The organism is Nonomuraea muscovyensis, assembly GCF_014207745.1.
GTDB lineage: Bacteria > Actinomycetota > Actinomycetes > Streptosporangiales > Streptosporangiaceae > Nonomuraea > Nonomuraea muscovyensis.
Genome location: NZ_JACHJB010000001.1, coordinates 1 through 227,071 on the forward strand (window position 1 = coordinate 1; position 227,071 = coordinate 227,071).

Annotated in this window: 210 protein-coding genes, 3 pseudogenes and 1 riboswitch (1 of these 214 cut by a window edge); of the genes and pseudogenes, 125 read left to right on the forward strand and 88 right to left on the reverse strand. The window is 72.4% G+C overall.

From position 1 onward, the window contains the following. Together FHU36_RS00005 and FHU36_RS00010 are read right to left on the reverse strand one after the other, a co-directional pair. Positions 1-701, reverse strand: a pseudogene (locus FHU36_RS00005) (ABC transporter permease subunit); the annotation flags it as partial. A 4-nt stretch (positions 702-705) separates the two neighbouring features. Beyond that, positions 706-1,983 carry a sugar ABC transporter substrate-binding protein gene (locus tag FHU36_RS00010; protein ID WP_185081754.1) on the reverse strand — a complete coding sequence of 426 codons (1,278 nt, stop codon included), beginning with the start codon at positions 1,981-1,983 and terminating at the stop codon, positions 706-708. Between the two features lie 303 nt (positions 1,984-2,286). Here FHU36_RS00010 and FHU36_RS00015 point away from each other — a divergent pair, with 303 nt between their 5' ends. From FHU36_RS00015 to FHU36_RS00025, 3 genes are all read left to right on the forward strand, one after another. After that, complete coding sequence (locus tag FHU36_RS00015; protein WP_185081755.1) at positions 2,287-3,789, forward strand: glycoside hydrolase family 13 protein; 1,503 nt, start codon at positions 2,287-2,289, stop codon at positions 3,787-3,789. A gap of 107 nt (positions 3,790-3,896) precedes the next feature. Beyond that, positions 3,897-5,234, forward strand: a complete 1,338-nt coding sequence (locus FHU36_RS00020) for a sensor histidine kinase (RefSeq protein WP_185081756.1) — start codon at positions 3,897-3,899, stop codon at positions 5,232-5,234. Between the two features lie 55 nt (positions 5,235-5,289). Further along, positions 5,290-6,111 carry an SAM-dependent methyltransferase gene (locus FHU36_RS00025; RefSeq protein WP_185081757.1) on the forward strand — a complete coding sequence of 274 codons (822 nt, stop codon included), beginning with the start codon at positions 5,290-5,292 and terminating at the stop codon, positions 6,109-6,111. A gap of 101 nt (positions 6,112-6,212) precedes the next feature. Here FHU36_RS00025 and FHU36_RS00030 read toward each other — a convergent pair whose 3' ends face one another. Then, positions 6,213-7,559 (reverse strand): cation:dicarboxylate symporter family transporter, encoded by a 1,347-nt coding sequence (locus FHU36_RS00030; RefSeq protein ID WP_185081758.1) that lies wholly within the window; start codon positions 7,557-7,559, stop codon positions 6,213-6,215. 103 nt (positions 7,560-7,662) lie between these two features. Between FHU36_RS00030 and FHU36_RS00035 the strand changes: the two genes are divergently transcribed. The 5 genes from FHU36_RS00035 to FHU36_RS00055 all read left to right on the forward strand — a co-directional run bounded on the left by FHU36_RS00035 (position 7,663) and on the right by FHU36_RS00055 (position 14,230). Next, on the forward strand, positions 7,663-9,165 hold the full coding sequence (locus tag FHU36_RS00035; RefSeq protein ID WP_185081759.1) for a sensor histidine kinase: 1,503 nt from the start codon (positions 7,663-7,665) through the stop codon (positions 9,163-9,165). Then, on the forward strand, positions 9,162-9,836 hold the full coding sequence (locus FHU36_RS00040) for a response regulator (protein ID WP_185081760.1): 675 nt from the start codon (positions 9,162-9,164) through the stop codon (positions 9,834-9,836). Before FHU36_RS00035 ends, FHU36_RS00040 begins: the two co-directional genes overlap by 4 nt. Before the next feature lie 64 nt (positions 9,837-9,900). After that, complete coding sequence (locus FHU36_RS00045) at positions 9,901-11,940, forward strand: N-acetylneuraminate synthase family protein (protein ID WP_185081761.1); 2,040 nt, start codon at positions 9,901-9,903, stop codon at positions 11,938-11,940. A gap of 14 nt (positions 11,941-11,954) precedes the next feature. Continuing rightward, positions 11,955-12,947 carry a glycosyltransferase family 2 protein gene (locus tag FHU36_RS00050; protein ID WP_185081762.1) on the forward strand — a complete coding sequence of 331 codons (993 nt, stop codon included), beginning with the start codon at positions 11,955-11,957 and terminating at the stop codon, positions 12,945-12,947. Then, on the forward strand, positions 12,944-14,230 hold the full coding sequence (locus tag FHU36_RS00055; protein WP_312891365.1) for a polysialyltransferase family glycosyltransferase: 1,287 nt from the start codon (positions 12,944-12,946) through the stop codon (positions 14,228-14,230). Before FHU36_RS00050 ends, FHU36_RS00055 begins: the two co-directional genes overlap by 4 nt. Before the next feature lie 58 nt (positions 14,231-14,288). Here FHU36_RS00055 and FHU36_RS00060 read toward each other — a convergent pair whose 3' ends face one another. Together FHU36_RS00060 and FHU36_RS00065 are read right to left on the reverse strand one after the other, a co-directional pair. After that, complete coding sequence (locus tag FHU36_RS00060) at positions 14,289-15,476, reverse strand: DUF6716 putative glycosyltransferase (protein ID WP_185081763.1); 1,188 nt, start codon at positions 15,474-15,476, stop codon at positions 14,289-14,291. Beyond that, a complete protein-coding gene (locus tag FHU36_RS00065; protein ID WP_185081764.1) occupies positions 15,473-16,414 on the reverse strand; it encodes a hypothetical protein in 942 nt (313 codons plus the stop codon). Before FHU36_RS00065 ends, FHU36_RS00060 begins: the two co-directional genes overlap by 4 nt. Before the next feature lie 198 nt (positions 16,415-16,612). Here FHU36_RS00065 and FHU36_RS46150 point away from each other — a divergent pair, with 198 nt between their 5' ends. The 10 genes from FHU36_RS46150 to FHU36_RS00115 all read left to right on the forward strand — a co-directional run bounded on the left by FHU36_RS46150 (position 16,613) and on the right by FHU36_RS00115 (position 27,768). Then, entirely contained in the window at positions 16,613-17,566 is a 954-nt protein-coding gene (locus FHU36_RS46150; RefSeq protein WP_221495711.1) for a Gfo/Idh/MocA family protein, read from the forward strand. A 120-nt stretch (positions 17,567-17,686) separates the two neighbouring features. Continuing rightward, a riboswitch (cyclic di-AMP (ydaO/yuaA leader) is annotated at positions 17,687-17,823 on the forward strand. 13 nt (positions 17,824-17,836) lie between these two features. After that, positions 17,837-18,505: a CHAP domain-containing protein gene (locus FHU36_RS00075; RefSeq protein ID WP_185081765.1), complete on the forward strand. Its 669-nt coding sequence runs from the start codon at positions 17,837-17,839 to the stop codon at positions 18,503-18,505. A gap of 335 nt (positions 18,506-18,840) precedes the next feature. Next, a complete protein-coding gene (locus FHU36_RS00080; RefSeq protein ID WP_185081766.1) occupies positions 18,841-20,169 on the forward strand; it encodes an ABC transporter substrate-binding protein in 1,329 nt (442 codons plus the stop codon). 79 nt (positions 20,170-20,248) lie between these two features. Beyond that, entirely contained in the window at positions 20,249-21,199 is a 951-nt protein-coding gene (locus tag FHU36_RS00085; RefSeq protein WP_185081767.1) for a carbohydrate ABC transporter permease, read from the forward strand. Then, the gene (locus FHU36_RS00090; RefSeq protein WP_185081768.1) at positions 21,196-22,032 is read left to right on the forward strand and encodes a carbohydrate ABC transporter permease; all 837 of its coding nucleotides are present in this window, start codon (positions 21,196-21,198) and stop codon (positions 22,030-22,032) included. Before FHU36_RS00085 ends, FHU36_RS00090 begins: the two co-directional genes overlap by 4 nt. Next, the gene (locus FHU36_RS00095) at positions 22,029-23,438 is read left to right on the forward strand and encodes a GH1 family beta-glucosidase (protein ID WP_185081769.1); all 1,410 of its coding nucleotides are present in this window, start codon (positions 22,029-22,031) and stop codon (positions 23,436-23,438) included. The genes FHU36_RS00090 and FHU36_RS00095 overlap by 4 nt, the downstream gene beginning before the upstream one ends. Beyond that, positions 23,419-24,417: a LacI family DNA-binding transcriptional regulator gene (locus tag FHU36_RS00100; protein ID WP_185081770.1), complete on the forward strand. Its 999-nt coding sequence runs from the start codon at positions 23,419-23,421 to the stop codon at positions 24,415-24,417. Before FHU36_RS00095 ends, FHU36_RS00100 begins: the two co-directional genes overlap by 20 nt. A gap of 79 nt (positions 24,418-24,496) precedes the next feature. Beyond that, on the forward strand, positions 24,497-25,369 hold the full coding sequence (locus tag FHU36_RS00105) for an aldose 1-epimerase family protein (RefSeq protein WP_185081771.1): 873 nt from the start codon (positions 24,497-24,499) through the stop codon (positions 25,367-25,369). Next, on the forward strand, positions 25,359-26,363 hold the full coding sequence (locus FHU36_RS00110; protein ID WP_185081772.1) for a phosphotransferase family protein: 1,005 nt from the start codon (positions 25,359-25,361) through the stop codon (positions 26,361-26,363). Before FHU36_RS00105 ends, FHU36_RS00110 begins: the two co-directional genes overlap by 11 nt. A 67-nt stretch (positions 26,364-26,430) precedes the next feature. Continuing rightward, positions 26,431-27,768: a class II 3-deoxy-7-phosphoheptulonate synthase gene (locus FHU36_RS00115; RefSeq protein WP_185081773.1), complete on the forward strand. Its 1,338-nt coding sequence runs from the start codon at positions 26,431-26,433 to the stop codon at positions 27,766-27,768. 216 nt (positions 27,769-27,984) lie between these two features. On the opposite strand, the gene trxA is transcribed toward FHU36_RS00115, so the two are convergent. Then, positions 27,985-28,359: a thioredoxin gene (trxA, locus tag FHU36_RS00120; RefSeq protein WP_185081774.1), complete on the reverse strand. Its 375-nt coding sequence runs from the start codon at positions 28,357-28,359 to the stop codon at positions 27,985-27,987. Positions 28,360-28,633: 274 nt separating this feature from the next. Continuing rightward, entirely contained in the window at positions 28,634-30,997 is a 2,364-nt protein-coding gene (locus tag FHU36_RS00125) for an arylsulfatase (RefSeq protein ID WP_185081775.1), read from the reverse strand. Between the two features lie 375 nt (positions 30,998-31,372). On the opposite strand from FHU36_RS00125, the gene FHU36_RS00130 reads away from it, so the two are divergent. The 5 genes from FHU36_RS00130 to FHU36_RS46710 all read left to right on the forward strand — a co-directional run bounded on the left by FHU36_RS00130 (position 31,373) and on the right by FHU36_RS46710 (position 36,631). Further along, entirely contained in the window at positions 31,373-32,872 is a 1,500-nt protein-coding gene (locus FHU36_RS00130; RefSeq protein WP_185081776.1) for an arylsulfatase, read from the forward strand. After that, positions 32,869-33,876 (forward strand): formylglycine-generating enzyme family protein, encoded by a 1,008-nt coding sequence (locus FHU36_RS00135; protein WP_312891366.1) that lies wholly within the window; start codon positions 32,869-32,871, stop codon positions 33,874-33,876. The genes FHU36_RS00130 and FHU36_RS00135 overlap by 4 nt, the downstream gene beginning before the upstream one ends. Continuing rightward, entirely contained in the window at positions 33,873-34,790 is a 918-nt protein-coding gene (locus FHU36_RS00140) for an HAD family hydrolase (protein ID WP_221495714.1), read from the forward strand. The genes FHU36_RS00135 and FHU36_RS00140 overlap by 4 nt, the downstream gene beginning before the upstream one ends. Before the next feature lie 234 nt (positions 34,791-35,024). Then, positions 35,025-36,407, forward strand: a complete 1,383-nt coding sequence (locus FHU36_RS00145) for a SulP family inorganic anion transporter (RefSeq protein WP_281394179.1) — start codon at positions 35,025-35,027, stop codon at positions 36,405-36,407. Further along, entirely contained in the window at positions 36,350-36,631 is a 282-nt protein-coding gene (locus tag FHU36_RS46710) for a sodium-independent anion transporter (protein WP_376774133.1), read from the forward strand. The genes FHU36_RS00145 and FHU36_RS46710 overlap by 58 nt, the downstream gene beginning before the upstream one ends. A 157-nt stretch (positions 36,632-36,788) precedes the next feature. Here FHU36_RS46710 and FHU36_RS46715 read toward each other — a convergent pair. The 3 genes and pseudogenes from FHU36_RS46715 to FHU36_RS00160 all read right to left on the reverse strand — a co-directional run. Further along, a pseudogene (locus FHU36_RS46715) lies at positions 36,789-37,097 on the reverse strand (DUF6114 domain-containing protein); the annotation flags it as partial. Between the two features lie 67 nt (positions 37,098-37,164). Next, positions 37,165-37,761 carry a DUF6230 family protein gene (locus FHU36_RS00155; protein WP_185081779.1) on the reverse strand — a complete coding sequence of 199 codons (597 nt, stop codon included), beginning with the start codon at positions 37,759-37,761 and terminating at the stop codon, positions 37,165-37,167. Between the two features lie 295 nt (positions 37,762-38,056). Next, positions 38,057-39,775, reverse strand: a complete 1,719-nt coding sequence (locus tag FHU36_RS00160) for an ExeM/NucH family extracellular endonuclease (RefSeq protein ID WP_185081780.1) — start codon at positions 39,773-39,775, stop codon at positions 38,057-38,059. A gap of 106 nt (positions 39,776-39,881) precedes the next feature. Between FHU36_RS00160 and FHU36_RS00165 the strand changes: the two genes are divergently transcribed. Further along, a complete protein-coding gene (locus tag FHU36_RS00165; protein ID WP_185081781.1) occupies positions 39,882-40,961 on the forward strand; it encodes a pentapeptide repeat-containing protein in 1,080 nt (359 codons plus the stop codon). 3 nt (positions 40,962-40,964) lie between these two features. Here FHU36_RS00165 and FHU36_RS00170 read toward each other — a convergent pair whose 3' ends face one another. From FHU36_RS00170 to FHU36_RS00180, 3 genes are read right to left on the reverse strand one after another with little or no spacing between them, the layout of a single operon-like run. Continuing rightward, a complete protein-coding gene (locus tag FHU36_RS00170; RefSeq protein ID WP_185081782.1) occupies positions 40,965-41,453 on the reverse strand; it encodes an SRPBCC family protein in 489 nt (162 codons plus the stop codon). Next, positions 41,446-41,856, reverse strand: coding sequence for an ArsR/SmtB family transcription factor (locus FHU36_RS00175; protein WP_185081783.1), 411 nt, complete (start codon positions 41,854-41,856; stop codon positions 41,446-41,448). The genes FHU36_RS00170 and FHU36_RS00175 overlap by 8 nt, the downstream gene beginning before the upstream one ends. Then, positions 41,853-42,206: a VOC family protein gene (locus tag FHU36_RS00180; RefSeq protein WP_185081784.1), complete on the reverse strand. Its 354-nt coding sequence runs from the start codon at positions 42,204-42,206 to the stop codon at positions 41,853-41,855. Before FHU36_RS00180 ends, FHU36_RS00175 begins: the two co-directional genes overlap by 4 nt. Positions 42,207-42,307: 101 nt before the next feature. Here FHU36_RS00180 and FHU36_RS00185 point away from each other — a divergent pair, with 101 nt between their 5' ends. Beyond that, on the forward strand, positions 42,308-42,967 hold the full coding sequence (locus FHU36_RS00185) for a permease prefix domain 1-containing protein (RefSeq protein ID WP_185081785.1): 660 nt from the start codon (positions 42,308-42,310) through the stop codon (positions 42,965-42,967). 57 nt (positions 42,968-43,024) lie between these two features. On the opposite strand, the gene FHU36_RS00190 is transcribed toward FHU36_RS00185, so the two are convergent. After that, positions 43,025-43,384 carry a helix-turn-helix transcriptional regulator gene (locus FHU36_RS00190; RefSeq protein WP_185081786.1) on the reverse strand — a complete coding sequence of 120 codons (360 nt, stop codon included), beginning with the start codon at positions 43,382-43,384 and terminating at the stop codon, positions 43,025-43,027. An 82-nt stretch (positions 43,385-43,466) separates the two neighbouring features. Here FHU36_RS00190 and FHU36_RS00195 point away from each other — a divergent pair, with 82 nt between their 5' ends. The 8 genes from FHU36_RS00195 (at position 43,467) to FHU36_RS00230 (ending at position 51,909) form a co-directional block, all read left to right on the forward strand. After that, entirely contained in the window at positions 43,467-44,627 is a 1,161-nt protein-coding gene (locus FHU36_RS00195; RefSeq protein WP_185081787.1) for a cytochrome ubiquinol oxidase subunit I, read from the forward strand. Between the two features lie 20 nt (positions 44,628-44,647). After that, positions 44,648-45,412, forward strand: coding sequence for a cytochrome d ubiquinol oxidase subunit II (locus FHU36_RS00200; protein WP_185081788.1), 765 nt, complete (start codon positions 44,648-44,650; stop codon positions 45,410-45,412). A gap of 6 nt (positions 45,413-45,418) precedes the next feature. Continuing rightward, entirely contained in the window at positions 45,419-47,416 is a 1,998-nt protein-coding gene (gene cydD, locus FHU36_RS00205) for a thiol reductant ABC exporter subunit CydD (RefSeq protein WP_312891367.1), read from the forward strand. An 8-nt stretch (positions 47,417-47,424) separates the two neighbouring features. Then, positions 47,425-49,272 carry an amino acid ABC transporter ATP-binding/permease protein gene (locus FHU36_RS00210; protein WP_185084517.1) on the forward strand — a complete coding sequence of 616 codons (1,848 nt, stop codon included), beginning with the start codon at positions 47,425-47,427 and terminating at the stop codon, positions 49,270-49,272. A gap of 82 nt (positions 49,273-49,354) precedes the next feature. Beyond that, positions 49,355-49,978, forward strand: a complete 624-nt coding sequence (locus tag FHU36_RS00215; RefSeq protein ID WP_185081789.1) for a transporter — start codon at positions 49,355-49,357, stop codon at positions 49,976-49,978. Then, the gene (locus FHU36_RS00220) at positions 49,975-50,298 is read left to right on the forward strand and encodes a transcriptional regulator (RefSeq protein ID WP_312891369.1); all 324 of its coding nucleotides are present in this window, start codon (positions 49,975-49,977) and stop codon (positions 50,296-50,298) included. Before FHU36_RS00215 ends, FHU36_RS00220 begins: the two co-directional genes overlap by 4 nt. Continuing rightward, entirely contained in the window at positions 50,295-51,176 is an 882-nt protein-coding gene (locus FHU36_RS00225; protein WP_185081790.1) for an ABC transporter ATP-binding protein, read from the forward strand. Before FHU36_RS00220 ends, FHU36_RS00225 begins: the two co-directional genes overlap by 4 nt. Further along, the gene (locus FHU36_RS00230; RefSeq protein ID WP_185081791.1) at positions 51,169-51,909 is read left to right on the forward strand and encodes an ABC transporter permease; all 741 of its coding nucleotides are present in this window, start codon (positions 51,169-51,171) and stop codon (positions 51,907-51,909) included. The genes FHU36_RS00225 and FHU36_RS00230 overlap by 8 nt, the downstream gene beginning before the upstream one ends. A gap of 86 nt (positions 51,910-51,995) precedes the next feature. Here the strand turns inward: FHU36_RS00230 and FHU36_RS00235 are convergent, their stop codons facing one another. From FHU36_RS00235 to FHU36_RS43950, 8 genes are all read right to left on the reverse strand, one after another. Beyond that, positions 51,996-53,249 (reverse strand): S1C family serine protease, encoded by a 1,254-nt coding sequence (locus FHU36_RS00235; protein ID WP_185081792.1) that lies wholly within the window; start codon positions 53,247-53,249, stop codon positions 51,996-51,998. A gap of 167 nt (positions 53,250-53,416) precedes the next feature. Next, the gene (locus FHU36_RS00240) at positions 53,417-53,554 is read right to left on the reverse strand and encodes a hypothetical protein (RefSeq protein WP_185081793.1); all 138 of its coding nucleotides are present in this window, start codon (positions 53,552-53,554) and stop codon (positions 53,417-53,419) included. A gap of 73 nt (positions 53,555-53,627) precedes the next feature. Beyond that, entirely contained in the window at positions 53,628-55,163 is a 1,536-nt protein-coding gene (locus FHU36_RS00245) for an AMP-binding protein (RefSeq protein WP_185081794.1), read from the reverse strand. A gap of 138 nt (positions 55,164-55,301) precedes the next feature. Next, on the reverse strand, positions 55,302-55,871 hold the full coding sequence (locus FHU36_RS00250; RefSeq protein WP_185081795.1) for a hypothetical protein: 570 nt from the start codon (positions 55,869-55,871) through the stop codon (positions 55,302-55,304). A 137-nt stretch (positions 55,872-56,008) separates the two neighbouring features. Beyond that, entirely contained in the window at positions 56,009-56,833 is an 825-nt protein-coding gene (locus FHU36_RS00255) for a MetQ/NlpA family ABC transporter substrate-binding protein (protein ID WP_185081796.1), read from the reverse strand. 10 nt (positions 56,834-56,843) lie between these two features. Then, the gene (locus FHU36_RS00260; protein WP_185081797.1) at positions 56,844-57,500 is read right to left on the reverse strand and encodes a methionine ABC transporter permease; all 657 of its coding nucleotides are present in this window, start codon (positions 57,498-57,500) and stop codon (positions 56,844-56,846) included. Positions 57,501-57,531: 31 nt separating this feature from the next. Then, positions 57,532-58,482: a methionine ABC transporter ATP-binding protein gene (locus FHU36_RS00265; RefSeq protein ID WP_185081798.1), complete on the reverse strand. Its 951-nt coding sequence runs from the start codon at positions 58,480-58,482 to the stop codon at positions 57,532-57,534. Between the two features lie 376 nt (positions 58,483-58,858). Beyond that, on the reverse strand, positions 58,859-59,497 hold the full coding sequence (locus tag FHU36_RS43950) for a WYL domain-containing protein (RefSeq protein WP_312891370.1): 639 nt from the start codon (positions 59,495-59,497) through the stop codon (positions 58,859-58,861). Between the two features lie 36 nt (positions 59,498-59,533). Between FHU36_RS43950 and FHU36_RS43955 the strand changes: the two genes are divergently transcribed. Next, the gene (locus FHU36_RS43955) at positions 59,534-59,962 is read left to right on the forward strand and encodes a hypothetical protein (protein ID WP_312891371.1); all 429 of its coding nucleotides are present in this window, start codon (positions 59,534-59,536) and stop codon (positions 59,960-59,962) included. A 172-nt stretch (positions 59,963-60,134) separates the two neighbouring features. Here FHU36_RS43955 and FHU36_RS00280 read toward each other — a convergent pair whose 3' ends face one another. Next, positions 60,135-61,019, reverse strand: a complete 885-nt coding sequence (locus FHU36_RS00280; RefSeq protein WP_185081799.1) for a LysR family transcriptional regulator — start codon at positions 61,017-61,019, stop codon at positions 60,135-60,137. A gap of 196 nt (positions 61,020-61,215) precedes the next feature. Here FHU36_RS00280 and FHU36_RS00285 point away from each other — a divergent pair, with 196 nt between their 5' ends. The 4 genes from FHU36_RS00285 to FHU36_RS00300 are packed head-to-tail and all read left to right on the forward strand — an operon-like array spanning position 61,216 to position 65,344. Then, a complete protein-coding gene (locus FHU36_RS00285; RefSeq protein ID WP_312891372.1) occupies positions 61,216-62,694 on the forward strand; it encodes an amidohydrolase in 1,479 nt (492 codons plus the stop codon). A gap of 15 nt (positions 62,695-62,709) precedes the next feature. Next, positions 62,710-63,672 (forward strand): ABC transporter substrate-binding protein, encoded by a 963-nt coding sequence (locus FHU36_RS00290; RefSeq protein ID WP_185081801.1) that lies wholly within the window; start codon positions 62,710-62,712, stop codon positions 63,670-63,672. Between the two features lie 5 nt (positions 63,673-63,677). Next, positions 63,678-64,586 carry an amino acid ABC transporter permease gene (locus FHU36_RS00295; protein ID WP_185081802.1) on the forward strand — a complete coding sequence of 303 codons (909 nt, stop codon included), beginning with the start codon at positions 63,678-63,680 and terminating at the stop codon, positions 64,584-64,586. After that, positions 64,583-65,344, forward strand: a complete 762-nt coding sequence (locus FHU36_RS00300) for an amino acid ABC transporter ATP-binding protein (RefSeq protein ID WP_185081803.1) — start codon at positions 64,583-64,585, stop codon at positions 65,342-65,344. The genes FHU36_RS00295 and FHU36_RS00300 overlap by 4 nt, the downstream gene beginning before the upstream one ends. A 208-nt stretch (positions 65,345-65,552) precedes the next feature. Here FHU36_RS00300 and lon read toward each other — a convergent pair whose 3' ends face one another. Further along, positions 65,553-67,925, reverse strand: coding sequence for an endopeptidase La (lon, locus tag FHU36_RS00305; RefSeq protein ID WP_185081804.1), 2,373 nt, complete (start codon positions 67,923-67,925; stop codon positions 65,553-65,555). Positions 67,926-68,170: 245 nt separating this feature from the next. Here lon and FHU36_RS00310 point away from each other — a divergent pair, with 245 nt between their 5' ends. The 13 genes from FHU36_RS00310 (at position 68,171) to FHU36_RS00370 (ending at position 80,559) form a co-directional block, all read left to right on the forward strand. Then, positions 68,171-69,469 (forward strand): ABC transporter substrate-binding protein, encoded by a 1,299-nt coding sequence (locus FHU36_RS00310; protein ID WP_185081805.1) that lies wholly within the window; start codon positions 68,171-68,173, stop codon positions 69,467-69,469. Between the two features lie 82 nt (positions 69,470-69,551). After that, positions 69,552-70,868, forward strand: a complete 1,317-nt coding sequence (locus FHU36_RS00315; RefSeq protein ID WP_185081806.1) for a branched-chain amino acid ABC transporter permease — start codon at positions 69,552-69,554, stop codon at positions 70,866-70,868. Between the two features lie 14 nt (positions 70,869-70,882). Next, positions 70,883-71,851, forward strand: a complete 969-nt coding sequence (locus tag FHU36_RS00320) for a branched-chain amino acid ABC transporter permease (protein WP_185081807.1) — start codon at positions 70,883-70,885, stop codon at positions 71,849-71,851. Then, positions 71,844-72,701 carry an ABC transporter ATP-binding protein gene (locus tag FHU36_RS00325; RefSeq protein ID WP_185081808.1) on the forward strand — a complete coding sequence of 286 codons (858 nt, stop codon included), beginning with the start codon at positions 71,844-71,846 and terminating at the stop codon, positions 72,699-72,701. The genes FHU36_RS00320 and FHU36_RS00325 overlap by 8 nt, the downstream gene beginning before the upstream one ends. Then, positions 72,698-73,432 (forward strand): ABC transporter ATP-binding protein, encoded by a 735-nt coding sequence (locus tag FHU36_RS00330; RefSeq protein ID WP_185081809.1) that lies wholly within the window; start codon positions 72,698-72,700, stop codon positions 73,430-73,432. The genes FHU36_RS00325 and FHU36_RS00330 overlap by 4 nt, the downstream gene beginning before the upstream one ends. A gap of 76 nt (positions 73,433-73,508) precedes the next feature. After that, on the forward strand, positions 73,509-74,987 hold the full coding sequence (locus FHU36_RS00335) for a 2-hydroxymuconic semialdehyde dehydrogenase (RefSeq protein ID WP_185081810.1): 1,479 nt from the start codon (positions 73,509-73,511) through the stop codon (positions 74,985-74,987). Beyond that, entirely contained in the window at positions 74,984-75,775 is a 792-nt protein-coding gene (locus FHU36_RS00340; protein WP_185081811.1) for a 2-keto-4-pentenoate hydratase, read from the forward strand. Before FHU36_RS00335 ends, FHU36_RS00340 begins: the two co-directional genes overlap by 4 nt. Further along, positions 75,775-76,731, forward strand: a complete 957-nt coding sequence (locus tag FHU36_RS00345; protein ID WP_185081812.1) for an acetaldehyde dehydrogenase (acetylating) — start codon at positions 75,775-75,777, stop codon at positions 76,729-76,731. The genes FHU36_RS00340 and FHU36_RS00345 overlap by 1 nt, the downstream gene beginning before the upstream one ends. Next, a complete protein-coding gene (gene dmpG / locus FHU36_RS00350) occupies positions 76,728-77,747 on the forward strand; it encodes a 4-hydroxy-2-oxovalerate aldolase (RefSeq protein ID WP_185081813.1) in 1,020 nt (339 codons plus the stop codon). The genes FHU36_RS00345 and dmpG overlap by 4 nt, the downstream gene beginning before the upstream one ends. Beyond that, positions 77,744-78,571, forward strand: a complete 828-nt coding sequence (locus FHU36_RS00355; RefSeq protein ID WP_185081814.1) for a 2-keto-4-pentenoate hydratase — start codon at positions 77,744-77,746, stop codon at positions 78,569-78,571. Before dmpG ends, FHU36_RS00355 begins: the two co-directional genes overlap by 4 nt. Next, a complete protein-coding gene (locus tag FHU36_RS00360; RefSeq protein ID WP_185081815.1) occupies positions 78,568-79,035 on the forward strand; it encodes a RidA family protein in 468 nt (155 codons plus the stop codon). Before FHU36_RS00355 ends, FHU36_RS00360 begins: the two co-directional genes overlap by 4 nt. Then, positions 79,032-79,559, forward strand: a complete 528-nt coding sequence (locus FHU36_RS00365) for a 3-hydroxyanthranilate 3,4-dioxygenase (RefSeq protein WP_185081816.1) — start codon at positions 79,032-79,034, stop codon at positions 79,557-79,559. Before FHU36_RS00360 ends, FHU36_RS00365 begins: the two co-directional genes overlap by 4 nt. 10 nt (positions 79,560-79,569) lie before the next feature. Next, entirely contained in the window at positions 79,570-80,559 is a 990-nt protein-coding gene (locus FHU36_RS00370; RefSeq protein ID WP_185081817.1) for an amidohydrolase family protein, read from the forward strand. 22 nt (positions 80,560-80,581) lie between these two features. Here FHU36_RS00370 and FHU36_RS00375 read toward each other — a convergent pair whose 3' ends face one another. Next, on the reverse strand, positions 80,582-81,592 hold the full coding sequence (locus FHU36_RS00375; protein WP_185081818.1) for a LysR substrate-binding domain-containing protein: 1,011 nt from the start codon (positions 81,590-81,592) through the stop codon (positions 80,582-80,584). A gap of 86 nt (positions 81,593-81,678) precedes the next feature. Between FHU36_RS00375 and FHU36_RS00380 the strand changes: the two genes are divergently transcribed. From FHU36_RS00380 to FHU36_RS00390, 3 genes are all read left to right on the forward strand, one after another. Beyond that, a complete protein-coding gene (locus FHU36_RS00380) occupies positions 81,679-82,455 on the forward strand; it encodes an SDR family NAD(P)-dependent oxidoreductase (RefSeq protein WP_185081819.1) in 777 nt (258 codons plus the stop codon). A gap of 111 nt (positions 82,456-82,566) precedes the next feature. Continuing rightward, positions 82,567-83,850 (forward strand): sensor histidine kinase, encoded by a 1,284-nt coding sequence (locus FHU36_RS46155; protein ID WP_312891373.1) that lies wholly within the window; start codon positions 82,567-82,569, stop codon positions 83,848-83,850. Between the two features lie 61 nt (positions 83,851-83,911). After that, positions 83,912-84,568, forward strand: a complete 657-nt coding sequence (locus tag FHU36_RS00390) for a response regulator (RefSeq protein WP_185081820.1) — start codon at positions 83,912-83,914, stop codon at positions 84,566-84,568. 49 nt (positions 84,569-84,617) lie between these two features. Here FHU36_RS00390 and FHU36_RS00395 read toward each other — a convergent pair whose 3' ends face one another. After that, positions 84,618-84,833 carry a hypothetical protein gene (locus FHU36_RS00395; protein WP_185081821.1) on the reverse strand — a complete coding sequence of 72 codons (216 nt, stop codon included), beginning with the start codon at positions 84,831-84,833 and terminating at the stop codon, positions 84,618-84,620. Positions 84,834-85,277: 444 nt separating this feature from the next. Between FHU36_RS00395 and FHU36_RS00400 the strand changes: the two genes are divergently transcribed. From FHU36_RS00400 to FHU36_RS00410, 3 genes are all read left to right on the forward strand, one after another. After that, complete coding sequence (locus tag FHU36_RS00400) at positions 85,278-85,919, forward strand: biliverdin-producing heme oxygenase (RefSeq protein WP_185081822.1); 642 nt, start codon at positions 85,278-85,280, stop codon at positions 85,917-85,919. Between the two features lie 46 nt (positions 85,920-85,965). Beyond that, complete coding sequence (locus FHU36_RS00405; RefSeq protein WP_185081823.1) at positions 85,966-86,565, forward strand: TetR/AcrR family transcriptional regulator; 600 nt, start codon at positions 85,966-85,968, stop codon at positions 86,563-86,565. Positions 86,566-86,645: 80 nt separating this feature from the next. Continuing rightward, positions 86,646-88,043 carry an MFS transporter gene (locus FHU36_RS00410; RefSeq protein WP_185081824.1) on the forward strand — a complete coding sequence of 466 codons (1,398 nt, stop codon included), beginning with the start codon at positions 86,646-86,648 and terminating at the stop codon, positions 88,041-88,043. On the opposite strand, the gene FHU36_RS00415 is transcribed toward FHU36_RS00410, so the two are convergent. Further along, positions 88,044-89,288 carry a cytochrome P450 gene (locus tag FHU36_RS00415; RefSeq protein ID WP_376774103.1) on the reverse strand — a complete coding sequence of 415 codons (1,245 nt, stop codon included), beginning with the start codon at positions 89,286-89,288 and terminating at the stop codon, positions 88,044-88,046. 176 nt (positions 89,289-89,464) lie between these two features. On the opposite strand from FHU36_RS00415, the gene FHU36_RS00420 reads away from it, so the two are divergent. Next, positions 89,465-90,877: an FG-GAP and VCBS repeat-containing protein gene (locus FHU36_RS00420; RefSeq protein WP_185081825.1), complete on the forward strand. Its 1,413-nt coding sequence runs from the start codon at positions 89,465-89,467 to the stop codon at positions 90,875-90,877. Here the strand turns inward: FHU36_RS00420 and FHU36_RS00425 are convergent. From FHU36_RS00425 to FHU36_RS00450, 6 genes are read right to left on the reverse strand one after another with little or no spacing between them, the layout of a single operon-like run. After that, complete coding sequence (locus FHU36_RS00425) at positions 90,862-92,397, reverse strand: sensor histidine kinase (RefSeq protein WP_312891374.1); 1,536 nt, start codon at positions 92,395-92,397, stop codon at positions 90,862-90,864. The genes FHU36_RS00420 and FHU36_RS00425 overlap by 16 nt on opposite strands. 8 nt (positions 92,398-92,405) lie before the next feature. Continuing rightward, positions 92,406-93,098, reverse strand: a complete 693-nt coding sequence (locus tag FHU36_RS00430) for a response regulator transcription factor (RefSeq protein ID WP_185081827.1) — start codon at positions 93,096-93,098, stop codon at positions 92,406-92,408. Continuing rightward, the gene (locus tag FHU36_RS00435) at positions 93,095-93,631 is read right to left on the reverse strand and encodes a hypothetical protein (RefSeq protein WP_185081828.1); all 537 of its coding nucleotides are present in this window, start codon (positions 93,629-93,631) and stop codon (positions 93,095-93,097) included. Before FHU36_RS00435 ends, FHU36_RS00430 begins: the two co-directional genes overlap by 4 nt. A gap of 22 nt (positions 93,632-93,653) precedes the next feature. Next, a complete protein-coding gene (locus tag FHU36_RS00440; protein WP_185081829.1) occupies positions 93,654-94,895 on the reverse strand; it encodes an ABC transporter permease in 1,242 nt (413 codons plus the stop codon). Then, on the reverse strand, positions 94,892-95,677 hold the full coding sequence (locus FHU36_RS00445) for an ABC transporter ATP-binding protein (protein ID WP_185081830.1): 786 nt from the start codon (positions 95,675-95,677) through the stop codon (positions 94,892-94,894). Before FHU36_RS00445 ends, FHU36_RS00440 begins: the two co-directional genes overlap by 4 nt. Then, complete coding sequence (locus FHU36_RS00450; RefSeq protein ID WP_312891375.1) at positions 95,674-96,795, reverse strand: efflux RND transporter periplasmic adaptor subunit; 1,122 nt, start codon at positions 96,793-96,795, stop codon at positions 95,674-95,676. Before FHU36_RS00450 ends, FHU36_RS00445 begins: the two co-directional genes overlap by 4 nt. A gap of 148 nt (positions 96,796-96,943) precedes the next feature. Here FHU36_RS00450 and FHU36_RS00455 point away from each other — a divergent pair, with 148 nt between their 5' ends. Next, positions 96,944-98,641 carry an efflux RND transporter periplasmic adaptor subunit gene (locus FHU36_RS00455; RefSeq protein WP_185081832.1) on the forward strand — a complete coding sequence of 566 codons (1,698 nt, stop codon included), beginning with the start codon at positions 96,944-96,946 and terminating at the stop codon, positions 98,639-98,641. A gap of 30 nt (positions 98,642-98,671) precedes the next feature. On the opposite strand, the gene FHU36_RS00460 is transcribed toward FHU36_RS00455, so the two are convergent. The 3 genes from FHU36_RS00460 to FHU36_RS00470 all read right to left on the reverse strand — a co-directional run bounded on the left by FHU36_RS00460 (position 98,672) and on the right by FHU36_RS00470 (position 101,767). Further along, positions 98,672-100,204, reverse strand: coding sequence for an alkaline phosphatase D family protein (locus FHU36_RS00460; RefSeq protein WP_185081833.1), 1,533 nt, complete (start codon positions 100,202-100,204; stop codon positions 98,672-98,674). A gap of 163 nt (positions 100,205-100,367) precedes the next feature. Further along, entirely contained in the window at positions 100,368-100,949 is a 582-nt protein-coding gene (locus FHU36_RS00465) for an HAD family hydrolase (RefSeq protein ID WP_185081834.1), read from the reverse strand. Beyond that, complete coding sequence (locus tag FHU36_RS00470; RefSeq protein WP_185081835.1) at positions 100,946-101,767, reverse strand: hypothetical protein; 822 nt, start codon at positions 101,765-101,767, stop codon at positions 100,946-100,948. The genes FHU36_RS00465 and FHU36_RS00470 overlap by 4 nt, the downstream gene beginning before the upstream one ends. A 108-nt stretch (positions 101,768-101,875) precedes the next feature. Here FHU36_RS00470 and FHU36_RS00475 point away from each other — a divergent pair, with 108 nt between their 5' ends. Together FHU36_RS00475 and FHU36_RS00480 are read left to right on the forward strand one after the other, a co-directional pair. Continuing rightward, on the forward strand, positions 101,876-102,418 hold the full coding sequence (locus tag FHU36_RS00475; protein WP_185081836.1) for a TetR/AcrR family transcriptional regulator: 543 nt from the start codon (positions 101,876-101,878) through the stop codon (positions 102,416-102,418). After that, the gene (locus FHU36_RS00480; protein WP_185081837.1) at positions 102,415-102,819 is read left to right on the forward strand and encodes a DUF6463 family protein; all 405 of its coding nucleotides are present in this window, start codon (positions 102,415-102,417) and stop codon (positions 102,817-102,819) included. Before FHU36_RS00475 ends, FHU36_RS00480 begins: the two co-directional genes overlap by 4 nt. Positions 102,820-102,931: 112 nt before the next feature. On the opposite strand, the gene arfB is transcribed toward FHU36_RS00480, so the two are convergent. From arfB to FHU36_RS00500, 4 genes are all read right to left on the reverse strand, one after another. Then, positions 102,932-103,339 (reverse strand): alternative ribosome rescue aminoacyl-tRNA hydrolase ArfB, encoded by a 408-nt coding sequence (arfB, locus tag FHU36_RS00485; protein WP_185084521.1) that lies wholly within the window; start codon positions 103,337-103,339, stop codon positions 102,932-102,934. Between the two features lie 159 nt (positions 103,340-103,498). After that, positions 103,499-104,056: an NADPH-dependent FMN reductase gene (locus tag FHU36_RS00490; RefSeq protein WP_185081838.1), complete on the reverse strand. Its 558-nt coding sequence runs from the start codon at positions 104,054-104,056 to the stop codon at positions 103,499-103,501. Between the two features lie 433 nt (positions 104,057-104,489). Further along, a complete protein-coding gene (locus FHU36_RS00495; RefSeq protein ID WP_185081839.1) occupies positions 104,490-106,445 on the reverse strand; it encodes an ABC1 kinase family protein in 1,956 nt (651 codons plus the stop codon). A gap of 82 nt (positions 106,446-106,527) precedes the next feature. After that, positions 106,528-107,457, reverse strand: a complete 930-nt coding sequence (locus FHU36_RS00500) for an acyl-ACP desaturase (protein ID WP_185081840.1) — start codon at positions 107,455-107,457, stop codon at positions 106,528-106,530. A gap of 77 nt (positions 107,458-107,534) precedes the next feature. Here FHU36_RS00500 and FHU36_RS00505 point away from each other — a divergent pair, with 77 nt between their 5' ends. Beyond that, positions 107,535-107,981 (forward strand): NUDIX domain-containing protein, encoded by a 447-nt coding sequence (locus FHU36_RS00505; protein WP_185081841.1) that lies wholly within the window; start codon positions 107,535-107,537, stop codon positions 107,979-107,981. Between the two features lie 12 nt (positions 107,982-107,993). Here the strand turns inward: FHU36_RS00505 and FHU36_RS00510 are convergent, their stop codons facing one another. Both FHU36_RS00510 and FHU36_RS00515 read right to left on the reverse strand, forming a co-directional pair. Continuing rightward, on the reverse strand, positions 107,994-108,620 hold the full coding sequence (locus tag FHU36_RS00510; protein ID WP_185081842.1) for a hypothetical protein: 627 nt from the start codon (positions 108,618-108,620) through the stop codon (positions 107,994-107,996). Positions 108,621-108,661: 41 nt separating this feature from the next. Beyond that, positions 108,662-109,402 carry an HAD-IIA family hydrolase gene (locus FHU36_RS00515; protein WP_246502082.1) on the reverse strand — a complete coding sequence of 247 codons (741 nt, stop codon included), beginning with the start codon at positions 109,400-109,402 and terminating at the stop codon, positions 108,662-108,664. 100 nt (positions 109,403-109,502) lie between these two features. On the opposite strand from FHU36_RS00515, the gene FHU36_RS00520 reads away from it, so the two are divergent. The 3 genes from FHU36_RS00520 (at position 109,503) to FHU36_RS00530 (ending at position 113,061) form a co-directional block, all read left to right on the forward strand. Further along, complete coding sequence (locus FHU36_RS00520; protein WP_185081844.1) at positions 109,503-110,738, forward strand: M20 metallopeptidase family protein; 1,236 nt, start codon at positions 109,503-109,505, stop codon at positions 110,736-110,738. Positions 110,739-110,773: 35 nt separating this feature from the next. After that, the gene (locus FHU36_RS00525) at positions 110,774-111,526 is read left to right on the forward strand and encodes an aminotransferase class IV (RefSeq protein ID WP_185081845.1); all 753 of its coding nucleotides are present in this window, start codon (positions 110,774-110,776) and stop codon (positions 111,524-111,526) included. Positions 111,527-111,642: 116 nt separating this feature from the next. Then, entirely contained in the window at positions 111,643-113,061 is a 1,419-nt protein-coding gene (locus tag FHU36_RS00530; RefSeq protein ID WP_185081846.1) for an IS4 family transposase, read from the forward strand. A gap of 156 nt (positions 113,062-113,217) precedes the next feature. Here FHU36_RS00530 and FHU36_RS00535 read toward each other — a convergent pair whose 3' ends face one another. Then, the gene (locus FHU36_RS00535) at positions 113,218-113,862 is read right to left on the reverse strand and encodes an SRPBCC family protein (protein ID WP_185081847.1); all 645 of its coding nucleotides are present in this window, start codon (positions 113,860-113,862) and stop codon (positions 113,218-113,220) included. Between the two features lie 208 nt (positions 113,863-114,070). Here FHU36_RS00535 and FHU36_RS00540 point away from each other — a divergent pair, with 208 nt between their 5' ends. The 10 genes from FHU36_RS00540 (at position 114,071) to FHU36_RS00585 (ending at position 124,495) form a co-directional block, all read left to right on the forward strand. Next, positions 114,071-114,838 carry a GntR family transcriptional regulator gene (locus FHU36_RS00540; RefSeq protein WP_185081848.1) on the forward strand — a complete coding sequence of 256 codons (768 nt, stop codon included), beginning with the start codon at positions 114,071-114,073 and terminating at the stop codon, positions 114,836-114,838. 69 nt (positions 114,839-114,907) lie between these two features. Further along, positions 114,908-116,194, forward strand: coding sequence for an extracellular solute-binding protein (locus FHU36_RS00545; protein WP_185081849.1), 1,287 nt, complete (start codon positions 114,908-114,910; stop codon positions 116,192-116,194). Then, positions 116,191-117,108, forward strand: a complete 918-nt coding sequence (locus FHU36_RS00550; protein ID WP_185081850.1) for a carbohydrate ABC transporter permease — start codon at positions 116,191-116,193, stop codon at positions 117,106-117,108. Before FHU36_RS00545 ends, FHU36_RS00550 begins: the two co-directional genes overlap by 4 nt. Next, positions 117,105-117,905 carry a carbohydrate ABC transporter permease gene (locus FHU36_RS00555; protein ID WP_185081851.1) on the forward strand — a complete coding sequence of 267 codons (801 nt, stop codon included), beginning with the start codon at positions 117,105-117,107 and terminating at the stop codon, positions 117,903-117,905. The genes FHU36_RS00550 and FHU36_RS00555 overlap by 4 nt, the downstream gene beginning before the upstream one ends. Then, the gene (locus FHU36_RS00560) at positions 117,902-119,902 is read left to right on the forward strand and encodes a GH36-type glycosyl hydrolase domain-containing protein (RefSeq protein ID WP_185081852.1); all 2,001 of its coding nucleotides are present in this window, start codon (positions 117,902-117,904) and stop codon (positions 119,900-119,902) included. Before FHU36_RS00555 ends, FHU36_RS00560 begins: the two co-directional genes overlap by 4 nt. Then, positions 119,899-120,777, forward strand: a complete 879-nt coding sequence (locus FHU36_RS00565) for an ROK family protein (RefSeq protein WP_185081853.1) — start codon at positions 119,899-119,901, stop codon at positions 120,775-120,777. Before FHU36_RS00560 ends, FHU36_RS00565 begins: the two co-directional genes overlap by 4 nt. Beyond that, on the forward strand, positions 120,774-121,559 hold the full coding sequence (locus tag FHU36_RS00570; RefSeq protein WP_185081854.1) for a sugar isomerase domain-containing protein: 786 nt from the start codon (positions 120,774-120,776) through the stop codon (positions 121,557-121,559). Before FHU36_RS00565 ends, FHU36_RS00570 begins: the two co-directional genes overlap by 4 nt. Further along, on the forward strand, positions 121,556-122,248 hold the full coding sequence (locus FHU36_RS00575) for an SDR family oxidoreductase (protein ID WP_185081855.1): 693 nt from the start codon (positions 121,556-121,558) through the stop codon (positions 122,246-122,248). Before FHU36_RS00570 ends, FHU36_RS00575 begins: the two co-directional genes overlap by 4 nt. Continuing rightward, complete coding sequence (locus FHU36_RS00580; protein ID WP_185081856.1) at positions 122,245-123,468, forward strand: FAD-dependent oxidoreductase; 1,224 nt, start codon at positions 122,245-122,247, stop codon at positions 123,466-123,468. Before FHU36_RS00575 ends, FHU36_RS00580 begins: the two co-directional genes overlap by 4 nt. A 28-nt stretch (positions 123,469-123,496) precedes the next feature. Next, entirely contained in the window at positions 123,497-124,495 is a 999-nt protein-coding gene (locus FHU36_RS00585; protein ID WP_185081857.1) for a phosphotriesterase family protein, read from the forward strand. 101 nt (positions 124,496-124,596) lie between these two features. Here the strand turns inward: FHU36_RS00585 and FHU36_RS00590 are convergent, their stop codons facing one another. Beyond that, complete coding sequence (locus FHU36_RS00590) at positions 124,597-125,424, reverse strand: alpha/beta hydrolase family protein (RefSeq protein WP_185081858.1); 828 nt, start codon at positions 125,422-125,424, stop codon at positions 124,597-124,599. Between the two features lie 82 nt (positions 125,425-125,506). On the opposite strand from FHU36_RS00590, the gene FHU36_RS00595 reads away from it, so the two are divergent. Then, complete coding sequence (locus FHU36_RS00595; RefSeq protein ID WP_185081859.1) at positions 125,507-126,850, forward strand: M28 family metallopeptidase; 1,344 nt, start codon at positions 125,507-125,509, stop codon at positions 126,848-126,850. Between the two features lie 199 nt (positions 126,851-127,049). On the opposite strand, the gene FHU36_RS46720 is transcribed toward FHU36_RS00595, so the two are convergent. Beyond that, the gene (locus FHU36_RS46720; protein ID WP_185081860.1) at positions 127,050-127,265 is read right to left on the reverse strand and encodes a hypothetical protein; all 216 of its coding nucleotides are present in this window, start codon (positions 127,263-127,265) and stop codon (positions 127,050-127,052) included. Between the two features lie 487 nt (positions 127,266-127,752). Between FHU36_RS46720 and FHU36_RS00605 the strand changes: the two genes are divergently transcribed. From FHU36_RS00605 to FHU36_RS00630, 6 genes are read left to right on the forward strand one after another with little or no spacing between them, the layout of a single operon-like run. After that, positions 127,753-129,459: an ABC transporter substrate-binding protein gene (locus FHU36_RS00605; RefSeq protein ID WP_312891376.1), complete on the forward strand. Its 1,707-nt coding sequence runs from the start codon at positions 127,753-127,755 to the stop codon at positions 129,457-129,459. 3 nt (positions 129,460-129,462) lie between these two features. After that, a complete protein-coding gene (locus tag FHU36_RS00610; RefSeq protein ID WP_185081862.1) occupies positions 129,463-130,470 on the forward strand; it encodes an ABC transporter permease in 1,008 nt (335 codons plus the stop codon). Beyond that, positions 130,467-131,372, forward strand: coding sequence for an ABC transporter permease (locus FHU36_RS00615; protein WP_185081863.1), 906 nt, complete (start codon positions 130,467-130,469; stop codon positions 131,370-131,372). Before FHU36_RS00610 ends, FHU36_RS00615 begins: the two co-directional genes overlap by 4 nt. 3 nt (positions 131,373-131,375) lie before the next feature. Then, entirely contained in the window at positions 131,376-132,374 is a 999-nt protein-coding gene (locus tag FHU36_RS00620; RefSeq protein ID WP_312891377.1) for an ABC transporter ATP-binding protein, read from the forward strand. Further along, positions 132,371-133,381, forward strand: a complete 1,011-nt coding sequence (locus tag FHU36_RS00625) for an ABC transporter ATP-binding protein (RefSeq protein ID WP_185081864.1) — start codon at positions 132,371-132,373, stop codon at positions 133,379-133,381. The genes FHU36_RS00620 and FHU36_RS00625 overlap by 4 nt, the downstream gene beginning before the upstream one ends. Next, positions 133,378-134,307 (forward strand): GNAT family N-acetyltransferase, encoded by a 930-nt coding sequence (locus FHU36_RS00630; RefSeq protein WP_312891378.1) that lies wholly within the window; start codon positions 133,378-133,380, stop codon positions 134,305-134,307. Before FHU36_RS00625 ends, FHU36_RS00630 begins: the two co-directional genes overlap by 4 nt. Before the next feature lie 2 nt (positions 134,308-134,309). On the opposite strand, the gene FHU36_RS00635 is transcribed toward FHU36_RS00630, so the two are convergent. Continuing rightward, on the reverse strand, positions 134,310-135,422 hold the full coding sequence (locus tag FHU36_RS00635) for an exo-beta-N-acetylmuramidase NamZ family protein (RefSeq protein ID WP_185081865.1): 1,113 nt from the start codon (positions 135,420-135,422) through the stop codon (positions 134,310-134,312). Between the two features lie 58 nt (positions 135,423-135,480). Between FHU36_RS00635 and murQ the strand changes: the two genes are divergently transcribed. Together murQ and FHU36_RS00645 are read left to right on the forward strand one after the other, a co-directional pair. Beyond that, positions 135,481-136,380: an N-acetylmuramic acid 6-phosphate etherase gene (gene murQ / locus FHU36_RS00640; protein ID WP_185081866.1), complete on the forward strand. Its 900-nt coding sequence runs from the start codon at positions 135,481-135,483 to the stop codon at positions 136,378-136,380. An 88-nt stretch (positions 136,381-136,468) separates the two neighbouring features. Continuing rightward, positions 136,469-137,551: a serine hydrolase domain-containing protein gene (locus tag FHU36_RS00645; RefSeq protein WP_185081867.1), complete on the forward strand. Its 1,083-nt coding sequence runs from the start codon at positions 136,469-136,471 to the stop codon at positions 137,549-137,551. A 20-nt stretch (positions 137,552-137,571) separates the two neighbouring features. On the opposite strand, the gene FHU36_RS00650 is transcribed toward FHU36_RS00645, so the two are convergent. The 5 genes from FHU36_RS00650 to FHU36_RS00670 all read right to left on the reverse strand — a co-directional run bounded on the left by FHU36_RS00650 (position 137,572) and on the right by FHU36_RS00670 (position 143,951). Then, positions 137,572-141,264, reverse strand: a complete 3,693-nt coding sequence (locus tag FHU36_RS00650) for a WXG100-like domain-containing protein (protein ID WP_185081868.1) — start codon at positions 141,262-141,264, stop codon at positions 137,572-137,574. A 36-nt stretch (positions 141,265-141,300) separates the two neighbouring features. Then, positions 141,301-141,597, reverse strand: coding sequence for a hypothetical protein (locus FHU36_RS00655; protein ID WP_185081869.1), 297 nt, complete (start codon positions 141,595-141,597; stop codon positions 141,301-141,303). 67 nt (positions 141,598-141,664) lie between these two features. Then, entirely contained in the window at positions 141,665-141,844 is a 180-nt protein-coding gene (locus FHU36_RS00660) for a hypothetical protein (protein ID WP_185081870.1), read from the reverse strand. Between the two features lie 233 nt (positions 141,845-142,077). Further along, a complete protein-coding gene (locus FHU36_RS00665; protein WP_185081871.1) occupies positions 142,078-143,001 on the reverse strand; it encodes a TIGR03619 family F420-dependent LLM class oxidoreductase in 924 nt (307 codons plus the stop codon). 146 nt (positions 143,002-143,147) lie between these two features. Next, positions 143,148-143,951, reverse strand: a complete 804-nt coding sequence (locus tag FHU36_RS00670; protein ID WP_185081872.1) for an outer membrane protein assembly factor BamB family protein — start codon at positions 143,949-143,951, stop codon at positions 143,148-143,150. Positions 143,952-144,133: 182 nt separating this feature from the next. Here FHU36_RS00670 and FHU36_RS00675 point away from each other — a divergent pair, with 182 nt between their 5' ends. The 4 genes from FHU36_RS00675 (at position 144,134) to FHU36_RS00690 (ending at position 146,063) form a co-directional block, all read left to right on the forward strand. Next, positions 144,134-145,006 (forward strand): aminoglycoside phosphotransferase/kinase family protein, encoded by an 873-nt coding sequence (locus tag FHU36_RS00675; RefSeq protein WP_185081873.1) that lies wholly within the window; start codon positions 144,134-144,136, stop codon positions 145,004-145,006. A 40-nt stretch (positions 145,007-145,046) separates the two neighbouring features. Continuing rightward, positions 145,047-145,313, forward strand: a complete 267-nt coding sequence (locus FHU36_RS00680) for a TFIIB-type zinc ribbon-containing protein (RefSeq protein WP_185081874.1) — start codon at positions 145,047-145,049, stop codon at positions 145,311-145,313. 231 nt (positions 145,314-145,544) lie between these two features. Then, positions 145,545-145,724 (forward strand): hypothetical protein, encoded by a 180-nt coding sequence (locus FHU36_RS00685; protein WP_185081875.1) that lies wholly within the window; start codon positions 145,545-145,547, stop codon positions 145,722-145,724. A 3-nt stretch (positions 145,725-145,727) separates the two neighbouring features. Next, positions 145,728-146,063, forward strand: coding sequence for an RpnC/YadD family protein (locus tag FHU36_RS00690; RefSeq protein ID WP_185081876.1), 336 nt, complete (start codon positions 145,728-145,730; stop codon positions 146,061-146,063). A 99-nt stretch (positions 146,064-146,162) separates the two neighbouring features. Here the strand turns inward: FHU36_RS00690 and FHU36_RS00695 are convergent, their stop codons facing one another. The 6 genes from FHU36_RS00695 to FHU36_RS00720 all read right to left on the reverse strand — a co-directional run bounded on the left by FHU36_RS00695 (position 146,163) and on the right by FHU36_RS00720 (position 155,866). Continuing rightward, positions 146,163-147,392: a TIGR02679 family protein gene (locus tag FHU36_RS00695; protein WP_312891379.1), complete on the reverse strand. Its 1,230-nt coding sequence runs from the start codon at positions 147,390-147,392 to the stop codon at positions 146,163-146,165. Further along, on the reverse strand, positions 147,389-151,444 hold the full coding sequence (locus tag FHU36_RS00700) for a TIGR02680 family protein (protein WP_185081877.1): 4,056 nt from the start codon (positions 151,442-151,444) through the stop codon (positions 147,389-147,391). Before FHU36_RS00700 ends, FHU36_RS00695 begins: the two co-directional genes overlap by 4 nt. Continuing rightward, positions 151,441-152,631, reverse strand: a complete 1,191-nt coding sequence (locus FHU36_RS00705) for a TIGR02678 family protein (protein WP_185081878.1) — start codon at positions 152,629-152,631, stop codon at positions 151,441-151,443. Before FHU36_RS00705 ends, FHU36_RS00700 begins: the two co-directional genes overlap by 4 nt. Then, positions 152,624-154,123, reverse strand: coding sequence for a TIGR02677 family protein (locus FHU36_RS00710; RefSeq protein WP_185081879.1), 1,500 nt, complete (start codon positions 154,121-154,123; stop codon positions 152,624-152,626). The genes FHU36_RS00705 and FHU36_RS00710 overlap by 8 nt, the downstream gene beginning before the upstream one ends. Before the next feature lie 197 nt (positions 154,124-154,320). Beyond that, positions 154,321-155,301 carry a hypothetical protein gene (locus tag FHU36_RS00715; protein ID WP_185081880.1) on the reverse strand — a complete coding sequence of 327 codons (981 nt, stop codon included), beginning with the start codon at positions 155,299-155,301 and terminating at the stop codon, positions 154,321-154,323. A gap of 49 nt (positions 155,302-155,350) precedes the next feature. Continuing rightward, positions 155,351-155,866, reverse strand: coding sequence for a CGNR zinc finger domain-containing protein (locus FHU36_RS00720; RefSeq protein WP_185081881.1), 516 nt, complete (start codon positions 155,864-155,866; stop codon positions 155,351-155,353). 26 nt (positions 155,867-155,892) lie between these two features. On the opposite strand from FHU36_RS00720, the gene FHU36_RS00725 reads away from it, so the two are divergent. After that, on the forward strand, positions 155,893-156,066 hold the full coding sequence (locus FHU36_RS00725) for a hypothetical protein (RefSeq protein ID WP_185081882.1): 174 nt from the start codon (positions 155,893-155,895) through the stop codon (positions 156,064-156,066). A 66-nt stretch (positions 156,067-156,132) separates the two neighbouring features. Then, a complete protein-coding gene (locus tag FHU36_RS00730) occupies positions 156,133-157,905 on the forward strand; it encodes an AMP-dependent synthetase/ligase (protein ID WP_185081883.1) in 1,773 nt (590 codons plus the stop codon). A 121-nt stretch (positions 157,906-158,026) separates the two neighbouring features. On the opposite strand, the gene FHU36_RS00735 is transcribed toward FHU36_RS00730, so the two are convergent. The 3 genes from FHU36_RS00735 to meaB all read right to left on the reverse strand — a co-directional run bounded on the left by FHU36_RS00735 (position 158,027) and on the right by meaB (position 160,174). Continuing rightward, on the reverse strand, positions 158,027-158,455 hold the full coding sequence (locus FHU36_RS00735) for an acyl-CoA thioesterase (RefSeq protein ID WP_312891380.1): 429 nt from the start codon (positions 158,453-158,455) through the stop codon (positions 158,027-158,029). Beyond that, positions 158,452-159,099, reverse strand: coding sequence for a TetR/AcrR family transcriptional regulator (locus FHU36_RS00740; RefSeq protein ID WP_185081884.1), 648 nt, complete (start codon positions 159,097-159,099; stop codon positions 158,452-158,454). Before FHU36_RS00740 ends, FHU36_RS00735 begins: the two co-directional genes overlap by 4 nt. Positions 159,100-159,214: 115 nt before the next feature. Further along, positions 159,215-160,174, reverse strand: a complete 960-nt coding sequence (gene meaB, locus FHU36_RS00745) for a methylmalonyl Co-A mutase-associated GTPase MeaB (RefSeq protein WP_185081885.1) — start codon at positions 160,172-160,174, stop codon at positions 159,215-159,217. Positions 160,175-160,297: 123 nt separating this feature from the next. On the opposite strand from meaB, the gene FHU36_RS43970 reads away from it, so the two are divergent. The 3 genes from FHU36_RS43970 to FHU36_RS43980 all read left to right on the forward strand — a co-directional run bounded on the left by FHU36_RS43970 (position 160,298) and on the right by FHU36_RS43980 (position 165,664). Continuing rightward, on the forward strand, positions 160,298-162,157 hold the full coding sequence (locus FHU36_RS43970; RefSeq protein ID WP_246501894.1) for a serine/threonine-protein kinase: 1,860 nt from the start codon (positions 160,298-160,300) through the stop codon (positions 162,155-162,157). Between the two features lie 181 nt (positions 162,158-162,338). Then, on the forward strand, positions 162,339-164,009 hold the full coding sequence (locus FHU36_RS43975; RefSeq protein WP_246501896.1) for a serine/threonine-protein kinase: 1,671 nt from the start codon (positions 162,339-162,341) through the stop codon (positions 164,007-164,009). Next, entirely contained in the window at positions 164,009-165,664 is a 1,656-nt protein-coding gene (locus FHU36_RS43980) for a serine/threonine protein kinase (protein ID WP_246501898.1), read from the forward strand. The genes FHU36_RS43975 and FHU36_RS43980 overlap by 1 nt, the downstream gene beginning before the upstream one ends. On the opposite strand, the gene scpA is transcribed toward FHU36_RS43980, so the two are convergent. From scpA to FHU36_RS00785, 5 genes are all read right to left on the reverse strand, one after another. After that, positions 165,658-167,811: a methylmalonyl-CoA mutase gene (scpA, locus tag FHU36_RS00765; RefSeq protein ID WP_185081886.1), complete on the reverse strand. Its 2,154-nt coding sequence runs from the start codon at positions 167,809-167,811 to the stop codon at positions 165,658-165,660. The genes FHU36_RS43980 and scpA overlap by 7 nt on opposite strands. Continuing rightward, the gene (locus FHU36_RS00770; RefSeq protein ID WP_185081887.1) at positions 167,808-169,577 is read right to left on the reverse strand and encodes a methylmalonyl-CoA mutase family protein; all 1,770 of its coding nucleotides are present in this window, start codon (positions 169,575-169,577) and stop codon (positions 167,808-167,810) included. Before FHU36_RS00770 ends, scpA begins: the two co-directional genes overlap by 4 nt. Positions 169,578-169,634: 57 nt before the next feature. After that, positions 169,635-170,471 (reverse strand): peptidoglycan recognition protein family protein, encoded by an 837-nt coding sequence (locus tag FHU36_RS45370; protein ID WP_185081888.1) that lies wholly within the window; start codon positions 170,469-170,471, stop codon positions 169,635-169,637. A gap of 84 nt (positions 170,472-170,555) precedes the next feature. Beyond that, positions 170,556-171,506 (reverse strand): S-methyl-5-thioribose-1-phosphate isomerase, encoded by a 951-nt coding sequence (gene mtnA, locus FHU36_RS00780; RefSeq protein WP_185081889.1) that lies wholly within the window; start codon positions 171,504-171,506, stop codon positions 170,556-170,558. A gap of 77 nt (positions 171,507-171,583) precedes the next feature. Next, the gene (locus FHU36_RS00785) at positions 171,584-173,449 is read right to left on the reverse strand and encodes a CASTOR/POLLUX-related putative ion channel (protein WP_185084526.1); all 1,866 of its coding nucleotides are present in this window, start codon (positions 173,447-173,449) and stop codon (positions 171,584-171,586) included. A gap of 128 nt (positions 173,450-173,577) precedes the next feature. Between FHU36_RS00785 and FHU36_RS46160 the strand changes: the two genes are divergently transcribed. After that, positions 173,578-174,690, forward strand: coding sequence for a DUF5925 domain-containing protein (locus tag FHU36_RS46160; RefSeq protein ID WP_312891382.1), 1,113 nt, complete (start codon positions 173,578-173,580; stop codon positions 174,688-174,690). A gap of 110 nt (positions 174,691-174,800) precedes the next feature. Here FHU36_RS46160 and FHU36_RS00795 read toward each other — a convergent pair whose 3' ends face one another. Continuing rightward, a complete protein-coding gene (locus tag FHU36_RS00795) occupies positions 174,801-176,192 on the reverse strand; it encodes an SWIM zinc finger family protein (protein ID WP_185081890.1) in 1,392 nt (463 codons plus the stop codon). A 118-nt stretch (positions 176,193-176,310) separates the two neighbouring features. On the opposite strand from FHU36_RS00795, the gene FHU36_RS00800 reads away from it, so the two are divergent. The 3 genes from FHU36_RS00800 to FHU36_RS00810 are packed head-to-tail and all read left to right on the forward strand — an operon-like array spanning position 176,311 to position 180,573. Next, the gene (locus FHU36_RS00800) at positions 176,311-177,432 is read left to right on the forward strand and encodes a C39 family peptidase (protein WP_185081891.1); all 1,122 of its coding nucleotides are present in this window, start codon (positions 176,311-176,313) and stop codon (positions 177,430-177,432) included. Between the two features lie 4 nt (positions 177,433-177,436). Beyond that, entirely contained in the window at positions 177,437-179,314 is a 1,878-nt protein-coding gene (locus FHU36_RS00805; protein ID WP_185081892.1) for a S9 family peptidase, read from the forward strand. Continuing rightward, positions 179,311-180,573 (forward strand): M20/M25/M40 family metallo-hydrolase, encoded by a 1,263-nt coding sequence (locus tag FHU36_RS00810; protein ID WP_185081893.1) that lies wholly within the window; start codon positions 179,311-179,313, stop codon positions 180,571-180,573. The genes FHU36_RS00805 and FHU36_RS00810 overlap by 4 nt, the downstream gene beginning before the upstream one ends. On the opposite strand, the gene FHU36_RS00815 is transcribed toward FHU36_RS00810, so the two are convergent. Next, the gene (locus FHU36_RS00815; protein WP_185081894.1) at positions 180,566-181,570 is read right to left on the reverse strand and encodes a phage baseplate protein; all 1,005 of its coding nucleotides are present in this window, start codon (positions 181,568-181,570) and stop codon (positions 180,566-180,568) included. The genes FHU36_RS00810 and FHU36_RS00815 overlap by 8 nt on opposite strands. A 306-nt stretch (positions 181,571-181,876) precedes the next feature. Here FHU36_RS00815 and FHU36_RS00820 point away from each other — a divergent pair, with 306 nt between their 5' ends. From FHU36_RS00820 to FHU36_RS00835, 4 genes are read left to right on the forward strand one after another with little or no spacing between them, the layout of a single operon-like run. Then, entirely contained in the window at positions 181,877-182,575 is a 699-nt protein-coding gene (locus FHU36_RS00820) for a glycerophosphodiester phosphodiesterase (protein WP_185081895.1), read from the forward strand. An 8-nt stretch (positions 182,576-182,583) separates the two neighbouring features. After that, complete coding sequence (locus tag FHU36_RS43990) at positions 182,584-183,543, forward strand: carbohydrate ABC transporter permease (RefSeq protein ID WP_221495720.1); 960 nt, start codon at positions 182,584-182,586, stop codon at positions 183,541-183,543. Further along, positions 183,540-184,358, forward strand: coding sequence for a carbohydrate ABC transporter permease (locus FHU36_RS00830; protein WP_221495721.1), 819 nt, complete (start codon positions 183,540-183,542; stop codon positions 184,356-184,358). The genes FHU36_RS43990 and FHU36_RS00830 overlap by 4 nt, the downstream gene beginning before the upstream one ends. Before the next feature lie 30 nt (positions 184,359-184,388). Beyond that, a complete protein-coding gene (locus tag FHU36_RS00835) occupies positions 184,389-185,720 on the forward strand; it encodes an ABC transporter substrate-binding protein (protein WP_185081897.1) in 1,332 nt (443 codons plus the stop codon). Positions 185,721-185,772: 52 nt separating this feature from the next. Here the strand turns inward: FHU36_RS00835 and FHU36_RS00840 are convergent, their stop codons facing one another. The 3 genes from FHU36_RS00840 to FHU36_RS00850 are packed head-to-tail and all read right to left on the reverse strand — an operon-like array spanning position 185,773 to position 187,990. Then, positions 185,773-186,744, reverse strand: a complete 972-nt coding sequence (locus tag FHU36_RS00840) for an ABC-2 membrane transporter-related protein (RefSeq protein WP_185081898.1) — start codon at positions 186,742-186,744, stop codon at positions 185,773-185,775. Then, the gene (locus tag FHU36_RS00845) at positions 186,741-187,601 is read right to left on the reverse strand and encodes an ABC transporter ATP-binding protein (protein ID WP_185081899.1); all 861 of its coding nucleotides are present in this window, start codon (positions 187,599-187,601) and stop codon (positions 186,741-186,743) included. Before FHU36_RS00845 ends, FHU36_RS00840 begins: the two co-directional genes overlap by 4 nt. Then, positions 187,598-187,990 carry a GntR family transcriptional regulator gene (locus FHU36_RS00850; protein ID WP_185081900.1) on the reverse strand — a complete coding sequence of 131 codons (393 nt, stop codon included), beginning with the start codon at positions 187,988-187,990 and terminating at the stop codon, positions 187,598-187,600. Before FHU36_RS00850 ends, FHU36_RS00845 begins: the two co-directional genes overlap by 4 nt. 205 nt (positions 187,991-188,195) lie before the next feature. On the opposite strand from FHU36_RS00850, the gene FHU36_RS00855 reads away from it, so the two are divergent. The 3 genes from FHU36_RS00855 (at position 188,196) to FHU36_RS00865 (ending at position 189,817) form a co-directional block, all read left to right on the forward strand. Then, on the forward strand, positions 188,196-189,041 hold the full coding sequence (locus FHU36_RS00855) for a glycerophosphodiester phosphodiesterase (protein WP_185081901.1): 846 nt from the start codon (positions 188,196-188,198) through the stop codon (positions 189,039-189,041). Positions 189,042-189,167: 126 nt separating this feature from the next. Continuing rightward, positions 189,168-189,428: a type II toxin-antitoxin system VapB family antitoxin gene (locus FHU36_RS00860; RefSeq protein WP_185081902.1), complete on the forward strand. Its 261-nt coding sequence runs from the start codon at positions 189,168-189,170 to the stop codon at positions 189,426-189,428. After that, positions 189,425-189,817 carry a type II toxin-antitoxin system VapC family toxin gene (locus FHU36_RS00865; protein WP_185081903.1) on the forward strand — a complete coding sequence of 131 codons (393 nt, stop codon included), beginning with the start codon at positions 189,425-189,427 and terminating at the stop codon, positions 189,815-189,817. Before FHU36_RS00860 ends, FHU36_RS00865 begins: the two co-directional genes overlap by 4 nt. A 69-nt stretch (positions 189,818-189,886) precedes the next feature. Here FHU36_RS00865 and FHU36_RS00870 read toward each other — a convergent pair whose 3' ends face one another. Next, on the reverse strand, positions 189,887-190,474 hold the full coding sequence (locus FHU36_RS00870) for a hypothetical protein (protein WP_185081904.1): 588 nt from the start codon (positions 190,472-190,474) through the stop codon (positions 189,887-189,889). 80 nt (positions 190,475-190,554) lie between these two features. On the opposite strand from FHU36_RS00870, the gene FHU36_RS00875 reads away from it, so the two are divergent. Together FHU36_RS00875 and FHU36_RS00880 are read left to right on the forward strand one after the other, a co-directional pair. Then, positions 190,555-191,526: a helix-turn-helix transcriptional regulator gene (locus tag FHU36_RS00875; protein WP_185081905.1), complete on the forward strand. Its 972-nt coding sequence runs from the start codon at positions 190,555-190,557 to the stop codon at positions 191,524-191,526. Positions 191,527-191,621: 95 nt separating this feature from the next. After that, a complete protein-coding gene (locus FHU36_RS00880) occupies positions 191,622-193,700 on the forward strand; it encodes an alpha-galactosidase (RefSeq protein ID WP_185081906.1) in 2,079 nt (692 codons plus the stop codon). 21 nt (positions 193,701-193,721) lie between these two features. Here FHU36_RS00880 and FHU36_RS00885 read toward each other — a convergent pair whose 3' ends face one another. After that, positions 193,722-194,249, reverse strand: a complete 528-nt coding sequence (locus FHU36_RS00885) for an ATP-binding protein (RefSeq protein ID WP_312891383.1) — start codon at positions 194,247-194,249, stop codon at positions 193,722-193,724. A gap of 158 nt (positions 194,250-194,407) precedes the next feature. Between FHU36_RS00885 and FHU36_RS00890 the strand changes: the two genes are divergently transcribed. Both FHU36_RS00890 and thrS read left to right on the forward strand, forming a co-directional pair. Next, complete coding sequence (locus FHU36_RS00890; RefSeq protein ID WP_185081907.1) at positions 194,408-194,875, forward strand: adenylyltransferase/cytidyltransferase family protein; 468 nt, start codon at positions 194,408-194,410, stop codon at positions 194,873-194,875. Positions 194,876-195,010: 135 nt separating this feature from the next. Beyond that, positions 195,011-196,198 carry a threonine--tRNA ligase gene (thrS, locus tag FHU36_RS00895; protein WP_185081908.1) on the forward strand — a complete coding sequence of 396 codons (1,188 nt, stop codon included), beginning with the start codon at positions 195,011-195,013 and terminating at the stop codon, positions 196,196-196,198. A 12-nt stretch (positions 196,199-196,210) separates the two neighbouring features. Here the strand turns inward: thrS and FHU36_RS00900 are convergent, their stop codons facing one another. Further along, positions 196,211-197,185: a magnesium transporter CorA family protein gene (locus FHU36_RS00900; RefSeq protein WP_312891384.1), complete on the reverse strand. Its 975-nt coding sequence runs from the start codon at positions 197,183-197,185 to the stop codon at positions 196,211-196,213. Continuing rightward, positions 197,186-197,899: a DUF72 domain-containing protein gene (locus FHU36_RS00905; protein WP_185081909.1), complete on the reverse strand. Its 714-nt coding sequence runs from the start codon at positions 197,897-197,899 to the stop codon at positions 197,186-197,188. It abuts the gene before it with no gap. Positions 197,900-197,980: 81 nt separating this feature from the next. On the opposite strand from FHU36_RS00905, the gene FHU36_RS00910 reads away from it, so the two are divergent. Then, positions 197,981-199,306 carry a YibE/F family protein gene (locus tag FHU36_RS00910; RefSeq protein ID WP_185081910.1) on the forward strand — a complete coding sequence of 442 codons (1,326 nt, stop codon included), beginning with the start codon at positions 197,981-197,983 and terminating at the stop codon, positions 199,304-199,306. Here FHU36_RS00910 and FHU36_RS00915 read toward each other — a convergent pair. From FHU36_RS00915 to FHU36_RS00930, 4 genes are all read right to left on the reverse strand, one after another. Continuing rightward, entirely contained in the window at positions 199,252-200,109 is an 858-nt protein-coding gene (locus FHU36_RS00915; RefSeq protein ID WP_185081911.1) for an NAD(+)/NADH kinase, read from the reverse strand. The two genes, FHU36_RS00910 and FHU36_RS00915, sit on opposite strands and share 55 nt — an antisense overlap. Before the next feature lie 159 nt (positions 200,110-200,268). Next, positions 200,269-200,652: a hypothetical protein gene (locus FHU36_RS00920; protein ID WP_185081912.1), complete on the reverse strand. Its 384-nt coding sequence runs from the start codon at positions 200,650-200,652 to the stop codon at positions 200,269-200,271. A gap of 519 nt (positions 200,653-201,171) precedes the next feature. Then, positions 201,172-201,648: a hypothetical protein gene (locus tag FHU36_RS00925; protein WP_185081913.1), complete on the reverse strand. Its 477-nt coding sequence runs from the start codon at positions 201,646-201,648 to the stop codon at positions 201,172-201,174. An 8-nt stretch (positions 201,649-201,656) separates the two neighbouring features. After that, complete coding sequence (locus tag FHU36_RS00930; RefSeq protein ID WP_185081914.1) at positions 201,657-202,901, reverse strand: helix-turn-helix domain-containing protein; 1,245 nt, start codon at positions 202,899-202,901, stop codon at positions 201,657-201,659. Positions 202,902-203,086: 185 nt separating this feature from the next. Between FHU36_RS00930 and FHU36_RS00935 the strand changes: the two genes are divergently transcribed. After that, positions 203,087-203,653, forward strand: a complete 567-nt coding sequence (locus FHU36_RS00935; RefSeq protein WP_185081915.1) for a COG4315 family predicted lipoprotein — start codon at positions 203,087-203,089, stop codon at positions 203,651-203,653. A 64-nt stretch (positions 203,654-203,717) separates the two neighbouring features. On the opposite strand, the gene FHU36_RS00940 is transcribed toward FHU36_RS00935, so the two are convergent. Beyond that, entirely contained in the window at positions 203,718-204,680 is a 963-nt protein-coding gene (locus FHU36_RS00940; RefSeq protein ID WP_446685844.1) for a helix-turn-helix domain-containing protein, read from the reverse strand. 87 nt (positions 204,681-204,767) lie between these two features. On the opposite strand from FHU36_RS00940, the gene FHU36_RS00945 reads away from it, so the two are divergent. Continuing rightward, entirely contained in the window at positions 204,768-205,652 is an 885-nt protein-coding gene (locus tag FHU36_RS00945) for a glycoside hydrolase family protein (protein ID WP_185081917.1), read from the forward strand. 60 nt (positions 205,653-205,712) lie between these two features. Here the strand turns inward: FHU36_RS00945 and FHU36_RS00950 are convergent, their stop codons facing one another. Together FHU36_RS00950 and FHU36_RS00955 are read right to left on the reverse strand one after the other, a co-directional pair. Continuing rightward, on the reverse strand, positions 205,713-206,252 hold the full coding sequence (locus FHU36_RS00950) for a GNAT family N-acetyltransferase (protein WP_185081918.1): 540 nt from the start codon (positions 206,250-206,252) through the stop codon (positions 205,713-205,715). 33 nt (positions 206,253-206,285) lie between these two features. Continuing rightward, on the reverse strand, positions 206,286-207,362 hold the full coding sequence (locus FHU36_RS00955; protein ID WP_376774104.1) for an NADH:flavin oxidoreductase/NADH oxidase: 1,077 nt from the start codon (positions 207,360-207,362) through the stop codon (positions 206,286-206,288). Between the two features lie 99 nt (positions 207,363-207,461). Here FHU36_RS00955 and FHU36_RS00960 point away from each other — a divergent pair, with 99 nt between their 5' ends. The 3 genes from FHU36_RS00960 (at position 207,462) to FHU36_RS00970 (ending at position 209,027) form a co-directional block, all read left to right on the forward strand. Beyond that, positions 207,462-207,779, forward strand: coding sequence for an ArsR/SmtB family transcription factor (locus tag FHU36_RS00960; protein ID WP_185081919.1), 318 nt, complete (start codon positions 207,462-207,464; stop codon positions 207,777-207,779). Positions 207,780-207,787: 8 nt separating this feature from the next. Next, the gene (locus FHU36_RS00965; protein WP_185081920.1) at positions 207,788-208,318 is read left to right on the forward strand and encodes a PadR family transcriptional regulator; all 531 of its coding nucleotides are present in this window, start codon (positions 207,788-207,790) and stop codon (positions 208,316-208,318) included. Positions 208,319-208,571: 253 nt separating this feature from the next. Beyond that, positions 208,572-209,027 (forward strand): nitroreductase family deazaflavin-dependent oxidoreductase, encoded by a 456-nt coding sequence (locus FHU36_RS00970; RefSeq protein ID WP_185081921.1) that lies wholly within the window; start codon positions 208,572-208,574, stop codon positions 209,025-209,027. Positions 209,028-209,048: 21 nt separating this feature from the next. Here FHU36_RS00970 and FHU36_RS00975 read toward each other — a convergent pair whose 3' ends face one another. Next, on the reverse strand, positions 209,049-211,055 hold the full coding sequence (locus tag FHU36_RS00975; RefSeq protein ID WP_281394135.1) for a serine/threonine protein kinase: 2,007 nt from the start codon (positions 211,053-211,055) through the stop codon (positions 209,049-209,051). A gap of 221 nt (positions 211,056-211,276) precedes the next feature. On the opposite strand from FHU36_RS00975, the gene FHU36_RS00980 reads away from it, so the two are divergent. Next, the gene (locus FHU36_RS00980) at positions 211,277-212,068 is read left to right on the forward strand and encodes a GNAT family N-acetyltransferase (RefSeq protein WP_185081923.1); all 792 of its coding nucleotides are present in this window, start codon (positions 211,277-211,279) and stop codon (positions 212,066-212,068) included. 109 nt (positions 212,069-212,177) lie between these two features. Here FHU36_RS00980 and FHU36_RS00985 read toward each other — a convergent pair whose 3' ends face one another. Further along, complete coding sequence (locus FHU36_RS00985) at positions 212,178-212,408, reverse strand: zinc-binding dehydrogenase (protein WP_185081924.1); 231 nt, start codon at positions 212,406-212,408, stop codon at positions 212,178-212,180. Between the two features lie 29 nt (positions 212,409-212,437). On the opposite strand from FHU36_RS00985, the pseudogene FHU36_RS46725 reads away from it, so the two are divergent. Beyond that, positions 212,438-212,671: pseudogene (locus FHU36_RS46725) on the forward strand (cupin domain-containing protein); the annotation flags it as partial. 120 nt (positions 212,672-212,791) lie between these two features. Next, the gene (locus tag FHU36_RS46730) at positions 212,792-213,715 is read left to right on the forward strand and encodes a TIGR03086 family metal-binding protein (RefSeq protein WP_376774134.1); all 924 of its coding nucleotides are present in this window, start codon (positions 212,792-212,794) and stop codon (positions 213,713-213,715) included. A 172-nt stretch (positions 213,716-213,887) separates the two neighbouring features. Here FHU36_RS46730 and FHU36_RS01000 read toward each other — a convergent pair whose 3' ends face one another. Beyond that, positions 213,888-215,246, reverse strand: a complete 1,359-nt coding sequence (locus tag FHU36_RS01000; RefSeq protein WP_185081925.1) for a lanthionine synthetase LanC family protein — start codon at positions 215,244-215,246, stop codon at positions 213,888-213,890. Positions 215,247-215,283: 37 nt separating this feature from the next. Next, positions 215,284-216,261, reverse strand: a complete 978-nt coding sequence (locus tag FHU36_RS01005; protein ID WP_185081926.1) for a hypothetical protein — start codon at positions 216,259-216,261, stop codon at positions 215,284-215,286. Between the two features lie 277 nt (positions 216,262-216,538). Here FHU36_RS01005 and FHU36_RS01010 point away from each other — a divergent pair, with 277 nt between their 5' ends. Both FHU36_RS01010 and FHU36_RS01015 read left to right on the forward strand, forming a co-directional pair. Then, entirely contained in the window at positions 216,539-218,509 is a 1,971-nt protein-coding gene (locus FHU36_RS01010; RefSeq protein WP_185081927.1) for a glycosyl hydrolase family 18 protein, read from the forward strand. A gap of 312 nt (positions 218,510-218,821) precedes the next feature. Then, positions 218,822-219,418 (forward strand): DinB family protein, encoded by a 597-nt coding sequence (locus FHU36_RS01015; protein ID WP_185081928.1) that lies wholly within the window; start codon positions 218,822-218,824, stop codon positions 219,416-219,418. A gap of 17 nt (positions 219,419-219,435) precedes the next feature. On the opposite strand, the gene FHU36_RS01020 is transcribed toward FHU36_RS01015, so the two are convergent. After that, the gene (locus tag FHU36_RS01020) at positions 219,436-220,845 is read right to left on the reverse strand and encodes an MFS transporter (RefSeq protein WP_185081929.1); all 1,410 of its coding nucleotides are present in this window, start codon (positions 220,843-220,845) and stop codon (positions 219,436-219,438) included. A 95-nt stretch (positions 220,846-220,940) separates the two neighbouring features. On the opposite strand from FHU36_RS01020, the gene FHU36_RS01025 reads away from it, so the two are divergent. Further along, positions 220,941-221,819, forward strand: coding sequence for a LysR family transcriptional regulator (locus FHU36_RS01025; protein ID WP_185081930.1), 879 nt, complete (start codon positions 220,941-220,943; stop codon positions 221,817-221,819). A 542-nt stretch (positions 221,820-222,361) separates the two neighbouring features. Beyond that, positions 222,362-223,000, forward strand: coding sequence for a DsbA family oxidoreductase (locus FHU36_RS01030; RefSeq protein ID WP_185081931.1), 639 nt, complete (start codon positions 222,362-222,364; stop codon positions 222,998-223,000). Between the two features lie 92 nt (positions 223,001-223,092). Here the strand turns inward: FHU36_RS01030 and FHU36_RS01035 are convergent, their stop codons facing one another. Then, entirely contained in the window at positions 223,093-223,611 is a 519-nt protein-coding gene (locus FHU36_RS01035; protein ID WP_185081932.1) for an SRPBCC family protein, read from the reverse strand. A gap of 61 nt (positions 223,612-223,672) precedes the next feature. Between FHU36_RS01035 and FHU36_RS01040 the strand changes: the two genes are divergently transcribed. Beyond that, entirely contained in the window at positions 223,673-224,149 is a 477-nt protein-coding gene (locus tag FHU36_RS01040; RefSeq protein ID WP_185081933.1) for a winged helix-turn-helix transcriptional regulator, read from the forward strand. A 149-nt stretch (positions 224,150-224,298) separates the two neighbouring features. On the opposite strand, the gene FHU36_RS01045 is transcribed toward FHU36_RS01040, so the two are convergent. Then, positions 224,299-225,447: an FAD-dependent monooxygenase gene (locus FHU36_RS01045; protein WP_185081934.1), complete on the reverse strand. Its 1,149-nt coding sequence runs from the start codon at positions 225,445-225,447 to the stop codon at positions 224,299-224,301. A gap of 60 nt (positions 225,448-225,507) precedes the next feature. On the opposite strand from FHU36_RS01045, the gene FHU36_RS01050 reads away from it, so the two are divergent. The 3 genes from FHU36_RS01050 to FHU36_RS01060 form a co-directional block, all read left to right on the forward strand. Beyond that, positions 225,508-226,104 carry a TetR/AcrR family transcriptional regulator gene (locus FHU36_RS01050; RefSeq protein ID WP_185081935.1) on the forward strand — a complete coding sequence of 199 codons (597 nt, stop codon included), beginning with the start codon at positions 225,508-225,510 and terminating at the stop codon, positions 226,102-226,104. Between the two features lie 61 nt (positions 226,105-226,165). Next, complete coding sequence (locus FHU36_RS01055) at positions 226,166-227,026, forward strand: SDR family NAD(P)-dependent oxidoreductase (protein WP_185081936.1); 861 nt, start codon at positions 226,166-226,168, stop codon at positions 227,024-227,026. A gap of 10 nt (positions 227,027-227,036) precedes the next feature. Beyond that, on the forward strand, positions 227,037-227,071 hold the start of the coding sequence (locus FHU36_RS01060; protein WP_185081937.1) for a MerR family transcriptional regulator. 514 nt of this gene lie beyond the right edge of the window; only the first 35 of its 549 coding nucleotides appear in the window; it begins with the start codon at positions 227,037-227,039; the stop codon falls past the right edge of the window.

Here is a 227,071-nt window from a genome sequence, read left to right on the forward strand (position 1 = left end):
GCGGCGTCGTAGGCGAGCGCGGCCCGGCCTTCGACGGCGCGGCTCAGCCCGTTCGCCTTGATCAGCCCGCCGCGGGTGGGCACGGACAGCGCCGAGATCTCCTGGGCGCGGGCGGCGGCCTCGGGTGTCTTGAGCACGGTGAACCCGGGCGCCCGCACGACCTTGCCGGTGATGCCGACCTGGGCGCCGGTCACGGGCGCGAGGCCCTGCCCGGTGCCCGCCTGGACCTGCTTGGTCCGGGGGTCGACGAGCAGGAACACCAGGTTCCCGTCGCGGAGGGCGGCGGTCAGGGTGTACTCCGGCGAGCCGGGCGCCTGCCGCACGGAGCCGGTCTCGATCGCGGTGACGGCCGCCTGCTTGTCGCCGCGGTGCCCGTCGCCGAAGTTGGTGAACGCGGTGCTCACCGTGTAGAGGACGGGGAACACCTGGAAGGCGATCAGGAAGACCGTGCCGGGGATCAGATACTTCGCCGGGATGAAGCGGCGGGTCAGGTAGAGGTAGCAGATGAGCGCGCTCACCGCGCACACCAGCGCCAGGGACACCCACGACCCGGCCGCGACCAGCGGCGGCACGGCGTAGAGCAGGATCGCGGCGGCCACGGCCAGCACCGCGATCCTGCTGACCACGAAGGCCGTGGTCATCTCCCGGCGCGGGCGCGGCGCCTGCCCGGCCACCGCGCTCTCACGCACGTCGAGGGCCATGACGTCAGTTCTTGAGCGAGCCGTCGACGGCCTTCTGGGCGGCCTCGGCGGCCTTGGCGGGGTCGCCGCCCTTGACGACCGCGGCCTCGGCGATGCCGAACGGCTCCCAGATCGCCGCCATCTCGGGGATGGCCGGCATCGGGAAGCCGTCCTTGCCGGCGGCCATGAACTTGCCGGCGTCGGGGTCGGCCGCCTGGACCTCGGTCAGCACGGCGGTCAGCGCCGGCGGGCGCGGGTCGGCCTCGTACAGCGCCTTGGCGACGTCCTTGTTGGTCACGTAGTTGGCGACGAACTCCTGGGCGAGGATCTTGTTCTTGCCCTTGGCGGCGACGAAGAACGCCTGGACGCCGACGAACGGGGTGGCGGGCTTGCCGCCCTCGAACGCCGGGACGGGGGTGATGTCGTAGCCGAAGCCGCCCTTCTTGACCTCGCTCATCGCCCACGGGCCGGAGACGAGGAAGGCGCACTTCTTGGCGGCGAAGCTCGGGATGTAGTTCTCGTTGGTGATGGAGGTCTTCAGGGCGCCGTCGCCCTTCTCGCCGAGCGCCTTCAGCTTCTCGAACGCCTTGACCGACTCGGCCGAGCCGACCAGCACCTTCTTGGCGTCGGGGTCGCCGGTGGAGGTGGCGCCGAACAGGGCTCCGCCGCCGGAGGCGAAGAAGGGGTAGGAGTGGAAGGCGTCGCCCTTCTGCCCGACCGGCAGGCAGAGCACCTCCTTGACCTTGCCTGCCTTCTTCAGCTCGGCGCCCTTGGCGATGAGGTCCTCGATCGTGGCGGGTGCGTCGGGGGCGAGGTCGGTGTTGCGGATGAGCGCGATGTTCTCCATCGCGTACGGGGCGCCGTACACCTGGCCGCCGAACGTCACGGCCTTCAGCGCCATCTCGGAGAAGGCGGCCTTCTGCTCCTCGGTGAGGTTGACCGGGTCGATGGCTCCGTTCTGCACGAGGTTGCCGATCCAGTCGTGCGCGCCGATCATGATGTCGGGGCCGCTGCCCTGCTGGGAGGCGGTCAGGAAGGTCGTCTGGTTGTCCTTGCTGATCTCCTTCACCTCGACCGTGACGCCGTTCTCGGTGCCGAACTGGGCGGTGAACGGCTTGAGGGCCTTGACCCGGTTGGGGTCGGCCCAGATCACGAGCTTGCCACCGCCCTGCGCTGCCGATGCGGTGGCACCGGTCGACGCGGTGGGCGCCGCCGAGGGCGCGGCGGGCTGACCGCCGCCACAGGCGGTGGCGGTGATGGCCAGGGTCGCGAGTGCGGCCACGCCCAGAGCTGGCTTACGCATGGGACCTCCTGAGGTCACGGAGGGGGCGGTGGCACGCATCACGCCACCGCCGGAAAAAGATCCTTATCGACCGCGATGCGGCTTATGTTTCGGGGACGTTAGCCGCGTTTTGCAAGAATTGGAAGAACTTGCAGAAAGCGTTACCTGATCCAGACCTCCGATGAGCCATCCTTGACCCCGGAAGGCGCCCGCTGACCGGCCCCTGGGACGTGCGTGAAACTTTCCGCAAGTTCCACTTGACCTCTCGCAAGCAGTCAGGCCATCCTGCACCAGACATCACGGACATTCGGGGGAAGGACGACCATGCTCGGCAACGACGACTGGTGGCGCGACGCCGTCGTGTACCAGGTGTATCCGCGGAGCTTCGCCGACGCCGACGGCGACGGCATGGGCGACTTGCCCGGCGTGCGCGAGCGCCTGGGCTATCTGGCCGCGCTCGGCGTGGACGCCCTCTGGCTCAGCCCGTTCTACACCTCGCCGCAGGCCGACGCCGGCTACGACGTGGCCGACTACCGCGACGTGGACCCCAGGTTCGGCGCCCTGGCCGACTTCGACGCGCTGGTGGCCGACGCGCACGCGCTGGGCATCCGGATCATCGTGGACCTCGTGCCCAACCACTCCTCCGACCGGCACCCCTGGTTCCGCGAGGGGCTGCGCGACCGCTACATCTTCCGCGACGAGCCGAACGACTGGGAGTCGATCTTCGGCGGCCCGGCCTGGACACAGGTCGAGGACGGGCAGTGGTACCTGCACCTGTTCGCGCCCGAGCAGCCCGACCTCAACTGGGACAACCCCGAGGTGCGCGCGGAGTTCCGCGACATCCTGCGCTTCTGGCTGGACCGGGGCGTCGACGGCTTCCGGGTGGACGTGGCGCACGGCATGGTCAAGGCCGCCGGGCTGCCGGACGTGGGGCCCAAGGAGGGCCGCCAGGCCGAGCTGCTCGGCGACGAGCAGGTGCCGTACTTCGACCAGGACGGCGTGCACGACATCTACCGCGAGTGGCGGCCCATCCTCGACTCCTACCCCGGCGGGCGGATGGCGGTGGCCGAGGCGTGGGTGTCGTCGCCCGAGCGGCTGGCCCGCTACGTGGGGCCGGACGAGCTGCACCAGGCGTTCTCGTTCGACTTCATGATGGCCGACTTCCACGCCAAGTCGTTCCGTACGGTCATCGACAAGGCGCTGGCCGAGGCCGAGCTGGTCGGGGCGCCCACCACCTGGGTGCTGTCCAACCACGACAAGCCGCGGCACGTCACCCGGCACGGCGGCCTGGCGCGGGCCAGGGCGGCGACGCTGCTGATGCTGGCGCTGCCCGGATCGGCCTACCTCTACAACGGCGAGGAGCTGGGCCTGCCCGAGGTGCTCGACCTGCCGGACGAGCTGCGCCAGGACCCGGCGTTCCGGCGCAGCGGCGAGAGCCGCGACGGCTGCCGCGTGCCGTTGCCCTGGACGAGCGAGCCCGGGTGCGGCTGGCGCGACCCGTGGCTGCCGATCCCCGACTCCTGGCGGGCGCTGTCGGCCGAGGCCCAGGAGAACGACCCGGACTCCACGCTGAACCTCTACCGGGCCGCGCTGCGCCTGCGCAAGGAGCACCCGGCCCTCGGCGGCGGCGAGCTGACCTGGATCGACTCGCCCAGGGACGTGCTGGCGCTGGAGCGTTCGCCGGGCCTGGCCGTGGTGCTCAACACCGGCGAGCGGCCGGTGGCCCTGGCCGAGCTGGGCGTGGCGGGCGAGGTGCTGCTGTCGAGCGGCCCGCAGCCGGGCGACGGCACGGTCGCCCCCGACAGCACGGTGTGGGTGCGGCTCTGATCGGGACGGCCGCGGTCCAGATCAGAGCGCGGTCCTGATCAGAGCTTGGAACAAACTTTCCCATCACGGGACTTATCCGGGTAATCACGGACAGTAGCCTCGTTGGGATGTTCCGGTTCTGGACGGGCTCCCTCCGCGGCCGTGTCACGCTCATCACCACCCTGATCGCCGCGTTCGTCATGGTGCCGGTGGGTCTCGTCGGCGTCGCCATGGCCAGGTCGTGGATCATGACCACCGTCGCCGCCGACACCCGGGAGAGCGCCGAGCGCATCGCGACCGACGCGCGCGCGGGCGACCTGCCGCTGGGCGCCGCCATCCCGCTGCCCAACCCCTCCGTCGAGCTGATCCAGGTCGCCGGCCCCGGCGGGCAGGTGCTGAGCAGCAGCGACGCCGCCCGGAACCTGCCGCTGATCGGCAACGTGTGGCCCGAGGCGGACGACCCCGTCGTGACGTCAGTCAACTGCCTGCCCACGATGTGCGTCCACTTCACCGCCTGGCGGGTGTCGGCGGCACCCGACTCGCACGTCGTCTTCACGGGCACCAGGACACCGAGGATGTTGCAGTCCTACGTCCTCGAAGGCCTCGCCTTCGCCGAGGTGGCGGTGGTCGTGGCGCTCACGGGCTGGGCAACCTGGATGATCATGGGCAAGGCGCTGCGGCCCGTCTCGGTGATGCGGGCCGAGCTGGACGAGATCACCGCCAGCGACCTGAGCGGCCGGGTCACCCCGCCGGCCGGCGACGAGCTGGCCGGGCTCGCCGGCTCGATCAACGGCACGCTGGAGCGGCTGGAACGCTCGGCCGACCGGCAGCGCCAGTTCGCCGCCGACGCCTCCCACGAGCTGCGCACCCCGATCGCCGGGCTGCGCGCCCAGTTGGAGAGCGCGCAGCTCTACCCGGACGACACCGAGCTCGGCTCCCTGGTGAAGAGCGCGCTGCGGGACACCGACCGGCTGCAGGCGATCATCACCGACCTGCTGCTGCTGGCCAGGATCGGCTCCCAGGCGGACGCGGCCAGGGAGCGGGTGGACCTCGCCCAGCTCGTGCGCGAGGAGCTGTCGGTGCGCAGGGACAGGGTCCCGATCCGGCTGGCGATCGAGGAGCACGCCGAGGTCGACGGCGTGCGGCTGCAACTGGCCAGGGTGCTGACGAACCTGCTCGACAACGCCCAGCGGCACGCCGACCAGTACGTGCGCGTCTCGGTGAACAAGCAGGACGGCATGGCCGTGCTCACCGTGGAGAACGACGGCGCCGAGATCGCCGACGCGGACCGGGAGCGCATCTTCGAGCGCTTCACCCGCCTGGACGCTGCGCGCAGCCGCGACGCGGGCGGCACCGGCCTGGGTCTGGCCATCGCACGGGACGTGGCGCTGGCGCACCGGGGCGAGATCCACGCCGAGGAGTGTCGCGGCGGCGCCCGTTTCGTGCTCCGATTGCCCGCCGTCTAGGCGTTATATGGGGAATCAGTAGCGTTCAGTCCACCGCGTCCGGGATCATGGCAGCATGATGGAGCAAGCGCCGCATGGTGTCGATCCGCACATTCCCAACGCGGCGCGCATGTACGACTACTTCCTGGGCGGCAAGAACAACTTCCAGGCCGACCGCGAACTCGCCGAGCTGGTCCTCAGTGTGATGCCGGACGCCCGCGAGGGCACGCGGCAGAACCGCGGGCTGATCGGCCGGATCGTGCGCCACCTGTGCGACCAGGGCATCACGCAGTTCCTCGACCTGGGTTCCGGCCTGCCGGCGCAGGAGAACGTGCACGAGGTGGCCCACCGCCACGCGCCCGGCGCCAAGGTGGTCTACGTCGACAGCGACTCGGTGGTGGCCGCGCACGGCCGCGCCCTGCTGGCGGCTCCCGGCGTGGCCATGGTGGAGGCCGACGCGCGCCGGCCGGAGGAGGTCCTGAACCATCCGGAGGTGCGGTCGCTGATCGACTTCGACCGCCCGGTGGCCCTGCTGATGATGTTCTTCCTGCATCTGGTCCCCGACGACGACGATCCGCAGGGGTTCGTGGCCCGCTACCGCGAGGCGCTGGCGCCCGGCAGCTACCTGGCCCTCTCGCACGTCGGCAGCGACGTGGACACCGAGCGCATCATGCGGGTCGCCGAGTTCTACAAGCAGGCCAACTCCCCGTTCTGCCCGCGCACCGGCGAGGAGATCGCCGCCTTCTTCGGCGACTTCGACCTCATCCCGCCGGGCCTGGCCACGGGGCTCAGCCCGGACATCGGGTGGCCGTTCATCGACCCGGACGAGGTGCCGTTCATGGACGAGCACCTGGCCCGGATGGGATACGCGGGCGTGGGCCGCAAGCCCGGCGCGTGACACCCCGTCCTGGAGCACCCCGACATGCAGCACCCCGTCCCGGAGCACTCGGCAGGGTGAAGCGCCGGCCCGGGAACCGGGCCGGCGCTCGCTGACCGCCGCTACACCGCCGGGGTCATCGTCCGCTCGGCCGCCGGGGCGGGCGACTCCTGCCGGTCGGTCTCGGCGTCCTCGTCCAGGAGGGTGGCCTCGTCGAACGGCGCGCGCCCGGCGAGCACCTCGACCGCCCGGCCCCGGTCGAACTCGCCCGTCCAGGTGCCGACGAGGACGGTGGCGACGGCGTTGCCGGCGAAGTTCGTCAGTGCCCGCGCCTCGGACATGAAGCGGTCGATGCCGACGATGAGGCCGACGCCGTCCACGAGTTCGGGCCGGTGCGACTGCAGGCCGCCCGCCAGCGTGGCCAGGCCGGCGCCGGTCACGCCCGCCGCGCCCTTGGAGGCGATCATCATGAACACCAGCAGCGACACCTGCTCGCCGAACCCGAGCGGCGCGCCGGTGGCCGAGGCGACGAACAGCGTGGCCAAGGTCAGGTAGATCGCGGTGCCGTCGAGGTTGAAGGAGTAGCCGGTCGGCACGGTGATGCCGACGACCGGCCGGCTGACGCCCAGGTGCTCCATCTTGGCGATGAGCCGGGGCAGCGCCGACTCCGACGAGGACGTCGACAGGATCAGCAGGAACTCCCGGCCCAGGTAGCGCAGCAGCGTCCACAGGTTGATCCGGGCGACGAGCCACAGCAGCGCGCCGAGCACGACGCCGACGAACAGCAGGCAGGTGAGGTAGAAGGCGGCCATGATGACGGCCAGGCTCTTGAGCGCGTCGAGGCCGGTGGCGCCGACGACCGCCGCGATCGCGCCGAACGCGCCCACCGGCGCGGCCCACATGATCATGGCGAGGATGCGGAACACCAGGCGCTGGATGTGCGCGATGCCGTTGAGAATCGGGGTGGCCCTGGGGCCCATCGCCTGCAGCGCGAAGCCGGACAGCAGCGCCACCAGCAGCGTCTGCAGCACCTGGCCCTCGGTGAAGGCCGACACCAGCGTGGTCGGGATGATGCCGAGCAGGAAGTCCACCGTGCTCGTCGACTCGCCCTTGGCCGCCTCCGACGCCGCGGCCTCCCGGGCCGCGTCGGTGAGCTGCAGCCCGTTGCCCGGGTCGATGAGGTTGCCCACCACCAGGCCGATGAGCAGCGCTACAGTCGACATGGCGATGAAGTAGCCGAGAGCGAGCCCGCCCACCTTGCCGACCTTGGCGGCCTGGGTGACGGAGCCGACGCCCAGCACGATCGTGCAGAAGATGATCGGGCTGATCATCATCTTGATCAGGGCGACGAAGCCGGTGCCGATGGGCTTGAGCTCCTGGCCGACGTCGGGCCAGACGAAGCCGACCAGGATGCCGGCCAGCACCGCCACGATGACGGCCAGGTACAGATATCGGGTGCGATCACGCATGGGGGCTCTCCGAGCGTTTGCGGTGGAAGTCCTCACTGCGTGACTATGCGGGGCGTGGTGACCCAGGTCACTATTGCGTAAGTTTCGTTCACGGAGAGGTCGGATGCGTCGTTGGAGCCTGGCGGGCCAGATGCTGGTCCTGCAGCTCGTCGTGGTCGCGGTGACCGTGACGGGCGGCGCCGCGCTGATGTCGGTGCTGGCGCAGCAGGTGGTGGGCACCGAGGCCGCCGCCATGTCCAAGGCCGTGGCGCTCAGCGTCGCGTCCTCTCCCGACGTGCTCGCCGCGCTCGGCGAGCCGTCGCCCACGAGGAGGCTGCAGCCGTACGCCGAGCGGGTGCGCGCGGAGACCGGGGTCGACTTCGTCACCATCATGAAACCCGACGGCACGCGCTACACCCACCCCAACCCGGCGGAGATCGGGCGCGGCTTCCTCGGGCGCATCGACAGGGCGGTGCGCGGCGAGGCGTTCACCGAGACCTACACCGGCACGCTCGGCCCGTCGGTGCGCGCCGTCGTGCCCGTCCACGTCGACGACGGGTCGGTCGGCGCCCTGGTGAGCGCCGGCATCAAGGTCGAGAAGGTGAGCGCCAAGCTGCGCGGGGTGCTCGGCTGGATGGCCGGCATCGTGGCGCTCGCGCTGGGGCTGGGCGCGGCCGGCACGTGGCTGGTGACGGCGCGGCTGCGCAGGCAGACACACGGGCTCGGCCCGGTCGAGCTGGGCCGCATCCACGAGCACCACGACGCGGTGCTGCACGCCGTCCGCGAGGGGCTGCTGCTGGTCGGCAAGGACGGCACGCTGACGCTGTGCAACGACGCCGCCCGCGCGCTGCTGAACCTGCCGGCCGACGCCGAGGGCCGGCACGTGGCCGACCTGGGCCTGCCGGACGTGCTGGCCGGGCGCGAGCAGGAGAGCATCCACCTGGTCGGCGACCGGGTGCTCGCCGTCAACAGCGCCGCCAGCCGGCTCGGCACGGTGGTGACCGTACGCGACCACACCGAGCTGCAGGCGCTGGCCGGGCAGCTCGACGCCGAGCGCGGCTTCGCCGAGTCACTGCGGTCGGCGGCGCACGAGTCGGCCAACCGGCTGCACACGGTCGTCACGCTGGTGGAGCTGGGCCGCACGGAGGAGGCGGTGGCGTTCGGCACGGCGGAGCTGCGGGCGGCGCAGGAGCTCACCGACCGGGTGATGGGCGCGGTGCGCGAGCCGGTGCTCGCGGCGCTGCTGCTCGGCAAGAGCGCCGAGGCCGCCGAACGCGGCACCGAACTGCTGATCAGCGAGGACAGCGAGCTGGACGACCTGGGCCTGGACGTGCGCGACCTGGTGACGATCGTCGGCAACCTGATCGACAACGCCGTCGAGGCGGCGGCCGGCCGGGTGGAGGTCCGGGTCCGCGGCGACGCCTCCGGCCTGCTCGTCACGGTGGCCGACGACGGGCCCGGCCTGACGACGCCTGAGGCGTTCAGGAGAGGGTGGACCACCAAGGGCGACGGGCACGGGCTGGGCCTGGCGCTCGTCGGGCAGGCGGTGCGGCGGCTGGGGGGCACGATCGAGGTGGCCGGGTCGGTGTTCACGGTGCGGCTGCCGGCGCCGGAGCGGGTCTCATGATCTCCGTGCTGGTGGTCGAGGACGAGGACATCACCGCCGAGGCCAACCGCATCTACGTCGAGCGGGTGCCCGGCTTCCGGGTGGCCGGGGTGGTGCGGTCCGGCGGGGAGGCGCTGCGCTTCCTGCGCGGCACGCCGGTCGACCTCATCCTGCTCGACCTCTACCTGCCCGACATGCACGGGCTGGAGGTGTGCCGGGCCGTGCGGGCGGGCGGGCTGCTGTGCGACGTGATCGCGATCACCTCGGCGCGCGACCTGGCCATGGTGCGCTCGGCGGTGTCGCTGGGCGTCACGCAGTACCTGCTCAAGCCGTTCGCGTTCGCTGCCCTGCAGGAGAAGCTGACCCGCTACGCCCGCTTCCGCAAAGAGGCCGGCGAGATCGTCGGGCAGGGCGACGTGGACCGGTTCCTCGGCACCCTGCGCGGCACGACCGAGCTGCCCAAGGGCATGTCGCAGGACACCCTCGACACGGTCGTCGCCGAGCTGCGGGCCCGGCCCGAGGGCGTCTCGGCGCAGGCCGTGGGCGCGGCGGCCGGGGTGTCGAGGGTGACGGCCCGCCGCTACCTGGAGTATCTGGTGGAGCTGGGCGCGGCGGTGCGCTTCCCCCAGTACGGCGGGGTCGGGCGGCCAGAGTTGCTCTACCGGATGCCCACGGAAAGTTCAGGGCGCTGACGCTGGTCGTTCAATCCCGGCCTCTAGCTTCTGGGTGCAACCCGCGAAGCACTGAGGAGTCACGTTGCGCGTCCTGGCCGTAGTTCCCGCCCGCGGAGGTTCGGCGGGCGTCCCCCTGAAGAACCTCGCGAAGGTGGGCGGCGTCCCGCTGGTGGCCCGCGCGGTACGCGCCTGCCTGCGCGCCGACCTCATCGACACGGTGGTCGTCAGCACCGACCACGCCGGCATCGCCGAGGCGGCCCGGGAGGCGGGTGCGCTGGTCGTGGACCGCCCGCAGGAGCTGAGCGGCGCGACCGCCTCCAGCGAGTCGGCGGTGCTGCACGCGCTCGACGCGCTCGGCGCCGACCCGGAGGTCGTGGTGCTGGTCCAGTGCACGAGCGCGTTCATCGACCCGGCCGACCTGTCTGCGGCCGTGCGCAGGGTGCTCGACGGCGAGGCCGACTCGGTGGTGTCGGGGCTGCCGACGCACGAGTTCCTGTGGACCGCCGCGGGCGCCGGGGTCAACCACGACCCGGCGTTCCGGCCGCGCCGGCAGGACCGCGAGCCGCAGTTCCGCGAGAACGGCGCCTTCTACGCCATGCGCGCCTCCGGCCTGCGCGAGCACGGCCACCGCTTCTTCGGCGCCGTCGCCGTGCAGCCGGTGCCGTCGCGGCACGCGATCGAGATCGACGAGCCGGAGGACCTGGAGCTGGTGCGCGCCCTCGCGCCGTTCGTGGACGCGCCCGAGCCGATCGACGTGGACGCGGTCATCACCGACTTCGACGGGGTGCACACCGACGACCGCGCCTACGTCGACTCCGAGGGCCGCGAGATGGTGCTGGTCAGCCGCTCCGACGGGATGGGCGTGGCGCTGCTGCGCAAGGCCGGGGTCAAGGTGCTGGTGATGTCCACCGAGCAGAACCCGGTCGTCGCCGCGCGGGCGCGCAAGCTGGGCGTGCCGGTGCTGCAGGGCCTGGCCGACAAGCGGACCGTGCTGCGCGACTGGCTGCGCATCGAGGGGCTCGACCCGGCGCGGGTGGCGTACGTGGGCAACGACGTGAACGACCTGGGCCCGATGGCCGAGGTGGGCTGGCCGGTGGCCGTGCCCGACGCGCACCCGCGGGTGCGGGCCGCCGCGCGCGCGGTGCTGACCCGGCCGGGGGGCGACGGCGCGGTGCGCGAGCTGTGCGACCGCGTGGTGGCCGCCCGCCCGGCGCCCGCGCCGCAGCCGGAGGTCAAGGCCAAGCCGCGGCTCGGGCCGGTGGCGATCGGCGACGTGCTGGTGGGCGACGGCGAGCCGGTGTACGTGATCGGCGAGATCGGCATCAACCACAACGGCGACCTCGACCTCGCGCGCCGGCTGATCGACGTGGCGGCCGACGCGGGCTGCCAGGCGGTGAAGTTCCAGAAGCGCACCCCGGCCATCTGCGTGCCCGAGGAACAGAAGGGGCAGATCCGGCAGACGCCGTGGGGCGAGATGACGTATCTGGAGTACAAGGAGCGCACCGAGTTCGGCCACGACGAGTACCGGCAGATCGCCAAGTACTGCGAGGAGCGCGGCCTGCACTGGTTCGCCTCCCCGTGGGACGTGCCGTCGGTGGAGTTCCTGGAGGAGATGGACGTCGTGACGCACAAGGTGGCCTCGGCCAGCGTCGCCGACCACGAGCTGCTGCGCGCGCTGGCCGCCACCGGCAAGCCGGTCATCCTGTCCACCGGGATGTCCACGCTGTCGGAGATCGACCAGGCCGTGGAGATCCTCGGCACCGACAAGCTGGTCATGATGCACGCGACGTCCACGTACCCGCTGCCTCCCGAGGAGGCGAACCTGCGCACGATCACGACGCTCAAGGAGCGCTACGGCGTGCCGGTCGGCTACTCCGGCCACGAGCGCGGACTGCAGATCTCGCTGGCCGCGGTGACGCTCGGCGCGGTCTGCGTGGAGCGGCACATCACGCTCGACCGCACCATGTGGGGCTCCGACCACGCCGCCTCGCTGGAGCCGGCCGGGCTGGAGCACCTGGTCCGCGACATCCGGATCATCGAGCAGGCCCTGGGCGACGGCGTCAAGCGCGTCTTCCCCGGCGAGGAGGCCCCCAAGGCCCGCCTGCGTCGCGTGACCGTCTGACCGGGTCCCGCGCTTTGATCACTCTTTCGGTCGTCGTGCCCGTCCGGGACTGCGCGCGCTACATCGGCGACGCGCTGTCCTCGCTGTGCCGCAACAGCCGGGGCGACTTCGAGTTCATCGTGGTGGACGACGGGTCCACGGACGGGACCGGCGACGTCGCCGACGACTTCCGCGGCGACCTGCCCGGCCTGGCCGTGATCCGCAACCCCGTGCCGCTGGGGCTGGCGGACGCGCGCAACACCGGGCTCGAGGCGGCCACCGGCCGGTACGTGACGTTCATGGACGGCGACGACTGGCTCGCCCCCGGCCACCTGGAGCGGCTGGTCGCGGCCATCGACGGGCTCGGCTGCGACTTCGTGCGCACCGACCACGTGCAGGCCGAGGGCCGTAAGCGGGTCGTGCACCGCGCCCCGCTGGCGCGGCGGGACATGGTGCTCGACCCGCGCGAGGCGATCCTGCCGGCCGGGGTGCGGACCATGGTCGACTACCCGTACGCCTGGGCGGGCGTCTACCGCCGCTCGCTGCACGACCTGCTGCGCTTCCCCGGCTCGCTGCACACCGCCGAGGACCGGCCGTGGATCTGGCGGCTGCACCAGGAGGCGGCCACGTTCGCCGTGGTGTCGCTCGCCGGGCTCTTCTACCGGCGGCAGGTGGCCGGGTCGCTGACGCAGGTGGGCGACGAGCGGCAGCTCCACTTCTTCGACGCGTTCGAGCTGGTCTTCAAGGACGTCGAGGAGGAGTTCCGGCCCAAGGCGGTGCGCAACTTCTGCTCGCTGCTCGCCCACCACCTGCGGCTCGCCGACCGGTTCACGCCGCGGCTGCGGGCCCGCTTCGAGGAGCGCGGCGTCGCCATGGTGCGCGGCCTGCCGCCGGACCTCGTCGTCGAGTCGCTGGCGGGGATGTCCGCCGAACGCGAGGCCGTCCTGCGGACGCTCCTGCCCGACCTGCCCCCCAGCCCACACGTGCGGTACCGGTCCCGGCCGGGCCGCGACCGGGAGGACCCGTGACCGGACCCGACCCCGCCGGCGCCCCGCAGCGGCGCGACGGCACCACGGTCTGCTACGCCTCGACCCTGTTCGGCGCGATGTCGCTGGCGGCGGCGATCGACGAGGGCGGCTTCGGCTCCGGCGGCCGGCGCGTCCTGATCGTCTCGACCAACTCCGCGGTCCCCGAGGTGACCGTGCCGCTCGACCGGACACCCGGGTTCGCGGCACTGCGCTCCCGCTTCGACGAGATCCACTCGTGGAACGAGCTGATCGCGCCGCTGCACCCGGCCGACTGGCGGGCACGGGTGATCGAGGTGCCGATGATGGAACGGCTGATCCGCGGCCACCTCGGGCTCGGCCGGGTGGACGAGCTGGTGCTGGAGTCCGTGGCCGTGCCGCCCGCGCGGACGATCGCCGGGCTGGTGCGCGACTGCCCGGTCACCGTCTACTCCGACGGGCTGATGAGCTACGGGCCGACCCGCGACCCGCTGCCCGCCGACATCTTCCGCCGCGTCACCCGGCTGCTCCACCTCGACCTGGTGCCCGGCCTGACGCCGCTGCTGCTCAGCGAGTACGGGGTGCCCGCCGAGGTGCTGCCGGAGGCGGCGTTCCTGAAGGTCGTCCGCGAGGTGGCCGGCACCTCGCCGGGCCTGCCGCACGGGGAGGCGATGATCCTCGGGCAGTACCTGTCGTCGCTCGGCATCGTCACGCCCGAGGAGGAGGCGGAGCTGCACGAGGGGATGCTGCGCGCGCTGGCCGCCCGCGGGCACACGACGATCGTCTTCAAGCCGCACCCGGCCGCCGGGCGTGGCCACACCCGCCTGCTGCGCGCCGCCGCCGGGCGACTGGGCGTGCGACTGGAGGTGGTGGGCGAGAGCGTGCCCGCCGAGGTGTGCTTCGACGCCTCGCGGCTGAGCCTGGTGGCCGGCTGCTTCTCGACCGGACTGGTGACGGCGCGGCGCTACTTCGGGCTGCCGGTGGCCTCGTACGGGACCGAGCTGGTGCTGGAGCGGCTCACCCCGTACGAGAACAGCAACCGGGTGCCGGTCACGATCGTGGACGCGTTGCTGCCCCGGCTGTCGTCGGACGGCGAGCTGCGTGAGCCGCCCGCCGCCGACCTGGCGGCGCTGGTGCGCGGGGTGGGCTACTGCATGCAGGCCGAGGCGTACCCGGAGCTGCGGCCCGAGGGGGCGGCCTCCTTCGACCCGCGCTACTTCAGGCGCAAGCGCCTGGAGACCCTCGGCCTGGCTCCCCGGCCCACCGCCCTCACCCGCCTGCGCCGCAGGCTGCGCGCCGCCCTCTGATCATCGGGTCACCGGCGGCCCGCGCTCGCTGCCCGGCTCCGGGGCCGAGCGGCGCGGGTCAGGGGAAGGCGCGCAGGTAGCGGCGCACGCGGCGTTTCGCGCGATAGCCGGCGCGGAGCATGGGCGGCGGCACCTCCACGCGCAGGCGGGCGCGGCGCCGGGCGGCGGCGTGCTCCGGCCCGTCCAGCAGGGAGCGCGGCGGCGTCGCCGGGCCGGCCACCAGGGCCGCGAGCCGTACGGTCCAGTCGTCGCCGCCCGCGGGGTGGAAGTAGTTGGCCGCGCACCACCCGGCGTCGGCGGTGCGGAACGCGCCGCCGGCCAGGTCGTCGAGCGTGCCGAGCAGGCCGGAGCCCTCGAACACCAGGTTGATCATCTCGGCGTTCACCCCGAAGTCGCTGAGCACCAGCGACGGAACGCCGTGCGCGACGGCCTCCAGGGCGGCCGTCGAGCTGACCGTGACGAACCCCGCGGCCCGCGCGAGTTGCTCGTGCATCGGGCCTGTCTCGAACCCGAGCCGGCCCGGCTCGCCCAGCTCCCGCCAGAGCCGCTGGTAGTGGTGGCGCTCGTTGTGGGTCTGCCGCTCGTCCTCCCAGGCGCGCAGCTTCACCACCACGTCGAGGTCGGGGCGGTCGGCGGCCAGCCGGGCCAGGGCGCCCAGGATCCGCTCGCGTTCCTCGCGCTGCCTCGGCACCTTGGCCTGGGTGGCGAACACGACCCGGTCACCGCCGCCTGCCGTGGCGGGCGACCCGCCGCGCGGGCGCAGGAAGGGCAGCCTCGCCAGGCCGATCGCCCCTCCCCCGCCGAGCCGCGCGGCGATCTCGCCGAACTCGGCCACCTCCCGCCGGCTGTGCAGCACGAACAGGTCGCAGCCGCTGCGGTACAGCCACGCCTTCTCCGTCGCGGGCACCGAGATGCCCGGCAGGCCGGTGACGAACACCGGCCGCGGCCGCAGCCCGTCCAGCACGTCGGCCACCAGCACGTCCACGACGGGCCCGGTGCAGGCCACGAGCACCACGTCGGGCCGCATCCGCTCGGCCGTGCGCCGCAGGGCGCGCGCCGACAGCACCTGCGGCAGGGGCTCGGCGACCGGCGCACCGCTCAGCGCGGCGGCGATCTGGCCCGGCGAGGGGGCGATCGGCGTGCGGATCACCGCGAGCCGCGTCGTGCAGCCCGGCGGCAGGTCGGCGAGCAGGCAGGCCGCCCATTTCAGGTACGAGTCGGAGTCGGCGACAGCCAGCACCCTCACCCGGTGACTCCTGTCAGATGCGAGCGCAGCGCGGGAGCCGCCCTGCTGGTCCACCAGTCGTCCGGCACGTCGACCGGCTCCACCGCGACGCCGCGCGAGCCGAGGAGCACGCGCAGCGAGGTGATCGCGGTCGACGGCAGGCTGAGCACCCGCTGGCCCGGGTCCAGGCCGCGCAGCGTGAGCTCGGCCGGGGCGCCGCCCTCGTGCACGGTGATGCCGGGCCGCTCGCGGATCAGCGCCACGTCCACGGGGTCCTCGCGCCGGTGCGGGTAGTAGGCGAGCGGCTCCTCGCCGGCCAGGTTCGTGAGCCAGCGCAGGTAGCGGTCGCGGTGCACCAGGCCGTTGCGGACCAGCGCGGTGCCCAGCACCACGGTGCGCTCGGCCGGACCGGGCTCGGGCGGCTGGGCCCGCAACCAGGCGAAGTCATGGCGTACCAGGTCGACTCCGGCGCGGCGGACGCCCTCGTCCAGCTCCGCCGAGACCGGCAGCGCGGTGAAGACCGTGACGCGGCTCGCGCGCAGCCGGACGGCGGCGGCCAGCCCGAGCGCCGCGCGGGCGAACCCGGGCCGGGCGCGCGCCCTCAGCAGCGGCCGATACGGGCCCGCCGCGAGCAGTTCCAGCAACCGGATCGTGGCCAGCCCGTCGTCGACGACGACCAGGCGGCGCGGCCCGGCGGTCAGCCAGCGCAGCTGCACCCGGCCGGAGAACGCGTCACCGGCGGCGTCGAGCCTGCGCGGCAGGTGTTCGGCCGGCTCCGCCAGCTCCAGCCCTTCCGGGAGGGCCATGCGGCGCAGCTCCCGGCGCGTCGCCTTGAGCGCGCGCTGCCCGGCACGGGGCACGACGGCCGTCGCGGGGCCGAGGAGGCCGGCGTGGTGGGCCTCGACGGCGCACAGCATCTGGAGGGGAGACTCGACCCAGGCCGACGCCCGCTCGCGCACTCTGCTCCCTTCGCCGGTTCCCGGCTCAAGCCGGTGCGCCACAAGCTAACCCGGCCGCCTTACGCCTCCGGGAACGACGCGTGAACACTTCCTCCCGCCCGGGACGGAACCGGTCGCCCGGACGGGGGCCCGCCAGCCGAGGGGCAAATGGGGATATAGGTGTCTTTGGGGTAATGAGGGTCGATAGGATCCGTTGCCGTGAAAGATCTCGCATGGGGCATCGCGGCGACCGGCGGCATCGCGCGGACCGTGGGAGCGGTCATCGCGGCGGAGCCCGGGATGCGGGTCGCGGCCGTCGGCTCCCGTGACGTGACGCGGGCCAGGGAACTGGCCGGCGCCCTGGGGGCCGAGTCCGCCTACGGCTCCTACGCGGAGCTGTGCGCCGACCCCGCCGTGGACGCCGTCTACGTGGCCACCCCGCACGCCCAGCACCTGGAGGTGGCCGAGGCCGCCATCGCGAACGGCAAGGCCGTGCTGTGCGAGAAGCCGCTGGCCGCGTCGGTGGCCGACACCGAGCGGATGGTGCGCCTGGCCCGCGAGGCCGGGATCTTCCTGATGGAAGCGATGTGGATGCGCTTCAACCCGCTGATCCGGCGGGTGGCGACGGACCCGCGCTTCGGCGAGATCCGATCGGTGCACGCCTCGTTCGGCTTCTCCTCGCCGTACGACCCGGCGCACCGGCTGTGGGCACCGGAGCTGGGCGGCGGGGCACTGCTCGACCTGGGGATCTACCCGTTCGGGCTGGCGCAGTTGCTGCTCGGCCGGCCGGAGCGGCTGGCGATGACCGGTTCGCTGGCGCCGTCCGGGGTGGACGCGGAGGCGGCGGGGGTGCTGGTCTACCCCGGCGGGAGGCGGGCGCTGGTCGAGGTGTCGCTGCGCGGCGCCTTCCCCAACAGCGCGTACGTGGTGGGCACCGGGATGCGCGCCGACATCCAGGCGCCGTTCTGGGCGCCGGAGCGGCTGGTGCTCAGCGGGCCGTCGATGGAGCCCGAGATCCACGAGCTGGACCCGGCCGACAACGGCTACGCCGGAGAGGTGCGCGAGGTGCGCGAGGCCCTGGCCGAGGGCCGGACCGAGAGCGCCGTGATGCCCCTTGACGAAAGCGTTGCCATGGCCCGCCTCCTGGCCGACGCTCGTCAGCAAGTCTCCTGACTTGCGCTTTGCCCTATTGTAAACCGCTTGCCCCATGCATTACCTTATGGGGCATTCACGGCATACGTCCGGTTTCGGCCGGTTCGTAGCCGGCCCATCGCAAAGATCGATCACAGGACCCCCCTGTGACCGCTGAATCCGCCCTGCGCGGAACCGGGGACCCATGTCCTTTGGGGTGAATCGGCACGTCAGTGCCGAAGGGCAGCTTCCACGCCCGAACCCGTCAGCTAACCCGGTAAGCGGCATGGAAGCAAGGAGTATCCCCGCTCGATGGCCATCAACCGTCTTTACCGTGCCCGGAAGACCCCCCTCCTGCGCGCCGGTGCCGGCGTCACCCTCACCCTCACGGCCGCGTTCGGCCTGTCCTCCCCCGCCCTCGCCGACGTCCCCGAGCAGGCGCCGCGGGCCGCGTCGGCAGGGCACAAGCAGCAGGCCAACAAGATCAGCGTGACCGCCTCGCAGCTCCTGCAGCTGGCCCGAGCCCAGGTCGGCACCACGGAGAACGCCTACGGCGGCGGCACGAAGTTCCAGCAGTGGTACGCCGGCTCCCAGCGCGCCATGGAGACCGTCCGCCGCGACGGCGGCAGCCGCAGGGGCTACCTCAACGCCCCCTGGTGCGCGATGTTCGTCTCCTGGGTCGGCGAGAAGCTCGGCGCCCGCCCGCAGGTCGGCTGGGACGCCTGGACCGTGGCGCACGCCAGGTGGTTCGTGGCCAACAAGCGCTGGGGCAGCGCGCCCAAGCCCGGCGCCGTCGTCTTCTTCTCCTGGAGCGGCGGCAAGTCCCTGACCTCGATCAGGCACGTCGGCTTCGTGGTCAAGGACAACGGCAACGGCACCATCTCCACGATCGAGGGCAACACGGGCAACGGCCGGGTCGAGGAGCGCGTCCGGTCCAAGTCGGACGTCGTCGGCTACGGCTACCCCGAGTACGCCGGCTGACCGCGGACCCGACCCCCGCACGGCGAGTGCGCGCCCGGACCCTGGGCGCGCACTCGCCGTTTTCCAGCCTCCGGGCACCGCCCGGAAGACTGTCCGGCATGGGCACGAAACGTGCCGATAAGATGGGAGCGCTCCCAACTACCGCTTCACGGCGTTTCGTACCCTAAACCCGTTTCGCCACACACCAATCGCCTCTCAGGTAACGGTTCCGTTTCGGGACGTTGACGCCCGCACGCCGTGCGGGCACTCTTTGTGGGAGCGCTCCCAAAGACCCTCCCACTCGCCGCGGCAGGCCGCGGTGCACCTCCCACATCCACACCCAAGAGGGGTACGGAATGACGAACCACAAGCGCTTTGTTGTGACCGGCGTCGCGCTCACCGCGCTGGCGGCCGTCGCCGCGTGCAGCGGCGGCGGAGGCGACACGAAGACGGCCACCCAGAGCGGCTCCGCGGCCGAGCCGGTCACCATCAACGTGCACACCTTCGGCGGCGGCGAGAACTTCGGCTACGACGAGGCCGTCAAGAAGTGGAACGCCGAGCACCCGAACATCCAGATCAAGTACCAGAACCTGACCGACCGGTTCGAGGACGTGTACCTGCCGCAGCTTCTCCAGCGCCTCCAGGCGGGGGCGGGCGCCGGGGACGTCGTCGGCATCGACGAGGGCGCGATGGGCCTCATGGCCGCCCGCCCGCAGTTCTTCGCCGACCTGAGCCAGTACGGCCTCGACAGCCGCAAGGCCGACTTCCCCGCCTCCAAGTGGGAGGCCGGCCTCAACACCGACGGCAAGCTGTTCGCCCTGGGCACCGACATGGGCGGCATGACGATGTGCTACCGCAAGGACCTGTTCGAGAAGGCGGGCCTGCCCACCGACCGTGAAGAGGTCGGCAAGCTGTGGCCCGACTGGAACGCCTTCTTCGAGACCGGCAAGAAGTTCGAGGCCGCCAAGACCGGCGCCAAGTTCATGGACGGGCCCAACACGATCTACAACGTGATCCTGTTCCAGGAGGCCCCGAAGAACGGCAACCTGGCGTACTTCGACAAGAGCAACCAGCTCATCGTCGAGAAGAACCCGGCCGTCAAGACCTCCTTCGACTGGGTGCAGAAGTTCAGCCAGGCCGGGCTGACCGCCAAGCTGCAGGCGTGGAGCCCGGCGTGGGACAAGGCCATCAAGGGCGGCGGCTTCGCCACCATGGGCTGCCCGTCCTGGATGCTCGGCGTCATCGAGGGCAAGGCCGGCGAGTCCAACAAGGGCAACTGGGACGTCGCGGCCGTGCCGGGCGGCTCGGGCAACTGGGGCGGCTCCTGGCTCGCGGTGCCCAAGCAGAGCAAGCACCCCAAGGAGGCCGCCGAGGTCCTGAACTACCTCACCGGCAAGGACGGCCACGTTGCCGCCTTCAAGGAGGCCGGCGCCTTCCCCAGCTCGATCCCCGCGCAGCAGGACCCCGAGGTGTCGGGCCTGAAGAACGCCTACTTCAACGACGCGCCGACCGGCCAGATCTTCGCCGCCTCGGTCGCGAACCTGCAGCCGGTGTTCTTCGGCGAGAAGCACGCGCAGGTGAAGACCGCGGTCGAGAAGGTGCTGGAGGGCATGGACCAGGGCGCGGTCAAGTACGACGAGGCCTGGACGAAGTTCGTCGAGGCGGGCGTGAAGGCAGCGGGCTGACCCCCGCACTCCGGACGCGGTGGCGCCCGTCCCCCCTCCTCGGGCGCCACCCTTCCCCCACCCCGCTGGAAAGGTTTCCATGACTCTCCAACTCGCGCCGCCGCGGCAGGGGCCGCCCAGCCAGGCCCCGCCACCCGGGCGGTGGGGTCGCTTCGACCTCAAGGGCGTGCCGTACCTGCTGGTGTCGCCCTACTACGTGCTGTTCGCGATCTTCGGCGTCTTCCCCCTGGCCTACACGCTGTGGCTGTCCCTGCACGACTGGGAGCTCGCGGGCGACAAGACCTTCACCGGCCTGGACAACTACGTCAAGCTCGTCACCGACGCGTCCTTCTGGAACGCGGTGATCAACACGCTCGGCATGTTCGCCCTGGCCACGGTCCCGCAGTTGGTGCTGGCCCTGATGCTGGCCAACGCGCTGAACAAGCGGCTCAAGGGCAGGCTGCTGCTGCGCCTGGGCGTGCTGCTGCCGCTGGTGACCTCGGTGGTGGCCGTGGCGGTGATCTTCAGCCAGCTCTACAGCCGCGACTACGGGTTGTTCAACTGGATCCTGAGCTGGTTCGGCGTCGAGCCGATCGTCTGGCAGAACGAGAAGTGGTCGTCCTGGCTCGCGATCTCCACGATGGTCGACTGGCGCTGGACCGGCTACAACGCGATCATCCTGCTCGCCGCGATGCAGACCATCCCCCGCGACCTGTACGAGGCGGCCGCGCTCGACGGCGCCTCGGCCCGCAGGCAGTTCTGGCAGATCACGGTGCCGATGCTGCGGCCGACGCTGGTGTTCGTCGTCTTCATCTCCACCATCGGCGGGATGACGCTGTTCGCCGAGCCGGTCATGTTCGAGGGCAACCCGATGATGACGGGCGGCACCACCGGCCAGTACCAGACCGTGGCCATGTTCATCGTCAAGGAGGCCTTCCGCGACTTCGACATGGGCTACGCCGCGGCGGCCGCCTGGCTGCTGTTCGTGCTGATCCTGGTCGGCACGATGATCAACTACGGGTTCACCCGGCGCATCAGGGGGGCGCGATGAGGAACAAGCCCTGGGACGCGACACTGCTGACCAAGATCACGCTGGTGTTCGCACTGATCATGTCGGCGTTCCCGATCTACTACATGTTCATCATGGCGACCCGGACCAACGAGGACGCCGTCGAGACGCCCCCGCCGCTGCTGCCCGGCGGCCACCTCGGCGAGAACGTCGAGCGGCTGCTGGCCACCGAGGACGCCAACTTCGTGACCGGCCTGGTCAACTCGGCGATCGTGGCCACCACGGTGACGGTGTCGGTGGTGCTCATCTCGACCCTGGCCGGCTTCGCGTTCGCCAAGCTGCGCTTCCCCGGTTCCAAGCTGCTGCTCGGGCTGATCCTCGTCACGATGATGGTGCCGCTGCAGCAGATGGGCGTGGTGCCGCTGTACGAGCTGATGGTCACGCTCGGCTGGACCGGCCGGCTCCAGTCGGTGATCCTGCCCTTCCTGGTCAACGGGTTCGGCGTGTTCATGATGACGCAGTACACCTCCCAGGCGGTCCCCGACGAGCTCGTCGAGGCGGCCCGGGTCGACGGGGCGACCACCATGGGCATCTACCGGAGGATCGTCGTCCCGGCGCTCCGGCCGGGCATGGCGGTCCTCGCGCTGCTGGTGTTCATGCAGACCTGGAACGAGTTCATGTGGCCGCTGATCGTGCTGACCCCGGACAACCCGGTGGTCCAGACGTCCATCGCGGCGCTCAACTCCGCCCACGGCACCGACTACGTGATGCTGTTCACCGGCACCGCCGCCTCGGTCCTCCCCCTCTTCGTGGTTTTCGTGCTGTTCGGCCGGCAGATCGTCGGCGGCCTGATGGAAGGTGCGGTCAAGGCGTGACGACTCAACAGGAGCAGGCGAGCTCCCACCTCCGCTTCCCCGCGACGTTCGCGTGGGGCGCGGCCACCTCGGCGTACCAGGTCGAGGGGGCGGTGAACGAGGACGGCCGGGGCACGTCGATCTGGGACACCTTCACCCGGACGCCCGGCCGGGTGCTCGGCGGCGATCACGCGGACGTGGCCATCGACCACTACCACCGGTTCAGGGACGACGTCGCCGTCATGGCCGAGCTGGGCCTGACGGCCTACCGCTTCTCCGTCTCCTGGCCGCGTATCCAGCCCGACGGCTCGGGGACGTTCAACCTCAAGGGGCTCGACTTCTACAAGCGGCTCACCGACGAGCTGCGCGCGAACGGCATCGACCCCTGGCTGACGCTCTACCACTGGGACCTGCCGCAGGCGCTGGAGGACGCGGGAGGCTGGCCCAACCGCGACACCGCCTACCGGTTCGCCGACTACGCCCGGTGCGTGCACGACGCGCTGAAGGACCACGTGCACACCTTCAGCACGGTGAACGAGCCGTGGTGCGCGGCCTTCCTCGGCTACGCCTCCGGCGAGCACGCGCCCGGCCGCCGCGAGCCGGCCAACGCCGTCCGGGCCGCCCACCATCTCAACCTCGCGCACGGGCTCGCCGTCCAGGCCATGGACGCCCGCCGCGTGGGCGGCTGCGTCAACCTGTACGCGGTCAGCCCCGAGACCCGGAGCGAGGCCGACCTGGACGCGGCGCGGCGGATCGACGGCCTGCAGAACCGCTTCTTCCTCGACGCGCTGCTGCTCGGCCGCTACCCCGACGACGTGATCGAGGACCTCGGGGTCGGCCTGGACTTCGTCGCCGACGGCGACATGGCCGTCATCAACGCGCCGATCGACGTGCTGCTGGTCAACTACTACAGCCGCTTCACCGTCTCCGGCGCTCCGGGCGGCAAGGCGTCGGCCGCGGCGGCGCCCACCGACACCGGCTCGCCGTGGGTGGGCAGCGAGCACGTGTCGTTCGTCAACGGCGGCCGGCCGGTGACCGCGATGGGCTGGGAGATCGACCAGGACGGCCTGCTGGAGGTGCTGAACCGGGTGGCGCGCGACTACCCGGCGGTCCCGCTGGTGATCTCCGAGAACGGCGCCGCGTTCGACGACGTGCTGGAGCAGGGCCGGGTGCACGACACCGACCGGCGGGCCTACCTCGACGCCCACCTGAGCGCCTGCCGTGCCGCGATCGAGGCCGGCGTGCCGCTGGAGGGGTACTTCGCCTGGTCGCTGATGGACAACTTCGAGTGGGCCTGGGGTTACGGCAAGCGGTTCGGGCTGGTACACGTCGACTTCGAGACGCAGCGGCGGGTGCTCAAGGACAGCGCTCTCTGGTACGCCGAGATCATCCGGCACAATAGGCGACATGAACCGACCGACTCTTGAGGCAGTCGCGGCTCGGGCCGGCGTCGGCCGGGGCACGGTGTCGAGAGTCATCAACGGCTCGCCCAACGTCAGCGACAAGGCGCGCGAGGCGGTGCGGCAGGCCATCCAGGAGCTGGGCTACGTGCCCAACCGGGCGGCCAGGACGCTGGTCACGCGGCGCACCGACACGGTGGCCCTGGTGGTCTCGGAGTCGGAGCTCCGCGTGTTCGACGAGCCCTACTTCGCCGGCACCATCCGCGGCATCGGCTCGGCGCTGTCGGAGACGGGATTGCAGCTCATCCTCGCCATGGCGCAGTCGCCCGAGGAGCACGAACGGCTGGAGCACTACCTGACGGGGCAGCACGTCGACGGCGTGCTGCTGCTGTCGCTGCACGGCGCCGACCCGCTGCCGGGCCGGCTGGAGGAGATGGGCGTGCCGACCGTGCTCGGCGGCAGGCCCGTCGGCCTGTCCCCCTACAGCTACGTCGACATGGACAACCGGGCCGGGGCCCGGCAGGCGGTCAAACACCTGCTGGGCCTCGGCCGCGGCGCGATCGCCACCATCGCCGGCCCCCAGGACATGGGCGTGGGCGTCGACCGTCTGGCGGGCTACCGCGACGCGCTGCTGCCCTCCGGCCTGCCGGAGCTCGTGGCCTACGGCGACTTCTCCGAGGAGAGCGGCGCGGCGGCGATGCGCGAGCTGCTGGACGGCCATCCGGAGCTCGACGCGGTGTTCGCCGCCTCCGACCTCATGGCGGTCGGCGCGATGCGGGTGCTGAAGGCCGCCGGCCGGGCCATCCCGGGCGACGTCGCCGTGGTCGGCTTCGAGGACTCCAAGGCCGCCATGCACACCGACCCGCCGCTGACGACCGTCCACCAGCCGACCGAGGCGATGGGCCGGCAGATGGCGCAACTGCTGGTGGCCCGCATCAACGGCGAGGTCCTGCGCCAGCCGGTGGTCATCCTCGACACCCACCTGGTGCGCCGCCAGTCCGCCTGACCCGCCCGGTCGCCTCCCGGGAGTCCGGCGGGACCGGATTATGCTGGCGTGACGCCGCCGCCCACCGGAAGGACCCGCCGTGCCCGAGCTCGCCGCCGCAGGCTACACCGCGCAGGTCAGCCCGCGTGGCGCGGCGCTGCGGTCGCTGCGGCACGGTGAGCGTGACCTCATCACGACCTGGCCCGAGGGCGGGCCGGTCCCCAACTACGCGGGGACGATCCTCGCCCCCTGGCCCAACCGGATCGGCGACGCCCGCTACGCCTTCGCCGGCCGCGCGTACGAGCTGGAGGTGACCGAGCCCGAACGCGGCCACGCGCTGCACGGCCTGGCCTCCGCCGTCACCTGGCGGGTCGAGCGGGCGGGCGACGACCTCGTGCGGCTGGAGCACACCCTGCTGCCCGCCCCCGGCTACCCGTTCACGCTGGAACTGCGGGTCACCCACCGGCTCGGCGCCGACGGCCTGACCACCACGCTCGCCGCGCGCAACGTCGGCGACACCGCGGCGCCCTACGGCTGCGCGCCGCACCCGTGGTTGCTCGGCGACGAGCTGACCCTGCCGGCGTCGCGGGTGCTGCTCACCGACGACAGGCTGCTGCCCCGCGAGCTGACCGACGTCGGCGGCACGCCGTACGACTTCCGCCGGCCGCAGCCGGTCCCCGTCGAAGGGGCGGCGCTCGACCACGCCTTCACCGGGCTGGAGCGCGGCGAGGCGCGGGTCGGCGACGTCCGCGTCACGTGGGACCCGGCCGTGCTGCCGTGGGTCCAGGTGTGCGCGGGCGCCGGCATCGGCTACGAGGGCGTGGCGGTGGAGCCGATGACGTGCCCGCCCGACGCGTTCAACTCCGGCACCGACCTGGTCGTGCTGGAGCCGGGTGGGGAGCATGAGGCGAGCTGGACGATCGGCCTGGACGATCAGCGCGGTCCGACGGGACAATTGGCGCGTGGACAGTAGGACGAAACGGCGCCTGTCCCCCGGCGAGCTCGACGGGCTGGCGCGGCGGGCCCTCGGCGCGGGCGTGCGCTCCTCGGCGGAGCTGACCGACGGGTTCGCCAACGCCGTGTGGCGGCTGACCCTCGACGACGGGCGCGAGGTGGTGCTGAAGCTGTCGCCGCCGCCCGAGCTGGAGCAGCTCACCTACGAGCGCCACCTGCTGCGGATGGAGGCCCAGGTCTGCGAGCTGGCCGCGGCGGCGGGCGTGCCGGTGGCCGCGCTGCTGGCCGCCGGGTTCGACGACCCGGTGCTGGGGGGCGACTATCTCGTCCTCGGCGCGCTCGACGGGGTGTCGTGGAACACCGTGACGACCACGCTGACCTCCGGCGGCGAGGAGGCGCTCCGCCGCGAGCTGGGCCGCCACCTTGCCCGGTTCAACGCGGTGACCGGGGACGTCTTCGGATATCCGCACGCCGGCATCACCGGGGCCACCTGGCGGGAGGCCTACCTCGCCATGACCGGGGCGCTGCTGGCCGACGTCGAACGCTATCCCACACCCCTGCCGTTGCCACCCGCGGAGATCGCCGCGCGGCTCGCCGCCGCCGCGCCCGCCCTGGACGAGGTGACGACGCCGCACCTGGTGCACTTCGACGTGTGGGCGGGCAACGTCTTCCTCGACCTCACCGGCCCGCCGCGGATCCAGGCCATCATCGACCACGAGCGGGCGTTCTGGGGTGACCCGCTGGCCGACTTCGTCACCCCGACCATCTTCGCCGAGCTGCGCGAGGACGACCCGCTGCTGGCCGGCTACCGCGAGGTCACCCCGCTGGAGCTGACCCCGGCCGCCCGCGTCCGCCTCGATCTCTACCGCGCCTACCTCTACCTGATCCTGCTGGTGGAGAACGGGCCCCGGCAGTATCCGGAGGCGGAGTACGCGCGGCTGCGCGACGCGGCCACCACCGCGCTGACCGAGGTGCTGGGCCGGCTCCCGGCCGGGTCCGTAACCGGATCGTGAAACTTTGTTCTCACAACGTGGACATCGGGGTCGGCCCAGACGAGCCGGTGGAATACCCTCGTATGTCGTGAGCGCACAGAGCAATCTCGATTCCTGGCGAGCCCTCCCCGCGGCGCAGCAGCCTGACTGGCCCGACCGCGGCGAGCTCGAAAAGGTCGTCGCCGAGCTCGGCGGCCTGCCCCCTCTCGTCTTCGCCGGCGAGTGCGACCAGCTCAAGGAGCAGCTGGCCGCCGTGGTCCGCGGCGAGGCGTTCGTGCTGCAAGGCGGCGACTGCGCCGAGACGTTCGCCGGGGCGACCGCCGACAACGTGCGCAACAAGCTCAAGACGCTCCTGCAGATGGCGATCGTGCTCACCTACGCGGGCAAGGTGCCGGTCGTCAAGATCGGCCGGCTCGCGGGGCAGTTCGCCAAGCCGCGGTCCAAGGGCAGCGAGACGCGCGACGGCGTGGAGCTGCCCGCCTACCGGGGCGACATGGTCAACGGCTTCGACTTCACCGCCGAGTCGCGCACGCCCGACCCGTGGCGGCTGCTGAAGGCCTACCACTCCTCGGCCGTGACGCTCAACCTGGCCAGGGCGTTCACCAAGGGCGGCTACGCCGACCTGCGCCAGGTGCACGCCTGGAACCAGGACTTCGTGGCCGAGTCGCCCGCCGGCCGCCGCTACGAGCAGCTCGCCCGCGAGATCGACCAGGCGCTGGCGTTCATGCGGGCCTGTGGCGCCGACCCCGAGGAGTTCCACACCGTCGAGTTCTACTCCTCGCACGAGGCGCTGATCCTCGACTACGACCGGGCGCTGACCCGCATCGACTCGCGGACGGGCCTGCCCTACGACGTGTCGGCGCACATGGTGTGGATCGGCGAGCGCACCCGCCAGCTCGACGGCGCCCACGTCGACTTCTTCGCCCGCATCCGCAACCCGATCGGCGTGAAGCTGGGCCCGACCACCACGCCCCACGACGCCCTGGAGCTGGTCGAGCGGCTCAACCCGGACAACGAGCCGGGCCGGCTCACGTTCATCACCCGGATGGGCGCCCCCCGCATCCGCGAGCTGCTGCCCAGCCTGGTCAAGGAGGTGACCGCGTCGGGCGCCCAGGTGGCCTGGCTGTGCGACCCGATGCACGGCAACACCTTCGAGGCGCCGAGCGGCCACAAGACGCGGCGGCTCGACGACGTGCTCGACGAGGTGGCCGGCTTCTTCGAGGTGCACCGCTCGCTCGGCACCCACCCCGGCGGCATCCACATCGAGTTCACCGGTGACGACGTGACCGAGTGCGTGGGCGGCGGTCAGGAGATCGTCGAGGACGACCTGGCGCTGCGCTACGAGACCGCCTGCGACCCGCGGCTCAACCGCGGCCAGTCGCTCGACCTGGCCTTCCGGGTCGCTGAGCTCTACCGCTCCGTCTGACCGGCCCAGTCTGACCGGCCCAGTCTGACCGGCCCAGTCTGACCGGCCCAGTCTGACCGGCCCACCCCGTGGGCGGCCGCCCGTGCTCAGCTTGAGTGCGGGCGGCTCGGCGGCGTGCCGGGCTCGCCGTACTCGGTGCTCGACGTTCTCCGGGCTCGACGTTCGCCGGGCTCGGGTGGGCCCCGCCGGGCACGGCGGGGCGTGCCTGACCTCCGGTCAGTTCTGCTGGGCGTTCTTCATCTCCTCGCTGAGCTCCGCCCGGATGGCGTCCATGTCGAGGGCGCGAACCTGCCGGATGAGGTCCTCCAGCGCCGGCGCGGGGATGGCGCCCGGCTGGGCGTAGACGACGATGCCGTCACGGATCGCCATCAGCGTCGGGATCGAGGTGATCTCGAAGCCCTGCGCGAGAGCCTGCTGCGCATCAGTGTCGATCTTGCCGAACGTGATGTCGTCGTGCTTCTCGGACGCCTTCTCGAAGATCGGGCCGAACATCTTGCACGGGCCGCACCACTCCGCCCAGAAGTCGAGCAGCACGATGCCCTTGTCGGCGATGTCGTTGAAGTTGGTCTCGGTTACCTCGATGCTCGCCACAAGTGGCTCCTCGTATCGTCGGGTGAGTCTGTCGGTCTCCGGGTCCGCGGACCGTGCCGGAGAGGCGCCGCGCGGACGCATCCCATGCCAACCACGTACCCACCGCCAGCATTCCATGCCACCGGTCCGGCCGCGTCACGGCCGGACCTGGTGGCGGGCGTCAGCGGCCGGGCGGTGACAGGCCGACGATGAGCGGGTCGTGGTCGGAGGAACGGCAGGCGTCCGGTCGATGGAGGCCGGGGGCCGCCAGGCGAGGCCGGCGTCGCCGGTCGGGCTACTGCCGGGTCATGATCCGGTGATGCCGGTGCTCGGCACTCTCCAGATCGCTGTGGTCGTCGTCGCCGATGTCGATGCGCACGTAACGGATCGCTCCGGTGAAGGAGTTGCCGGTGCTTCCGTAGTCGGCGCTCACCGGAGAGGCCGAGTCGGTGCCGACGTCGAGCGTCTCGTCTGCCGAGAATGCGAAGGGGACCGTCGCCTCGATGCGCGCCTCGGCGACCTTGGCTCCGTCCACGGCGAGCAGGCCGCTGCCGCCCTTGCCCATGCCGCCTCCGTCGTAGGCGAACTCGAAGCGGACGGTGTGCGGCCCGGGAGCCAGGACCTCGGGCGCCCGCACGTAGACGTACTGCTTGCCGAAGTAGTTGTAGCAGTAGACGGGCCGGCCCTCGTGCAGGTAGAGCGACCAGCCGCCGAACCGGCCGCCCTGCGCCACGATCACGCCGTCGGCGCCGCCGCCGGGTACCTCGATCTCCGCGGTGACCGTGTGCGACTTGTTCTTGACATTGGGAACGGTGTTCTCCTGCAGGTGCCTCATGCCGGCGTGGAGCGTCATCGACGTACGGCCTGCCAGGACGTCGGGGCGACCGGCGATCTCTGGATTGGCCCGCTCGAAGCCGCGGTCGTCCAGCGGGAACACCTGGTACTTGGCGGCCTCGACGAGGAATTGCTCCTTCAGCCTGGCCAACCTGTCCGGATGCTCCCGTGCCAGGTCGTGGGCCTGACTCCAGTCGGCGGAGGTGTCGTACAGCTCCCAGACGTCCTCGTCGAAGGAGCGCATCCCCTGCGCCCCCGTCTCCCACGGGATGCGGTGGCGGGTCACCGCGGTCCAGCCCTGGTGGTAGATGCCGCGGTTGCCGAACATCTCGAAGTACTGGGTGGTGTGCCGCTCGGGCGCGTCGGCGTCGGCGAAGCTGTAAAGCATGCTGACGCCCTCGACGGGCCGCTGCGCGACACCGTCCACGGAGTAGGGCTCGGGCAGCCCGGTGATCTCCAGGACCGTCGGCAGGACGTCGATCACGTGGTGCCACTGGTGCCGGACCTCGCCCCTACGCGGGATGCCGCCGAGCCACTGCACGATCAGGCCGTTTCGGGTGCCGCCGTAGTGGGAGGCGATCTGCTTGGTCCACTGGAAGGGCGTGTCCATGGCCAGAGCCCAGCCCACCGGGTAGTGCGGGTACGACTCGGGCCCGCCGAGCGCGGCGAGCCCTGCCATGATGTCGTCGACGGTGTCGACCATCCCGTTGAGGGTGAACAGTTCGTTGGTGGTGCCGTCCAGCCCGCCTTCGGCGGAGGCACCGTTGTCGCCGAGCATGTAGAAGATGAGGGTGTCCTCCAGGACGCCCATGTCGGTCAGCGCGTCCACGAGCCTGCCGACCTGGTGGTCGGTGTGGGCGGCGAAGCCCGCGTAGTTCTCCATCAGCGCCGCTCCGACCTGCTTCTGCCGGTCGGTGAGCCGGTCCCAGTGCGGGACCTCCTCGGGCCACGGCGCCAGTTCCGCCTCCGTCGGGACGACGCCCAGCTGTTTCTGCTGGGCGAGCGTCCGCTCCCGCTGCGCGTCCCAGCCGTCGTCGAAGCGCCCCCTGTACGGCTCGCGCCATTCGGGCGCCACGTGGTGCGGCGCGTGCGTCGCGCCGAAGGACAGGTAGGCGAAGAACGGCTTGTCGGGGCTGAGCGCCCGCTGGGCCTGTATCCAGGAGATCGTCTGGTCGACGAGGTCCTCCGACAGGTGGTAGCCCTCCTCGGGCCTGCGTGGAGGCAGCACCGGCGTGGTGCCGTCGAGCAGGGTCGGCTCCCACTGGTTGGTCTCACCGCCGAGGAAGCCGTAGAACTTCTCGAACCCGTCGCCGACCGGCCAGCGGTCGAACGGCCCCGACAGGCTGGTCTCCCAGGGGGGCGTCTGGTGCATCTTGCCGAACGCGGCCGTGCCGTACCCGTTGTACTTGAGGATGTGGGCCATCGTCGCGGCGCTGTTGGGACGGATGCCGTTGTAGCCGGGAGCGGCGGTCGCCATCTCGGTGACCAGGCCCATGCCGACCGAGTGGTGGTTGCGCCCCGTCAGCAGCGCCTGCCTGGTCGGGGAGCACAGCGCCGTGGTGTGGAAGCGGGTGTACTTCAGCCCCTGTGCGGCCAACCGCTCGGCCGTGGGCATCCCGCACGGCCCGCCGAAGGCGGACGACGCGCCGAATCCCATGTCGTCGACCAGCACGATGAGCACGTTCGGGGCGTTCGCCGGAGGGCGCAACGGCTGCTTCCTGTCGAAGGCGGGATCCTGGTCTCTGATGTCCAGCGCGGTGAAGCCCGGCCGGGCGACATCGGGAATGGGAAGGTTCCTGCGCCACTCTTCGGGCGTGCGACTCATCGCGCTCTCCAAAAATCCAACCAGAGCCCCCCCACTCGTCATCCCCAGCGGGGATGGTCCGCACGCGAGCCGTGGACGAACCTTGGCGGTCCTTTGAATCGGGCCGTCCCACCCGCGAGATCTCCATGGGGCGACCTTCCCGGGGCGCCGGCTTTTGTCGAAGAACGGCTTCCGCGGGCTGTACGGCGCCCTCGGAGGGCTCTCCCCCGCCGTTGCCTCAGGGGCGGGCCGGCCACACGGGTCGGCACGCGTTCTTGGTGACGGCCACCTCGAATCTTGACAACTCAATGGCCCGGATGTTTCGGCCGTCGAGCCATGCTGGTCGGACGGAGCCTGTGTAGCGCGGCTGTCGAGCGATGTGGACCTGGGGGATGCATGCCGGAGCGACCGAACATTTTGGTCATCTGGGGAGATGACATCGGGATCTCGAACCTCAGTTGTTACAGCGACGGCCTGATGGGCTACCGCACTCCCAACATCGACCGGATCGCCGAAGAGGGCGTGCGATTCACCGACTACTACGGCGAGCAGAGCTGTACGGCGGGCAGAGCCGCGTTCATCACCGGCCAGAACCCCTACAGGACGGGTCTGACGAAGGTGGGCATGCCCGGCGCCGACGTCGGGTTGCGCGCCGAGGACCCGACGATCGCCACCGCGCTCAAGGCCCTCGGATACGCCACCGGCCAGTTCGGCAAGAACCATCTCGGCGACCGTGACGAGTTCCTGCCGACCGCGCATGGTTTCGATGAGTTCTTCGGCAACCTCTACCACCTCAACGCCGAGGAGGAGCCGGAGCAGGTCGACTACCCGACCGAAGAGGAGTTCCCCGGGTTCAGGGAGCGGTTCGGGCCGCGAGGGGTCATCCGCTCATGGGCCAGGAAGGACGGCACCCAGCGCGTCGAGGACACCGGACCGCTCACCAGGAAACGGATGGAGACCTGCGACGAGGAGTTCCGTGACGCGGCGATCGACTTCATCCGCCGCCAGAACGAGGCCGGCACGCCCTTCTTCGTGTGGTTCAACTCCACCCACATGCATTTCCGCACGCACTGCAAGCCGGAGAGCAGCGGCCGCGCGGGGCGTTGGCAGTCGGAGTACCACGACACCATGCTCGACCACGACGACATCGTCGGGGACCTGCTCGCCGTTCTGGACGAGCTCGGCATCGCCGAGGACACGATCGTCATGTACTCCACCGACAACGGCCCGCACATGAACACCTGGCCCGACGCCGGCATGACCCCGTTCCGCAACGAGAAGAACTCCAACTGGGAGGGCGCGTACCGCGTTCCCGCCGTGGTGCGGTGGCCGGGCAAGATCCCGGCGGGTGCCGTGCTCAACGGCATCGTCAGCCACAACGACTGGTTCGTCACCCTGCTGGCAGCGGCGGGCGTGCCGGACATCGCCGACAGGCTCAAGGCGGGGACGGACCTCGGCGACACGTCGTACCAGGTGCACCTGGACGGTCACAACCAGCTCCCCTACCTCACCGGCGAGGTGGAGGAGAGCCCGCGCGAGTACTTCTTCTACGTCTCCGACGACGGAGATTTCACCGCGCTGCGGTTCTCCAACTGGAAGCTGGTGTTCCTGGAGCAGCGTGCCGTCGGAACGCTGCGGGTTTGGGCCGAGCCGTACACGGAGCTGCGCGTCCCGAAGATCCTCAATCTGCGCACCGACCCCTACGAGCGCGCCGACATCACCTCCAACACCTACTACGACTGGCTGCTCGATCACGCGTGGGCCCTGGTCCCCGCGCAGTCGTTCGTGGCCGCCATGCTCTCGACCTTCGGCGACTTCCCACCGCGACAGGCGCCGGCGAGCTTCGGCGTCGACCAGGTGATGAACAGGCTGCGCACCGGGATATCGAGCACGTGAGCGACACGGGTCGGGTCGCCGATCGCGCGGCGTGGACGATGCACGGCTCCAACGGCTCGATCCGCCTCGACGGCGGGGTCTTCACGATGGGCTCCGACGACCACTATCGCGAGGAGGCGCCGGCCCACAAGGTGCGGGTGGACGGGTTCGCCATCGACCCGGTCGCCGTCACCAACCGTCGTTTCACCGCGTTCGTGGCGGCGACCGGCTACGTCACCGTGGCCGAACGGCCGCTGGACCCGGCAGAGTTCCCCAGTGCGCCGCCTGAGAACCTGGTGCCGGGGTCGATGGTGTTCGTGCCGACGCCCGGCCCGGTCGACCTGCGGCATCTCAGCCTCTGGTGGAGGTGGACGCCGGGCGCGTGCTGGCGCCGCCCCGAGGGGGGAGACTCGGACGTCGGCGATCGCCTTGACCATCCGGTTGTCCACGTCGCCTACGAGGACGCCGTCGCCTACTCGACCTGGATCGGCGCCGCGTTGCCGACCGAGGCGCAGTGGGAGTACGCCGCTCGCGGCGGCCTCGAGGGCGCCGCGTTCACGTGGGGCGACGAGCCCCGGCCCGAGGGCCGAATCATGGCCAACACCTGGGACGGAGACGACTTCCCCTGGCGCTCGACGGGGGAGTCCGGTTGGTCGCGAACCGCGCCGGTCGGGTCCTTTCCGCCGAATCACCATGGGCTGTTCGACATGGCGGGCAACGTCTGGGAATGGACCTCCGACTGGTGGACCGGACGGCACCTGGACGAGGCCGCGTCGCCGTGCTGCGTCCCGCGCAATCCCCGCGGCGGTGACGTCGACTCGAGCTACGACCCGGCGCAGCCGCAGTTCCGCATTCCACGCAAGGTGATCAAGGGTGGGTCGTACCTGTGCGCCGACACCTACTGCCTGCGGTACAGGCCCGCCGCCCGCCGACCACAGATGATCGACACCGGCATGAGCCATATCGGCTTCCGCTGCGTCTGGGACTCGTCCCTGTCCGGGCATATGACGGGTGCCGGGTCGTGATCGCGGGGAACCTGCTGCCGTCATGGCGGCCAGGCGCGAGCAGGGACGCGCTCCTCGACTTCCTCGACGCCGCCCGCTCGGTGCCGCGGGCCGACCGGGTGGCCTACTTCGACAACGACGGCACGTTGTGGTGTGAGCGGCCGGCATACGTCCAGCTCGAGTTCTTCCTGAGCGCTCTGCGTCGGCGAGTGGCGGACGACCCGTCGACCGGCGAGCGGGACGAGTTCACCGCGCTCCTCAGCGGCGATCGGAAACGGGTCGGCGACTTCGGCCTGACGCGCATCGCGCTCGCCCTGGCCGACCTGTTCGAGGGCTTCGCCCCTGAAGCGTTCGCCACCGAGGTCCGCGCCTTCATGGCGACGGCGACCCACGCCACGCTCGGCAGGCCGATGAGCGCGACCCGGTACCAGCCGATGCTGGAGCTGATCGGCGAACTCCGCCGGCGGGACTTCACCGTCGGCATCGTGACAGGAGGTGGGACCGAGTTCGTCCGCGCTGTCAGCGGGGACCTCTACGGCGTGCCACCCGAGCTCGTCGTCGGCACGCTCATCGCCTACGACTTCGGGCGGGACAGCTCCGGGCGTCCTGGGCTCCGCCGTACCGGCAGAGTGCTCGGCGGCGCCAACGAGGGACCTGTCAAGGTCACCAACATCCAGACGCAACTCGGGCGGCGCCCGATCCTGGCCGCCGGCAACTCCGGCGGTGACCGCGAGATGCTCGAATGGGCCGTCGCCACGGACCGGCCGGCTCTGGCGCTGCTCGTCGAGCATGACGACGCCGAGCGTGAGTTCGCCTACGCCGGCGAGGCGGCGACCTTGACCGAATCCGAGCCCGTCACGGCGACCGCCGCGCGCGCCGGTTGGACCGTCGTCAGCATGGCCGGTGACTGGGAGACCGTCTTCCCTCGTCGGTGATCGCGGCATGCGCCCCGCGACCACCCATGAGACGACCCATGAGACACGGACGCGTGCGGCGCCGCGCCGCCGGCTCGGTCCTCACGTGAGTCCAAGTCTTTGCGACGTCAACGGGCGTACCTTGAGATCCCCGCCCGTCGCCGGACACATGATGAGGAGATGGGCACAGGCGTCACTTTCGCGACGAAGGCGATACCGGTTCTCGGCCAACTGCGGCACTACCAGGTACGCTAGCTGCGCGCGGACGTCGTCGCCGCGCTCGTGATATCGGTAACCCTGCTGCCCCAGGCGCTGGCCTACGGCGCTCTGGCCGGGCTGCCACCTGCTGCGGGCCTGTACACGGCGCTGGGCGCCGCGACAGTCTTCGCCCTGCTCACTCGTACGCGATTCGTGTCGGTGGGGCCCTCGTCGACCCTGGCGCTCCTGACCTTCAGCGTGGTGCACGAGCGAGCGGGCTCCGACGTGGCCCGGGCGACGGCGCTCGCGGCGGTTCTGTCGCTTCTGATGGGCATGTGGTGTCTGCTGGGGGCGACGCTGCGGTTGCAGGGCTTCTCCGACTTCCTGTCGGCGCCGGTGATGCTCGGATACCAGTCCGGAGTGGCGGTGGAGGTCATCACCGGGCAGGTCGGGCCGCTGCTGGGGGTCCCGACGCACGGAACCGATCCGCTCCGCAGACTGTGGCAGGTGTGCACCCACCTGGAGCAGATCAAGCCGTTCACCGCGGCGATGGGTCTGGGTGCGGTGGTCGCACTCGTGCTGCTCAAGCGCTGTGCGCCCGGCCTGCCCGGGGGGCTGCTGGTCTGCCTGACCGCGATCGCGGTGTCAGCCGCGCTCGGGCTGGCCCGGTACGGCGTCGCGGTGGTCGGACCGGTGTCCGGGGGCCCGACCACCCTCCCGCGGCTGTCTACGAGTCTTGGCGACGTGTGGGGGCTGCTGATCCCCGCGGCGGGCATGGCCCTTGTCGCCTCGGTCGAGACCGTGAGCGCCGTCCGCCGGACCACGGTCGACTCCGGCGAGCACATCTCTCTGGACAGGGAGTCCGCCGCACTGGGTGCGTCGAGCATCGCCTCGGGCGCGCTGGGCGGCCTCCCTCCGATGGCGAGCACCTCGCGAAGCCTGTCAGCCCGTGGTGCCGGCGCGCACTCCCAGGTCTTCGAGCTCGTGGCCGCGGGCATCGTCGCCTTCGTCCTGTTCACCGGCGGGCCGATCGTGGCGCTCCTTCCGATGGCGGTGCTGTCGGCCATCGTCATCGTGGGCGCGCCCAAACTCATCGACGTCACCGGCTGGGTGCGGCTGTGGCGGAGCTATCGCGTCGAGAGCGTGATCGCGCTCATCAGCATGGCCGGGGTGCTGGCCTTCGGCGTACTGGTGGGCCTGCTCGTCGCGGTGGTGCTGTCGGTCGCCCAGTTGCTCCGCCGCGCCGCCGTCCGCATGACGCCGTCCTCGGCGTCACCGGTGACGACGGTCCCCCCCACGAGCTCGCCGGGCAGCCGTCGCCCCATCCGGACACCCTCATCTACCGCGCCGACGGGCCACTGTTCTTCGCCAACGCCGCGTGGATCCGGCAGAGACTCCTCACCTCGGTCACGGCCGGGTCGCCGCTTCCACGGAGCGTGATCCTGGACTTCGAAGCGGTGTTCTACATGGATGCCACCGCCGCCGATGTTCTGGCCCAGCTCACTCTCGATCTGCGAGCGCTCGGCTGCCGGCTCGCGCTGGCCCGTGTACACGAGCCCGTCCTGGGGCAAATACGAGCCAATCCCTACCACGCCGGCGCCACCCGGCAACTCCCCGTCTATCCGAGCGTCCGCGAAGCCCTCGCCGCCATGCGGGAAACGTGAACCGGACCGACGCCGACCGTCGCGGGCGCGCGCCGTGGCCGACCGCCCGGATCAGCGCGCTCATCCGCGACCGGATCGTCCGCGCCGCGGCGATCACGATCCGGACGTCGAGGGTGTCGACTCGCGTGTCCGGCCGGCTGACTGGGGTCCACGCGATCGCCAGCATGCCACCGAGCAGGCCGAGGGTCATGCCGACCAGGAAACCGCCGAGGTTGGAGTAAACGAAGGACGCCATGGACAGCAGCACCGCCACGAGGCCGAGGAACACCCGCTGGCCCGGCTGCAGCCAGACGAGCAACCCCGCGATCATCATGATCAGGGCGATCAGGTAGGTCGCCCCCACCGTGCCGAACCTGATGGCCACCGACAGCGCGTTGACGGCCAGCGGGATGGAGAGCAGCTCCATCCCCGCCACCAAGATGAACAGCCCGCCCCAGAACGGCCGTGAACGCCGCCACGATTTCATGATCTTCCATCCTTCGCTCGCGTCGTGACCGGCCTACCACCGCGACGAGTCCTGGACCGATCCCGCCCTAGAAGCATTCGTGTTCGCCGGGCATGACCTTGACGCCGAGATCGGGCAGGCTGAAGGTCGCGGCCGTGACCGCCCACGCGCTCAGCCTGACGTTCCGGAGCGTGAGCGCCCTGCCCTGCCCGCCGAAGGTACCGGCCGGTCCCCTGACCCCGGGAACCTCGTCGAGGGTGCTGGCGTCCCTGCCCAGCTCGATGTCCCTTAGAGAGGCCGCGCTCCGGGCCGCCGCCACGTCGATCACCATGTCCTCGACCGTCACCTCGTTCCCGCCCTGGCCGCCGGTGATCCTGACCGTCACGGCCCCCAGAGGCGTCTTCATGAGCACGCTCTGGCACAGGTCGGTCGCCACGGCTCGCCGGACGCCGGTCACCACGACGGGTATGACCTGACCCTGCTTGGTGCGCACCACTCCACCGGCCAACGCGAAGCCCTGACCGCGCAGCTCGCCGGTGAAGAGCTTGAACGTGTCGCCGGAGACCACGAAGGTCGCGCCGATGACGCCTTGAACCGTGGCGCCGATCAGCAGCGACGTCATCGCCGCGACCGGCGCGAAGATCAGAGCGAAGCGCTTCCAGCGCACGCGTCCCTGTTCAGCCATGACTCCGCTCCGCATCCCTGTGCTCCACGACGGGCCGGCGATCCGTCACGGCGACAGCCTCGCCCGTTGTCAAGCATGGTGAGGAACACGACCTTGGTCGACAAACGCGCCGGGCTTTGCGGTACTTCTCACCCGCGGCTGGACAAACTTGCCGAAGACCAGAAGCCCGTTGATCAGCACGCCTCTCGGCGCGCGTCCATGCGGCGCCACCTCCAGAACGAGTTGCCCGACGATGCTCAGCCGACGCCCCGTGGGAGGGACACGAGGGCCCGGGCGAAGGACTCGATGTCCACGGCTAGGACTTCCCTCCCGGAAGGTACAGGCCGATGATCACCGGATCGTGGTCCGACGACCTGAAGGCGTCGGGTTCGTACAGGTCAGGGCGGGTGCCTTGACCTATCGCACTCAAGACCCTCGGCTCGTCGGCGTTGACGTGCCAGATCGTGGCCCCGATGACCCGCCTGAGCAGTTGCCTGCCGGCCAGGGCGTGGTCCAGCTCGCCCGCGAGTCCGCCGAACAGGTAGCTGTAGCGCTGCCGCGCCGGCACGAAGCGCTTGGTGAGGCTGGTCAGGCCGCCCGCCTCCAGGGTGTCGATCGGGTCCTCCTCGCCGTAGGCGTTGAGGTCGCCGAGGACCAGCGGGTTCGGCAGGTCCGCCACGAGCCCCAGCAGCGCCTGTGCCTGCCGCACCCGGGTGGCGTTCCAGCAGCCCTGCCCGTCGCCCTGGTCGGCGTCCGGGCCGTCGCCGGACGGGCAGGAGCCCTTCGACTTGAGGTGGTTGACCACCATGGTGAAGGGCTGGCCGCCCCCGGCCCTGCGGAAGGTCTGGACGAGCGGCGGCCTGCTGAAGACGGGGTCCTGCGAGGCGCGCGGCTCGCCGACGGGGGTCAGCTTGCCCGGCTTGTAGATCAGGCCCACCTGGATGGCGTCCGTGCCGGGGTGGGGGTGGGTCAGCGCGGCGTACGTGCCGGCGCCCATCTCGGCGTTGACCGCGTCGACCAGGGCCTGCAGCGCGGTCCGGCCGTTGTTCTCCACCTCCATGAGGGCGACCGCGTCCGCGTTGAGCCCCTTGAGGGCGGCGACCAGCTTGGCGAGCTGCCGCTGCTGCTCCTCGGCGGTGTTCGCGCCGCGCGAGCCGAGGGTGGTGAACCAGTTGAGCGTGTTGAACGAGGCCACCTTGACGTTGCCGCCGACGGGCAGCGGGCGCGACCGGCGCGGGTTGGCGTCCAGGTACGTGATGGGCTTGGTGGGCTGCAGCCGGTAGGCGTCGAAGCCGTAGCCGAGGACGCCGGTCACCCCGGTGGCCACCGCGCCGGCGCGCACGACGGGGGGCAGCGTGGCGGGGTTCTGCCGGGAGGAGCCGTCGTCGATGAGCAGGCTGCGGCGCCGGTTCAGCCCGGGGTCGACGCCGGGCCGGTCCGTCGGCTGGAACAGCCGGCCATCAGCCGAGACGGTGACCTCGCCGAAGCGGCCGAGGTTGTAGTGGTCGCTGACGGTGAGCGGCTGCCGGAACGTCAGCAGCATGTTCTCGACGTGCTCCAGCCCGTCGCTCGGCAACCGGTACGGCAGGGCCGGCACCGTGCCGGTGCCGCAGACGTCCAGCGCGGTCACCGGGGACAGCTCGGTCCACCCGTTGAACTCGAAGGCCCGGCCGGTCACCAGGACCCGGTCGCCGGGCCTGACGTCCTTGAGCGTGTCGCGGGCGAAGGCGAACAGGCCCTCGGAGGTGGCCGGATCGGCGTCCGGCGCCGGGTCCTGCAGGAAGAAGCCGCTGAGCTGGTCGCTCTTCTGGAAGTCGCCGGTGACGATGCCCTCCACCCGCACGGTCTGCCCGGCGAGGGGCGTCGCGTCGCCGTTGCCCTGCACCTCGGAGATGCGGTGGGTCGGCGGGGTGGCGCACGGGTCGGCCGGCGTCGGCGTGGGGGTCGTGGTGGCGGCCGTGGCGGACAGCGCGGGGGTGGCGGACAGCGCGGCCGCGACGAGCGCGGCGGCGAAGGCCCGGGCTAAAACACGCATGACCGGCACTTTAGAGGGAGATGAGGCCACATATTTCTACATAAATATAGATAGAGCGTGAAATTATCGAACCTTGACAGAGGCCCTCACGGGGTATGACCAGTGCATGGACTGGGTCACCTGCACGCACTCCGCTGCCTGCACGGGAATCGCTCGCCGGCCGTACGGACTCTGCCTGCCCCACCTGCACCCCGACGACCTGACCGCCACCCTGGCCGAGATGACCCCCGGGCGGCTGCTCGACCTGCGTGGCACCGTGCTCGGCGGTGACCTGCTGACCCGCGTGGTCGAGGCCAACGGCCGCCGGCCCGGCCGGACCCGGCTCGACCGGGTGCGCTTCACCGGCGACGTGCGGCTGGCCGAGATGACCTTCGCCGGCGACGTGTCGCTCGACGGCGCCGTGTTCGAGCGGCTGGCGTCGTTCTTCGGCAGCCGCTTCGAGGGGAACGTGTCGCTGGCCGGCGCGAGGTTCGCCCGCGAGCTGTCCTTCCACGGTGTCGAGGTGCGCGGCCACCTGTCGCTGGATCGGGCCGTGATGGCGCGCGACGCCCTGTTCAGCCAGGCCGGCTTCGGGCACGGCATGTCGTGCGAGCGGGCCCGCTTCGACGGGTTCGCCACCTTCGACGGCGCGCGGCTGGGCGACGGGGCCACCTTCCGCGGCGCCAGGTTCGGCCGCACGCTGTCGTTCCGCAAGGTCCGCGGCGGCGTCCTGTTCGAGGCGGCGCACTTCGCCGCGGACGCCTACCTGTCGGTGACCGGCAGGCTGTCGGCCGCCCGTGCCCGCGCCGACGGAACGCTGGACGTGTCCGTCAGCGACGGCGGTGCGGACCTGCGGCGGCTGGAGGTGGTGGGCGCGACCACGCTCCGGCTGGCCGACGCGCGGGCCGATCTGGAGGGCGCGGTGCTGCGCGGTCCGGCCACGGTGACGGGGCGCGGCCGGTCCGCGCTGATCTCGCTGCGCCAGGTGGACGCGCCCAGCCTGGCCCTGCACGGGCTCGACCTGTCGGCGTGCGGGTTCGCCGGGCTCGTGCACCCGGCAGGCGTACGGCTCAAGGAGTGCAGGTTCGGGCTGTCGGCGCGCGGCATGCGGGAGGGCGTGCGGACACCGGTCAGGCGCTGGCTGAGCCGCCGGTCCGCGCCGGCCGACGACCTGTTGCCGGAGCAGGCCGTCAGCCGGGCGGAGTGAGCGCTACCGCACGGCCCGCTCGTCCAGCTCATCCAGCTCGTCCATCTCGTCCATCTCGTCCATCTCGTCCAGGAGCGCGGGGACGGTGCGCTCGTGGGTGGAGCGCCAGCCGCCGCCCATGATCCGGCGGGCCATCCGCTGCATCGCGTCGTCCGGGTCGAAACCCTCGTGGTCGAAGAACAACCGGGTGCCCCTGCCCTCGGGGCGGAGCCGCCAGGTGACGGTCCAGTCGGCCCGCTCGCCGTCGCTCCAGCTGAGCTTCAGCAGCCTCTCGGGCTCCAGTTCCAGCACCTCGCAGTAGACCACGCCGCGGAAGCCCGTGGCCGGTTTGGGCGTGGTGCGGAAGGTGAAGCGGTGGCCGACCTCCGGCTTGAAGTCGGTGGGCATCAGCCACCGGGCGAGCAGGTCGGGCTCGGTGAGCACGCGCCACACCTTGGCGGGCGGGTGGGCGAGGAACTGGTCGAGCCGGATCGCGTGCCTGTCCTCATCCATCGCCGTCCTCCACCCCGTCCCTCATCCCGTCCCTCATCCCGTCCGTCGGCCGGCCCCAAGGCTGGTCCTCCGGTTCGACCTCCGGTTCGTCCTCCAGTTCGTCGAGGAGGGCGCCCAGGCCGGCGAGCCTGTCGCGCCAGAAGCGTTCGTACGGGGTGAGCCAGTCGCGGACCTCCATGAGCGGCGCCGCCTCCAGCCGGTAGTGCCGCTCCCTGCCCTTGCGCGACTCGGCCACCAGGCCGGCGTCCCTGAGCACCTTGAGGTGCTCCGACACGCTGGGCCGGCTCATGTCGAACCGCTCGGCCAGCCGGCCGGCGGGCTGCGCGCCCTCCTGGAGCAGCAGGCGCAGCAGCTCGCGCCGGGCCGGGCTGGCCAGGGCGGCGAAGACGTGGTCGGCGCTCACGCCTGGGTCACCACGAACCCGTTGCCGTCGGGGTCGTTGAAGAGCAGCTGCCTGCCCCACGCCTCGTTCGTGGGCCCCTGGACCTGGGTGCCGTGCTCGCGCAGGCGTTCGGCGAGCGCGTCGAGGTCGGGCGAGGCGGCCACGAGGCCGCCGACCGGCGCCATGTCCGGGAACCAGGAGGCGAGCAGGAGCGCGGTCTCGGCGCCCTTGGGGGCCACGCTGAGCCAGCGGCCCATCGGGGACGGGTTGTCGGAGCGGACCTCCAGCCCGAGCACGCCGGCGTGGAAGTCGAGCGCGCGCTGCTGGTCGGCGACGGGCAGGGTCACGGTGCTGATCGAGGAGATGTGCATGCCGCCCACTATATGTAGGAAAATTCCTACGTATCAAGCGGCCCCACGAATGGGGGATGCCCCCGAGTGACCCCGGGGGGCGGAATCCGTACACTTGGGGCATGCTGATCGACGACTACGTGGCCGATCTCAGCAGGGCCCTGGCGGGCCCGTCCGGCCCGAAGCGTGATCTCGTCGTCGAAGCGCGCGACAGCCTGACCGACACCGCCGACGCCCTGGAGGCGCAGGGGCTAGACCGCGCCGCGGCCGAGCGGGTGGCGGTCGAGGAGTTCGGCGAGGTCGCGCAGATCGCGCCGGGCTACCAGGAGGAGCTCACCGTGGTGGCGGGCCGGCGGCTCGCGGCGGTGCTGTTCCTCACGCTGCCGCTGAGCGTGCTCATCTGGTCGACGATCTGGCACATCTTCCCGGGCGACCACCCCGCGTGGAGCGCCCGGCCGGCCTGGTACACCACCGCAACCGCGCTGCTCGACGCGATCCAGGTGGTGGCCGGCCTCTACGGCGCTCTCGCGCTGCTCGCGCTCGGCCGGGGCGCCCGCTGGATGCGCCGGCCGGTGCCGATCACCCGGTCGCTGGGCCTCGTGGTGATGGTGACGCTGCCGCTGTGCGGCCTGCTCAGCCTGCTCGTGTCGGCCGTCTCCGACCTGCCCGCCGGGTTCGACCGGCTGGCGCCGGTCATGCTGGCCGAGGTCGCCACCTCCGCCTTCTGGGGCCTGCAGTTCTACGGCGCCGTGCGCTGCCTCCGCCTCACCCGCCGCGCCTGACCGGCCCCCGGCGGCGACCCGCCCGCAGCCGTCGCACCCTCGCGGCGGCGTGGTCCCTCAGGGGCGCAGCGCGCCCGTCTCGGCGCGCGCGTCGCCGGGGCGGGGCCGCAGCACGCTGCCGATCACGGTGGTGAACTCCCGCCACGCCGACCGCTCCCCCTCCAGTTGCCTGCGGCCGGAGTCGGTCAGCCGGTAGGTGCGGCGTTTGCGCCCGCCGACCGTGGCCCACTCACTGGCCAGGTGTCCGGTGCGCTCCAGCCGGCGCAGCGCGGGATAGACCGTGCCCGTCGGCACGCTCAGCGCCCCGCCGCTGCGTTCCTGCAACGCCTCGATGATGGCGTAGCCGTGCAGCGGCTCGGCTTCGAGAACGGACAGCAGCAGGGCGTCCATGTGGCCGCGCAGCGCGTCGGGGTTCATGTGCACGATCCTAGGCAACCATGCTTCATGTAGACAGCCTACATGTAGGCTGTCTACTACAACATGGATCGAGGAGGACGCGATGGACGTGCTCGACCTGGCACGGTTGCAGTTCGCGGTGACGGGGAGCCTGCACTTCCTGTTCGTGGTGGTGACGTTAGGACTGGCGCCGCTGGCGGCGATCATGCACACGCGCTGGGTGCGCTCGGGGGACCCCGGGCACGAGCGGATGACCCGCTTCTGGGGCGAGATCTACGTCATCAACTACGCGCTGGGCATCGTCACCGGACTGGTCATGGAGTTCCAGTTCGGGCTGTCGTGGGCCGGGTTGACCCACTACGCGGGTGACGTGTTCGGCGCCCCGCTGGCCATGGAGACGCTGGTGGCGTTCTTCCTGGAGTCCACGTTCCTCGGACTGTGGATCTTCGGGTGGGGGCGGCTGCCGAAGTGGCTCCACCTGGCGTGCATCTGGCTGGTGACCCTCACGGCGTACGCCAGCGCCTTCTTCATCATGGTGGCCAACTCGTTCCTGCAGAACCCGGCCGGCGCGGCGCTCAGGGGCGACCGGATGGAGCTGGTCGACGTCGGGGCGCTGTTCACGAACAAGGCGCTGGTCTTCTCGTTCCCGCACGTGATCGGGGCCGGCCTGTTCGCCGGGGCGATGGTGGTCGTCGGGGCGAGCGCCTACCGGCTGCGCCGCCGCGACGGCGAGGAGGCGTTCTTCACCGCGTCGCTGCGCACCGGCGTGGGCGCGGCGTTCGTCGGGCTGTGGATGGCGGTGGCGTTCGGCTACCCGCAGTTCGGCGGGGTGGCGGAGGAGAAGTTCGACTCCGACGCGGGCGTGGCGAACTCCGCGCTCGCGATCATGATGGAGGGCGGGAACCTGCTGTCGCTCCTGGTGCTCGCCATGCTGGTGACGAGGAGTCGCCTGCCGCGCTGGCGCTGGTCGCACCCGGTGCTCGTCGCGATGACCCCGGTGCCGTTCGCGCTGGCCATCTGCGGCTGGCTGGCCCGCGAGGTGGGCCGGCAGCCGTGGATGATCTGGGACCGGCTGACCGTGGCCGACGCCATGTCCCCCGGGCTGACCTCGGGCATGGTCAACGCCTCCTTCGTCGGCTTCGTCGCGGTCCTCGGGATGCTCGCGGTCGCCGACTACGCGCTCATCGCCCGGGTGGTCAGGCGCGGCCCACGTGACCTGCACCTCGGCGCCACCGACGAGCGCGCCCCCGCACTGAGCCACTAGCCGAGCCACTGGGAGCTGACATGGAACTGATCTGGTACGCCGTCTTCGCGCTGCTGCTGACCGGCTACTTCGCCCTGGAGGGGTTCGACCTGGGGGTCGGGCTGCTGCTGCCGCTGGTCGGCCGGAACCAGCGGGGCAGGGACCGGATGGTGGCGGCCATGGCGCCGTTCGTGCTGGCCAACGAGGTGTGGCTGGTGGCCGTGGCCGGAACCCTGTTCGGGGTGTACCCGATGCTGGAGGGCGAGGTGCTGTTCGGCCTGTACCCGCTGGTCGTGGCCATGCTGCTGGCCTGGATCGTGCGGGACGCGGGGCTGTGGTTCCGGCGTCGCGCCGACGGCGCCGCCTGGCGCTCCTTCTGGGACGCGATGATCACGCTGGGCTCGCTCGGGCTGGCGTTCGGCTGGGGCATGGCGCTGTACGCGGCCGCGACGGGCTTCGGCTCCTCGCTGCTGCACCCCGTGGGGCTGCTGCTGGGCGTGGTGGTCACGCTGCTGCTCGCCTGGCACGGGTGGACGTTCCTCGCCTGGCGGGCGCCGGAGACGGCCGGGATCACCCGCTCCGGGCGGGCCCTGGCGCTGTCGGGGGTGGCCGCGGCGCTGCCGGCCGCCGCGGTGGTCGGTGGTGCCCTGCCGTACCTGCTGGAGCACAGCGCGCCGTCCTCTACGCTGAGTGTGCTCAGTGTCATGGTCCTGCCGTTCGCGCCGGTGATGGTGATCGCGCAAGTATGGGTGTGGCGCACTTTCCGTCCCGGGAAGGGCCCCGTCCGGACTCTCTCGTTCTTCTGAGGTCACGTGCACAAAGATCTCCTGCGGCTCATGCGGGCCGAGCAGTCGGTACGACGTCACCTGTCCGTCACGATGACGGCGGCCGTGCTGGCGGGGCTGCTCGTGCTCGTGCAGGCGGAGCTGCTGGCCGGGGTGCTGTCCGGCAGGTTCGCCGGCGTCGCGCTGGCCGGCGTGGCCGGGGTCGTGGGCCTGCGGGCGCTGCTGGCCTGGACCCAGGGCGTCTTCGCCGGCCGCACCGCCACCGGCGTGAAGTCGGCGCTGCGCCACCGGCTGCTGGTCCGGCTGCAGGAGCTCGGCCCGGCCAGGCTGACCGGCCACCGCTCTGGCGAGCTGGTCACGCTCACCGGCCGCGGCCTCGACGGCCTCGACGACTACCTCACCGGCTACCTGCCGGCCGTCGCCGTCGCCGCGGTGGTGCCGGTGGCGGTGCTCGTCCGGCTCTTCGCCGCCGACCTGGCGAGCGCGGTCATCGTGCTGGTGACGCTGCCGCTGATCCCCGTCTTCGGCGCGCTGGTCGGCCTGACGACCAAGGCCGTCACCGAGCGCCAGTACCACGCCCTGTCGCGACTCGGCGGGCACTTCCTCGACGTGGTGCGCGGCCTGCCCACGCTGCGTGCCTTCGGCCGTGCCCGCTACCAGGCGGGCGTCATCCGGCAGGTGGCCGACGCGCACCGGTCGGCGACCATGCGGACGCTGCGGGTGGCGTTCCTGTCGTCGCTGGTGCTGGAGCTGTGCGCGTCACTGTCGCTGGCCCTGGTGGCGGTGCCGATCGGGCTGCGCCTGCTCGGCGGGTCGCTGGACCTGACGACGGCGCTGCTGGTGCTGCTGCTGGCGCCGGAGGCGTACCTGCCGCTGCGCGCGATGGGCACCAAGTTCCACGCCTCGATGGAGGGCGTGGCCGCCGCCGACGCCGCCTTCGCCGTGCTCGACCGCTCCGCAGACCCGTCCGCCGAGCCCACCGCCGCGGCGGTCGCGGGGGCGGGCGCCGGCCGTTCCACCGGCTCCGCTCCCGGCTCCTCCACCGGTTCCTCTCCCGATGACGCCGCCCGGCCGGAGGCAGTGGGCGGGTCCGGGCCGCCGGCCATCCGCCTGGAGAACGTCACGGTGCGCTACCCCGACCGTGACGACGCGGCCCTGACCGGCGTTTCCCTCACCATCGCCCCGGGCGAGCACGTCGCCCTGGTGGGCGAGAGCGGAGGCGGCAAGAGCACGCTCCTGCACCTCGTCCTCGGCTTCGTCAGGCCCTCCGAGGGCCGGGTCCTGGTGGACGGCGTCGACCTGAGCGACCTCGACCTGGACGCCTGGCGCGAGAGGCTGGCGTTCGTCCCGCAGCGCCCCCACCTGTTCACCACGACGGTGGCCGGCAACATCCGCCTCGGCTCGCCCGACGCCACGCCGGAGGAGATACGGCGGGCCGCGACGGCCGCGTACGCCGACGAGTTCGTCCAGCGGCTCCCCGGTGGCTACGACACGCCCGTCGGCGAGCGGGGCGCCAACCTGTCGGCCGGCCAGCGCCAGCGCATCGCCCTGGCGCGCGCCTTCTGCCGCCCGCAGGCCACGGTGCTGCTCCTCGACGAGCCCACGGCCCGCCTGGACGGCCGCAGCGAGGCGGCGGTGGTCGCCGCGACGGCCCGCCTCGGCCGCGGGCGCACGGCCGTCATCGTCGCCCACCGGCCCGCCATGATCGAACTCGCCGACCGCGTCATCCGCGTCCACGAGGGCCGCGTCGTCTCCGACACGACACGGCCCGGCAGCGAGGCGGCCCCGCCCCCTAGCGACACGCCGGACGAGACAGACCTGAGGCACCAGGACGCGGAGGCCGAGGGCGCCACAGGCGTCGTGCCCGGTGACGTGCCGGGTCGCGTGGGTGAGGCCCCGCACGGGGGCGGGCGGGCGGAGGAGGCGTTCGAGGCGTCGCGGGGCGAGGGAGTGCCCGAGGCGGTCGCGGAGGCCGGAGACGGAAGGGCGCGGGTGGAGTCCCGGCGCCTGGGGAGGGACACGTGAACCGGCACATGGCGACCCGGCTCGGCTGGGCCGTGCTGGCGGGGGCGGCGGCCGACCTGGCCGGGCTCGGGCTGATCGCCGCCGCCGCGTGGCTGATCACCCGGGCGGCCGAGCAGCCGCCGCTGGCCGCCCTGAGCGTGGCGATCGTGGCGACGCGGGCGTTCGCCACGGGCAAGGGCGTCTTCCGCTACGCCGAACGCCTCACCGGCCACGACGTGGCCCTGCGCGCCCAGGCGAGCACCCGCGAGCGCCTGTACGAGGCGCTCATCGCGCCGCGCCCGCCCCGGCACGGCGGCGCCGACCTGCTGAGCCGGATGGTGGACGACACCGAGGCCGTCCAGGACCTGCTGGTCCGCTGCCTGCTGCCCGCCGCGGCGGCGGCCATCACCGCCGTCGCGGCCGTGGGCGTCGGGCTGTTCGTGCTGCCGGCCGCCGCGCTCGTCCTGGTGGCCGGGCTGGTGGTGGCGGGCGTGTTGCTTCCCGCGGTCACCGCGGCGGGGGCGCGCCGCTGGGCGGCCAGGATCGCCCCGGCGCGGGCCGCGCTGGCGGGCACGGTGGCGGACCTGGTGCACGGCTCGGCCGACCTGGCCGCCTACGGCGCCGGCGAGCGGGCGCTGGACCAGGCGCGGGCCGCCGACGAGGCGCTGGCCGCGCTCGAACGCCGCCAGTCTCGCGTCCACGCCCTCGCGCTGGCCGCAGGCACGCTCACGCAGGGGCTGACGGTGGCGGGCATCGTGCTGATCGCCCAGGCGGCGGGCGCCGGTACGGTGGCCACGGCCGTGCTGGCACTCACGGCACTGGTGTCGTTCGAGCCGGTCCTGCCCCTGGCGGCGGCGGGCGAGCGGCTCGCGGGCGTCACGGCGGCGCTGCGCCGCCTCAAGGAGGTCCGCGGCGCCCCGGCCGCCGTCACGGAGCCGACCTCCCCCGCGCCGCTCCCGCGACCGCCGTACACGGTCGAGGTCGTCGACCTCGTCGTGCGCCACGCGCCCGCGGGCGACCCGGCACCTCCTGCCGGGACGACCACAACCGGGCAGGCGGACCGGGAGGCGGGCGGGGAGACGGCCCCACCGGCTGGGCGGGAGGCGGACCAGGAGGCGGCCGCGCAGGCGGGCCAGGAGGCGGCCGCGCAGGCAGGCCGGGGGAGCGCGGCCGGGCCGAGGGTCGGTGGCGTGGCGCGGGCGGCGGTCGACGGGGTGTCGCTGACGCTGACGCCCGGCCGGCGGGTGGCGCTCGTGGGGCCGAGCGGAGCCGGCAAGAGCACCCTGCTGGCCGCGCTGATGCGCCTGGTCGAGCCCGAGTCGGGAAGCGTGCGGGTCAACGGTGTCGACATCCGCGACCTCGCCTCCGACGACGTGCGGACCCTGATGACCGGCCTCACCCAGGACCCGTACATCTTCCAGACCACCCTGCGCGACAACCTGCGCCTCGCGGGCCCCGACGCCGGCGAGGACCGGCTGCGGGAGGCCGTGCGGGAGGCGCGGCTGGAGCGGTGGGCCGACCGCACCGGCTGGGACGCCCAGCTCGGCGAGGACGGCAGGACCGTCTCCGGTGGGCAGCTGCAGCGGCTGGCGCTGGCGCGGGCCCTGCTGTACGACCCGCCGGTGCTGCTGCTGGACGAGCCCGCCGAGGCGCTGGACGAGGAGACGGCCGACCGGCTCATGGCCGACCTGCTCGACGTGACCCACGGCCGCACCACGCTGCTCGTCACCCACCGGCTGCGGGGCCTGGAGGGTGTGGACGAGATCATCGTGCTGGAGGAGGGCCGTGTGATCCAGCGCGGCCCGCACGACCGGCTGGTCGCCGAGCCCGGCTACTACCGCGACCTGTGGGAGTCCGAGGTCCTGACCCGCCGGTGAGAGCCGCCCGGAACCGCTTTCTTGTGTTCGCACGGCCAACAGGTTTATGATTCAAACCAGTTTGGTTATGAGAGAGGTTGTCATGGTAGATGACAGCGAGCGGACGCCGAGTCCCGAGGAGATGCTGCGGCTCATCGAGCGGCAGCGCGCCGACACCGTCAGGCACCTCAAGGGCGATCCGCGCCTCATCTACGGGCCGTGGGGTGTCGCCTGGCTGCTCGGGTTCGGCACGCTGTTCCTGCACTACGGCCTCGACGGCGAGCCCTACCTGCCGATCTCCCAGATGCAGGCGGTGGGCGTGCAGCTGTGCCTGCAGGTGCTGGCCGGGGCCGTCGCCGCGTACGGGATCACGAAGATGAGCGGCCGGGTGCGCGGTGACAGCTCCGCGCGCGGGATGATGTACGGCTACGCGTGGTTCGCCGGGATGATGCTCATGGTCGTCATCGCGATGCGGATGTCGCCGCAACTTCCCCCGGACGAGAGCGGCCTCCTCTGGGCGGCGGTGTCCATGCTGGTGGTGGGCGTCCTCTACATGGCCGGCGGGGCGATCTGGCTCGACTGGACGATGTTCTTCGTCGGCGTCTGCGTCCTGGCCGTCGACGCAATCGGCGTCCTGCTCGGCGCGGGCTGGCACGCCCTGCTGGCGGCCGTGTTCCTGGGCGGCGGGTTCCTCGCCGTGAGCGTCTGGCCGAGGCGGCGGCGGTGACGGCCGACGGCCCGCTGCCCGAGCTCGATCCCGTCATCCACGCCCAGGCGAGGCTGCGCGTCGTGGCCGCGCTCAACACGCTCGCCGACGGCGACGAGATGGCCTTCCCGGCACTGAAGGAGCTGCTCGGCATGACCGCGGGCAACCTGTCCGTCCACCTCACCAAGCTCGAGGACGCCGGATACGTCCGGATCACCAAGACCCACCGGGGCCGCACCCCGGTCACCTACGTAGCCCTGACCAAGCGCGGGCGGCTCGCCTTCGACGACTACACCAAGGCGATCCGCTCGCTGCTCGACACCGCTGGAGGTTCGTCATGACCGTCCTCGCCCGCACGGCAGAGGTCACCCGCCGCTACGGCGACGTCTTAGCCCTCGACCGGGTGTCCCTCGACATCCGGGCGGGCGAGCTGGTGGGCCTGCTCGGACCGAACGGCGCCGGCAAGTCCACGCTGATCAACCTGTTCACCGGCCTGCGCCGGCCGACCTCCGGCACGGTGGAGCTGCTCGGCGGCTCCCCGCAGGACCCGGTGATGCGCCGCGACATCGGCGTCACCCCGCAGGAGACGGGCCTGCCGGAGGCGCTGCGGGTGGGCGAGGTGGTCGACTTCGTCTCCGCGCACTTCCCGAACCGCTCCGACCGGGCCGAGTTGCTCGACCGGTTCGGGCTGCGGGATCTGGTCAGGCGCCAGATCGGCGGCCTGTCCGGCGGGCAGAAGCGGCGGCTGGCCGTGGCGCTGGCGTTCGCGGGCAGGCCGAAGATGGTCTTCCTCGACGAGCCCACGACCGGCCTCGACGTCGAGGGGCGGCGGGCGCTGTGGGACGGCATCAGGGCCTTCCACGACGACGGCGGCACCATCCTGCTGACCAGCCACTACCTGGAGGAGATCGAGGCGCTCGCGCAGCGCGTCGTGGTCGTGGGCCACGGCCGCGTGCTGGCCGACGACACCGTGCCGGCCATCCGCGACATGGTCGGCGTGCGGCGGGTCACGCTGTCCGCCGACACGCTGCCGGAGCTGCCCGGCGTGCTCGGCTCCGAGCGTGCGGACGGCCGCGTCCACCTGCTCACCGCCGACCCGGACCGGCTGGTGGTCGAACTGGTGCGCAGCGGCGCCCCGTTCTCCGGGCTGGAGATCAGGCCCACCACCCTCGAGGAGGCCTTCCTCACCATCACCGCCAGGGAGAACGCCCATGTCTAGTCTCGTCCTCGCCCACACCCGCTACCAGATGCTGGAGCAGATCCGGGTGCCGATCGGCCTGGTCTCCAGCGCGTTCTTCCCGGCGGCGTCGATGCTGGCCTTCGTCGTGCCGTTCGCGGCCGACGACCCGGTCGCCGCGACGACGGCCACGGGGTCGATGATGATGATCGGCGCCATGTCGGCGGCGCTGATGGGGTTGAGCATCTCGGTCGCGCAGGACCGCGAGCAGCCGTGGAACCCCTACCTGCGCACGCTGCCCGCCGGACCGCTGCCCCGCTTCGCCGGGCGCATCCTGACGACCATGGCGATCATGCTGGTCGCGGTGATCCCGGTGCTGGTCATCGCGGGCCTGTTCACCGAAGCGGCCATCACCGTGCCGCGGCTGCTGCTCGGCATGGCGGCGCTGCTGGCCGGGTCGGTGCCGTTCATGCTGCTGGGCCTGTTCCTCGGCTTCGTGCTGTCGTCGAAGGCGGCCATCGGGGTGTCGCAGCTGCTGTTCTTCCCGGTGGCGATCCTGGGCGGGCTGTTCCTGCCACCGCAGATCATGCCGGCCTTCGTGCAGGCCGTCTCGCCGTTCGTGCCGAGCCGCGGCGCCGTCGAGCTGGTCTGGGCCGCCACCACGGGCTCGTCGCCCGATCCGGTGGCCGTGGTGATGCTGGCCGGGTGGACCGTGGTCGCGGCGGTGGCCGCCGTCTGGGCCTACCGGCGGGACGAGGGACGCCGCTTCTCCTAGCCGCACCGGTGCGCACCGAACGGTGGGGGTGTGCCGCCGAGTCCGCAGCGATCTCGACGGCACACCCGTCCGTGAGGGGGTCTGTGTTATTTCTTCTCGGCGAGGGTCACGGTGGTGCTCTGCGGCTTGCCGTCCCTCACATATGTGATCTGAACCTGTTGGCCCACTTTGAAACCTCTGACCTGCCCAACCACTGTATCTCCCCCATCTACCGCCTTGTCGCCAATCTTGGTGATGAGGTCGCCTTCTTTGAGCCCGGCCTTGTCCGCGGGGCTGCCGGCGGTCACCTGACGGACGAGGGCGCCGGGCACGTCGCCGGTGGCGTCGGTGACGCTCACCCCGAGGAACGCGTGGGTGACCTTGCCGCCGTTCATGAGCTGGTCGGCCACCTGCTTGGCGGTGTTGATGGGGATGGCGAAGCCCACCCCGATGTTGCCGGTGCCGCCGCCGGTGGCGATGGCGGTGTTGATGCCGACCACCTGGCCGGCCGCGTCCACCAGGGCACCGCCGGAGTTGCCGGGGTTGATCGCCGCGTCGGTCTGGATGGCGCCGCCGATCGTGGTGGTCTCGCCCGTCTGGCCGCGCTGCCCCCAGCCGGGCGGCATCTGCTGCTGCTCGCCGCCGACGGTGAGCGTACGGTCCAGGGCGCTGATGATGCCCGCGGTGACCGACCCCTGCAGGCCGAGAGGGCTGCCCAGGGCCAGCACCGGGTCGCCGACCCGCAGCGAGTCGCTGTTGCCGAGGGCGGCGGCGGTGAGCCCGGAGACTCCCTCCGCGCGGATGACCGCGAGGTCGGTGGCCGGGTCGGTACCCACCACGGTGGCCTTGGCGGTCTTGCCGTCACTGAACTTGACCGTGAACTGGCCGCCGCCACCCTGGAGCCCGCCCTGGGTGGCGCCCTGCACCACGTGGTTGTTGGTGAGGATCAGCCCGTCCGCCGACAGCACCACGCCGGAGCCCTCACCGCTGTTGCCCTGGATCATCACGACCGACGGCTCCACCTTCTGCGCGACGTCGGCGATCGTGAACGTGCTCGACGCCTGCCGGAAGGAGGCCGGGGCGGGCGCGGCGGCGACGGGGCCGGCCCCCGGCTGGAAGGCGGTGGCCACGGCGGCTCCCACCACGCCGCCCCCGAGCGCCATCGCGGCGAGCGCGAGGCCCGCGATGGCCTTCTTACCGGGAGAGAAGCCGGGCCGCACCGCCGCGGGAGGCGGCGGCGGGGGCGTGGGCATGCCCGGCTGCGGGGTGTCCCGCCGGGGGAACCCTCCCGCGGTGGGCGGGGTGGCACCGAACTGGCTCCAGCCGCTGGTGTTCTGCTCGCCAGGCTCGTTCGCGTTCATGTCATCTCCTCAAGTCCCGATGACTCAAGGGTGCCAAGTCCCGCGTAAGTGCACGTTAAGGCGGTGATCGGAGGTGCGTGAAACACCTGACGGGCGCCTTATCGCCCCTGCTGGGAGCCGGTCCCCCGCGCGGCGGAACCGGCCGAGATTCTTCCCGTCCTCCCAGGTCAGTCGCCGGCCGGGGAGCCGCCGCCGTCACCAACCGCGGGGTCGCCGCGGTCGCGCCAGATGGTGAGCGCGTAGACGGCGCCTCCGACGCCGAACAGTCCGACGAGGAAGAGGACAGCGAGCAGCCATTCGGGCATGGCGCCCCCCAACGGGCCGGCACAGGTGCACTTCAGTGTCGAGCGGCCCGGCGGCGGCGTCAATGGCCGCGGCTCAGCCGTCCGCGGGCCAGTACTCGTCCCTCAGCAGCCGCTTGTAGAGCTTGCCCGTCGCGTGGCGCGGCAGCTCCGCGCGGAAGTCCACCGAGCGCGGGCACTTGTACGCGGCCAGCCGGGACCGGCAGTAGGCGATCAGTTCGGCCTCCAGCCCCGGCCCCGCCTCGGCCATCGGCATGGGCTGGACCACGGCCTTGACCTGCTCGCCCATCTCCTCGTCGGGGACGCCGAAGACGGCCACGTCGGCGACCTTGGGGTGCACCGACAGGACGTTCTCGGCCTCCTGAGGGTAGATGTTCACCCCGCCAGAGATGATCATGTAGGAGAGCCGGTCGGTGAGGTACAGGAAGCCGTCGGCGTCGAGACGGCCGATGTCGCCGAGGGTGGTCCAGCCCCGCCCCCGGGGGTCCTGGACGGACCGGGTCTTGCCGGGGTCGCCGTGGTACTCGAAGCGGATGCCGCTGTCGAAGTAGACCAGACCCCGCTCCCCCACGGGCAGTTCGTCGCCGGCCTCGTCGCAGATGTGCACGGTGCCGAGCAGGGAACGGCCGACGGTCCCCGGGTGGGCGAGCCAGTCGTGGGAGTCGGTGTAGAGGAAGCCGTTGCCCTCGGTGCCCGCGTAGTACTCGTGGACGATCGGGCCCCACCAGTCGATCATCTGTTCCTTGACCGGGACCGGGCAGGGCGCGGCGGCGTGGATGGCGCACCGCAGCGACGACAGGTCGTACGCCTTCCGGGTCTCCTCGGGCAGCTTGAGCAGCTTGCCGAACATGGCCGGGACGAGCTGGGTGTGCGTCACCCCGTGCCGCTCCACCAGTGCGAGGTAGCGCTCGGGGTCGAAGCGCTCCATCACCACGACCGTCGCGCCGAGCCGCTGGAAGGTCATGCAGTAGCGCAGCGGCGCCGCGTGGTAGAGCGGGGCGGGCGAGAGGTAGACGCTGTCGGCGTCCGGCTTGAACAGGCCCTCGATGAGCCGGTAGAGCATGCCGGGTTCGGTGAGCGGCGCCCTCGGCAGGGAGGGTTTGACCCCTTTGGGCCGGCCGGTGGTGCCGGACGAGTAGAGCATGTCGGCGCCCTGCGACTCGTCGGCGATCGGGGTGACCGGCATCCCGGCCACCGCCTCCTCGTAGGAGGTGAAGCCTTCGGCGACGCCGTCGAGCATGAGCCGCAGCTCGACGCCGGGGGTGGCCTCGGTGATGGAGGTGGCGACGCCGGCCAGGTCGGCGCTGGAGACGAACACCCGGGCGCCGCAGTTGTCGACGATGTAGGCGAGCTCCTCGGTCAGCAGCCGGGAGCTGATCGCCGTGTAGTACAGGCCCGAGCGGTGCGCCGCCCAGGCCACGGCCAGGAAGAGGGGGTGGTTGGGCAGCATGAAGGCGATGTGGTCGCCGCGCCGCAACCCGGCGCCGCGCAGGAGATGGGCCAGGCGGTTGGACTCCTCGTCCAGCCGGCGGTAGGTGATGATCTCGTCGGAGCCCGCCATGATCACAGCGGGCTTGTCGGGGGTGGCTGCCGCGATGACTCCCGGATGCATGACCGAACACTATTCGGCCAGTGCCGCCCGCGCCAGGATCCGCGCCCGCACGGGCGCGGATCCCGCTCGTACGGGCGGTGCCGCGATCTCCCCTCCGAGATCGCGGCCCCGTCGTGCGCCGTCCGTCCGCCGGGAGCATCAGGCGGCCGCGTGGTAGACGTCCTTCCAGCCGGAGTGCTGGCCGGTCGGGCCGCCGAAGTGGCCCCTGCTCACGTCCACGAAGATGTGGGCGGCGTCCTTGCCGGAGAAGGAGAACTCGGCCGGGAACTTCTTGCAGTTGCGGAACTTCCTGAAGTACGTGTCACCGTCGTGCTCGACGACCTTGAAGGTCTCCCACGCGCACTTCTTGCCGCCCCACCACTTGTTGGCGTAGAGCTTGCTGTGCACGGTGAAGACGTCGCGGTGCTTCCACACCCACGCGTGCTTCTTGGTCTTCTTGATGACGATCTTGCAGTGCTTGTCGCCCTTGCCGGGCTTGCAGACCTTCTTCTTGACGACGACGGTCTTCCAGTACCAGTGCTTGTACGGCTTCTTCTCCACGCTCACGTGGCCGGTGGCCTTGGCCCGGTGGTCGCTGGAGAAGTAGGGGCCCCAGTCCGCCTCGTAGGCGGAGCCGGTCGAGGTCGCCGCGTGGGCGGCGACCGGGGCGCCGACGGCCACGGCGGTGGCCGCGGCGGCGCCGATCAGGATGCGCGAGACGATCCGCATGGTCGGGTCCTCCTCGGGAGAGGTGTTGCTGTCCCCGTATTGGTACGCCGACCTCATTGCCGAATACTTACAAATGCCTTGAGATGCGCTATAGCCCTAGATACGGGCATTTTCCTGATCTTTCAGAAATATCACCATCATTCGGCAGCGATGATCGAGCCCGCGTACTTCTGCTTGATGAAGTCCTCGACCTTCTGGTCCTTCAGGAGCTTGCCGAGCGTCACGATGTTCGCGTCCTTCTCATGCCCGGCCGCCACGACGAGGCCGTTGGCGTACGGGTTGCCCTCGGCCTTCTCCAGCACCAGCGCCTGCGAGGCGGGCTTGAGGCCGGCCTCGATGGCGTAGTTGCCGTTGATCACCGCGGCGTCCACGTCGTCGAGGGAGCGCGGGAGCTGCGCGGCCTCCAGCGGCTTGAACGTCAGCTTCTTCGGGTTGCCGGTCACGTCACGCTCGGTGGCCGCGGTGCCGGCTCCGTCCTTCAGCGTGATCACGCCGTTGTCGGCGAGCAGCTTGAGCGCCCGGCCCAGGTTCGTGGCGTCGTTCGGTACGGCCACGGCGGCGCCGTCCGGCAGCGCGGACAGCTCCGTCACCTTCTTGGAGTACAGGCCCAGCGGCTCCAGGTGCACCGGGGTGACGAAGCTGAGCTCGGTCCCCTTGGAGGCGTTGAAGTCGTCCAGGTAGGGCTTGTGCTGGAAGAAGTTGGCGGCCAGCCGGCCCTCGCCGAGCTGTACGTTCGGCTGCACGTAGTCGGTGAACTCCACGATCTCCAGCTTGAGCCCGGCGGCGGGCGCCAGGTTGTCCTTGACGTAGGTGAGGATCTCGGCGTGCGGCACCGGGCTCGCGCCCACCTTCAGCACCGTGTCGGCCGACTCGGCAGGCGCGGAGGTGACCGACTGCGACGCACCGCATGCGGTCAGCAACAGGGACAGCGCGGCAGCGCCTACAATGCTCCGAAATTTCATCTTTTTTCCTTTACTTATGTGACAGACGCCGGGCGACCACGTCGCCGAGGCTCTGGATGAGTTGCACGATCACGATCAGCACCACGACAGTCACGATCATGAGCAGGGTCTCGAACCGCTGGTAGCCGTACCTGACGGCCAGGTCGCCCAGCCCTCCCCCGCCGACGGTGCCCGCCATGGCCGAGTAGCCGATGAGCGCCACGACCGTGACGGTCAGCCCGGCCACCAGCCCGGGGAACGCCTCGGGCAGCAGCACCTTGCCGACGATCGTCGTCCGGCTCGCGCCCATCGCCTGCGCGGCCTGCACCACGTCGGCGCCGACCTCGCGAAGCGCCGTCTCGACCAGGCGCGCGAAGAACGGCACCGCGCCGACGGTGAGCGGCACCACCACCGCGGCCGTCCCGATCGTGGTGCCGACGACCAGCCGGGTGAACGGGATGATCGCGATCATCAGCACGATGAACGGCAGCGACCTGCCCATGTTGACGACGACGCCCAGCACGGCCTTCAGCCCCGGCAGCGGCAGCAGCCCGCCCCGATCGAACACCACGAGCGCCACTCCCAGCGGCAGCCCGAAGAGCACGGTGAACAGGGTGGACCAGCCGACCATCTGCGCGGTCTGACCGGTGGCCTCCCACAGCAGCGGCGCCATCTCGTCCCAGGTCATCGGTTCTCCTCCGTCACGGACCGGTCGCGGCTCACGGGGCCACCTCCACCAGCAGCCCGCGTTCGCGCAGGTAGGCCAGGGCGGGGGCGGCCTCGCCGGTGATGGTGACGCGCAGCCGGCCGACGGAGCCGCCCGCCAACTCCTCGATCGAGCCGCCCAGGATGCTGATCTCCACGTCGAACTTGCGCACCGCCTCCGACACGACCGGCCGCTGCGGGTCGCCGGTGAACGTCAGTGTCACCGAACCCGGCGGCGCCGGCTCGGGCAGCGGGAAGATGTCCCTCGTCAGGCGGGCGCCCGGGGTCCGGATGAGGTCGGCGATGCGGCCCGACTCCTGCACCCGGCCGTCCGCCATGATGGCGACCGAGTCGCAGACGCTCTTGACGACGTTCATCTCATGGGTGATCAGCAGGATCGTCAGCCCCAGCTCGGCGTTGAGCCGCTTGAGCAGGTCGAGGATGGACCGGGTGGTGGCCGGGTCCAGCGCCGAGGTGGCCTCGTCCGACAGCAGCACCGCCGGGTCGCCGGCCAGGGCGCGGGCGATGCCGACGCGCTGCTTCTGGCCGCCCGAGAGCTGGTGCGGGTGGTCGCCGCCCCGGCCGCCGAGCCCGACGAGGTCGAGCAGCTCGGCCACCCGGCGCCGGCGTTCGGCCCGGGGCACGCCCATGACCTCCAGCGGGAAGGCCACGTTGCCGGCGACCGTGCGCGACGAGAGCAGCGCGAAGTGCTGGTGGATCATGCCGATGCGGCGGCGGGCGCGGTTCAGCTCGCGGTCCGGGAGCGCGGTCATCTCCCGGCCGGCGACGCTGACGGTGCCCGCGGTGGGCCGTTCGAGCAGGTTGACGCAGCGCAGCAGCGTGCTCTTGCCGGCGCCGCTCTGGCCGAGCACGCCGTAAATCTCACCCTCGCGCACGTGCAGGTCGACACCGTCGAGCGCGACGGTGTCACCGTACAGTTTGCGCAGGCCGGACACCTGGATCACGAAACTTCCCCACCACTGGAGCGCGGCGCACGCCACGCGGACCGACAACGACCACCGGAACGAGAGCCCGGCGGGTCAGCGGGTGCCCGGGGGGAACGGCAGGTGGCACAGCCTGCGCAGCACGAAACCTGGGGAGATCATGGGTGACCTATCGGGGTGGGAACGGGTGGGTTCTCGTCGGCGGCTTGCTCAGCCGGCCTGACAGCACGCGGCGCGGTGGGCCTGACAACCCATGGCGCACATTCGCCCCATGCGCATACGGCACCGGTCGCCGCCCTGGTGGGCACCCCGGTGACCTTTCGCGCATGCCTCGTTCACAACTCGTGTCAACGACAGGGTGAGCGGCGGCTATTCCCCGCCGCCGACGTGATCCGCGTCACGACTCCGTTCCGCGCGAAGGTCGCGAAGCCTCGTCGTCGTGTGCCCGCCCCACTCCTGCCGCCCCCGCCCGGCTGCGGTACTGATCCGTCGCGCCGGCGAGCCGGGCTGCCAGCGTCCTGACGTGCTCGACAAGCTCCAGGGGTTCGTGCACCTGGAAGTCGAACCCTTTGGTCGTCACGTAGATGGCCAGCTCGTCCAGCGAGTTGGACCCGGCCCGCAGGGTGCAGCTGTGCTCGTCGATCGGCTCCAGCGCTCCGGTGGTGGGGGCGATCCGCTCCGCCGCGGTCTCGGCGCTGACGTGCAGGGTGAACCTGGCCTGGTAGCGGTAGGCCGACGTGGAGATCGCCCGCGAGGTGTAGCCGCTGATATCGGGGTCCGGCGGGGTGCGCGGGGTGAACCGGGGGCCGGTGGGCGTGCGCGGGTCGAGGCGGTCCACGCGGTAGGTGCGCCAGTCCCGGCGCTCGACGTCCCAGCCGATGAGGTACCAGCGCCGGCCCGCGTGCACCAGCCGGTGCGGCTCGGTCGTGCGGATGCTGCTGGTTCCGTCGTGGGTGCGGTAGTCGAAACGCAGGCGCAGCGAGTCGCGGCAGGCGGCGGCGATGGCGGTGAGGGTGAGCGGGCGCGGCTGGAGCACCTGCGGTACCTGAAGACCGAGCAGTCCGGCTACGCGATGATCCAGATCACCCGGCCGCAGACCCTGGCGCACGGGCTGCACGACTCCCCGGTCGGGCAGTTGGCCTGGATCGTGGAGAAGTTCAAGGAGTGGACCGATCCGGCCGCCGAACTGCCCGAGGACGCGGTGGACCGAGACCTGTTGCTCACCAACGTGATGCTGTACTGGCTGACCGGCACTGCCGGGTCCTCGGCCAACAGCTACTACGAGACCGCGCGTGCCGGAGCCTGGGGCGCGAGTGAGCGTTCCACGGTGCCGACCGGGGTCGCGGTCTTCCCCATGGATGTGTCGATCCGGCGCACTGTCGAGCTCGAACACACCGTCGTGCACTGGTCCGAATTCGGTCGCGGCGGCCACTTCGCCGCCATGGAGGCCCCCGACCTGCTCGTCGGCGACGTCCGGGAGTTCTTCGGCAAGCTGCGCTGAAACCGCCGCGGTGAGAGAGCCCCGGCGATATCCGCTCCGGCCAATCTGATCGCTTTGACACCTGTGCCGAGCGGCATATCGCCACAAACCCACCAGTCTCATCAACACCAGCTATATCCGCGTTTATCCGTGCCGAGTACGTTGACCGGTCCGGCAGAGAACGGATCCACGCTCACACAGGACGGTGCAACGAGTCCAGAAAGGCGCTCAGCCGGGCCGTCTCCCGGTCCGAACGGACGAGGGCGAAGATGCTGCGACTGGTGTTCAGCCAGGGGACGTCGGCGATGACGGTGCCGCAATCGCGGGTCGGCAGCGCCAACTCGGGGATGAGCGCCGCGCCCATACCCGCCGCCACCATGGCGAGCGTGGCGTTGAAGTCGTCGGAGTAGCCGACGATGCGCGGGTGCAGAGCCCAGCGTGCGAAAAGTCCGTCGAAGAAGGAGGCGTCGCTGCTGGCGGGGTGGTGCACCACCCACGGCAGGTCCACCAGCTGTTCGGCGCGATAGGGGGCGAGGTCGGGCCACGAGCGGGGCAGGACGACCTTGAACGGGTCCTCGGCGATCCAGCGCTGCTCCACCGACGAAGGCCACGACAGCCCGGCGTCGCCCACCCGGTAGACGATCGCGGCGTCCATCTCGCCACCGGCGCCGAGCTGCGGGATGAGCTGGGACGGCTCTCCCACGGACAACCGGAAGCACGCCCTGTCGTCGGGAGACATCTGCTGCAGAACCGCGGTGATGCGGTGCAGGACGAAGCTGGAGAACGCGCCCAGGCGCAACTGCCGACGGGTGTTGCGATGCGTCTCCCGCACGGCGGCCACCAGCCGGTCGATGTCGCTCAGGACGGTGGAGGCGTGCCTGGCCATCACCTCCGCCGCGTTGGTGGGCAGGACGCTGTGGGCCGACCGGATGAACAGGCGCACTCCGATCTCCCGCTCCAGCGCGGTCATCTGTTGCGACACGGCCGAGGGGGTGTAGCCGAGCCGGTTGGCGGCGGCGGCGAACGATCCACGCCTGATCACCTCACGCAGCGTGCGCAGATGCTCGGGTTTCACCATCAGCGATCCTTATCCTCAGCCGCGCTGAATGTCTTCTTTGTGCTCTTTCGGACTCTAATGCGCCACTCCTACAGTGTGGGGAACTTCTCTCCAAGTCTGAGGTCCCATGACGATCCGTATATTTCGCAATGCCGTCATTCACTCCGGAGACGGCGCGAAACCGCCCGTTCAGGCGCTCGCCGTCAAAGGCGAAACGGTGCTGGCGGCTGGTGACGAGTCCGAGGTCCGGGCGGCGGCGGGACGATCGGCCGAAGTGGTGGACCTCGAAGGCGCGGCGGTCATCCCCGGCCTGTACGACGCCCACATTCACACGGCGAACTACGCGAGGGGCCTGAGCGAGGTGGACCTTCGCGGTGTCCGGTCGCTGGAGGCGGCTCTGGCCCGGATCTCCGAGCACGCCTCCCGGCTGGAGCCCGGCGCCTGGCTGTCCGGCGGCCGCTGGAACAGCAACACCTGGGAGCGCCCGGTCCAGCCCGACCGGTACGCCCTCGACTCCGTCTGCCCCGACCGGCCCGTGGCCCTTCCGAGCGTCGACGGCCACACCACGTGGGCCAACTCCCTGGCACTGCGCATGATGGGCATCGACCGCGGCACTCCCGACCCGGTCGGCGGCCAGATCGTCAAGGACGCGGACGGCGAGCCGACCGGGATCCTGCGCGAATCCGCCGCCTACCCGCTGCGCGACCTCATGACCTCCGGAGATCTGAGCGCCATGCTCCGCGTGGCGCAGGAGGAGCTGCTGGCCCTCGGCCTGACCAGCGTGCACGACATCGACGGTGAGGACTGCCGGGCGGCCTACCTGGAGCTGCGCGCGGCCGGTGAGCTCAAACTCCGCGTGCACAAGGCGATCCCGCGCGACCATCTGGAGGCCGCCATCGCCGAGGGCAGGCGCACCGGACAGGGTGACGACTGGTTCCGCACCGGCCCGGTGAAGCTGTTCAGCGACGGAGCGCTGGGCTCGCACACGTGCCACATGAGCGAGCCGTTCGCCGGCACCCCCGGCAATGCCGGCATAGCCGTGACTCCCTACCCGGAACTGGTGCGGCTCATCGGCGCGGCGAGCGCAGCCGGCATCGCGGTGGCCACGCACGCCATCGGCGACCTGGCCAACCACCTCGTGATCAACGCCTACGAGGCCGCCGGCGGCCGAGCGGTCCTGCGGCACCGGATCGAGCACGCGCAGCATCTCAGACCGGCCGACATCAAGAGGATGGCCGTACTCGGCGTCGTCGCCTCGATGCAGCCCGTCCACTGCACCAGCGACCTCGACCTCGTCTCCTCCCTGCTCGGCGAGCGCGACCTGGCGTCCTACGCCTGGCGCACGATGCTGGACTCGGGCGTCGCGCTGGCCTTCGGCTCCGATGCGCCCGTCGAGCACCCGAACCCCTTCGCCGCACTGCACGCCGCCGTGACCCGGACACGACCGGACGGCAGGCCGCCCGGCGGCTGGCAGCCAGAGCAACGACTCAGCTTCGGCGAGGCGTTGCGGGCACACACCTTCGGCTCGGCCTACGCGGCCGGCGAGGAGAGGCGCAAGGGGGTGCTGGCCGAAGGCATGCTCGCGGACTTCCTGGCCCTCGACACCGACCCCTTCGCCGAACCCTCCGACGCGCTGCTGCGCACGAAAGTCCTGACCACCGTGGTCGGCGGCGAGATCCGCTGGGCACGCAGCTAAGGAGACGACCCGATCATGAACATGCGAAGCACCACCATCGGCGCCCTGCTGCTGGCCACCACCGCCTGCGGCGCCCAGTCGCTCGACGCCGGGACCGCCACGGCAGGCCCCGGCGGTCAGGAGACGCCGGGCGGAACCACGCTGATCCTCGACCAGGCGCCCGCGGAGGACAAGGCCGCCACGATCATCAATGCCATCACCCCGGACCAGAACCTCGCCGCCAAGGTCCCGGCCGAGGTGAAGGCGGACGGCCTCAAGGTCACGACGTCCGTGGGCTACCCGCCCATGGAACTCTTCGCCGGCGACAGGAAGACACCGATCGGTCTGGACCCCGCCCTGGCCCGCGCCATCGCCAGGAAGCTCGGCGTCAGGGTGACGATCAGCGACGAGGACTTCAACGCCCAGATCCCCGGCGTCATCACCGGCCGGTACGACATGATCATGTCATCGATGTCGGACACCCCGGAGCGGCAGGCCAAGGTCACCTTCGTCGACTACGTCCGAGCCGGCGCCGGCATGCTCGTCAAGGCCGGCAACCCGGAAGGCATCAAGGGACCGGGCGACCTGTGCGGCAAGACGGTCTCCGTCGTCGACAACGGGACCTCCCTGGAACTGGCCGACACCTACGACAGCGACTGCGAGAAGGCCGGCAGAACCGGCGTCGACATCCTCAAGTTCCCCGGCGATCAGGAAGCGCTCCTCCAGGTCAAGAACGGACGCGCCCAGGCCAACATCACCGACTACGTCGTGGCGGCGTACAAGGCCGGCGACCCGAAGTCGGGCGTCGAAGCGCTGGCCATCGACGGCACCGAAAGCCCGTGGGGCATCGGCATGAATCCGAAGAACGAGGAGCTCATCGCGTCTGTCAGGAGCGCCCTTGACGCACTCATCAACAGCGGTGAGTACGGCGGCATCCTCAAGTCGTGGTCCCTGGAGAAGCTCGCAGTGCGGTCAGCCGTGGTCAACGGCGGGAAGTAGCCGACGTGCGTACGGAACCCATCGTCAGCCCGGCCGGCAGGCCGGTCCCGGTCGCGCGCCCGCGCCACTGGGGCCGCCTGCTGGCGGGCACCGGCGCGGTCCTCGTCTTCGGCTGGCTGGTCCTGCTCCTCGTCGCCAACCCCAATCTGGACTGGAGCGCCGTCGGCCGCTATCTGTTCGACGGGCAGATCCTGGCGGGGATCCTCGTCACGCTCGAGATCTCGGTGCTGGCCACCGCCATCGGCCTCAGCCTGGGAGTGCTGCTCGCGGTGATGCGGCTGGCGCACAACCCGGTGCTGCGCCGGCTGGCGACGCTCTACATCTGGTTCTTCCGCGGCACGCCCCTGCTGGTCCAGCTCATCTTCTGGTACAACCTGGCGTTCCTCTTCCCGGTGCTGGTGCTGAAAGTACCGTTCACCTCGGTCGGGGTGAAGTGGGACACCAACGAGGTGATGACCGGATTCACCGCGGCCATGCTCGGCCTCGGGCTGAATCTCGCCGCCTACTTCGCCGAGACGGTGCGGGCCGGGATCCAGGCCGTGGACCGCGGCCAGACGGAGGCGGCGTACGCCCTCGGCATGACCCCGGCCAAACGGATGCGCGTCGTCGTGCTGCCCCAAGCGCTGCGGATCATCATCCCGCCCACCGGCAACGAGTTCATCTCCATGCTGAAGACGACGTCCCTGGTGTACGTGGTGGCCGGTCACGACCTGATGACCAATGCCAGCCAGATCTACAAGTCCAACAATCTGATCATGGAACTGCTCATCGTGGCAAGCCTGTGGTACATGCTCATGACAGCGGTCGCCACCTTCCTGCAAGGCAGGCTGGAACGCCGGTTCGGCTCCGACGCGGTACGGCTGGTCCGCAAGAACCTGACCAGCCGCATGTTCCTGCCGAAGGTGACCGCATGAGCGTGATCGTCGCCGCCTCCGACGTCCGGATGAGCTACGGCGACACCCAGGTGCTCAACGGGGTCGACTTCACCGTGAGGCAGGGAGAGGTGAGCTGCGTCATCGGCCCGTCAGGCTCGGGCAAGTCCACCTTCCTCCGTTGCGTCAACGGGCTCGAACCCGTCCTCGGCGGCAGCCTGCAGGTCCTCGGTGAAGAAGTGGGCTACACGATGGGCGCCGGCCGGTACCACCCGTGGACGCCGAAACAGTTCGCCGCCTTCCGCAGGAACATCGGGATGGTGTTCCAACGCTTCAACCTCTTCGCCCACCAGACAGCGTTGGAGAACGTCGCCTGCGCACCGATCCACGTGGCCGGCCGGCCGCCGGCGGCGGCGCGGCAGCTCGCCATGCGCCACCTCGAACAGGTCGGGCTGGCCGCGCACGCGCACAAGCGGCCCCACCAGCTCTCGGGTGGCCAGCAGCAGCGTGTGGCCATCGCCAGGGCGTTGGCGATGGAACCGGCGCTCATGCTGTTCGACGAGCCGACCTCGGCGCTCGATCCCGAGTTGGTGGACGAGGTGCTGGAGGTGATGAAGGCACTGGCGCGCGGCGGAATGACCATGATCGTCGTGACGCACGAGATCGGGTTCGCCCGCGAGGTCGGTGACACGCTGACGTTCTTCGCCGACGGTGTCGTCGTGGAAAGCGGGCGGCCAGAGGCCGTCCTCGCCGAACCACGCCACGAGCGGACCCGGACGTTCCTGGCGAGCGTGCTGTGAATCCGCTCGGTGAGTCATCGCTGTCGCGGCCGGCCCGTCGAGGACGGGCCGGGCCGGCGGGGTCTCGCGCACGGCCGCGTGGATCGCCCTGACAGGCTCGGGGTTGCGGACCTCGCGGATGACGACGGTGCAGTCTGCCGGTCAGGGCCGGACGCCGGAGGCCCCGCCGTATCCCTCGAAGGGGTGCGGCGGGGCCTCCGGACCGAGGTCAGGCGGCGGCCGTGGAGGGGACCTTGGCCGAGGCGAGGGCGATGTCCAGCACCTCGCGCACGTCGCTGACCGCGTGGATCGTCAGCTCGTTGCGCACCTCCTCGGGCACGTCGTCCAGGTCGGGCTCGTTGCGGGCCGGGATGAGCACCGTGGTGATGCCCGCCCGGTGCGCCGCCAGCAGCTTCTGCTTGACGCCGCCGATCGGCAGCACCCGCCCGGTCAGCGAGATCTCGCCGGTCATGGCCACATCACCGCGGACCTGGCGGCCCGAAAGGAGCGAGGCCAGCGCCGTCGTCAGCGTCACACCGGCCGACGGGCCGTCCTTCGGCACCGCGCCCGCCGGGAAGTGGACGTGCACCGAGCGGTCCTTCAGCGCGGTGACCGGCAGCTCCAGCTCCGCGCCGTGCGAGCGGAGGTAGGACAGGGCGATCCTGGCCGACTCCTTCATCACGTCGCCGAGCTGCCCGGTCAGCGTGAGACCCGTCTCGCCGGTCTCGGGGTCGGCCAGCGACGCCTCCACGTACAGGACGTCGCCTCCGGCGCCCGTGACGGCCAGCCCCGTCGCGACGCCCGGCACCGAGGTGCGCTGCCGCGACTCCGGCAGCGACGACTCGGGCACGAACCGCGGCCGGCCGAGGTAGCCGACGAGGCCCTCGGCGTCCACCCGGACGGGCAGCTCGTCCTTCGCGGCGACCTTGCGCAGGATGCGGGCGACCGAGCGCTCCAGCGACCGGACCCCGGCCTCGCGGGTGTATTCGGCGGCGAGCCTGCGCAGCGCGGCGTCCTCGACGGTGACCTCCTCGGTCGTCAGGCCCGCCAGTTCGAGCTGCCGGGGCAGCAGGTGGTCGCGGGCGATGGCGACCTTCTCGTCCTCGGTGTAGCCGTCGAGGGTGACGACCTCCATGCGGTCGAGCAGCGGCCCGGGGATGGCCTCCAGGACGTTGGCCGTGGCCAGGAAGAGCACGTCGCTCAGGTCGAGCTCGACTTCCAGGTAGTGGTCGCGGAAGGTGTGGTTCTGCGCCGGGTCGAGCACCTCGAGCAGCGCCGCGGTCGGGTCGCCGCGGTAGTCGGCGCCGACCTTGTCGACCTCGTCGAGCAGCACGACCGGGTTCATCGAGCCGGCCTCGCGGATGGCGCGGACGATGCGGCCGGGCAGCGCGCCGACGTAGGTGCGCCGGTGGCCGCGGATCTCCGCCTCGTCGCGGACGCCGCCGAGTGCGACGCGGACGAACTTGCGGCCCATCGCGCGCGCCACCGACTCGCCGAGCGAGGTCTTGCCCACGCCGGGAGGACCGGCCAGGGCGAGCACGGCGCCGCTGCGGCGGCCGCCCACCACGCCGAGGCCCTTGTCCTGGCGGCGCTTGCGCACGGCCAGGTGCTCGAGGATGCGGTCCTTGACGTCGCTCAGGCCGGTGTGGTCGGCGTCGAGCACGTCACGCGCACCGGTGATGTCGTAGTTGTCCTCGGTGCGCTCGTTCCACGGGATGTCGAGCACGGTGTCGAGCCAGGTGCGGATCCAGCCGGTCTCGGGCGACTGGTCGGAGGTGCGCTCCAGCTTGTCGACCTCCTTGAGCGCGGCCTCGCGCACCTTGGCGGGCAGGTCGGCGGCCTCGACGCGGGCGCGGTAGTCTTCCTCCTCGCTCTCCGCGGAGTCGCCGTTGAGCTCCTTCAGCTCCTTGCGGACCGCGGCGAGCTGCTGGCGCAGCAGGAACTCACGCTGCTGCTTCTCCATGCCCTCCTGGACGTCCTTGCGGATCGTCTCGGCCACGTCGAGCTCGGCCAGGTGCTCGCGGGACCACTCCACCAGGCGGGCCAGCCGGTCGGCCGGGTCGGCCGCCTCCAGCAGCTCGACCTTCTGGGCCGTGGTCAGCCACGGGGTGTAGCCGGAGCTGTCGGCGAGCACGGAGGGGTCGTCGATCTGGTTGACCTGGTCGACGACCTGCCAGGCGCCGCGCTTCTGCAAGATCGTGGTCGCCAGGGCCTTGTACTCCTTGGCCAGCTCGTGGGCGCGCTCGCTCACCGCGACCTGGTCGACGGTGATGGCCTCCACCCACAGCGCGGCACCGGGGCCGGTCGTGCCGGTGCCCACGCGCACCCGGTCGACGCCGCGCACCACGGCGGCGGGCTCGCCTCCCGGCAGCCTGCCCACCTGCTCGACGACGGCCTGCACGCCGACCGCGCCGTAGCGACCGTCGATCCGGGGAACGAGGAGCACCCGCGGCTTGTTACGCCCGGATGCGCGGCTCGACGACTCGGCCGCGTCGATGGCTGCCCGCACCTCGGAGTCGGACAGGTCCAGCGGCACCACCATGCCCGGCAGCACGACCTCGTCATCGAGCGGCAGGACCGGCAGGATCAAGCTCTCACTCATGCGAACTCCAAAGGGTTGAGTTATACAGACTCAATTCATCAGAGCCTCCGGATGTTCCCTTGCTTGCCGATGTTCGCTCACAGCGAGCGTAATCATGTAAGACGACCAGTGGCATGCCTGTATGGGCATGGCGTGGCTGCGAACACGCATTAGACGGGCATGTGTCGTCAGGCGCATCCTCGACCTACATCAAGCGTCTTGCCGGCTGGGGGGACAGGGCGAACGCAGCCGATCTGGAGCACCACATGAATCGAAGACTGACAGGCCTGGCGGCCGCCGTCGCGGCATCCCTGATCCTCACCGGATGTTCCGACGGGAGCGATCAGCAGCGTGCGGCCGAGCCCGCGAAGAAGACACAGATCTACCTGGTCGACGGCAACACCACCCAGTACGGCGACGAGTTCACGGCCGGCACGTTCGACGGAGTGAAGGGCGTCATCCCGGGCGGCCGGTCGACCGACGAGTTCCGCGAGCGGCTGCTGGCCGCCGACCCCCGCCTGAAGGACTTCGCCTACGCGGTGGAGTCGTACGACTCGGTGATCGTCACCGCACTCGCGGCGGAGGCCGCCGAGAGCGACGGCGCGAAGGCGGTCGCCGCCAGGATGCGGGACGTCTCGAACGCGCCGGGCGAGAAGTGCACCACCTTCGCGGCCTGCTCGAAGCTGCTCAAGGACGGAGCCGAGATCGACTATGACGGGCTGAGCGGCCCGATCGACCTCAACAGGACCGGCAGCCCGTCGGCCGCCTCCGTCGGCGTCTTCCAGTACGGGAAGGACAACACCTACCAGGCCGTCGGCTACGAGACGGGCAAGGCGTCCGCCGACCCCGATCCCCTCCCCGCGCAGGGGATCAGTGGAGCGGGCACCCCCGGCGACGGCCGGCTGGTGCTCGGCTCCCTCCTGCCGCAGACCGGTGATCTCTCCTATCTCGGCCCGCCGATGTCGGCCGGGGTCAAGGTGGCCGTCGCCGAGCTGAACGACCACGGCGGGGTCCTGGGCGAGGACGTCAAGCTGGTCGCCGGGGACTCCGGTGACGGAACCCCCAACATCGCGCCCCAGGAGACCGACAAGCTCCTCGACCAGGACGTGGACGTCATCGTCGGCACGGCCTCGTCGAGCGTCTCCCTCAGCGTCCTCGACAAGATCGTGAACGCGGGAGTCCTCAACATCTCACCCTCGGTGACGTCCCCGGAGTTCGACACCTTCCCCGACAAGGGGCTCTTCTTCCGCCTGATGCAGTCGGACGCGCTGCAGGGCGGTGTGCTCGCCAACACGATGTCGAACGACGGCTACACCGACATCGCGATCCTCGTCCGGCAGGACGCGTGGGGACAGGGCCTCGCGGCGGGCATCAAGGCGTCGTTCGAGGAGTCGGGAGGCAACGTCGTCGCCACCCGCTTCTACGCCCCGGACTCGGGCGGATTCACCGCCGAGGTGAACGCCGTCAAGGCGGCCGATCCGGACGCCATCGCACTCGTCGGGTTCGACGAGACCAAGAAGATCGTGCCCGAGCTGATCAAGGCCGGTCTCTGGATGGGTCGGTAGCACGACCCGCGGTGCCGTGCGCCGGAGGCGACACCCCGGCGCACGGCCCGGAATCCCCATCTCACCAGCACCTGGAGTTCCCGTGCGGTTGCGTCCTGCCCTCTGCCTCGTCCTGCTCGTCGTGGCCCTGTTCGGCGCCGGCTCCACGGCGGTCGCGGCGGCTTCCACCGTCGGCACGGCCGCGCTCACGGCCCGCGGCGACGACCCCGAGACCGTGAAGGTCACCGGCAAGCTGGTCAACCGCGACGACACGGGGTCGACGCCGGTCGGCGGCGGCAAGGTGACGGTGACCGGCGCGTCGGGCGCCGAGTACTCCGCCACCAGCCGGCCGGACGGCGGTTTCTCCGTCGAGGTGCCGTTCGAGGTCGGGCCCCTCTCGATCGAGCTCGACGAGCGATCGCTCCCGGATGGCGTCACCCTGCGCGAGGGCGGGCGCAATCCGATCACCAGGACGGTCTCGGGGACGCTTCCGCTGACGGTCACCTTCGTCCTGGGCAAGGGCGACCGTCAGACGATGAGCTGGGCCGACCAGATCCCCCAGAGCCTGTTCAACGGCCTCTACTTCGGCCTGATCATCTCGCTCGGCGCGCTGGGGCTGTCGCTGATCTTCGCCACCACCCGGCTGACGAACTTCGCGCACGGCGAGATGGTGACGTTCGGCGCACTCGTGACGTACGCGCTCAACGTGACGGGGATCGACATCTGGCTGGCCGGTCTCCTCGCGGCGGGGCTGGCCGGCGTGTTCGGGTTCGCGCAGGACCGGTTCTTCTGGCGGCCGATCCGGCGGCGAGGGACCGGCGTCCTCGCCATGATGATCATCTCGATCGGTGTCCAGTTCATCCTCCGCAACGTCTACCAGTTCTTCACCGGCGGGCGGACCGAGACCTACCGCCAGTACACGACGCCGGAAGGGCACCGGCTCGGCCCGATCACGTACTCCGTCCGCGACGTGGTCTGCGTGGCGATCGCGCTGGTGCTGGTCGTCGGTGTGACGATCGCGCTCCGGCGGACCCGGCTCGGGCGGGCGACCCGGGCGGTGGCCGACAACGCGGCGCTCGCCGCGACGACGGGCATCAACGTCAACCGGGTCATCACGACCGTCTGGTCGGTGGGCGCGCTGCTCGCCGCGACGTGCGGCCTGCTCCTCGGCTTCAGCCAGGCCGTGAAGTTCGACCTCGGCGCCCTCCAGCTCCTGGTGATGTTCGCCGCCATCACGGTGGGCGGGCTCGGATCCGTGTGGGGAGCCGTCCTCGGCAGCCTGCTCGTGGGCACCCTGATCGAGATGTCGACCCTGGTCATCCCATCCGAGCTCAAGATGGCCGCCGCGCTGTTCCTGCTCATCGGCGTGCTCCTCGTCCGGCCGCAGGGACTCCTCGGGCGCGCACAGCGCATCGGTTGATCGAGAGGAACGACATGGACATCCTGACCAGCGCCCTCCGGGCGGGCTTCTCCGTCGACGCGGCGTACTTCTGTCTGGCCGCCATCGGGCTCAACGTGCAGTTCGGGTACGCGGGCCTGATCAACTTCGGGCAGGCGGGGTTCCTCGCCGTCGGCGCGTACGGGTTCGCCGTCGGCTCCGTCGCCCTCGGGCTCCCCTTCTTCGCCGCGATCGGCCTCGGTTTGCTGTGCAGCATCGCGCTGGGCCTGCTCCTCGGGCTGCCCACCCTGCGGCTGCGCGCGGACTACCTCGCCATCGCGACCATCGCCGCCGCGGAGGTCCTGCGGCTGTTCTTCGGCGCGGCGTTCCAGGACGTCTTCCACGGACGTGACGGGATCTCCGGCTTCTCGGCGGGCTTCCAGGCGGCCAATCCCTTCGACCAGCCGTTCCTCGGCTACCGACCGGCCGACCTGTGGGTCATGACGGTGGGCTGGGGGCTGGTCGTGATCGCCAGCGTCGTCGTCTGGTCGATCATGCGCGGGCCGTGGGGCCGGGTGCTCATGGCGATCCGCGAGGACGAGGAGGCGGTCCGCAGCCTGGGCAAGAACGTCTACGCCTTCAAGATGCAGGCGCTGGCGATCGGCGGCCTCATCGGCGCTCTGGGCGGGTTCGTCGTCGCGCTGGGCCAGAACTCCGTGCAGCCGGACAACTTCAGCTTCGACCTGACCTTCATCGTGTGCACCATGCTCGTCCTCGGCGGCGCGGCCCGGATCATGGGCCCGGTCGTGGGCGCGGTCGTCTTCTGGGCGTTCCTGTCCCTGGTCAGCGGGATCCTGGGCGCTCTCACCGCGGGGCAGGACCCCGTCGTCCCGGCCTGGCTCATGACCGGCGACCAGATCGGCACGGTCAGGTTCGTCCTCGTGGGAGTCGCCCTGGTGCTGTTGATGATCTATCGACCTCAAGGAATCTTCGGAGATCGTAAGGAGATGGCGCTCCATGCCTGACCGCATCCCCTCCGCCGCCCGGTCCGGTCCTGATCCGGCCGTGATCCTCCGGGCGGAGAACGTGGCACGACGGTTCGGCGGATTCACCGCCGTCGACGTGGACCACCTGGCCGTCCGCCGAGGTGAGATCACCGCGCTGATCGGGCCGAACGGGGCGGGCAAGTCCACGTTGTTCAACCTGCTGACCGGATTCGACCGTCCCGACGCCGGCCGGTGGGCCTTCGACGGTCATCCGCTGGCGGGTGTGCCCGCGCACAAGGTCGCGCGCATGGGCATGGTCCGCACGTTCCAGCTGACGCGAGTCCTGGCCCGCCTGACCGTGCTGGAGAACATGCGCATCGCCGCACCGGGTCAGCTCGGCGAGCGGCTGTGGGCGGCCCCCTTCAGCCTGGCCTGGCGCAGGGGCGAGAGGGACAACACCGCCCGTGCGCGCGCCCTGCTGTCCCGGTTCCTGCTGGACGGCAAGCGCGACGAACCGGCGGGCGCGCTGTCCGGCGGGCAGCGGAAACTGCTGGAGATGGCCCGCGCGCTCATGGCGGAGCCGCGGATGGTGATGCTCGACGAGCCCATGGCCGGGGTGAACCCGGCGCTCAAGCAGTCTCTGCTCGGGCACATCGTGTCCCTGCGTGACGACGGCGTGAGCGTGCTGTTCGTCGAGCACGACATGGACATGGTGCACGAGATATCGGACCACGTCGTCGTCATGGCCCAGGGCCGGGTGATCGCCGAGGGCACCGCGCGCGAGGTCACGCAGGACGAGCGGGTGGTGAGCGCGTATCTGGGCGAGCGTTTCGGCGACGACCTCGTGGAGACCGGCCCGACGCCGGGCGGCGGGAGCGGCGGCCGATGAGCACCACACACGGGTTGCTGGTCGCCGAAGACCTCGTCGCGGGTTACCTGCCGGGCGTCGACATCCTCAAGAAGGCCGGCCTCCGGTGCGACGAGGGGGAGGTCGTCGGCATCATCGGGCCCAACGGGGCGGGGAAGTCGACCCTGCTCAAGGCGCTGTTCGGGCTGGTGCCGATCCGCAGCGGGGCGGTCCGCCTGCGTGGCGCGGACATCACCGGCGAGCGCGCCGACTCTCTCGTGGCGCGCGGCGTCGGCTTCGTCCCGCAGACCGGCAACGTCTTCACCGGCCTCACGGTCGAGGAGAACCTCCAGATGGGCTGCTACCAGGCGCCCGCGACGTTCGCCGAACGGCTGGACGTCGTCGGCGACCTGTTCCCGTCGCTGCTCGACAGGCGGCACCGCCCGGCCGGCTCGCTGTCCGGCGGGGAACGGCAGATGGTGGCGATGGGCCGCGCGCTCATGATGAACCCCTCGGTGCTCCTGCTCGACGAGCCGTCCGCCGGTCTCTCGCCGCACATGCAGGACGAGGTGTTCGTCCAGACGAGGAGCGTCAACCGCGCGGGGGTGAGCGTCGTGATCGTCGAGCAGAACGCGCGGCGGTGCCTGGAGATCTGCGACCGGGGATATGTGCTGGACCAGGGCGCCAACGCCATGACGGCGACGGGCCGGGAGCTCATGCACGATCCCAAGGTCGTCGAGCTGTACCTCGGAACCCTGGGACGTGACACGTGAGGTATGCCTTCATGGACATGACAGAGCCCGCAAATCCTATTTGCGGAGCATGGCTCCTGGCGGTGAGCATATGAGCATGACCACAGCGTTCGCGGAGGGCATCGTCCGCAACTTCGTCGACGGCCGGTTCGCCGAGCCCGACACCGGGTCGTTGTTCGACAACGTCGATCCCGCCACCGGCCGAGTGGCCGGACGCGTGCACGAGGCCGACGCCGCGCTGGTGGACCGCGCCGTGCGCTCGGCGCGCCGGGCGCTCGCCGGTCCCTGGTCCTCGTGGACGACGAACGCGCGCACGGCGCTGCTCCGCCGCGCGGCCGACCGGATCGAGGAGCGCTTCGAGGAGTTCGTCGCGGCGGAGGTCCGCGACACCGGCAAACCGGTGACGCACGCTCGTGACGTCGACGTGGCCCGCGCCCTCACCAACCTCCGGGCCTTCGCCGACGTCGTGGGATCGGCCGGGCAACCGTCGTTCCTCACCGAACTGGCGGACGGGCGCCGCGCGCTCAACTACGCGGTCCGCAAGCCGCTGGGCGTCGTCGCGGTCGTGGTCCCGTGGAACCTGCCGCTGCTGTTGCTGACCTGGAAGGTCGCGCCCGCGCTCGCCTGCGGCAACGCCGTGGTGGTCAAGCCGAGCGAGGAGACGCCCTCGACGGCGACCCTGCTGGCCGAGGTGCTGCGCGAGGTGGGCCTGCCGGACGGCGTCTACAACGTGGTCCACGGATTCGGCCGGGGCTCCGCGGGCGAGTTCCTCACGACGCACCCCGGCATCGACGGCGTGACGTTCACGGGCTCCACGGCGACCGGCTCGCAGGTGATGCGGACCGTCGCGGGACGTGTCCGGCCCGTGTCCTTCGAGCTCGGCGGCAAGAACGCGGCCGTCGTGTTCGCCGACGCCGATCTGGACACGACGCTGGACGGGCTCAGGCGGTCGATCTTCTCGAACACCGGCCAGGTGTGCCTGTGCACCGAACGCGTCTACGTCCAGCGCCCGATCTTCGACGACGTGGTCGACGGCCTCGTCGCCCGGGCGAAGGCGCTCACCCTGGGCGACCCGCTCAGCGAGACGACGACGACGGGCCCGCTCATCTCCCGGGCCCACCGCGACAAGGTGCTCACCTACTTCGGCCTGGCCCGGGAGGCGGGCGCGACGACCGTCGTCGGCGGCGGCATCCCGTCGATGACACCGGACCTCGACGGTGGCTCGTGGATCGAACCCACCCTCTGGGTCGGCCTGGGCCAGGAGGCCCGTCCCATGCGGGACGAGGTGTTCGGCCCGGTGGCCGGGGTGATCCCGTTCGACTCCGAGGAGGAGGCGATCGCGCTGGCGAACGACACCGACTACGGCCTCGCGTCGTCCGTGTGGACCTCGGATCTCACCCGCGGCCACCGCGTGGCCCAGGCGATGCGGGTCGGCATGTCCTGGGTCAACACCTGGTTCCTGCGGGACCTGCGCTCCCCGTTCGGCGGCATGGGCCTGTCGGGGATCGGCCGCGAGGGCGGCGAGTCCTCGCTCCACTTCTACACCGAACCGACGAATGTGTGCGTGCAACTATGACGACAACCATCACCGCCGCGGCCGAACGGCTGCTCACCGCCGCGAGAGACGGCGTTCCGTGCGCCCCGGTGCGGGACCTGATCGGCGCCGGCGACCTCGACCAGGCGTACGCCGTCCAGGAGGCCGTCGCCGCCGCGCGCGAGCGGGCCGGATCCCGCGTCGCCGGCTACAAGATCGGCCTGACCACGAGGTCGGTGCAGGAGCAGTTCGGCGTCTTCGAGCCCGACTTCGGGCTCGTCTTCGACGACATGCTGCATGCCCACGGCAGCGAACTGGACCGCGGCGCCTACCTGCAGCCCCGGGTCGAGGCCGAGATCGCATTCGTGCTGGAGACCGGCATCGAGACGCCCAGGCCGTCGGTGGCCGACGTGATCCGGGCGACCGGCTTCGTCCTGCCGGCCATCGAGGTCGTGGACTCGCGGATCGCCGGCTGGGACATCACGATCAGCGACACGATCGCCGACAACGCCTCCAGCGGCGCGGTGGTGCTCGGCACGACCCCGCGGTCCCTTGACCGTCTGGAACTCGCGGACGTCAGCATGGTCCTGGAGAAGGACGGCGAGGACGTCTCCTTCGGCTCGGGCGCCGCGTGCATGGGGTCGCCGCTCGTCGCGGCCACCTGGATCGCGCGCGAACTCGTCCGCCGCGGCCGGCCGCCGCAAGCCGGCGACGTCATCATGACCGGTGCGCTCGGGCCGATGGTCGACGTCGCGGGCACCGGGCGGTTCACGGCCCGGTTGTCCGGGCTCGGCCAGGTCGAGGTCACCTTCGTCGAGCGGGAGCTGTGATGGCCGCGGACCGGAAGGCGGGGGCCGTCGTCATCGGCTCCGGCAACATCGGGACGGATCTCATGTTCAAGATCGAGCGGCTCTCGAAGCGGCTCTCGATGGCGGCCATGGTCGGCATCGACCCGGCCTCCGACGGCCTGGCGCGGGCCCGCAGGCGTGGTGTCGCGACCACGGCGGACGGCGTCGACGGGCTCGCCGGGCTGCCCCAGTTCCGCGACGCGGCGGTGATCTTCGATGCGACGTCCGCCGGGGCGCACGAACGGCATGCCGCGTTCGCGCGGCGGCACGGCAAGCTCATGATCGACCTGACGCCCGCGGCCCTGGGGCCCTACGCCGTGCCCACGGTCAATCTGGACGAGATGCACTTCGCCGACAACGTGAACATGGTGACGTGCGGCGGCCAGGCGACCATCCCCGTCGTCGCGGCCGTCGCCGGGGTGGCCCCGGTCGCCTATGCCGAGATCGTCGCCTCGATCGCCTCGCGGTCCGCCGGGCCGGGGACCCGCGCCAACATCGACGAGTTCACCGAGACCACCAGCCGCGCGATCGAGTCCGTCGGCGGGGCCGGGGTCGGCAAGGCGATCATCATCCTCAACCCGGCGGATCCCCCCGTCATCATGAGGGACACGGTCTACTGCCTGGTGGAGGACGCGGCCGGGCGTGACCGGCTCGACCACGACGCGGTCGCGCGAGCGGTCGCGGACATGGTGGCGCGGGTCCAGGACTACGTTCCCGGATACCGGCTCAAGCAGGCCACCCAGTTCGACCGGCTGTCCGGCGTCCACGTCCCCGCGCTCGGCCGCGCGTTCACCGGGACCAGGGTCTCGGTCTTCCTCGAGGTGTCCGGGGCCGGCCACTACCTGCCCGAGTACGCCGGCAACCTCGACATCATGACCTCGGCCGCGCTGCGGACGGCCGAGCGGATTCTGGAACTCCGCGAGGGGGCCAGGCTGTGAAGCTCTACCTGCAGGACGTGACCCTGCGCGACGGGATGCACGCGATGGGGCACGCGTACTCGACCGAACACGTGCGCCGGATCGCGGCGGCCGTCGACGCGGCCGGGGTCGACGCCGTCGAGGTGGCGCACGGTGACGGCCTCGGCGGTTCGAGCGCGAACTACGGCTTCGGCGCGCACTCCGATCTCGAATGGATCGAAGCGGCGGCCGAGGTGCTGCGCCACGCCAGGCTCACCACGCTGCTCATCCCCGGGATCGGCACGATCAAGGACCTGGAGCGGGCGCACCGGCACGGCGTCACCAGCGTCAGGATCGCCACGCACTGCACCGAGGCCGACATCGCGGCCCAGCACATCGACTGGGCGCGGTCCCACGACATGGACGTCTGCGGGTTCCTCATGCTCAGCCACATGCTCGATCCCGCGCCGCTCGCGGCGCAGGCCGCGCTCATGGAGTCGTACGGCGCCACCTGCGTCTACGTCACGGACTCGGGGGGACGCCTGACCGGCCGTGACGTCGCCGCCCGCGTCGACGCCTACCGTGACGTGCTGGACCCGGGGACCGAGATCGGGATCCACGCGCACGAGAACCTCTCGCTGTCGGTGGCCAACAGCGTGACCGCCGTCGAGCACGGAGCGGTGCGCGTCGACGTGGCGCTGGCCGGGCAGGGCGCCGGTGCGGGCAACTGCCCCGCGGAGCCCTTCGTGGCGGTCGCCGACCTGCTGGGCTGGGAGCACGGATGCGATCTCTTCGCCCTCCAGGACGCGGCCGACGACATCGTCCGCCCGCTCCGCCCGCACCCCGTCAGGGTGGACCGCGAGACGCTGACGCTGGGATACGCGGGTGTCTACTCCAGTTTCCTGCTCCATGCCGGGCGCGCGGCCGAGAGGCACGGCCTCGACGCGCGCGCCATCCTGATGGAGGCGGGCCGCCGCCGGCTCGTCGGCGGCCAGGAGGACATGATCGCCGACGTCGCCCTCGACCTGGTCGCCGCGGCTCGGGAGGAGGTCCGATGAGCCTTACGGACGGTGAGATCGTCGAGCTCGCGCGGGAGCTGGACGACGCCCAGACGTCGGCGCGCGCGGTCACCGGCCGCTCGGCGGGCGAGGACTGGGACGTCTTGAGCGCGTACCGGGTGCAGCGGCACCTCGTGGCACGCCGCCGGTCCCGTGGCGAACAGCCGATCGGTCTCAAGCTCGGTTTCACGAGCCGGGCGAAGATGCGCCAGATGGGCGTCCACGACGTCATCGTCGGGCAGCTCACCGACGCGATGGACGTCCCCGACGGCGGTGAGCTGAGCCTCGACGGCCTGATCCAGCCGAGAGTCGAGCCCGAGGTCGCCTTCAGGATCGCCCGGGACGTCGACCTGGACGACCCGCGGGCCTGCGTCGCGACCGCCGTGGACGCCGTGGCCCCGGCACTGGAGATCATCGACTCGCGCTACCGGGACTTCCGGTTCTCCTACGCGGACGTGATCGCCGACAACACCTCCGCGGCGGCGTTCGTGATCGGGCCGTGGGCTCCGGTACGGCCGCTCGACAACCTGGCCGTGCGGATGACCGTCGGACCCCGGACCGTCTCGACCGGGACGACGGGCGCCATCCTCGGTGATCCGATCCGCGGCCTGCGGCTGCTCGCCGGGATCTGCCGCCGCCACGCGATCCCGGTCCGCGCGGGCGACGTCGTCCTCGCCGGCGCGGCGACCGCGGCGGTTCCGCTCACCGGGGGCCCGCTGGACGAGGGTCCGCTGATCGAGGGTTTCGTCACCGCGCAGGTGGCGGACCTGGGCCGGGTGTCCGTGAGGGTGACCCGGGCCCGGAAGGGAGGCGACGCGTCATGACGAACCGGCACGACGGCAGCCGCACGATCGACGGGCTCGCCCGTCCCCGTGGCAGGTTCCCGCACGTGAAGGTGGCGGGAGACCTGGTGTTCGTGTCCGGCACCAGCTCGCGACGGCCCGACAACACCTTCGCCGGAGTCGAGGCCGACGAGCTCGGCACCGCCAGCCTCGACATCCGCGCGCAGACCCGCGCGGTCATCGAGAACATCGAGCGCATCCTCGGCGAGGTCGGCGCGACCCTGCCGGACGTGCTCCAGGTGACCGCCTACCTCACGTCCATGAACGACTTCGGCGGGTACAACGAGGTCTACGCCGAGTTCTTCGACGAGAGCGGGCCGACGCGGACGACGGTCGCGGTCCACCAGCTGCCCCACCCGCACCTGCTGATCGAGATGCAGGTCATCGCACGGAACCCGCACTCGCGCCCGCACCCGCACCCGACCGACGAAGGAGAACGCTCGTGACGAACGCGCCCTTCCCCGCTCCGATCAACTTCGCCTCGTGGATCAGTGAGCACGAGCACCTGCTGAAGCCGCCGGTGAACAACCGGACCATCCAGGTCGGCACGGACTTCATCGTCCAGGTGGTGGGCGGTCCGAACCAGCGGACCGACTTCCACCTCGATCCCTACGAGGAGTGGTTCTACCAGATCAAGGGCGACATGCACGTCGATCTCATGACGCCCGACGGCCCGCGGACCGTCCACATCAGGGAGGGCGAGGTGTGGCTCCTCCCCCGGAACCTGCCGCACTCGCCGCAGCGGCCGCAGGACGGCTCCGTCGGGCTGGTCATCGAGCGGATCCGCGAGGAGGGAACGCTGGAGAAGTTCCAGTGGTACTGCCCCACCTGCGCCAACCTCGTCCACGAGGTGGAGCTCCAGGTGCGGGACATCGTGGCCGACCTGCCTCCCGTGTTCGAGGAGTTCTACCGCAGTGAGGACGGGCGCACCTGTGACGCCTGCGGCACCGTGCACCCGGGCAAGGGCTGAGACCGTGACCATGAGCGGCTCCGTCGACGTGCACACGCACTACGTTCCTCGTGGCTGGCCCGACCTGGGGTCGGTGGACGAGCCCCTGCCCTGGCTGCGCATCGACTCGGAACGCGACGCCATGATCATGATGGGCTCCAAGGAGTTCCGCGCCATCCGCGACAACTGCTGGGACGCCGAGGTGCGCGTCGGCGAGATGGACGCCGACGGGGTGGACGTCCAGGTCCTCTCGCCGACGCCCGCCTTCTTCTCCTACGGCCAGTCCCCCGTCCAGGGCGCCAAGATCTCGGCGATCTTCAACGATCTGGCGCTCGACATCTGCGCGCCCGCCCCCGAGCGGCTCCTGCCGTTCTGCCAGGTGCCGCTCCAGGACCCCGACGCGGCCTGCCGCGAGCTCGAACGGTCGATCGCGAACGGTCATCGCGGGGTCGAGATCGGCAACCACGTGGGCGAGCGGGATCTGGACAGCGCGGGGATCGTGACGTTCCTGCAGCACGCGGCCGCGCTGGACGTTCCGGTGTTCGTCCATCCCTGGGACATGGCGACGTCGACGCGGCTCGACCGGTGGATGGCGCAGTGGCTGACGGGGATGCCCGCCGAGACGCACCTGTCGATCCTCGCCCTGATCCTCGGCGGCGTGTTCGACCGGATCGATCCCGGCCTGCGGATCTGCTTCGCTCATGGGGGCGGCTCGTTCGCCTTCTGGGTCGGGCGCATGGACAACGCGTGGCATCAACGCCACGACGTCATCGGGACGTCGGAGCATCCGCCGTCGCACTACCTCGGCCGCTTCTACACCGACTCGGTGGTCTTCGACCACCGGGCGCTGCGGTTACTGGTGGACACGATCGGCGCCGACCGGGTGCTGCTCGGCAGCGACTACCCCTATCCCCTGGGCGAACGCCCGGCCGGCCGCGTGGTGCGTACGAGTCCCCACCTCGGGGAGGCCGAACGCCGGGCGATCCTCCGCGGGAACGCCGAGACGTTCCTGGGCCTGTGAACCCGGGCCGCCGACGCATCGGTCACAGGGCCGGGGCCGGTCCGGCGGGCGGCAGGCCGGCGGGTGGCAAGGCGGCAGGCGGCAGGTCGGCGGAGGGCAGGTCGGCAGGCGACAGGGAGAGGTCGCGGGCCGTGCGGCGGAGAATGTCGATCAACGCGGTCGTCGCGGGGTTGAGGCGGCGGTCGGCCTGCAGCGTCAGCCCGACGCTGTGCCCGATGCGCTTCAGCGAGATGGGCAGCGTCGAGATCCGCGGATCCTCGCGGGCGATGAGCTCCGGCATCACCGCGATGTTGTGGGTCTCGACGAGAAGCTGCCGCACGGTGAGGAACGAGGTCGTCTCCACCCTGTTCTGCGGGAGCTCGAACCCGTTCTCCAGGAAGTACGTCTCCAGCTCGCGCCGGAGCACCGTCTCGACCCCGGGCAGGATCCACGGATATCCCGCGAGGTCCTCCAGCCGGACATCCGGCCGCCGGGCCAGCGGGTGCTGCGCGCCGACCACGACCCGTACCGACTCCTGGTACAGCGTGCGGCGCACCAGCCTTTCGTCCGACGGCGAGGTGAGCCGGCCGACGATCACGTCGAGCCGCCCCGACTCCAGCTCGGCGAGCAGCATGTCCGTCCCGCCCTCGCGCACCACCACGGTGACCAGCGGGCGTTCGGCCTTGAGCGCGGCGATCGCCCGGGGGATCAGCAGGTTGGACCCGGTCAGGTGGGTCCCCACGACCACGGTCCCGCGTTCCGCCTCGGCGATCTCGGCGATATGGCGTGCGGCCTGGGAAAGCTGTGAGAGCACGGCGCGCGCGTGCGCCGTGAAGGCGACACCGAAGTCGGTGGGGGTGAGGCCGCGTGGACCCCGTTCGTAGAGGGCGACGCCCAGGACCTGTTCGAGGTCCTGCAGGCTGCGCGTGACCACGGGCTGGGTGACGTGCAGCTCTCTGGCGGCGCCGATCACGGTGCCCTGCGTGCTCAGCACGTCGACCAGGACGAGGTGGCGCAGCTTGAGCCGCCCGTCGAGCAGCTTGGGGATGTGCATGCGCACGATGGTAGCCCTGGGCATGCCCTAGCTGACATATCGCCAGGCGAAGACAGTTGTTTTCGGCTATAGCAAGGAGAGGTGCGATGACCGATCTCAGCGGGATGATCGCGGTCGTGACCGGGGGCTCGTCGGGCATCGGGGAAGCCACGGTGCGACGGCTGATCGCCGACGGCGCGCGGGTCGTCTCGGGCGATCTGGCCCGGCCTGCCCACCGGCCGCCGGAGCTCTGCCACGTGGACGTCGACCTGGCCGCCCCCGAGGCGGGCACGACCCTGGTCGGCGCCGCTCTGGATCGATTCGGCCGGCTCGACGTCCTCGTCAACAACGTCGGCATCGCCCCCACCCGCGCCTCGTTCGTGAGCACGACCGACGACGACTGGACCGCGACGTGGACCGTCAACGTCATGAGCGCCGTCCGCGTCTCCCGGGCCGCGCTCCCCGCGCTCCAGGCGTCACAACGCGGCGCGGTGGTGTTCGTCGCGTCGACCACGGGCCGGACGCCCGACCCCTACTTCGTGGACTACGCCGTCACCAAGGCCGGCCTGGTGACCCTGGCCAAAGCGCTGTCGGAAGAGTTCGGCCCGCACGGCGTGCGGGTCAACTCGGTGTCGCCGGGCTCCATCCGCACCCCGTTGTGGGACCAACCCGGCGGGTTCGTGGACGGCCTGTCGGCCCGTCTCGGTCTTCCTCGGGAGGAGGCGGTGCGGGAGTTCGTCCGCTCGGAGCGCAGGATCAGTCTCGGCCGTCCAGGACGGGCCGACGAGGTCGCCTCGGCCATCGCGTTCCTGGTGTCCGGCGACGCCTCCTACATCACCGGGACGGACCTGGTCGTCGACGGCGGCTCGACCAAGTCGGTGTAGTGCCCGGGTCGGTGTAGTGCCCGGGTCGGTGCGGGGCCCGGGTCGGTGCGGGGCTCGGGGCCGGCTCCCCGCGTGACGCGCCGGTGCCGGATCGCGCCGTAAGCTGGCCGCGTGATCTCGGCAGCGGTGCGTCCCTTCGCGCTGGCGCTGTTCCAGGGGAGAGCGGATCGGCCACCGGTGCGTTCGGGGCGGTTCACGGCCCCGAAGGTACCTCGCCGGCTGGCCGTGCTGCTGCCGCTCCAGCGGGTGCATCTGGCACTGGTCGCCGACCTCGTGCTCGCCTACGTACTGTTCACCGGCACGCTGGGCGAGCTCGAATCGTGGAACCAGGAGAGCCGGCTGCCGGTCAACGACGGCCTGCTCCCCCTGCCCGCCCTGGCGGTCGCGCTGCCGGTGGTGCTGCGCGACCGGTGGCCGCTCGCCGCCTGGCGGGCCGGCCTGGTGCTGCTGCCCGCCTATCTCTTCGTGGTGGGGGCGATCAGTCCCGGGGGCAGCATGAGCATGCCCTACACGATGCCGTTCATCCTGATGTACACCCTGGTGCTCTACTCGGTGGCGGTGCGCTGCGAGAGGCCCATCACGTTCGCCGTCTGGGTCGTCAGCGTGCTGGGCATGTGGATCATCGACACCGCCAGCATGCCGATCGGCACGGTCGTCGTCACGGGGACCGTCCTGCTCGGCTACAACGTGCGCGTCAGGCGCAGCGCCACGGCGAGACTGGCCGACGAGGAGCGGCGCACCCAGCTCGCCCTCGGCGCCCAGCTCGTGCTGGAGGAGCGCGCCCGCATCGCGCGAGAGCTGCACGACGTCGTCGCCCACCACATGTCGGTCATCGCGATCCAGGCCGAGGCCGTGCCGATGCAGGCCGCGGGCGACGCCGCGCGCCTGGAAGCCGGGCTGGCGGAGATCCGCACGCTGTCGCTGGAGGCCCTCGCCGAGCTGCGCCAGGTGCTCGGCGTGCTGCGTGACGAGGACGGGCGCACCGACACGGCCCCGCAGCCCGGCCTCGACCGGGTCGACGAACTGGTGGCCAACGCCGGCACCGCAGGGCTCACCGTCCGGGTCGAGCGTTCGGGCCCGCTGGACGGGCTGCCGCCGGCCGTGGGCCTGTCGGCGTACCGGATCGTGCAGGAGTCGCTCAGCAACGTGATGCGCCACGCGCCGGGCGCGGCGGTCACGCTCGCCCTGGCCCGTGACGGTGACCGCTTACGGGTGCGCGTCGCCAACGGGCCGGGCAGCTCTCCCGGCGGCGCGCCCGGTGCGGGGCAGGGACTCGTGGGCATGCGCGAACGGGCGTCCCTGTTGGGCGGCACGCTGCGCGCCGGTCCGGTGGCCGGAGGCGGCTACGAGGTGACGGCCACCCTGCCGGTCGCCGCCCCCGAGGTGCCGTCGTGAGCAGGGGTGCCGCCCGTCGAGACGGAGCCCGTCACGGGCGCGAAGGTGAAGGGGGCTCGGGGTGATCCGGGTGCTGATCGCGGACGATCAGGGCATGGTCCGGACGGGGTTCGGGGTGTTTCTGGGGGCCCAGCCGGACATCGAGGTGGTGGGCGAGGCGGCCGACGGCGACCAGGCGGTGCGCCGGGCCGCCGAGCTGCGGCCCGACGTGGTGCTCATGGACGTGCGCATGCCGGTGATGAACGGCCTGGAGGCGACCAGGCGGCTGCTGGCCGGCGGCGTCGGGCCGAAGGTGCTCATCCTGACGACGTTCGACCTCGACGACTACGTCTACGAGGCGTTACGGGCCGGGGCGAGCGGGTTCCTGCTCAAGGACGCCTCGGCCGCGCAGCTCGCCGAGGCCGTGCGGGTCGTCGCCGCCGGTGACGCGCTGATCGCGCCGGCGGTGACCAAGCGGCTCATCCACGAGTTCGCGCGCCTGGGCGGCCCGCGGGCGCCGACGGCCAGGCGGCTCGCCGAGCTGACCGAGCGCGAGACCGAGGTGCTGTCCCTGGTGGCCCAGGCGCTGTCCAACCAGGAGATCGCCGAGCGGCTCGTCGTGGCCGAGCAGACGGTCAAGACGCATGTGGGGCGGGTGCTGATGAAGCTCGGCCTGCGCGACCGGGCCCAGGCCATCGTGTACGCCTACGAGACCGGCCTGGTACGCCCCGGCGAGTGACACGGGCAGGGCCCGGACCCTGCCGCGCGCGGTGGCCGCGGTCATGGGGTCAACCCCGCGGCGTGGCGGCGGAGGGTGCGGCGCTCACGCGGTCAGCCGCCGGTCCGCCGGCCGGGGTGTCTCCCCGGTCGGCGACGTCGTCCGCGGACGACGGGGTGCGGGCTCCGGTGCGGCGACCGAGCAAGTACGCCGGGTAGCCGTCGGTGACCGCGGGAGTCCCCGCCTCGTCCGGGGTGGCGAACATGGGGAACGGGTGTTGAGTCATGTCGGATGCCTCAGTCGTGCGTGCCGGGGCGTCGTCGAGGGGGCGATGGGGGACGGCTCCTGACCAAGATTCTCCTCACCCGTGCCGACGAATGCGCTTCCGGTCGACATGTGTCGCGGCTCTGTCGGGACAATGCGCCGAAGATGAATCGAAATCCGGTTCACGTTCGGCCAAGTGGGCAGGTAGGACCCGCCGGAGACGAACTGTACATAATCTGGTGAGGGCACCGCTCACGTACTCGTGAATCCCTCTCAAACCATTCCGACCCAGGCGCACCATCGATCACCGGACATTGTCCGGTGATATGCATCCTTTACGGGTATGCGGCTTTTCGCCCCCGGCGACCGCACCGGTTTGACGACACAGTGTCGTCTCCCACTTGACGCGCCCGCCCCAGGTTTGTGACACTGTGTCATGAAACATTCGTACGCGGTGGGGTGAAGTGTGACGTCGTTCTCCGAGATCCTGAAGAGCGCCACCTGGAGCGACCACGAGTCGGCCGAGGGTGAGAGCTACCTGGCGGAGCTGATGGCCGGCCGGCTCACCCCGGCCGAGTACGGCGAGATGGTCGCCCAGCACTACTTCGCCTACGTCGCGCTCGACGGCGTCTCCAGGACGCTGGCCGACCACCCGGTCGCCGGCAGGTTCGTCTTCCCGGAGCTCTACCGCGAACGGGCGCTGGAGCGCGACCTGGCCGCGGTCTACGGCTCGGACTGGCGTGACCGCATCACCCCCTCCAAGGCGACGCGCACCCTGGTGGCCCGCATCCACCAGGTCGCCGACTGGCCGGGCGGCTACATCGCCCACCACTACACCCGCTACATGGGTGACCTGTCGGGCGGGCAGTTCATCCGGATGGAGCTGCAGAAGATCTACGGCTACCACAAGGGCGGCGGCGTCGACTTCTACGTCTTCGACGAGGTGGGCAGCCTGCCGAGGTTCAAGAACGAGTATCGGGCCCGGCTCGACGCGCTGGCCCCGGACGAGCGGGAGCAGCAGCGGATCATCCGCGAGGTGAAGCTGGCGTACCAGCTCAACACCGAGGTGCTGACCGAACTGCTGCACGTGGTGAAGACCGCCGCCTAGCCGTACCCCGGGGTGACGGACCGTCTCCCGGCCTACCATAAGGCGTATGCCGCGCATCTCCGCCGCCACCATCGGCGAGCACCGTGCCCAGACGCGTGATCGCATCCTGGGGGCGGTGTCGCGCCTGTCGCGGGAGCAGGGCATCGACGCCATCTCCATGACCGACGTGGCCGGCGCGGCGGGCATCACCCGCACCGCCCTCTACAACTACTACCCCGACAAGGCCGCGCTGCTGCTGGCCTTCACCGAGCAGGTCACCCGCTACTTCATCGACAGCTACGAGCGGGAGCTCCCCGAGGGGGCCTCCCCCGCCGACCGGCTGCGCGCGTTCGTCCGGCTGCAGCTCGCCGGCCTGGTGGCGCACCCGCACCCCGGCCCGGCCGACCTCGGCGCGGCGCTCGGGCCCGACGCCTACCAGCGGCTGGCCGAGCACGTCGCGCCCATGCAGCGCATCCTGGCGGAGATCCTGGAGACCGGCATCGCGTCCGGCGACTTCCAGGCGCCCGACGTGGCGGCCACCGCGCGGATGATCCTCGCCGTGATCGGCGCGGAGCGGGTGCCCCTGATCAGCGGCACGGTCAGCGTCGAGACGGCCGGCGAGCTGGTGTCGGGGTTCGTGCTCAGGGCGCTCGGCAGCCACGCCTGACCCCCTGTCCCGTCGTTCGGCGGCGGGCAAGATCAGGGGCCGCGATCAGCGACGTCCCGCGCCGATGACAGGATGGGCCCATGAACAACGGGCACGTGACCTTCACCTCCGCCCGCGGGCGATGGATCCTGGCGGCCACCGTGCTCGGCTCGGGCCTGGCCATGCTCGACAGCACCGTGGTCAACGTCGCCCTCCCCTTCCTCGGCGACGAGCTCGACGCGGGCATGGCGGGCCTGCAGTGGACGATCAACTCCTACACCCTCACCCTGGCCGGGCTCATCCTGCTCGGCGGCTCACTCGGCGACCGGTTCGGCCGGCGCCGGATCTTCCTGCTGGGCACGGTCTGGTTCGCGCTGGCCTCGGCGCTGTGCGGCCTGTCGCCGAACATCGAGTTCCTGGTCGCCGCCCGCGCGCTGCAGGGCATCGGCGGCGCGCTGCTCACACCCGGCTCGCTGGCGATCATCCAGGCGTCGTTCGTCCGGGGGGACCGGCCGCGCGCCGTGGGCGTCTGGTCCGGCCTCGGCGGCGTGGCCGCCGCGATCGGGCCGCTGCTGGGCGGCTGGCTGGTGCAGACCGCCGGCTGGCGGTGGGTGTTCCTGATCAACCTGCCGTTCGCGCTGCTCGTCGTGCTCGTCACGCTGCGACACGTGCCGGAGAGCCGCGACGAGCAGGCCGCGGGCCGCTTCGACGTGCTGGGCTCGGTGCTGGCCGCGCTCGCGCTGGCCGGCATCACGTACGGGCTGATCGAGCAGGGCGCGCCGGGACCGCTGGTCGTCGGCGTGCTGCTGGGCGTGGCGTTCGTCGTGGTGGAGCGGCGCCGCTCGCCCGCCGCGCTGGTGCCGGTCGGGATGTTCCGCGACCGGGTGTTCACGGCCGTGAACGTGGTGACGCTCATCATGTACGCGGCGATGGGCGTGGTGTTCTTCCTGCTGGTCATCCAGCTGCAGGTGGTGTCGGGGTTCTCGCCGGTGGCGGCCGGGCTGGCCCTGCTGCCGGTCACGATCCTCATGATGCTGCTGTCGCCCCGGGCCGGCGAGATCGCCAAGCGTCACGGGCCGCGGCTGCCGATGACGGGCGGCATCCTGGTGGCCGGGCTCGGGTTCGTCTGGATGAGCGCGATCGGCCCCGGCTCCTCGTACGCGCTGCAGGTGCTGCCCGCGGTGACCGTCTTCGGCCTCGGCCTGTCGGCGGCGGTGGCGCCGCTCACGGCGACCGTGCTGGCCAGCGCGGAGGAGCGCTACGCGGGCACGGCCAGCGGCGTGAACAACGCGGTGGCGCGTACCGGCAGCCTCCTCTCGGTCGCCGCCGTGCCGCCGCTGGTGGGCCTGGTCGGCGACGCGTTCGAGCGGCCCGCGGTGTTCGACGCGGGGTTTCGGGCGGCGATGCTGATCAGCGCCGCGATGATGGCGGTCTCCGCGCTGATCACGTTCCTCACGATCAGGACGAACGTGCTCGCGCCCGAAGAGGCCCGCGCCTGATCAGAACGCGAACGCCTGGCTGCGCACGCTGTTGTCGAAGTTGGACAGCAACAGCTCCGGCTCACCGACCGACCGGATGCCGGGCAGCCTGGTCAGCAGCTCGCGGAACATCGTGCGCAGCTCCTGCCTGGCCAGGTTGGCGCCCAGGCAGAAGTGCGGTCCGGGCCCGCCGAAGCCGACGTGCGGCTTGGCGTCGCGGGTGATGTCGAACGTGTCGGGGTCGGGGAAGACGCTCTCGTCACGGTTGGCGGAGCCGTAGAACAGCACGACCTTGTCGCCCTTCTTCAGCTCCAGGCCGCGCAGCGAGTAGTCCTCGGTCACCGTGCGCCTGAACTGGATGATGGGCGAGACGTAGCGGACCATCTCCTCGATGGCGCCGTTGATGTGGCCGTCGAAGTCGCTCGTCAGCAGCTCGCGCTGCGCCGGGTTGTCGGTGAGCAGCTTGATGCCGTGGGCCATCGTGTTGCGGGCGGTCTCGTTGCCGGCCACGAGCAGCAGCGCGAAGAACGAGCCCAGCTCCTTGTCGGTCAGCTTCTCGCCGTCGGGGTTGGCGGTGACCAGCAGCGAGATGAGGTCGCCGGCCGGGGCCGCGGCACGCTCGTGGCCGAGCCTGATGACCATGCGCTGCAGCGCCAGCAGGGCCAGCATGTTCTGGCCGGCGAGCTGGACGCTGCGGGCCAGGCTCGGGCGGAGGCCGGTGTAGGCGGTGGAGACGTCGACGTGCTGGTGGACCTTGGCGCGCAGCTCCTGCGGGATGTCGAGCATGTCGCAGATGACGTGGATGGGCAGCCGGGCGGCCACCTGGTCGACGAAGTCGCGCGGGCCGTCCCTGACGACGTCGTCGACGATGCGCGTGCAGGCCGCCTCGATGTCGCTCTGCAGCCCGGTCAGCATGCGGGGGCTGAACGAGCGGGTGACGATGCGGCGCAGCCGGGCGTGGCGGGGGTCGTCCATGTTGACCAGCGACTCGCCGAAGACCTGCTTGACCCAGCCCGGCGGCTCGGGGTTGGTGACGGCGGGCTCGCTGGAGAACACCTTGGCGTTGCGGCTCGCCTCCACCACGTCGGCGTGGCGGACGAGGGCGTGGAAGCCCTTGCCGGAGCGCAGGAGCGGCACCTTCTTCTCGGGGAAGAACACCGGGTGCTCCAGCTGCCGGAGCCGGGCGAACGCCTCGTGTCGTTCTTTGAGCGGCTTGCGCCAGAAGTCCAGGTCGGCGAGATCGATGTCCGCGAGATCGATGTCCACGGGCCTATCCTGGCACGTTCCCGCCTCGGTCCCGCCACGGATCCCCGTCCCCGCCGCCCTTCCCGCCGTCGCCACCCTCCTGGCGGGACGCGGGGCGGCCGATGTGCATCAGGACCTCGGGGTGCGTTCGCGGGCCGTTCAGGCCGGGTTTCACCCGGCCGGACATCACTGGAGGCATGAAAGCACTGCTCGCCGCCTGCCTGGTGCTCCCCCTGGCCTCCGGTACGGCACACGCCGCCGCGCGGGCGTGCGGCGGCTCCCCTGCCGACTTCGACGGCGACGGCCGCCCCGACCTGGTCGTGGCCGCCCCGTACGACGACCGGCGGGCCGGCTCGGTGACCGTGCTGTACGGGGACGGCCGGACGGTCAAGCTCGTCCAGGAGCGGCCGGAGCCGGGAGACGCGTTCGGGTCGGCGCTGGCCGTGGGCGAGTTCGACGGCGACGGGTGCGCCGACCTGGCCGTCGGCGTGTCGGAGGAGTTCGCCGGCGAGCGCGTGCCCGGCGCCGACGGCAACGGCGCGGTCGAGCTGTTCCACGGTTCGCCGGAGGGGCTGCGGCCGAGGGGGCGGCTCACGCCGGCCAGGCCGTCGAGCGACCGGTTCGGCGCCGCGCTGGCGGCGGGCGACCTGGACGGCGACGGCCGGGACGAGCTGGCCGTGGGCGCGCCGACGAGGGGCCGGGGCGGGGCGGTCGTCGTCCACTGGATGAAGGGCCGCGACCGGCTGGAGATCACGCAGCGGACGCGCTGGGTCCGGCAGGCGGCGAACGTCACCGACCAGTGGGGCGCGGCGCTGGCGATGGGCGACTTCGACGGCGACGGCCGGGACGAGCTGGCCGTGGGGGCGCCCGCCGACACCGTGACCCACGACGGCCAGGGCTCGGTCACCGTGCTCGACCCGGCGCGGCGGCGGGCGCTGATGCTCACGCAGAGCAGCCCCGGCGTCAAGGGGTCGGCGGAGAAGTGGGACGCGTTCGGCGCGGCGCTGACCACGGGCGACTTCGACGCCGACGGACGCGACGACCTGGCCGTCGGGGTGCCGGGCGAGGGGCTGAGCGCCCGGCAGCGGGCGATGGACTACGGCGACGGGGCGGTCCATGTGGTGTACGGGGGGCGTGCCGGGTTGCGGGGGGCGCGCACCGAGATGTGGACGCAGCGGCTGCTCAAGGGCGAGCCGCGCTACTACGACCGGTTCGGGGCGGCGCTGGCGGCCGGCGACTTCAACGGCGACGGGGACGACGAGCTGGCGGTCGGCGTGCCGGGTGAGAACGCGGTCCAGGTGCTGGCCGCGGGGCGCGCCGGAGGGCTGACCAGGCGGGGCGACGTGGTGGTCAAGGGACGCGGCTGGGTGCCGGCCGTGCTGCCCGGCGGGCGGGCTCAGGCATTCGGGCCGGCTTCGGGCAAGGCGTCGGCGCGGGCGGCCGGGAAGGCGTCCGGGCCGGTGGACGGGCTGGTGGTGGCGGATCCCGGCAAGGGCACGGTGTCGTACGTGCCGGGGGTGCGCAGGCCCGGCCCGTACGCGGGGCCGCGTCCGGGCGCGGCCCGGCGGTTGGGCACGGGGTCCGGCCTGTACGGCTACGCCCTCGGCTGACCCGCCCCACCGGCGCCGGTACCCGCGTGGCCCGGTTGCTCGTGGCCGGATGGTTCGTGGCCGGGTGGGACGGCGGGGAGGGTGACGCGGAAGATCGCGCCCCCGCCCGGGCGGCCGGTGGCGGTGATGGTGCCGCCGTGCGCCTCCACCAGCGTGGCCGCGATCGCCAGGCCGAGCCCCGACCCGCCGGCGCCCCGCGCCGGATCCGCCCGGTAGAAGCGCTCGAACACCCGCTCCGCCACCCCCGGCGGGAACCCGGGCCCCTCGTCGGCCACCTCAACCTCGACCCGGTCCCCGCGCACGCCGACGGTCACCCGGAACGGCGTGCCGGGCGGGGTGTGGGTGAGCGCGTTGGTCACGAGGTTGCCCAGCACCTGCCCCAGCCGGGGCTCGTCGCCGGTGACGAGCACCGGCCCGTCTCCCCCGCCGCGCCGCACCAGCTCGATCCGCCGGTCGGGGGCGAGCATCTGGGCGTCGATCACGGTGGTGGCCGCGAGGCTGAGGATGTCGACGGTGTCCCGGTCGAGGGCGCGCCGCTGGTCGAGCCGGGCCAGCAGCAGCATGTCCTCGACGAGCAGCCCCATCCGGGTGGCCTGCCCCTCGATGCGTTCCATCAGCGTGGCCGTCTGCAGGGGGTCGCCGTCCTCGTCGAGCCGGTACAGCTCGGCGAACCCCCTGATGGAGGTGAGCGGGGTGCGCAGCTCGTGCGAGGCGTCGGCCATGAACCTGCGCATCAGTTCAGCCGACCGCTGGGCCGCGGCGGCCGACTCGCGGGCCGCCTCGGCCGCGGCCTCGCGCTCGCGCACCGCGAGCTCGATCCGGCCCAGCATGCCGTTCAGGGCGCGGCCGAGTTTGCCGATCTCGGTGGTGCCGGCCCACAGCGGCACCCGCCGCGACAGGTCGCCGCCGGCGATGTCGCGGGCGGTCAGCGCGATCTCGCGGAGGGGGCGCAGGCTGCGCCGTACGAGCCAGTGGCAGGCGACGCCGAGCACGACCAGCGTGCCACCGCCGCCCACGGCCACGATGAGCACGAGCTGCGAGAGCGTGGCGTCCACCTCGCCGAGGTTGACCGCGACGACGCGGGTGTCGCCGGCGCGGGTCGGCACCGCGACGACCCGCCACGCCGGTCCGTCGGCGGGGATCGACTCCACGGTGAAGGGCCGGCCGTGGCGTCGGGCCACCTCGGCGGCGGTGAGCCGCGGCAGGTCGGGCCGGTAGGCGTCGGTGGACTCCGAGAGGGTCCTGATCGGCGTGCCGCCGGCGTCGAGCAGCACCCCGTGGAACAGGCCGAAGAAGCGGTGCCCGGGCCCCGGGTCGGGCGGGGGCGGGGCGACCCTGCCGCGCCAGAGCACGCCTGCCGCGTGGAGCTGCTGGTCGGCCCGTTCGATGAGGTAGCCGCGCAGCAGTTGCACCGCGAACAGGCCGGTCAGCGTGATGGCGAGGGTGACCATGAGGAGGGTGGCCGACACCAGGCGCAGCCAGAGCGGGGTACGCGCGAGCCGCCGGCGCGCTCCGCGCACGAGCCGCGTCATTCCTTGGGCGGGCGCAGGATGTAGCCGACTCCGCGCAGGGTGTGCAGGTATCTCCGGTCCTCCGTGTCGATCTTGCGCCTCAGGTAGGAGACGTACGACTCGACCAGGCCGACGTCGGTGCGCCAGTCGCCGTTCCAGACGTGGTCGAGGATCTGCCGCTTGGACAGCACCCGGCCCGTGTTGACCATGAAGTACTGCAGCAGCCTGAACTCGGTCGGCGACAGCCGCACCGAGACCCCGCCCCGCCACACCTCGCGGGTCTCCATGTGGAGCTCCAGGTCGCCCGCGTGGAGCCGGTCGGGCGGCGGCGGGCCGGACCGTGTCCTGCGCAGCACCGCCCTGATCCTGGCGATGACCTCCTCCAGGCTGAACGGCTTGGTCACGTAGTCGGCGCCGAGCGCCAGCCCGGCGATCCGGTCCTCCGGCGCGTCCTTGGCGGTGACGAACAGCACCGGCACCCGGCGCCCTCGGGACGACAGCCGGCCGGCGACGGTCAGCCCGTCGAGGTCCGGCAGCATCACGTCGAGCATCACCAGGTCGGGCGAGCTCTCCTCGGCCACCCGCAGCGCGCCGAGCCCGTCGGCGGCGGTCAGCACCTCGAACCCGGCCATCCGCAGGCTCGCCGAGAACAGCTCCCTGATGTTGGGCTCGTCGTCGACGACCAGGAGTCTGGCCTCCGGCTCGGTCATCGGCCGCCGCCTCCCTGGGTGATCGAGACGGCCGACACCGAGCCGTCGTCGGACCGTTCGCCGCGCACGACGACGGTGGCGCCCGCCTTGAGGTCGGACACCTTGCCGGGCGCGGCGATCTGGACCGCGGTCGTGCCCGTGGTGGTGACGGTGACGGTGGAGCCGTCCATGGCCTTCAGGTATACCGTGTCGCCCTCGACCTTCTCGACGGTGCCCGTGGTGCCGCCGGCGCCGCCTGGCCGCTGCCCGGTGCCGGGCTGCCACTCCGTCCCCGCCCGCGGCCGGTCCATACCCGGCTGCTGTCCGCCGGGCTGCTGTCCGTACCCCTGGGGCTGGCGCACGCGGCCGGCGGTGGCCGGGGCGCTCTGCCCGGTGCCGAACGTCTGCTGCGCCTGGATGCCGATCAGCACGCCGGCCACCAGCACCACGCCGGCGGCCAGGGCGAGCGTCAGCCTCGACGGACCCGGCCCCGGGCGGGCGTCCGGGTCCCCCTGCGGGTCGTCGTGGTGCGGCGAGGCGTCAGGGCCGGCCATGTCGGTCTCTCCTTCGGATGGGTCACTCGTGGCGCAGGGCCTGGATGGGCCGGAGCCTGGCGGCCCGGTTGGCGGGGTAGCCGCCGAAGAACAGCCCGATGCCGGCCGACACGCCCAGTGCCAGGGCGACCGACGACGGCACGAGCACCGGCTGGATCCCGGCGATGGTGAAGCGGGTTCCGACGAACGCCACCAGCACCCCGATGAGCCCGCCGGCCAGGCTGAGCAGCGTGGCCTCCGTCAGGAACTGGCCGAGGACGGCGCTCCGGGGCGCGCCGATGGCCTTGCGGATGCCGATCTCCCTGGTCCGCTCCGTCACGGTCACGAGCATGATGTTGGTGATGCCGATGCCGCCGACCAGCAGGGAGATGGCGGCGACGGCGGCGAGCAGCACGGTGAAGGTGCCGGTCGCCGCGCTCACGGTCTCCTGCAGGGCGGCCTGGTTGAGCACGCGGTAGTCGGCAGCCGCGCCGGCGGCGATGCCGTGCCGCTGGTCCAGGATGGCCTGGACCTCGGCCTGCGCCCGGCCGGTGGTCTGCGCGCCGGTGGCCTGGACGACGATCGAGCCGAGCGAGCCGAAGCCGGTCAGGCTCTGCTGGACCGCCGGCAGCGGCGCGACGGCGATGTCGTCGGCGTCCTGCATGCCGGTGGAGCCGCTCTCCTTCAGCACGCCGACGACGGTGAACGGCACGCCGGAGACGGTGATCTGCTCGCCGACGGGGTCGCGGTCGCCGAACAGCGCCTCGGCCACGGTCCGCCCGATCACCACGACCTTGCGCGCGGCCAGCACGTCGTCGCCGAAGAAGTACGTGCCCTGCGCGACGGGCCGGTTCATGGCCTCGAAGTAGCCGGGGTGGGTGCCGACGAGCTGGGAGACCTGGTGGGCGGCGGCCCCGTGGGCGGCGGTGGCGGACGGGGCCGTGACGACGGGCGAGACGGACCTGACGGAGGGGGCCAGGTTCCGGTCGGTGAGGGCCTCGGCGTCGGCCAGGGTGAGCTGCCTGGCCTGGGTACGCGGGCCGGTGCTCTGCCCGCCGCCCGGGGCGCGCTGGCCGCCGCCCGCGAAGGACGGGGAGATCGTCAGGGTGTTGGCGCCCAGGCGCTGGATGTTCTGCTGGATGCTGCGGGAGGAGCCCTCTCCGACGGCGACGAGCATGATGACGGCCGCGACGCCGATGAGGATGCCGAGCGTGGTGAGGCCGCTGCGGAGCTTGTTGGCCAGCAGGCCGCGCACCGCGAAGCGGAGGATCTCCAGCCCGTTCACCGCGCCGCCTCCGCGGGCCGGGCCGGGTCGGTGGGCGCAGCCGACTCGGTGGGCACGGCCGGGTCGGTGGAGCGGGGCGGCGGGCCGTCGACCGGGGCCTGGCGGCGGTCCTCGACGATCCGGCCGTCCACCAGCCTGATCACCCGTTTGGCGTGCGCGGCCACGTCGTCCTCATGGGTGATGAGCACGATCGTGCGGCCCGACTCGCTGAGCCGGTCCAGGATACCGAGCACGTCGCGGGTGGAGGCGGTGTCGAGGTTGCCGGTGGGCTCGTCGGCCAGCAGCAGCGCGGGTGCGGTGACGAGGGCCCGGGCGACGGCCACGCGCTGCTGCTGCCCGCCGGAGAGCTGGTTGGGCTCGTGGTGCACCCGGTCGGCCAGGCCGACCTGCTCCAGCGCCGCCAGCGCGCGCGAGCGGCGTTCGGACCGGCCGACGCCGCCGTAGACGAGCGGCAGTTCGACGTTGGCCAGCGCGCTCATCCGCGGGATCAGATTGAACGACTGGAAGACGAACCCGACGCGCCGGTTGCGCAGCACGGCGAGCCGGCGCTCGTCGAGCCGGCCGGCGTCGGCGCCGTCGATCAGGTAGCGGCCCGAGGTCGGCACGTCGAGGCAGCCGAGGATGTTCATGAGCGTCGACTTGCCGGAGCCCGAGGCCCCCATGACGGCGACGTAGTCTCCCCGTTCGACGTCGAGGTCGATGCCGCGCAGGGCGCGGACCCGGGTGTCGCCGTCGCCGTACTCCTTGACCAGGTCGCGCACGCTCAGGACGGGGGCGGTCATCGGCCGCCTCCCGGTGCGCCGCCGAACTGCCTGCCGAGGCCGCCGCCGAGGCCGCCCTGCCGCTGGTCGCCGCCCGTGGTGGTGCCGGTGGGGGTGGGCGGCACGAGCAGGTCGCCTTCGGAGACACCCGAGGTGATCTCGGTGAGCGAGGCGCTCCGGACGCCGATCCGGACCGGGGTTTCGACCTGGCGGCCGTCGATGAGGAGGGTGACCGTGCTCTGGCCGCCGCTGGTGGAGATCGCGGCGGAGGGGACGGTGACGACGTTCTCCGCCCGGCCGACGACGACCTGCACGGTGGCGGTCTGGCCGAGGCGCACCTGCTCCGGGACCTCGGCGAGGGAGATCGTCACCGGGTAGGTGACGACGTTGTCGCTGGTGGCGGCGACCGGCTCGATCTGGGAGACCTTGCCGGCGGCGGTGACGCCGGGCAACGCGTCGAAGGTGACGGTGGCCGCCTGGCCGAGCTTGAGCCTGCCGGCGTCGGCCTCGGTGAAGCCGCCCACGAGCCGGAGCCGGGCGGTGTCGGCCAGCTCCACGAACCCGGACGCGCCGGCCTGCCCGCTCTGCTGCCCACCCGAGGTCTGCGCCTGACCGCCGGAGGAACCGCCGGAGGAACCGCCGACGCTGCCGTTGACCGCCGTGACCGTGCCGCCGAACGGGGCCCGCAGCACGGTGCCGTCGAGCGTGCGCTGCGCCTCGCGGTAGGCGTTGCGTGCCTTGACGTAGGCGGCGTACAGGCGGGCGGTCGAGGTGCCGTCCTCGACGGCGCTCCGGTACGTGGCGCCGGCGGCCGACAGGTTCTCCCGCGCGGCCGCGTCGTCGAGCGTGGCCAGGATCGCGCCCTTGCGCACCTCGTCCCCGGCCTTGACGTGGACCTGCTCGACGGTGCCGGTCGTGCCGAACGACAGCGCCCTGGTCCTGGCGCTCTCCACGGCTCCGGAGGCGGAGACGGACGCCGTCACGGTCCCCCGGGCGGCGGCCACGGTCCGCGGGACCACCTCGCCGGCCGCCCGGTCCGCGCCGAGCCGCGTATTGGCGAACACGGCACCGCCCAGCAGGAGCACCGCCAGGGCCCCGTTGGTGATCAGCGCTCTGCCGCGCCTCGTCGACACCTTCACAGCCGGTGACCCTGGCACACCAGCCTGGCCCGGAGCCGGGAGCTTGCTGAACGTTCGCTGACAGCCGCCGTGCCGGGGCGCGGGTCCCAGCTGACTCTGAGCCCGTTCGCAGGCCGTTCCGGAGACCGGCGGGCCAGGATGGACGGCCATGAGACCGACTTTCCGGCCGAGGGCGCTGACGCTGGGCGGGCTGGCGCTGTCCGTCCTGGTGGCGGGGTCCGGCCTGGCCTTCGTGCTGCGCGACGACGCTCCCTCCCCCGTCCAGGTACGGCTCGCGGCCGCGCGGCGGGGCGCGGTGACGGCGTCGGTGACGGCCGCGGGCAGCACGATCGAGGGGTCGCGGCGGGACCTGGGCTTCGGCGGCGCGGGGACGGTCACCAAGGTGTACGTGCGGGCCGGGGACAGGGTGCGCGCGGGGCAGGTGCTGGCCAGGATCGACGGCCGCGCGGCCCGGGAGGACCACGTCGCGGCGGCGGCGGACCTGGCGGCGGCCGAGGAGTCCCTGGAGTCGGCCTCCGCCGCCCCGGCGTCCTGCCCGCCCGCCACCCCGTCGAGCGGCGCGTCGCCAGGCGGTCAGGCCGCCGGCGCCGGCCAGCCGGCGACCTCGCGCCCGGCGGCCGCGAGCACCGGGCCGGCGCACGGGATCGCGGGCGGGGTGGTGGGCTCGGTGGCGGCGGGACGTCTGGCCGGGCCGGTGGCCGGGTCGCCGGTGTCCTCCCCGCTGGTGGCGCCGTCGGTGGCGCCGTCCGGGTCTCCCTCGGGGTACCCGTCGGCGGGAACCGCGACGCCGACGCCGACCGGGCTGGATCCCGGCCCCACGGCGACCGTCACAGCCACCGTGACCGTCACGGCCACCGCCACCGTGACGGTCACGGCTGGGCCGGGCGGGGCGCCGCCGTACGGGGAGGAGCCGCACGGCGGCGAGCCGTCCCCGACCGGCGGCCCCGCCCGTACGCCCGGCCGGGACACCGCGCACCCCGCCACCACGCCCCAGCCGACCACCGAGGCCACCTCCAAGCCCACCCCCAAGCCCACAGGCCGCCCCACGGGCGCGCCGACCGGGAAGCCGGCGACCACCGGGCGGCCGTCCGGCGGGCCCGGCGCCACGGAGACCGGTGCGAGGGACACGGGCGCGCGGGACACCGGGGGGAGGGACACCGGCGCCTGCCGGAGCGCGAGCGGCGGCGGGCAGGGGGCGACCGAGGAACAGGCCGCGGCGGACGTCGAGCGGGCACGGGCCGCCCTGGAGCGGGCCGCCGACGCGGTGCGCGGCACCCGGATCGTGGCCCCCGCGGCGGGCACCGTGCTGGAGGTGGCGGGCGACGTGGGCGACGCCGCCGGGACGGGCGCCTTCGTCAGCCTCGGCGACCTGACCGAGCCCCAGGTGCGGGCCATGGTCACCGAGTCGGACGTGGGCCGGCTGGCGCTCGGCCAGCGGGCCCGGATCACCCTGGCCACCCGGCCGGGCGAGGAGCGCGCCGGCCGGATCATCGGCGTCGCGCCGACCGCGGCGGTGTCCGGCCGGCTGGTCCGCTACGCCGTCACGCTCGCCTTCGACGAGCCGCCCGCCGGGCTGCTGGTGGGCCAGACGGCCTCGGTGACGGTGACCACGGACACCGCGCCGGACGCGGTCCACGTCCCGGTGCAGGCCGTGCGGAGCCGCGCGGACGGCGCCTCGGTGGTCACCGTGCGCTCCGGTGGGCGCGACACGGCGCGGGTGGTCAGCACCGGGGTGCGCAGCGACCGGTACGTGGAGATCACCTCGGGGCTGGCCGAGAGCGACCAGGTCGTGATGGCGGGCGCGGCCACCGGGGAGTTCCCGGACCCCGCGTGGCCGCGACGCTGAGCGAACCCGCAGCAGTCTCCCAGCGAACGGTCAGGCTCGCGCCTGCTCCGCCGACGGGATGGTGACGCGGTGGGCGGTGCGGGCGGGGGCGCCCCTGCGGGAGATGTAGTCGAGCGTCCGGTACGCCACCGACAGGTCGTCACGGGTCAGCCGGGCCATGATGTAGCCGCGCCGCTGGTCGATGTAGGAGATGTGCGGGTTCTCGGCCAGCGACTCGGCGATCCACGTCCTGTCGCGGTAGCCGTCGCCGTCGCTGGCGATCGAGGAGGCCACCAGCTCGCGGGCGACGACCGGGGAGTCCGGGTCGTCGGTGTCGGCCTTCAGGTCGGCCAGATGGTGCATGTGGGCGTCGCCGGTCAGCACGACCGGGTTGGAGGTGGCCGCGAGCGAGCCGAGCAGCCGGGCGCGCTCGGCGGCGTAGCCGTCCCAGGAGTCGAGGCTCACCTCGCGGCCCGGCCCCCGCCGGTAGTCGCGGTGGGCCACCATGATCTGCTGGCCGAGCAGGTTCCAGCGGGCACCGGAGCCGTGCAGGCCCTCCTCCAGCCAGCGCCACTGGCCGGCGCCGAGCAGCGTGCGATCCTCGTCGAGCCGCTCGTCGCAGCCGGCCCGTACGCCGTCGAGGCAGGCCTGGTCGTCGCGGAACTGGCGGGTGTCGAGCAGGTGGAAGCGGGCGAGCGTGCCCCAGGAGACGCGCCGGTTCACCTGCAGCGCGGTTCCCCTGAGCGAGGCGCGGCGGAGCGGCATGTTCTCGTAGTAGGCGCGGAAGGCGTCGGCGCGACGGCGGTCGAAGGCGGGGGCGCCGGTGCTGGAGACGGGGCCGGCCCAGTTGTTCTCCACCTCGTGGTCGTCGAACGCGACCAGCCACGGCGCGGTGGCGTGCGCGCGCTGCAGGTCGGGGTCGCTCTTGTACTGGGCGTGCCGCAGCCGGTAGTCGGCCAGCGTGGCGCATTTGCCGGGCGTGTGGGAGCGGACCTGGCCCGCGAGCGCGGTGTAGCCGCTCGGGCCGTACTCGTACAGGTAGTCGCCGAGGAAGACGACCAGGTCGGGCTCCTCCTCTGCCAGGCGCCGGTAGGCGGTGTAGAAGCCGTGCTCGTAGTGGGCGCAGGCGGCGACGGCGAAGGCGAGCGGCCGCTCCCCCTCGGGCGTGGTCGTGGTGCGGCCGGCGGGCGAGACCCGGCCCTGGGCCCGGAACCGGTAGTGGTACGGCGTGCCCGGTCGCAGGCCGTCCAGCTCGACGTGCACGCTGTGCGCGGCGCCGGCCCGGGCGGTGAGCGTGCCGGACCGGACGATGGAGGAGAAGCGCTCGTCGGTGGCGACCTGCCAGTCGACGTCCACGTCGCGGGAGGGCATGGCGCCGCGCCCGTCGCCGCCGAGCGGGTCGAGGGCGAGGCGGGTCCAGAGCACGAACCCGTCCGCCGACGGGTCGCCGGAGGCGACGCCGAGCGTGAACGGGTCGCCCTTCAGCGCCCTGGAGGTGCCGGTCGAGGCGCCGGCGGAGGTGACGGAGCCGGTGGTGGTCAGGAGGCCCGCGGTCGCCGCCGCGAGGAAGGATCTGCGGTCCACGCTCCAGGTATGTCCGGCCCGGCTGACCCCGCCATGACGGCGGAGGCACGTCCACGTGAACAGCGTCCGTCAGGGACGGGCGAGCCCGCCGGACAGGTCTACAGGGCAGGTCTACGGGACGGGTCTACAGGGCAGGTCTACAGGGCGGATCTACGGGGCGGGTCTACAGGGCGAGGGCGTGGCGGAGGGCGGCGGCGGTGGTGAACAGGACGCCGGTCATGCCGGCGAGCCGGGCGCCCTCGACGTTCTCGGGCCGGTCGTCGATGAACAGGATGTCGGCGGGGTGGGCGCCGAGTTCGGCCGCGAGGTGGTCGTAGATCTCCCTGTCGGGCTTGACCAGCCCGATGCGCCCGCTGTAGACGCGGTGCGGGATGGCGGCGATCCACGGCAGCCGGTCGAGCCCGTCGGCCGTGGCGACGGGGGCGTTGGACAGCAGCGCCACACCGCCGCCGGCGGCGAGCAGCTCGCGCAGGATCGCGACCGTGCCCTCGTCCGGGTGGGACCAGCTCGCCACGTCGAGCGCGGTCAGCCGGTCGATCTCCGTGGGGTCGGTGGGCCGGCCCAGCACCGCCGACCAGTAGTCGCCGTCGGTGAGCGAGGCGCGGTCGTAGTCGAGGCGGTGCTTCCAGTAGCCGGCCCGGAACGTCTCCAGGTCCGCCCCGGCCGTGCGGGCCATGGCCTCGACCTCGGGCTCGGGCTGGGAGAGGGACAGGACATTGCCGTAGTCGAACACGATCCACGTCATACGAGGAATGGTCGCAGATGCGGCGAGATCGCCGGGCAGCCCAGGTACTTCTCGGCGGTGTGGAAGTCGATCCAGTCGAGGTTGACGAGTTCCTCCTCGTCCACGCCGGTGAAGCTGTCGCACAGGCCGGGCGGGATGGCGGCGATGTCGTCCTTGTCGGCGATGTTCACCCAGCGGGCCACCCCGGGGGGACGCCCGCCGCGGCCGTTGATCGGCGCGGGCAGCAGCCGCTCGAAGACGACGTCACGCATGCCGAGCGGGCTGCCCAGGGTCACCAGCAGCTCCACCTCCAGGCCGGGGTCGGACCAGAGCGCCTCGTAGGCGACGACGCTGCCGAGTGAGTGGGCGATCACGACGCGGGGCCGGTTGCGGCGGATCGCCCCGGCGACGGCGTCGCGGGAGCTCTCCCGCCTGGCCGCGTCGGTCAGGTAGGCCGCCACCTCGGGCGCGAACAGCGCGGCGAACGCCGCCGACCTGCTGTCGAGCCGGGTCAGCAGCCAGCCGGTGAACGTCCTGAGCGCCCCCGTGACGTGCTCGCCCACGCCGAGCTGCCGGGCCCAGCCGGCGAGCACCTGGTGCGCGGGAGCCTCCATCGCGGCGAGCTGCCTCGGCTCGGCGGGCCGTGGCGGGCCGTCGTGCAGGAGGTGCGCGTAGTAGGCCACCTCGGTGAGGTACGGCCGGGGCTCGCCGCCGAGGGCCGCGTGCAGGTAGCGGTCCCACTTGCGGCGCATCGCCTCGGCGGCGCCGGTCGCCGAGTTGCCGGCGTCGAGGTAGTAGTCGTACTTGCCGATCCCGTGCACGCCGACGATGCCCGCCACAGCGCCTCCCCACCAGACCCCGTACATGCCAGGCGAATAGTGGCATAGCCCGCCGATGTTCGCCCCCCATTTTCCAGGCCATACCATACCGCATGGTACGGTCCTGGGATGGCAAGCAAACGTGACTGGCTCGACGCCGGGCTGGCGATCCTCGCCGAGGCGGGCGCGCCGGCCCTGACCGTCGAGGAGCTGTGCGCGCGGCTCGGGCTGACCAAGGGCTCCTTCTACCACCACTTCAGGGGCATGGGCGGCTACAAGGGCGACCTGCTCGCCCACTTCGAGACCCACTACACCACCCGCTACATCGACGCCGCCGAGCAGGCGGGGGGCGACCGGCTCGCCCGTCTGATGGACCTCGTGCTGGAGGACACCGACGCCCACGCCGGTCTCGAACCGGCCGTGCGCGCGTGGGCGTCGCAGGACGCCGAGGTCCGGGCCGTGCAGGCGCGGGTGGACCGGGCCCGCACCGACTACCTGCGCGAGCTGTGGCTGGCCACCGGCGGCGCCGAGCGCGACGCGACGGCGATGGCGCGGCTGCTCTATCTCGTGCTGGTCGGCGCGGAGCAGGTCGTCCCGCCGATCTCGGACGGCGCGCTGCGTGAGGTGTACGAACTGGCGCTGCGGCCGGCGCCGGGACGGGGGCACCGGTGAACGGACTGGCCCGCTGGGTGCCGCGGCTGATCATCGGGACGGCGGTGCTGCACTTCGTCTGGGCGTTCGCCCAGCCCCACGCCTGGGGCGAGATCGCCCGTGACGGCTTCTTCATGGCGCTCGCCGACATGAACGCGCCCGGCTACTGGCCGCGCGAGGGCAGCGTGTGGTTCCTGGCGTGCGGCGTGGCGATGCTCGCCATCGGCACGCTGGCGCGGCACGCGGTGCTGACCACCGGCCGGCTGCCCGCCCAGGTCGGCTGGTATCTGCTGGTCCTGGGGGTGCCGATGTGCGTGCTCTACTACCCGGTCACCGGGAGCTGGGTGCTGCCCGTCATCGGGATCCTCGGGCTGGTGGCCGCCCGGCGCGGCGGGCGGCCACAGGGCGGACCCGCCTCCTGACCCGCCGGCGGCCGAGGGCCTTCGCCGCAGCGGCCGCGGCACCGGGGCGCGACCCAGACGGCCTCCGCTCAGCGGCCGCGCCTCAGGGGCGTGCGACTCAGAGGCGCGCGGCTCAAGGGTCGCGGCGCAGGCGCTTGAGGTCCGCGCGGTGCTTCTTGGCGGCGATGCGGCGCTCCACCGCGCCCCTGCCGGGCTTGGTCGGGCGGCGGCGCTTCGGCGGTGGCGCGATCGCCTCGCGCAGCCGCTGCGCGAGGCGCTGCGTGGCGGCCTCCCTGTTGCGGAGCTGGGAGCGGTGCTCGGAGGCGGCGATCGTGATGACGCGGGCGCCCAGCCGCTCCAGCGCGCGGGCCTTGAGCGACGGCGGCAGCGCCGTGGTGGCCGCCACGTCGAACGTCAGCTCCACCCGGCTGTCGGTGGTGTTGACGCCCTGGCCGCCCGGACCGGACGAACGCGAGAAACGCCAGACCAGCTCGGCGTCGGGGATGACGACCGAGTCGTTGACGACCAGCGGGCCGGACATGGCGCCGGACATGACGTTGAGCTCCTCACGCGTGCGGAATCCGCCTACGGATCTCCCTAGGCATCTGCCCCACCGTACCGACGGCACCCGTACGGCAGGCAACGGCTTTTCTCCCAACGCTCCAGCGGGAGAGACGATTCCGTACGCGGCAGGGACCGCTCAGGCGGAGAGCACCGGCTCCCGCACGGGCTCACGTACCGGCTCCCGCACGGGTGCCGGGCACAGCCGGCCGACCACCTCGCGCACCTGGTCCCGCAGGTAGCGGGCGGTCAGCATGCCCTTGGCGTCGAAGTGCGGGCAGCTCGGGGACAGCACCAATTCCGAGCCCATGACGACCGCTCCCGCGCCGGTGAGCTGCGTGTACAGCTCGGCCTGCGCCCACATGGCCCCGCAGGCCCGGACGCTGGCGCTCATCACCGCGACGTGCTTGCCGGTCAGCACCCCCGCCGCCGACAGCCAGCGCAGCGCGTGGCCCAGTTCGGCGGGCAGCAGGCTGTGCTCGGGCGCCGTCAGCAGCACGCCGTCGGCCTGGTCGACCAGCCGCACCAGCTCGATCGCCGCGCCGGGCATCGGCCCCGCGGCGTACGGCGGCGTCGTGGCCAGGCCGGGCCAGCGCGTGAAGTCGGCCCCCGGCGGCAGTTCGCGGCCCACCGCCTCCAGCAGTCTGTTGATGAAGGACCCGGTGTGCAGGCTGCCGGCTATCCCGACGACTTTCACCGAGCACCTACCGCGTGGACGTCCCGTCCGTGCGGGCGCGAAGGAAGGGTGGAACGGCGGGTCATCGTGACCTCCCTGTTCGTGTCTCGCCGGACGGGGCATCCTCCGGCGGCGGGCCGGGGTGGAACGGGGGGCGTCCGGGCGGGAAGGGAGGCCGGGCGGGCCTGCGAATCGCGAACCGCAACGCGACCTCCTCCTCACGGGGTAGCCGTCGCCGTTGGAAATCCCCTGCCGTCAGATCGGGGAGGATGCCGGCTCGACTCCCGCGAAGGGGTTCTGGCACCCGTGGTGTGAAACCTGCCCGATGTCGTGGATGTCCAAGACCATCCCGCGGTCAAGAGGCGACCGGGATTGCCGCACCAGGAGCCCGTGCGCGAACGCGCCGGCGGCCCCTGCCGGGCCGCCGGCGCTGGAGACGCGCTCGGGGACGCCGCTACGGACGCGGCTCGCGCGGGCGGCGGAAGACGAGGATCAGCACGCGGAGCACGAGGACGGCGCTGACGACCAGCAGGTTGTAGCCGATCATCTGGAACAGCGTGATCGCCCGGCTGACCTGCGGGCCGCCCTCGGTGCCCAGCAGCAGCACGCCCATCAGCCCGGCGGTGGCGCCGAGGACCGTCAGCAGCACCTGGTGGAGCAGGCCGGTCACGAAGCGGCGGTCACGGTCGTCGGCCAGGAGGCGGACGTTCAGGCTGAACCGGCCGTGCTCGGCGGCGCTGGCGATGCGCTCCACGCGCCGCGGCAGGCGGCGCAGCATCGGCAGTAGCGCGGCCAGCTCCTGGCCGACGGCCTCCTTCACCGCGTCGCCGTCGAGCCGCTCGGCGAGGTGGCGGTGGCCGAACGCGCGGGCCTCGCCGATGAGGTCGAAGCCCGGTGCCAGCCGCAGCAGCGTGCCCTCCAGCGTGGCCAGGGCGCGGAAGACGGCCGCGACCTCGGGTGGCACCGACAGCCCGTGCCGGGAGACGATCGTGAACAGGTCGGTGAACATCTGGGCGCTGCCCGTGCCCGGGACCAGGTGCCTGGCCATGAACTGGCCGAGCGCCCGTTCCAGGGCGGGCTCGTCGATGTCCTCGGGCCTCGGCATCACCTCCAGCAGCGCGTCGGTGACGGCGACGGTGTCCTGCCGGTTCATGGCGAGCAGGAAGCGCTGCAGGGCCGAGCGCATCGAGGTGTCGAGGCGGCCCACCGAGCCGAAGTCGAGCAGGCCGAGCGTGCCGTCGTCGAGCAGCATGAGGTTGCCGGGGTGCGGATCGGCGTGGAAGACGCCCTCCATGAGCACCTGCCGGAGCAGGCATTCGAGCAGGGCCCGGGCCAGCGCGGGCCCCTGTTCGGCGTCCGCCGTGGCGAGGGGGCGGCCCGTCAGCCGCTGCATGACGAGGACGCGCTCGGTGCACAGGGCGGAGACGGGGGCGGGGTAGGTGACGCCGCTGCCCTTGGCCGCGGTGACGGCCGCCATGTTGGCCGCCTCGATGCGGAAGTCCAGCTCCTCGCGCAGCGCGGTCGCGAACCCCTCGGCCAGGTCGCGCACGCCGAGTGTGCGGCCCCACCGGGTGCGGGTCTCCAGGGTGAGCGCCAGGCGGCGCACGATGTCGAGGTCGCGGTCCACGACCTGGTCGATGCCGGGCCGGCGGACCTTGACCACGACCTCCTCGCCGGTGTGCAGCCGGGCGGTGTGCACCTGCGCGATGGAGGCGGCGGCCAGCGGGGTGCGGTCGAACGCGGCGAAGACGCTCTCGGCCGGTCCGCCCAGCTCGGCCGTCAGCACCGGCTCGATCTGCTCCCACGGCGCGGGGGCTACCCGGTCCTGCAGCAGGCCCAGCTCGTCCACGAACTCCGGCGGCAGCAGGTCGCGCCGGGTGGACAGGACCTGGCCGAGCTTGACGAAGGTGACGCCGCCGTCGTCGAGCGCCTGGCGCAGCGAGGCGGCCAGCCGCTGCCTGCCCGGCCGGTCCTCCGGACCGGCCATCGGGTCACGTCCGCGCAGGTAGGGGCCGAGGCCGTGGCGGATCGCGATCCGGGTGATCTGGGAGTAGCGCCTGGCGCGGGAGATCCGGCCGCGCAGTGACCGGGCCAGCTCCAGCGGGCCGGGGATCGAGCCGGGCGGGACCAGCGCCTCGGCCAGGACCAGCAGCACCATCGGGATGAGGACCACGCACATGGTCACCAGGAGGATGGCCCAGGCGGCCCCGATCCCGGGATCGTGGTCCGCCTGGAACGACTGCAGGATCGGCGACAGCAGCGGCGCGGCGATCGTGAAGGCCAGCAGCGCGGCCAGGAACGTGCGGATCGCCCCGAACCTGACCCCCAGCAGGCGGCGGGCGGAGCCGGCCAGCAGCAGGATCATGACGAGTGCGGCGACGGACACGATCAGGGCCACGGGAACGTCCATGGCCCTAGATCCTCCCAGACCGAACACCCCACATCAGCCCACCCCCGGACAGACCACCGCCGTGGGTGGGGTCGTCAGCGCGTCAGAGGCGGGCGGCCTCGCGGGCGCGGCGGGCCTCGCGGCGCTCGACGAAGCGGGCGGCCGTGGCCTCGGTCTTGGCCAGGAACGCCGACAGCTCCTCGCGGGCCTGCTCGCCCTCGGCGTCCAGCCCGGTCTTGTCGAACACCGCCCACTGCTTCAGCACCGGCGTGAGCACGTCGTCGAGGTGCAGGCGCAGGTCGTAGATGCCCTCGTGAGCGATGATCATGGCCTTGCGGGTGAAGCCCTCGATGCTGGAGCCGGGCATCTGGAAGGTGGTCACCACGTCGGTCACGGCCCGCATCGTCTGGTTGGGGTCGAGCTCGAAGGCCGCCTTCAGCAGGTTGCGGTAGAAGAGCATGTGGAGGTTCTCGTCGGCGGCGATGCGGGCGAGCAGCCGCTCGCAGCCCTCGTCGCCCGACGCCCTGCCGGTGTTGCGGTGCGCGATGCGGGTGGCCAGCTCCTGGAAGGAGACGTAGGCCAGCTGCTGCAGCATCGTGCCGTACTCGGTGGCGAAGCCCTGCTCCATGTGGACCATGCGGGCGCGCTCCAGCGCGACCGGGTCGACCGCGCGGGTGACGGTCAGGTAGTCGCGGATCGCGGTGCCGTGGCGGTCCTCCTCGGCGGTCCAGCGGTGCACCCAGGTGCCCCACGCGCCGTCACGGCCGAACGTGGTCGCGATCTCGTGGTGGTAGCTGGGCAGGTTGTCCTCGGTGAGCAGGTTGACGATGAGCGAGACGCGCGCGGCCTCGGGCAGCTTGGTATCGCCCTCCTGCCACGCCTCGCCCCCGTAGACGCCGTCGAAGTTGCGGCCTTCGCTCCACGGGACGTACTCGTGCGGGAACCATTCCTTGGCCATCGTGTGATGACGGTCGAGCTCTCCCGCGACCACGGGCTCGAGCTCGTGCAGGAGTTCCGTCTGAGTCATCGCCATAGATACATCGTCTCCTTTGGTTACGGCACCGTAGGTTAGGCTACCGGAAGGTCATCACCGTCCCGTAAGGTGCCACCATGCGCCCCAGCGTCCGCGGTGTCCTGCTCGACCACGACGAGCAGCTGATCGTCTTCCGGCGCACGGTGCCCGGCCGTGACGTCTACTACTCGGTGCCGGGCGGCCACGTCGAGCCGGAGGACGCCACCCTGGAGCACACCCTGCGCCGGGAGCTGATGGAGGAGCTGGGCGCGACGGTGTCGGACGTCACGCCGCTGGCCACGGTGACCCACCCGTGGCAGGGCGAGGTGAAGACACAGCACGTCTACGGCTGCCGCCTGGTCGCCATGGACCCGGCGCTGCGGCACGGCCCGGAGCTGGAGGACCCCTCGCGGGGCCGCTACGACGTGGAGCGGCTGCCGCTGCTGCCGTCGGAGATCACCTCGCGGCACGTCGTGCCGGAGGCGGTCGCCGCCTATCTGTCCGAGCACATCGTCGCGCTGCCCACACTCATCACCACGCCCTGACGCCCGAGCGGGTCACTGGCGGCGGTCCTCGATCTCCCACAGGTGGTCGACGACGTGCCAGACGAGCCTGCGGGCGGCGTAGCGGGGCGGCCACGGCAGGTCCCCGCCCGGGTTCCAGGGGCGCGACAGCACCTCGGCGAGCTCCGCCCGCATCGTGTCCCGGTCCGCACGCGACTGGTACGGCCCGTGCCGCACGCCGAGTTTCCGGGCGTAGGAGCGTTCGGCCTCCAGGACGTGGGCGTACACCTTGGACGTGTCGCGCCCTCCCCCGCGCGGCCCCTTGCGCAGCTCCTCCGGAGAGGCGGCCACCACCTCGTCGAACAGCTCCCACGCGGCGCGCAGCACCCTCACCTGCCGCTCGGCCTCGGCCCGCGCCACCGGCTCGTGGTCGAGGTCGCAGATGGCGTGCGGCGCGCCGAAGTCGGTGGTGCGGTCGCCCGGCACGCGGGCGACGACCTCGGGGTCGCCGGGGTCGAAGGCCAGCCCGGCCCGCTCCGCCACCACGCGGTAGCGCGGGACGTACTCCATGAGCAGGTCGAGCGCGGCCTCCTCGCCCTTGGCGACGCGGCACCAGCCGGGCCATTCCAGCGAGCAGGCGAAGACCTTCTTCGGGCCGATCTCCAGGTAGACACGGGTCATGGACCCAGCCTGCCACCCGTACCTGACGGATCCCGTCAGGTTCAGATGAGCTCGATCAGGTCCGCCACCGAGTCGACCACCAGGGAGGGCCGGTAGGGGAAGCGGTCGATCTGCCGGGGCTGGGTGACGCCGGTGAGGACGAGGATCGTGTAGAGGCCGGCCTCCATGCCGCAGACCACGTCGGTGTCCATGCGGTCGCCGATCATGGCGGTGGTCTCGCTGTGGCCGTCGATGGCGTTGAGCGCGCTGCGCATCATGCGGGGGTTGGGCTTGCCGACGAAGTAGGGGTCCACGCCCGTCGCCTTGGTGATCATGGCGGCGACGGCGCCGCAGGCAGGCAGGGAGCCCTCGGTGGACGGGCCGATCGGGTCGGGGTTGGTGGCGATGAAGCGGGCGCCGTTCTCGATGAGGCGGATGGCCCGGGTGATCTGGGTGAAGCTGTAGGTGCGGGTCTCGCCGAGCACCACGTAGTCGGGGTCGAGGTCGGTGAGCACGTAGCCGACCTCGTGCAGCGCCGTGGTCAGCCCGGCCTCGCCGATCGCGTACGCCGAGCCGCCGGGCCGCTGGTCGTCCAGGAACTCCGCCGTGGCCAGCGCGGAGGTCCAGATGGACTCGGGCGGCACCTCGAGGCCCGCCGCGAGCAGTCGAACGGACAGGTCGCGGGGAGTGTAGATCGAGTTGTTGGTCAGCACCCGGAACGGCTTGCCGGAGTCGCCGAGCCGCTTGATGAAGGTGTCGGCCCCGGGGACCGGGCGCCCCTCGTGGACGAGGACACCATCCATATCGGACAGCCAATAGTCGATCTGCTTACGCTCGGTCACCCGGTCATCGTACCGAGGGCATCTGGTCGACTTCGCGTCCGCCATATGAAGAAATATCAGCATGTCGTTCACCGAAGCCGCTCAGGACATGCGGGACGAGCTCGTCCGGCTCCGCCACACCCTGCACACCACCCCCGAACTCGGCCTCACGCTGCCGCGCACCCAGGAGACGGTGCTGGCGGCCCTCGACGGGCTCCCCCTGGAGATCACGACGGGCACCTCGCTCAGCTCGGTCACCGCCGTGCTGCGCGGAGGGCGGGCCGGAGACCGGGCCGACGACCGGGCCGGTGACCAGGCGGGCGGGGCCGTCCCGGTGGTCCTGCTGCGCGGCGACATGGACGCGCTGCCCGTCGCCGAGCGGACCGGCCTGCCGTACGCCTCCCAGGTCGAGGGCAGGATGCACGCCTGCGGGCACGACCTGCACACCGCGATGCTGGCGGGCGCCGCGCACCTGCTGAGCGCCCGCCGGGACGAGCTGGCCGGGGACGTGGTGTTCATGTTCCAGCCGGGCGAGGAGGGTTTCGAGGGCGCCCGCCACATGATCGGCGAGGGGGTGCTGGACGCGGCCGGCCCCCGGCCGGTGGCCGCGTACGGCATGCACGTCGTCTCCTCGATGCTGCCGCCCGGCCTGTTCGCCTCCCGCCCGGGGCCGATCATGGCGGCGGCCGACGTGTTCCAGGTGCGGGTCAAGGGGCGCGGCGGCCACGGCTCCAGCCCGCACCGCGCGCTCGACCCGATCCAGGCGGGCTGTGAGATGGTCGCGGCGCTGCAGACCATGGTGACCAGGACGTTCGACGTGTTCGACCCGGTGGTGGTCACGGTCGGCCAGTTCCACGGGGGCACGGCCGACAACGTGATCCCCGACGAGGCCTACTTCGAGGCGACGGTCCGCACGTTCAGCGCGGCCAACCGGGCGCTGGTGCAGCGGCGGCTGGTGGAGGTCGTGGCGGCCGTCGCGGCGGCGCACGGGCTCGGCGTCGAGGCGTCGTTCGGGATGGGCTACCCGGTGACGGTGAACGACGTCGGCGAGGCCGGTTTCGCGGAGCGGACGGCCGGCGACCTGTTCGGGCCGGGCCGTTTCCTCGTCTCGCCGCAGCCGGTGATGGGCGCGGAGGACTTCTCCTACGTGCTGGAGGAGGTGCCGGGCGCGTTCGTCTTCCTGGGGGCGTGCCCGGCGGACCGCGACCCGGCGACCGCGCCGTACAACCACTCCCCCGAGGCGGTCTTCGACGACGCGGTGCTGCCGGACGGCGCGGCCCTGTACGCGGCGCTGGCGATGAGCCGGCTGGCGTCCTGATCCCGTCCCGGGCGTCCGTGCGTACGCTGGACGGCGTGACCGATCGCGTAATCATCGACGGGCGCCCGGGAGGCGCTGACGACCTCGGCCTGGCCATGGCGGCCCGCTACGGGCACTTCACCGCGATGCAGGTGCGCGGCGGCCGGGTGCGGGGGCTGGACCTGCACCTGGCCAGGTTGACGGCCGCCACGCGGGAGCTGTTCGGCGCGTCCCTGGACCGGGACCTGGTGGTGGGCTCCATCGGGCGGGTGCTCGGTGACGTCACGGACGCCGGCGTGCGCGTCTACGTGGTCGAGCGGGACGGCGTGCGGGTCATCGCCACCGCCGCGGAGCCCCACCGGTGGCCGGACGAGCCCCGGTCGCTCATGTCCGCCACGTACGCGCGGTTCCTGCCGCACATCAAACACCTGGGCGGCCTCCCACAGGTGTACCTGGGCAGGCGGGCGGAGGCGCGCGGCTTCGACGACGCGCTGCTGGTGGGCACGGACGGGTTGATCAGCGAGGGGACGATCGCCAACCTCGGCTGCTTCGACGGCGAGCGCGTCGTCTGGCCGGACGCGCCGATGCTGCGCGGCGTCTCGATGGGGCTGCTGGATCGCGTCCTGCCCGGCGAGCACCGGCCGCTCCGGGTCGCCGACCTGGCGGGGCACCCGCTGGTGTTCCTGTCCAACTCGTGGGGCGTCGTCCCGGTCGGCCGGGTGGACGACCTGGTGCTCAAGGTGGACGAGGACGCCTGGGCGGCGCTGGCGGCGCGCTTCGACGCCGTGCCGTGGGACCCGATCGCCTAGAAGACAACACCGTTGCGTTTGTTCGGCCGACGGTTCGTCAAGCCGGTGATCACGACGAACGGGACCTCTGGTAGATCACTTGTGTCGAGCAAGATGATCAAGAACCAGGGGTCCCGTTGCAGGAGAAGTCTGCCATCACCCGCACGATCGAGACAGCCGCGGGCGTCCACGCGCCCGGACATCTGGGCGAGCTGACCCAGATCGTCGACTTCACGCTGGTGGATGCGGTGCTGGAGGAGACCGGGGCACGGGAGAAGCGGTTACGGCTGCTGCCCGCCCGGGTGGTGGTCTACTTCACCCTCGCCCTGGCCCTGTTCGGACACTGCTCCTACCGGGCGACCTGGGGCAAGCTCACCGCCGCTCTGGGCCAGCTCGCGCCGGTGTGCCCGGCCGCCTCCTCGCTCGCGCGAGCGCGACGCCGGGTCGGCGCGGCCCCGCTGCGCCGCCTGTTCGAGATCCTCGCCGGGCCGGTAGCCGGCCCTAGCCAGGCAGGCTCGTTCTACCGGGGACTGCGCACGGTGGCGCTGGACGGCACCCACCTGCACGCCCCCGACGACGAACAGGTCACCTGGCGCTACCCGAAGCGATCCGGGGACGTGCTGGAGTTCGGCTACCCGCTGGTGCGCCTGCTGGTCGTGGTCGAGTGTGGGACCCGGGCCGTGCTCGCGGCCTGTTTCGGCCCCGAGAACCAAGGCGAAGTACCCTACGCACAGCGCTTGCTGGGCTGCTTGGACCGCTCGATGCTGCTGTTGGCGGACGCCGGTTTCGACGCGGTGGAGTTCCTGCGCCAGGTAGGCGCGACAGGCGCGCAGTTCCTGGTGCGCTCCTCCGCCCGGCGCCGCCCGGCCATCCAGCGCCGCCTGCCCGACGGCTCCTACCTGGCCCGCCTGTGCGGCGTCTACCGGGCCAGCGAGGGCTACCGGGCGCTGCCCGTCCGCGTTATCGAGGCGTGGATCACTGTCACCCTCGCCGACGGCACCACGCGGCGTGAGCCGTGGCGCCTGGTCACCAGCCTGGTCGATCACGAGCGCTACCCCGCCGGTGAACTGGTCGCCCTCTATCACCGCAGGTGGCAAGTGGAGACCACCTACTTCTCGATCAAGGTGGCCATGCTCGACGGCCGCGTCCTGCGCTCGCGCAGCGTTGCGGGCCTGGACCAGGAGGTTTACGCGCTACTGACGGTTTACCAGGCCCTCATTCGCACCGCCGCCGACGCGGCGGCCTCCCGGCCGGGTCTGGTCATGGAGCGGATCAGCTTCACCATCCTCCTCCAGACGGCCCGAGACCAGGTCACCACCGCCACCGGCATCCTCCCGCCGGAGCCGGTGGCTCTCGTGGGCGCGATCGGCCGAGCCGTCCTGAACGACCTGTTGCCCGCCGAACGCCGCCAGCGTGTCAAGGCCCGCAGCCGCAAGAACCCGACCAGCAAGTACGGACCGAACGCGGGAAAGCACCCCCAGCAAGCACAGACCTACACCCTCGAAGTCCAGATCCAGATCATGGACCATGGACTTGCATCCCGTCGGCGCCGGTAAACGCAACGGTGTTGGCCTAGAAGATCACCGTAGATCTTGTGATGGCGCCTGGTGTCCGGGGGTGCCACGTGGTCGGCCGGTACTCAGCCGGAGCTGCCCGCGCCCCTCGCGTCGCGGGCACCCCCTTTCACGCACGGAGCCCGCGCGGCCGCCGGATCAGATGGTGCCGCTCTCGATGGCCTGCTTGAGGGCCGCCTGCGTCTGCTGGTGGGCTGCGGTGCCGTTGGCCGCGACGAAGTCGATCAGCGTGGCGTCCGCGTCGAAGGTGAGGCTCTCGGTGACCACGGTCTTGCCGGGGGCCAGCACCCTGAACGAGATCTTCTGGTGGGTGACCACGGCGGGCTCGGACCAGGTGTCGGTCTCGTAGGAGAAGCTCGCGGGGTTGAGGCGCTGCTGGGCGTGCACCTTGTTGGTGACGATCGTGCCCTGGTACGGGATCTCCTCGATGGCGGTGAGGTTGACGTACCGTGTGCCGGCCAGGCGCCAGTCCTTGTGGGTGACGACCCGCTTGAGGAACGGGTTGGGGCCGATGTGGTTGTCGAGGTCCGAGTAGGCGGCGAACACCTGCTGGATGGGCCGGTCGATCTCGATGGAGATCTCGCTGACGGCCCTGCTGCGACCCGAGTCCGGGGCGGGCGGCGTGGTGTCGTAGAACGCGTGGGTGTCCCAGGCGGCCTGCCACTCGGCGGCCAGTTCGGCGTCGGTCTGGGCGGTGTCCGCGGTGGCGGGCCCGGAGGCGGCGCTGACGAGGAAGGCCCCGGCGAGCAGAGGGGCCGCGGCGAGGCGAAGGAAGTGCTTCACATACACCTTCAGGTAGAGGCGATGGTACGGATGTCCTTCTACCGCAGACACGTGCCCTTTTTCCGGCATTTCGCCGGAATGATCAAATTGTGAACATCTGTGGGCCGGATCCTCACATGCGAAGGCCGACTCAGGTGCGCCGGCCTGTTGACATGATCCGGCTCGGCCGGAAAAGATACGGTCGTCCGTACAAATAAGGATGGACGACATGACTGACTGGGAACGTCGGCTGGCCCTCGACCCGTCAGCCGCTGTGCCGCTCTACTACCAGCTGCGCGAGCGACTGCGGGCGGTCATCCGCGACTGCGAGCCCGACACCCTGATCCCCGCCGAGAAGGACCTCATGGTCTACGCCGGCGTGAGCAGGGCCACGGCTCGCCGGGCGATCGGCGACCTCGTCCAGGAAGGGCTGCTGGTCGCCCGGCAGGGCAGCGGCACCTACACCGCGCCGATGGCCGTGGCCCCCGAGCTGGGCGCGCGCCCGGCCGGGTTCACCGAGACGATGGCGCGGCTCGGGCGCAAGCCCACGACGCAGGTGCTCAGGGCCCACCGGCAACCGGCGGGCACCGACGCCGGCGTCGCGCTCGGCCTGGACGAGTCCCAGGAGATCGTCTTCATCGAGCGGCTGCGGCTGATCGAGGGTACGCCCTGCATGCTGGAGAGCGCCCACCTGCCTGCCGACCTGGTGCCGGGAATCCTCGACGAGGACCTGACCGGCTCGCTGTACGACCTGCTGCGCATGAAGTACGGCCTGTCCCCCGCGAGCGGCAGGGAGACGATCGGCGCGGTCAACGCCGACTACCGGCTCGCCGAGCTGCTGCGCGTGCCGATCGCCGCGGCCTTGCTGGCCACCGCCCGCAGCACCAGCACCGACAGCGGGGCCGCGCTCGAATACACCATCCGCCACGCGCGCGGCGACTTCGCGGTGTTCTCCGTGGAGCTCAACGACGCCAAGAACGCCCTGATGGGCCAGTAACCCCCCTCGCCGGATCCCGGCGCGGCGCCGCCGCACCGGCGGCGAAGCGCTGCCTTCCGGAGGTTGAGCATGACCATGATGACCCGGCGCCGCCTGCTCGGAGCAGCCGCACTGACCACGGCGGCCGGCCTCCTCGCCGCCTGTGGCTCCGAACCGGAGGCGACGGTGCCGGCCGACGGCGTCCCGCGGGGGAAGCTCTCCGTCTGGCTGCACCAGACCAAGGCCTACGACTCGGTGTTCACCTCCCTGCTGCACAGCTACATCCAGGAGTTCGGCGGCGTCGACATCACCCCGCTCTACGTGCCGGTCGACAAGCTCGACGCCAAGCTCCTGACCGCCTTCGCGGGAGACGCTCCCCCGGACCTGTTCAAGATTGGCGGCTGGACCGTCGCGGGCCACGCCCGCAAGGGACGGCTCGCGCCGATCATCCCCAAAGCCATGGGGGCGACCGACGAGAAGGCGCTGGTCGCGAAGTACGACCAGAGCGCCGTCAACTCGCTGTCCTACCAGGGCAAGCTCTACGGCGTCCCGATCGACTACACGATCTGCTGCCTCTACTACCGCAGGGACAGGTTCGCCGAAGCCGGGCTCGACCCGGACAAGCCGCCCACGACGTGGGAGGAGGTCGCCGAGTACAGCAAGAGGCTCACCTCGGCCGACGGCAAGAAGGTGGGCCTGCAGTGGATACTGGGCAACCCGCAGTGGACGGTGATGCAGCTGCTCGCCCTGGTGAGAGGGAAGGGAGGCGGGATACTCAGCGCCGACGCGGGCACGGCCACGCTCGCCACGGACGCCGGGGTCGAGGCGCTGCGCTACTACGGCGGCCTGGGCAACGCGAAGCTGTCCAACCCGCTGTCGGGGTTCGGGCTGTTCGCCACCGGCGAGGCGGCCATGGTGGTCTCCGGGCTGTTCGCGATGGACCTGTTCCCCGCGCTGAACAAGAAGCTCGTGTTCGGCGAGTCCTTCGACATCGCCCCGCTGCCGCGCTGGGACGGCGGCCGGCCGGTCGCCCCGGCCTACACCTGGGGCTGGGCGGTCGCCGAGCACTCGAAACTGCAGTACACCGCCTGGCACTTCATCGACTACCTGCAGCGCGCGGACGTCGCGGCCAGGCAGCTCATGGACGCGAGCCTGCTCACCCCGGTCAAGGGCTGGGAGAAGCTGCCCAGCACGGACACCAAGACGATGGAGATCATGGCGGCCTCCGCCCCGTACGCCGACTTCGGCCCGCAGACTCCGGTGTGGCAGGAGATGGCCAAGTCGCTGACCGACGCCGCCGACGCGGTGGCCTTCGGCAAGAAGACGCCCGAGCAGGCGGCCGCGGACTTCGACCAGGCGATGAGGAGAGCGCTGTGACCCTGACCGCCCGCCTGGACAGGCCCGCCCCCAGGGTGTCGGGCCGGGGACAGCGGTGGGCCGAGGCGCGCGCCGGGAGCCTGCTGGCGCTCCCCGCGGCGATCTACTTCCTCGTCTTCTGGGTCGTGCCGTTCGCCGGCGCCGTCTACCTCAGCTTCACCAGCTACGACCTGGCCGGCCTGCCCGAGTGGACCGGCCTGGACAACTACCGCAGGATGCTCGACGACCCCGGCTTCTGGAACTCGGCCGAGGTCACCGCGGTGTTCACGGTCGCGTCCGTGGTCCCGTCGATCGTGCTCGGGCTCGCGATCGCCGTCCCGCTGAGCAAGCCCGGCCGGCTGAACGGCGTCCTGCGCGCGCTGGTCCTGATCCCGGCGGCGATGCCGCTCGTGGCCACCTCGATGGTGTGGTCGGCGATCTTCGCGGACCATGGCCTGGCCAACACGCTGATCGGCCTCGTCGGAATCGAGCCGAAGCCGTGGCTGACCGAGGAGGGGCTCGCCCTCTGGGCCCTGGTCATCATGACGACCTGGAAGCACCTCGGACTGTTCGTCATCATCCTCACCGCGGGGCTGCAGGGGCTGCCGAGCGAGGTGTTCGAGGCGGCCGCGCTCGACGGCGCCGGCCCGATCCGGGCCTTCGCCCGCATCACGCTCCCGCTGCTGCGCCGGACGCTGCTGTTCGTGCTGGTCATCGCGGTGGTCGGGGCGATGCAGTCGTTCGTTCCCGCCTTCCTGCTCACCAAGGGCGGGCCGGCGGGCGCCACCGAGGTTCTGCCGCTCTACCTGTGGGCGACCGGCTTCGGGTTCGAGCGCATGGGGTACGCCTCGGCGATCGCCATGGTGCTCCTCGTGGCCATGCTCGCGCTCTCGCTCGTGCAGTTCGGCGTGCTCAAAGGAGGCGATGACGGATGAGGGCGCTGCGCGGCACGTTGCTGTCGCTGGTCGTGCTGGTCATGCTGCTGCCGGTCTACGCGATGTTCGCCCTCTCCTCGGCCTCCGACGCGACCGATCTCGGCGGGCTCACCTTCGACGCCTCCCAGCTCGGCGAGCACCTCTCCCAGCTGTTCGGCCAGGGCGACTTCCCGCTCTACCTGCGCAACAGCATGATCCTCTCCCTCGGTGTCGCCGTCCTGGAGGTGGTCTTCTCCGGGGCGGCCGGCTACGCCCTGGCGCAGCTCACGTTCCCCGGCAGGCGGGTGCTGTTCACGGTCGTCGTGGGCACGCTGTCGCTGTCGCCGATCGTGGTGCTCGTGCCGATGTACCTCGTCGTCAAGCAGCTGGGCTGGATCGACTCGTTCCAGGGCATGATCGTCCCGTTCATGATGAGCGCGTTCGGCGTGTTCCTCGTCCGCCAGTTCGCCCTCTCCGTGCCGCGGGAGCTGCTGCTGTCGGCGCGCGTGGACGGCGCGGGCGAGCTGCACATCTTCCTGCGCGTCGGGGTGCCGCTGCTGCGTCCGGCGCTGCTCACGCTCTTCCTGCTGCAGTTCCTCGCGCAGTGGGACAACCTGCTCTGGCCGCTCGTCGTGGCCAACGATCCCCGTCTGTGGCCGCTGCCCGTGGGCCTGTCGCAGCTGCAGACGGAGTACGACTTCAGCATCGGCCTGGTCAGCACCGCCGCCCTGGTCACGGCCGTGCCGCCGCTGGTGCTGATGTTCGTCCTGCAGCGCTACTACGTGGCCGGGCTGACGCTGGGAGGCGTGAAGAAATGAGCGCATTCGGCGCATGGACCACCGCGCACGGACTGCCCGCCTTCTCCTACACGATGGACCAGGAACGGGATCCGCGCGCCGAGTGGGACCCCATCCTGGAACCGCCCACCCGGCGGCACGCCGTCCACCTGGGAAACCGGCGGATCACGCTGGTGGCCGACAACTACGGCCTGAGCGGCCTGTTCGACGAGCACACGGCCCTGCGGTGGCTCACGCGCGACACGGGCGTCACCCGGGTGGGCGAACTCTCGACGGATATTTCGGGATCCGAGCGGATATTCGGGCCGACGTTCGTGATCGTCCGGGTGGCGGATGACCAGGTGTCGCTGGAACGCACCGTGCTCTGCCCCGAGGGCGAGGCGCCGTGGGTGCTGATCCGGCTGCGCGTGCGCAACCTGCTCGGCGAGCCGGCCCGGCTGACGCTGACCGAGGAGTGGGCGGCGAGACCCGCCCAGGTCAACCTCATCAGCGGCACAGCGCCCAGCACAGGGCCGGACGAGGACGTCGGACTCGAACTCGAACTCATCGGCGGCGCGCGGCCGCGCAGGACCGGATCGGGGCGGCTGGCCGTCCCCCTCCTGCTCGCGGCCCACGGCGAGCGGGTGGTCGAGCTCAGGTACGGCCTGCTCGACGACACGGCGCCGTCGTTCGAGGGCAGCCTGGCCGCCTTGCGCGACCGGCTGCCCCGGGCGTCCGCGCCGCGGGCGCCCGAGGCCGAGCGTGAGATCCCGTGGCACGCGGCGCTGCTGACCGGCGCGGCCTGCGCGGACGGCGTGCTCGGCGGGCACACCCTCGACCAGGGATCGTGCTACTCCTTCAGGCACGGCTTCAACGGCGCCGCCCGCGACCCGCTCCAGCACGCGCTGCCGCTGGTCTACATCGAGCCGGATCTGGCCCTGTCCGTGCTGCGCAACACGTGCGCCTGGGGCAGCCCCGACGGCGATCTGCCCTACGCCCTCGGACCGGACAAGCAGCCGTGGACCGACCTGTTCCGGCCGTCGGACCAGAACCTGTGGGCACTGTGGCTGGCGGCCGAATACCTGTCCGCCACCGGCGAGGAGGCGGCCTTCCGCGAGCCCGTGCCGTACCACCCGCTCCACCGCGCCGCGCCGGTCCCGCTCGGAGAGCACCTGCGCAGGCAGTTCAGGTTCTTCACCGACGTGGTCGGGCGGGGAGAGCACGGCCACGTGCGGATGCTGAACGCCGACTGGAACGACATGGCCATCACCGAGAGCGGAGTCGACCGCGAGCTGATGATCGCGCAGGGCGAGTCCGTCCTGAACTCGGCCATGGCCGCCTGGGTGCTGCCGCGGTACGCGGTGCTGGCCGAGCGGCTCGGCGACCTCGTGACCGCGGCAGAAGCGCGCAAGCTCGGCGAGGAACTGCGCGGGCTGGTGGCCGAGGAGTGGAACGGCCGCTGGTTCCGGCGCGCCTACGGCCCCGGAGCCGTCGTCGGCGACTCCGACATGTGGCTGGAGGTGCAGCCGTGGGCGATCCTGTGCGGCGCCACCCCGCCCGGCCGCGCGGCGGAGCTGTTGCGCAGGATCGAGGCCACGGCCGCCGCCGGCTCGCCGCTGGGCGCCCGGCTGCGCTGGCCCGTCCGGGAACACCACGGCCCCGGCGGCGTCGGCACGATCTGGTACGCGATCAACATGACGCTCATCTGGGCCGCCGCCGACCACGTTCCCGAGCTGGGCTGGCAGTGGTGGCGCCGGATGTCCCTGGCCGCGCACGCGAACGCCTACCCGGACGTCTGGGAGGGCACCCTGTCCGGGCCCGACGCCTACCTGGCGCCCGAGACCGACCGGCCCGGCCGCACCTGGGACCTCGCCGACCTCGGCATCGCCATGCAGGCGTATCCCGTCGCCAACCTGCACAGCCACTCCCAGCCGCTGCTGGCCTACCTGCGGCTGCTCGGCGTCGAGCCCTTCAGCGAGCGCGCGGGGACAGGTGACGGCGCCCGGTTCGCCTCGCGCGCCCTGACGGTGGGCCCATGACGCGCCCCACGGGCCGAGCCGGGACGCGGCTCGGCGTCGACGTCGGCGGGACGGACACCAAATGGGTGCTGCTCGACGGTGACACGGTGGTCGATTCCGGCACCGTGGCCACGCCGCCGGGCCCCGACGAGACGATGAAGCTCGTGGCGGCGCTGGCCGCTCCGCACGTCGAGAGCATCGGGATGGGGCTGCCCGGCCACGTGGACCGGGACACGGGCACCGCGCTGTTCGTGCCCAACCCGCCGGGCGACTGGGACGGCTACCCGGCCGGCCCCCGGCTGAGCGCCCTGACCGGGGTGCCGGTGGCCGTGGTCAACGACGCGCGGGCTTTCGCCCTGGCGGAGCTGCTTCTGGGGGCGGCCCGGGGGCTGTCCGACGTGCTGTTCGCCGTTCTCGGCACCGGGGTGGGCGGTGCGGTGGCGCTGCGCGGCGAGATCCTCGTCGGTCCCCGCGACAACGTCGGCGAGGTCGGGCACGTCACGGTCGATCCGTGGGGGTCGCCGTGCTGCTGCGGCAACAGGGGGTGTGTGGAGACGCTCGCCGGGGGGCCCGGGATCGTGCGGGCCTTCGGCGCGGGCCCGGCCTCGGCGGTCGCCGCGGCCGCCCGAGCCGGTGACGAGCGGGCTGTGAGCGTGCTCGCCAAGGCCGGCTGGGCGCTCGGCATCGCGCTGGGCGACGCCGCGTCGCTGTTCGGAGCGCGCGCGGTGGTCGTGGGCGGCGGCGTCTCCGGTGCCCTCGATCTCATGGGTGCCGCCCTGCGGGAAGAGCTCGGGCGCAGACGCGCGCTCATCGGTGACATCGCGGTGCTGCCCGCCGTCCTCGGCCCGAGGGCAGGGGCGATCGGCGCCGCGCTCTATGGAGGGAGATCTGGATGAAGTGGATACGGCGGGCGATGGAGCTGCTCGGCGAGATCGAGCGAACACAGGAGGAGGCCCTCGCGGCGGCGGCGGACATCGCCTACTCCGCCATCGGCGGCGGAGGCGTGGTGCACACGTTCGGCACCGGCCACTCGCGGATCGGTGTGGAGGAGATGTTCCCCCGCTACGGCTCGTATCCCGGGTTCCATCCCATCGTGGACCTGTCGACGACGTTCTACACGCAGGTCGCCGGGTCGAACGGGATGCGCCAGGCGATGTTCGTCGAGCGGGTCGAGGGGCTGGCCGACGCCATCCTGGCCAACTTCGAGCTCCGGCCGACCGACGCGGCGATCATCTTCAGCGTCAGCGGGCTGAACGCGGTGCCCATCGAGATGGCGATGGGCCTGCGCAAGGCGGGGCTGTCCGTGGTGGCCGTGACCTCGATGCGGGAGACCACGGCCGTCGAGCCCGGCCACCCCAGCGGAACCCGGCTCGCCGACCACGCCCATGTGGTGATCGACCTGTGCACCCCGGTGGGCGACGCGCTGTGCTCCGTGGACGGCCTGGCCGAGCCGGTCGGTCCCGGCAGCACGCTGGCCGCGGTCTCCGTGGTCAACGAGATCAAGGTGCGTACGGCGGAGCGGCTGGTCGCCGGCGGCTGGACACCGCCGGTGATCTCCAGCGCGAAGCTCGTCGGCGGCCCGCGCTCCGAGGAGCTGTTCGAGGCCGCCTACCTGGAGCACGCCCGCCGCGCCGCCGACGTGCTCAGGAAGCCGGCCGACGTGCCCGGGAAGCCATGAGCGCGGTTCTGGTGGCCGGCTCGGAGGGCGGCATCGGCCGCGCCTGCGTCGAGGCGGTCGAGGCGTCCGGTGTGCCGGCCTTCGGCGTGGACCTGGCCGACGGGGTCGACATCACCCGGCCCGGCGGGGCGGAGAAGGCGCTGGCCCACGCGACGGCCGCGCACGGGGCGGTCTCCGGTGTCGTGCACGCCATCGGCATGTCCGGCAGGGCGCTCGGCGACGGCGGCGTGAGCGACTGCACCGACGTGGCGTGGAGCGAGGTGCACAGGGTCAACCATGAGTCGGTCTTCCGGCTGCTGCGCGCGGCGATCCCGGCGATGCCGCGCGGCGGGTCGATCGTGGTGATCGGCTCGGCGCTGGGCACGTCGATCGACGACGACTTCCGCACCGTCGCCTACGCCTCAGCCAAGGGCGCGCTGATCCCGTTGATCAGGACCGCCGCCCGCGAGGCGGCGCCGCACGGGGTGCGGGTCAACCTGGTCTCCGCCGGGCTGGTGGCCACGCCGATGAGCCGCCGCGCCCAGACCTCCGAGACCATCCAGGCGAAGCTGCCCTCGCTGATGCCGCTCGGCGCCCGGCTGTGCCGGCCGGAGGAGGTCGCCCAGGCCGTGCTCTGGCTGCTCTCGCCGTCGTCCGGGCGGACCACGGGCGCGGTCATCCCCGTCGACGGAGGGTGGCACCTGCGATGAACGTGCTGTGGACAGGCGACGTGGTGGTGGCGGGCGGGGGCAGCGCGGGCTGCGCCGCCGCGGTGGCCGCCGCGCGCGCCGGGGCGTCGTGCCTGCTGGTGGAGTCGGCGGGCTTCCTCGGGGGGACGGGGGCCGCGGTCCTCGACACCTTCTACGGGTTCTACTCCCCCGGCCCCGAGGCGCCGCGCGTCGTCGGCGGCATCGGCTGGGAGGTGTGCGAGCGGCTGTTCGAGGCCGGGGCGGCCTTCGAGCGGCCCAACACCTACGGCGCGGGAACCGGGGTCACCTACGAGCCCGAGGAGCTCAAGGTCGTCTGGGACTCGCTCACCTCGGACGCCGATGTGCTCCTGCACGCCCGGGTCTGCGACGTCGTGCCGGACGCCGGTGTCGTCGTGGAGACCGTGGCCGGCCGGTTCCTGGTCAGGGCCCGGGTGGTGGTGGACGCCACCGGCGACGCCGAGGTGGCCTGGCGGGCCGGGGCCACCCTCGAACGCCCGGGCATGCGGCTGCAGCCGATGACGACCACGTTCCGGCTGGGCGGGGTGGACCCGTCCGCCACGAGCACGGCGGAGCTGCACGCGCTGATGGCCGGCGCGGACCTGCCCAGGCGCGAGGGGTCGGTGCACCGGACCGTGCGGGACGGGATCGTGCACACCAACCTCACCCGGGTGAGCGGCCTCGACCCGACCGACCCGTTCGAGCTGTCACAGGCCGAGCGGGAGGGACGGCGGCAGGTCGGCGAGTACGTCCGCTTCCTGCGCGAGAAGGTCCCCGGCTACGGCTCCGCGGTGCTGCTGAGCACGTCGGTGCGGATCGGGGTGCGGGAGTCCCGCCGGCTGGTCGGGCGGTACGTCCTGACCGCTGACGACGTGCTGGCCGGGCGGGACTTTCCCGACACGATCGCCCGCTGTGGTGCGCCGATCGAGGATCACGACTCCGGATCGGGCACCCGGTGGGAGTACGTCCGCGACTTCCGCACCTACGGGATCCCGTACCGGTGCCTGCTTCCCGTGGAGGTGGGCGGGCTGATCGTGGCGGGACGCTGCCTGTCCGCCACGCACGACGCCCACGCCTCCGCCCGGTCCATGGGCCAGTGCATGGCGATGGGTCAGGCGGCGGGGACGGCCGCGGCGCTGGCCGTGAAGGCGGGCGTGGAGCCCGCAGAGGTGGACGCGGGCCTGCTGCGCGAGCGGCTGCGCGAGGAAGGAGCCCTGCTGTGATGGTCGGCGTTCTGCGGAGGGTGCTGCTGTGACGATCCGCACCGTGCTCGGTGACGTCGAGGAGCTCGGCGTCACCTACGCGCACGAGCACCTGTTCATGACCGGCGGCTGGCCGGTGCGCGAGGAGCCGGACTACCGGCTCGACTCCCTCGACGCGGCCGTCGCGGAGGTGTCGGCGGCGCGGCGCCTCGGCCTGTCGGCGGTGGTGGAGATGACGCCGCTGGGCTTCGGCCGCAGCCCGTCGCTGATGAGGGAGCTGGCCGAGCGGACCGGCCTGCACGTCGTCGCGGTGACGGGCTTCCACAAGAGCCGCTACTACGCCGACGATCACTGGCTGCACCACTACACGGCCGACGAGATCACCGAGTTGCTGGTGTCGGAGATCGAGCTCGGCATGGACGAGTACGGCCTGGTCGGGCCCCTGGTGCGGCGCTCGCCCGCCCGGGCGGGTGCCATCAAGATCGCGACGGGGTACCACGCGTTCGGCCGGGGGGTCGGGCGGCTGGTCGGGGCGGTGGCCGCCGCCGCGCTGGCCACCGGCGTGCCGGTCGTGAGCCACTGCGACAAGGGCACGATGGGCCACGAACTGCTCGACGCCCTGGCGGCCGAGGGTGTCCCGGCCGACTGGGTGGTGCTCGGCCACATCGACCACAACCCCGATGCCGGATATCTCATCTCATTGGCGGAGAGAGGGGCTTATCTGGCCTTTGACCGGCCGGGCCGGATCAAGTACGGCACGGACAGTGAGATCGTCGCGCTCGTCGCGGAGCTGGCCGGGCACGGTCTGGGTGACCGGCTGCTGTTCGGCATGGACCTGGCGCGCCGGTCGTACTGGCCGAGCCTGGGCGGGGGGCCGGGGCTGAGGTACCTGTTGGAGAGGTTCGTCCCGCGGCTGGAGGCCGCGGGACTCGGCGAGGTGGCGGCGGCGGCGCTGACCGGCAACCCGGGCGCCGCCTTCGCGCTCCGCGACCTCCTGGCGGCGGGGGCGGACGGCGACGCTCGGACGAATCGTCCGGCCCGCCCGTGAGCAGGAGTGCCAAGCGCTCGTCGTCCCCCACGAACTGGTCGCCGCCGCCGCAGCGCCGGCGGATCGCACTTCGACCAGCGGGTGGTCGCGGCCACGTGCGCCTAGGGCAGGTTCTTCTCGACCTGGTTCTGCCAGCCCGCGTTGGTGTTGATCTCGGGGGTGGCGCCCGCGAACGCGCCGCGCGCGTACGCGTCGTCCTGGAGCTGGTACATGAGCCAGGCCGTCAGGTAGCCGAGGAAGCCGCCGCCCGTGCCCTGGATCGTGTTGTGGCCGGCGCCCTTGAGCAGCGCCTTCGCCGCGGCGCCGGGCACCTCGCCGTAGTATGCCTGGATCGCGGAGTTGGGAGAGATGAGGACGTCCTTGGCCCCGCTGAGGAACAGCACCGGGCAGGTCAGCCGGCTGACGGAGAACGCGTCTCCCGAGCTCACCCAGATCGGCGCGGGCAGGGCGATGGGGACGACGGTGTCGATGAGGCCGGCGGACTTGGTGGCGGTGTTGACCGAGCCGCCGGCGCCCTGGGAGTGGCCGACCGCGCCGACCTTGGTCACGTCGAGCTTGCCGTAGAAGACGCTGGAGGTGTCGGTGTTCCTGCCGATCAGGTACTGCGCCGCGGCGATCATCTCGGACCCGGTGCCCGTCGTGGTGTCGGTCGACGCGACGACGGCGAAGCCCCAGGAGGCGAGCTGGTTGAGCACGCCGGAGTACTGCGTGGGCACGGCGTTGGTGCCGTTGCCCCAGGTGATGATCGGATGCTTGAAGCCGCCCGCGCCGAGGTCGGCCGGGTAGGAGAGGCGGTAGCCCGGCACGTCGGCCGTGGCGACCGCCCAGGGGCCCGCCGCCCTGTAGTGCGCCTCGATCGTGTCCGCCGTCCGGGCCGGACTCGCGATGACTGCCTGCACGAGTAAGACGGCTGCCGCAAGGAGCCTCATGACAGTCTCCAGCGAAAGATTTGTACGGATGACCGGAACTCTGGCTTCACACGCGCCTCTTGTCAATGGTTGGATCACGGGCATGGACCACGTGCCCTCCGCAGCGGAGATGCTCAGCTGGATCGAGACCGTCGTGTCGCGCGGCATCCGCCGCCCCGGCTATCCGGCGGACGTGTGGACGGAAGGGTGGCTGGCCGATCGGCTGGCCGGGTTCGGGCTCGACGTCGCGCTGGAGCCGGTGGAGGTGACCCGCTGGCAGCCGGGCACCGGAGTCCTGCGCCTGGAGGACGGCACCGAACTCCCCGGCCTGCCCCTGCCGTTCACCGCGCCGACCGGCGGCCTGCGCGCCAGGGTCGCCCCGCTCGCCGACGCGCGGCCCGGCGACATCGCGGTGGACGAGTTGGCCTTCGCCGAGGTGCCGCAGTCGTTCGTCAGGGCGCTGGCCACGTCGGCCTACGATCCGGAAGGGGTCTTCGACACGCTGGTCCAGACGATCCCGTTCGGACCCCGGATGATGCAGGTCGTGGAGCCCGCCCTGGACGCGAGCGCCGCCGGGTTCGTGGGCGCGCTGACGGGCGTGCCGTGGGAGACGCGCGACTACTACGTTCCCTACGACGCCGTCGAGCGGCCGATCCCGGGTCTGTGGCTGTCCGGAGGCGACGCCCGGCGGCTCCTGGCCCGGCTCCCCTGCGAGGGCGAGCTGGTCGCCGAGTCGGTCCGCGACACGGTGACCACGCACAACGTGGTCGCGACGCTGCCGGGCGCCTCGCCGCACTGGGTGATCGTCGCCTCCCACCACGACGGCCCGTGGGCGTCGGCCGTCGAGGACGCCTCCGGCATCGCGCTGGTGCTGGCCGTCGCGCGCCACTGGGCGCGGGTGCCCCCCGCGGAACGGCCGCACAACCTGATGTTCCTGTTCACCTCCGGGCACATGGCGCACGCCGCGGGCACCAGGGCCTTCATCGAGCGGCACCGCTCCCTGCTCGCCGACGTGGTGCTCCAGGTGCACCTGGAACATGCCGCGCTGCGTTGCGAAAGCGTGGACGGCAGGCTGCGGCCGACTTCGGATCCCGAGGTCAGGTGGTGGTTCACGACCCAGGCGCCACGGCTGGAGAGCCTGGTCGCCACGACGCTGGAGGCGGAGCGGCTGCGCCGGTCCTTCGTGCTGCCGCCGGACGTGTTCTCGCCGATGCCGCCTACCGACGGCGCGTTCTTCCATCCCGAGGGCGTGCCGCTGGTGCACTTCCTGTCGGCGCCGATGTACCTGTTCGACTCGGCCGACACCCTCGACAAGGTGGACGTGGAGGGCCTGGAGCCGCTGGCCCGCGCGGCCGTCCGCATCGTGGCGGGCACCGCCGGGTGGACGCCGGACACGCTACGGCAGGAAGACGAAGCCGGAGGCGGGAGAAGGACGGCCACGGTCTAGAGGACGCCGGGACGGCCGGGACGTCCAGAAGATCACTGGGCCCAACGTCCTGGTAGGAGACCAGGGCCGGCAGGCCGACCGCGTTGGCGGCCCGTTCGCCCAGTGACGGGGCGGGAAGGTGAGCCAGCAGCCGGATCGGTGTGGTCATGAGCAGCGCGGCCGAGCGCGGCGGCCTCAGCCGCGCCGGGCACCTGGCGGATCACCCGGCGAATGGCGGCGATGATCGGGCGACGGTGTCCTGGGTGGCCACGGCGTCGTCCGGCACGGTGGAATCCGATGCCCGTCGCCGCCTGCCGGCCAGAACCCCGGTGGCCGCGATCACCTGCTTGATCCGGGTGATGACCCGATTCGGGTCAGACGAGCGGGACAGGCGCCGCCGAAAGTAGGCCAGAAGTGACGGGTCGAACGGTGCCATGCAGGCCGAGCCCGCAGGCGGCCTCCCATCGCAGGTCACAACACCACTCGTGGACCGCGTCAGCGTCGAAGACCCCGTACCGCCGGGATCAACTCCCGGCAGGATGCCCACACGGCCGGCCAGATCGGTTCTCCGGCCCCTTCACCCCGCGTGCCGACGAAGTCTGACCCCGCAGCGTCACACACGATTTCAGTGATCTTCCAGGACTCCCAGGGGTGGAGACGAGCGTCATCGCGGGCACCGATGAAGGAAAGTTACATTAGCCTCACAACCACTGGAGATTATTGACGCACCGTTTTCGGTCCACGTATGGTCCGGTCAACCTCACACCGATCCTCAGCAGGTCCGACATCCCCCGGAGCGGAACATGAAGCGACTGGCAGCGGCAGTAACGTTGCTGGGCCTTGCCACCGTCACAGCGTGCAGCGGTGGTTCCACCAATCAGTCCGGCTCGGGCGGTGGTGGCGGGCTCTTCACCACGATCGACGTGAACAGACCGGGCCTGGACGCGGCGGCGCCGCCCAACCCGTACAACCCGAAGGGCAACTCCTTCTCCGCGTACAACGCGATGAAGATCGGCTGGGTGAAGAACCACCTGACGGACCCGAACCAGGCACTGCCCGGCATCGCGGCGAGCTGGGAGATCGCTCCGGACAACTCCGCGATCACGCTGAAGCTCCAGCCGAACGCCAAGTGGTCCGACGGCCAGCCGGTGACCGCCGAGGACGTCAGGATGTCCATCGGCATCGCCTACACACAGGGCAGCACGGCCTTCTCCGTCACCCCGGGCGCGGCGGGGGCGGCGGCCGAGGTCACCGTCGTCGACGACAAGACCTTGAAGATCACCCAGAACATGGAGAACCCGAGTCCCAAGTTCGCCCGCGGCGTGCTCGACACCACCGTGCTGCCTTCGCACGTGTGGAAGGACGTCCTGCCCGCGGACTTCTGGGACAAGCTCAAGACGGCGCGCGGTGAGGGCGCGGACGCCGACAAGGCCCGTGAGGAGATCACCGCCCTGGGCCAGAAGGTGCTGGCCTTCGCCCCCGCCAAGGACGTCTCCGCCGGGCCCTTCGTCCTGGAGCGGGTCAACCCCGGCGAGGCGCTGCTGGTGAAGAACAAGCACTTCTACAACGCCGCCAACGTCGCCCCGGCCCAGGTGAAGTTCCTCAACTTCACCGGCAACGAACAGATCTGGAACTACCTCACCGCCGGGAAGCTGGACCACTCGGGATTCGTCGCGGCCCCCACGGACGTGATGAACCGGATCAAGCAGGCGCCGGGCAACGAGGTCATCAAGGGCTACTCTCCGGTGGCCGTGGGCATGGGCTTCAACCAGTCCAAGAAGCCGTACGACAACGTGCATGTGCGCCGCGGCCTGGCCTACCTCATCAACCGTGACGAGGTCACCAAGGTCGCCTCGCCCGAGGGCGGCACGCCGGCCGCCACCACCAGCGGCATCCACCAGAAGGCCGCTCCGGCCTGGATCGGCGACACGGCCGGCCAGCTTGAGCCGTACAAGCCCGACCCCGCCAAGGCGGAGGAGGAGTTCAAGCAGGCCGGCCTGACGAAGAAGGACGGCAAGTGGACGCTGTCCGACGGCTCGCCGTGGAAGGTCTCCATGACCGCCCCGTCCGGCTTCTCCGACTGGATCTCCGCACAGGAGAACATCAAGAGCCAGCTCATCAAGAACGGCGTGGACGCCGAAGTCGTCACCGTCGCCGACTACCCGCTCTACCTGGAGGAGCTCGCGGCCGGCAAGTACGACGTGGGCTTCTGGCTCATGGCGCTCGGCCCCGCGCCGTACGACATCTACCAGCGGCTCTACGGCGCCTCCAACGGCTGGACGAACGTCGCCGGCAAGGTCACCCACGCGGCGCCGGGCAAGGGCGGCAACTGGATGGGCGGCGCCGAGGAGATCGAGGTCGAGGGCATCGGCAAGGTCAACCCCGGTGAGCTGACCGCCAAGCTCAACACCGCCACCGAGGAGGAGGCCAAGCCGATCATGGCGCAGCTCGCCAAGGCCGCCAACCAGGACCTGCCGGTCATCCAGCTCTGGGACTACGTCAACAACCAGTTCGTCAGCAACAGCCGCTTCACCGGCTGGCCGCACGACGACGAGATCCTCCGGCTCGGCACCGGCGTACTGGCCTCGGGCGTGTGGATCCAGCTCGGCATGGTCAAGCCGAAGCAGTAGTCCATGACGATCATCGCACGGCGACTCGCGGGCCACCTGGCCCGCGGGCTCGTCATGATCCTCGTTGTCGCCACGATCAGCTTCTTCATCGTCAACAACATCCCGGGCGACCCCATGGCAGCCCGCTACGAGAAGCTCATCGAGCAGGGCATGTCGCCGGAGGCCGCGGCCCAGGGCGTCAAGGTCCTGTACGGCTTCCTGCCCACCGGCACCCTGTGGGAGCAGTACACCGACTACATGAGCGGCCTCGTCCGCCTCGACCTCGGCGTCTCCGTCAGCAGGCCCGGCACCCCCGTCCTCGACGTGCTCGGCGAGGCGGCCAAGTGGACCGTTCTACCGGTGCTGGCCGGCACACTGCTCAGCTTCCTCGTCGGGATCATGCTCGGCGTGTACGCCGCGATCAAGCGGACGGGCAAGCTCGGCGACGCCCTGGCCATCTCCGGCTCGCTGCTGCACGGCATCCCGCAGTACGTGCTGGCGATGCTGCTCGTGGTGATCTTCGCGACGCTCATCCCGATCCTGCCCGCCGACGGGCCGGTGGACATCCTGTTCGAGCCCGGGTTCAACGCCGGCTACATCGGCTCGCTCATCGAGCACGCCGTGCTGCCGGTGGCCACGTACGCGCTGTCGGCCTACGGCGGCTGGATCCTGGCGATGAAGTCGAGCGTGGTCACCGTGCTGGGAGACGACTTCATCCTCGCCGCCGAGCTGCGCGGGATGAAGCGCTCGATCATCTTCCGCTACATCGCGCGCAACGCGATCCTGCCCCTCTTCACGATCCTGGCGCTGTCGCTGGGCCTGCTGCTGGGCGGCGCCGTCTTCATCGAGAAGATCTTCAACTATCCCGGGCTCGGGCTGCTGCTCATCAGCAGCATCAACGACCGCGACTACGCGCTGATGGGCGGGGCGTTCCTGCTGATCACCGTGGCCGTCATCGTGGCGAACATCGTGGCCGACCTGTTCTACGCCGTGATCGACCCGCGGGTGCGCAGCGGAGAGGAGGCAGGGTGAGCGCGACGCTCCTTCCCGAGACGACGTCCACGAGCGCGACCATGCGCCGCAACTTCTGGCTCGGCGTGTGGCGGGTGATGCGGCGCAAGCCGAGCCGGATGGTCGGCGTGGTCATCCTCGTCGGGTTCGTCCTCACGGCCGTCTTCGGGCCCCTGCTCTATCCGGAGCATCTGCCGTCCAACGCCGACGCCATCAGCCGGCCGCCGAGCTGGGAGCACTGGTTCGGCACCGACCCGCAGGGCCGCGACGTGCTCGCGCTGGTCATCACCGGCTCACGCTACGTGCTGCTCAGCGCCGGGGTCACCGCGTTCATCACCGTGGTCCTGGGCACGGCGATCGGCCTGTTCTCCGGCTTCAAGCGGGGCCGCTGGGACACCGTGCTCATGCGGATCACCGACATGAAGCTCACCATCCCGAGCCTGCCCCTGCTGCTGGTGCTGGCGACCGTCTGGAAGTTCGGCAACCCCATCCAGATGGGCCTGGTGCTCGGCCTGTTCGGCTGGGGCGGCGTGGCGCGGGCCGTCCGCGCGCAGACGCTGTCGCTGCGCGAGCGCGGCTTCATCGAGGCGGCCCGCGGGCTCGGCCTGTCGACGAGGCACATCATCGGCAAGGAACTGCTGCCCAGCATGGCCCCCTACATCGCGATGAACATGCTCATCGCGGTCACCGGCGCCGTCTACGCGCAGGTGGGCCTGTTCTTCCTCGGCGTCCTGCCGTACGAGTCCGACAACTGGGGCGTGATGCTCAACCTCGCCGTGTTCCAGGCGGGCGCCATGATCACCCCGTACGCGCTGGGCTACCTGCTGGCGCCGCTGCTGGCGATCCTGCTGCTGACGCTCGGCATCGTGCTCGTGGTGGACGCCATGGACGAGATCTTCAATCCCCGGCTGCGTGAGGAGTAGTTCGTGGCCCACCCCGCATCAACGCAGGCGCCGGGCGTGCGCATCGACGGCCTGACGGTCGTCTACAGGACGCCGGCGGGCGAGCTGCCCGCCGTGCGCGACATCAGCCTGACCCTGGAGCCCGGCACGATCACCGGCATCGTCGGCGAGTCCGGCTCCGGCAAGTCCACGCTGGCGCTGTCCCTGCTCAACGCCGTGCAGCCGCCGGGACGGATAGCGGCGGGCAGCGTCGAGATCGACGGGCTCGGCGACGTCGTCGGCCTGTCGGGCGAGCGGCTGCGCAAGGCGCGCGGCGCGCACATCGGTTACGTGTTCCAGGCCGCCCAGAACTCCCTCAACCCGCTCAAGACGGTCGGCAAGCAGCTCCTCGACCTGGGCCGCTCGCACGGCGTGGACGACCTGCGCGGCCTGGTCCGCGAGGCGCGGGACCTGCTCGGCCGGATGGGCCTCGACGGGGCGCGGGTGCTCGACTCGCACCAGCACGAGCTGTCCGGCGGCATGCGCCAGCGGGTCGGCATCATGCTGGCCCTCGTCCTGAACGCCCATCTCGTCGTCCTGGACGAGCCGACCACCGCGCTCGACATGATCACCCAGGCGAACATCCTCAAGATCGTCCGCGAGGTGCACGCCGAGCGCGGGCTGACCACGCTGGTCATCACGCACGACATCGGCGTGGTGGCCGAGGTCGCCGACCGGCTCGCCGTCATGTACGGCGGGCGACTGGTCGAGCAGGGTCCCACCCGCGAGGTGCTCGGCGCGCCGAGCCACCCCTACACGCGGGGCCTGATCCAGGCCATCCCCCGCCTGGTCGGCGACATCGACGAGGCGCGGGCGCTGCCCGGCCGCCCGCCGACGCTGGCCACGGTGCCGAAGCAGGGCTGCGTGTTCCGGGAGCGCTGTCCGCTGCGGATGGACGTCTGCGAGAGCGACGACCCGGCGGCCGTCGCGCACGGCACGAGGATCGTGGCCTGCCACGCGGTGAAGGTGAGGGAGCACGCGTGATCACGGGGAACGGCATCACCAAGACCTTCCGGCAGCGGGGCAGCGTGCTCGCCGGCCGCGAGGTGCACGCCCTGCGCGGCGTCGACTTCGCCATCGCCAAGGGCGGCTCCGCCTCGTTCATCGGCGAGTCGGGCTGCGGCAAGACGACACTCGGCCGGATCATCGCGGGGCTGGAGACGTACGACGCGGGCGAGATCAGCATCGGCGGCACGCCCATGTCCGGGCTCAAGCCCAAGCAGCGCCAGCCACACTTCCGCAAGATCCAGATGATCCACCAGGACCCCTACTCGGCGCTGAACCCGACGCGGACCGTCCACCAGACGCTCCAGGCGCCGCTCGCGCTCCGCGCCAAGCAGACCGGGCGGTCGCGGCAGTGGATGGACGAGCGGGCGGCCGAGGTGCTCAGCCTGGTCGGGCTCGACCCGGACACGGTGCTGTCGCGCTACCCGCACCAGCTCTCGGGCGGCATGCGCCAGCGCGTCGTCATCGCGCGGGCGCTGACCGTGGACCCCGAGATGCTGGTCGCCGACGAGGCCGTCTCGATGATCGACGTGTCGCTGCGGCTCGGCATCCTCGCGCTGCTGAAGGACCTGCGCGAGCGGCTGGGCGTCAGCGTGCTGTTCATCACGCACGACGTGGCCACGGCCCGCTACATCGGCGGCGACAGCGAGCTGTACGTCATCTACCGGGGCCAGGTCGTCGAGCGGGGGCCGGTGGACACGGTGATCGCCGACCCGGTGCACCCGTACACGCAGTCGCTGCTGTCGGCCATCCCGGTGCTGCACGGTCTGGAGCTGCCGGGCGAGCAGCCGGTGGTGCCGCTCGCGTCGCTGGATGAGTCGCAACCCGACACCGGGTGCCTGTTCACGCGCCGCTGCCCGTTCCACACCGACCGGTGCGCGGGCGAGCGGCCGCTGCTGCGGGTCACGGAGGACGTGCCGCAGGAGCACGCCTGCTTCTACCCCGAACGCCGCAGCGTCGTCGCCCGCCCGATGAGCGAGGTGTGACCCGGGTGCCCGGCGTCGGGGGGGCGGACCTGGAGCGGGCCGATCTGGAGCGGGCCGTGGAGGTGGCGGAGGCGGCGCTGACGCTGGACGCCGCCGAGGCGGGCGCGCTGGTGCGGCGGCTGGCCACGCCGCCCGCCGGGCGCCGCTGGACCGCGCTGGTGGACGGGGGCGGCGTCGTCATGGCGTCGATGTCCGGCAAGGACCCCGGTGGCGGGCACATCGACCTGCTCGCCGTGCATCCGCGCGAGCAGGGCCGCGGGCTGGGCCGGCGGCTGGTGCGCGCGGCCGAGGAGTGGCTGCGCGAGCAGGGCGCCACGCAGGCGCGCTTCGCCGGCAACCCGCCCTGCTACGCCTGGCCCGGCATCGACGTCCGCTACACCGCCGCCGCCTGCCTGGCCGAGAGCCTGGGCTACGAGCGCCACCACGTCGCCTGGAACATGACCGCCGACCTCACCTCCGCCGACCTGTCCACGGACGGCGAGATGGCCCGCCTGGCGGCGCAGGGGGTCGCCGTCCGCGCCGCCGGCCCGGCCCCCGGCGAGTCACTCGCGACGCCGACCGCCTCGGCCGGCGCCCGCGCCGATCGGGAGCGGGTGGCGGCGTTCGTGGCGGAGCACTGGAACGAACGGTGGGCCTGGGAGGCCGCCAACGCCTCGGGACTGCACTACGCCGAGCGCGACGGCGAGCCGCTGGCGTTCGCGGCCTGGGGAGCGCGCCCGGCCTGGTTCGGGCCGATGGGCACGGCTCCGGCGGCCCGGGGTCTCGGCCTGGGCCGGGTGCTGCTGCGCCGCTGCCTGGCCGACCTGCGCGCCGCCGGGTACGGCAGCGCGCAGATCGGCTGGGTCGGGCCGCTGCGCTTCTACTCGCGCGCGGTGGGCGCGCGAGCCGAGCGGGTCTTCTGGCTCTACCGGCGCGACCTGGCGTGATGTCAGGTGTAGAGCAGCCGCCCGCCGGGGGGAGCGGGCTCGGGGCACAGGGCGCGCGGGTCCTGGCCCGCCTCCAGGCTGCTCGTCAGCGTGCCGGAGCCCCACAGATGGTCCTCGAAGCCCTCGGGGCCCCACCAGGTGAAGTCCTCGGGGTAGAGCGTGCGGGCCACGTACAGCATGGACACGCCCGTGAGCACGGGCCGGAACGCGGTCCGGTCGTGCACGTGCACCTGGACGCCGCGCACCGCCGTGCCGGCGTGCTTGTGGAAGGTGGGGGTGAACCACGTCTCGCGGAAGCGCACCCCCGGCAGGCCGAGCCCGTTCAGGGCGGGGGCGAACCTCTCGTCCACGTACGGAGCGCCGACCAGTTCGAACGGGCGGGTCGTGCCGCGCCCCTCGGAGAACGTGGTCCCCTCGAACAGGCCGGTGCCCGGGTAGACCAGCGCGGTGTCGGGGGTAGGCAGGTTGACCGACGGCATCACCCAGGGCAGCCCGGTGGCGGCGAAGTCCATCCCGCGCCGCCACCCCCGCATCTCGACGACGCGCAGGTCCAGGTCGAACCCGAACAACAGCGCCAGCTCCCCCGCGGTCCTGCCGTGCCGCACCGGCAGCGGGAACCTGCCCACGAAGCTGGCGAACGCGGGGTCCAGCTCCGGCCCTTCGGTGATCGTCCCGCCGAGCGGGTTGGGCCGGTCGAGGACCACGAACCGCAGGCCGAGCCGGGCGGCCGAGGCCATGAGGTCGTACATGGTCCACACGTAGGTGTAGAAGCGGGTGCCCACGTCGGCGATGTCGAAGACCAGCATGTCGACGCGGGAACGTGCCACGACCTCGTCCAGCTCCGCGCCGGACCGCTTGTGCGTGTCGTGGACCGGCAGCCCCGTCCGGGGGTCGGTGGTGTCCGGTTCGCTCCCGTCTGCCTGCGCGGTGCCGCGCAGGCCGTGCTCGGGCCCGAACAGCGCGGTCAGCGGCGTGCCGGCCGCCAGCAGGGCGTCCGCGGTGGGCGTCAGGTCGGGAAGGACTCCGGTGGGGTTGGTGATCAGGCCGAGGCGGCCGCCGCCCGCGAGCGCGGGGTCGGCGGCGAGCCGTTCGGCACCGGTACGCACGTACGTCATGAACCCATAGTGCTGAAAGATCTTTACAAGAGAGAAGTAAAGGGTGGAAATTAGCGTCATGATCGATCCCCTACCGGAGCTGGCGACCGAGCAGAGCGATCCCCGCTACAGCCAGATCGACCGGCTCCCCACCGACCAGATCGCGCGGTTGATGAACCAGGCCGACGCCGCCGTGCCGGCGGCCGTCGCGGTGGCGATCCCCGAGATCTCCGCCGCCATCGACGCGATCTCCACCCGGATGCGGGCGGGTGGCCGGCTGATGTACGTCGGCGCGGGCACGTCCGGGCGGCTGGCCGTGCTGGACGCCTCGGAGTGCCCGCCCACGTTCGGCACCGACCCGGAGCTCGTCCGGGGCGTCATCGCGGGCGGGCCGGACGCGCTGACCCGTTCGGTGGAGGGCGCCGAGGACGACGCCGAGGGCGGCGCCGCCGAGATGGCGCGCCTGGAGGTGGGCCCGCTCGACTCCGTGGTGGGCGTGTCGGCCAGCGGGCAGGCGCCGTTCGTGGTGGGCGCGCTGGAGGAGGCCGCGGGCCGGGGCGCGCTGACGGTCGGGCTGTCGTGCAACCACGGCGCTCCCCTGTCGGCCGCCGCCGAGCACGCGATCGAGGTGGTCGTGGGTCCCGAGGTCGTGGCGGGCTCCACCCGGCTCAAGGCGGGCACGGCGCAGAAGCTGGTGCTCAACATGATCTCGACGATCTCCATGGTCCGGCTCGGCCGTACGTACGGCAACCGGATGATCGAGATGTCGGCGATGAACAACAAGCTGGCCGACCGGGCGATCCGCATGGTCAGCGACATCACCGGAGCTGACCGGGAGACGGCGGCCCGGGCGGTGGACGCGGCGGACGGGCAGGCCAAGACGGCGGTGGTGATGATCCAGCACGGCCTCGACGCGGAGGGGGCACGGGCGCTGCTGGAGTCGCACGGTGAGCGCCTCAGCGACGCGCTCAGCGGCTGACGTCCCCGGCGCCACGGGGAGGGAAGGGCGGCGAGGACAGCGAGGGGGGAGGCCGGGTCCAGGAGCGGACCCGGCGGAGAGGCGGGGGATGGCGGACCGGTTGGAACGGAGCGGGACGGCGGACCGGCTGGAACGGATCCTGGCGGAGGCGGTGCCGCGCGGGTGCCCGGCGGCGGTCGCGCTGATCGCCGTGGACGGCGAGGTGGCGGCGTCGGCGGCCGCCGGCGAGCTGGTGCGCTACGCCGACGCCGAGGGGACCCTGGCGGACGACCGGCCGGCCGCGCGCCGCGACTCCGTCTTCGACCTGGCCTCGATCAGCAAGCTCTTCACCACGGCCGCCCTGCTCTCGCTGGCCGAGGAGGGCCGCCTGGACCTCGACGAGCCGGTGGCCGCCTGGCTGCCCGGCCGCGACCGGCGCCTGACCCTGCGCCGCCTGCTCACCCACACGGCCGGGCTGCCGCCGACGCGCCGGATCGACCTCGAACTGCCCGGCGCGGACCCGGCCGACCGCCTGGCCGCCATGGTCGGCACGCCGGTCACGGGGCCCGTCGGCGGGCCGTACCTCTACAGCGACGTGGGCATGGTGACGGCGGGCCGGGTGGCCGAGTTGGCGGGCGGGGCGCCGCTCGACGAGCTGGTCCGCGACCGGGTCACCGGTGTGCTGGGCCTGCGCGACACGGGATACCGGCCGGGGGCGGCGGCGCTGCCACGGGTCGCCGCCACCGAGTGGAAGCCGGAGCGCACGGGGCCGGGGTGCGTGCGCGGCGAGGTGCACGACGAGACCGCCTACGCGCTGGGCGGGGTGGCCGGACACGCGGGGGTCTTCGCCACGGCCGGCGACGTGCTGGTGTTCGGCGAGACGCTGCGGCGGGGCGGCGGGGCGATGCTGCGCCCGGAGACCGTGGCCGAGATGGTGCGCGACCAGGGCGCCGAGGGCGCCGCCTTCCGCCACGGGTTGGGGGTGCGCATCGGCGACCCGGCCATCGTGGGGCCGCTGACCGGCGCGTACGGGCATTCGGGGTTCACCGGCACGTCGCTCGTGGTGGACCCGGCACGCCGGCTGACCGTGGTCCTGCTGACGAACGCCGTGCACCCGGTGCGCGGCCGTGACGGCATCCGGGCGCTGCGCCACGCGGTGGCCGCCGAAGCCCTCCGCCTGGCAGCCTCCTAGCGCATGCCCGCCACGCGGCGTCAGGGCGCCTGGAACCACGCCTTCATCGTGTCGAGGACCTGGCCGGCGACCGGGTCGTCCGGCAGGTAGATGCGGATCAGGCCCCGCCCGCCGAGATCGCCGAACTCGCTGGACACCGCGCGCATGTGTCCCTCCTCCGTCACGACGATCGCGGAATCGGCGGCGATGACGACGTGCCCGGTGTGCCGGGCGACCGCCAGCGGGTATCGCCCGGTGCCGATGTGGCAGTTGGCCAGCAGGATCACGTCGTGCGGCGTCATCCCGGGGCTGTGCAGCAGCAGGGCCGCCGTCTCCTTGGCCTCCAGCGTCCGGCCGCCGATCGAGTTGCCGTGTTCGGAGCCGTGCCCGTCGACGTAGAAGGCGCCGTCGATGCGCCGGACGTTGCGCGCCGACGTGACCAGCCGGCGGTCGTGCTCGTGGTCGAGATCGCGCAACCACACACCCGCGTCGGTCTTCTCGACATGGTGCGTGAGACGGTGGCGCAGCTCGGGAGTGAGCGGCGGTTTCATCCGGGGAACCCGGAGCGCGACCGAGTCGGCGCTGCGCCCGTCGGGCACCTGCACCGCGAACAGGTGCCACTCACCGAAGGACTCCTGGACGGCCAGCACCTTCAGCCTCGTCCCCAAGCCGAACAGCACGTGGGCGGGCTTGCCCGACAGGTCGCCCACCTCGGCGTACCGGCCGGCCCGGATGGTCAGCCGCACGCTGTCGGGCCGGTCCGCCAGGTGGGCGGGGTCGTCGACCCCTTCGAGCATCCCGTGGAAGACGACCTCGCTGCCGGGCCGGACGCCGCGGGGCAGCCAGTCGGCGGGCACGCGCGCCGAGACGTGACCCGACGACGCGGGCCGGGCGGCGAGGTCCGCGTCCGCCCTGTCGAGGAACGCCTCGGCGGCGGGGACGAGCGCGGGGTCGGCCGCCCGCCCGACGGCCAGCTCGTTGACCTGGTGCAGGTTGGTCCCCTCGAGAAGGTGCTGCAGGGAAGGCACCTGGCCACGCGGCGGCTGCCAGGGTGTCTCGCGGAAGTCGGGGACCAGCGGCGCGGGGTCGCGCAGCGGACCCAGGTCCAGCGCGGTGTCCGGCCTGCTCCGGCTGATGAGTTCCAGGTGCTCCTCGAGGCGGGAGGTCAGGCCGTACCTCTCGAAATCGGCCCGCGCCGCCTCGTACCTGGCGCGCAGCGCGGAGCTGTCCGCCTCGGTGAGCAGGGCCTCCCCCGGCCTCAGGTGCTCCATCCGCGGGTTCTCACCGAGCATCGCCGAAGGCAGCTCCGGCCGGGTGAGCCAGGCGTGCAGCGCGCGCCTGTCCAGCTCCTGCCGCACCGTCGGGGGCAGGACGGGGTCCTCGTCGGTCCACCGCCACGAGGGTAAGCGGCCCTCGTAGACCACGGTGGGCGCGGCCCGGTAGGTGCCCGGGTAGCCGTCTCTCATGTCATGCAGCGCATGGGCCCGCGCCTCGAACTCATCGGCCTTCTCGACGGTCCTGAACTCGTGACGGATGGCCCGGCTGCCGTCGTTGAAGGTCACCACCTCCTCCTTGGCCGGCAAGAGGTCGCTGTCGCGGATGCCGGTGGCCAGGGCGGTGCGCAGGTGGTCGCTGCCGTACGCCTGGTAGACGGTGCCGTCGGGGGCCTGGTGGACCGCGGGGCCGTGCAGCCCGAGCACGCGCCTGGTGAGCGCGGCCTCCAGCGCCACGGCCGCCGCCCGTCCGGTCAACGCCAGCGCCTGCGACCCGTCGCCGAAGGTGACGACGCGGCCGAGGTCGGAATCGCGCGAGGCCACGATGTGGCCGAGGTTGTCCGCCAAGCGCCGGACGGGGTCCACCGGCGGCCGGCCCGCGCCGGGCGGGGCGGTGTCCACGAGGTCGGCGGTGAGTTCGGCGAGGTGCTCGGCCCGGGCGTCGAGCCCCCGGACGGAGATCTCCGGCAGCAGCTCGGCCGGGTCGGCCTTGAGGACGGAGTCGGTGCGGACCGCGTTCTCCTTGATCTCCCGCAGGGCGGCGGTCATCCGCTGATGCGCGTCCGCCATCCCGGCGACCCGGAAATCGACCCGCATGGACCTCAGGGCCTGCTCGATGCGGATGGCGTCCGCCGGGGCGAGCGGGTTGGGCGCCCACACCTCCTGGCCCGCGCCCGTGTCCCGGAAGAAGAACCTGCTCATCAGCTTCGCCATGGCGGGCTCGGGCATGAGGCGCGCCTCGCCGGACAGCGCGTTGACGAACGCCGGCTCGTCGCGGATCAGGGCGCCCAGCAGGCCGACGAGGATGCTGTCGCGGCTGGGCGCGGTTCGTGACAGGTTCCACGACTCGCCGCTCCAGGTCATCTGGCCGGGATCGCCGTACACCCAGTCGAGGAGCAGCCGCTTGTCGCCGACCGGGTGGATCGCGGGCATCTTCAGGCCGAGCTCGTGGCCGAGCCGCGCCACCAGCACCTTGGCGTCCCGGTCCTGCCGGGTCGGCAGTTCGGTGACCATGGCGGGCGAGCCGTCGGCCAGGGTGACCCGGGCGCTGTCGTGGCCGGCGGGTTCCCACGCGCCCACGATCCCCTTGGCGGCCACCTGGCCGAACTCGTGGGGCGTCCGCGGCGGGGCGGCGGGGCGCGCGTGACCCCAGTTGAGCTTGCTCTCGATCAGGTCGGCCCGCAGGACGGGCGGCTCGTGGGCGGCAGGACGGTCACCGGACGTCCGCGCGACTTCCGCCGGCAGCCATGCCGGCTCCCGAGCGGCGTGCGCGGCCGAGGTGTGGTCGGCCAGCGTCGTGCGGGAGCCGTCGCCGCCGTCCGGCCGCGGCGGAGTCCCATCGCCGTCGCCGCCGTCCGGCCGCGGCCGAGTCCCATCGCCGCTGCTGCTCTCCGGCCGCGGCGGTGGCCCATCGCCGTTGCCACCTTCCGGACCCGGCGGATTTCCGTCGCCTCCTCGCCCGCCGAAGTGGGGGTTCCACGTGGCCCAGTGCGCGTCCGCGGCACCGACGGCTCCCGAGGAGACGCCCTTCAGCAGCCGCACCAGATCGAACGGCTGGTCGTCGAAGGCCTGCATGGTCGCGTCGGTCAACCCGCCGGCGACCCCGGAGGTGCCCATGAAGCCGCGCAGCGTCCGCGGCGGCGCCAACCACGTCGCGCCCGTGAGGAACACGCCGTTGAGCGCTCCGGCGGCCAGCGAGGCGAGGGCCTGGTTCCAGTCGATCCGGTCACGCCGATCCTGCTGGGACTGGACGGTCAGGTCCATCGCGAACATGATGCCGCCGAACAGCCCGATGTTGAACATCAGCCGCTTGGCCAGTGCCCGGACGGCCTCCCGGGTGAGGAGGGCCCGCCATCCCGCGGCCGTCACTCCGAGGCCGGCCGTCGCGGGGTTCGCGAGAACCGGCAGGAGAGCCACCAACTGGACGATCAGCAATGCGATCATCAGCTTGATCATCCACTTGGTGTACTGGACCTGCACGCCGAGGTCGTTCAGCGCGATCGCCATGGCCACCAGTTTGGTGATCACCTCCGCCTGGCGACCGCCGACGGTGTGGGAGGCGTGCTCGGCGAAGGTCCTGAGCGCTTCTCCGTCCCACGTCTCCCGGTCCGGGATCGAGACGCCGATGCCTTCGGCGACGCGGTAGGCCGCGTCCACGAGCGCGTCGGCCAGGTCGAACAACCTGGACTCGTCGGCCTGTGGCCAGTCCATGCCGACCGCCCAGCCGATCCAGGGCCGCATCCAGGCGGGTATGTCTCCGGCGAGCACCACCGCGTGTCAGGCTCCTGAGCCCTCTGCCGCCTCGTACGTCGCCGCGGTCACGTGCAGACCCCCGCCGACCCCCTCAAGCTCGTCGATGTAGGCGTGGAAGGCGGCGATCACGCCGTCGAGCATGACCGGGTACCTCTTCTCCATCTCGGCGCCGTACTGGTCGTCGCCCATCGGGCGACCCGCCCTCGCGAACGCCTCCTGCACGTCACGCAGCACAGCACGGACATGCTCGGCCTCGCCGGCCGATGCGCGTCCGTGCTGCCGTATCCCCTGTGTGCGCGCGGAGTATCCGGGCTCTGTCACGCGTCTTTCCCCTCACGCATCACAGAAGCATCGCATGCCTCAAACCGGCATACGCCACAAAGGCCCCTTAATCCCGCTTTTTCGCCGCCACTCGTCTCAGCTCGTCGAGGATCTCGAACTCCTCGGCCGTCAGATCGGCCGCCACGCTGAGCGTGCCGTCGGAGGTGTGGACAGTGATGGGCTCGGGCCGGTCGCCCTCGTCCGGCAGGAGCTCGAAAAGCGGGGGCCGCCGGTCATCAGCGCTCATGCCTCGAACCTACAAGGCGTCGCGCCCCACCGTGCCGGCGCCCCTCGCACACGGATCGGGCCGGAGGTGTGGCAGACCTGCGAGGAACCTGGTCCCGCCGGGCAGTGTGGTCGTGTTCCCGGGAGCCGGGCATCAGGCCTCGGACTCCCGCACCGGCGGCGTCTGACCCTCGAGCCGGACACCGCCTGGCACAGGGCGTAAACCCGGGACTGACCAAGATCCGCAGTGGTCTTCTAGGCGCCGGGCGCGAGCGCCTCCAGGGCCTCCTCGGCGCGGCCCAACGCCTCCTCCGGGGCCGCCGTGACGATCTCCTCGTCGAAGTTGAGGTCGTGGAAGACGTCCGTCACGCCGCGTGCCGCGAGGTCGGCGACGTCGCGGCGGATGTCGTCGTACGTGCCCGTCAACGGCGGCCGGTCCGCGTCCGTTCCCCCGCCCGGAGCGGGTACGGACACTCCGGGCCTGACGCGGGTGACGCCCCGGCAGACGAACCGCAGCGCCTCCGGGTCGCGGCCGGCCTCGCGCGCCGCCTCCTTGACCGTCTCGATCCGCGCGCCGATGCCGGCCAGGTCCTCCCTGCTGGAGCTCACCCAGCCGTCCGCGATCCGCCCGGCCCGGCGCAACGCGACCTCGGCGGTGCCGCCCAGCAGGATCGGCGGCGCCGGCGACGGCTTGGGGTCCACGTGGGAGGCGGGCACCCGGTAGAACTCCCCGTGGTGCTCGACCACGTCCCGCGTCCACGCCGTGCGCAGCACGTCGACGAACTCCTCGCCCCGGCGCCCGCGCCCCTCGAAGCCGACGCCGGCCGCCTCGAACTCCTCACGCAGCCAGCCCAGCCCGAGACCGGCCGTCAGCCTGCCACCGGAGACGATCTGCAGCGTGGCGAGCTGCTTGGCGAGCAGGATCGGCTGGACGAACGCGTTGACCACCGCCACGCCCAGCCCGATCCGGCTCGTCACCCCGGCCAGGTAGGACAGCGTCACCACGGGATCGTGCACGGCCCGGTAGACCGCCCCCATCGGATGGCCGACGGGATAAAGCACCCGCTGGAACGTCCACAGCTCGTCGTAGCCGAGCTCCTCGGCCCGGGCGGCGATCCGGCGCATGTTCGCGGGCGTGGCCCAGGGCCCCGACTGGGGCACGGCGAAACCGACTCTCATCGACCCTCCGTCAGGCGCGTCACCGGATCACCGTACCCACCGTGCGCACCCGCGCCCGCGGTCGGGTGCGCCGACGGCGGGCCACGTGGTGCCGGAGGGGGCGGCTCACCTGCGGCGAGATGGGCGAGACCGCCTCGGCCCGCGTTCTACTGGCCGCCGGTGCGGGAGGACCAGAGCGGCTTCTCGTCCTCGCTGTAGATGACCGCGTTGCCGTCGTTCTGGATCAGGAGGAAGGCGCCGGGACTCGGCGCGGTCCTGGAGCTCCACAGGGCCTTCTTAGCCGCGCTGTAGACGACGAGGTTGCCGTCGGCCTGCATGACCGCGTACGCCCCCGCGCTCGGGGCCGTCTCGCTGCTCCACAGGGCTTCGGCCCTGCGGTAGAGCACCAGGTTGCCGTCGTCCTGCATGACCAGCGTGAACCTGCGGTCGGCCGAGCGGACGTAGTCACCGGCCCGCAGCGCCCGGTTGGGGCTCAGCTTGGCGATGGTGGACTTGCGCTCCCACAGCGGGGCTCCGTCCTCGCTGTAGATGACCAGGTTGCCGTCGTTCTGCACGGCCAGCATCGCGCCGGGAGCGGGGGCCGTGCGGCTGCTCCACAGCGCCTTCTTGGCCGCGCTGTAGACGACGAGGTTGCCGTCGGCCTGCATCGCCGCGAACGTGCCCCGGCCGCCCGTGGTGCCCGTGTCCCACAGCGCCTTCTTGGCGGCGTTGTACAGGACGAGGTTGCCGTCATGCTGCATAACCAGCGTGTACTCGCCGCCGGCCGACCGGACGGTCGCGCCGCCCTTGAGCAGCTCTCCCGACTCCAGGATGCCGCCCGCCGAGGCCACCGAGGCCGCCGTGGCGTTGGTGGTGGCGGCGGCGGTGGTGGCGGTGGCGGCCCCCGCCGACGCCAGCGCCAGGGCCGCTCCCAGCGTCACCGCGACCGCCGTCTTCCTTGCTGCACGCATGTATCCCCCGGAGGTGATGTCAGAGATGAAGGCCGGCACGCGCCGGCCGAGGCCACAATCTAGGCCGCCGGGACGTGCCCGAGTCGTCGCTTCCGAAGGGCTGTAAATGTTGCGCCCGCAACCGTCGGCCGCCCTTCGGCGGCTCGGCCGTAGGAGGAAGGCGGGCACTCTAGGCTGTACGGGTGGATCTCGAGGCGGCACTCGCGGACATCGCCGGCGCGCACGGCGGCAGGGGCGCCCCGGTGCTCCACCCCACCCGCACCGACGTGGTGGTGCTGCGCCGGGGCGAGGTCGTGGTCAAGGCCCACTCGGCCCGCGAGGACGCCGCGGCGTTACGGGTGCGGTTACGCGCCGTCGCCTCGGCGGCGCTGCACGGCGTGATGCTCGCCCCGTTGCATCCCGACGTGCTGAGCGTGGCGGGACGCCTGGTGACGGTCTGGCCCGCCGGCCGGCCCGTCTCGCCCGACGAGCTCGACGACGCGCCGTGGGAGGAGGGCGCCCGGCTGCTGGCCAGGCTGCACGCCACCCCGCTCACCCCGCTGCCGCCGCTGCCCCCGGCGGGCGGCCCGGCGCGGGTCGCCCGAGCGGTCGGGCGGATGCCCGGTGACGGCCCCGTCGCCGGGCTCGTCCGGCAGGCGTTCGCCGAGCTGCCCGAGCCGGAGCCGGGCCCCGGCCTGCTCACCCACGGCGACTGGCATCTGGGCCAGCTCGTGCACCGCGACGGCTGGCTGCTCATCGACGTCGACGACCTGGGCGCCGGCGACCCGGCGTGGGACCTGGCCAGGCCGGCCGCCTGGTACGCGGCCGGGCTGCTGGACCCGGCCGTGTGGGAGCGGTTCCTCGGCGCCTACCTGGCGGCGGGCGGCCCGGCCCTGCGCGGCGGCGAGGACCCGTGGCGGTGGCTCGATCTTCCGGCCCGCGCGCTGACCGTCCAGCTCGCCGCGGTCGCGGTGCTGAACGCCCACCGGGAGGCGCGGGAACTCGACGAGGTCGAACATTCGTTGGTCGAGTCGTGCAACAGAATCGTCCGAGCGTGGCGGGGTTGCGCGCGGTAGGTTTTCCTCACAGACCCGAGGCCAAGGAGACCGACTAGAGATGCATTGCCCCAAGTGCCACGGCAACATGCGCACCTACGAACGCAACGGCGTTCACATCGAGCAGTGTGACAACTGCCGCGGAATCTTCCTCGACTACGGCGAGCTGGAGACGCTGACCCGGATGGAGTCCAGCTACCACGCCGCTCCGCCGCCCCCCGCCCCCGGCGGCCCGGCCTGGGGCGCCCCGCCGCACGGCGGGCACCACGGCGGCCACTACGGCCACCACCGCCAGCGCAGCTGGGTGGGCATGCTCTTCTCGACCTGACCCGGTCTACGAAGCAAGGCCGCGCACGCAAGACGTGGGCGGCCTCGTCCACGTTCGGGGGCGGACGTCCCTGGCGGTCATATGCGGCCACGCGGCAGGAGGCTCAGTTGGCCGCGTCAGTCGTTCTCGTTCAGCTCGTCCAGGATTCTCTGGACCTTGGTCACGGTGGGATGCACCTGCCCGTAGCGGGCCCGCAGATCGGGGCTGACCGGCTACCGCCTGCAGGCCCAGGTGCTGGGACCGGACGGCATCCCGCCCATCACCGACCCGCAGCAGGCCGCCGAGCATCCGGACCTGGCCGCCATGTCGGTGATGGTGCACGGTCGCGACCGCAAGGTCATCGAGGCGTTCGCCACGGCGCTCGCCGAGACAGGCGGCGAACACGCTCCGAAGTACTATGAATACGCGTAAAGCATGTCCGCGCCCGAGATCCGCCGCCTCCTGGAGGAGATCATGACGTCCACAGACTGGCCGGTCTACAGCCCGTTCGCCCGCGAACACTTCGGCCGCGGCAAGGCAGAAGGCAAAGCGGAAGGCAAGGCGGAAGGTAAGGCGGAAGGCAGGGTCGAAGGTCAGGCGGAAGAAGCCGCCAGGTCGGTGCTGCTCGTGCTGGCCGCCCGTGGCTTCGACATCCCCGACGGCACCCGCGTCCGGATATCCACGTGCACGGATCTCACCCAACTCGAAACCTGGCTCACCCACGCCGCCACCACCGAGACCCTCGAGGACATGTTCAACGAGTCGGGCTGACAGCGCCCGCGACAGTGGCCGATGCAGCTGAGCGGAAGCGGCACAGCGCCGTAAGGATGGACGTTCCGCGAGCGCTCAGCTTGCGGGCCCGCACCCCGGTCACCGCAGGTCGCTGATCAGTTCCGTGAGGAGCCGCTCCTCCATCACGGCCCGTCCGGAGGCCGTCATGCACCGCGTCAGCTCCGGCTCCCACGGGCTCGGCACGGCGGCGCCCTTCAGCGGTTCGGACTCGCCCCGGCCCAACGCCTCCTCGTAGGTGAGCGCGTCCATCCGCCACGGCACGGCACCGTAGCGGGCGATGGCCGCAGCCGTGGTCCGCAGGCCGGTCCAGTCGAAATCGCCCCGCCATCGCACCCGTCCGGCGAAGCTCTCCAGCAGCCGCGCACAGGCCAGTGAGGGGACGCCTTCGGTGCAGATCAGCGGCGCGGTCGTGGTCCCCACCGCCGCACGCAGCACCGCGGGGTTCTCGCACACGTACACCTCGGGCGAGGTGGCCCGCAGCGGCATGGCCACGAGCTGGTGCAAGGTAATGCGGAACGGCGTGGCGTGGTCGGCGGCCGAGGTCAGCCACTCCGCCAGCGGCGAGCCGGTCGCCCGGATCCCGAGCACCAGCACCTGGCTGGCCAGGTCGTCCACGATCACCCCCGCCGACTCCCAGAGCTCGCGCCGTTCGCGTGCCGAGCTGGGCACGGGAGTGCTCTCGCGGGCGGCCAGAGCGCGCATCACCAGCCTGGCCAGCGGCGTCCCGGACAGCGCCTTGGTGTCGCCGGTGGCCTGCTCGGCCAGCACGCTGACAGGCAGGGTGGCGGCGGGCAGCAGGTCGAGCACCGCACGCGCCCGGCGGATGAGCGTCCCGCCCTGGCGTACGGCCTTGGTCAGGGTGCCGTCGGCGCGGAGCGCCGAGACCCACGCGTCGAACCACGGCTCGCCCGCATGCCGGCAACCGGCGAGTACGGCATGCAGTTCGGCCCTGGCATCCTCCTCCCGGGCACGCACGTCAGCGCGGACCGGCACGGCTCCGGTCAGGGCCGGCACCGCTTCCCGCAGGTCGTCGCAGATCCCGGCACGGGCGAGCACGGACTCCAGCACCCGCGGGTCGACGCTCAGCGTGCCGCTCCCACCACGATCGCGGCGGCCGAGCAGGGCGGCGACGGCGCGGCGCTCGGTGTCGGTGGGTTCGCGAAGGATGAGGGGAGCGTAGAGGTCCCGGCCGTGTTCCAGCCGCTCGGCGAAGCGGGCCACGACGCGGGCGAGTCCGGCCGCGCCCAGGGTGCGCCGCAGCCGCGCCGGGTCGCTCACCACAGGCCGGCCCACCGCCGGGTCGCTCACCACAGGCCGTCTTCCTCCGGCTCTCTCACTTCAGGCTGGTGCTTCGCCGGGTCGCTCGCCACGGGCCGGTCCTCCGCCGGCTCGCGAGGAGCACGGGCGGAGGCGTCGCGCTCGACGGTCTCCGCGCGGACCCCGTCCCACTCCCAGGTCGTCACATGGACCGCGTCGATGCCGTCGCGCCGGACGAGCTGGTGGGTGGCGATGCCGGGCACGGTGGCGTAGAACCCCCACTCGCGTTCGCTGGTCATCGCCACGTCCAGGTCGAACGTGGTGAGCAGGCCGAGGCACTTGGCGCGGGCGTCGTCGTCCACTCCCGCGAAGGCCTCGTCCAGCGTCACCAGGCGCGGCGCGTGCGGATGCGCGGAGCGATAGTGCGAGGAGGCGGCGGCGAACAGCGGCAGCGAGACGGTCAGCACCCGCTCGCCGCCCGAGGCCGGCCCGGTGGCCGGTCGCCAGCGGCCGTCCTGGTAACGCTCGATGACGAAGGTGTGCCACGCGCGATAGTCCAGCGCCCTGCGCAGGTGCTCGGCCCACGTGCCGTGCGGGTCCTTGGCACGCTCGGCCTCGATCTGGGCCTGCAGGAAGTCGGCGACCGCGGCCCGGTCGGCGGGCGACCACAGTTCGGCACCCTGCCGCAGCAGCCTCGCGCGGGCCTCCGGAAGCCCTGCGGGGGCGTCCTTGTCCGGCAGCCAGGACATGCGCAGCCGCATCCCGGTCGACGTGGGCCGCTCCTCCAGCTCCTTGTTCATCTCGGCGACCTGCACGTCGGCGTCGGCGATGAGCTGCTGTAGGTGTGCCGCCACGTCGTTGACCAGGTGCTCTTCGACGATCTCGCGCTGGCGCGCGGTCAGGGTCCGCTCCCGGTAGTCGAGTTCGGCCGACAGCAGCGCGGTCAGCTCGCCCGGCGGGCGTTCCTTGCCCTGGAACTGGATCGTCACCGTGAACCAGTCGGACAGTCCGGCGACGGCGTGGTGTCCGTGCCGGGTGAGCGCCTCGGACAGCTCGCTGTAGCGGCGCGTGATCTCGTCCTGGACCCGTCGCCACGCCTCGTCGGAGTCGTCGACCTCGGAGAGCGACTGCTCGACGCGGCGCGCGAGCCGTACTGCCGGGTCGGGCGCCCATGAGCCGGGCTGCTCCATCCGGCAGGCCACCTCCAGCAATCCGGTGTCGGCGAAGCGGCGCAGCGCGTCGATCGCCTGCTCGCGGGTGGCCACGGCCTCCGCCAGATTCGTCTGGAGCTGCTCCTGGCGGCCTTCGGCCTTGGCGCGGGCCGTGACCGCGTTCCTGTGCGCGCCGTCCAGGCGTTTGATCTCGGCGGTCAGCTCGTTGATGCGGGTCTTTGTGACGGCGAGGCGTTCGCGCAGCTCGTCGACCGAGGCGCCGATGGCCTCCCGGAGCGTGTCCAGCCTGGCGCGCTCCTGCGCCGCCCGCCTGGCGGCCTCGCGCTCGCCATCCTCCGAGCGGCGCAGCGCGTCTTCGGCGATGGCCAGTTCCTCGGCCCACGTCCGGACCTCCGCCAGCCGCGCGGCATGCGAGCGTCCGGCCGCCACCAGTTCGGTGAGCGCCTGCCGGTAGGTGGCCAGGTCCTCCCTGACCTGGGCCAGGTCGCCGGGGTCGGCGGGCAGGCCGAGATCGTCCGCGGCGCGATCGCGGTCGGCTCGTGCGGCGGCGAGGTCGTCTTCGGCCCAGCGCACCTGCTCGGCCTGCTCCTCGACGGCGGTGCAGGTGTCGGCGTGCCGTTCCTCGGCTCCGCCGAGGGCGGCGTGCGCCGACCTGACCTGGTCGTCGAGCGGATGATCGGTCAGCTCGGCGGCGAGCGTGTCCTGGCGCGCGGTCAGGGCAGCGACCGCCTGCCGGGCGGCGTCGACCTGCTCTTCGGCCGCGGCGATGAGCGTCGCCAGTTCGGCCAGCCGCCGCAACCTGGCTTCCTCCCGTGTGGCCGCGCCCACGTATTCGGCGTCCGGCTTGGCCCAGGCGCCGTGCAGCGGCCCGAGCCGCCACCGCCCGTCGGAGCAGACGTAGGTGCCCGGCTGCTCCCCCCATCCGATACCGTCCAGTACGGCGCGCGCCGCGTCGTCGCCGGTGACCAGCACCCGGCTGAGCGAGGCGCCGACCGGCTCACCGGGCAGCGCGATCACGTCGTGCGCGTGCGGGTCGAGCAGCCTCCCGTCCGGAGTGACCCAGGCATCCAGCAGGCCGGAAGCTTCGAGCGCCGCCTCCAGTCCCGCGCGGTCGCGGGGGCCGACCTCCTCCCGGAAGTCCACCAGGGCCCACAGCGGCGCGCCAGGCTGTCCTTCCCGCACACCTTCACCGCGCGTGTACGGCACGCGCGGCCGGGCGAGCTCACCTGCGGCCAGCCGGTCGCGTTCCGCGGCCAGCTCGTCCAGTTCGGCGCGGCGTTGCTCCAGGCGCTGGGTGGCGGCGGCGACGGCGTGCGCCAGTTCGCGGGCGGCGCGGTTGCCCGCCTCCCGCAGGGCCGCCTCGGCCGGATGCGGCCCTGCCAAGGTCTGCGCCCAGCCGCTCAGGTCGAGGTCGTCGGGATGGGGCAGGGCGATCTCGCGCAGGCCGAGGCCGTACTGCCGCCAGGCGCTCACGTGCGCGGCGCAGGCCGCGGCCACCTCGGCGCGGGTCCGCTCCAGCCGGTCCGCCGCCCGGTCCCGTTCGCCTTCCCGCTGGACGAGCAGGGTGCGTGCGGCGACGACGTCCCGCTCGCGGGCCGTGGCCGTCTCGGCCAGCTTGGCCACGTGGGCGACGGCCTGTCCGCGGGTGTCCACGGCGGCGCGGGCGCGGGCTTCGGCGGCCGGATCGGTGAGCGCGGCCAGCAACTCTCCGTGGGCCGTGGCCAGGCCGGCGCGTTCGGCCGGCGGCGCGGCCTCCCGGGTACGGGCCAGCAGCGCCTGTTCGGCGAGGCCGGCCTCGGTCACCGCTTCGGCGTGCTTGCCGCGCCGTTTGGCCAGGGTGGCCTGTGCCGTCTCGACCGCCGCCACGGCGGCGGCCGCCGCCTCGTCCGCCTCGTCGGCGTAGCGTTCGGCGGTGTCGAGGTCCTTGATCCGCGTGTCCCCGGCCAGTTCTTCCCGTACGGCCTGCTGCTCGGCCAGCAGTGTGGCCGCCGTCTCCAGGCGTTCGGCGCTCTCGTGCTCCTCGCGGGTGGCCCGCGCGATCGACTCGGCGACGGTGGACAGATCACGGTTGACGTGTTCGTAGGCCGAGTGCGCCAGCCGTACCCCTCGGCTCTGCCTGCGCGCGGCGACCGCCGCGTAGCGCTGGTAGCGGGACAAGAAGCGGTCCACGTGGTCGCGGGTGTCACGCAGCGCGGCCAGTTCGTCGCGCTGCTGCTCCAGGTCGTGGAAGGCGGCGGCGACGTCGGCGATGAGCGCCTGGTCCATGGGAGCGAGCGCCTGCGAGAGGGCGCCGGACAGCTTCTTCTCGTCCGGCTTCTTGGTCAGGTGCGGCTGCCGGAGCTGGATGAGCAGGCTGACCAGCGCCTCGTAGCGCTCGACCCCCAGATGGAACAGGCGCTCGTCCAGCAGCCGCCGGTACGCCGACGCCTGGGTGACGACCTGGCCGCGCGTGCCGATGGCCTCGGTGAGGCGGTCCTTCGTCAGGACGGTCCCGTTCGGCCCGATGAGGAAGAGTTCGTCCCCTACCCGCCGGTCGGTGACGAAGAACCACCGGTCGGCGATGCCTTTGCCCTTGACGGCTTTCAGCCCGCATCCCACGGTGAGGAAGACCTGCTCACCGTCGCCGGCCACCCGTCCGAACTCCAGCCAGGTGTACCCGGTCCGCTCCTCGTAGCGCCCACCGAGCAGCAGGTTCCACTCCATGCGCTTGGCCGGGTCGCCGTCGGGCTCCACCCGGCTCGGCGACAACTCGCCGTCCAGCAGGAACGGCAGCGTCAGCGCCAGCACCTTGGACTTGCCCGTGCCGTTGTTGCCGCGGAACAGGATCCGGCCGTCGCGGAACCGGAACTCCTGGTCGTCGTAGTAGAACAGATCCACGAGCCCGGTACGCAGCGGCTGCCAGCGCGCCGTGATGGCGGTGGGGAGGCTCATGCGCCCTTCTTTCCGGTGATGGTCGGCTCGCCGAAGCCGAAGCGGGCCAGCGCGGGGAGAGGGATCAGCGACTCGCCGCGGACGTGGATCAGGCCCAGGGCGTCCAGGCGGTGGATCGCGCCCACGGTCAGCTCGGCCGCCGAGGCGTTCTTGCGCCACAGTCCGCGATGCCGTACGGCAAGCCGCTCCATCTCCGCCCTGGCCGCGGCGACCTCCACCGGAACGTCCGGGTACATCCGCAGGTGTTGAGCCAGGAAATCGGCGAGCAGGAGGGTCGCGTGACCGTCGGTGCCCTCTTCGGGCATGCCGAGATCGGTGGCTTCCCTGGTCGGGTCGAGCAACGCGATGCCCTCCGCCCGAACCTCGGCGACGAACCCGGTGCCCTCGACGAGCCGCTTGAGCAGCGGGCCTCGCTGGCGTTCCAGGTAGGCGCGTTCGGCCTCGGTCAGCTCCCGGTAGTAGAGCACGGGGTCGTCCAGCAGGCGGCGGGTCAGCGTGTGGCGGATCAGCCGGTTGCGCCCGTCGTCGGTGTCGGGCAGTACGTCCTCGGTGATCGCGACCAGCCGCTCGTGCAGCTCTCCGGCCTGGACAGTGGACGGCCCGCGCCTGGTCACCAGCAGGACGGCCAGCACCTTGCGGTTGACGTCGTAGAGCGCGTCGCCGGAGCCGCTGACGAACGCCGCCTCATCTCCGGCGACCTTGCCGAGCACGCCCTCGTTGATCAGCAGCGCCGCGACGGTGGCCAGGTCGGCGCGCTCCTCGCGGGTGCCGAGCGTGAACACCATCCCGGCCTCGACCAGGCCGGGATCACCGGCGATGGCCAGCATCCGCTCTGCCAGCCAGCCCAGCGTGACCTGCCCGTCGGCACGTTCCAGCACCGCCAGCGCCAGGCATGCCAGGGCGTAACGGCGGCGGCTGAACGGGACGTTCTTCTTCACCTGCGCCGAGCGGGTGCCGTCGCCGTGCCTCGCGGGGATCTTACGGAGCCTGGCCACCGCGGTGTCGGCATGCAAAGTCCAGCCGGTCTCCCGGGCGAACCAGTCGGCCAGCCAGCCCTGGTGGGTACGGACCAGGCGGAAGTCCGGATGCGTCGGGGTGAGCAACGGATGGCGCAGCAGCGCGCGGACGGCCCGGCGCCGGCCTTCCTCCCTGTCGGCGTCGAGAACGTCGCGGAACTCCTCAGCCATGCGCTCCCGCCACCCGGTCGATGATGGTCAGTTCGTGGTCGGGGCCACGCAGCACGCCTTCTTCGGTGCGGATCTCCGCCCAGCCGTCTCGTGGCCGCAATCTGATCTCCAGCGCGCCGTCGGCGGTCCTGGTCGTCACCTCGCCGGGGCCGAGCGCCAGCGCTTCGCCCAGCAGCCGCAGGAACAGGCGGAACTCCACCGGATCCAGCTCGGGGAAGGCGCTGAGCGGCGTGGGGCGGCCGGTGGCCAGGCGCTTTCTGGCCAGCTCGGTCTGCTCACGCTCGGCGGCCACGAACGCGGCCAGTTCCTCCCGCTCCGCGCTACGGTCGACGACCTTGCGGGGAGCACCGCGCTTGGCGTAGTGGCCGGTGGCGCGCAGCCGTACCGAGATCTCCGCCTGCGGCGCGTCCAGCCAGCTCGTGGTGGAGGTGACGGAGTCGTCCTCCTCGGCCTCGACGGTCAGGTGCCGCGCGGAGGTGAGCCCGAACGCCGCCCGCCACAGCCGGTGCGCGTCGGCTTCGGTAGGGGACTGCGCGAACCATCGCGCCAGCGTGCGGAAGTCGGCCGAGCGGTCGCTGCGCCCGGAACGCCGCTCCTGCAGCACGCTGATGGTCGCCAGCAGGTCGGGAATCGCCTGCCGGGTCCGCATCCGCAGCAGCTCGGCCTGGCAGGGATGCGTGCGGTCACCGACGAACCACGACCGCAGCCCCGACCAGCGGTCACGCCACTCGGCCAGCTTCGCCGCGGCGGCCTCACCCGGCCGATCCTCCTCACCCGGCGCGACGTCGGCCGCCTCGCGCTCGGCGGCCAGCCGCAACAGGTCGTCCACATGCGTCAGCCTACGGATCATGTCGGCGATGTCGAACGCCTTGACCACCAGCTCGGAGACGAACCGCTCCAGGTAGGCGATGAGCCGGTCCTTGTAGGCCAGGAACGCCTCTTCCTCGACATCCTGCAGGTCGATCGTGCGCTGCAGGCCGCCCATGAACGCGCTGGCGTTGGCCGCCAGGCTGTCCAGCCGGCTCATGATCTCCAGCAGCAGGTTGTGCACGACGGCCGGATCCTGCTCACCGTCCATACCGGTCAGGGCGTGCAGGCGCACCCTGATGTCCTCCAGCGCGACCGCCTGCAGCTCGCCCCTGCGGCCCAGCTCACGGTCGAACAACTCCAGCGCCCGCTCGGCGGCTTCGCCTTCCCGGCTGAGCTGGTAGAGAAAACGGGCGCGGTAGAAGTCCTCGACCGTGGTGACCCGGCCGGTGTCGGGGTCGGCGCGCAGGTTGTCCCACTCGTCCAGCTTTTTCAGCGCCTCGTCCACCTGCGCCTGCGTGACCGCCTCGCCTCCGTCGGCGTGCAGCTCCTCCGCTATGTCTTCCGGACGCAGATGCACCACGAAGCGGCGCTTGTTGGCCAGGAAGACGGCCATGATGCGGCGGTAGAGGGAAGCGTTGGGGGCGGAGAGGTGCGCGAAAACCTGTGTACGCGAATGAGACATGACTATTGGTCAGTATTCCAGCACCCAGCGACGTACGTTATGGATTTCCCGCGGCTCGCCGAGAAGGGCCCCACGAGATGGCCACCCTTGGCCGCCATCGTCGACTGCCGCGTCACCTGCGCCATCTGCCACCCATGACCGCCGTCGCGGGGGGGCGGCGGTCGCCGCGATCCGTTCGGATCGCGGCCGAGGCGCGGTCAGGACGGGAAGTCCTCCGGGTCCACGCCCGTGGTCTTGGCGTTGCCGCCGCTGATCGCGTGCAGGGTGATCCGCCAGTCGTGCCAGCGGATCCGCGTCGCCGTGTACGTGGTCTTGAACTTCACGGTCTCCTGGAACCGCTCGAAGCCGCAGTCGCGGGTGAAGGCGCGGCTCTTGCCGTCCCAGTCGACGCCGTGCGTGAAGTAGATCTTGTAGCTGCCGTCGCCGACGCCCTGGATCTTGTACTTCGCCTTCTTGCGCACGTACACGCTGAGTGCCTTGGTCTTGCCGCGCACGAGCGTCACCACCGCGTCGCGGCTGTCGCCGTTGTGGATCTGCAGCGAGCTGCGGCCGCCCAGGCCGCCGCGGCGGATGAACGTGCCGTTGCCGAGCCGTCTCGACTGCTTGTTCTTGGCCTTGACCGTGACCACGTCGGCCGGGTAGTCGCCGGCGTCCTGCAGCGCCTCGCCGGCCTTGTCGAGCGCCTTGAGCTGGTCGTCGAGGTCGGTCAGCACGGCCGAGGAGGTGCACAGGTCGCGGCTGCCGACCTTGCCTGCGGCGGCCGAGAGGCCGGTGGCGAACTCGCGCAGGCTCGACACGTAGGCGTCGTGCTGCGGGCGCACCTGCTCGGGCGGGGACAGCGCGGCCAGCGCGGTCGCGGCGCCGTCCAGCTCCTCGCCGGCCTTCTCCAGGCGTGAGTTGAGCGACTTCACCGATCCGGCGCCGACGACGCTCTTGAGCGCGCCGGCCATCGCCTTGTGCCGGGGTTCGAGCTCGCCCTTGTACGCCTCGGGCGCGAGCGCGCTCACGCTGGGCGCGGCGGAGGCCGACGGCCCGTCGGCGGAGGGCGCTCCCGGCCCGCCGGCCATTCCGCCGGCGGTGGGCGAGCCGCCCGACGGCCCGGAGGCCGTCGCGGAGCACGCGCTGAGCGTCAGGGTCGCGAGTACGAGCGCGCAGGAGATCATCCGGGGGGCAGCCATCAGCCACACTATCGCCCGATTGATCCCTAGTCGTCAATTCGGCTGCCGGCTAGGAGCCCCTTGCCCGGTGGGCAGCCACGTTGACCCGGTTGGCGCAGGCCAGGGAGCAGAACCTGCGCCGCCCGTTGCGCGAGGTGTCGACGTAGACCGTGTCGCAGCCGGACCTGTCGCACCGGCCCAGCCGCCTGCCGTCGGAGAACGAGATGGCCATGGCCAGCCCGCCCGCGGTGGTGTCCTTCGCCCGCGAGACGATGTCGCCCTCCGCCGAGGAGAAGTGCAGGTGGGGCGCAAGGCCGTCGTGGTTGCTCACGTACGGCTTGGTCGCGCTGATGTCGAGCAGGCCGTTGACCAGCTTGATCTGCGCGTCCGGGTCGGCCTCGCCGAAGACCGGGTCGAGCAGCCGTGCCCACTCCCCCAGCTCGGCGGCCTGGGCCGCGTCCAGCGCGGTGCGGACCATCTCGTGCTCGACCAGCAGCGGCTCGATCGCCTCGGGGGTGAACTCCCCGGCGTTGACCAGCGCCGCCGAAAGGGCCGCCCCGTTGCCGCCGTAAGCATTGAAATGCATAAGGCCATTACATCAGATTGGAGTTCATGCACACCGGCCCGCTCCACGACCCGCTGTCGCTCACCGTCGTCTCCTGCCACCGCACCTCCGAGGGCGTCGTGTCCTACCTGCGTTGCGGGTGCGGCGCCTGGGAGGTGCGCACCGCCGGCCCGCACGGCGCCGTCACCACGCTGCCTCGTTCCGTTGCCGACACGTGTTGATCAGGACATCGACTCACGGCCCGCGATCGTCCTAGAGTCGGCAGCATCACTCCCAGGAGGACAGGCATGTCGAGCATTCCCTCCCTGCTGCGCGACCGCATCGCGGCCACCCCCGACGCCGAGGCGTACCGGACACCGTCAGACGGCGGCTGGACCTCGGCGTCCTGGCGAGAGGTGGGCGAACGCGTCCGTGAGCTGGCACTCGGCCTGGCCGCCATCGGCGCCGGCCCCGACACTCGGGTGGCCCTCCTCAGCTCCACCAGGCTCGAATGGATCCTCGCCGACCTGGCGGTGCTGTCCACGGGCGCGGCCACCACCACGATCTACCCGTCCAACACCGCCGCCGAGTCGGCGTTCGTCATCACCGACTCGGGCAGCACGATCGTCATCGCCGAGAACGACGACCAGGTGGCGAAGATCAGGTCGGTGCAGAAGGAACTCCCCGACGTGACGAAGGTCGTCGTCATCGACGGCACCCCCAGCGACGACGGCTGGGTGGTGCGCTTCGACGCGCTGCCCGGCCTGGGCGACGGCGAGCGCGACTACGACGCGATGGTCGACGCGATCCCCCAGGACGGCCTGGCGACGCTGATCTACACCTCCGGCACCACCGGCCGGCCCAAGGGCGTGGAGCTGACCCACGACAACTGGCTCTACACCGGCGGCGCCGTCCGCGAGCTGGGGCTGATCTCCCCCGACGACCTGCACTTCCTGTGGCTGCCGCTGTCGCACTCGTTCGGCAAGCTGCTGGAGGTCGTGATGATCGACATCGGCGTGCCGACGGCGATCGACGGCCGCCTCGACAAGATCGCCGAGAACCTCGGCGAGCTGAGGCCGACCCTCATGGCGGCGGCTCCGCGTATCTTCGAGAAGATCCACAACACGGTGACGGCGACCGTGCGCCGCGAGGGCGGGCTCAAGCTGCGCATCTTCACCTGGGCGCGCGCGACCGGCCTGCGCGTGGTCAAGGCCCGGCAGCGCGGCGCGGCGATCCCGGCCACCACCCGCCTGGAGTACGCGCTGGCCGACCGGCTGGTCTTCGCCAAGCTGCGCGAACGCTTCGGCGGGCGCATCCGCTACTTCATCTCGGGCGCCGCGCCGCTGTCCCAGGACATCGCCGAGTTCTTCGACGCGGCGGGCCTGACGATCCTGGAGGGGTACGGCCTGACGGAGTCGTCGGCGGGCAGCTTCCTCAACCGGCCCGAGACGGTGCGGTTCGGCACGGTCGGGCCGCCGCTGCCGGGCACGCAGGTGCGGATCGCCGACGACGGGGAGGTGCTGATCGGCGGGCGCGGCATCATGCGCGGCTACCACGGCCTGCCCGAGGACACGGCCGAGGCGCTGAAGGACGGCTGGCTGCACACCGGCGACATCGGCGAGGTCGACTCCGAGGGCCGGCTGACCATCACCGACCGCAAGAAGGAGCTGATCAAGACCTCCGGCGGCAAGTACGTCGCGCCCACCTATCTGGAGGGCCGGATCAAGGCCGCCTGCCCGTACGCGTCGCACGTGTTCGTGCACGGCGACCGGCGCAACTACTGCACGGCGCTGATCACGCTCGACATGGAGGTGGTCCGGCCGTGGGCGCAGGCCGAGGGCCTGCCGCTCGACGCCGAGGCGCTGCGCGAGCACCCGCGCATGCGTGAGGAGGTCGAGCGGGCCGTCGCACAGGTCAACGCGGAGGAGGCGAGCTACGCGACGGTCAAGAAGTTCGCCATCCTGGCGGAGGACTTCAGCGTAGAGTCCGGCGAGCTCACGCCCAGTCTCAAGATCAAGCGCAAGGCCGTCGAGACGCGGTACGGCGACACGCTGGACGGGTTCTACGACCAGCCCGCGTAGCGCGACACGCCGGGGCGGGCACGCGAGGTGCTCGCCCCGGCCTCCCGGCGGCGCGGGGCCCGCGCCCGCGGGCGGCCGGCCAGGCACGGGCCGCCGATAGTCGGTGGGCCCGGACCGACGGTCAGGCCAGGGACGGGGCACGCAGCAGCGGCTCGGCGGCGGCGCGGGTCTCGGCGGTGAAGGGGGTGGGGCGCAGGGTCGCGGGATCAAGGTTGACGTTGACCCGGTAGCCCTCCGCGTGCGTGGTGGACCGGTCGGCCGACAGGATCTGGAAGCCGTAGACGCCGCTGGTGCGCCCCAGCTTGTCCATCCAGAACTCCACCAGCACCTCCCCCGCCCCGGCGATCGGCGCGCTGTAGGTGATCTTGAATTCGCGGACGGCGAGGAAGACGTCCTTGAAGCGGGACACCGCGGGGTCGAAGTTCCATCCCAGTTCCGCCCAGTACGCCGAGATGGCGCGCTCGACGAGCAGGGCGTAGCGGGAGTTGTGCAGCAGGCCCATCGCGTCGAGGTCGTCGAAGTGGATGTGCACGGGGCGGGTCTGGGTCACGCGGGGTCCTCCGGAAGCAGGGACGGGTCGATGGCGAGGGCCCGCAGCCGCTGCAGCACGGCCCGGCGGGCGCGGGTGTAGGCGAGGTCGTGGCCGAGCAGCCGGGTGTGGATGACGGCGGCCTCGCCGAGGGCGTCGATCTCGTACGCGAGCTGGGCGGCGTCGGTGCCGGGCGGCAGCTCTCCGAGAGCGACGGCCTCGGCCACCTGCCGCTCGATGAAGCCGAGCCAGTCGGACACGGCCTTGGCGATCCGGTCGCGCACCGGGCCGGGGTGGTCGTCGAACTCGACCTGCGCGACGAAGAAGAAGCAGCCGCCGGGCAGCACCGATGCGGCGTAGAACGCCAGGCGCGCCTCGTGCAGCGCCACGAGGCGCCGCACGCCGGGAGGCTCCCTGAGCGCGGGCTTGACGATCCACTCGGTCCACTGACGGCCGGCCCAGTCGACGGCGTCGAGCTGGAGCTGCTCCTTGTCGCGCCAGTGCGCGAAGAACCCGGACTTGCTGACCCCGGCGGCCTCGGCCAGCCTGCCCAGCGTCAGCCCGTCGAGCCCGTGGACCGAGGCGAGCGCCACGGCCCGCTCCAGAATCGCCTCCCGGCTCCGCTCCCCGCGAGCCCGGCGACCGTCCGTCTTGGTGTCGGCCATGCCCGCGACTATACACGACCGACCGGTCGTTCTTTTTTGAGCCCCGAAGCCTTTCCTGGCCCGAAGACCCGCACGGCGGCGCGGGGCGACGCGGCGGCAACGCAGGCCGAGCGGGTCAGGGGCGTTTGAAGGCCGACAGGAGGCGGTCCGCGGCGAGGGCCGGGGTGAGGGTGCCGGCCAGGACCTCCGCCTCCACCTGTCCGGCGATGGCCGCCACCTCCGGGTCGTTGCGCAACTCGGCCAGGAGACGGTCGTGGACGAGCGTCCACGTCCACTGGACCTGCTGGCGGCGCCGCTTGGCGGCGAGGTCGAGCCCTGCCTGGTGTTCCAGGACCTGCTCCCACAGCTCGGGCAGGCCGTCGCCGGTCTGCCCGCTACAGGTGAGCACCGGCGGCGGCACGGTGTCGGAGCGGAGCATCCGCAGCGCCCCGGCGAGCTCGCGCGCGGCCTTGCGGGCCGCGAGCCGGTGCTCGCCGTCCGCCTTGTTCACCGCGATGACGTCCGCCAGCTCCAGCACGCCCTTCTTGATGCCCTGGAGCTGGTCGCCGGTACGGGCGAGCGTGAGCAGCAGGAACGTGTCGACCATGTCGGCCACCGCCGTCTCCGACTGCCCGACTCCGACCGTCTCGACGAGGACGACGTCGAAGCCGGCCGCCTCCACCACCACCATCGCCTCCCTGGTGGCCTTGGTGACACCGCCCAGGGTGCCGGAGGTGGGCGAGGGCCGGATGAACGCCGACGGGTCGGCCGCCAGGCGCGACATGCGTGTCTTGTCGCCGAGGATGCTGCCGCCGGTCCTGGTGGAGGACGGGTCCACGGCGAGCACGGCCACCCGGTGCCCCCGGCCGGTCAGCAGGACGCCCAGCGCGTCGATGAACGTGGACTTGCCCACACCGGGCACCCCCGAGACGCCGACGCGCCGGGCCCTCCCGGCCAGCGGGGTCAGCTCCACGAGCAGGCGCTGGGCGAGCGCGGCGTGGTCGGGCCTGCTGGACTCCACCAGCGTGATCGCGCGGGCGATCCAGGTGCGGGAGCCGTCCGTCACACCCCGGACGTAGTCGTCGAGCGACCGCATGCGAGCCCTCCCTTCCCGCATTCCCTGCCGACGTTGATCATCTTAACTGCCGACATGTCACGAATTTTGACGCTAAGGTGCTGCAGGTCCGCCGTCCCTGTCGTCACAGGAGTCACTCCCCTCATGCCCAACGCCGAACCTCTGCGCGAGGGCGACCCGGCATCGGTGGGACCCTATCGGCTGGCCGGTCGCCTGGGCGTCGGCGGTCAGGGTGTCGTCTACCTCGCCCAGGCGCCCAACGGGGCGCCGGTCGCCGTCAAGGTGCTGCGCGACGGCGTCACCGGCGACGAGCGCTTCGCCGAGGAGATCGCCGCCGCGCGCCGGGTCGAGCCGCTGTACGTCGCCCAGGTCCTCGACGCGGGCGTCACCGGCCGGCCGTACGTGGTGACGGAGTACGTCGACGGGCCGTCGCTGCGGGAGGCCGGACCGCAGGCGGGTGCCGACCTGCAGCGGCTGGCGGTGGCGACCGCGACGGCGCTGGCCGCGATCCACCGGGCCGGCCTCGTCCACCGCGACTTCAAGCCGGCGAACGTGCTGCTCGGCGCCGGCGGGCCGAGGGTGACCGACTTCGGGCTGTCGGCCGTGTTCGACGGCGGCGGGGCGGCCACCGGCGGCCTCGCGGGCACGCCCGCGTACATGGCGCCGGAGCAGTTGGCGGGGCACCCCGGCGGGCCCGCGGCGGACGTGTTCGCGTGGGCGGCGGTGATGGTGGTCGCGGCCACGGGGGTGCCGCCGTTCGGCGACGACTCGCTGGCGGCGGTCGTCGGGCGCATCCTGCACCAGGAGCCCCGGCTCGGTGGGCTGCCGAAGCCGCTGCACCCGGTCGTCGCGGCCTGCCTGGTCAAGGACCCCACCGCCCGCCCGGCCATGCGGGACGTCCTGCCGCGCCTGCTCGCCGACCAGGACCCCGACCCGTACGCGACTCCCCCCGCCGCCGCCCTCCCGGCCGAGGCGCCCCACCGGCCCCAGCCCGCGTCGCGGACGGCCACGTCACCCGGAACGCCGCCCGACGCGTCACCGACCCCCGTATCGCCCGGTGTGCCGTCCGCCGCCCACGGACAACCCACGGCCCCCTTCGAGCCCGGCTCTCCGGAGCCCGGCCTCTGGCACAGCCGGGAAGCCGATCCCCTCCCGCATCGGGCCGCCGCCCTCCCGCGCCGGGATCCGGCGACCGGGTCGCAGACCCACGACTTCGCGCCCCGGCTGGACGGCCGCCCGCAGCCCGGCCCCCAAGGACCGGCGCCCTGGCAGGACCGGGCAGCCGTGGCGACGGCGCCGGGGGCGATGGTGTGGCCGCCGCGGGACGCCGCGACGGCCTCACCGGCCGAGGAGCCGTGGCAGCCCGAGGAGAGCGACCGGCACCCCGCCGAGCCCGCGCCGAAGCGGCGGCGGGGGAAGACCGTGGCCATCGCGGGGGCCTCCGGCGTGTCCGCCCTGGCGCTGGCGGGCGTGATCGTCTGGCTCACCCCGACCTCGCCGCAGCCCAAGTCGCAGTCCCTGCCGAGCGCCTCGGCCGAACCCTCGTCGGCCGCCTCCCGTGACGCCTCACCCACGCAGCGGCCGCGCAGGACGCGCACCCCCACGCCGGCGGGCACCGCCGACCCTTCGCCCGGCGACGCCTCCCCCACCGGCACGGGCACGACCGACCCCACCGCCACGGAGGCGGCCGACCGGCTCAGGGTGGGCTACCTCCGCGCGACCGGCACCCCGAACGGCGACTGCTGGGCGGGCGGCCAGGTGACCCCGCGCGCGCTGGTGGTGCGCACGGGCGGGCCTCTCACGTTCAGGTACGCCTGGATCTACGACGGCACCATGGTCGGCCAGACCTCGGCCACCGTCGCGCGGAACGGCAGGCTGGCCCTGACCGCGCCCCGCAGCCTGGAGAGCGCGGGCGGGACCCACAACGTCACCCTGCGGATCACCTCCCCCGTGGTCCGCCAGCGCACCCTCTCCGTCACCCTCTGCGAGCGCGAGGTCCCCTGACGGCGGCGTGACGGCGGGGTTCGCCCCCTCGCCATCACGGGCGTCCGGGACGCGTCCGTCCCGCGGGCTCGATGGCGAAAACCTTCAAGTCGCCACACATCCCGAAATTTGCCGCTATGGTGCTGGATTCAGCTGATCGTCACCCTGGATCCAGCTCACCGTCACAGGAGCCGCCTTCCTCATGCCCCAGGTCGAACCGCTGCGCGACGGCGATCCGGCGGCGATGGGACCGTATCGCCTGCTGGGGCGGCTGGGCGCGGGCGGCCAGGGGGTCGTCTACCTCGGCCAGTACCGGGACGCCGCGCCCGTGGCGGTCAAGGTGCTGCACGAGAGCGTGGCCGGCGACGACCGGCTCGCCCGGGAGATCGCCGCGGCACGCCGGGTTGAGCCGTTCTGCGTGGCGCAGGTGCTCGACGCGTCCTTCGCCGGCCGGCCGTACGTCGTCACCGAGTACGTGGACGGCCCGTCACTGCAGCAGGCAGGCCGCCACCACGGCGCCGAGTTGCAGCGGCTGGCGGTCGCCACGGCCACGGCGCTGGCCGCGATCCACCAGGCGGGCGTCGTGCACCGCGACTTCAAACCGGCGAACGTGCTGCTCGGCCCCGGCGGGCCGCGGGTGATCGACTTCGGCGTCGCACGGGCGCTGGACGCCGGCGGGTCCGCCACCAGCGGCATCGTCGGCACTCCGGCCTACATGGCGCCCGAACAGCTCGCGGGGACGGGGGTGGGGCCGCCGGCCGACGTGTTCGCCTGGGCGTCGGTGATCGTTTTCGCGGCCACCGGCACGCCGCCGTTCGGCGACGACTCGCTGCCCGCCGTGATCAACCGCATCCTGCACAACGAGCCACAGCTCGGCGACCTGGCACAGCCGCTGCGGGACGTGGTGCTCGCCTGCCTGGCCAAGGACCCCGCGCGCCGCCCCGCGATGCAGGACGTGCTGCTCCGGCTCATCGGCGGCCGGTACGCGCCGCCGTTCCAGGGGCCCCGCCCCGGTCCGGACCGGTTCGGCCCCGGCGACAGCCCGCCGGGCCCCGTCCGACCCGGCGGCACCGGGCCGCCCCCCTTCGGACCCGGCGGTGGGGCCGGACCGTCCGGGCCCGGCGGACGTGATCCGTTCCGGCCGGCCGGCGACGGATCGGGCCCCTTCGGAGCGGGGGACGGCGGGCCCGCCACGCGGCCGTCCCGCCGGCGAGGGCGGGGCGGGCCGGCGGTGATCGCGGCGGCGTCCGCCGCGACGGCGCTCGCGCTGGGCGGCGCGCTCCTCTGGCTGGAGCCCTGGGCCGCGCCGGCACGCCTGCCGGTCACCGGCAACCTGGCCGGCGCCTCACCGGTCACGCCGCCGCCCGCGACACGGACGCCGAGCCGCACGCCCCGGCCGAAGCGGACCGCCAGGCCCCGGCCCACCCCGAGCGCGACCGTGAGCCGCACGCCGACCCGGCGGTCCACGACCGGCCCGCGTGCCACGACCACCTCGGCCCGCCCCACGGTCCGCACCTCCAGCGCCCGCCCGGTCTCCGGGGGCGGCGTCCGGTTGCTGTTCGTCCGCTCGGTCGGCAGCTGGCACGCCGACCCGGGCTGCTACGCCGGCGGCGACGTGCTGATCCAGGCCAAGGTCGAGCGCACCGGCAGCGGCACCCGACCCATCGAGTTCCGCTACACGTGGTACTTCGACGGCAAGGCGGCGGGCAGCGGGACCAGCCTGGTCGTCGACGACACCAACCTGTTCAACGCGCCCCGCTCGCTCCAGCCCGCCGCCGGCGGCGGCACGCGCGTCGCGAGCGTGCGCATCACCTCGCCCGGGACCGCGCAGAAGTCGGTCTCGGTGAAGTTCTGTGAGGAGGAGACCCCCTGATGCCCGGCGGCGATCCGTTACGGGCCGACGACCCCGCGGCGGTGGGGCCGTACCGGCTGGTGGGGCGCCTCGGCGCGGGCGGGCAGGGCGTCGTGTACCTGGCGCAGGCGCCCGGCGGCCGCCCTGTCGCGGTCAAGGTGCTGGGAGAAGGGCTGGCGGGCGACGGCGGGTTCGCCAAGGAGATCGAGGCGGCGCGGCGGGTGGAGCCGTTCTGCATCGCGCAGGTGCTCGACGCGTCGCTGGGCGGGCGCCCGTACATCGTGACCGAGTACGTGGACGGGCCGCCGCTGCAGCAGGCGGGCCGCCACCACGGTGCCGAGTTGCAGCGGCTGGCGGTGGCGACCGCGACGGCGCTGGCGGCGATCCACCGGGCGGGCGTCGTGCACCGCGACTTCAAGCCGGCGAACGTGCTGCTCGGCCGGGACGGCCCCCGCGTGATCGACTTCGGCATCGCCCGCGCCACCGACGCCGCCATCACGGTGACCAGCGCGATCGTCGGCACGCCCGCCTACATGGCGCCCGAGCAGCTCGCCGGGCAGGTCGTGGGGCCGCAGGCGGACGTCTTCGCGTGGGCCGGGGTGATGGTCTTCGCCGCGACGGGCGCGCCGCCGTTCGGCAACGACTCGCTGCCCGCCGTCATCCGGCGCATCCTGCACGACGAACCGCGGCTGGGGGACCTGCCCGAACCCCTGCGGCGGATCGTGTACGCGTGCCTGGCCAAGGATCCGCGCGCCCGGCCGGCGATGCAGGACGTGCTGCTGTGGCTGATCGGCGGCCGGCCCGTCCCGGGGGTGCAGGCGGAGCGACGGCCCCCGGCAGGCCCGGGGGACGCGCCGGAGCGTGGCGGTCCCGTCCGGCGGGCCCGAACGGACGGGACGGGACACGGGAGGAGGCAGGACGCCGGGCGGCGGAGACGGCGCAACCTGCTGGTCGCCGCCTCCGCCGCCGGGATGGCGGTGGCGCTGGCCTCGGCGGTGTTCTGGGTGGCACCCATGATCACCGTCGCGCAGGGCAGCGAGCGGACGCGGGCGGCCCCCACGTCCCCGGCCGATGCCCCCGCGAGCGGCGCCACGGGCGGCAGGGCGAAGGACCGGACCACACCCACGGCGGGCCCGTCACGCGTCGGCCGGACGCCCGGCCCGCCGGCCTCGAAGAGCACGACCGGTGCCACCACGCCGCGACCCGCCACCTCCGGGCCCGCCGACTCGGGGCGCGCCACGTCCAGGCCCGCGACGTCGAGACCCGCCACGTCGAGACCCACCACGTCCACGTCCGCCACGTCCGGACCCACCACGTCCGGACCCGCCACCAGGAAACCGACCTCGGCCGCGACCCGGACGGCCGCCGCCGCGGGCGGGTCCGTCTCGGTGCGGCTCATCATCCACCGGCCGCGCAAGCCCAGCGGCTGCTACCCCCGCGGGAACGAGGTGTACGCCATGGTCAGCGGGACGGCGGGCGCCGAGGCCAAGTACCGCTGGATCGTCAACGGGGTGGACCAGGGCCGCAGCACCACCTACCTGTCCCGGAAGGAGCTGATGATGCAGGGCGCGACGGGCCTCGACAAGCCGGGCCGCAACACCGTCGTCCTCAGGTTCGAGACCCCCCGGCGGGTCGAGCGCAAGGTGACCTTCACCATGTGCGCGGACTACTACTGACGGCCGCGCAACGCCGCCAGCAGGTCCAGGGCGGCGTCGGCGATCACGGTGCCCGGCGGGAAGATCGCGGCGGCGCCCGCCGCGCGCAGCTCCGCGAAGTCGCCGGGCGGGATCACCCCGCCCACCACGATCATGACGTCCTCGGCGTCGAGATCGGCCAGCGCCCGCCGCAGGGCGGGCACCAGCGTCAGGTGACCGGCGGCCAGCGACGAGACGCCGACGATGTGCACGTCGGCCTCCACCGCCTGGCGGGCCACCTCCTCGGGCGTCTGGAACAGCGGCCCGACGTCCACGTCGAACCCGAGGTCGGCGAAGGCGGTGGCGATCACCTTCTGGCCGCGGTCGTGGCCGTCCTGGCCCATCTTGGCCACGAGGATGCGCGGGCGGCGGCCCTCGGCGCGCTCGAAGTCGGCGCACGCCTGCCGCACCCGCTCGATGCCGGCGGAGGAGCCCGCCTCGTCGCGGTACACCCCCGAAATGGTACGGATCTGACCGGCGTGCCGGCCGAACACCCGCTCCAGCGCGTCGGAGATCTCACCCACGGTGGCCTTGGCGCGGGCCGCGTCGACGGCGAGCTTGAGCAGGTTGTGCTCCAGACCGGGCGCCGGGTGGCCGGCGGCCTTGGTGAGCGCGTCGAGCGCCCGGGCGACGGCCGCCGGGTCGCGTTCGGCCCGCAGCCGGCGCAGCTTGTCGAGCTGCTGCGCGCGGACGGCGCTGTTGTCGACCTTGAGCACCTCGATCGGCCTGTCGGCGTCCGGGCGGTACTTGTTGACGCCGATGACCGGCTGCCGGCCGGAGTCGATGCGGGCCTGGGCGCGGGCCGCCGCCTCCTCGATGCGCAGCTTGGGCAGGCCCGCCTCGATGGCCCTGGCCATGCCGCCCGCGGCCTCGACCTCCTCGATGTGCGCCCAGGCGCGTTCGGCGAGGTCGTGGGTGAGGCGCTCGACGTAGTAGGAGCCGCCCCACGGGTCGATCACCCGGGTGGTGCCCGACTCCTGCTGCAGGAGGAGCTGGGTGTTGCGGGCGATGCGGGCGGAGAAGTCGCTGGGCAGCGCCAGGGCCTCGTCGAGGGCGTTGGTGTGCAGCGACTGGGTGTGCCCCTGGGTGGCGGCCATGGCCTCGACGCAGGTGCGGGCCACGTTGTTGAAGACGTCCTGCGCGGTCAGCGACCAGCCCGACGTCTGCGAGTGCGTACGCAGCGACAACGACTTGGGGTTCGTCGCCCCGAACCCGGACACCAGCTTCGCCCACAGCAGCCGGGCGGCGCGCAGCTTGGCGACCTCCATGAAGACGTTCATGCCGATGCACCAGAAGAACGACAGCCGGGGCGCGAACCGGTCGACGTCCATCCCGGCGGCGACGCCCGCCCGCAGGTACTCCACCCCGTCGGCCAGCGTGTAGGCCAGCTCCAGGTCGAGCGTCGCCCCGGCCTCCTGGATGTGGTAGCCGGAGATGCTGATCGAGTTGAACTTCGGCATCTTCTCGCTGGTGTAGGCGAAGATGTCCGAGATGATCCGCATGGATGGCGCCGGTGGGTAGATGTAGGTGTTGCGGACCATGAACTCCTTGAGGATGTCGTTCTGGATGGTCCCCGCGAGCTGCTCCGGCGCCACCCCCTGCTCCTCGGCGGCCACGATGTACAACGCCAGGACGGGCAGCACCGCCCCGTTCATCGTCATCGAGACCGACATCCGGTCCAGCGGGATCCCGTCGAACAGCACCCGCATGTCGTAGATCGAGTCGATCGCCACCCCGGCCATGCCCACGTCGCCCGCCACCCGCGGATGGTCGGAGTCGTAGCCGCGGTGCGTGGCCAGGTCGAACGCCACCGACAGGCCCTTCTGACCGGCCGCGAGGTTGCGCCGGTAGAAGGCGTTGGAGTCCTCGGCCGTGGAGAAGCCCGCGTACTGGCGGATCGTCCACGGCTGGTTGACGTACATGGTCGGGTACGGCCCGCGCAGGAACGGAGCCGCGCCCGGACAGGTGTGCAGGAAGTCGAGCCCGTCGAGGTCGGCGGCCGTGTAGAGGGGCTTGACGGCGATGCCCTCGGGCGTCTCCCACACCTCGCCGTCCTTCGCGGCCTCGCCGCCGCGGGAGGCCGGCGCGCCGGGGCCGGTCAGCGGGACGCCGGAGAAGTCGGGGATCATCGGGCCACTCCCAGGTCGTCGAACGTCGTGCGCAGCACCCCGAGGGCGTCGCAGCCGGTGTGGAGGCAGGCGTCCACGCCCTCGTGGCGCCCCTTCCCGGCGAGCCACACCCGTTTCGCCCCGGCCCGTCTCAGGGCCGCGGCCACGGCCTCGGCGTGCTGCTCGTACATGCGGTCGCTGGAGCACAGGCAGGCGACCGTGGAGCCGCTGACGGCGAACGCGGTGGCGATCTGCTCGGGGTCCTCGCCGGGGCCGGCGGTCTCGGTGGCCAGACCGCCCGCCTGGAAGAGGTTGGCGGCGAACGTGGCACGCGGCGTGTGCACGGCGACCGGGCCGATCGTGGCCAGGAACACCTTGGGCCGGTCGGGCTGGGCGTCGGCGAGATCCCGCAGCGCCTCGAACTCCCGCGCGTACCGGATGCGCGGCAGCCCGCCCGCCGCCTCGCCGTCGGCGGAGGAGACATCGGAGGCGGCATCGGAGGCGGTCGCCGCGGGCCCGGTGGCGGGGCGGGCGAGGGGCTGCTCGGCGAGGTTGGGGAACTCACTCACGCCCGTGATCGGGAAGCGGCGATGGGCGATGTCGGCGTCGCGGCGCCGCCGGGTGCCGGCGACCCGCTCGGCGATCAGCGGCCCGGCCGCCTCGGCGCCGCCCGTGGCCTCGATCTCCTGGAACCACGCCCAGGCCCGCTCGGCCAGGTCCTCCGTGCGCCGCTCGACGTACCAGGAGCCTCCGGCGGGGTCGGCCACCCTGCCGGCGCCCGCCTCCTCCAGCAGCAGTGCCTGCGTGTTGCGGGCGATCCGGCGGGCGAACGCGTCGGGCGGACCGAAGACGGCGTCGAAGGGCTGCACGGTCACCGCGTCGGCGCCGCCCACCCCAGCGGCGAAGCAGGCCACGGTGGTGCGCAGCATGTTCACGTAGGGGTCGCGGGCCGTCATCATGGCGGAGCTCGTCACCGCGTGCTGAAGCTGGGCCGCGTCCGGCACGCCGCACACCTCGGCCACCCTGCCCCACAGCCTTCGCGCGGCGCGCAGCTTGGCGATGGTGGCGAACTGGTCGCCCGTCGCCGCGTAGCGGAACTCCAGCTGCCCGAACGCCTCCGCGACCCCCAGGCCGGCGTCGGTCAGCCTGCGCAGGTGGCCGACCCCCAGCGCGATCGAGCAGCCCAGTTCGTCGGCGTCGCCGCCGCCCGCGTCGTGGTACGGCGTGGCGTCCACGGTGACGGCACGCAACCCGGGGAACTCGGCGGCGCACCGCAGCGCCAGCCGCACGGCCGTCTCCCCGGCGCCCGGCGCGCCCGCTCCGAGGTTGCCCGTGACGGCGGCTCCGCGCCCGGCGGCCAGCACGAGCAGCGCGTCGGCCGCCTCGGTGGTGCGCGGCCCGGCGTCCAGCACGATCGGGGCGAGGTCGAGGTGGACGTCCTTCAGCACCCGGCCCAGCTCGCCCACGGGGATCGCGCCGTCGCCGACGACCAGCCAGAGCGACGTGACGCCGTTCTCCAGGTCGGCCAGCACGGCCTCCGGGTCGGGGACGGCGTGCCGCTGCCGCACGTCCCACCCCGTGGCGGCGCGGGCCGCGCGGTCGAACGGGGGCGTGGCCGGCAGGTCGCCGGCGTCGTAGAGCGGCGCGAGCGTCACCCCGTCGTAGGTGGGTGTGGACAGCGCCTCCTCCGGGGAGTCGGTCTCCACCCCGGACCGGCGCAGGACGTCCAGGGCTAGCGCCCGCCAGTCGTCGCGCGTGGTGGAGGGGAAGCCCGCTGCCAGTCTCATGATTCGGATAGTAGGCGGAACCCTCTCAAGCCGGTAACCCCAGGGTGGGTGCCCCGGTCAGGTTAGGGGTGCCTCCGGTCCCTCTGGCGCGTCGGCCGCCTCGGGCGTCCCGGCTGCCTCGGGCGTCCCGGGTGCCTCCCACGCCAGTCGCCAGGTGACGGGCCCGACGACGCCGTCGTCCTCGACGCCCTGCTGGCGCTGGAACCGGCGGCACACGTCCCGCGAGGCGCCGCCGTAGGCGCCGTCCACCGCGATCTCCCATCCCCGCGCGCGCATCTGCCGCTGCCAGGTGCGCACGTCCTCACCGCGCGTCACGGGCGGATACCGCAGCACCCTGCCGGGGAACGGCGGAGCCTCGGTCCCGTCACCGTCGCCGTCGCCGTCGCCGGGCCGGGGGGCGCCCCGTCTGACCCACGCGTACAGCGGCTCGCCGGGGCAGTCGGTGGAGTAGCCGTCCCGGTGTCCCTTGATCTCCCGGCCGGCGCCGCCCCGCTCCCGCAGGTGCTCGATGGCGTCGAGAACGGCGTGCAGCACGCCGTCGGGCGGCTGCACCAGCCCGGCGTTGCCGACCAGCCCCAGCACGGCGTAGTGCCCCGAGTTCAGCCCGGACCCGTTGGCCGCGGGCAGCCGGTGCAGTCCCCGCCCCTCGAACACCTTCCGATGCGGACACGCCACGAAGGAATAGCCGATGTCCATCCAGCCGTTGCCGTCCATGTGGTGACGCTGGATCGACTGGACCAGGGACACGCAGAGGTCGTGGTCGCCGACGACGCCGGGGTCCACCCTGCCGCCGGTGTAGTGGACCTTGACTCCCCTGGTCGAGTCCAACTGCGTGTAGCCGCCGCGGGGGGCGCGGGCGCCCCAGGCACGGCGTGGCACGATGTCGATGGCCACGTCAAACTCCCGGAGGTTGAAAACGTAGCCACCGAGCGTAATGCGGCCCCTCCGGACAGATAGGCAATTTCAGAATTTAGGCCGCTAAGGTCGGATCACCCGTTTGTCCGTAATGATCGCCGTGATGAGGTCGTGCGGGGTCACGTCGAACGCCGGGTTGACCGCGCCGGTCCCCTCGGGCGCCACCCGGACTCCCCGGACCGTGACGACCTCCTCGGGCCCCCGGTCCTCGATCTCGATGTGCTCCCCGGAGGGTGTGGCGAAGTCGATCGTCGTCTCGGGCGCCACCACGAAGAACGGCACGCCGGCCCGCGCGGCGCCGAGCGCGAGGGCGTACGAGCCGATCTTGTTGGCGGTGTCGCCGTTGGCGGCGATCCGGTCGGCGCCGATGAGCACGGCGTCGATCCCGCCCCCGGCCAGCAGGTACGGGCCGGCGCCGTCGGTGACGAGCCGGTGTCTGGCGCCCATCCGGCCCAGTTCCCAGCAGGTGAGCCGGGCACCCTGGAGCAGTGGTCGCGTCTCCAGGGCGAGCACCTCGGCGAGCCGGCCCCGCTCGTGCAGGGTCTGGACGACGCCGAGCGCGGTGCCGCGCTCGACGGCGGCCAGCGCGCCGGTGTTGCAGATCGTCATGATCCGCAGCCTGCCGGTGGTCTCGGCGGGGGCGAGGAGGTCGGCGCCGCGCTCGCCCATGGCCACGCAGGCGGCGATGTCCTCGTCGCGGATCCGCAAAGCGGTCGCGAGCACCGCCTCGCGACCCTGCGCCAGCCAGGCGGCGGCCTGGTCGACGCCCCAGCCGAGGTTCACGGCCGTGGGCCTGGCGGCCCGCAGCCTGGCGATGGCGTCGTGGTCGCCGCCGGCCAGCACGACGCCGAGGGCGCCGGCGACGCCCAGCGCGGGCGCGCCGCGGACGGCCAGCCGCCTGATGGCGCCGATCAGCTCGTCGACGGTGGTGATCCGGACCGTGACGCACTCGTCGGGCAGCCGCGTCTGGTCGACGAGCTCGATCGCCCCGTCGACCCAGTCGATGGTCCTCACACCACGCACGGTAGCCGACACCGGAAATTCCGCCACCACTCAGGCGAAACACGTACCGGTCGCTGGATACAGAACGGTCAGCGTTCGGCGAGGACGATGACCGAGTCGTTCTCGCCGAGGACGACGGACCGGCTCTTCGGCGGGTTGAGCACGATGCCGTAGTGCGGCGGGGTGTTGCGCCCGGAGGCGTCACGGTAGCCGATCGCGGTCTCGCCCTTGCGCCGGGCCGCCTCGACGATCGTGGAGAAGGTGACCTTCTCCCCCGGGCGCACGTACGAGCAGGCCGGGCGGGGGTAGATCTCGGAGCCGCGGGGGTCGAAGAGCTGGCCGAAGACGTCGGCCAGGTGCCGGTTCTGGGCGAGCTGGGCGAGCAGCAGGCCGATGACCGTGTCGCTGATCACGATGTCGTCGGCCTCGGTGACCTCGGCCAGGACGCGGTTGCTCTCCTCGTGCATCTCGCTGACGATCGAGTAGTGCTCGCCGAGCGTGCGCTGCATGTCGCGCAGTTGCAGCAGCGTCATGAGCGTGCGGGTGTCGGCGTGGTGCGCCGTGTAGCGGTCGTCCGACAGGACGATGACGTGCTGGAAGAGGCCGACGCCCAGCGACTCCAGGGCGTACCTGTCGGTGGTGTCGCAGTCCTTGACGTTCACGGTGAGGTTGCGCAGGCCGGACAGGTCGGCGCCCGCCTTGGGGTGGTCGGTGGCGATCTCCACCACCGCGCCCGGGACGACGTACGCGTCGAGGTAGCGGATGATCTGCTCGGCGCGGCCGTTCCAGTTGAGCAGCAGCGTGCGCTCCGCCTGGAGGGCGGGGCAGTCGTCGGCGACGATCGCGCCGGCATCGACGTCCGGCTCGCGGGTGGCCGGGCGGATGCCCACGGCGTCCTGCGCGATGACGATGACCTGGTCGGCGCCGGTCACGAGGGTGTCCATCGGCGGGTTGAGCACGACGCCGGACGGCTTGCGCAGGCCGATCACGCTGGCGTTCTCGTAGGCGTCCAGCGCCTGCCCGTACGTCCGGCCGGCCAGGTCGGCGCCGGGCCGCATGTAGACCTCGCCGCCGTCGAAGTTCAGCAGGTCCATGCAGACGACGGACATGCCGGACTGGCGGGAGGACTGCACGATGAGCTGGGAGGCGGTGTCGTCGGAGTCGACCAGGTGCACCTCGTCGCCGCCGGCCAGGCGGGCGGCGGCGATGTTGCGGGAGGCGGTGATCGCGGCCACGGCGGGCGGGTGGGCGCCCTCACGCTTGGCGAGCGCCAGCAGGATCTTGATGACGTGGGCGTCGGGGTCGTCGCCGTCGGGCGACAGCACGACCACCGAGCGGGCGGTGGCGAGGTTCATCAGGGCGAGGTCGTGCGGCTCGGTGGGCCGGCCGGTGCGGCAGACGAGGCGGGTCCTGCCGAAGTCGCCGACGTGGTCGCGGATCTCCTCCTCCATGTCGAGCTTGTCACGGTCGGCGAGCACGGCGATGACCGAGCCGGGCTGGCCCGCCTGCGCCTTGACCAGCTCGCTGACGATCGTGAAGACCTGGTCGGACCACCCGAGGACGACCGTGTGGCCCTTCTCGACGATCCGGGAGCGCCCCCGGCGCAGCCGGTCCACCTTCTCCCGTAACCCGTTGGAGAGCAGGCCGACGAGCATGCTGACGATGAACAGGCCGCCGAGCGAGGCGGCGAACATGACCGCCATGTAGGCGATCGACCCCTTGTCGCTGGCGAGCTTGCCGGGGGTCAGGGCGTGCATCAGCGTGATCCACAGCACCTCGCCGGGGCCGGACGCGCCGTCCGGCTCGTCCGGGGCCAGCCACAGGGTGAGGCCGGTGACCACGAAGATGAGCGCCACGGACACGACGGCCAGCCAGCCGACCAGGGAGGCCGTGCCCCTGGACATCGTGTTGTCGAACCAGTAACGCGCCCGTTCGCGGAACGTCGCCCTTGCCACCCCGTACCTCGCTTCTCGGATGATTTTGACCAACGAGACAAGGTACAGCCGGATCTGTCCTGTCATGGGAGTAAACCGCAAAACCGTTCGACATCCCGTGGTCGAAGCCGGATATTAGAGTGGTGTCTGTGATCAGGGAGGTGCCCTTCCCCAGCCCCGACTCCCCCGACCTGCCGATGCGGATCTGGATCGACGATGCCGACTCCGCCATCGACGTGATCGACGCGCTGGCCCTGTCGCCGTTCGCGACGGGGGTGCAGCCGTGGTCGCGCCAGGCCCACCTGGAGCGCGTGCGGCCCGACGCGGCGCTCGCGCCCGCCGACGGCCGCCTGGTGCGCGCCGCGCACGTGGACGACGGCTCGGAGTCCCGGCTGATCTGCGGCGACGGCTGGACGCTGCGGGTGGTGCGGCATCGCAACCGCACGGCGACCGTCAGCGTCAGTGCGGTCACCGAGGAGCTGGCCCGTTCGGTGCTGAAGCAGAGCACCGACGGCGCCGAGGAGCCCAAGCCCGACACCGACCACGTCGACATGGGCTTCTGGTGGCGCGGCTCGCACGGCGGCATCCGCTCCGAGAAGCCGATCACCGCGCAGCCGTGGGCCCAGATCAGCGGCAACTACTCCGCCGGGGTGCGGCGCTCGCTCGACGAGCTGATGACGATCACGCCCGCCGACGTGAGCGGCCGCCTCATCCTGCTGCACGGCCCGCCGGGCACCGGCAAGACCACGCTGCTGCGCTCGCTGGCCAAGCAGTGGCAGGACTGGTGCCAGGTCGACTGCGTGCTCGACCCCGAGCGGCTCTTCGACGAATCCGGCTATCTCATGGAGGTGGCCGTCGGCTACGACAGCGACGGCGACCACGACGACAAGCAGCGCTGGCGGCTGCTCGTGCTGGAGGACTGTGACGAGCTGATCAGCGCGGCGGCCAAGTCGCAGGCCGGTCAGGGGCTGTCGCGGCTGCTCAACCTCACCGACGGCCTGCTGGGGCAGGGCCGTGACGTGCTGGTGGCGATCACCACCAACGAGGACCTGGCCCGCCTGCACCCGGCCGTGGTGCGGCCGGGCCGCTGCCTGGCGCAGCTTGAGGTGGGGCCGCTGACGCGTGAGGAGGCGGTGCGCTGGCTGGGCACCGCCGAGGGGGTCGGCCCCGGCGGCGCCACGCTGGCCGAGCTGTACGCGGCCCGTTCCGGGCGGGCCCTGACCGCCTCGGCGAAGGACGAGTCGACCGGCCTCTACCTCTGACGGCCCGACCGTCCGCCGGGCCCGCACGCCCGGCGGGCCGCACCGGGCCGCGCAGGGCGACCCGGGCCGCCTGGGCCCACCCGGGGCCGGCGGCGGGTTCGGCGTCCGGGTCAGACGGTCGCCTCGGCCGCGATGCCGGTGTCGGCGCGGGCGGCGATGCGGGCGGCGATGCGGGCGGCGAGGACATGCTTGCACGGGCCGCGCGAGCCCCGGTGGTCGAACCACCACGGGCACGTGCACTCCCCCTCGTCGATGCGCACCCGCCGCACCCCGCCGTCCGTGGTGACCTCGGCCGTGGTGGCCGCGCCGGGCGGGCCGTCGAGCCGCACCGCACCCGACTCGGCCAGGGCGCGGGCCGCCGTGAGCCGGGGGTTGAGCGCCGCCACCTGGTCGCGGTCGTAGGGCAGCTCGCGGTGGAAGTGGGCGGCCTCGTGCAGGTCGTAGCCGACCCGGCCGGCGGTGCCGAGCTGGGTGAGCGCGGCCCGCACGCGCGTGGTGGACAGGCCGGAGCGGTCGGCGAGCAGCCCGATCTCGACGGCCGGATCGAAGTTGAGCAGCATGCCGACCACGTCGGCGTCGCCGGCGGCCTCGTCGGTGGCCAGGTCGGCCAGGACCGCGCCCTCGCCGGAGAAGCCCCGCCACGGCTGCGGGGAGACGGCGAGGGTGTAGCGCATGCCGGGCAGCTCCAGCTCCCACGCGCTCGCGGCCGGCTCGGCCGGGCCGGCTCCGGAGCGGGAGCCGGCGGCCGGGCCGTAGACGCGCAGCGCCCTGGCGAACCTGAGCAGCGGCGCCAGCGTCGCGACCCGGCCCGCGCCCGCCAGGCAGACGCCGCCCGGCGCGGGCGTGGCCGAAAGGCGCAGGTCGCGCCCGGCCGGGACGGCCCACACGGTGGCGGACGCCTTGCGCGGCAGCGACCGCAGGAAGCGGACCGCCTGCGGGCCGCGCAGCTCGGCGCGCAGGTCGAAGGCGGAGGCGATGACCTGCACCTCGGCGAAGCCGCGCAGCCACCGCTCGGGCAACGGCACCTTCTTCTCCACGACCGCGCCGTCGAGCGTGGTGACGGCCAGCTCGTCGGGGCCGACGCCGAGGTGGAGCGGATCCCTGCCGCCGACGCGGACCAGCGCCTCGCGCAGCGGCGGGTTGACGTCGACGTTGGTGGTGCCGCGGTCGAGCACGTCGCCGTCGAGCGCCAGCACGTCGAGCCGGGCGTAGACGCCGCCGCAGGCCGAGAACGACTCGAACCTGAGCCGCTCGCCGTCGCAGGTGACCACGGGGTCGCGGGTCCAGCCGGGCCGCGGTTGGTGGTAGCGGGTGAGCGCCACGTCTGCGACCGCGAGCAGCCCGGCCGCGGCCGGCGCGGCCTGGGTGAGCAGCCCGCTGAAGAACCGGGGATGGGCCTGGGGGCCGGACAGGGCCGTACCGCCGGAGGTGGAGAGGCCGAGCCGGCCGTCGGCGAGCGTGGACGGGCCCGCGTAGGAGTATGCCTGCACCGCTTGAGTCATGGCCGGAACCCTAGAGATCACCACCGACAGAGCCGCGCGGCCGCGGCGCGGATCGCCACCGGCGGGATCGCCGTGGTACGTAAACCTTCCGATGTGCGACAGAGGGGACGAAACCACAATGAGCCTGGTGCTCACCGTCGATCTGGCCCGCGTGGCCCTGACCCGCTTCGCGGTCCCCTCCACGGGGACTCCGGGTGCGTGGACCAGTGAGGAGCGGCCGATCGGCTTCCCCGCGACCCAGCTCGTGCCGTCCTGGACGGCCCGCACGCCGCCGGGCTCGTGGGTGGAGGTGGAGCTGCGGGCACGGACCGCGGGAGGCGGGCTCACCAAGTGGTACGTGATGGGCCGCTGGTCCGAGCACGGAACACCGCGCACGTCCGTCGCCGGCCAGGGTGACGAGGACGGCGACGTGGCGGTCGACACGCTCGTGGCGCGCCGGCCGCTGGTGGCGTTCCAGGTGCGCGTCACCCTGCACGGCGCTGATTCCGGCGCTGCTTCCGGCACTGTTTCCGGCCCTGTTTCCGGCCCTGCTTCCGGCGCTGCTTCCGGCGCGGAGGTGGGCTCGCTGTGCGTGATGGCCTCCGCCCTGCCGCACCGCCCGCCCGCGCCGAGCCCGCCGGGCACGGCCGGGGCCGTCGAGCTGGACGTGCCCCGCCACTCGCAGCACGAGCACGCCGGGCACTACCCGCAGTACGACGGCGGCGGCGCCAACTGGTGCGGCCCCGCCTCGGTGGCGATGGTCCTCGGCTTCTGGGGCCGCGGCCCGGACGCCGCCGAGCTGGAGTGGGTGGGCCCCGGCGACCCCTGCCCGGCGGTGGACCACGCCGCGCGGGGCACCTTCGACTCCAGCTACCAGGGCACCGGCAACTGGCCGTTCAACGTGGCCTACGCCGGCACGTACGGGCTGAGCGGGTTCGTGACACGGCTCAGGTCGGCGGCGGAGCTGGAGGCGTTCGTCCGGGCGGGGATACCGGTGATCACGTCGCAGTCGTTCCGGGTGCACGAGCTGCCCGGGGCGGGCTACTCGACGACCGGTTCGATCATGGTGGTGACCGGGTTCACCGCCGAGGGCGACGTCGTGGTCAACGACCCTGCGGCGCCGTGCGACGCGCAGGTGCGCCGGGTGCATCCGCGCGCGGCGTTCGAGAACGTCTGGTTGCGGGGCTCGGGCAGCGGCGGCATCGCGTACGTGCTGCATCCGCCCGAGGTCCCGCTGCCCCCTTCCGATGGCAACTGGTGATGGCATGAGCATTCGACCGATCGACGTTGCCCGCACCGACGGCGGCCCCCAGTGGGTGGAGGCCGTCGGCACGCCCGAGGGCGTGGAGGTGTGGTGGGACGAGCCGCGCCCGCACGAGGGCGGGCGGCGGTGCGTGGTGCGGCGGCTGCCGGACGGCACGCGGGTGGACGCGCTGCCGGCCGGGTGGAACGCCCGCAACCGCGTCGTCGAGTACGGCGGGCGGTCCTGGCGGCCGCTGCCGGGCGGCGGCCTGGTGTTCACCAACTGGGCCGACCAGCGCCTCTACCGCCTGAACGGGGGCGAGCCGGTGCCGGTCACGCCGGCGGGCGAGGCCCGCTACGGCGACCTCTACCTGCCGCCGGGCCGCGACGAGGTCTGGGCGGTCCGGGAGACCGGGGACGTGCGGGAGATCGTGGCCGTCCCGCTGTCCGGTGACGGCCCGGTCCGCGTGGTGGTCGAGGCGCAGCACTTCCTGATGAACCCCCGGCTGTCCCCCGACGGCCGGCACGTGTGCTGGATCGGCTGGGACCACCCGAACATGCCGTGGGACGGCACCGAACTGTGCGTCGCCCCGCTCGACGACGCCGGCGCGGCGGGGGCCTACGAGGTGGTCGCGGGCGGGCCGCGGGAGTCGGTCACGCAGGCCGAGTGGCGCGACGCCGACAGCCTGTACGCGGTGACCGACCCGACCGGCTGGTGGAACGTGCACCTGGTCCGCCGCGACGGCTCCGGCGGGCGCAACCTGACGCCGGTGGAGCTGGAGTTCGGCCACGCCCCGTGGAAGCCGGGGCTGGCGACGTTCGCGGTGGCGGGCGGGCGGCTGGTCGTCGTGTACGGCACCGCCGACCGGCGCCGCCTGGGCGTGCTCGACCCGGAGACCGGCGCGCTGCGCGAGGTCGGCGGTGAAGCGACCCACTGGGCCTCCACGGTGTCGGCGGTGGACGGCCGGGCCGCGGCGGTGGCGGCCACGCCGTACACGCCGCTGGAGGTGCGGCTGGTGGACCTCGACGGCGGCGGGCACGAGGTGGTGTCGGCGCCGAAGCCGCTGCCCGACCGGGCCATGCTGCCCGTGCCGGAGACGGTGACGATCGAGGGGGTGCACGCCCACCTGTACCCGCCGGCCGGTGTGCGGGGGCCCGCCCCGTACGTCGTGTTCGTGCACGGCGGCCCGACCGGCCACCATCCGGTCATGCTGGACCTGGAGATCGCCTATTTCACCAGCAGGGGCCTGGGGGTGGCCGTGGTCAACTACGGCGGCTCCACCGGATACGGCCGGGCCTACCGGGAGCGGCTGCGCCACCGGTGGGGCGTGGTCGACGTGCAGGACTGCGCCCGGGTGGCGCGCGGCCTGGTGGAGCTGGGCCTGGCCGACGCCGCCCGGATCGCCGTCCGCGGCGGCAGCGCGGGCGGCTGGACCACGGTGGCGGCGCTGGTGCACAGCGACGTGTTCGCGGGCGGCGTCGCGCACTACGCGATCACCGATCCGGAGAGCTGGGCGGCCGAGACGCACGACTTCGAGTCGCGTTACCTGGACGGGCTGATCGGCCCGCTGCCGGAGACCCGCGACCGCTACACCGAGCGTTCGCCACTGCTGCACGCGGGGCGGGCGTCGGGGCCGTGTCTCATGCTGCACGGCCTGGAGGACGCGATCGTGGACGTGAGCCAGGCCGAGCGGTTCGTCGCCGAGCTGGACCGGCACGGCAAACGGTGGGCGCTGCTCACCTTCCCCGGCGAGCAGCACGGCTGGCGCCGGGAGGAGACTATCGTGGCGGCGCTGGAGGCGGAGCTGGCCTTCTACGGGCTGGTGTTGGGCTTCGACACGCCCGAGGTGCCGCCGCTCAAGCTGGAGGGCAAGCCGCTCAGGGCGGAGGAGGAAGAGTGAAGGGCGTCGCCGAGATCTGCTCGGACCTGATCAGGTTCGACACCACCAACCCGGGCTCGGGAGAACGGCCGGCCGCCGAGTACACGGCCACGCTGCTGGCCGAGGCGGGCCTGGAGCCGGTCGTGTTCGAGTCGGAGCCGCGCCGTACGACGGTCGTCGCCCGGTTCGAGGGCGACTCGCCCGACGCGCTGCTCATCCACGGCCACCTGGACGTGGTGCCCGCCGACCCGGCGGAGTGGCGGATGCACCCGTTCTCCGGCGAGATCGTCGACGGCTGCGTGTACGGCAGGGGCGCGGTCGACATGAAGGGCTCGTGCGCGATGACGCTGGCCACCGTGCTCGGCATGCGGGCGCGCGGCCTGCGGCCCCGGCGTGACGTGGTGCTGGCGTTCCTGGCGGACGAGGAGTCGACCGGCGACCTCGGTTCGCGGCACGCGGTGACGGAGCACCGGGAGCTGTTCGACGGGGTGACGGAGGCGATCAGCGAGTCGGGCGGGTTCAGCGTCACCTCGGGCGGGCACCGGGTCTATCCGGTGGCCGTGGGCGAGCGGGGCACGGCCTGGATGAGGCTGACCGCCCACGGCGTGGCCGGTCACGGGTCCCGGCCGGCGGTCGACAACCCGGTGGCGACCCTGGTCGCCGCGCTGGCGCGGCTGGCCTCCTACCAGTGGCCGGTACGGCTGACGCCGTCGGTCGCGGCGCTGCTGCGGAGCCTGTCGGAGATCACCGGCCAGGAGATCGACCTCGACCGGCTGGACGCGGAGGCGGAGCGGCTCGGCCCGCTCGGGACCCTGTTCAAGGGCCAGATCCGCAACTCGGCCAACCCCACGATGCTGCAGGCCGGCTACAAGGTGAACGTGGTGCCCTCGACGGCCGAGGCGCACGTGGACGGCCGTTACCTGCCGGGGCTGCAGGAGGAGTTCCTGGCCACGATCGACGAACTGCTCGGCCCCAGGATCACGCGCGAGTTCGTGAACCTGGAGGACGCGCCGGCCGCGCCGTACCCGTCGGTGTTCTTCGACGAGCTGGCGGGCGCGCTGGTTGCGGAGGACCCGCAGGCCCGGCCGGTGCCGTACGTGATGAGCGGCGGCACCGACGCCAAGTCGTTCGCCCGGATCGGCATCCAGGGGTACGGCTTCGCGCCGCTGATGCTGCGGCCGGACCTCGACTACTTCGGGATGTTCCACGGCAAGGACGAGCGGGTGCCGGTGGAGGGCCTGGAGTTCGGCACGCGGGTGCTGACCCGGCTGCTCACCTGACCTGGATGAGCGTGTCCTTGGCGTAGACGTTGGCCAGCCGGGCGCCGGTCACGCCGGAGGCGAAGCCGTAGCAGAGCCGCGCCACGCCGGGGCCGGCGACGTGCACGGCCATGCCCTCCGGTTCTCGGAAGTCGACGTCGGCGCCGTCGGTCACGAGCCGCCGCTCCACGACGTCGCCGGTCCGCCAGTCGACGCAGGTCAGGTGCGTGTTGCCGGGCGCCGCACCGGACGTGCCCTCCAGCAGGTAGAGGTACGAGCCGTAGGAGGCGTACCCCTGGAAGGAGTACGTGAGGGCGGGCTGGGCGACCTCGGCCAGCGGCCGGTAGCTGTGGCGGCGGACGTCGTCCAGCCGGTAGAGCGTGTAGCGGAAGGCCCCGCCGACGCGGTGGCGCATGACGAGCCGCCGGTGGACGGGGTCGGTGCCGCAGGTGGTGCGGTCGGCCCCGGGCACGGGGGTGTGCTTGGCCAGTTCGGGCGAGTCCGGGCCGAGCACGGCGCCGTCGGCGAACCTGAACCGGCACAGGCGGGTGCCCCAGCCGGAGCCGGCCTCGGCGACGGAGTCGGTCTCGGTCCACAGGAAGGTGCCGCGTCCCGTGGGCTCGGCGCCGATCTGCACGCCGTGCCCGAAGCCGCGCAGGTACATGTGTCCGGTCGGGCGGCCCTGCCGGTCGAGGCGGGTGAGGCACAGGTCGCCGTTGGCGGAGCGGGTGGCGCCGCTGACGGGGCCGGGCTCGCCGGGGAGCTGGAGGCCGCCGGCCATGAGCTGCACGATGAAGACGTGCCCGTTGACGTCGTCGAACGCGAGCGACTGCATGACGGTCGCGTTGTGCAGGGGCGCGGGGCCGAGCAGCCGCGCGCCGGGGGCGGCGCAGTCGAAGCGGGGGGTCGGCGGCAGGAGCCCGGGATCGGGGTCCGCCCCGGCCGGGCGGGTGGCGAACAGGGCGGCGCCCGCGCCGGCGCCGGCGCCGGCGATGAGGAACGTGCGTCGCGTCGGCATGGAGCCTCCGAGGGGTGTCGGCCGCGAGCGGGGGGTGGGATCGCCCGCCAGTTAACAGTGGGTCGAGCGTTCTTATCAAGCTTTTCTTGTTAAGTTCACGGCGTCTTTGTCGCAGGGAGAGCCGGCACGCCGACCACGGCGGGCGCCCGCGCGGACTGCGTGCCCATACGGGAGGGCGCGCCACGGCGGCTCTTCGCACCCCTTGTTTGCCCTGTGACGATCGTGTTAACTACAGCCGTGAACACAACGCGGTTTTGTGTTAAAAGCGCGATGTGCTGGCACGTCACCCCCCGCTAGGAGAACCACGTGTTCCTCACGATCGCGCATCGTGGCGATCCGCTCGTCCACCGCGAAAACACCCTCCCCTCGCTGCTGTCGGCGGTCGGCAAGGGCGCCAACACCCTCGAGTTCGACCTGCGCCTCACCCGCGACGGCCGGATCGTGCTGCTCCACGACGCGAGCCTCGAACGGCTGTGGGGCCATCCCGCCGACGTCGCCGACCTCACCCTCGACCAGGTGCGCGGCCTGGGCGGCGAGGACCAGGTGCCGGCCTTCGAGGAGGTCCTCGACGCGTTCGGCGACACCACGTTCCTCGTCGATCTCAAGACCGACGACGTCGTCGAACCCGCCGTCGCCCTGCTGCGCCGGCACGGCGACGCCTTCGGCCGGTCCATCTTCGTCGCGGCCCGCCGGGGTGGCCGCGAGGCCCTGGCGCGGCTGCGCGCCGACGCGCCCGACGCGGCGATCGGCCTGGACTGGACCGAGGAACGGCCGCCGCCCCGGGACCTGCTCGACGCCCTGCGACCCCAGTACTTCGGACCACGGTGGAAGGTGGCCGACGCCGCCGGCGTGCCCGCGATGCGCGAACGCGGCTACCACGTCTGGGTCGGCCCGCTCGACGACGAGGCCGAGGTCGTCGCCGCGATGGAGTACGGGGTCGACGGGATCGTCGTCGACGACATCTCCTCGTTGCTGCGCCTGCGTGCGGACGCCGGAACGCCCTGATGCCGGCGGTGACGACCCCGGGCCGGTCGCGAGCGGGCGCCGCACCGCCCGGGACGGCCACGGGACCCGCCTCCGGCGCCTCCGGGGCCCGCCGGCGGCTGCGCCGCGAGCACCTGCTGTTCCTCGCGCTGGTCGGGCCGAACTTCCTGCTCATCGCGGTGTTCTCGTACTGGCCGGTCATCTACGACGCCTACCTGAGCCTCACCGACTGGGACATGATCGCGCCGGTGAAGAACCTCGTCGGGCTCGGCAACTACGCCGATCTGTTCACCGGCCTGGGGTTCGCCGACGTGCTGCTGGTCACCCTGTACTTCACGGTCGGCGTCGTGGGCGGCGGCATGGTGTTCGGCCTGGGCATCGCGATGCTGCTCAACCAGCGGCTGCGGGGCCGCCGGTTCGTCCGGACCATGGTGTTCGCCCCCCACGTGCTCTCCGGCGCGGCGGTGGGCCTGGCCTGGGCGTTCATCTTCGACCCGAACTACGGGCTGTCGCGGGTGTTCTTCGCGGCGGTCGGCGCGCAGTCGCCGGCGTGGCTGACCGACTCCGACTGGGCGCTGCCGGCCGTCATCATCGTCTACCTCTGGAAGAACACCGGCTTCGCCGCCATCGTCTACCTCGCGGGCCTGCAGAACCTGCCCCGGGAGGTGTACGAGTCGGCGGCGCTCGACGGCTCGGGGCCGTGGACGACCTTCCGGAGGTTCACCCTGCCCCTGCTGTCGCCCGTGACGTTCTTCCTGGTCATCACCTCGACGATCAGCTCCTTCCAGGCGTTCGACGTCATCGCGCTGACCACCGGCGGCGGTCCGGCGGGCGCGACGACCACGCTGTCGTGGTTCGTCTACGAGTCCGGGTTCCAGAGCTTCCAGGCGGGTCCCGCGGGAGCGGGCGCGATCGTCATGTTCGCCGTCATCGTCGCCATCACCTTCGCGCAGGCGCGGTACCTGGAGCGGAAGGTGCACTACCAGTGAGGCTCGTACGCACCGCCCAGTACGCCCTGCTCGTCGTCGTCGGCGTGATCATGGTCGGCCCGCTGTACTGGCTGCTGACGTCCTCGTTGAAGGACCCGTCGCAGATCTACACCTGGCCGCCCGCCTGGATCCCGACCGACATCCGCGTCGCCAACTACGCCGACGCCTGGAACTCCGCGCCGTTCGCCGACTTCTACCTCAACTCGGCCGTCACCACCGTCGCCGGCACCGTGCTGGAGGTCGCCAACGCCGTGCTCACGGCGTACGCGTTCGTGTACCTCCGCTTCCCGGCCAAGCGGATCCTGTTCGCCGTCCTGCTCGGCGCGATGATGGTGCCCGGCCACGTGACGCTGCTGCCCAACTACCTGACCGTCTCCGAGCTGGGCTGGATCAACACCTACCAGGGGATCGTCATCCCCGGGGTGGCCTCGGCGTTCGGGGCGTTCCTGCTCCGCCAGCACATGCTCACCCTGCCCGGCGAGCTGGTCGAGGCCGCCCGGATGGACGGCGCCGGCCACCTGCGGACGCTGTGGAGCGTGGTGCTGCCCCTGTCGCGCCCGATGCTCGTCACCGTCGGCATCGTGTCGCTGGTCAGCAAGTGGAACGACTTCATCTGGCCGCTCATCGTCACCAACACGGCGTCCATGCGGACCCTGCCGGTGGGCCTGCTCCTGCTCAAGAACCAGGAGGGCTACACGAACTGGGGCGCGGTCATGGCCGCCACCATGTTCGTCGTCGCCCCCGTCCTCGTCCTGTTCTTCCTGGCCCAGCGCCACATCGTCGCCGGCCTCACCCGGGGTGCCGTCAAGGGCTGACCCCCACGTTCCACCGGAAAGGACCCAGCCATGATCGCCTCGCTCAACCGGCGACAGTTCCTCGGCGCCGCCGGAGCCGGCCTGCTCGCCTTCGCCGCCGGCTGCGGCGGCTCCGGCTCGGGCATGGCGCAGCCCGAGGGCAAGGTGCCCGAGCAGTACGCCAAGCGGCAGCGCGTCGTGATCTGGTACCCCTGGAGCGGCGTCCCCGGTGACGCCTTCCAGCGCCTCGTCACCGCGTTCAACGGCTCGCAGAGCGACATCTACGTCGAGGCGCAGTTCCAGGGCACCTACGACGAGACCGCCCAGAAGCTGGCCACCGCGATGCAGGCCCGCCAGCTCCCCGACCTGTGCGTCTTCAGCGAGGTGACCTGGAACAAGTTCCATCTCAACGACACGCTGGAGCCGCTGGGCTCGTACTTCTCGGGCGGCTCGCTCAAGCCGGCCGACTACATCGACCAGCTCATCGGCGAGGGCACCGTGAAGAACGAGGTGTGGTGGGTGCCGTTCGCGCGCAGCACGCCGCTGTTCTACTACAACAAGGAGCTGTTCGCCGCCGCCGGGCTGCCCGACCGCGGGCCCGAGACGTGGACCGAGCTGCGCGAGTGGGCCCCCGCCCTGGCGGCGCGGAAGGTCAATGGGCAGTCGCCCAAGCTCACCGCGTACTTCAAGGTGGACGGCGACTGGCAGTTCCAGGGAACCGTGTGGCAGTGGGGCGGCGCCTACTCAAGCGGTCTCGACGTCACCATCGACCAGGGCGGCGCGGTCGAGGCCGGTGAGTGGCAGCGCCGGCTCATCCACGACGACAAGCTCGCCTACATGGCGCAGAGCCCGAAGCTCGACTTCGCCAACGGGCTCATCGCCACCGTCTGCGAGTCCACCGGCGCGCTCACGGGCATCACGAAGGACTCCCCGTTCGAGGTGGGGACCGCGTTCCTGCCGGAGCACACCGCGTTCGGCTGCCCGACGGGCGGCGGCGGGATCTCGATCATGGCCGGGGCCGCCAAGGAGCGCAAGCAGGCCGCGTTCCAGTTCCTGTCGTTCCTGGCCAGGCCGGAGAACGCCACCCGCTGGTCCGTCGAGACCGGTTACCTGCCCTCGACCAAGGCGGCGCTGGAGACGGCCGAGATGAAGAAGCTGTTCGCCGACAAGCCCAACTTCAAGATGGCGGTCGACCAGCTCCCGAAGACCAAGGCCCAGGACCAGGTGCGCCTGCTGGTGCCGAACGCCAACCGGGCGATCTACGGCGGGCTGCAGAAGATCTACGCCGACAACCAGCCCGCGGCGGAGGTCTTCGCCGCGGTGGCGGCCGAGCTGAAGAAGGGCGTCGAGTCGGTCCGCGCCACCGTGGAGAAGCGCAGGTGACGGACGGGGCGACCGGCCGCACACCGGTCGCCCCCACCGGTTTTCTCGCCGGTCACACTCTGCGGCGCAGCGTCCGGCGCACGGCCAGGCCGCCCAGTGCCGCGGAGGTGAGCGTGAGGATGGCGGCCTCCGTCCACTGGAAGCGCCAGAAGCGCGACGGCGGATGGTAGAAGACGGCGTAGTGGTAGCCCTTGCCGAACAGGCACTCCTGCCACGCCTCGGCGTTGCGGCTGCTGCGCCCGGCGTCCACCCGCCGGGGGCACACCGAGGACGGCGGGTCCGCGACCTCCCGGCCCGCCGGGTCCAGCCACGTCGCGCCGACCAGCCTGGCGTCGGGGTCGTCGAGCGTGACGGTGCCGGTCAGCACGGTACGGGCGGGCTCGGCGTAGTGGTCGCTCAGCAGCGTCACCAGCGTGAACATGGCGACCGCCACCCCCGCCACGGCCAGCGCCATCGCGGGCAGCGTGCGCCTGAACAGCGTCCCGGCCGCCGTGCCCAGCGCGAAGGCGAACAGCCACCACGCCGCCGGCGCGACCCCGACCATGTTGAACACCCCGACGTTGCCGAAGGAGGAGTCGATCCCGTCGCGGAACACCGGCCGCCACAGGCTGACCATCGCCGACAGCGCCAGCCCGCCGGCCACGACCGCGCCGCCGAGCACGGCCAGCTTGACCGCCAGCCAGCGCCCCACGGGCATCGCCTGGGTCCAGGCGAGCCGGTGGGTGCCGCGCTCGTACTCGCGGCCGAGCAGGGGCGCGCCCCAGAACGCGCCGATCAGCGCGGGCAGGACCAGCGGCATCCAGCCGAAGAGCGTGTAGACGGCGTCGTAGCGCTCCCCCAGCCCCACTGCCACGTCCAGGTCCCCGCAGTGGGCCGTGCCCCCCGGGCAGCCGGGTGGGGCGTGCTCGGCCACGTACAGCTTCGCCTCGACGGCCGAGCCGAGCAGCAGCAGCCCCAGCACCGCGAGGAAACCGGCCGTGAGCAGGATCTGCGCCCGGTGCTGGCGCCAGGTCAGCCAGATCACGCGCCCACCCCCTGCCGCGCGGGGCCGGGCAGGGCCGCCGATCCGGGGCTGCGCAGGTAGGCCATGACGAGCTCGTCCAGCCCCGGCCGCCGCGCGCTCCAGCGCGGATCGAGCACCGGCCGGTCGCGGACGAGCAGGGTGGTCTGCCTCCCCGAGCCGCCGGCGGCGACCACCCGGGTCCTGGCCGCCACCCCCTCGGCCAGCTCGGCGGGGCCGGTCAGCACCCGGTGCCCGTCGAGCAGGTCCTCGATGTCGCCGCTGACCTGGGCGCGCCCGCCGTTGAGCACGATCAGCCAGTCGCAGGTGTCCTCCAGGTCGGAGACCACGTGCGAGGACAGCAGCACGGTCAGCTCGTGCGCGGCCACCTCGGCCATGACGGCCCTCATCACGTCGTGCCTGGCCAGCGGGTCGAGGTTGGCGAGCGGCTCGTCGAGCACGAGCAGGCCGGGATGCCGGGCCAGGGCGAGGGTGAGCGCCACCTGCGCCTGCTGGCCGCCCGACAGGCGGCCGACCCGGCGCTCCAGCGGGATGCCGAGGCCGGCGAGCCTGCCCCGCGCGGCCTCGTCGTCCCAGCGGGGGTTCATCCGGCGGCCGAAGGTGAGCATCTCGGCGACGGTGAACCCGTCGTAGAGCGGCTTGTCCTGGGCCACGAAGGCCACCTCGCCGCGTACCGTCACCTGCCCGGCCGACGGCTTCAGCAGGCCGACGGCGGTGTGCATGAGTGTGGTCTTGCCCGCGCCGTTGGGGCCGACGAGGGCGGCCACCCGGCCGCGCGGGACCGCGAGCGAGCAGTCGCGCAGCGCCCACGTCCGCCCATAGCGGACGCCGAGCCCGGTCGTCTCCAGCACCGGCGTCACGCGATGTCCTCCTTGGCGAGGTCGGTGGTCACGGCGGTGAACAGGGCGGCCACATCGTCCTGGTCCAGCCCGGCGCCGCGCGCCTGCCGTACCCACTGCTCCAGTCCGCGCCGCAGCCGGGTGTGCTCGGCGAGCGTCGCCCCGCCGAGGGTCCGCCGCACGAACGTGCCCTGTCCCGGCCTGCCCTCGACCAGTCCTTCGCGCTCCAGCTCCCGGTAGGCCTTCAGGACGGTGTTGGGGTTGATCGCCAGGCTCTCGACGACCTCCCGCGCGGTGGGCAACTGGTCGCCGGGCCGGAGCGCGCCGAGCCGCAGGGCGTGCTTGACCTGGTGCACGAGCTGCAGGTACGTCGACACCCCCGACCCGCGGTCCAGGTGGAACTCGATCACTCGTAACACCCTTTCACTATTCCAATAGTGAAAGGGTGTTGGATGGTGCGGCCTCCTGTCAAACCCGGAAACAGACCTCTTCGGCGGGCACGGTTGCGCGCGATGCTCACCCGGCCGGCATCCGGAAGTCACCCGGATCACCACGCGCGGTCATGCAGGATTGTCAGATTCGGATCACAGCCGGCCCCGCCCCCCGAGGAGACCCATGTTCCGACGACTCGGCCTCGCCACCACGACCGCGCTGATGATCCTGGCGGCCGCCGCCCCACCCGCCACCGCCGCCGCGCCCAGGCCCGTCGACGTCGCCCACCGCGGCGCGTCCGCGTACGCGCCGGAGAACACCGTGGCCGCCTTCGAGCTGGCCGCCGAGCAGGGCGCCGACCTGTACGAGCTGGACGTCCAGGAGACCAGGGACCACCGGCTCGTCCTCGTGCACGACACGACGCTGGCCCGCACCACCGACGCCGAGGAGGTCTTCCCGGACCGGGCGCCGTGGAACGTCGGCGACTTCACGCTGGCCGAGATCCGCCGGCTGGACGCCGGCTCGTGGTTCGGCCCGGAATACGCGGGCGAACCGGTGCCCACGCTGGAGGAGGCGCTGCGCGCCATGCGAGGCCGCGGGCTCGGCCTGCTGCTGGAGATCAAGGCGCCGCACCTCTACCCGGGCATCGAGTCCCGCGTGTCCGCCGCGCTGCGCCGCGACCCGCACTGGCTCGCCCCGGGCCGGACCGTGGTGCAGTCGTTCGACTGGGCGGCCATGCGCAGGTTCCACCGGGTCATGCCCCGGGTGCCGGTCGGCCTGCTCGGCACGCCGGGCGTAGCCGAACTGCCGGCGCTGGCGCGCTTCGCCCGCCAGATCAACCCGCCGCACGGCGACGTCACGGCCGCGTACGTCCGGCGGGTGCACGCGCTGCGCATGGAGGTCCACACCTGGACCGTGGACGACCCGGACACCATGCGCCGCCTGGCCGGCCTGGGCGTCGACGGCATCATCACCAACCGCCCCGACGTGCTGCGCACGGTCCTCGGAGCCGCCCGCCGGGCAGCCTGAGCGGGCCTCCACGCCCTCAGTCGCCGGCATTCGCTTGAAGAGTCGCCGGGGCGGCCCAAGAAACGAGAACACCGATTACGAGAAAGGGTAGAATCAGAGGGTAGTAGAGGTAGAAAGGAGCTGGCCGTGAGCTTGAACATCAAAAACCCGGAGGCCGATCGACTGGCGGCCGAAGTCAGTGCTCTCACTGGAGAAAGTAAGACCGCTGCGGTCATCTCCGCGCTCCGGGAGCGACGCGAGCGGCTGCTCGCCCGTCGCCAGGTGACCCAGGATGCCGCGATGGCCGACGACCTTCTCGCCCTCGCCGCAAAGATCCGCTCTCGGCTCAGCCCGACGGATCTGTCCACCGACTTCCTCTACGACCCGGAGACCGGACTCCCCGCATGATCATCGACACCAGCGCGATCGTCGCGATCCTCAACGGCGAGCCGGATGCCACCGACCTCGCCGTGGCCATCCGAGATGCTCCGGCGCGCCGGATGTCGGCCGCGACCTACGTCGAGCTGGCCGCGGCGGTGGAGCGAAGTCGCGATCCGGCCGCCTCCCGGCTCCTGGACGACTTCCTGGCCAGGATGCGGATCGAGATCATGCCGGTCACACCCGAGCAGGCGCAGATCGCCCGCCGCGCCTACTGGGACTACGGCAAGGGCAGCGGGCACAAAGCGGGGCTGAACTTCGGCGACTGCTTCTCCTACGCGCTGGCACGCGACCGACACGAGTCGCTGCTGTTCAAGGGCGACGACTTCACCCACACCGATGCGACCCCGGCGCTGTGACATCGCCACCGTTCCCGCTGGGGAGCATGGGACAGGCCAATTGATCCCATGCCCGCGGATTGTCCGTCCCTAGGTCACGCCGAAGGCCGCCAGGGTGGCCCAGGTGGTCAGCGTGCCCGCCAGCGCTCCGGCCAGCACCTGGCCGGGGGTGTGGTGGATGAGCCGGACCCGGGCCCAGCACACCAGGGCCACGACGGCGGCCCCGGCGAGCAGGGTGGGCGCGGGCGGCAGGACGTGGGCGAGCACCACGACCGTGCCCGCCGACACCGCGGCGTGGAAGGAGATCTTCCAGCGCAGCGTGATCGGCACCGTGACGGCCAGGGCGACGAGCATCGCGGTCACCGTGGCGACCAGCAGGTCGGGCGCGCCCAGCACGACCAGCAGCACGAGCGCGACCAGCACGGCGACCACGGCGGCGAGCAGCGGCCCGGTGCGGCGGGCCCGGTCGACGATGTGGTGCGAGTCGAGCCGCCCGGACCGCACCCCGGCCGCGATGACCGCGGCCGGCACGCCGCCGCACAGCACCGAGGCGAGCAGCCCCCACACCGCGCCGGCCCAGCCCTGGGCGATCAGGCCCACGGTCGGCGGCATGGCGATGACCAGCACCTGCGGCGCCAGTAGATCCGTCACCTTCCGCGCTACCTGGTCGGCGGTCATGCAGCGAAGATTACGCGATCATGCCTGACGCTCCGCGCTCAGCGCGCCCGTTCGAGGGGCGAGGTGGGATATAAAGGATCGTGGCCGAGATCACCTTGAACGTCCGCCAGCTCCAGGCGTTCGCCGAGGTCGGCTACGAGGTCGCCGGCGGCGGCGGGGCGCACGGCGCGATGACCGCGCTGCGCCGGGTGGTGCCGCTCGACGCCTACGAGTTCGTCGCGTTCGACCCGGCCACCGGCCGCCACCAGAGCGTGGTCTCCGACGGCCACGCCCGCATCGACGGCGACGCCGCCGAGGAGTACACCGGGCTCGACGCCTACCGCCGCGCCCTGACCACCCGCGCCCCGGTGCCGATGCCCGAGCCCGGCACCGAACGCTACTTCCGCCGCCACCTCGCCCCCTACGGCTGGCGGGCCGGGCTGACCGCGCCGCTGTTCCTCACCGAGGGCCGCTACACGGGCCTGCTGCACCTGGCGGCCCGCGAGCGGTTCCCCGAACGCACCGGCGAACTGGTGAGCGCGGTGACGCCGATGCTGGCGCACGTCACCGACCTGACCCGGTGCGTGATCGACCCGGTGGGGCTGCCGAGCGGGTTCCACGCGGTGGCCTTCGACCGGGTCGGCACCCGGCGCTCGGTGCCCGGCGCCGGCGTGTCGGCGACGCTGATGGAGGAACCGGCCCTCGCGGTGCTGGCCCGGGCGTTCATCGACTCGCGCGAGCTGAGCCGCCACGGCCTCTGGATCGACGGCGACGGCGGCTGGCACGAGCTGCGGCTGGTGCGCGCCGGGGTGGGGTTCCAGGGCTCGGTGCAGGGGGCGGTGGTGGCCGAGCGGCCCTGCGCGCTGCCGTACGACCTGACCGGCCGGGAGGTGGACGTGCTGACCCGCGTCGCCGCCGGCGACTCCAACCCGCAGATCGCCGCCGCCCTGGTGCTCAGCGTCCGCACGGTGACGACCCACCTGGAGCACATCTTCGCCAAGCTCGGCTGCGACAGCCGCACCCGGCTCACCACCAAGGCCCTGTCCGAAGGGCTGTGCCGTCTCGACATCTGATCGGCGCGCCCGCTCCGCGCGCCGCCGTGCGACGCTCGTACGGCGAAGCAGATCCGCGGCGGGCGCCGACCGCCGCCCAGCGTAAGGAGCCCGACGTGCCCCCCGTCATCCTGTCCGCGGCCGGTGCCTGTCTCGTGCTCGACGACTCCGGCCCCGGCCTGCCCCGGGTAGGCCACTTCGGCGCCGACCTCGGCCCCGTCGCCGGCTCCGTGCTGGCGCCCGCGCTGGAGTCGCTGGCGCCGGTCCCGCCGTTGCTGCCCTCCCAGGGCGACGGCTGGTACGGCCGGCCGGGCCTGGCCGGCACCCGGCACGGCGAGCACTGGCCGGTCCGCTGGACCCTCGACGCCCTGGACGCCAGGCCCGCGCCCGGAGCGGGCGGCACCGTGACCGTGACCGCCTCCGACCCCCGGGCCGGACTGCGCCTGGCGACCGAGCTGGCCATGGACGCCCACGGCGTCGTCACGATGCGCCACGCGCTCACCAACACGGCCCCGACGCCGTACCGGCTGGACGGGCTTACCTGCGCGCTGCCGGTGCCCGCGCGGGCGGCCGAGCTGCTCGACTTCACCGGGCGCTGGGCGCTGGAGAAGACGCCGCAGCGCAGACCGTTCACCTACGGCGTCTGGTCGCGGGAGAACCGGCGCGGCCGTACCGGGCACGACGGCACCGGGCTGCTGGTGGCGGGCACGGCCGGGTTCGGGTTCCGCGGCGGCGAGGTGTGGGCCGTGCACACCGGGTGGAGCGGCGACCACCTGCACCACGCCGAGCGGCTGCCGGAGGGCGCGGCGCTGCTGGCCGGCGGCGAGCTGCTCGCGCCCGGCGAGATCACCCTCGCCGAGGGCGAGACGTACCTGACGCCGTGGGTCTACTTCACCTGGTCCGGCAGCGGGCTCGACGAGGCCGGCGGGCGCCTGCACGACCACCTGCGGGCCCGCCGCGGGCGGCCGCTGCCCGTCCGGCCGGTCACGCTGAACAACTGGGAGGCCACCTACTTCGACCACGGCCTCGACCGGCTGCTGCGCCTGGCCGACCAGGCGGCGCAGGCGGGCGTCGAACGGTTCGTGCTGGACGACGGCTGGTTCCGCGGCCGCCGCCACGACCGGGCCGGGCTCGGCGACTGGTACGTCGACGAGCAGGTGTGGCCCGACGGCCTGCACCCGCTGGCCGACCACGTACGCAAGCTGGGCATGCAGTTCGGGCTCTGGTTCGAGCCGGAGATGGTCAACCCCGACTCCGACCTGGCCCGCGAGCACCCCGACTGGATCCTCGGCCGCCATGAGCGGACACCGCCGCCGCAGCGCCACCAGCAGGTGCTCGACCTGGCCCGGCCGGAGGCGTTCGACCACCTGCTGGACCGGCTCGACACGCTGGTGCGCGAGTACTCCCTCGACTACATCAAGTGGGACCACAACCGCGACATCGCCGAACCCGTCCACGACGGCGTCGCCGGGGTGCACGCCCAGACGCTGGCCGCCTACCGGCTGATCGACGAGTTGCGCCGCCGCCATCCGGCGCTGGAGATCGAGTCGTGCTCCTCCGGCGGCGCGCGCGTCGACTACGGCGTCCTGGCCCGCACCGACCGCGTCTGGACGTCCGACAGCAACGACGCGATCGACCGGCAGGCCATCCAGCGCTGGACGGCGCTGCTGGTGCCGCCGGAGATGATGGGCAGCCACGTGGGCGCGCCGCACGACCACGTCACGGGCCGGTCCCTGCCGCTGGCGTTCCGCGCCGCGACCGCGCTGTTCGGGCACATGGGCGTGGAGTGGGACCTGACGTCGGCGAGCGAGGCGGAGCGGGAGGAGCTGGCGGTCTGGATCGCCCTGCACAAGCGGCTGCGCCCGGTGCTGCACGCCGGGCGGGTCGTCCGCGCCGACCATCCGGACCCGGCGGCGCTGGTGCACGGGGTGGTGCTGCCGGAGCGGGCGGTGTTCGCGTTCGTCCAGCTCGCCTCACCGGTCGCGTCGGCGCCCGCGCCGCTGCGCCTGCCGGGGCTCGACCCGGCGGCGGTGTACGAGGTGCGGGTGGCGGGTCCGGCGCCCGGCGGGGCCGTGCTGCCCGCGTGGGCGCGGGAGCCGGTCCGCCTGCCGGGCTCGGTGCTCGGCGAGCTGGGCCTGCCCGCCCCCGGTCTGCGCCCCGCCTCGGCCCTCGTGCTGGAGGTCGAGCGGGCCTGACCCGCTCCGGCGGCCGGGGGGTCAGCTCCAGCCGGCGGCGTGGGCCAGCTCGAACCAGACGGTGGTCGCGCCGCCGCTGCGGCTCAGGCCCCAGCGGTCGCTGAGGGCCTCCACCAGCGGCAGGCCGCGCCCGCTGGTCGCGGTGCGCGAGCCGGTACGGCACACGCACGGCGGCTCGTCGGAACCCGCGTCGGCCACCCACACCCGCACCGCCTCGCCCGAGGCGTGCACCGCCACGGTGAACCACCCTCCGGCGCCCGATCGGGAGTGCAGGATCGCGTTGGTGGCCAGTTCGCTGGCCAGCAGCACGCAGTCGTCGTACAGGGGGTGGTCGCGGCCAAGGGCGGCGGTGACCAGCCTGCGCACCCGCGACACCTGCGACGGCAGCCCGGGCAGCCGCACCAGGAGATCACGCGGGCCGCGCCCGTGCGCGCGCCTCTCCCCCGGCTCGCCGCCGCCCGGGTCGGGGGCGGGTTCCATCCCGTGCTGGGTGGGCCCGTGCTGGGTGGGCCCGTGCTGGGTGGGCACGTGCGGGTGCGGCGGTGTCACGGCGACCTCCCCGATTCCGGCGACGTAAGAGGACGCGCCACCAGGCTCCAGAGGTGTCACGAAAAGGTAGGAATGCCCTTTCCCATGGTCACCCGCACGGAGGCCACGGCGGACCGAGTAGTCTGCGGATCGACGTATCGACGAGGAGGGTGCCGGACGTGAGCAGCCTGGAGGCCGTCTGGGTGGAGCCCCACACCGAGCCAGGGGCGGCGGTCGTCACCGGCGTGTTCGACATCCTGCACGTCGGGCACGTGCGCTATCTGGGCGCCGTCGCCGCCCGGGGGCTCCCGCTGGTGGTGGGCATCGAGGACGATCCGCGCGTGCGCGCCTGGAAGGGGCCGAGCCGCCCGCTCAACACCGCCGCCGAGCGGGCGGAGGTGATGGCCGCCCTGCGTTTCGTGTCGGGCGTGTTCATCGTCACCGGTCCGCCCGCGGCGCACGGCCCGGAGGACTACATCGACCTGCTCGCCCCCATGCGGCCGGGCGCGCTCGCGCACACCGCGGGCGACCCCCACGCGGGCGCCAGGCGCGCCGCGGCGGCGCTGCTGGGCGCCGAGTGCTGGGAGCTGGAGGCGATCCCCGGCCGCTCCACGACCCGAATCGTCAATGCGGCGGCCAAGGGCTGAGTGCTAACGTGAGCCGCATGCAGCGCGCCATCGTCACCACGACGCCGGACCCGTTCCCGGCGCGCTGATCCATGCACCCCGGGCGGACGCCCGGGGACACCGTCGTTCGCTCGCTCTCCCGAAGGGACCGCGGTCATGAACGACCATCGCAGGCTCGGCCGTGAGCTGGGCATCTTCCACACCGACCCGCTCGTCGGCTCCGGGCTCCCGTCGTTGCTGCCCGCCGGCGCGGCGATCCGCAAGGCCGTCGAGGACTACGTCCACGAGCTCGAACGCCGCAACGGCTACCAGCACGTCAACTCTCCAGTGCTCGGCAAGCGGGAGCTGTACGAGAGATCGGGCCACTGGGCGCACTACGCCGAGGACATGTTCCCGCCCATGCGGGTGGGCGGCGAGGAGTTCGTGCTGCGGCCCAGCCTGTGCCCGCACCACGCGCTCCTCTACCGCTCCCGCCGGCGCAGCCACCGCGACCTGCCGCTGCGCGTCGCCGAGCTGGGCGGGATGTACCGCTCGGAGCTGTCGGGCGTGCTCGGCGGGCTGACCAGGGTCCGGGCCATCCAGCTCAACGACGGCCATGTCTTCTGCGCCCCCGAGCAGGCCGCCGCCGAGGTGTCGGCGGCGCTGGACCTGATCGAGACCGCGCACGCGCGGCTCGGCGTCCGGGCGGCGCGTTACCGGCTCTCACTGCGCGGCGACGGCGGCAAGTACGTCGACGACCCGGCCATGTGGGCGCGCTCGGAGGCGGTCCTGCGGGCCGTGCTGGAGGAGCGCGGGCGCCCCTACGACGAGGAACGCGGCGAGGGCGCCTTCTACGGGCCCAAGATAGACATCCAGATCGCCGACCCGGCCGGCCGCGAGTCGACCCTGTCGACCGTCCAGGTGGACTTCTTCCAGCCCGAGCGCTTCGACCTGCGCCACACCGGCGGCGGCCGGCCCGTCATGGTGCACCGCAGCGTGGTCGGCGGCCTCGAACGCCTGCTGGCGCACCTGATCGAGGCGCACGGCGGCGCGTTCCCCGCTTGGCTGGCGCCGGTTCAGGCGGTGGTGCTGCCCGTCTCCGACGCCGAACTGCCGGCGGCCGGGGGGTTGCTGCGGCGCTGCGTCGCCGCCGGGTTGCGGGCGGAGCTGGCGCCGCCCGGCCGGGGCAGCCTGGGCGCCCGGATCAGGGCCCACCGGCTGGTGCCGTACCAGCTCGTGGTGGGGCCGCGCGAGGTGGCGGCCGGCGGGCCGCTGGACCGGGCGCCGGTACGGCTGAGGGACGGCGGACAGGCCGGTGTCGTGCCGGTCGAGGAGCTGGCGGCGTGGGCGCGGCCGGCCTTCTGACGGCCGTCCGCCCTACAGCCAGTCGCGCTTCTTGAACGCGGCGTAAAGCCCCACGGAGATGCCGCAGATGAGCACGGCCGACAGCCAGAACCCCCACGTCCGGCCCGAGCCCGGATAGGGCACGTTCATCCCGTAGAAGCCGGTGATCAGGGTGGGCACCGCGATGATGGCCGCCCAGCCGGTCAGCCGTTTCATGATCTCGTTGAGCCGGAAGCCCTGCTGGGCCAGGCGGGTCTCGCGCAGGTTGGCGAGCTGGTCACGGGTGGAGTCGATCCACTCGTTCACCCGGAGCACGTGGTCGTAGACGTCCTCGTAGTAGGGGCCGATCTCCGTGCCGGCGACCAGCCCATGGTTGCGGCGGATCAGGGTGCCGACCACCTCCCGCATGGGCATGACGATCTTGCGGAACCGGGTGGCGTTCCTGCGCAGCTCGTAGATGGTGCGCTGCAACGCCCGCCCGTCCAGCTGCCGATCGTCCTCGAACAGCGACTCTTCCAGGGCGTCGATCCGCCCGTCCAACTCGTCGACGACGTCGAGATGGCCGTCGACGACATAGTCGAGCAGCCCGTGCAGCAGGAACGCCACGCCGTACCCGCCCAGGCGGTGACCGGCGGCGTCCCAGCGCCTGACCACCTGGCCGATGTCGAAGCGCTCGTTCGCGCGGATGGTGACGAGGGCGTTGCGGGTGACGAAGACGCTCACCTCGACCGTGTCGATCCGGCCGTCGTCCAGGCTCACGCCGTAGATGGTGATGAACAGGTGGTTGTCGTAGACGTCGACCTTGGGGCGCTGGTTCTCGGAGACGACGTCCTCGACGGCCAGCTCGTGCAGCCCGAGCTCCTCCTCCAGCAGGGCGAGGTCGTGCCGGTCCGGGGAGCACAGGTCGAGCCAGACGACGTTGGCGGGGTCGCGCACGTAGTCGGAGATCTCCTCGGCGGGGAAACCTTCCTTGTCGAGGACTCCGTTGCGATACAGGCGAGTGCGCACCTAAACGAGTCTGGCAAAGCGGAGCGCGTTGCGCACGGCCGCTCCCCCGAGATCGTTGTTGAAATAGACGTAGGCGTCGTCCCACCCGGCCTCGTGGACGCGCCGGGCCCACGTGGCGAGCGACGCGCGGCCGTACTCCGGCCGCGGGGTGGCCCGGCCCTCGTGCAGCCGCACGTACCCCCAGCGGGTGGTGCGCCAGAACGGGCTGACCGGCCGGCCCAGCCGGTCGGCCCAGCACAGGGCCGCGTGGCGCGCCCGGAGGACGTCGCGCACCTCACCGGTCCACCACGTCGGGTGGCGGAACTCCACCGCCACCCGCACGCCGCCCGGGAAGCAGGCCAGGCACCGGTCGAGCGCGCCGGGATCTGCCCTGAGCGTGGGCGGAAGCTGCAGCAGGACCGGGCCGAGCTTCTCCTTGAGCTGGGAGGCGGCCGCCATCAGCCGCGCCACGGGCTCCTCCGGGCCGGCCAGCCGTCTGATGTGGGTGAGGTACCTGCTGGCCTTGACGGCCATGACGAAACCGTCGGGCGTGCGCTCGCGCCAGCCGGCGAACGACTCCGGTGACGGCAGGCGGTAGAAGGCGTTGTTGCTCTCGACGGTGGGGAACGTGGCCGCGTACGTCTCCAGCCACAGCCGCTGCGGGACTCCCTCGGGGTACAGGACCCCGCGCCAGTCCCGGTACTGCCACCCCGAGGTGCCCACCAGCGTCGCCATGAGCCTGCGCCTACCCGGCGAACGGGCGGATACCCGCCTGGTTCGTGCAGTACTGTCACTCCTCGAGTGCGAGGAGGCTTGATGGGTGGCAACCACGGGCACGGAGCGAGCGTGCCCACCTCGCGGCGCGCGGTCGTGGCGACCCTCGCCGTGCTGGTGCCGGTGGCGATCGCCACGGTGGTCATGCTGGTGTGGCTGTGGCCCGCCGGGCAGCAGGCCGACGTGCCCGCGGACGGCGTCTCCCAGCTCGGCGGCACGGTGCTCGCCGTCGAACGCCAGCCGTGCCAGCCGACGCCGGAGGGCATGCCGCCCGCCGACTCCGCCACCTGCGGCGATGCCGTGGTGCGCGTCACCGAGGGGCCCGACACCGGCCGCCAGGTGAAGCTGCCGCTGCCGACCGGGCCGGGCGCGCAGCGCTTCGAGGCGGGCGACGACGTGGTGCTCATCAAGTTCGACGACCCGGAGCCGGAGAGCACGGGCTACCAGATCTCCGACCACGACCGGGAGTCGCAGCTGTGGCTGTTCGGGGTGGCGTTCGCGCTGGCGGTCATCGCGTTCGGCCGCTGGCGGGGCGTCACGGCGCTGGTGGGGCTGGCGATCACGTTCGTGCTGCTGCTGACCTTCGTGATCCCCGGCATCCTCGGGGGCGAGCCGCCCATGCTGGTGGCCATCGTGGGCGCGGCGGCGATCATGCTGAGCGTGCTGTTCCTGACACACGGGTTCACGCTGACGACGTCGATGGCCGTGCTGGGCACGCTGGCCAGCCTGACCGTCACCGGCGTGCTGTCGTACGCGTCGATCGGCTTCGCGCGGCTCAGCGGCGTCACCGACGACAGCTCGTTCACGCTCGGCATGAGCATGCCGATCGACACGCAGGGCCTGCTGCTGGCGAGCATCATCATCGGCGCGCTGGGCGTGCTGGACGACGTGACGGTCACGCAGGCGGTCACGGTCACCGAACTGGCCGCCGCCAACCCGTCCTACGGCTTCCGCCGGCTGTACCGGGCCGGCAGCCGGGTCGGCCGGGCCCACATCGCCTCGGTGATCAACACCATCATCCTGGCGTACGCGGGGGCTTCGCTGCCGCTGCTGCTGCTGTTCAGCATCGGCAACCAGCCCCTGGGCGAGGCGCTGGCCACGCCGGTCATCGCGCAGGAGATCGTCCGCAGCGTGGTGGGCACGCTCGGGCTGATCTCGGCGGTGCCGATCACCACGGCGCTCGCGGCCCTGGTGGCGTCGCGGCGCGATCCTGAGGACGACGACGCCCACCGCGACACCCATGGGGACGGTCACGGGCACGACCACGGGCACGACCGCCCTGGCTCCCTCGGCCGTCATGGCCGGGGGGCGGGTCAGCCGGCCTCGACGCTGCCGTCGACGCGCAGCTTGCGGCGGGCCCGCTCGTAGAACGTCGTGCCGAGCCGCACCACCTTGGCCGCGCCCGGCAGCGCGGTGACCGTGAGGCGGTCTCCCGGGCACAGGTGCCCGACGACGGCGCCGTCGACCTCCACGGCCAGCCGCCCGCTGGCCGGCAGCAGCTCCAGCGTGACCTCCTCGTCGGCGGGGAGCACCAGGGCGCGGTTGAAGACGGAGTGGGCGGCGGCGGGCACGACGAGCACGGCCTCGACGCGGGGCGAGATGATCGGCCCACCGGCCGAGAAGCTGTAGGCGGTGGACCCGGTGGAGGTGGCCACGATGACCGCGTCGGCGGCGTAGCGGACGAAGGGGTGGCCCGCCGCGACGACGGCCACGGCTGCCAGCCCCTCGCCGGGGATGCGGGCGAGGGCGATGTCGTTGAACGCCGTGACGTCGGTCCCGTCGAGGCAGGTGCGGATGGCCATGCGGGGCTCGACGGTGTAGGCGTGGTCGGCGATGGCCGACAGCGTGGCGGGCAGCTCTCTGACGTCGATCTCGGCCAGGAAGCCGAGCCGGCCGAGGTTGACGCCGAGGACCGGAGTCGGCCGGCCCGCGATGAGGCGCATGGTGCGCAGCATGGTGCCGTCGCCGCCGAGGCTCACCAGCAGGTCGGACCGCTGGACGAGGGCGTCGGGGCCGACGGCCACGGCGCTGCAGTCGATCCGGCCGACCTCCTCGGGCAGCCCGAGCACGGTGGCCCCGCGGCCGGCGGCCCAGCTCACGATGGTGTCGATCGCCTCTTTGGAGTCGCGCCGCGGGTGCAGCACCAGCCCTACCGTCCCGACCATTCCCATGGGTGCCAGCCTATGGGCACCGTCGTGGTGTGGTTGAAGGGCCGTCACCGGCGACCGGGGCGGCCCTGTTTCTCTGGTACGGCTTCGCTCACGGCCGGGGACTCCCCGCCGGGGCGGAGCTCCGGTGACGTTGAGGCAGCGTGCCGGGTGGTGTGCGGATCAGTTGTTGATGTTGGTGTTGGTGTTGTTGTTGTTGACGACGGCACCGCCGCCACCGCCGCCGCCACCGCCGCCGCCACCGCCGCCGCCACCGCCGCCGCCACCGCCACCGCCGCCGCCACCGCCGCCGCCGCCACCGCCGCCGCCACCGCCGCCGCCACCGCCGCCGCCGCCACCGCCGCCGCCGCTCCAGTTACGGCAGTGATTCACCTTCCAGGGCTTCTTGTGCTTCCAGCACGGCTTCGTCGGGTAGTCCACCGTCGTCGCGGTCGACTCGCTGAGGACGGGCGCCGCGCCGGCGGGCTGCGCCGAGATCGCCGCGGGTGCGACGAAGGCGGTGGCCACCATCGCGCCGGTGGCGAGAGCGTTCCTGAAGTTGATCATGACAGATGACTCCTTGCCATCTCCGGTGAGTGTGCTGCGGGCGACTGCCCTGACGCGCAACGCCAGGTCAAGGCCGGAAAATGGCCACCAGCGTCGCGATCTCTTCTTCACGCTAGGGCGAGTCCGTGGAGCCAGTCATCTTGCAGAGGCAAAAGTCCAGATTTGGTCGGATTGCCCTGAGGGTCCTGACAAGAATCGACCGGAAGCGTTTATCCACGCTGAGCGACGAACGTTGTGCGCCACGTGATGGTGGGCAAAGACCACCTCTTCGTGCGGTGAAATTACCCAGGCGTTCTCCGGCTCGCGGCCCGGAGTTCCCGCCCAGGCCCTCCGTACGGCAAAGCGCCCCGGCCGGTACGCCGCCCGTGAGCGAACGCCGTGGCAGGCGGGCCCGTGAGGCGGCTGAGCGGCACGGGGCCCCGCGATGATCGCGGGGCCGGGTCCGTGGACGGGCGGGGGTAGATCCTGGTCCACCCCTGGTGGTGGCCCGCGTGACCTGGCGACGCGTGGCGGCCGGGCTCAGTCGCGGTGCGCGCCGGCGGGCCAGATGACGCGCACCCGGATGCCGCGGGCCCGCGCCTCGGCGACGACGTCGGCCGTGCCGCCGTGCCCGCGGGCGGGCAGGCCGTCCCACACGGCGAGCAACTCGTCGGCGTCGTCCAGCATGTGGCGACCGGCCGCCATGTGCGACTCGGAGGTGGACTCGACGAACGGCAGCCGGTGCACCTCGTCGGCGTGCCCGACCAGCTCGTCGTACCCGTCCTGCGCCTCCTCGGGCAGCGCCTCCCGGTAGCGCTGGGCGGGGACCACCGCCTCCAGCGAGCCACCGAGGTCGAGGACCGCGCGGGCGAAGAGCTGGTCGGCCCCGTCGGCCAGGCACGACAGGCCGGTGAGAGGGGACGGCTCCGCTGCCAGCACCGCCCGGAGCTCGGTGTCCACCAGGTCGGCGGTGTCGGGCGGCAGCCCCCGGTGGCCGGAGATCGCGATGCGGGTCATGCCCACTCCTACAGCATCGTGGCGTGCAGTCTCTCGTCGAAGGTGCGTACGGTGGCCGTCACCGGGCCGGCGTACGCCCGGCGGAATGTCCTGGCGCGCTGGATGACGCGGTCGGAGCCGTAGGCGACCCCGAGGCTCAGGGCGTCGGCGGCCAGGTCGAAAGCCTCGTCGTGGCGGCCGGCCATGGCCTTGGCGGTGGCCATCTCGGTCATCAGGACACCATGCTGCTTGGCGGCGGGCGAGGAGGCGGCCAGCGACTCGGAGAAGGCCCGCTCGGCCTCCCCCGCCCGGCCCAGCCGTACCGAGACCACGGCCCGGTAGCCGGCGAGCTTGGCGTGGTCGAACGGGAACACCCACGGCCACGGCGGGGTGACCGCGCGCTCGCCGCGGGTCACGGCGGCCTCGGCGACACGCAGGGCGCTGTGGGCGGCGTCGGCGTCGCGCCCCGCCGCGTGACCGATCGCCTCGATGCTCGACAGCCAGGCGCGGGCCGTGTGCGGCGGGTCGCCGCCGAGCTCGCGCCGCGCGCGTGCGAGCAGGGTGAGCGCCAGCTCCGGCTCGTCGGCCTCGACCTCGAACGCGGCCCGGCTGCCGAGCATGTACGCGGCGAGCAGGCGATGACCGGCCTGGCGGGCGCTGTCCACGGCGAGCCGGTAGTAGACGCGGGCGGTGCCGCGGTCGAGCATGTCACCGTGGATCCACGCGGCGAACCCGGCCGCCTCGCTGAGCCCGGCGCGCACCTCGTCGGCCAGGCGGTGGTCGATCCGGCGCAGCACCCGCCCGGCCAGGTCGACGTGGGCGACGGCGCCGCGGACCAGTTTCCTGGACGGCGTCGCAGCCTCCAGCCGGCGGCGGGCTCCCGTGATGCTCGTCAGGGTCAGCGCGGTGGTCTCGTCCACCCGCACGACCACCCGCTCGCCGGGCCGCTCGTCCAGCCACTCACCCGCCTGCTCACCGGGCCGCTCGCCCGCCCGCTCGCCGGGCCGCTCGCCGAAGCGGAGCAGGTGGAGCGGTATCCCGAGCCGACCGGCCACCTCCCGCACCTGGTCCACGGTGAGCGGCTGGCGGCCGCGCAGCACCTTGGACACCCAGCTCTGGGAGTAGCCGATCACCTCGGCCAGCTCGGTCTGCGTCCAGCCGCGCTCCCTGCGGATCTCTCCGATCAGGGCCGGGACGTCGCACGTGGCCAAGGCGGCGGCGACGGCCGGCGCCGACCAGAAGCGCGGCGGTAAACGGTCGGATGGCTGGTTCACCCCGCCAGGCTATGCGTCCGCGGGCGTCTCGCCGATAGTCGTGTGGAGAATGCCGCCCTCACTCCGGGGTTCGCCCGGCCTGATTCCCCGCTCCGGCTAATGCGGGGGACGGGTTAGCGCAAGGGTTCCGCAAGACGCGCCCCATACGCCGGACCCGGAGGCGGGGCCGTCCCGATCCTTGGGGCATGAGGACACTTCCAGCCCCCTTGATCGGGACGACCATCGCACTGTTCCTGCTCACCGCCTGCGGCGGGACGGGAGGCGGGGCCGAGCCGGCGTCGGCCCCGCCCGCGCCCGCCTCGTACTCGCCCGCCAGTCCCGGCCCGGACGGCTCGCCTCCGGAGACCGGGATGTCGCCGGACGGCAGCCCCGGCGCGGCCACGCCGGTGCCCGACGCACCGGTGGGCATGGCCGAGTCGGGCATCGGCCGGATCCTCGTCGACGGCGAGGGACGCACGCTCTACCTGTTCGAGAAGGACAAGAACGGCAAGTCGAGCTGCGATGGCGCGTGCGCGAAGGCATGGCCGCCGTACCTGACCGAGGGCAAGCCGAAGGCCGAGGAAGGGGCGAAGCAGGACCTGCTCTCCACGACGAAGCGGGACGACGGCGGCACGCAGGTCGTCTACGGCGACTGGCCGCTGTACTACTACCAGGGCGACGAGAAGGCGGGTGACACCAGCGGGCACGACATCGAGGAGTTCGGCGCCGAGTGGTACGCGGTCGGGCCGAACGGAAAGAAGATCACCGGCTAGCGTCCGCCGGTACGCAGGCCCGGGGCCGGTGTGGATCGCGTGACGTCGACGCGCTCCCCGGGCCTCAGCGGGCCTGAAGGTCACGACGGAAGGCGCGGCGGTGGGCGGCGGGGGCGACGCCCCGGCGTGCCGCGAAGTGGTGGCGGAGGGTGTCCGCGCCGCCGAACCCGGCGCACGCCGCCACCGCCTCCACCGCCAGGTCGGTCGTCTCCAGCAGCTCCTCGGCGAGCTGGAGACGCTGGTCGAGGAGCCATCGGTGCGGCGTGGTGCCGGTCGCCGCCTTGAACCTCCTGGCGAACGTCCGCGGCGACATCGCCGCCCGCGCCGCCAGCGTCCGGACCGTGAGCGGCTCAGCGAGGTGCTCCTGCATCCAGTCGATCAGCTCCGACAGCTCGTACGGCGTGCGCGGCGCCGGCACGGGCGCCTCCACGAACTGGGCCTGCCCGCCCGAGCGGTGGGCGGGCACCACCATCCGCCGGGCCAGCGCGTTGGCCGTCGCGGCTCCGTACTCGCGGCGGACCAGGTGCAGGCAGGCGTCGATCCCGGCGGCGGCTCCCGCACTGCTCAGCACGGGCCCGTCGGCGACGTACAGGATGTCGCGGTCCACCCTGACCCGGGGGAAGCGCCGGGCGAGCAGGCCGGCGAACTGCCAGTGGGTGGCGGCGCGGCGGCCGTCGAGCAGCCCGGCGGCGGCCGGCAGGAACGCGCCCGTGCAGATCGAGAGCACCTGGGTGCCGCGCCCGGCGGCCTCGCGCAGGGCCGCCAGGAGCTGCTCCGGCACGGGCGCGTCGAGCTGCGGCCAGGCCGGAACGGCCACCAGGTCGGCGGCCGCCAGCCGCTCCAGCCCGTGCTCGACCTGGATCGCGAACCCCGACGTGGTCGGGACGGCCCCGGGGCGCGGCGCGCACACCGCGAAGTCGTGGACGGGCAGGCCGTCGTCCGACCGGTCCAGACCGAAAACCTGGCAGACCACGCCCAGCTCGAAGGCGGCCACCTGGTCGCCGACGACGGCGACGACGTTCCGGATCACGAGCCCGATTATGGCAGGAACTTCCCGCACCCGGGCAGTGCTGCCACTCCCGCCGCGCGGGGTCGGGCGGCGATGCTGGATGCCATGGCATCCCACACCCAACCGGCTTCTCCCGTCGCCTTCCCGCTGCCAGGGGGCGGGCCGCCCGTAGTGGCCGTGCCGGCGCCCGGACCCGGCCCGCAGCAGTGGGCGGGCGCGCCGAGCGCGGCGCTCGACGCCGACGGGACGTTCGTCCTCGCCTACCGCGTACGATCCGGGGCTGACCACAACGTCATCGCGCGGTCGGCCGACGGCGAGCGGTACACCACGGTCGCCGTCCTGACCCGGGACCGCTTCGGCGCGGCGATGGTCGAACGCCCCGCTCTGGTCCGCACCCCCTCGGGCCGGTGGCGCCTCTACGTCAGCTGCGCCACACCGGGCACCAAGCACTGGTGGATCGGCGTCCTGGAGGCGGGCACCCCGGAAGGGCTGGCCAGGGCGCAGGCACGCCCGGTGTTCGAGGGGGACGCGCGCACGGCGGTCAAGGACCCGGTGATCCGGTACGACGGCGGCCGGCGGCGGGCGTGGATCTGCTGCCACCCCCTCGACGAGCCCGGCGCGGAGGACCGCATGAGCACCGCCTACGCCACCAGCGCCGACGGGCTGACCTGGCGGTGGCACGGCACGGCGCTCACCGGCCGGCCCGGCGCGTGGGACGCCCGCGGCGCGCGGCTGACCAGCGTCCTGCCCGACGGCCGCGCCTGCTACGACGGGCGCGCCTCGGCGCGGGAGAACTGGTTCGAGCGGACCGGCCTGGCCGTCCCCGCCCGCCCCGGCGACGCCGCACGGCTCGTGCCGGTCGCGGGCCCACCCGTGGTGGACGTCCGCTACCTCGACGTCCTGCCTCTACCGGCGGGCGGCCACCGCCTCTTCTACGAGGCCCGGCTGCCCGACGAGAGCCACGAATTGCGCACCGAACTGGTCCGGTGAGTTCGGGAGGAGAGGCCGAGGACGACGCGGAATCCGGGATCACGGCGTCGCGTGAGGACGTCAGCCCCGGCCCGGCAGTCTCGTCGCGTAGATCCAGTCGTGGCCGTCGAAGCCGGGGCCGTCGAGGTGCGCGGCGCGGGTCAGGCCGGCCCGGGCCGCGACGCGCTGGGAGGCGACGTTGGCCGGCCTGACCCGGGCGATCAGCGGCAGGCCGGGCCGGTGCTCGGCCGCCCAGGCCGTGACCGCGGTCGCGGCCTCGCCGGCGTAGCCCTGGCCCCATGCCGCGACGGCGAAGCGGTAGAAGAGGTTGAGGATCTCCATGCCGCGCAGGTCCATGGGCTTGACGCCGCAGAAGCCGAGCGGTTCGGACGAGTCGTGGCGCCGGACGACCCAGTAGCCGTATCCGTGCCTGCGCCACTGGTCGTCCCAGCGGTGGTAGAGCTCCTTCGCCTCGCCGGGGTCGGCGAGCGCGTCGGAGGGATTGTGGACACAGGTCCGGGGGTCGCCGTGGATCTCGAAGATCGCGTCGATGTCGGCCTCGGCCGGCCGCCGCAGGGCCAGCCGGGCGGTTCTCAGTTCCTCGAAGATCGCCTCGCTCATCCGGCCAGCGTAGAGCGCCCGGGGCGCGCCCTCTCAGACGGCGTAGCCGTACGGGTCGGGCCAGCGCGTCCGCACGCCGAGCGCGCGGGCGGCGTGGTGGGGCCAGTACGGGTCGCGCAGCAACTCGCGGCCGAGCATGACGGCGTCGGCCCGCCCGGCGGTGAGGATCTCCTCGGCCTGGTGCGGGTCGGTGATCAGGCCGACGGCGGCCACGAGCAGGTCGGTCTCCTGGCGCACCCGGGCCGCGAACGGTACCTGGTAGCCGGGCCCGGTGCGCACCTTCGCCCCGGCCGCGTTGCCTCCACTGGAGGTGTCGAGCAGGTCGACACCGCGGGCGAGCAGGTCCTTGGCGAGCCGCACCGTGTCGTCCACGGTCCAGCCCTGGCCGTCGGGCAGCCAGTCGGTGGCCGAGATCCGGAAGAACACCGGCAGTTCGGCCGGCCAGACGGCGCGTACGGCGTCGACGACCTCCAGCGCGAAGCGGGTACGGCCGGCGAACGAGCCGCCGTAGCCGTCGGTGCGGTGGTTGCTGTGCGGGGACAGGAACTCGCCGATCAGGTACCCGTGCGCGCCGTGCACCTCCACCACCTGGAAGCCGGCCCGCAGCGCCCGCTCCGCGGCCCGCCCGAAGTCGGCCACGACGCGGCCGATCTCCTCGACCGTGAGCTCGGCCGGCACCGGGTGACCCTCGCGGAACGGGATCGCGCTGGGGGCGACCGGCCGCCAACCGCCCGCCTCGGTGCCGACCGGCGCACCGCCCCGCCACGGCCGGTCGGTGGCCGCCTTACGGCCGGCGTGCGCGAGCTGGATCCCGGCGACGCTGCCGGCCTGCCGCACGAACCGCGCGACCCGGCCGAACGCCTCCTCCTGCCGACCGTTCCAGAGGCCGAGGTCGGCGGGGCTGATCCGGCCCTCGGGTGAGACGGCCGTGGCCTCCGTCATGATGAGCCCGGCGCCTCCGACCGCACGGGCGCCCAGGTGCGTCAGGTGCCAGTCGTGCGGCACTCCGGCGTCGGGGCCGTCGGTGGCGGCGCAGTACTGGCACATGGGCGCCATCCAGGCCCGATTGGGGATGGTGAGCGACCGCAGCGTGATGGGCTCGAACAGCACGGGGACCCCTCTCGTCAGCTCGTACGAGGTTTATCGTACTACGAGAGATGTCGTAATACGAGAACCTTCGTACTATTGGGAGGAGAGAGGAGGACGCGCATGTCGACACGAGTCCTGGAGCACCCGAGCACCGAGGAGCTCCGGCTGGAGTCCGTCCTACACGCGCTCGCCGACCCCATGCGGCTCGAAGTGGTGCGCTTCCTGGCGGAGGCCGGCCGCGAGGTGGCCTGCTCGGAGATCGACCTGGCGGTCAGCAAGTCGACCGGCACCCACCACTACCGCGTGCTGCGCGAGGCCGGGATCATCTCCCAGGTCTACCGCGGCACCGCGAAGCTCAACTCCCTGCGCCGCGCCGACCTCGACACCCGCTTCCCCGGCCTGCTGGACAGCGTCATCACCGCCGCCGGCGCGGGGTGAGGGAGACGATGTCGGCGACGCGGCTGCTGGTCCTCGGCGTGGTGCGGATGCACGGTCGGGCGCACGGCTACCTGGTGGGCTCCGAGCTGGAGTCGTGGGAGGCCGAACGATGGGCCGGGCTCAGATCGGGCTCGATCTACCACGCGCTCCGCCAACTGGCCAAGGAGGGCCTGCTGGACGTCGGCGAGGTGCACGAGTGGCCGGGCCGTGTCGACTACGCCATCAACGACAAGGGGGAGGCGGAGTTCCTCCGGCTGCTCAGGGCGGCCCTGAGCGTGCCCGACCGGCGTCCCGAACTGCTCAGCGCGGCCCTGGTCATGCTGCCCGCACTGCCCGACGAGGAAGTGATCACACTGCTCGGGAAGCGCGCGCACGCCCTGGAGGAGGAGCGGGCGCGCATCGTGGCCACGGCCCGGGAGGGAGAGCGCCCCAGGCACGTCGCCGAGCTGTTCGCCTGGCGCGCCGCGCAGGCGGCGGGCGACGCGGCGTGGACCCACGACCTGATCGGCCGACTGGAACGGGGCGAGAGGCCGGCCTGAGCGGCCGGGAACCGGCTTGACGGCTTGACGGCTTGACGACGGAAAGGCGGATGAACCATAGTTCGATAACCAAATTTGGTTAACCAAATTTGGTTATACGAAGGAGTTCCATGCGCATCTCCCTGAACTCGCCCCCCGCCCGCGCTCTCGCCGCCGCGCATCCACCGGAATCCGTCCCGGTCCCCGGCGCCGCGACCCACGGACTCGCGTGGGCACGCCGGCGGACCGACCGCCCTGTGAGCGGAGCCGCCCGATGAACCAGGAGCCGATCGACAGCCCGACCGGGTGGGTGGCCAGGCACGTCAAGAGCTACGCCGAGTCCGGCGGCGCCCGCGGTCACCTGTTCCATGGCGCGCCCACCCTGCTGATCACCACGATCGGCCGCCGCTCGGGACTCCCACGCCGCACCGCCCTCATCTATGGCCGCGACGGCGACCGCTACCTCGTGGTCGCCTCCAACGGCGGCGCCGCCGACCATCCGCTCTGGTTCTCCAACCTGCTCGCCCAGCCGCAGGTCGGCGTGCAGGTCGCCGCCGAGGTGTTCGACGCGGTGGCCCGCCCGGCGACCGCGGACGAGCGGCCCCGCCTGTGGGAGACGATGACGGGGATATGGCCGCACTACACGGGCTACCAGCGACAGACGCCGAGGGAGATCCCGGTCGTGATCATCGAGCGGGCGGCGACGCCCGATCCCGGCGCCCGCTCGTGATCCCGGGCACCGCTCCGGCGCTCAGGAGGGGAAGTCGAGGACGACGTACTCGAACTCGCCCTTCCCGGCCTTCCTGAACTTCCCGTCGCCGTCGAGGTCGGTGAAGACGGCCAGGTAGACGTCCTGCTTCTGCTCGGCCATGGGCTTGGAGACGTCGTCCCGGAACACCGTGGCGAACAGCACCTTGTCCAGCGTGGCCGAATGCCGGGCGACCCGGGTGCCGACCAGGTGGTTGTGCCCCTCGTCGTTCAGGAACAGCGTGCCGGAGCCGTACTCGTAGTCGGCCAGGCCGGTGCCGGGCCGGAAGCACCGATGGTCGGCGACCTTGCCGCCGTCCTCGATCGCGAAGACCGACCTGTCGGTCCAGGCGCAGATCTGCAGGGCCCGATCCTTGGCCAGCGTGGGGAAGCGCAGCTCGAACGGCGCGCCCTTCAGGCTGACGGTGGTGACCGCGTCGTCGAGGTCGTCGAGTGCCATCGGGGCGAGGGCGCCGTCCTGCCAGAACTCCAGCCCGAGCCGGGGCGTCCTGGCCACCTGACCTGCGGCCCGCGCCGACGGGCTGGGCGAGCCGCCGGCCGACGTCGCCGTGCCGGTGGAGGCCGACGGTCCGGGGGTGGTGGTGACGCCCGGTGAGTTCCTCAAGGTGGTGAAGATCACCGCGATCACGGCGACCACAGCCACGAAGGCCGCGCCGGCCGTACCGGCGATCACACCCGTCCGCCTGCGGCCCGGCTGCGTGGCCGGCGGCCCACCCGGCTCGGACGGGGCCCCGTACGGGCCGGAGGGGACCCGGGGCGGTCCCGAGGGCGCCCCGGGCGCCCCGGACGGCCGACCGTACGGCCCCGCAGGAGCGGCCTCCCGGCCGGGCCCGGCCGCGTACGGGCCCGCCGGGACACCATACGGACCCGACTGGGCACCGTGCGAGCCCGACCGGGCACCGTGCGGGCCCGACGGGACACCGTGCGAGCCCGACGGGGAAACATGCGCACCCGCCTGCACATCGCGCGGACCCGACTGGGCACCGTGCGAGCCGGGCGGCGAGACGTGCGGACCCTGCGGCGGGATGTTCGGGCCCGATGCGGCGGCGGGTGGGCCGGACGGGGAAGCGTGGGCGCCCGGGAGCGGGCCGCCCGGCCGTCCCGGCGGGGTGGCGGGCGAGCCGGACGGCCCCGGACGGGGCTGGGGCGAAACAGGCAGGAGGGGGAAGAGGCGGCCGCCCCGGTGATCGTCCATCAGCCCCAGCAGCACCTGCTGCGCGGTCGGCCGCCGGGCGGGGTCCTTGTCCAGGCAGGCGGCGACCGTCGCGCGCAGCGCCCCCGCCAGCAGCCCCAGGTCGGGCTCGGCGTTGAGGATGCGGTTGATCACCGCGGGCAACGGCTCGTGCCCGAACGGCGGCCGCCCGTTGGCCGCGTACGCGATCGTGCAACCCCAGGCGAACAGGTCGAGCGGCGGCCCGGCCGGGTCGCCCGCGAGCTGCTCGGGCGACATGTAGGCGGGCGTGCCGACGACGCCGCTGACCGTGGCGGCGGTGGCGTCGAGGGGTCTCGCGATGCCGAAGTCGATGACCCGGGGACCGTCGGCGGCCAGCAGCACGTTCGCGGGCTTGAAGTCGCGGTGCACCACACCGGCCGCGTGGACGGCGCCCAGCGCCGTCGCGGTGGCGACGGCCAGCCGGTCGAGGTCGGCCCCGGCCATGACGCCCCGGTCCCGCACCGCCTCCTGCAGCGACGGGCCGTCCACGTACTCGCTGACCACGTACGGCGGGTCGGCGTCGGGGTCGGCGGCGAGCACCTTGGCGGTGCAGAACGGCGCGACCCGCTGCAGCGCCGCCAGCTCGCGGTGGAAGTGGCGCCTGGCGTCGTGGTCGTGGCCGAAGTGGGCGTGCAGCAGCTTGACGGCGACGGGCTCGCCCTGCGGCGAGGTGCCGAAGAACACCGTGCCCTGCCCGCCCTGGCCGAGCCGCCCGCTCAGGGCGTAGCCGGCGACCTCCCGCGGGTCCGTCGGTCGGAGGGGGCGCATCCGCTGCATCACGTCCTCTTCCGCCCCCGTGGGGAACGGCGGGCGGCCGGTGGGTCACGTCGCGGGGCGACCTGACCGCCGGGCCGGTTCTCGGCCGGGTGGGGCGGTGCCAGCATAGGGTCGATTGTGCCGGATCGCCCACCGGATCCCGCGCCCGGTCACCGACCGCTGATCATCCTGCGCTGACCTGCGGGGCAGGTGGACCGCCACGGGGTGGGTAGGTGGGGAGCATGGGCCGACCGCACCTCACCGACGGCTGGGAGCCGGACCTCGACGCCGGTGACTCGGTGCTGCGCAGGTTCGTGCTGGCCAACGCCGATCGCAACGCCTTCGTCGCCTCGTGCTCCGGCGGGCGGTCGCGGCGGTGGCCGGACCTGGCCGTGGCCGACCCGGCCTCGCCCGTCGTCTTCGACAACGCGGCCGTGCTGCTGCGTCCCCCGCCGTACGTCGATCTGCCGGACGTCACGCGGCGGATCACGGAGTTCTACCCGCCCGGACGGCACTTCGTGTTCCTGTCGGCCTGGCCGACGCCGGACCTGTCCGCGGCGGGCATGGAACTGGTGGGCCACCCGCCGTTCATGCTGCGCCCGCCGGGCGGCCTGCCGCCGCCCGTCCCGAAGGGGCTGCGGATCGTCCCGGTGACCGACCGGAAGACCCTGGACGACTTCGTCCGGACACTCGTCGAGGCGTACCCGCTGCCGGACGCCGAGGGGACGGTGCTCGGCGACGTGCGCGTGCTGCGGGGGCCCATCCGGCTGTTCGTCGGGTACGACGGCGACCGTCCCGTCGCCACCTCCGGCGCGCGCCTCGGCCACGGCATCGTGGACGTGGAGTGGGTGTCCACCATGTCCTCGCACCGCGGCCGGGGCATCGGCACCGCGCTCACCTGGGCGGCCACCCTCGTCTCCCCGGCCGAACCGGCCACGCTCATCGCCAGCGACGAGGGGCAGTCGGTCTACGAGGCGATGGGCTACCTCCGGGTGATGCGCCTGACGATGTGGCACCGTCCACCGGTCTCCTGACCCTCCCCCACCGCCGGACACCGACCCGTCCAGCCGACTCGAACGCGGCGCGGACGGCATCCAGGCCCGCGGCCTCGACCGTCGGCGAGACCGCGCTCGTCGCGGCCGGTCACCCGCGCTCATGCGTGACGGTGACGACGACCTTGCCGAGCTGGGCGTTCGACTCCAGGTGGCGGTGCGCCCGCACGATCTCCGCCAGGTCGAAGGTGCGGTCGACGACGGGGGCCAGCGTGCCGGAGCGCAGTCCGGCCTCGACGAACGCCCGGGCACGGCGCATCCGATCGGGGTCACCGGTGACGAGGTCGACGGCGAAGCCGTGGATGTTCAGCGGCCAGTTCATGGGCAGGGGCGCCGGGCGGGGGTCGAGCCAGCCGTACCGGCCCGGCCACCCTGTTGCTGTGCGGCGCCTACCGGCTCAGCCGGGCCAGGGCGCACCCGCTGCTCACCGGCCTGCCCGACGTCGTCCACCTGCCGGCCCGGCTCGGCTCGCACCCCACGCTGCGCGCCGCCGTCGAGCTGCTGGGCGATGAGCTGGAGCGACCCGGGCCGGGCTCGGACGCGGTGGTGCCGGCACTGCTCGACACGCTGCTGCTCAACATCCTGCGCGCCTGGCTGCGCGACCACGCCGGGCACGCGGCCACCGGCTGGGCCGCCGCCCTCGCCGGCCCGGCGATCGCCGACGCGCTGCACGCCCTGCACCACGACCCGGCCCACCCCTGGACCGTGGAGGAGCTCGGCGCGCGGGCCGGCCTGTCGCGGGCGGCCTTCGCGCGCCGGTTCGCCATGGTCGTGGGGCAGCCTCCGCTGGCGTACCTGACCTGGTGGCGCATGACCATCGCCGGCCGGCTGCTGGCCACGACCGACCTGCCGTTGCGCCTGGTCGCCCGGCGCGGCGGCTACGCCTCGGAGTTCGCGTTCGCCAAGGCGTTCAAGCGGGAGTACGGGATGTCACCCGGCATGTCATCGCTGGGAGCGTCAACCTATTGGAATAAAGCGTTCCGTTCTGATAGAGTGAACACTGTCACCGAGAAGAAGGGCCACACCCCCATGAGCACTCCCATCGTCACCGGCTGGGCCGTCCTCGACTACTCCCACCAGGCGCTGCGCGCCGCCGTCCAGGGTGTCCCGGCGGGCGGCTGGGAGCTGCCGACGCCGTGCGCGCAGTGGAACGTCACCCAGGTGCTCCAGCACGCGGCGGGCGACCAGATCGGGTTCGCGTCCTTCCTGACCGGCGAGCCCGGCCCCGCCGACAACCCGTTCGCCCCGTCGGGCACGCTGGCCGAGGAGCCCGCGGCCTACCTGGAGGCGGCGCTGGAGCGCTCGGCGAAGGCGTGGGCGGGCGTGGACCGCGCCGCCGCCGAAGTGCCCGTCCCGGTGCCGCCGAACAAGCTGACGCCCGAGGTGGGCGCCGGCGCGTGCGCGCTCGACGCCGCCGTGCACGCCTGGGACATCGCCATGGCCACCGGCCAGCCCACGACGCTCACCCGCGAGTACGCCGTGGAGCTGCTGGCCGTGGCCCGGCAGATCGTCGAGCCGCTGCGCGCGTACGGCGCCTACGCGGCGGCGCTGGAGCCGCGTGACGGCGACGACGAGGTGGCCGAGCTGCTGCGTTACCTGGGCCGCGACCCGGAGTGGTCGGCCGCCTGAGCGCTCCCGGTGAGGTCCTCGTGGTCGCTCTCCAGCGCGCAGGCGATCACGTCCCGCGACGCCTGCGCCTCCGCGATGCGCGGGGGCCCGGACCGCGCCGCGGTCGCTTCCGCGGCGCGGTCCACGACCGGGCAGGCCCACCCGCAGGCCCGCCGTGGGGCGGGAATCGGGCCTACCGGTCGCCGTGCTCCCGCTCGTCCACGGGCCGCAGCACGGCGGCGGGGATCGGGATCGCGGGGAAGGGGTTGTCGGGCAGCAGGATGACCCACCGGGGCCGGTCGGCCTGCCCGGCGGCGTCGAGGTGGAGCAGCGAGGTGCCGATGCCGGCGGCGCCGACCATGTAGCCGGTGTCGGCGCTGACCTCTTCGGGCCGCAACCTGCGGTAGGCCTGGTACCAGCGGTAACCGCGCCCGTCGTGGCCGCTGGCCCGGCCGACGAGATGGCCGGCCAGGGTCCGGGCGAAGTCGAGGTGGGCGGGCCGGCCGGTGGCCGCCCACAGGCCGACGAACAGCTCGATCAGCCCGGCGGTGCCGCAACACTGGCAGGCGGTGTTCCAGAAGCCCTCGCTGTGGCGGTACGGCACACCCGCCTTGACGATGCCGCGGGCCAGCCGCTCGACCCAGTCCAGGTCGCCCGGGTCGCCGGACACCTGGTGCAACTCGTAGAACATCCGGGCGACCCCGGCCGAGCCGGAGCAGAAACCCAGGTAGTGCAGCGTCCGCGCCTGCGGCACGTGGTGCGGGACGAGGGCGCACGCGCCGGTGACGGTGCTGATCTCGCGGACGAAGTCGGCGCCGCTGCGCGCCGCGCGCAGGAACCGGGTCTCGCCGGTGATGCCGTACAGGCGGGCCAGCAGGAACGCGGTGCCGGCCGTACCGGCCAGGAAGCCGGGGGTGACCGCGTCCACGGGCAGGTCGGCGCAGTCGCCGAACCGGTGGCCGGGCACGGGCAGCCGGGCGATGCGCAGCCCCGCCTCGACCGCGGCCTGCTCGTAGGCCGGCACGCCCAGGTGGGCGGCGGCGCGCAGCAGGCCGAGCACGATGCCGCCGTCGCCGCGCTGGGCCGGGTCCGGGGACCAGCCGACACCGCCCCCGATCTCCCGCCGCCGCTCGACGATCAGGTCCGCGACCGCCCGCGCCTCGACCTCGAACGACTCCTCGCCCAGCGCCCAACCGGCCTCCATCAGCGCGATCATCACCCCGGTCAGGCCGTGGTAGAGCGACAGGTCGCCCTGCCGGCGCCACGTCGCGGCCAGCCGGCGCGCGCCCGCCCGCGCGTCCTCCAGGTACGCCTCGTGCCCGGTCGCGGCGGCCAGTTCCAGGAAGAACAGCACCACCCCCGCGCTGCCCGAGTACAGCGACCAGGACTCCGGGGTGACGGCCGAGCGGCCCCGCGGGTCGGGATTGGCCCGCCACCACCGGCCATGCCCGTCGTCCACCGCGGCCGACCTGATCCACCGGCCGGCCAGGATCGCCGCCGACAGCGGCGACTCGGCGCGCTCCTTGGACGAGCGGGTCCTGTCGAAGCTCATGACCAGAGTATCCCGCAAAATTGGTAGGAATTAAGCATTATCTGAAGAGGGTTTCGTAGCTCGTTTCGCCGTGGCGGTACACGACGCGAACGCCATCGCCACCGGAGGCATGCCGGGAGATCTCGTCCACCGCGTGCTCGTCACCCTGGTGCGCCCAGCAAGGCCGGCGGATTCCTCCGGACCGGGGATACACGTGGGCCACGCCGACCGTCTCGCCGGACTCGCCCTGCTTCTCGCAGATCGAGAAGTCGGCCTCGCTCCAGCCGGCGCCACCCGCGCAGGGCGTGGGGCCGTCCGCCCGCAGCGCCTGGGAGCCCGCGCACTCCCGCATGGTGTTCGTCCAGACGGAGTCACATGTCGCGGCGTGCCGGAAGATCCCGTCGGTGAGGTCCCGCAGGCAGTTCATCCTCATGGTGAGGCCGAACGCGCATTCGTTCGGAGAAGGACCCGCGCCCGGGCACACGAGATACGTGCCGAGCAGGCCGGAGCAACTCACCCTCAAGGTGTGACACAGGCCGAGAACCTCGATGTACGTCGCACAGGACCCGTGATCGCCTCGTACGTCGTCCCGGCATTCGTAGTAGGCGTCGCGCGCCCGTACGCAGTCGAAGCCGGCGGCCGGATCGAAGGTCCGCGGACAGCGCGCGGACTCCGACTCAGCCGCCGCGCACACCTCATCGGAGCGGCGGGGAGTCCCCGTCCGGCACGACAGGTACGACGCGAAAGACGCGGCACAGTCCCGCTCACTACGAGAGATCCCCTGCTTGCCGAACCTGCATCCGACGCGGACGATCAACGCCTGCCGGCACAGCTTCCTCACCCCATGACGCTTCACACAGGCGTCATATCCCGCGGCCTTCGACCGGCAGTCCAGCCCCCGCGGCCCCTCACCCTTCGGGCACACGTCATCGGCCGCGACCCGCCAGTCATCGCCGGACAGGACCTGCCATGAGGGCTGCGAGCGCGGGATCCTCGGGGGCGTCTCCGCAGAGGAGCAACCGGCCAGGACGACCATGGCGCCGAGCGCCAGCAGAATCCGCCACCCCACTGCCGACACGTGGCCTCCCGCTCGTACGTTTCCGGGCTCACCGGGCAACCGGCGAGGCGCGCACCCCGTCGATCATCTCCTGCGGCACGGAGCGTGGCCAACCAGGCGGTGCCCGGCCCGTCATGGTTGACGCGACCCCGGGCGCGAGCTACGTTCGTGAGCAATTAGACAGGAAACTTTCTTAAGAGTTCTCCTGTCTGACCACTCCCATCCCACCCCCCGATCACCCGGATGCCGGAGAATCATGAGACACAAGACCATCGGCAAGATCCTGGCCGGCCTGACGGCGTTACTGCTGCCGCTCACCGCGGCCGTCGCCGCCCCGCCCGGGGCCTACGGCGCGACCACATCCCTCAGCTCGGCGAGCGCCCTGGCGGCGTGGGCCCCGTGGACGGCCTACACCGCGGGCACCCGCGTCACCTACGACGGCACCGAGTACGAGTGCCTGCAGAGCCACACCTCCCAGCCCGGCTGGGAGCCGCCGAACGTACCGGCCCTGTGGAAGGCCACCGGCGGCGGAGGCGGCGACACGCAGCCACCCTCGAAACCGGCCGACCTCCGCTCCACAGGCGTGACGTCCACCAGCGTCTCCCTCACCTGGAACGCCTCCACCGACAACGTCGCCGTCACCGGCTACAACCTCTACCGAGGCACCACCCTCGTCACCACCGTCACCGGCACCACCCACACCGACACCGGCCTGACCGCCAACACCCCCTACACCTACACCGTCCGCGCCAAGGACGCCGCCGGCAACCTCTCACCCCCCAGCGACCCCGTCACCGCCACCACCACCGGCGGCGGAGGCGGCGACACGCAGCCACCCTCGAAACCGGCCGACCTCCGCTCCACAGGCGTGACGTCCACCAGCGTCTCCCTCACCTGGAACGCCTCCACCGACAACGTCGCCGTCACCGGCTACAACCTCTACCGAGGCACCACCCTCGTCACCACCGTCACCGGCACCACCCACACCGACACCGGCCTGACCGCCAACACCCCCTACACCTACACCGTCCGCGCCAAGGACGCCGCCGGCAACCTCTCACCCCCCAGCGACCCCGTCACCGCCACCACCACCGGCGGCGGAGGCGGAGGTGGCGACAAGGTGCTCGGGTACTTCGTCCAGTGGGGCGTCTACCAGCGCGGCTACCACGTCAAGAACATCGACACCAGCGGCTCGGCCGCGAAGCTGACGCACATCAACTACGCCTTCGGCAACGTGCAGAACGGCCAGTGCGCGATCGGCGACTCCTACGCCGACTACGACCGGTTCTACAGCGCGGCCGAGAGCGTCGACGGCGTCGCCGACACCTGGGACGCCGGAGCCCTGCGCGGCAGCTTCAACCAGCTCCGCAAGCTGAAGAAGAAGTACCCCCACATCAAGGTGCTGTTCTCCTTCGGCGGCTGGACCTGGTCCGGCGGTTTCGGCCAGGCCGCGGCCAACCCGGCGGCGTTCGCCGAGTCCTGCTACCGGCTCGTGGAGGACCCGCGCTGGGCCGACGTCTTCGACGGCATCGACATCGACTGGGAGTACCCGAACGCGTGCGGCCTGACCTGCGACACCAGCGGCCCGGCGGCGTTCCGCACCCTGATGTCGGCGCTGCGCTCCCGCTTCGGCGCGGGCAACCTGGTGACGGCGGCCATCACCGCCGACGGCACCTCCGGCGGCAAGATCGACGCGGCCGACTACGGCGGCGCCGCCCAGTACGTCGACTGGTACAACGTCATGACGTACGACTTCTTCGGCGCCTGGGCGGCCCAGGGCCCGACCGCCCCGCACTCGCCGCTCACCTCCTACAGCGGCATCCCGACCCCGGGCTTCTTCTCCGACAACGCCATCCAGAAGCTCAAGGGCAAGGGCGTGCCGTCGAGCAAGCTCCTGCTCGGCATCGGCTTCTACGGCCGCGGTTGGACGGGCGTCACCCAGGCCGCGCCGGGCGGCACGGCCACCGGCCCCGCGCCCGGCACGTACGAGCAGGGGATCGAGGACTACAAGGTGCTCAAGACCCGCTGCCCCGCGACGGGCACCGTCGCGGGCACCGCCTACGCCCACTGCGGCAACCAGTGGTGGAGCTACGACACGCCGAGCACCATCGGCGGCAAGATGGGCTACTCGAAGGACCAGGGCCTCGGCGGCGCGTTCTTCTGGGAACTCAGCGGTGACACGACCAACGGTGAGCTGATCACCGCGATGCGCAACGGCCTGGGCTGACCCCCGAGCCGCCACGTGGGGCCGGCCTCCCTCCCCAGGGCCGGCCCCACCGCACGCGCCCGTACGGGCGCGTGCGGCCGGGGCGGTCAGCGCAGCGCGTCGTGCACGGCCTGGTGCAGCTGTGATCATCGGTCCTTCTCGGGAGTCACCTGCGGGTGGGGGCGCACGAACCCGTGGCGCGATGACGACTCGCCGTGGAACAGGCCCGTGAGCGGTTCACCGTCCCGAAGGGTCTCTGCAGCGAACCTGAACGCGCCTTGACGCGGCGCCGGCCGGAGCCGGCTCGCCCAACGCGGTGACAGAATGTCCGGCATGCTCGGATCAGACCCGAAAGCGGACCTTCACCGCTACCTGCGAACCGCCCGTGAATCCCTGCTGTGGAAGCTCGACGGGTTGTCGGAATACGACATCCGCCGGCCGATGACGCCGACCGGGACCAACCTGCTGGGCCTGGTCAAACATGTGGCCAGCATCGAGCTGGAGTACTTCGGCGACGTCTTCGGCCGGCCGTCCGGCGAGGCGCTGCCCTGGTTCGGGGACGGCGCGGAACCCAACGCGGACATGTGGGCGACCGCCGACGAGTCGCGCGAGCAGATCACCGGGCTGTATCGCCGGGCGTGGGCGCACGCGGACGCGACGATCGACGCGTTGACGCTGGACTCGGTCGGCCGCGTCCCGTGGTGGCCGGACGACCGTAGCCAGGTGACGCTCCATCGGATCATGGTGCACGTGATCGCCGAGACCCAACGGCACGCCGGGCACGCCGACATCGTCCGGGAGCTGATCGACGGGATCGTCGGTCTGCGGGCCGACAACACCAACATGGCGCCGGTCGACCAGGCGTGGTGGGAGGACTACCGGAACCGGTTGGAAGGCGTGGCACGGGAGGCCGGTGACACTCCGGGCTGATGCCGCACGCGAGATGATCAGCTGTCCCGCGGGACGTGGACGGCCGGCCGCGCGCGGTGGCCGGGGCGCGACGTGAGCGGAACGGCCCGGTGTCCCGTGGCGAACCCGATGCCGGCCGCCGCGCAGACCACCGCCGCGAGCAGCAGCGCGGCCGCCGATCCCGCCCCCAGGCCGACACAGGCGCCCATGGTGGCGACGCCCAGCGTGGCCCCGGTCTGGCGGACCGCGTTCAGCACCCCTCCCGCCGCTCCCGCCGTACCCTCCGGCGCGGCGTCGATGATCGACGAGACGAGTACGGGCAGCACGAACGACACCCCGAACCCGATCAGCAGCAGCCCGACGGCGAGCCATCCGTAATCCGCCCCCACCAGCGTCGCCCAGGCGAGCACGCCGCAGCCCACCGTGATCAGGGAGATCCCCGCCAGGATGGGCGGGCGCGGGCCGACCCGGGCCGCGATCCGGCCGGTCAGCGGCGGGTTGAGCGCGAACGGCAGCGTCAGCGGCAGGAACGCCAGGCCGCTGGCGGCGGCGCCGAGATGATGGTCCCGCTGCAGCACGAGGGGCAGCACGAACAGCGTGCCGTTGAGCGCGAAGTTGACCGCCGCGCCCGCCGCCAGCCCGGCTCGCACGCCGCGGCTGCGCAGCAGCACTCGGTCGAGGACGGGCGTGGCGCTGCGCCGTTCCAGAGCGAGGAAGGCGGCTCCGGCCAGCGCGGTCGCCGCAGCCGACCCGGCCGCGTGCGCCCAGGAACCCGCGCCGGTCGCGATGAGCGCGTCCGTCAGCATCGCCAGCGCCGCGCAGGCGGCCAGCTGTGCCGCCCAGTCGATCCGCCGCTCGCCGCGCGGGCAGACCAGCGCCCGCCCGGCGGTCAGGGCGAGCACCAGCGCCGCGATCGGCACGTTGACCAGGAAGATCGCCCGCCATCCCGCCAGCTCGACGAGGGCGCCGCCGACGACCGGGCCGGCGGCCACCGCGGCGCCGCTGATGGCCGCCCAGGCGGCGACGGCCCGGATCCGGCCGGCCGGTTCCGGATACAACCGCGCGATCAACGCCATCGAGGCCGGCACGCACGCGGCCCCCGCGGCGCCCAGCACTCCGCGCAATCCCACCAGGACCGGCAGCGTCGGCGCGAGCGCCGACAGCGCGGAGGCCAGCCCGAACCCCGCCACGCCGGCCCGGAACACCCGGTGCGCGCCGTACCGGTCCGCCACCGCCCCCGCCGACAGCAGCAAGGCGCCGAACACCACGGTGTATCCCGTGGTCGCCCACTGCAGCCCGGCGATGGAGATGCGCAGCGAGGCGGCCAGGTCCGGCTCGGCCACCGACAGCACCGTCATGTCCAGCAACACCATGAAATAGCCCAGCGAGATGCCCAGCAGGACGAGCGGCCTGCGCCCGACTCGGGCGCGCACTTCGACAGTCGTCATGATCTCCACTGTCACGGGCCCGCGCGGGACGCTCCACCGGCTCGGCCGCACGCCCCGTTCGGAATCACCGAACGCCCGCCGGAGTTGTCAGTGACGTGGAACTACGCCAGCTACGCACCTTCGAGGCGGTGGTCCGGCACCGGACGGTCACGGGCGCCGCCGTCGCCCTGGATCTGGCCCCCTCCACGGTCTCCGAGCAGATCCGCGCCCTGGAGAAGTCGCTGGGGGTCGCGCTGTTCGAGCGGACGGCGACGGGCATGACCCTGACCGACCCCGGCGAACGCCTGCTCGGCTGGGCGCGCCGCCTGCTGGACCAGGCCGAGCAGGCACGCCGCGACGTGACCGGGCAGCAGGAGGCGGTACGGCTCGGCGCGCTGGAGACCATCGCGGCCACCCACGTGCCGCGCGTGCTCGCCCGGCTCGCCTCGCGCCGCCCCGGCCTGCGGGTCGAGGTGCGCCCCAGCGTGAGCCGCGACCAGTTGCTCGCCGACGTCGCGGCCGGGCAGTTGGAGGCGGCGCTCCTGATGGACACCGGCGCCGCCCTCGGCGACCTCGGCTTCCCGCCGCCGCCCGCCCCGCTGACCTTCCTCGACGTCGGCACGGTGCCGCTCGTCCTCGTCGCGGCTCCGGACCACCCGCTGCGTGGGCGTTCGCCGGTGGACCCGGCCGACCTGCTCGGTGAGCGGCTGCTCGTGAACGTACCGGCGTGCAGTTTCTGGATGGCCGCCGACCGGATCATCGGCGACGGCCCCGAACGCGTCCGCTCCGGCGGGGTCGCGGTGATGCGCGCGTGGGCCGAGCAGGGCCTGGGCATCGCGTTGCTCCCCGAGTTCGCGGTCGCCGCCGCTCTGGCGTCCGGCTCCCTGACCCGGCTGGCGCTCGCCGCACCGGACCTGAGCCTGCGCCTGGTCTGGCGCGGCGATCGCGAGCAGCTCCCCGGCCTGCGCGACCTCCTCTACGCCGCCGCATCCTGAGCCCCGCCGCCGTGCGGCGATCGCGCGGCGCCGTCTCGTCGCCGACGAAGGCCCGGATCTCGGCGCCACGCAGCTCGACGCGGAACCTCACCTGCCCCGTCACCGCCGCGCCGGAGCCCGTCGCGATGACGCCCGTGCCCGCCCGGAACACCTCGACCGACCCGTTCGGGCGCAGGTAGACGAGGTAGCCGGACTGCGCTCCACGCCTCGGCCGTGGCCGCCGCCGAGGAGAAACCGTCACGGAAGACCACGCCCTGGGCGTCCGGCACGATCCGCAGGTCCACGGTGTCGATCTCGGTCGTCCCGCCGGTGCGCCGCGTCTGCGCGGTCAGCCGGCACGGCCCCGGCAGCGTCGTCTCCCGTCCGGCGAGCGCGAGGCCCGCCGACGGCCCGCTCCCCCGGCCCGGCTCCCTGACGGCCGCCTTGCGTGCGACCGCCGCCCGGGAGCCGTTGACCTCAACAGCGCTTGAGGTTGCAGGATGGGTCGCCGGGAGAGCCTGCCCTGCGCCCCCGTCACACATCGATCCCCTCGAAGGACGTTCATGAAGGTCGAGATCTACGCCGATGTGCTGTGCCCGTGGTGCTACATCGGCAAGCGACGCCTGACCGCGGCGCTGGACCAACTCGCCGACCGGGACCGGGTGCGGCTCGTCTGGCGCGGCTTCGAGCTCGCCCCCGACCAAGGCCGGACTCCCGGCCCCACGGCCGCCGAGGCCATGACCGGCTGGTGGGGAGACCGCGCGCAGGCCCGGATCGCCCACATCCGGTCCCTCGGCGCCGCCGAAGGACTGGAGCTCAACCTGCATCTGGCCCGGCCGGTCAACACCTTCGACGCGCACCGGCTGTGCCGGCTGGCCGCCGCCCGCGGCAGCGCCGACCAGATAGTGGAACGGCTGCTGCGCGCCTACCACACCGAAGGGCTGAACGTGGCCGACCCGCAGGTCCTGCGCCGCCTGGGCGGCGAGGCGGGGCTGGCCGACGCCGAGGTGCGGGCTCTCCTCGCCGGCGACGACCACGCCGAGGAGGTCCGCGCCGACCGGCGTCGCGCGGCCGAGCACGGCGTCACCGGCGTCCCGTCCCTCGTGATCGACGGCCGGCCGCCGGTGCCGGGCGTCCAGCCGTCCGCCGAACTGCGCCGCCTGCTGGAGGACATCCCGCACGGTGTCGGCCGGCCCGGCTGAGAACCAGCGCCCGCCCGATCCCTCATTCGGCGCCGGCAATCGGAACGCGGTCATCTCAAACGTTGCGAGACCCGGTGCCGGCCGGCTGGTGCTTACGGTGTGCGCCTGGCGCGCAGCACGGTGGCGGCGTCCTGGTGGGCCGGGGCGTTCCCGCCCTCCTTCGGGTTGGGCTGCCCCTGTCCCGTGTTGATCAGGTTGCGCAGGCTGCCGCCGAGGTAGCCGTTCCACGCGTTGGTGCACACGTCGTAGCACTCGTACTGCGGAACCAGGCCCACGTGGGTGAAGCGGACCTCGGCGCCGCCGTCCTTTTCGGAGATCTCGAAGACGACCTCGGTGCCCTTCCATTCGGCCTGGTCTTCGATGAAGTTGAAGAAGTTGTCCAGGACGAGCCATGCGACCTTCCGGCCGGGCACGAGTTCCGTCACGCGGATCCTGCAGCGGTGGACGTCCTTGTAGTGGTGGTCGAACTCGCCGCCGACCTGGTCGGTGACGCCCTCGACCTCCTGGGACCACCAACCGCGGACGTTGGTGATGGCCTCGAATGCTTCCCGGGGATTTCGATCCACCGAGAAGGTGGTGGTGAAGTCCTGCTTCTGAGTTGCTTGCATCATGCAAGCCACCTTATGTCGGTCGCTTTCATGACGCAAGCGCCTGCCCGGTAGACTGGGGCGCATGCTGGGGAAGACCTACGACTCACAGGTGTGCTCGATCGCACGCTCCCTGGAGGTGATCGGCGAACGCTGGAGCCTGCTGATCGTTCGCGACGCCCTGTTCGGGGGGGCCACCCGCTACAGCGACTTCCAGCGCAACCTGGGCATCGCGACCAACATCCTCAAGGCCCGGCTCGACGGCTTCGTCGAGGCTGGGATCATGCGGCGCCACAAGTACTCCGAGCAGCCCGAACTCCACGAGTACCTGCTGACCGACAAGGGGCGCGCGCTCGCGCCCGCGCTGGTCGCGCTCACCGAGTGGGGCGACCGGTGGGCGACCGACGGGGAGCCGCCGATCCTCTACACCCACTCGGTGTGCGGCGCCGGGGTCACCGAGCAGACGGTGTGCGCCCACTGCGGCCGCGTGGAGGACCCGGCCGAGATCCGGGCCGTGGTCGGGCCCGGCATGCCCCCCGAACGCACACCACCGAAGGCTTGACCTCCAGCACGGTTGGCTCGCGACCGCGGCGCGGATGTCAGGCCCCCAGGTAGGCAGGCGTCGAGCGAGAACGAGCCCGGCCGTGCTGAGCGCGGCCGCCACGGCTGCACTTGGATTGCCGCCCGCGCCGCCGAGGTGGCCGAACGGCACTACTGGGCGTGCCAGAGGGCGGCAAGCTGCCGGGTGGCCAGCCGGGACGGTACGGCGCGCAGCGACGCGTCGCGTATCCACGCGGGGACGCCGGTCCAGCAGGTCAGCCGCGATTGCCGCGACGCCGCCCGCATGATGCGGTTGGCACGGGGTCTGCGCTCGGCGTCGTAGCGCAGGAGCCGCTGGGCGACGTCTGCCGGTTCGGCGCCGGTCAGGTGGCGGGTCAGCGCGGCCGCGTCTTCGAAGGCCTGGCTGGCGCCCTGGCCGAGGTCGGGTGGCATGGCGTGCGCGGCGTCGCCGAGGAGCGCGATCCTGCCGGCCGCGAACGAGGGCAGGGGTTCTGCCAGGCGAGTGATCGGGTCGACGTGGATGTCGGCGGGCGGGGTGGCCTCGATCAGTGAGGTGACGAGGGGGTGCCAGTCGGCCATCAGGGACAGCATCTGCCGGCGCGCCTCGTCCGCGCCGGGGGGCGGGCCGTGCTGGGCGGAGTCGGTGAACCAGTACAGGTGGTTCTCGCCGACGGGGAACAGGCCGAACATCGCCCCGCTGCGGCGGTCGACCAACTGGCTGGCGAGCAGGTCCGTCACCAGGCCGGGAGGGCGGGGCAGCATGCCGCGCAGGTCCATCCGGCCGGTCCGCCGCAGCCCGGGGTGGCCGGGAAAGAGCTGTCCGCGCAGCTTGCTGCCGAGGCCGTCGGCCGCGATCACGGCGTCCGCTCTCGCGACGGGGTTGCCGTCGCTGATCACGGTCACCCCGGCGGCGTCGGGCTCCAGGCGCTCGACCGGGGTCGCGGTTCGCGCCAGGTCGGCGGGCAGCGGGGCGCGTAGCGCCCGGTGCAGTCGCGCCCGGTCGATGATGGCGGGTGTCCCGATCTCCTGCTGCGCCTGAACCGCATCGGTGACCAGCAGCGGCCGTCCGCGCCAGTCCCGCAATCCCGCGCGGGCGGCAGGCAGGACGTGCCCGCGAACGTCTCCGGCCAGCCCCAGCGCGTCCAGCGCGCGAAGCCCGTTGGGCATGACCACGATCCCCGTGCCCGCTTCCCGGAGCTCGGCGTCGCGTTCGAACAGGGTCACCTCGTGGCCCAGGCGATGCAGCCCCACCGCGGCCGCCACTCCCCCGAGCCCCGCACCGACCACCACGATCCTCATGGGACCTCCCTCACCGATTCACTACGATCGTACTAGTACGGCTATTGGTAGCATGGTCGCATGCCGCCCACCAATCCGGCCCGTCGCCGAGCTCTGGCCGATGCCGCCATCGATCTGCTGGCGTCCTCGGGCGTGCACGGACTGACCCACCGCGCGGTGGAGAAGGAGGCGGACCTTCCTCCGGGAACGGCCTCGAACTACTTCCGCAGCCGGGAGGCGCTGCTCGTGGCCGCCGCGGAGCGCATCGCCGAGCTGCATCACACCGACACCGACCGAGCCACCGACCAGGCCACCGCGCAGTCCGCGACGCTGGCCGACCTGCTGGCGGAATCGCTGCTCACCGCGGCGACCACCCGGCGCAACCGCTACCTGGCGATCTTCGAACTCCAACTGGAGGCCGCACGCCGGCCCGTGCTCGCCTCGGCGCTGGCGGGCCTGCAGAACACGTCGTTGCGGATCACCGCCGGGCACCACGACAAACTCGGCCTCGCCATCCCCCGCGAGAAGATCCCCGCCCTGATCGCGCTCTACGGGGGTGCGCTGTTCACCCTGGTCACCGCGCCGGCAGGCAGCGTCAGCAGGGACATCGCCCGGGACGTGGCCCAGGTCATCGTGCACGGCTGCGCCGTAGGCGAGTCGTCTCGGCCGCCGGGGTGAACGGCACCGGGCCCCAGATCCTCTTGCGTTCGAGCGCGCTCGAAGCCATAGCGTTCCCACCATGACGACACAGACCTGGATCATCACCGGCGCGTCCCGCGGTTTCGGACGCGCACTGGCGGAGGCGGCGCTCGCGGCGGGCGACCACGTGGTGGCGGCGGTGCGCCGGCCCGAGAGTGTGGCCGACCTGGAGTCCGCGTACCCGGACGACTGCCTGATCGCGCAGTTCGACGCCCGAGACGTCGCTGCCGCCTCGGACCTGGTGCGGGACGCCCTCGACCGCTTCGGTCAGCTCGACGTCCTCGTCAACAACGCGGGCCGGGCCGTGGTCGGAGCGGTCGAGGAGGTCAGCGACGCGCAGCTGCGTGAGCTGATGGATCTGCACCTGTTCGGCCCCGCCGCGCTCGTCCGCGCGGCGCTGCCCGCGATGCGCGCGCGGGGCACCGGGACGATCGTGCAGATGAGCAGCCAGGGCGGGCGGGCGTCGTTCCCCGGCGTGTCGGCGTACTCCGCGTCGAAGTTCGCCCTCGAAGGCTGGTCCGAGGCCCTGGCCGGGGAGGTCGCGCCGTTCGGGATCCGCGTGCTGATCGTCGAGCCCAGCCGGTTCCGGACCGCCTTCAACGCGGCCGACGTGCTCGAGTTCGTCGAGGCGTCCGAGACCTACCGCGACCTGCTCGCCGACGTCCGCGCCGACATGGCCGGGACCGACGGCCGCCAGGAAGGCGACCCGGCGCGGGCGGCCGAGATCATCGTGTCCCTCGCGCACGGTGACGAGGTGCCGCTGCGGCTGCCGCTCGGGCGCGAGGCGGTCGAGCGTGTCTCGGGTGCGTACCGGCGCGGTCTGGAGGAGGTCGAGCGGTGGGCCGAGACCGCCCGCAGCGCCGACTTCGAGGGCGTCCCGGCGTCGGTCCGGCCCATCTAGGCTGGCTGTCATGGCCACCGACGATCTGATGACCAGGGCGCTCGA

Bases quoted from the DNA above. Each gene is read 5' to 3' on its own strand.
- FHU36_RS00010 (WP_185081754.1), bottom strand. From the start codon at position 1,983: ATGCGTAAGCCAGCTCTGGGCGTGGCCGCACTCGCGACCCTGGCCATC.
- FHU36_RS00015 (WP_185081755.1), top strand. From the start codon at position 2,287: ATGCTCGGCAACGACGACTGGTGGCGCGACGCCGTCGTGTACCAGGTG.
- FHU36_RS00020 (WP_185081756.1), top strand. From the start codon at position 3,897: ATGTTCCGGTTCTGGACGGGCTCCCTCCGCGGCCGTGTCACGCTCATC.
- FHU36_RS00025 (WP_185081757.1), top strand. From the start codon at position 5,290: ATGATGGAGCAAGCGCCGCATGGTGTCGATCCGCACATTCCCAACGCG.
- FHU36_RS00030 (WP_185081758.1), bottom strand. From the start codon at position 7,559: ATGCGTGATCGCACCCGATATCTGTACCTGGCCGTCATCGTGGCGGTG.
- FHU36_RS00035 (WP_185081759.1), top strand. From the start codon at position 7,663: ATGCGTCGTTGGAGCCTGGCGGGCCAGATGCTGGTCCTGCAGCTCGTC.
- FHU36_RS00040 (WP_185081760.1), top strand. From the start codon at position 9,162: ATGATCTCCGTGCTGGTGGTCGAGGACGAGGACATCACCGCCGAGGCC.
- FHU36_RS00075 (WP_185081765.1), top strand. From the start codon at position 17,837: ATGGCCATCAACCGTCTTTACCGTGCCCGGAAGACCCCCCTCCTGCGC.
- FHU36_RS00080 (WP_185081766.1), top strand. From the start codon at position 18,841: ATGACGAACCACAAGCGCTTTGTTGTGACCGGCGTCGCGCTCACCGCG.
- FHU36_RS00085 (WP_185081767.1), top strand. From the start codon at position 20,249: ATGACTCTCCAACTCGCGCCGCCGCGGCAGGGGCCGCCCAGCCAGGCC.
- FHU36_RS00090 (WP_185081768.1), top strand. From the start codon at position 21,196: ATGAGGAACAAGCCCTGGGACGCGACACTGCTGACCAAGATCACGCTG.
- FHU36_RS00100 (WP_185081770.1), top strand. From the start codon at position 23,419: ATGAACCGACCGACTCTTGAGGCAGTCGCGGCTCGGGCCGGCGTCGGC.
- FHU36_RS00125 (WP_185081775.1), bottom strand. From the start codon at position 30,997: ATGAGTCGCACGCCCGAAGAGTGGCGCAGGAACCTTCCCATTCCCGAT.
- FHU36_RS00130 (WP_185081776.1), top strand. From the start codon at position 31,373: ATGCCGGAGCGACCGAACATTTTGGTCATCTGGGGAGATGACATCGGG.
- FHU36_RS00155 (WP_185081779.1), bottom strand. From the start codon at position 37,761: ATGGCTGAACAGGGACGCGTGCGCTGGAAGCGCTTCGCTCTGATCTTC.
- FHU36_RS00160 (WP_185081780.1), bottom strand. From the start codon at position 39,775: ATGCGTGTTTTAGCCCGGGCCTTCGCCGCCGCGCTCGTCGCGGCCGCG.
- FHU36_RS00165 (WP_185081781.1), top strand. From the start codon at position 39,882: ATGGACTGGGTCACCTGCACGCACTCCGCTGCCTGCACGGGAATCGCT.
- FHU36_RS00170 (WP_185081782.1), bottom strand. From the start codon at position 41,453: ATGGATGAGGACAGGCACGCGATCCGGCTCGACCAGTTCCTCGCCCAC.
- FHU36_RS00180 (WP_185081784.1), bottom strand. From the start codon at position 42,206: ATGCACATCTCCTCGATCAGCACCGTGACCCTGCCCGTCGCCGACCAG.
- FHU36_RS00185 (WP_185081785.1), top strand. From the start codon at position 42,308: ATGCTGATCGACGACTACGTGGCCGATCTCAGCAGGGCCCTGGCGGGC.
- FHU36_RS00190 (WP_185081786.1), bottom strand. From the start codon at position 43,384: ATGAACCCCGACGCGCTGCGCGGCCACATGGACGCCCTGCTGCTGTCC.
- FHU36_RS00195 (WP_185081787.1), top strand. From the start codon at position 43,467: ATGGACGTGCTCGACCTGGCACGGTTGCAGTTCGCGGTGACGGGGAGC.
- FHU36_RS00200 (WP_185081788.1), top strand. From the start codon at position 44,648: ATGGAACTGATCTGGTACGCCGTCTTCGCGCTGCTGCTGACCGGCTAC.
- FHU36_RS00210 (WP_185084517.1), top strand. From the start codon at position 47,425: ATGGCGACCCGGCTCGGCTGGGCCGTGCTGGCGGGGGCGGCGGCCGAC.
- FHU36_RS00215 (WP_185081789.1), top strand. From the start codon at position 49,355: ATGGTAGATGACAGCGAGCGGACGCCGAGTCCCGAGGAGATGCTGCGG.
- FHU36_RS00225 (WP_185081790.1), top strand. From the start codon at position 50,295: ATGACCGTCCTCGCCCGCACGGCAGAGGTCACCCGCCGCTACGGCGAC.
- FHU36_RS00230 (WP_185081791.1), top strand. From the start codon at position 51,169: ATGTCTAGTCTCGTCCTCGCCCACACCCGCTACCAGATGCTGGAGCAG.
- FHU36_RS00235 (WP_185081792.1), bottom strand. From the start codon at position 53,249: ATGAACGCGAACGAGCCTGGCGAGCAGAACACCAGCGGCTGGAGCCAG.
- FHU36_RS00240 (WP_185081793.1), bottom strand. From the start codon at position 53,554: ATGCCCGAATGGCTGCTCGCTGTCCTCTTCCTCGTCGGACTGTTCGGC.
- FHU36_RS00245 (WP_185081794.1), bottom strand. From the start codon at position 55,163: ATGCATCCGGGAGTCATCGCGGCAGCCACCCCCGACAAGCCCGCTGTG.
- FHU36_RS00250 (WP_185081795.1), bottom strand. From the start codon at position 55,871: ATGCGGATCGTCTCGCGCATCCTGATCGGCGCCGCCGCGGCCACCGCC.
- FHU36_RS00255 (WP_185081796.1), bottom strand. From the start codon at position 56,833: ATGAAATTTCGGAGCATTGTAGGCGCTGCCGCGCTGTCCCTGTTGCTG.
- FHU36_RS00260 (WP_185081797.1), bottom strand. From the start codon at position 57,500: ATGACCTGGGACGAGATGGCGCCGCTGCTGTGGGAGGCCACCGGTCAG.
- FHU36_RS43955 (WP_312891371.1), top strand. From the start codon at position 59,534: ATGATCCAGATCACCCGGCCGCAGACCCTGGCGCACGGGCTGCACGAC.
- FHU36_RS00280 (WP_185081799.1), bottom strand. From the start codon at position 61,019: ATGGTGAAACCCGAGCATCTGCGCACGCTGCGTGAGGTGATCAGGCGT.
- FHU36_RS00290 (WP_185081801.1), top strand. From the start codon at position 62,710: ATGAACATGCGAAGCACCACCATCGGCGCCCTGCTGCTGGCCACCACC.
- FHU36_RS00300 (WP_185081803.1), top strand. From the start codon at position 64,583: ATGAGCGTGATCGTCGCCGCCTCCGACGTCCGGATGAGCTACGGCGAC.
- lon (WP_185081804.1), bottom strand. From the start codon at position 67,925: ATGAGTGAGAGCTTGATCCTGCCGGTCCTGCCGCTCGATGACGAGGTC.
- FHU36_RS00310 (WP_185081805.1), top strand. From the start codon at position 68,171: ATGAATCGAAGACTGACAGGCCTGGCGGCCGCCGTCGCGGCATCCCTG.
- FHU36_RS00320 (WP_185081807.1), top strand. From the start codon at position 70,883: ATGGACATCCTGACCAGCGCCCTCCGGGCGGGCTTCTCCGTCGACGCG.
- FHU36_RS00325 (WP_185081808.1), top strand. From the start codon at position 71,844: ATGCCTGACCGCATCCCCTCCGCCGCCCGGTCCGGTCCTGATCCGGCC.
- FHU36_RS00330 (WP_185081809.1), top strand. From the start codon at position 72,698: ATGAGCACCACACACGGGTTGCTGGTCGCCGAAGACCTCGTCGCGGGT.
- FHU36_RS00335 (WP_185081810.1), top strand. From the start codon at position 73,509: ATGACCACAGCGTTCGCGGAGGGCATCGTCCGCAACTTCGTCGACGGC.
- FHU36_RS00340 (WP_185081811.1), top strand. From the start codon at position 74,984: ATGACGACAACCATCACCGCCGCGGCCGAACGGCTGCTCACCGCCGCG.
- FHU36_RS00345 (WP_185081812.1), top strand. From the start codon at position 75,775: ATGGCCGCGGACCGGAAGGCGGGGGCCGTCGTCATCGGCTCCGGCAAC.
- FHU36_RS00355 (WP_185081814.1), top strand. From the start codon at position 77,744: ATGAGCCTTACGGACGGTGAGATCGTCGAGCTCGCGCGGGAGCTGGAC.
- FHU36_RS00360 (WP_185081815.1), top strand. From the start codon at position 78,568: ATGACGAACCGGCACGACGGCAGCCGCACGATCGACGGGCTCGCCCGT.
- FHU36_RS00370 (WP_185081817.1), top strand. From the start codon at position 79,570: ATGAGCGGCTCCGTCGACGTGCACACGCACTACGTTCCTCGTGGCTGG.
- FHU36_RS00375 (WP_185081818.1), bottom strand. From the start codon at position 81,592: ATGCACATCCCCAAGCTGCTCGACGGGCGGCTCAAGCTGCGCCACCTC.
- FHU36_RS00380 (WP_185081819.1), top strand. From the start codon at position 81,679: ATGACCGATCTCAGCGGGATGATCGCGGTCGTGACCGGGGGCTCGTCG.
- FHU36_RS00395 (WP_185081821.1), bottom strand. From the start codon at position 84,833: ATGACTCAACACCCGTTCCCCATGTTCGCCACCCCGGACGAGGCGGGG.
- FHU36_RS00405 (WP_185081823.1), top strand. From the start codon at position 85,966: ATGCCGCGCATCTCCGCCGCCACCATCGGCGAGCACCGTGCCCAGACG.
- FHU36_RS00410 (WP_185081824.1), top strand. From the start codon at position 86,646: ATGAACAACGGGCACGTGACCTTCACCTCCGCCCGCGGGCGATGGATC.
- FHU36_RS00420 (WP_185081825.1), top strand. From the start codon at position 89,465: ATGAAAGCACTGCTCGCCGCCTGCCTGGTGCTCCCCCTGGCCTCCGGT.
- FHU36_RS00430 (WP_185081827.1), bottom strand. From the start codon at position 93,098: ATGACCGAGCCGGAGGCCAGACTCCTGGTCGTCGACGACGAGCCCAAC.
- FHU36_RS00435 (WP_185081828.1), bottom strand. From the start codon at position 93,631: ATGGCCGGCCCTGACGCCTCGCCGCACCACGACGACCCGCAGGGGGAC.
- FHU36_RS00445 (WP_185081830.1), bottom strand. From the start codon at position 95,677: ATGACCGCCCCCGTCCTGAGCGTGCGCGACCTGGTCAAGGAGTACGGC.
- FHU36_RS00455 (WP_185081832.1), top strand. From the start codon at position 96,944: ATGAGACCGACTTTCCGGCCGAGGGCGCTGACGCTGGGCGGGCTGGCG.
- FHU36_RS00465 (WP_185081834.1), bottom strand. From the start codon at position 100,949: ATGACGTGGATCGTGTTCGACTACGGCAATGTCCTGTCCCTCTCCCAG.
- FHU36_RS00475 (WP_185081836.1), top strand. From the start codon at position 101,876: ATGGCAAGCAAACGTGACTGGCTCGACGCCGGGCTGGCGATCCTCGCC.
- arfB (WP_185084521.1), bottom strand. From the start codon at position 103,339: ATGTCCGGCCCGCTGGTCGTCAACGACTCGGTCGTCATCCCCGACGCC.
- FHU36_RS00495 (WP_185081839.1), bottom strand. From the start codon at position 106,445: ATGGACGTTCCCGTGGCCCTGATCGTGTCCGTCGCCGCACTCGTCATG.
- FHU36_RS00500 (WP_185081840.1), bottom strand. From the start codon at position 107,457: ATGGCGATGACTCAGACGGAACTCCTGCACGAGCTCGAGCCCGTGGTC.
- FHU36_RS00505 (WP_185081841.1), top strand. From the start codon at position 107,535: ATGCGCCCCAGCGTCCGCGGTGTCCTGCTCGACCACGACGAGCAGCTG.
- FHU36_RS00510 (WP_185081842.1), bottom strand. From the start codon at position 108,620: ATGACCCGTGTCTACCTGGAGATCGGCCCGAAGAAGGTCTTCGCCTGC.
- FHU36_RS00515 (WP_246502082.1), bottom strand. From the start codon at position 109,402: ATGGATGGTGTCCTCGTCCACGAGGGGCGCCCGGTCCCCGGGGCCGAC.
- FHU36_RS00520 (WP_185081844.1), top strand. From the start codon at position 109,503: ATGTCGTTCACCGAAGCCGCTCAGGACATGCGGGACGAGCTCGTCCGG.
- FHU36_RS00540 (WP_185081848.1), top strand. From the start codon at position 114,071: ATGACTGACTGGGAACGTCGGCTGGCCCTCGACCCGTCAGCCGCTGTG.
- FHU36_RS00545 (WP_185081849.1), top strand. From the start codon at position 114,908: ATGACCATGATGACCCGGCGCCGCCTGCTCGGAGCAGCCGCACTGACC.
- FHU36_RS00555 (WP_185081851.1), top strand. From the start codon at position 117,105: ATGAGGGCGCTGCGCGGCACGTTGCTGTCGCTGGTCGTGCTGGTCATG.
- FHU36_RS00560 (WP_185081852.1), top strand. From the start codon at position 117,902: ATGAGCGCATTCGGCGCATGGACCACCGCGCACGGACTGCCCGCCTTC.
- FHU36_RS00565 (WP_185081853.1), top strand. From the start codon at position 119,899: ATGACGCGCCCCACGGGCCGAGCCGGGACGCGGCTCGGCGTCGACGTC.
- FHU36_RS00570 (WP_185081854.1), top strand. From the start codon at position 120,774: ATGAAGTGGATACGGCGGGCGATGGAGCTGCTCGGCGAGATCGAGCGA.
- FHU36_RS00575 (WP_185081855.1), top strand. From the start codon at position 121,556: ATGAGCGCGGTTCTGGTGGCCGGCTCGGAGGGCGGCATCGGCCGCGCC.
- FHU36_RS00580 (WP_185081856.1), top strand. From the start codon at position 122,245: ATGAACGTGCTGTGGACAGGCGACGTGGTGGTGGCGGGCGGGGGCAGC.
- FHU36_RS00590 (WP_185081858.1), bottom strand. From the start codon at position 125,424: ATGAGGCTCCTTGCGGCAGCCGTCTTACTCGTGCAGGCAGTCATCGCG.
- FHU36_RS00595 (WP_185081859.1), top strand. From the start codon at position 125,507: ATGGACCACGTGCCCTCCGCAGCGGAGATGCTCAGCTGGATCGAGACC.
- FHU36_RS46720 (WP_185081860.1), bottom strand. From the start codon at position 127,265: ATGGCACCGTTCGACCCGTCACTTCTGGCCTACTTTCGGCGGCGCCTG.
- FHU36_RS00610 (WP_185081862.1), top strand. From the start codon at position 129,463: ATGACGATCATCGCACGGCGACTCGCGGGCCACCTGGCCCGCGGGCTC.
- FHU36_RS00635 (WP_185081865.1), bottom strand. From the start codon at position 135,422: ATGACGTACGTGCGTACCGGTGCCGAACGGCTCGCCGCCGACCCCGCG.
- murQ (WP_185081866.1), top strand. From the start codon at position 135,481: ATGATCGATCCCCTACCGGAGCTGGCGACCGAGCAGAGCGATCCCCGC.
- FHU36_RS00645 (WP_185081867.1), top strand. From the start codon at position 136,469: ATGGCGGACCGGTTGGAACGGAGCGGGACGGCGGACCGGCTGGAACGG.
- FHU36_RS00650 (WP_185081868.1), bottom strand. From the start codon at position 141,264: ATGCGGCCCTGGATCGGCTGGGCGGTCGGCATGGACTGGCCACAGGCC.
- FHU36_RS00660 (WP_185081870.1), bottom strand. From the start codon at position 141,844: ATGAGCGCTGATGACCGGCGGCCCCCGCTTTTCGAGCTCCTGCCGGAC.
- FHU36_RS00665 (WP_185081871.1), bottom strand. From the start codon at position 143,001: ATGAGAGTCGGTTTCGCCGTGCCCCAGTCGGGGCCCTGGGCCACGCCC.
- FHU36_RS00670 (WP_185081872.1), bottom strand. From the start codon at position 143,951: ATGCGTGCAGCAAGGAAGACGGCGGTCGCGGTGACGCTGGGAGCGGCC.
- FHU36_RS00680 (WP_185081874.1), top strand. From the start codon at position 145,047: ATGCATTGCCCCAAGTGCCACGGCAACATGCGCACCTACGAACGCAAC.
- FHU36_RS00690 (WP_185081876.1), top strand. From the start codon at position 145,728: ATGTCCGCGCCCGAGATCCGCCGCCTCCTGGAGGAGATCATGACGTCC.
- FHU36_RS00700 (WP_185081877.1), bottom strand. From the start codon at position 151,444: ATGAGCCTCCCCACCGCCATCACGGCGCGCTGGCAGCCGCTGCGTACC.
- FHU36_RS00705 (WP_185081878.1), bottom strand. From the start codon at position 152,631: ATGGCTGAGGAGTTCCGCGACGTTCTCGACGCCGACAGGGAGGAAGGC.
- FHU36_RS00710 (WP_185081879.1), bottom strand. From the start codon at position 154,123: ATGTCTCATTCGCGTACACAGGTTTTCGCGCACCTCTCCGCCCCCAAC.
- FHU36_RS00715 (WP_185081880.1), bottom strand. From the start codon at position 155,301: ATGGCTGCCCCCCGGATGATCTCCTGCGCGCTCGTACTCGCGACCCTG.
- FHU36_RS00720 (WP_185081881.1), bottom strand. From the start codon at position 155,866: ATGCATTTCAATGCTTACGGCGGCAACGGGGCGGCCCTTTCGGCGGCG.
- FHU36_RS00725 (WP_185081882.1), top strand. From the start codon at position 155,893: ATGCACACCGGCCCGCTCCACGACCCGCTGTCGCTCACCGTCGTCTCC.
- FHU36_RS00730 (WP_185081883.1), top strand. From the start codon at position 156,133: ATGTCGAGCATTCCCTCCCTGCTGCGCGACCGCATCGCGGCCACCCCC.
- FHU36_RS00740 (WP_185081884.1), bottom strand. From the start codon at position 159,099: ATGGCCGACACCAAGACGGACGGTCGCCGGGCTCGCGGGGAGCGGAGC.
- meaB (WP_185081885.1), bottom strand. From the start codon at position 160,174: ATGCGGTCGCTCGACGACTACGTCCGGGGTGTGACGGACGGCTCCCGC.
- FHU36_RS43970 (WP_246501894.1), top strand. From the start codon at position 160,298: ATGCCCAACGCCGAACCTCTGCGCGAGGGCGACCCGGCATCGGTGGGA.
- FHU36_RS43975 (WP_246501896.1), top strand. From the start codon at position 162,339: ATGCCCCAGGTCGAACCGCTGCGCGACGGCGATCCGGCGGCGATGGGA.
- FHU36_RS43980 (WP_246501898.1), top strand. From the start codon at position 164,009: ATGCCCGGCGGCGATCCGTTACGGGCCGACGACCCCGCGGCGGTGGGG.
- scpA (WP_185081886.1), bottom strand. From the start codon at position 167,811: ATGATCCCCGACTTCTCCGGCGTCCCGCTGACCGGCCCCGGCGCGCCG.
- FHU36_RS00770 (WP_185081887.1), bottom strand. From the start codon at position 169,577: ATGAGACTGGCAGCGGGCTTCCCCTCCACCACGCGCGACGACTGGCGG.
- FHU36_RS00795 (WP_185081890.1), bottom strand. From the start codon at position 176,192: ATGACTCAAGCGGTGCAGGCATACTCCTACGCGGGCCCGTCCACGCTC.
- FHU36_RS00800 (WP_185081891.1), top strand. From the start codon at position 176,311: ATGAGCCTGGTGCTCACCGTCGATCTGGCCCGCGTGGCCCTGACCCGC.
- FHU36_RS00805 (WP_185081892.1), top strand. From the start codon at position 177,437: ATGAGCATTCGACCGATCGACGTTGCCCGCACCGACGGCGGCCCCCAG.
- FHU36_RS00815 (WP_185081894.1), bottom strand. From the start codon at position 181,570: ATGCCGACGCGACGCACGTTCCTCATCGCCGGCGCCGGCGCCGGCGCG.
- FHU36_RS00835 (WP_185081897.1), top strand. From the start codon at position 184,389: ATGATCGCCTCGCTCAACCGGCGACAGTTCCTCGGCGCCGCCGGAGCC.
- FHU36_RS00855 (WP_185081901.1), top strand. From the start codon at position 188,196: ATGTTCCGACGACTCGGCCTCGCCACCACGACCGCGCTGATGATCCTG.
- FHU36_RS00865 (WP_185081903.1), top strand. From the start codon at position 189,425: ATGATCATCGACACCAGCGCGATCGTCGCGATCCTCAACGGCGAGCCG.
- FHU36_RS00870 (WP_185081904.1), bottom strand. From the start codon at position 190,474: ATGACCGCCGACCAGGTAGCGCGGAAGGTGACGGATCTACTGGCGCCG.
- thrS (WP_185081908.1), top strand. From the start codon at position 195,011: ATGAACGACCATCGCAGGCTCGGCCGTGAGCTGGGCATCTTCCACACC.
- FHU36_RS00905 (WP_185081909.1), bottom strand. From the start codon at position 197,899: ATGGCGACGCTGGTGGGCACCTCGGGGTGGCAGTACCGGGACTGGCGC.
- FHU36_RS00910 (WP_185081910.1), top strand. From the start codon at position 197,981: ATGGGTGGCAACCACGGGCACGGAGCGAGCGTGCCCACCTCGCGGCGC.
- FHU36_RS00915 (WP_185081911.1), bottom strand. From the start codon at position 200,109: ATGGGAATGGTCGGGACGGTAGGGCTGGTGCTGCACCCGCGGCGCGAC.
- FHU36_RS00920 (WP_185081912.1), bottom strand. From the start codon at position 200,652: ATGATCAACTTCAGGAACGCTCTCGCCACCGGCGCGATGGTGGCCACC.
- FHU36_RS00925 (WP_185081913.1), bottom strand. From the start codon at position 201,648: ATGACCCGCATCGCGATCTCCGGCCACCGGGGGCTGCCGCCCGACACC.
- FHU36_RS00935 (WP_185081915.1), top strand. From the start codon at position 203,087: ATGAGGACACTTCCAGCCCCCTTGATCGGGACGACCATCGCACTGTTC.
- FHU36_RS00945 (WP_185081917.1), top strand. From the start codon at position 204,768: ATGGCATCCCACACCCAACCGGCTTCTCCCGTCGCCTTCCCGCTGCCA.
- FHU36_RS00950 (WP_185081918.1), bottom strand. From the start codon at position 206,252: ATGAGCGAGGCGATCTTCGAGGAACTGAGAACCGCCCGGCTGGCCCTG.
- FHU36_RS00960 (WP_185081919.1), top strand. From the start codon at position 207,462: ATGTCGACACGAGTCCTGGAGCACCCGAGCACCGAGGAGCTCCGGCTG.
- FHU36_RS00965 (WP_185081920.1), top strand. From the start codon at position 207,788: ATGTCGGCGACGCGGCTGCTGGTCCTCGGCGTGGTGCGGATGCACGGT.
- FHU36_RS00970 (WP_185081921.1), top strand. From the start codon at position 208,572: ATGAACCAGGAGCCGATCGACAGCCCGACCGGGTGGGTGGCCAGGCAC.
- FHU36_RS00975 (WP_281394135.1), bottom strand. From the start codon at position 211,055: ATGCAGCGGATGCGCCCCCTCCGACCGACGGACCCGCGGGAGGTCGCC.
- FHU36_RS00980 (WP_185081923.1), top strand. From the start codon at position 211,277: ATGGGCCGACCGCACCTCACCGACGGCTGGGAGCCGGACCTCGACGCC.
- FHU36_RS00985 (WP_185081924.1), bottom strand. From the start codon at position 212,408: ATGAACTGGCCGCTGAACATCCACGGCTTCGCCGTCGACCTCGTCACC.
- FHU36_RS01000 (WP_185081925.1), bottom strand. From the start codon at position 215,246: ATGAGCTTCGACAGGACCCGCTCGTCCAAGGAGCGCGCCGAGTCGCCG.
- FHU36_RS01005 (WP_185081926.1), bottom strand. From the start codon at position 216,261: ATGGTCGTCCTGGCCGGTTGCTCCTCTGCGGAGACGCCCCCGAGGATC.
- FHU36_RS01010 (WP_185081927.1), top strand. From the start codon at position 216,539: ATGAGACACAAGACCATCGGCAAGATCCTGGCCGGCCTGACGGCGTTA.
- FHU36_RS01015 (WP_185081928.1), top strand. From the start codon at position 218,822: ATGCTCGGATCAGACCCGAAAGCGGACCTTCACCGCTACCTGCGAACC.
- FHU36_RS01020 (WP_185081929.1), bottom strand. From the start codon at position 220,845: ATGACGACTGTCGAAGTGCGCGCCCGAGTCGGGCGCAGGCCGCTCGTC.
- FHU36_RS01030 (WP_185081931.1), top strand. From the start codon at position 222,362: ATGAAGGTCGAGATCTACGCCGATGTGCTGTGCCCGTGGTGCTACATC.
- FHU36_RS01035 (WP_185081932.1), bottom strand. From the start codon at position 223,611: ATGATGCAAGCAACTCAGAAGCAGGACTTCACCACCACCTTCTCGGTG.
- FHU36_RS01040 (WP_185081933.1), top strand. From the start codon at position 223,673: ATGCTGGGGAAGACCTACGACTCACAGGTGTGCTCGATCGCACGCTCC.
- FHU36_RS01045 (WP_185081934.1), bottom strand. From the start codon at position 225,447: ATGAGGATCGTGGTGGTCGGTGCGGGGCTCGGGGGAGTGGCGGCCGCG.
- FHU36_RS01050 (WP_185081935.1), top strand. From the start codon at position 225,508: ATGCCGCCCACCAATCCGGCCCGTCGCCGAGCTCTGGCCGATGCCGCC.
- FHU36_RS01055 (WP_185081936.1), top strand. From the start codon at position 226,166: ATGACGACACAGACCTGGATCATCACCGGCGCGTCCCGCGGTTTCGGA.